At 69.6% G+C, this 225979-nt stretch carries 205 protein-coding genes, 3 tRNA genes, 1 pseudogene and 2 riboswitches (2 of these 211 cut by a window edge); of the genes and pseudogenes, 78 read left to right on the forward strand and 131 right to left on the reverse strand.

The window, feature by feature from the left end; all coding sequences use genetic code 11:
* The 4 genes from pepN to ACN4JJ_RS09490 all read left to right on the forward strand — a co-directional run.
* A protein-coding gene (gene pepN / locus ACN4JJ_RS09475) for an aminopeptidase N (RefSeq protein WP_440709665.1) crosses the window boundary here: on the forward strand, window positions 1–535 show its 3' end. The gene continues 2018 nt to the left of window position 1, outside the view; 535 of the gene's 2553 nt are visible here — the last part of the coding sequence; its start codon lies beyond the left edge, outside the window; it ends in the stop codon at window positions 533–535.
* Between the two features lie 105 nt (window positions 536–640).
* Entirely contained in the window at window positions 641–1639 is a 999-nt protein-coding gene (locus ACN4JJ_RS09480; RefSeq protein WP_440709666.1) for a mechanosensitive ion channel family protein, read from the forward strand.
* 3 nt (window positions 1640–1642) lie between these two features.
* A complete protein-coding gene (locus ACN4JJ_RS09485) occupies window positions 1643–2089 on the forward strand; it encodes a globin (RefSeq protein WP_440709667.1) in 447 nt (148 codons plus the stop codon).
* 89 nt (window positions 2090–2178) lie between these two features.
* A complete protein-coding gene (locus ACN4JJ_RS09490; RefSeq protein WP_440709668.1) occupies window positions 2179–3900 on the forward strand; it encodes an FAD-binding dehydrogenase in 1722 nt (573 codons plus the stop codon).
* Between the two features lie 13 nt (window positions 3901–3913).
* On the opposite strand, the gene ACN4JJ_RS09495 is transcribed toward ACN4JJ_RS09490, so the two are convergent.
* Entirely contained in the window at window positions 3914–4594 is a 681-nt protein-coding gene (locus tag ACN4JJ_RS09495; protein WP_440709669.1) for a DUF8185 domain-containing protein, read from the reverse strand.
* 78 nt (window positions 4595–4672) lie between these two features.
* Between ACN4JJ_RS09495 and ACN4JJ_RS09500 the strand changes: the two genes are divergently transcribed.
* On the forward strand, window positions 4673–5542 hold the full coding sequence (locus ACN4JJ_RS09500) for an acyl-CoA thioesterase (protein ID WP_440709670.1): 870 nt from the start codon (window positions 4673–4675) through the stop codon (window positions 5540–5542).
* A 25-nt stretch (window positions 5543–5567) separates the two neighbouring features.
* Here ACN4JJ_RS09500 and ACN4JJ_RS09505 read toward each other — a convergent pair whose 3' ends face one another.
* From ACN4JJ_RS09505 to msrA, 6 genes are all read right to left on the reverse strand, one after another.
* The gene (locus tag ACN4JJ_RS09505; RefSeq protein ID WP_440709671.1) at window positions 5568–5930 is read right to left on the reverse strand and encodes a nuclear transport factor 2 family protein; all 363 of its coding nucleotides are present in this window, start codon (window positions 5928–5930) and stop codon (window positions 5568–5570) included.
* Window positions 5931–5991: 61 nt separating this feature from the next.
* Window positions 5992–6480 (reverse strand): acyl-CoA thioesterase, encoded by a 489-nt coding sequence (locus ACN4JJ_RS09510; RefSeq protein WP_291049114.1) that lies wholly within the window; start codon window positions 6478–6480, stop codon window positions 5992–5994.
* Between the two features lie 11 nt (window positions 6481–6491).
* Window positions 6492–8174 carry an energy-dependent translational throttle protein EttA gene (ettA, locus tag ACN4JJ_RS09515; protein ID WP_440709672.1) on the reverse strand — a complete coding sequence of 561 codons (1683 nt, stop codon included), beginning with the start codon at window positions 8172–8174 and terminating at the stop codon, window positions 6492–6494.
* Between the two features lies 1 nt (window position 8175).
* Window positions 8176–8688 carry a DUF6993 domain-containing protein gene (locus tag ACN4JJ_RS09520; protein WP_440709673.1) on the reverse strand — a complete coding sequence of 171 codons (513 nt, stop codon included), beginning with the start codon at window positions 8686–8688 and terminating at the stop codon, window positions 8176–8178.
* A 108-nt stretch (window positions 8689–8796) separates the two neighbouring features.
* Complete coding sequence (locus ACN4JJ_RS09525) at window positions 8797–9330, reverse strand: single-stranded DNA-binding protein (protein WP_440709674.1); 534 nt, start codon at window positions 9328–9330, stop codon at window positions 8797–8799.
* Window positions 9331–9467: 137 nt separating this feature from the next.
* A complete protein-coding gene (msrA, locus tag ACN4JJ_RS09530) occupies window positions 9468–9992 on the reverse strand; it encodes a peptide-methionine (S)-S-oxide reductase MsrA (protein ID WP_440709675.1) in 525 nt (174 codons plus the stop codon).
* 51 nt (window positions 9993–10043) lie between these two features.
* On the opposite strand from msrA, the gene ACN4JJ_RS09535 reads away from it, so the two are divergent.
* The 3 genes from ACN4JJ_RS09535 (at window position 10044) to ACN4JJ_RS09545 (ending at window position 11380) form a co-directional block, all read left to right on the forward strand.
* The gene (locus ACN4JJ_RS09535; protein WP_440709676.1) at window positions 10044–10262 is read left to right on the forward strand and encodes a hypothetical protein; all 219 of its coding nucleotides are present in this window, start codon (window positions 10044–10046) and stop codon (window positions 10260–10262) included.
* Between the two features lie 63 nt (window positions 10263–10325).
* Window positions 10326–11276: a hypothetical protein gene (locus tag ACN4JJ_RS09540; RefSeq protein ID WP_440709677.1), complete on the forward strand. Its 951-nt coding sequence runs from the start codon at window positions 10326–10328 to the stop codon at window positions 11274–11276.
* Between the two features lie 31 nt (window positions 11277–11307).
* Window positions 11308–11380: transfer RNA gene (locus ACN4JJ_RS09545), tRNA-Arg, on the forward strand.
* Between the two features lie 31 nt (window positions 11381–11411).
* Here ACN4JJ_RS09545 and ACN4JJ_RS09550 read toward each other — a convergent pair.
* Window positions 11412–11630 (reverse strand): SCO4848 family membrane protein, encoded by a 219-nt coding sequence (locus tag ACN4JJ_RS09550; RefSeq protein WP_440709678.1) that lies wholly within the window; start codon window positions 11628–11630, stop codon window positions 11412–11414.
* An 85-nt stretch (window positions 11631–11715) separates the two neighbouring features.
* Between ACN4JJ_RS09550 and orn the strand changes: the two genes are divergently transcribed.
* The 4 genes from orn (at window position 11716) to ACN4JJ_RS09570 (ending at window position 14299) form a co-directional block, all read left to right on the forward strand.
* Window positions 11716–12336 carry an oligoribonuclease gene (orn, locus tag ACN4JJ_RS09555; RefSeq protein ID WP_440709679.1) on the forward strand — a complete coding sequence of 207 codons (621 nt, stop codon included), beginning with the start codon at window positions 11716–11718 and terminating at the stop codon, window positions 12334–12336.
* A gap of 49 nt (window positions 12337–12385) precedes the next feature.
* Window positions 12386–12461 (forward strand) — tRNA-His (locus ACN4JJ_RS09560).
* 131 nt (window positions 12462–12592) lie between these two features.
* On the forward strand, window positions 12593–12943 hold the full coding sequence (locus ACN4JJ_RS09565; protein ID WP_440709680.1) for a metallopeptidase family protein: 351 nt from the start codon (window positions 12593–12595) through the stop codon (window positions 12941–12943).
* Between the two features lie 69 nt (window positions 12944–13012).
* A complete protein-coding gene (locus tag ACN4JJ_RS09570; RefSeq protein WP_440709681.1) occupies window positions 13013–14299 on the forward strand; it encodes a D-alanyl-D-alanine carboxypeptidase family protein in 1287 nt (428 codons plus the stop codon).
* A 9-nt stretch (window positions 14300–14308) separates the two neighbouring features.
* Here the strand turns inward: ACN4JJ_RS09570 and ACN4JJ_RS09575 are convergent, their stop codons facing one another.
* The 4 genes from ACN4JJ_RS09575 to ACN4JJ_RS09590 are packed head-to-tail and all read right to left on the reverse strand — an operon-like array spanning window position 14309 to window position 18388.
* A complete protein-coding gene (locus ACN4JJ_RS09575; protein ID WP_440709682.1) occupies window positions 14309–14830 on the reverse strand; it encodes a nucleoside/nucleotide kinase family protein in 522 nt (173 codons plus the stop codon).
* An 18-nt stretch (window positions 14831–14848) separates the two neighbouring features.
* Window positions 14849–15631, reverse strand: a complete 783-nt coding sequence (locus ACN4JJ_RS09580; protein ID WP_440709683.1) for an energy-coupling factor transporter transmembrane component T family protein — start codon at window positions 15629–15631, stop codon at window positions 14849–14851.
* Complete coding sequence (locus ACN4JJ_RS09585; RefSeq protein WP_440709684.1) at window positions 15628–17718, reverse strand: ABC transporter ATP-binding protein; 2091 nt, start codon at window positions 17716–17718, stop codon at window positions 15628–15630. The genes ACN4JJ_RS09580 and ACN4JJ_RS09585 overlap by 4 nt, the downstream gene beginning before the upstream one ends.
* A 13-nt stretch (window positions 17719–17731) precedes the next feature.
* Window positions 17732–18388, reverse strand: coding sequence for an ECF transporter S component (locus tag ACN4JJ_RS09590; RefSeq protein ID WP_440709685.1), 657 nt, complete (start codon window positions 18386–18388; stop codon window positions 17732–17734).
* Window positions 18389–18477: 89 nt separating this feature from the next.
* Window positions 18478–18578: riboswitch (TPP riboswitch) on the reverse strand.
* Between the two features lie 407 nt (window positions 18579–18985).
* Here ACN4JJ_RS09590 and ACN4JJ_RS09595 point away from each other — a divergent pair.
* Complete coding sequence (locus ACN4JJ_RS09595) at window positions 18986–19840, forward strand: putative endonuclease domain-containing protein (protein ID WP_440709686.1); 855 nt, start codon at window positions 18986–18988, stop codon at window positions 19838–19840.
* A 77-nt stretch (window positions 19841–19917) separates the two neighbouring features.
* Here the strand turns inward: ACN4JJ_RS09595 and ACN4JJ_RS09600 are convergent, their stop codons facing one another.
* The gene (locus tag ACN4JJ_RS09600; RefSeq protein ID WP_440709687.1) at window positions 19918–20295 is read right to left on the reverse strand and encodes a hypothetical protein; all 378 of its coding nucleotides are present in this window, start codon (window positions 20293–20295) and stop codon (window positions 19918–19920) included.
* Between the two features lie 100 nt (window positions 20296–20395).
* On the opposite strand from ACN4JJ_RS09600, the gene glgX (ACN4JJ_RS09605) reads away from it, so the two are divergent.
* The 3 genes from glgX (ACN4JJ_RS09605) to treZ are packed head-to-tail and all read left to right on the forward strand — an operon-like array spanning window position 20396 to window position 26794.
* On the forward strand, window positions 20396–22597 hold the full coding sequence (glgX, locus tag ACN4JJ_RS09605) for a glycogen debranching protein GlgX (RefSeq protein WP_440709688.1): 2202 nt from the start codon (window positions 20396–20398) through the stop codon (window positions 22595–22597).
* A 13-nt stretch (window positions 22598–22610) separates the two neighbouring features.
* Complete coding sequence (treY, locus tag ACN4JJ_RS09610; protein ID WP_440709689.1) at window positions 22611–24992, forward strand: malto-oligosyltrehalose synthase; 2382 nt, start codon at window positions 22611–22613, stop codon at window positions 24990–24992.
* Complete coding sequence (treZ, locus tag ACN4JJ_RS09615; protein WP_440709690.1) at window positions 24989–26794, forward strand: malto-oligosyltrehalose trehalohydrolase; 1806 nt, start codon at window positions 24989–24991, stop codon at window positions 26792–26794. Before treY ends, treZ begins: the two co-directional genes overlap by 4 nt.
* 118 nt (window positions 26795–26912) lie before the next feature.
* On the opposite strand, the gene ACN4JJ_RS09620 is transcribed toward treZ, so the two are convergent.
* Window positions 26913–28181 carry a DNA polymerase IV gene (locus tag ACN4JJ_RS09620; protein WP_440709691.1) on the reverse strand — a complete coding sequence of 423 codons (1269 nt, stop codon included), beginning with the start codon at window positions 28179–28181 and terminating at the stop codon, window positions 26913–26915.
* Window positions 28182–28379: 198 nt separating this feature from the next.
* Here ACN4JJ_RS09620 and ACN4JJ_RS09625 point away from each other — a divergent pair, with 198 nt between their 5' ends.
* Together ACN4JJ_RS09625 and ACN4JJ_RS09630 are read left to right on the forward strand one after the other, a co-directional pair.
* A complete protein-coding gene (locus ACN4JJ_RS09625; RefSeq protein ID WP_440709692.1) occupies window positions 28380–29687 on the forward strand; it encodes an alpha/beta hydrolase in 1308 nt (435 codons plus the stop codon).
* Window positions 29684–32296, forward strand: coding sequence for a phosphatidylglycerol lysyltransferase domain-containing protein (locus ACN4JJ_RS09630; RefSeq protein ID WP_440709693.1), 2613 nt, complete (start codon window positions 29684–29686; stop codon window positions 32294–32296). The genes ACN4JJ_RS09625 and ACN4JJ_RS09630 overlap by 4 nt, the downstream gene beginning before the upstream one ends.
* A 52-nt stretch (window positions 32297–32348) precedes the next feature.
* Here ACN4JJ_RS09630 and ACN4JJ_RS09635 read toward each other — a convergent pair whose 3' ends face one another.
* The gene (locus ACN4JJ_RS09635) at window positions 32349–32849 is read right to left on the reverse strand and encodes a GNAT family N-acetyltransferase (RefSeq protein ID WP_440709694.1); all 501 of its coding nucleotides are present in this window, start codon (window positions 32847–32849) and stop codon (window positions 32349–32351) included.
* Between the two features lie 133 nt (window positions 32850–32982).
* Between ACN4JJ_RS09635 and ACN4JJ_RS09640 the strand changes: the two genes are divergently transcribed.
* On the forward strand, window positions 32983–33600 hold the full coding sequence (locus ACN4JJ_RS09640; RefSeq protein ID WP_440709695.1) for a TIGR03086 family metal-binding protein: 618 nt from the start codon (window positions 32983–32985) through the stop codon (window positions 33598–33600).
* On the opposite strand, the gene ACN4JJ_RS09645 is transcribed toward ACN4JJ_RS09640, so the two are convergent.
* From ACN4JJ_RS09645 to mnmA, 7 genes are all read right to left on the reverse strand, one after another.
* Window positions 33549–34085 (reverse strand): hypothetical protein, encoded by a 537-nt coding sequence (locus ACN4JJ_RS09645; protein ID WP_440709696.1) that lies wholly within the window; start codon window positions 34083–34085, stop codon window positions 33549–33551. The two genes, ACN4JJ_RS09640 and ACN4JJ_RS09645, sit on opposite strands and share 52 nt — an antisense overlap.
* 150 nt (window positions 34086–34235) lie before the next feature.
* The gene (gene gatB / locus ACN4JJ_RS09650; RefSeq protein ID WP_440709697.1) at window positions 34236–35753 is read right to left on the reverse strand and encodes an Asp-tRNA(Asn)/Glu-tRNA(Gln) amidotransferase subunit GatB; all 1518 of its coding nucleotides are present in this window, start codon (window positions 35751–35753) and stop codon (window positions 34236–34238) included.
* A complete protein-coding gene (gatA, locus tag ACN4JJ_RS09655; protein ID WP_440709698.1) occupies window positions 35753–37297 on the reverse strand; it encodes an Asp-tRNA(Asn)/Glu-tRNA(Gln) amidotransferase subunit GatA in 1545 nt (514 codons plus the stop codon). The genes gatB and gatA overlap by 1 nt, the downstream gene beginning before the upstream one ends.
* A complete protein-coding gene (gene gatC / locus ACN4JJ_RS09660) occupies window positions 37294–37593 on the reverse strand; it encodes an Asp-tRNA(Asn)/Glu-tRNA(Gln) amidotransferase subunit GatC (RefSeq protein ID WP_440709699.1) in 300 nt (99 codons plus the stop codon). Before gatC ends, gatA begins: the two co-directional genes overlap by 4 nt.
* A 364-nt stretch (window positions 37594–37957) precedes the next feature.
* Complete coding sequence (locus ACN4JJ_RS09665; RefSeq protein ID WP_440709700.1) at window positions 37958–38440, reverse strand: DIP1984 family protein; 483 nt, start codon at window positions 38438–38440, stop codon at window positions 37958–37960.
* Window positions 38440–40863: an NAD-dependent DNA ligase LigA gene (gene ligA / locus ACN4JJ_RS09670; RefSeq protein WP_440709701.1), complete on the reverse strand. Its 2424-nt coding sequence runs from the start codon at window positions 40861–40863 to the stop codon at window positions 38440–38442. The genes ACN4JJ_RS09665 and ligA overlap by 1 nt, the downstream gene beginning before the upstream one ends.
* Complete coding sequence (gene mnmA, locus ACN4JJ_RS09675; RefSeq protein WP_440709702.1) at window positions 40863–42047, reverse strand: tRNA 2-thiouridine(34) synthase MnmA; 1185 nt, start codon at window positions 42045–42047, stop codon at window positions 40863–40865. Before mnmA ends, ligA begins: the two co-directional genes overlap by 1 nt.
* Before the next feature lie 118 nt (window positions 42048–42165).
* Here mnmA and ACN4JJ_RS09680 point away from each other — a divergent pair, with 118 nt between their 5' ends.
* Window positions 42166–43143, forward strand: coding sequence for an endonuclease/exonuclease/phosphatase family protein (locus ACN4JJ_RS09680; RefSeq protein WP_440709703.1), 978 nt, complete (start codon window positions 42166–42168; stop codon window positions 43141–43143).
* Window positions 43144–43294: 151 nt separating this feature from the next.
* On the opposite strand, the gene ACN4JJ_RS09685 is transcribed toward ACN4JJ_RS09680, so the two are convergent.
* From ACN4JJ_RS09685 to ACN4JJ_RS09695, 3 genes are all read right to left on the reverse strand, one after another.
* Entirely contained in the window at window positions 43295–43498 is a 204-nt protein-coding gene (locus tag ACN4JJ_RS09685; protein ID WP_440709704.1) for a hypothetical protein, read from the reverse strand.
* Between the two features lie 69 nt (window positions 43499–43567).
* Window positions 43568–44494 carry a putative endonuclease domain-containing protein gene (locus tag ACN4JJ_RS09690; RefSeq protein ID WP_440709705.1) on the reverse strand — a complete coding sequence of 309 codons (927 nt, stop codon included), beginning with the start codon at window positions 44492–44494 and terminating at the stop codon, window positions 43568–43570.
* Window positions 44495–44636: 142 nt separating this feature from the next.
* Window positions 44637–45908: a cysteine desulfurase family protein gene (locus ACN4JJ_RS09695; protein ID WP_440709706.1), complete on the reverse strand. Its 1272-nt coding sequence runs from the start codon at window positions 45906–45908 to the stop codon at window positions 44637–44639.
* Window positions 45909–45978: 70 nt separating this feature from the next.
* Here ACN4JJ_RS09695 and glgX (ACN4JJ_RS09700) point away from each other — a divergent pair, with 70 nt between their 5' ends.
* The gene (glgX, locus tag ACN4JJ_RS09700; protein ID WP_440709707.1) at window positions 45979–48045 is read left to right on the forward strand and encodes a glycogen debranching protein GlgX; all 2067 of its coding nucleotides are present in this window, start codon (window positions 45979–45981) and stop codon (window positions 48043–48045) included.
* Window positions 48046–48580: 535 nt separating this feature from the next.
* Here glgX (ACN4JJ_RS09700) and ACN4JJ_RS09705 read toward each other — a convergent pair.
* Entirely contained in the window at window positions 48581–50041 is a 1461-nt protein-coding gene (locus ACN4JJ_RS09705; RefSeq protein WP_440709708.1) for a DHA2 family efflux MFS transporter permease subunit, read from the reverse strand.
* 79 nt (window positions 50042–50120) lie between these two features.
* Between ACN4JJ_RS09705 and ACN4JJ_RS09710 the strand changes: the two genes are divergently transcribed.
* Window positions 50121–50753, forward strand: a complete 633-nt coding sequence (locus tag ACN4JJ_RS09710) for a TetR/AcrR family transcriptional regulator (protein WP_440709709.1) — start codon at window positions 50121–50123, stop codon at window positions 50751–50753.
* Between the two features lie 342 nt (window positions 50754–51095).
* Here ACN4JJ_RS09710 and glgP read toward each other — a convergent pair whose 3' ends face one another.
* Window positions 51096–53741, reverse strand: a complete 2646-nt coding sequence (glgP, locus tag ACN4JJ_RS09715; protein ID WP_440709710.1) for an alpha-glucan family phosphorylase — start codon at window positions 53739–53741, stop codon at window positions 51096–51098.
* Window positions 53742–53853: 112 nt separating this feature from the next.
* Between glgP and ACN4JJ_RS09720 the strand changes: the two genes are divergently transcribed.
* Window positions 53854–56070: an alpha-1,4-glucan--maltose-1-phosphate maltosyltransferase gene (locus ACN4JJ_RS09720; protein ID WP_440709711.1), complete on the forward strand. Its 2217-nt coding sequence runs from the start codon at window positions 53854–53856 to the stop codon at window positions 56068–56070.
* Window positions 56067–58289 (forward strand): 1,4-alpha-glucan branching protein GlgB, encoded by a 2223-nt coding sequence (gene glgB, locus ACN4JJ_RS09725; protein ID WP_440710289.1) that lies wholly within the window; start codon window positions 56067–56069, stop codon window positions 58287–58289. The genes ACN4JJ_RS09720 and glgB overlap by 4 nt, the downstream gene beginning before the upstream one ends.
* Before the next feature lie 131 nt (window positions 58290–58420).
* On the opposite strand, the gene ACN4JJ_RS09730 is transcribed toward glgB, so the two are convergent.
* Window positions 58421–59401 carry a co-chaperone YbbN gene (locus tag ACN4JJ_RS09730; protein ID WP_440710290.1) on the reverse strand — a complete coding sequence of 327 codons (981 nt, stop codon included), beginning with the start codon at window positions 59399–59401 and terminating at the stop codon, window positions 58421–58423.
* A 2-nt stretch (window positions 59402–59403) separates the two neighbouring features.
* Window positions 59404–61236 (reverse strand): DUF8094 domain-containing protein, encoded by a 1833-nt coding sequence (locus ACN4JJ_RS09735; RefSeq protein ID WP_440709712.1) that lies wholly within the window; start codon window positions 61234–61236, stop codon window positions 59404–59406.
* 180 nt (window positions 61237–61416) lie between these two features.
* On the opposite strand from ACN4JJ_RS09735, the gene ACN4JJ_RS09740 reads away from it, so the two are divergent.
* Complete coding sequence (locus ACN4JJ_RS09740; RefSeq protein WP_440709713.1) at window positions 61417–62472, forward strand: AI-2E family transporter; 1056 nt, start codon at window positions 61417–61419, stop codon at window positions 62470–62472.
* On the opposite strand, the gene ACN4JJ_RS09745 is transcribed toward ACN4JJ_RS09740, so the two are convergent.
* The 17 genes from ACN4JJ_RS09745 to ACN4JJ_RS09825 all read right to left on the reverse strand — a co-directional run bounded on the left by ACN4JJ_RS09745 (window position 62469) and on the right by ACN4JJ_RS09825 (window position 80335).
* Complete coding sequence (locus ACN4JJ_RS09745; protein ID WP_440709714.1) at window positions 62469–63239, reverse strand: alpha/beta hydrolase; 771 nt, start codon at window positions 63237–63239, stop codon at window positions 62469–62471. The genes ACN4JJ_RS09740 and ACN4JJ_RS09745 overlap by 4 nt on opposite strands.
* Window positions 63240–63241: 2 nt before the next feature.
* Window positions 63242–63541 (reverse strand): Rv1322 family protein, encoded by a 300-nt coding sequence (locus ACN4JJ_RS09750; protein WP_440709715.1) that lies wholly within the window; start codon window positions 63539–63541, stop codon window positions 63242–63244.
* Window positions 63542–63602: 61 nt separating this feature from the next.
* Window positions 63603–65243, reverse strand: a complete 1641-nt coding sequence (locus ACN4JJ_RS09755; RefSeq protein ID WP_440709716.1) for a cation:proton antiporter — start codon at window positions 65241–65243, stop codon at window positions 63603–63605.
* A gap of 47 nt (window positions 65244–65290) precedes the next feature.
* Window positions 65291–66427 carry a SpoIIE family protein phosphatase gene (locus ACN4JJ_RS09760; RefSeq protein ID WP_440709717.1) on the reverse strand — a complete coding sequence of 379 codons (1137 nt, stop codon included), beginning with the start codon at window positions 66425–66427 and terminating at the stop codon, window positions 65291–65293.
* Between the two features lie 25 nt (window positions 66428–66452).
* A complete protein-coding gene (locus ACN4JJ_RS09765; RefSeq protein ID WP_440709718.1) occupies window positions 66453–67106 on the reverse strand; it encodes an aggregation-promoting factor C-terminal-like domain-containing protein in 654 nt (217 codons plus the stop codon).
* A gap of 5 nt (window positions 67107–67111) precedes the next feature.
* Complete coding sequence (locus ACN4JJ_RS09770; RefSeq protein WP_440709719.1) at window positions 67112–67810, reverse strand: aggregation-promoting factor C-terminal-like domain-containing protein; 699 nt, start codon at window positions 67808–67810, stop codon at window positions 67112–67114.
* A gap of 13 nt (window positions 67811–67823) precedes the next feature.
* Window positions 67824–69575, reverse strand: coding sequence for a dipeptide ABC transporter ATP-binding protein (locus ACN4JJ_RS09775; RefSeq protein ID WP_440709720.1), 1752 nt, complete (start codon window positions 69573–69575; stop codon window positions 67824–67826).
* Window positions 69572–70618, reverse strand: a complete 1047-nt coding sequence (locus ACN4JJ_RS09780) for an ABC transporter permease (RefSeq protein WP_440709721.1) — start codon at window positions 70616–70618, stop codon at window positions 69572–69574. The genes ACN4JJ_RS09775 and ACN4JJ_RS09780 overlap by 4 nt, the downstream gene beginning before the upstream one ends.
* A gap of 1 nt (window position 70619) precedes the next feature.
* Entirely contained in the window at window positions 70620–71705 is a 1086-nt protein-coding gene (locus tag ACN4JJ_RS09785) for an ABC transporter permease (RefSeq protein WP_440709722.1), read from the reverse strand.
* Window positions 71706–71782: 77 nt separating this feature from the next.
* On the reverse strand, window positions 71783–73402 hold the full coding sequence (locus tag ACN4JJ_RS09790; protein ID WP_440709723.1) for an ABC transporter substrate-binding protein: 1620 nt from the start codon (window positions 73400–73402) through the stop codon (window positions 71783–71785).
* Window positions 73403–73586: 184 nt separating this feature from the next.
* Window positions 73587–74144 carry a DivIVA domain-containing protein gene (locus ACN4JJ_RS09795; protein WP_440709724.1) on the reverse strand — a complete coding sequence of 186 codons (558 nt, stop codon included), beginning with the start codon at window positions 74142–74144 and terminating at the stop codon, window positions 73587–73589.
* 27 nt (window positions 74145–74171) lie between these two features.
* On the reverse strand, window positions 74172–75074 hold the full coding sequence (locus tag ACN4JJ_RS09800) for a phosphatidate cytidylyltransferase (RefSeq protein ID WP_440709725.1): 903 nt from the start codon (window positions 75072–75074) through the stop codon (window positions 74172–74174).
* Between the two features lie 70 nt (window positions 75075–75144).
* Window positions 75145–75699 (reverse strand): ribosome recycling factor, encoded by a 555-nt coding sequence (gene frr, locus ACN4JJ_RS09805; protein WP_291048999.1) that lies wholly within the window; start codon window positions 75697–75699, stop codon window positions 75145–75147.
* A 77-nt stretch (window positions 75700–75776) separates the two neighbouring features.
* Window positions 75777–76499, reverse strand: coding sequence for a UMP kinase (gene pyrH, locus ACN4JJ_RS09810; RefSeq protein WP_440709726.1), 723 nt, complete (start codon window positions 76497–76499; stop codon window positions 75777–75779).
* A 138-nt stretch (window positions 76500–76637) separates the two neighbouring features.
* A complete protein-coding gene (gene tsf / locus ACN4JJ_RS09815; RefSeq protein WP_440709727.1) occupies window positions 76638–77465 on the reverse strand; it encodes a translation elongation factor Ts in 828 nt (275 codons plus the stop codon).
* Window positions 77466–77558: 93 nt separating this feature from the next.
* Window positions 77559–78584, reverse strand: a complete 1026-nt coding sequence (gene rpsB, locus ACN4JJ_RS09820; RefSeq protein WP_440709728.1) for a 30S ribosomal protein S2 — start codon at window positions 78582–78584, stop codon at window positions 77559–77561.
* A 191-nt stretch (window positions 78585–78775) separates the two neighbouring features.
* Entirely contained in the window at window positions 78776–80335 is a 1560-nt protein-coding gene (locus ACN4JJ_RS09825) for a sugar porter family MFS transporter (protein WP_440709729.1), read from the reverse strand.
* 138 nt (window positions 80336–80473) lie between these two features.
* Here ACN4JJ_RS09825 and ACN4JJ_RS09830 point away from each other — a divergent pair.
* The 3 genes and pseudogenes from ACN4JJ_RS09830 to ACN4JJ_RS09840 all read left to right on the forward strand — a co-directional run.
* Window positions 80474–81055: pseudogene (locus tag ACN4JJ_RS09830) on the forward strand (murein hydrolase activator EnvC family protein); the annotation flags it as partial.
* Window positions 81056–81224: 169 nt separating this feature from the next.
* Complete coding sequence (locus ACN4JJ_RS09835; RefSeq protein ID WP_440709730.1) at window positions 81225–81710, forward strand: helix-turn-helix transcriptional regulator; 486 nt, start codon at window positions 81225–81227, stop codon at window positions 81708–81710.
* A 9-nt stretch (window positions 81711–81719) separates the two neighbouring features.
* A complete protein-coding gene (locus ACN4JJ_RS09840; RefSeq protein WP_440709731.1) occupies window positions 81720–82124 on the forward strand; it encodes a VOC family protein in 405 nt (134 codons plus the stop codon).
* A gap of 248 nt (window positions 82125–82372) precedes the next feature.
* Here the strand turns inward: ACN4JJ_RS09840 and ACN4JJ_RS09845 are convergent, their stop codons facing one another.
* The 4 genes from ACN4JJ_RS09845 to ACN4JJ_RS09860 form a co-directional block, all read right to left on the reverse strand.
* Window positions 82373–83293 (reverse strand): tyrosine recombinase XerC, encoded by a 921-nt coding sequence (locus ACN4JJ_RS09845; RefSeq protein WP_440709732.1) that lies wholly within the window; start codon window positions 83291–83293, stop codon window positions 82373–82375.
* A 215-nt stretch (window positions 83294–83508) separates the two neighbouring features.
* Window positions 83509–84405 carry a phosphodiesterase gene (locus ACN4JJ_RS09850; RefSeq protein ID WP_440709733.1) on the reverse strand — a complete coding sequence of 299 codons (897 nt, stop codon included), beginning with the start codon at window positions 84403–84405 and terminating at the stop codon, window positions 83509–83511.
* Between the two features lie 77 nt (window positions 84406–84482).
* Window positions 84483–85979 (reverse strand): DNA-processing protein DprA, encoded by a 1497-nt coding sequence (gene dprA, locus ACN4JJ_RS09855; protein WP_440709734.1) that lies wholly within the window; start codon window positions 85977–85979, stop codon window positions 84483–84485.
* On the reverse strand, window positions 85976–86728 hold the full coding sequence (locus tag ACN4JJ_RS09860; RefSeq protein WP_440709735.1) for an ATP-binding protein: 753 nt from the start codon (window positions 86726–86728) through the stop codon (window positions 85976–85978). Before ACN4JJ_RS09860 ends, dprA begins: the two co-directional genes overlap by 4 nt.
* Here ACN4JJ_RS09860 and ACN4JJ_RS09865 point away from each other — a divergent pair.
* From ACN4JJ_RS09865 to ACN4JJ_RS09880, 4 genes are all read left to right on the forward strand, one after another.
* On the forward strand, window positions 86657–88159 hold the full coding sequence (locus tag ACN4JJ_RS09865; protein WP_440709736.1) for a recombinase family protein: 1503 nt from the start codon (window positions 86657–86659) through the stop codon (window positions 88157–88159). The genes ACN4JJ_RS09860 and ACN4JJ_RS09865 overlap by 72 nt on opposite strands.
* 50 nt (window positions 88160–88209) lie before the next feature.
* A complete protein-coding gene (locus ACN4JJ_RS09870; protein WP_440709737.1) occupies window positions 88210–88446 on the forward strand; it encodes a hypothetical protein in 237 nt (78 codons plus the stop codon).
* A 305-nt stretch (window positions 88447–88751) separates the two neighbouring features.
* Complete coding sequence (locus tag ACN4JJ_RS09875) at window positions 88752–89138, forward strand: hypothetical protein (protein WP_440709738.1); 387 nt, start codon at window positions 88752–88754, stop codon at window positions 89136–89138.
* Window positions 89135–89758: a recombinase family protein gene (locus tag ACN4JJ_RS09880; RefSeq protein ID WP_440709739.1), complete on the forward strand. Its 624-nt coding sequence runs from the start codon at window positions 89135–89137 to the stop codon at window positions 89756–89758. Before ACN4JJ_RS09875 ends, ACN4JJ_RS09880 begins: the two co-directional genes overlap by 4 nt.
* Here ACN4JJ_RS09880 and ACN4JJ_RS09885 read toward each other — a convergent pair.
* The 5 genes from ACN4JJ_RS09885 to ACN4JJ_RS09905 form a co-directional block, all read right to left on the reverse strand.
* On the reverse strand, window positions 89755–91071 hold the full coding sequence (locus ACN4JJ_RS09885) for a PIN-like domain-containing protein (RefSeq protein WP_440709740.1): 1317 nt from the start codon (window positions 91069–91071) through the stop codon (window positions 89755–89757). The genes ACN4JJ_RS09880 and ACN4JJ_RS09885 overlap by 4 nt on opposite strands.
* The gene (locus ACN4JJ_RS09890; RefSeq protein ID WP_440709741.1) at window positions 91068–91640 is read right to left on the reverse strand and encodes a hypothetical protein; all 573 of its coding nucleotides are present in this window, start codon (window positions 91638–91640) and stop codon (window positions 91068–91070) included. The genes ACN4JJ_RS09885 and ACN4JJ_RS09890 overlap by 4 nt, the downstream gene beginning before the upstream one ends.
* A gap of 225 nt (window positions 91641–91865) precedes the next feature.
* On the reverse strand, window positions 91866–92963 hold the full coding sequence (locus ACN4JJ_RS09895; RefSeq protein WP_440709742.1) for an AAA family ATPase: 1098 nt from the start codon (window positions 92961–92963) through the stop codon (window positions 91866–91868).
* Window positions 92960–93925 carry a bifunctional DNA primase/polymerase gene (locus ACN4JJ_RS09900; RefSeq protein WP_440709743.1) on the reverse strand — a complete coding sequence of 322 codons (966 nt, stop codon included), beginning with the start codon at window positions 93923–93925 and terminating at the stop codon, window positions 92960–92962. The genes ACN4JJ_RS09895 and ACN4JJ_RS09900 overlap by 4 nt, the downstream gene beginning before the upstream one ends.
* A gap of 564 nt (window positions 93926–94489) precedes the next feature.
* Window positions 94490–94795 (reverse strand): hypothetical protein, encoded by a 306-nt coding sequence (locus ACN4JJ_RS09905; RefSeq protein WP_440709744.1) that lies wholly within the window; start codon window positions 94793–94795, stop codon window positions 94490–94492.
* Window positions 94796–94998: 203 nt separating this feature from the next.
* Between ACN4JJ_RS09905 and ACN4JJ_RS09910 the strand changes: the two genes are divergently transcribed.
* Both ACN4JJ_RS09910 and ACN4JJ_RS09915 read left to right on the forward strand, forming a co-directional pair.
* The gene (locus ACN4JJ_RS09910) at window positions 94999–95640 is read left to right on the forward strand and encodes a hypothetical protein (protein WP_440709745.1); all 642 of its coding nucleotides are present in this window, start codon (window positions 94999–95001) and stop codon (window positions 95638–95640) included.
* A gap of 3 nt (window positions 95641–95643) precedes the next feature.
* On the forward strand, window positions 95644–96423 hold the full coding sequence (locus tag ACN4JJ_RS09915) for a hypothetical protein (RefSeq protein ID WP_440709746.1): 780 nt from the start codon (window positions 95644–95646) through the stop codon (window positions 96421–96423).
* Here the strand turns inward: ACN4JJ_RS09915 and ACN4JJ_RS09920 are convergent.
* The 10 genes from ACN4JJ_RS09920 to ACN4JJ_RS09965 all read right to left on the reverse strand — a co-directional run bounded on the left by ACN4JJ_RS09920 (window position 96420) and on the right by ACN4JJ_RS09965 (window position 103370).
* Window positions 96420–96812: a hypothetical protein gene (locus tag ACN4JJ_RS09920; protein WP_440709747.1), complete on the reverse strand. Its 393-nt coding sequence runs from the start codon at window positions 96810–96812 to the stop codon at window positions 96420–96422. The genes ACN4JJ_RS09915 and ACN4JJ_RS09920 overlap by 4 nt on opposite strands.
* A 253-nt stretch (window positions 96813–97065) precedes the next feature.
* Window positions 97066–97551, reverse strand: coding sequence for a hypothetical protein (locus ACN4JJ_RS09925; protein ID WP_440709748.1), 486 nt, complete (start codon window positions 97549–97551; stop codon window positions 97066–97068).
* Between the two features lie 79 nt (window positions 97552–97630).
* Complete coding sequence (locus tag ACN4JJ_RS09930; RefSeq protein ID WP_440709749.1) at window positions 97631–98722, reverse strand: hypothetical protein; 1092 nt, start codon at window positions 98720–98722, stop codon at window positions 97631–97633.
* A 144-nt stretch (window positions 98723–98866) separates the two neighbouring features.
* Window positions 98867–99799: an ATP-binding protein gene (locus ACN4JJ_RS09935; RefSeq protein WP_440709750.1), complete on the reverse strand. Its 933-nt coding sequence runs from the start codon at window positions 99797–99799 to the stop codon at window positions 98867–98869.
* Window positions 99799–100158, reverse strand: a complete 360-nt coding sequence (locus ACN4JJ_RS09940) for a YraN family protein (RefSeq protein WP_440709751.1) — start codon at window positions 100156–100158, stop codon at window positions 99799–99801. Before ACN4JJ_RS09940 ends, ACN4JJ_RS09935 begins: the two co-directional genes overlap by 1 nt.
* A 100-nt stretch (window positions 100159–100258) precedes the next feature.
* The gene (locus ACN4JJ_RS09945) at window positions 100259–100582 is read right to left on the reverse strand and encodes a DUF2469 domain-containing protein (RefSeq protein ID WP_440709752.1); all 324 of its coding nucleotides are present in this window, start codon (window positions 100580–100582) and stop codon (window positions 100259–100261) included.
* 12 nt (window positions 100583–100594) lie between these two features.
* Window positions 100595–101314 carry a ribonuclease HII gene (gene rnhB / locus ACN4JJ_RS09950; protein ID WP_440709753.1) on the reverse strand — a complete coding sequence of 240 codons (720 nt, stop codon included), beginning with the start codon at window positions 101312–101314 and terminating at the stop codon, window positions 100595–100597.
* On the reverse strand, window positions 101311–102240 hold the full coding sequence (gene lepB, locus ACN4JJ_RS09955) for a signal peptidase I (protein ID WP_440709754.1): 930 nt from the start codon (window positions 102238–102240) through the stop codon (window positions 101311–101313). The genes rnhB and lepB overlap by 4 nt, the downstream gene beginning before the upstream one ends.
* 87 nt (window positions 102241–102327) lie before the next feature.
* The gene (gene rplS, locus ACN4JJ_RS09960) at window positions 102328–102675 is read right to left on the reverse strand and encodes a 50S ribosomal protein L19 (RefSeq protein ID WP_440710291.1); all 348 of its coding nucleotides are present in this window, start codon (window positions 102673–102675) and stop codon (window positions 102328–102330) included.
* A 188-nt stretch (window positions 102676–102863) separates the two neighbouring features.
* A complete protein-coding gene (locus ACN4JJ_RS09965) occupies window positions 102864–103370 on the reverse strand; it encodes an MFS transporter (protein WP_440709755.1) in 507 nt (168 codons plus the stop codon).
* A gap of 84 nt (window positions 103371–103454) precedes the next feature.
* Between ACN4JJ_RS09965 and map the strand changes: the two genes are divergently transcribed.
* Window positions 103455–104225, forward strand: a complete 771-nt coding sequence (gene map, locus ACN4JJ_RS09970) for a type I methionyl aminopeptidase (protein ID WP_440709756.1) — start codon at window positions 103455–103457, stop codon at window positions 104223–104225.
* A gap of 33 nt (window positions 104226–104258) precedes the next feature.
* Here map and trmD read toward each other — a convergent pair whose 3' ends face one another.
* From trmD to rpsP, 5 genes are all read right to left on the reverse strand, one after another.
* Window positions 104259–105038, reverse strand: a complete 780-nt coding sequence (gene trmD, locus ACN4JJ_RS09975; RefSeq protein ID WP_440709757.1) for a tRNA (guanosine(37)-N1)-methyltransferase TrmD — start codon at window positions 105036–105038, stop codon at window positions 104259–104261.
* Window positions 105039–105073: 35 nt separating this feature from the next.
* Window positions 105074–105826 (reverse strand): endonuclease domain-containing protein, encoded by a 753-nt coding sequence (locus ACN4JJ_RS09980; protein ID WP_440709758.1) that lies wholly within the window; start codon window positions 105824–105826, stop codon window positions 105074–105076.
* A gap of 267 nt (window positions 105827–106093) precedes the next feature.
* Complete coding sequence (gene rimM, locus ACN4JJ_RS09985; protein WP_440710292.1) at window positions 106094–106687, reverse strand: ribosome maturation factor RimM; 594 nt, start codon at window positions 106685–106687, stop codon at window positions 106094–106096.
* Window positions 106680–106916, reverse strand: a complete 237-nt coding sequence (locus tag ACN4JJ_RS09990) for an RNA-binding protein (protein WP_440709759.1) — start codon at window positions 106914–106916, stop codon at window positions 106680–106682. Before ACN4JJ_RS09990 ends, rimM begins: the two co-directional genes overlap by 8 nt.
* Before the next feature lie 2 nt (window positions 106917–106918).
* Window positions 106919–107386, reverse strand: a complete 468-nt coding sequence (rpsP, locus tag ACN4JJ_RS09995) for a 30S ribosomal protein S16 (RefSeq protein ID WP_440709760.1) — start codon at window positions 107384–107386, stop codon at window positions 106919–106921.
* 177 nt (window positions 107387–107563) lie between these two features.
* On the opposite strand from rpsP, the gene ACN4JJ_RS10000 reads away from it, so the two are divergent.
* Window positions 107564–108697 (forward strand): glutamate--cysteine ligase, encoded by a 1134-nt coding sequence (locus ACN4JJ_RS10000; RefSeq protein WP_440709761.1) that lies wholly within the window; start codon window positions 107564–107566, stop codon window positions 108695–108697.
* 192 nt (window positions 108698–108889) lie between these two features.
* Here the strand turns inward: ACN4JJ_RS10000 and ACN4JJ_RS10005 are convergent, their stop codons facing one another.
* Both ACN4JJ_RS10005 and ffh read right to left on the reverse strand, forming a co-directional pair.
* Complete coding sequence (locus ACN4JJ_RS10005) at window positions 108890–109705, reverse strand: LLM class F420-dependent oxidoreductase (RefSeq protein WP_440709762.1); 816 nt, start codon at window positions 109703–109705, stop codon at window positions 108890–108892.
* Window positions 109706–109816: 111 nt separating this feature from the next.
* On the reverse strand, window positions 109817–111394 hold the full coding sequence (ffh, locus tag ACN4JJ_RS10010) for a signal recognition particle protein (RefSeq protein ID WP_440709763.1): 1578 nt from the start codon (window positions 111392–111394) through the stop codon (window positions 109817–109819).
* A 149-nt stretch (window positions 111395–111543) separates the two neighbouring features.
* Here ffh and ACN4JJ_RS10015 point away from each other — a divergent pair, with 149 nt between their 5' ends.
* Genes ACN4JJ_RS10015 through ACN4JJ_RS10025 form a run of 3 tightly spaced genes read left to right on the forward strand, consistent with a single transcriptional unit; the run spans window position 111544 to window position 114278 of the window.
* Window positions 111544–111969, forward strand: coding sequence for a MarR family winged helix-turn-helix transcriptional regulator (locus tag ACN4JJ_RS10015; protein ID WP_440709764.1), 426 nt, complete (start codon window positions 111544–111546; stop codon window positions 111967–111969).
* On the forward strand, window positions 111966–113327 hold the full coding sequence (locus ACN4JJ_RS10020; protein WP_440709765.1) for an MFS transporter: 1362 nt from the start codon (window positions 111966–111968) through the stop codon (window positions 113325–113327). Before ACN4JJ_RS10015 ends, ACN4JJ_RS10020 begins: the two co-directional genes overlap by 4 nt.
* Window positions 113328–113354: 27 nt before the next feature.
* Window positions 113355–114278 carry an LLM class flavin-dependent oxidoreductase gene (locus ACN4JJ_RS10025; RefSeq protein ID WP_440709766.1) on the forward strand — a complete coding sequence of 308 codons (924 nt, stop codon included), beginning with the start codon at window positions 113355–113357 and terminating at the stop codon, window positions 114276–114278.
* Here ACN4JJ_RS10025 and arfA read toward each other — a convergent pair.
* The 6 genes from arfA to ACN4JJ_RS10055 all read right to left on the reverse strand — a co-directional run bounded on the left by arfA (window position 114271) and on the right by ACN4JJ_RS10055 (window position 121511).
* Window positions 114271–115782, reverse strand: a complete 1512-nt coding sequence (arfA, locus tag ACN4JJ_RS10030; protein WP_440709767.1) for an arabinosylfuranosidase ArfA — start codon at window positions 115780–115782, stop codon at window positions 114271–114273. The two genes, ACN4JJ_RS10025 and arfA, sit on opposite strands and share 8 nt — an antisense overlap.
* 1 nt (window position 115783) lies before the next feature.
* Window positions 115784–117082 (reverse strand): family 1 glycosylhydrolase, encoded by a 1299-nt coding sequence (locus ACN4JJ_RS10035; protein ID WP_440709768.1) that lies wholly within the window; start codon window positions 117080–117082, stop codon window positions 115784–115786.
* A 17-nt stretch (window positions 117083–117099) separates the two neighbouring features.
* Window positions 117100–117996, reverse strand: coding sequence for a carbohydrate ABC transporter permease (locus tag ACN4JJ_RS10040; protein ID WP_440709769.1), 897 nt, complete (start codon window positions 117994–117996; stop codon window positions 117100–117102).
* The gene (locus tag ACN4JJ_RS10045) at window positions 117996–118946 is read right to left on the reverse strand and encodes a carbohydrate ABC transporter permease (RefSeq protein WP_440709770.1); all 951 of its coding nucleotides are present in this window, start codon (window positions 118944–118946) and stop codon (window positions 117996–117998) included. The genes ACN4JJ_RS10040 and ACN4JJ_RS10045 overlap by 1 nt, the downstream gene beginning before the upstream one ends.
* Window positions 118947–119034: 88 nt before the next feature.
* Complete coding sequence (locus ACN4JJ_RS10050) at window positions 119035–120306, reverse strand: ABC transporter substrate-binding protein (RefSeq protein ID WP_440709771.1); 1272 nt, start codon at window positions 120304–120306, stop codon at window positions 119035–119037.
* Window positions 120307–120491: 185 nt separating this feature from the next.
* Window positions 120492–121511: a LacI family DNA-binding transcriptional regulator gene (locus tag ACN4JJ_RS10055; RefSeq protein ID WP_440709772.1), complete on the reverse strand. Its 1020-nt coding sequence runs from the start codon at window positions 121509–121511 to the stop codon at window positions 120492–120494.
* A gap of 74 nt (window positions 121512–121585) precedes the next feature.
* Here ACN4JJ_RS10055 and ACN4JJ_RS10060 point away from each other — a divergent pair, with 74 nt between their 5' ends.
* Window positions 121586–122392 (forward strand): alpha/beta fold hydrolase, encoded by an 807-nt coding sequence (locus tag ACN4JJ_RS10060; RefSeq protein WP_440709773.1) that lies wholly within the window; start codon window positions 121586–121588, stop codon window positions 122390–122392.
* On the opposite strand, the gene ftsY is transcribed toward ACN4JJ_RS10060, so the two are convergent.
* The 5 genes from ftsY to ACN4JJ_RS10085 form a co-directional block, all read right to left on the reverse strand.
* Window positions 122389–123264, reverse strand: a complete 876-nt coding sequence (gene ftsY, locus ACN4JJ_RS10065) for a signal recognition particle-docking protein FtsY (RefSeq protein WP_291052264.1) — start codon at window positions 123262–123264, stop codon at window positions 122389–122391. The two genes, ACN4JJ_RS10060 and ftsY, sit on opposite strands and share 4 nt — an antisense overlap.
* Window positions 123265–123269: 5 nt before the next feature.
* Window positions 123270–123542 carry a mycoredoxin gene (locus tag ACN4JJ_RS10070; RefSeq protein ID WP_291052266.1) on the reverse strand — a complete coding sequence of 91 codons (273 nt, stop codon included), beginning with the start codon at window positions 123540–123542 and terminating at the stop codon, window positions 123270–123272.
* A gap of 28 nt (window positions 123543–123570) precedes the next feature.
* Window positions 123571–124548 (reverse strand): ribose-phosphate diphosphokinase, encoded by a 978-nt coding sequence (locus ACN4JJ_RS10075; protein WP_440709774.1) that lies wholly within the window; start codon window positions 124546–124548, stop codon window positions 123571–123573.
* Window positions 124549–126012: a bifunctional UDP-N-acetylglucosamine diphosphorylase/glucosamine-1-phosphate N-acetyltransferase GlmU gene (gene glmU / locus ACN4JJ_RS10080; protein ID WP_440709775.1), complete on the reverse strand. Its 1464-nt coding sequence runs from the start codon at window positions 126010–126012 to the stop codon at window positions 124549–124551.
* A gap of 42 nt (window positions 126013–126054) precedes the next feature.
* Window positions 126055–126126 (reverse strand) — tRNA-Gln (locus ACN4JJ_RS10085).
* 64 nt (window positions 126127–126190) lie between these two features.
* Between ACN4JJ_RS10085 and ACN4JJ_RS10090 the strand changes: the two genes are divergently transcribed.
* Window positions 126191–126691, forward strand: coding sequence for a MarR family winged helix-turn-helix transcriptional regulator (locus ACN4JJ_RS10090; RefSeq protein ID WP_440709776.1), 501 nt, complete (start codon window positions 126191–126193; stop codon window positions 126689–126691).
* Between the two features lie 134 nt (window positions 126692–126825).
* On the opposite strand, the gene ACN4JJ_RS10095 is transcribed toward ACN4JJ_RS10090, so the two are convergent.
* Window positions 126826–128691 carry an ABC-F family ATP-binding cassette domain-containing protein gene (locus ACN4JJ_RS10095; RefSeq protein ID WP_440709777.1) on the reverse strand — a complete coding sequence of 622 codons (1866 nt, stop codon included), beginning with the start codon at window positions 128689–128691 and terminating at the stop codon, window positions 126826–126828.
* 107 nt (window positions 128692–128798) lie between these two features.
* Between ACN4JJ_RS10095 and ACN4JJ_RS10100 the strand changes: the two genes are divergently transcribed.
* Window positions 128799–129770 carry a spermidine synthase gene (locus ACN4JJ_RS10100; protein ID WP_440709778.1) on the forward strand — a complete coding sequence of 324 codons (972 nt, stop codon included), beginning with the start codon at window positions 128799–128801 and terminating at the stop codon, window positions 129768–129770.
* Between the two features lie 56 nt (window positions 129771–129826).
* On the opposite strand, the gene ACN4JJ_RS10105 is transcribed toward ACN4JJ_RS10100, so the two are convergent.
* Window positions 129827–130456 (reverse strand): Pr6Pr family membrane protein, encoded by a 630-nt coding sequence (locus tag ACN4JJ_RS10105; RefSeq protein ID WP_440709779.1) that lies wholly within the window; start codon window positions 130454–130456, stop codon window positions 129827–129829.
* Window positions 130457–130494: 38 nt separating this feature from the next.
* Between ACN4JJ_RS10105 and ACN4JJ_RS10110 the strand changes: the two genes are divergently transcribed.
* On the forward strand, window positions 130495–131043 hold the full coding sequence (locus ACN4JJ_RS10110) for an adenine phosphoribosyltransferase (protein ID WP_440709780.1): 549 nt from the start codon (window positions 130495–130497) through the stop codon (window positions 131041–131043).
* A 39-nt stretch (window positions 131044–131082) separates the two neighbouring features.
* On the opposite strand, the gene ACN4JJ_RS10115 is transcribed toward ACN4JJ_RS10110, so the two are convergent.
* From ACN4JJ_RS10115 to rsmI, 12 genes are all read right to left on the reverse strand, one after another.
* The gene (locus ACN4JJ_RS10115; RefSeq protein ID WP_440709781.1) at window positions 131083–132018 is read right to left on the reverse strand and encodes a 4-(cytidine 5'-diphospho)-2-C-methyl-D-erythritol kinase; all 936 of its coding nucleotides are present in this window, start codon (window positions 132016–132018) and stop codon (window positions 131083–131085) included.
* 88 nt (window positions 132019–132106) lie between these two features.
* Window positions 132107–133111: a nucleoside hydrolase gene (locus ACN4JJ_RS10120; protein WP_440709782.1), complete on the reverse strand. Its 1005-nt coding sequence runs from the start codon at window positions 133109–133111 to the stop codon at window positions 132107–132109.
* Window positions 133112–133188: 77 nt separating this feature from the next.
* Complete coding sequence (locus ACN4JJ_RS10125) at window positions 133189–134088, reverse strand: ABC transporter permease (RefSeq protein WP_440709783.1); 900 nt, start codon at window positions 134086–134088, stop codon at window positions 133189–133191.
* Window positions 134088–135200: an ABC transporter permease gene (locus tag ACN4JJ_RS10130; protein ID WP_440709784.1), complete on the reverse strand. Its 1113-nt coding sequence runs from the start codon at window positions 135198–135200 to the stop codon at window positions 134088–134090. Before ACN4JJ_RS10130 ends, ACN4JJ_RS10125 begins: the two co-directional genes overlap by 1 nt.
* A complete protein-coding gene (locus ACN4JJ_RS10135; RefSeq protein WP_440709785.1) occupies window positions 135197–136798 on the reverse strand; it encodes an ABC transporter ATP-binding protein in 1602 nt (533 codons plus the stop codon). Before ACN4JJ_RS10135 ends, ACN4JJ_RS10130 begins: the two co-directional genes overlap by 4 nt.
* A 7-nt stretch (window positions 136799–136805) precedes the next feature.
* Window positions 136806–137861 (reverse strand): BMP family ABC transporter substrate-binding protein, encoded by a 1056-nt coding sequence (locus tag ACN4JJ_RS10140; protein ID WP_440709786.1) that lies wholly within the window; start codon window positions 137859–137861, stop codon window positions 136806–136808.
* 205 nt (window positions 137862–138066) lie between these two features.
* Window positions 138067–138912 carry an alpha/beta fold hydrolase gene (locus tag ACN4JJ_RS10145; RefSeq protein WP_440709787.1) on the reverse strand — a complete coding sequence of 282 codons (846 nt, stop codon included), beginning with the start codon at window positions 138910–138912 and terminating at the stop codon, window positions 138067–138069.
* A 90-nt stretch (window positions 138913–139002) separates the two neighbouring features.
* Window positions 139003–140223 carry an NAD(P)/FAD-dependent oxidoreductase gene (locus tag ACN4JJ_RS10150; protein WP_440709788.1) on the reverse strand — a complete coding sequence of 407 codons (1221 nt, stop codon included), beginning with the start codon at window positions 140221–140223 and terminating at the stop codon, window positions 139003–139005.
* 231 nt (window positions 140224–140454) lie between these two features.
* Window positions 140455–141402: a 16S rRNA (adenine(1518)-N(6)/adenine(1519)-N(6))-dimethyltransferase RsmA gene (rsmA, locus tag ACN4JJ_RS10155; protein WP_440709789.1), complete on the reverse strand. Its 948-nt coding sequence runs from the start codon at window positions 141400–141402 to the stop codon at window positions 140455–140457.
* Window positions 141399–142292: a TatD family hydrolase gene (locus ACN4JJ_RS10160; protein WP_440710293.1), complete on the reverse strand. Its 894-nt coding sequence runs from the start codon at window positions 142290–142292 to the stop codon at window positions 141399–141401. The genes rsmA and ACN4JJ_RS10160 overlap by 4 nt, the downstream gene beginning before the upstream one ends.
* Window positions 142293–142360: 68 nt before the next feature.
* Window positions 142361–143929, reverse strand: coding sequence for a methionine--tRNA ligase (metG, locus tag ACN4JJ_RS10165; RefSeq protein ID WP_440709790.1), 1569 nt, complete (start codon window positions 143927–143929; stop codon window positions 142361–142363).
* A gap of 116 nt (window positions 143930–144045) precedes the next feature.
* A complete protein-coding gene (gene rsmI / locus ACN4JJ_RS10170; protein ID WP_440709791.1) occupies window positions 144046–144867 on the reverse strand; it encodes a 16S rRNA (cytidine(1402)-2'-O)-methyltransferase in 822 nt (273 codons plus the stop codon).
* Window positions 144868–144935: 68 nt separating this feature from the next.
* Between rsmI and ACN4JJ_RS10175 the strand changes: the two genes are divergently transcribed.
* On the forward strand, window positions 144936–146597 hold the full coding sequence (locus ACN4JJ_RS10175) for a dolichyl-phosphate-mannose--protein mannosyltransferase (protein ID WP_440709792.1): 1662 nt from the start codon (window positions 144936–144938) through the stop codon (window positions 146595–146597).
* A 7-nt stretch (window positions 146598–146604) separates the two neighbouring features.
* Window positions 146605–147636, forward strand: coding sequence for a YeiH family protein (locus tag ACN4JJ_RS10180; RefSeq protein ID WP_440709793.1), 1032 nt, complete (start codon window positions 146605–146607; stop codon window positions 147634–147636).
* A 227-nt stretch (window positions 147637–147863) separates the two neighbouring features.
* Here ACN4JJ_RS10180 and ACN4JJ_RS10185 read toward each other — a convergent pair whose 3' ends face one another.
* Complete coding sequence (locus ACN4JJ_RS10185; protein WP_440709794.1) at window positions 147864–149039, reverse strand: RtcB family protein; 1176 nt, start codon at window positions 149037–149039, stop codon at window positions 147864–147866.
* A gap of 514 nt (window positions 149040–149553) precedes the next feature.
* Window positions 149554–149868 (reverse strand): DMT family transporter, encoded by a 315-nt coding sequence (locus ACN4JJ_RS10190; RefSeq protein WP_440709795.1) that lies wholly within the window; start codon window positions 149866–149868, stop codon window positions 149554–149556.
* Between the two features lie 16 nt (window positions 149869–149884).
* Window positions 149885–149947, reverse strand: a riboswitch (guanidine-III (ykkC-III) riboswitch).
* Between the two features lie 59 nt (window positions 149948–150006).
* Here ACN4JJ_RS10190 and ACN4JJ_RS10195 point away from each other — a divergent pair.
* Window positions 150007–153618, forward strand: a complete 3612-nt coding sequence (locus ACN4JJ_RS10195) for an AfsR/SARP family transcriptional regulator (protein WP_440709796.1) — start codon at window positions 150007–150009, stop codon at window positions 153616–153618.
* Window positions 153619–153682: 64 nt separating this feature from the next.
* Here ACN4JJ_RS10195 and ACN4JJ_RS10200 read toward each other — a convergent pair whose 3' ends face one another.
* The 4 genes from ACN4JJ_RS10200 to ACN4JJ_RS10215 all read right to left on the reverse strand — a co-directional run bounded on the left by ACN4JJ_RS10200 (window position 153683) and on the right by ACN4JJ_RS10215 (window position 158571).
* Entirely contained in the window at window positions 153683–154498 is an 816-nt protein-coding gene (locus ACN4JJ_RS10200; protein WP_440709797.1) for an ABC transporter permease, read from the reverse strand.
* A complete protein-coding gene (locus ACN4JJ_RS10205) occupies window positions 154495–155544 on the reverse strand; it encodes an ATP-binding cassette domain-containing protein (RefSeq protein ID WP_440709798.1) in 1050 nt (349 codons plus the stop codon). The genes ACN4JJ_RS10200 and ACN4JJ_RS10205 overlap by 4 nt, the downstream gene beginning before the upstream one ends.
* Window positions 155545–155771: 227 nt before the next feature.
* Window positions 155772–157817, reverse strand: a complete 2046-nt coding sequence (locus ACN4JJ_RS10210) for a thioredoxin domain-containing protein (protein WP_440709799.1) — start codon at window positions 157815–157817, stop codon at window positions 155772–155774.
* Between the two features lie 28 nt (window positions 157818–157845).
* On the reverse strand, window positions 157846–158571 hold the full coding sequence (locus ACN4JJ_RS10215; RefSeq protein WP_440709800.1) for a DUF1684 domain-containing protein: 726 nt from the start codon (window positions 158569–158571) through the stop codon (window positions 157846–157848).
* A 117-nt stretch (window positions 158572–158688) separates the two neighbouring features.
* Between ACN4JJ_RS10215 and ACN4JJ_RS10220 the strand changes: the two genes are divergently transcribed.
* On the forward strand, window positions 158689–158952 hold the full coding sequence (locus tag ACN4JJ_RS10220; RefSeq protein WP_440709801.1) for a hypothetical protein: 264 nt from the start codon (window positions 158689–158691) through the stop codon (window positions 158950–158952).
* Between the two features lie 42 nt (window positions 158953–158994).
* On the forward strand, window positions 158995–163221 hold the full coding sequence (gene hrpA / locus ACN4JJ_RS10225; protein WP_440709802.1) for an ATP-dependent RNA helicase HrpA: 4227 nt from the start codon (window positions 158995–158997) through the stop codon (window positions 163219–163221).
* 24 nt (window positions 163222–163245) lie between these two features.
* Here the strand turns inward: hrpA and ACN4JJ_RS10230 are convergent, their stop codons facing one another.
* Window positions 163246–165000 carry a cell wall-binding repeat-containing protein gene (locus tag ACN4JJ_RS10230; RefSeq protein WP_440709803.1) on the reverse strand — a complete coding sequence of 585 codons (1755 nt, stop codon included), beginning with the start codon at window positions 164998–165000 and terminating at the stop codon, window positions 163246–163248.
* A 270-nt stretch (window positions 165001–165270) separates the two neighbouring features.
* On the opposite strand from ACN4JJ_RS10230, the gene ACN4JJ_RS10235 reads away from it, so the two are divergent.
* On the forward strand, window positions 165271–166479 hold the full coding sequence (locus tag ACN4JJ_RS10235; protein WP_440709804.1) for an MFS transporter: 1209 nt from the start codon (window positions 165271–165273) through the stop codon (window positions 166477–166479).
* Window positions 166480–166553: 74 nt separating this feature from the next.
* Window positions 166554–167396, forward strand: a complete 843-nt coding sequence (locus tag ACN4JJ_RS10240; RefSeq protein ID WP_440709805.1) for an aldo/keto reductase — start codon at window positions 166554–166556, stop codon at window positions 167394–167396.
* A 310-nt stretch (window positions 167397–167706) separates the two neighbouring features.
* On the opposite strand, the gene ACN4JJ_RS10245 is transcribed toward ACN4JJ_RS10240, so the two are convergent.
* Window positions 167707–168711 carry an aldo/keto reductase gene (locus ACN4JJ_RS10245; RefSeq protein WP_440709806.1) on the reverse strand — a complete coding sequence of 335 codons (1005 nt, stop codon included), beginning with the start codon at window positions 168709–168711 and terminating at the stop codon, window positions 167707–167709.
* 175 nt (window positions 168712–168886) lie between these two features.
* Window positions 168887–169081 carry a hypothetical protein gene (locus ACN4JJ_RS10250; protein WP_440709807.1) on the reverse strand — a complete coding sequence of 65 codons (195 nt, stop codon included), beginning with the start codon at window positions 169079–169081 and terminating at the stop codon, window positions 168887–168889.
* A gap of 194 nt (window positions 169082–169275) precedes the next feature.
* Between ACN4JJ_RS10250 and ACN4JJ_RS10255 the strand changes: the two genes are divergently transcribed.
* The gene (locus tag ACN4JJ_RS10255) at window positions 169276–170256 is read left to right on the forward strand and encodes a DUF4349 domain-containing protein (RefSeq protein ID WP_440709808.1); all 981 of its coding nucleotides are present in this window, start codon (window positions 169276–169278) and stop codon (window positions 170254–170256) included.
* 68 nt (window positions 170257–170324) lie between these two features.
* On the opposite strand, the gene ACN4JJ_RS10260 is transcribed toward ACN4JJ_RS10255, so the two are convergent.
* The 4 genes from ACN4JJ_RS10260 to ACN4JJ_RS10275 form a co-directional block, all read right to left on the reverse strand.
* A complete protein-coding gene (locus tag ACN4JJ_RS10260; RefSeq protein WP_440709809.1) occupies window positions 170325–171602 on the reverse strand; it encodes a glycoside hydrolase family 3 N-terminal domain-containing protein in 1278 nt (425 codons plus the stop codon).
* Window positions 171603–171605: 3 nt separating this feature from the next.
* On the reverse strand, window positions 171606–172763 hold the full coding sequence (locus tag ACN4JJ_RS10265) for an acyl-CoA dehydrogenase family protein (protein WP_440709810.1): 1158 nt from the start codon (window positions 172761–172763) through the stop codon (window positions 171606–171608).
* A 285-nt stretch (window positions 172764–173048) separates the two neighbouring features.
* Window positions 173049–174092, reverse strand: a complete 1044-nt coding sequence (locus tag ACN4JJ_RS10270) for an LLM class flavin-dependent oxidoreductase (RefSeq protein ID WP_440709811.1) — start codon at window positions 174090–174092, stop codon at window positions 173049–173051.
* A gap of 393 nt (window positions 174093–174485) precedes the next feature.
* Window positions 174486–175010, reverse strand: a complete 525-nt coding sequence (locus tag ACN4JJ_RS10275) for a gamma carbonic anhydrase family protein (RefSeq protein WP_440709812.1) — start codon at window positions 175008–175010, stop codon at window positions 174486–174488.
* A 64-nt stretch (window positions 175011–175074) separates the two neighbouring features.
* On the opposite strand from ACN4JJ_RS10275, the gene ACN4JJ_RS10280 reads away from it, so the two are divergent.
* Together ACN4JJ_RS10280 and ACN4JJ_RS10285 are read left to right on the forward strand one after the other, a co-directional pair.
* Entirely contained in the window at window positions 175075–175476 is a 402-nt protein-coding gene (locus ACN4JJ_RS10280) for a DUF3592 domain-containing protein (protein ID WP_440709813.1), read from the forward strand.
* Window positions 175477–175501: 25 nt separating this feature from the next.
* Complete coding sequence (locus ACN4JJ_RS10285) at window positions 175502–176719, forward strand: low temperature requirement protein A (protein ID WP_440709814.1); 1218 nt, start codon at window positions 175502–175504, stop codon at window positions 176717–176719.
* A 27-nt stretch (window positions 176720–176746) separates the two neighbouring features.
* Here ACN4JJ_RS10285 and ACN4JJ_RS10290 read toward each other — a convergent pair whose 3' ends face one another.
* Window positions 176747–178474, reverse strand: a complete 1728-nt coding sequence (locus ACN4JJ_RS10290) for an AMP-binding protein (RefSeq protein ID WP_440709815.1) — start codon at window positions 178472–178474, stop codon at window positions 176747–176749.
* 79 nt (window positions 178475–178553) lie between these two features.
* On the opposite strand from ACN4JJ_RS10290, the gene ACN4JJ_RS10295 reads away from it, so the two are divergent.
* Complete coding sequence (locus ACN4JJ_RS10295; RefSeq protein WP_440709816.1) at window positions 178554–178697, forward strand: hypothetical protein; 144 nt, start codon at window positions 178554–178556, stop codon at window positions 178695–178697.
* A 42-nt stretch (window positions 178698–178739) separates the two neighbouring features.
* On the opposite strand, the gene ACN4JJ_RS10300 is transcribed toward ACN4JJ_RS10295, so the two are convergent.
* The 3 genes from ACN4JJ_RS10300 to ACN4JJ_RS10310 all read right to left on the reverse strand — a co-directional run bounded on the left by ACN4JJ_RS10300 (window position 178740) and on the right by ACN4JJ_RS10310 (window position 181759).
* Window positions 178740–178931, reverse strand: coding sequence for a hypothetical protein (locus ACN4JJ_RS10300; RefSeq protein ID WP_440709817.1), 192 nt, complete (start codon window positions 178929–178931; stop codon window positions 178740–178742).
* A 196-nt stretch (window positions 178932–179127) separates the two neighbouring features.
* Window positions 179128–179832, reverse strand: a complete 705-nt coding sequence (locus tag ACN4JJ_RS10305; protein WP_440709818.1) for a hypothetical protein — start codon at window positions 179830–179832, stop codon at window positions 179128–179130.
* Between the two features lie 280 nt (window positions 179833–180112).
* Window positions 180113–181759, reverse strand: a complete 1647-nt coding sequence (locus ACN4JJ_RS10310) for a DUF7059 domain-containing protein (RefSeq protein ID WP_440709819.1) — start codon at window positions 181757–181759, stop codon at window positions 180113–180115.
* Window positions 181760–181888: 129 nt separating this feature from the next.
* Here ACN4JJ_RS10310 and ACN4JJ_RS10315 point away from each other — a divergent pair, with 129 nt between their 5' ends.
* The 3 genes from ACN4JJ_RS10315 (at window position 181889) to ACN4JJ_RS10325 (ending at window position 185137) form a co-directional block, all read left to right on the forward strand.
* On the forward strand, window positions 181889–183568 hold the full coding sequence (locus tag ACN4JJ_RS10315; protein ID WP_440709820.1) for a carboxylesterase/lipase family protein: 1680 nt from the start codon (window positions 181889–181891) through the stop codon (window positions 183566–183568).
* A 134-nt stretch (window positions 183569–183702) separates the two neighbouring features.
* Window positions 183703–184461 (forward strand): HAD-IIB family hydrolase, encoded by a 759-nt coding sequence (locus ACN4JJ_RS10320; protein WP_440709821.1) that lies wholly within the window; start codon window positions 183703–183705, stop codon window positions 184459–184461.
* Between the two features lie 13 nt (window positions 184462–184474).
* On the forward strand, window positions 184475–185137 hold the full coding sequence (locus tag ACN4JJ_RS10325) for a pentapeptide repeat-containing protein (RefSeq protein WP_440709822.1): 663 nt from the start codon (window positions 184475–184477) through the stop codon (window positions 185135–185137).
* A gap of 12 nt (window positions 185138–185149) precedes the next feature.
* On the opposite strand, the gene ACN4JJ_RS10330 is transcribed toward ACN4JJ_RS10325, so the two are convergent.
* The 3 genes from ACN4JJ_RS10330 to aceA all read right to left on the reverse strand — a co-directional run bounded on the left by ACN4JJ_RS10330 (window position 185150) and on the right by aceA (window position 189977).
* Window positions 185150–186748, reverse strand: a complete 1599-nt coding sequence (locus ACN4JJ_RS10330; RefSeq protein ID WP_440709823.1) for a cation:proton antiporter — start codon at window positions 186746–186748, stop codon at window positions 185150–185152.
* Window positions 186749–186923: 175 nt separating this feature from the next.
* Window positions 186924–188567 carry a malate synthase A gene (aceB, locus tag ACN4JJ_RS10335; protein ID WP_440709824.1) on the reverse strand — a complete coding sequence of 548 codons (1644 nt, stop codon included), beginning with the start codon at window positions 188565–188567 and terminating at the stop codon, window positions 186924–186926.
* A 45-nt stretch (window positions 188568–188612) separates the two neighbouring features.
* Window positions 188613–189977, reverse strand: a complete 1365-nt coding sequence (gene aceA / locus ACN4JJ_RS10340) for an isocitrate lyase (protein ID WP_440709825.1) — start codon at window positions 189975–189977, stop codon at window positions 188613–188615.
* 265 nt (window positions 189978–190242) lie between these two features.
* On the opposite strand from aceA, the gene ACN4JJ_RS10345 reads away from it, so the two are divergent.
* A complete protein-coding gene (locus tag ACN4JJ_RS10345; protein ID WP_440709826.1) occupies window positions 190243–190719 on the forward strand; it encodes a cupin domain-containing protein in 477 nt (158 codons plus the stop codon).
* Window positions 190716–191444, forward strand: a complete 729-nt coding sequence (locus ACN4JJ_RS10350; RefSeq protein WP_440709827.1) for an alpha/beta hydrolase family protein — start codon at window positions 190716–190718, stop codon at window positions 191442–191444. Before ACN4JJ_RS10345 ends, ACN4JJ_RS10350 begins: the two co-directional genes overlap by 4 nt.
* Here ACN4JJ_RS10350 and ACN4JJ_RS10355 read toward each other — a convergent pair.
* The gene (locus ACN4JJ_RS10355) at window positions 191426–192286 is read right to left on the reverse strand and encodes a CPBP family intramembrane glutamic endopeptidase (RefSeq protein WP_440709828.1); all 861 of its coding nucleotides are present in this window, start codon (window positions 192284–192286) and stop codon (window positions 191426–191428) included. The genes ACN4JJ_RS10350 and ACN4JJ_RS10355 overlap by 19 nt on opposite strands.
* A 136-nt stretch (window positions 192287–192422) precedes the next feature.
* Between ACN4JJ_RS10355 and ACN4JJ_RS10360 the strand changes: the two genes are divergently transcribed.
* Together ACN4JJ_RS10360 and ACN4JJ_RS10365 are read left to right on the forward strand one after the other, a co-directional pair.
* On the forward strand, window positions 192423–193304 hold the full coding sequence (locus ACN4JJ_RS10360) for an alpha/beta fold hydrolase (RefSeq protein WP_440709829.1): 882 nt from the start codon (window positions 192423–192425) through the stop codon (window positions 193302–193304).
* Window positions 193297–193869, forward strand: coding sequence for a TetR/AcrR family transcriptional regulator (locus ACN4JJ_RS10365; RefSeq protein WP_440709830.1), 573 nt, complete (start codon window positions 193297–193299; stop codon window positions 193867–193869). Before ACN4JJ_RS10360 ends, ACN4JJ_RS10365 begins: the two co-directional genes overlap by 8 nt.
* Before the next feature lie 16 nt (window positions 193870–193885).
* Here the strand turns inward: ACN4JJ_RS10365 and ACN4JJ_RS10370 are convergent, their stop codons facing one another.
* Entirely contained in the window at window positions 193886–194947 is a 1062-nt protein-coding gene (locus ACN4JJ_RS10370; RefSeq protein ID WP_440709831.1) for a YihY/virulence factor BrkB family protein, read from the reverse strand.
* 298 nt (window positions 194948–195245) lie between these two features.
* Here ACN4JJ_RS10370 and ACN4JJ_RS10375 point away from each other — a divergent pair, with 298 nt between their 5' ends.
* The gene (locus tag ACN4JJ_RS10375; RefSeq protein ID WP_440709832.1) at window positions 195246–196679 is read left to right on the forward strand and encodes a helix-turn-helix domain-containing protein; all 1434 of its coding nucleotides are present in this window, start codon (window positions 195246–195248) and stop codon (window positions 196677–196679) included.
* Between the two features lie 9 nt (window positions 196680–196688).
* On the opposite strand, the gene ACN4JJ_RS10380 is transcribed toward ACN4JJ_RS10375, so the two are convergent.
* Window positions 196689–197906, reverse strand: coding sequence for an ROK family protein (locus ACN4JJ_RS10380; RefSeq protein ID WP_440709833.1), 1218 nt, complete (start codon window positions 197904–197906; stop codon window positions 196689–196691).
* Between the two features lie 225 nt (window positions 197907–198131).
* Between ACN4JJ_RS10380 and ACN4JJ_RS10385 the strand changes: the two genes are divergently transcribed.
* From ACN4JJ_RS10385 to ACN4JJ_RS10430, 10 genes are all read left to right on the forward strand, one after another.
* A complete protein-coding gene (locus tag ACN4JJ_RS10385) occupies window positions 198132–199292 on the forward strand; it encodes a substrate-binding domain-containing protein (protein ID WP_440709834.1) in 1161 nt (386 codons plus the stop codon).
* A gap of 64 nt (window positions 199293–199356) precedes the next feature.
* Window positions 199357–200244, forward strand: a complete 888-nt coding sequence (locus tag ACN4JJ_RS10390; RefSeq protein ID WP_440709835.1) for an alpha/beta fold hydrolase — start codon at window positions 199357–199359, stop codon at window positions 200242–200244.
* A gap of 32 nt (window positions 200245–200276) precedes the next feature.
* Window positions 200277–201095 (forward strand): sugar phosphate isomerase/epimerase family protein, encoded by an 819-nt coding sequence (locus ACN4JJ_RS10395; RefSeq protein WP_440709836.1) that lies wholly within the window; start codon window positions 200277–200279, stop codon window positions 201093–201095.
* 54 nt (window positions 201096–201149) lie between these two features.
* On the forward strand, window positions 201150–202310 hold the full coding sequence (locus tag ACN4JJ_RS10400) for a substrate-binding domain-containing protein (protein WP_440709837.1): 1161 nt from the start codon (window positions 201150–201152) through the stop codon (window positions 202308–202310).
* Window positions 202311–202370: 60 nt separating this feature from the next.
* Window positions 202371–203939, forward strand: coding sequence for a sugar ABC transporter ATP-binding protein (locus ACN4JJ_RS10405; RefSeq protein ID WP_440709838.1), 1569 nt, complete (start codon window positions 202371–202373; stop codon window positions 203937–203939).
* Window positions 203920–204888, forward strand: a complete 969-nt coding sequence (locus ACN4JJ_RS10410) for an ABC transporter permease (RefSeq protein ID WP_440709839.1) — start codon at window positions 203920–203922, stop codon at window positions 204886–204888. Before ACN4JJ_RS10405 ends, ACN4JJ_RS10410 begins: the two co-directional genes overlap by 20 nt.
* Before the next feature lie 26 nt (window positions 204889–204914).
* Window positions 204915–206045: a glycoside hydrolase 5 family protein gene (locus tag ACN4JJ_RS10415; RefSeq protein WP_440709840.1), complete on the forward strand. Its 1131-nt coding sequence runs from the start codon at window positions 204915–204917 to the stop codon at window positions 206043–206045.
* Window positions 206046–206062: 17 nt separating this feature from the next.
* A complete protein-coding gene (locus ACN4JJ_RS10420; RefSeq protein WP_440709841.1) occupies window positions 206063–207259 on the forward strand; it encodes a levoglucosan dehydrogenase in 1197 nt (398 codons plus the stop codon).
* An 80-nt stretch (window positions 207260–207339) separates the two neighbouring features.
* Window positions 207340–208485 carry a Gfo/Idh/MocA family protein gene (locus ACN4JJ_RS10425; protein WP_440709842.1) on the forward strand — a complete coding sequence of 382 codons (1146 nt, stop codon included), beginning with the start codon at window positions 207340–207342 and terminating at the stop codon, window positions 208483–208485.
* Entirely contained in the window at window positions 208482–209516 is a 1035-nt protein-coding gene (locus tag ACN4JJ_RS10430) for a sugar phosphate isomerase/epimerase family protein (RefSeq protein WP_440709843.1), read from the forward strand. Before ACN4JJ_RS10425 ends, ACN4JJ_RS10430 begins: the two co-directional genes overlap by 4 nt.
* A 57-nt stretch (window positions 209517–209573) precedes the next feature.
* On the opposite strand, the gene ACN4JJ_RS10435 is transcribed toward ACN4JJ_RS10430, so the two are convergent.
* Complete coding sequence (locus tag ACN4JJ_RS10435) at window positions 209574–210596, reverse strand: aldo/keto reductase (protein ID WP_440709844.1); 1023 nt, start codon at window positions 210594–210596, stop codon at window positions 209574–209576.
* A gap of 93 nt (window positions 210597–210689) precedes the next feature.
* Here ACN4JJ_RS10435 and ACN4JJ_RS10440 point away from each other — a divergent pair, with 93 nt between their 5' ends.
* Window positions 210690–211256: a TetR/AcrR family transcriptional regulator gene (locus ACN4JJ_RS10440; RefSeq protein ID WP_440709845.1), complete on the forward strand. Its 567-nt coding sequence runs from the start codon at window positions 210690–210692 to the stop codon at window positions 211254–211256.
* A gap of 23 nt (window positions 211257–211279) precedes the next feature.
* Here the strand turns inward: ACN4JJ_RS10440 and ACN4JJ_RS10445 are convergent, their stop codons facing one another.
* Window positions 211280–211756: a GNAT family N-acetyltransferase gene (locus tag ACN4JJ_RS10445; protein ID WP_440709846.1), complete on the reverse strand. Its 477-nt coding sequence runs from the start codon at window positions 211754–211756 to the stop codon at window positions 211280–211282.
* Window positions 211757–211828: 72 nt separating this feature from the next.
* Window positions 211829–213070, reverse strand: a complete 1242-nt coding sequence (locus ACN4JJ_RS10450; RefSeq protein ID WP_440709847.1) for a chymotrypsin family serine protease — start codon at window positions 213068–213070, stop codon at window positions 211829–211831.
* 86 nt (window positions 213071–213156) lie between these two features.
* On the opposite strand from ACN4JJ_RS10450, the gene ACN4JJ_RS10455 reads away from it, so the two are divergent.
* Window positions 213157–213597 (forward strand): hypothetical protein, encoded by a 441-nt coding sequence (locus ACN4JJ_RS10455; RefSeq protein WP_440709848.1) that lies wholly within the window; start codon window positions 213157–213159, stop codon window positions 213595–213597.
* 113 nt (window positions 213598–213710) lie between these two features.
* A complete protein-coding gene (locus ACN4JJ_RS10460) occupies window positions 213711–214214 on the forward strand; it encodes a TetR/AcrR family transcriptional regulator (protein ID WP_440709849.1) in 504 nt (167 codons plus the stop codon).
* A gap of 65 nt (window positions 214215–214279) precedes the next feature.
* On the opposite strand, the gene ACN4JJ_RS10465 is transcribed toward ACN4JJ_RS10460, so the two are convergent.
* Complete coding sequence (locus tag ACN4JJ_RS10465; protein ID WP_440709850.1) at window positions 214280–216133, reverse strand: alpha/beta hydrolase family protein; 1854 nt, start codon at window positions 216131–216133, stop codon at window positions 214280–214282.
* Window positions 216134–216387: 254 nt separating this feature from the next.
* Between ACN4JJ_RS10465 and ACN4JJ_RS10470 the strand changes: the two genes are divergently transcribed.
* From ACN4JJ_RS10470 to ACN4JJ_RS10480, 3 genes are all read left to right on the forward strand, one after another.
* Window positions 216388–217632 (forward strand): multidrug effflux MFS transporter, encoded by a 1245-nt coding sequence (locus tag ACN4JJ_RS10470; RefSeq protein ID WP_440709851.1) that lies wholly within the window; start codon window positions 216388–216390, stop codon window positions 217630–217632.
* A 47-nt stretch (window positions 217633–217679) separates the two neighbouring features.
* On the forward strand, window positions 217680–218159 hold the full coding sequence (locus tag ACN4JJ_RS10475) for a PPOX class F420-dependent oxidoreductase (RefSeq protein WP_440709852.1): 480 nt from the start codon (window positions 217680–217682) through the stop codon (window positions 218157–218159).
* Window positions 218160–218233: 74 nt separating this feature from the next.
* A complete protein-coding gene (locus tag ACN4JJ_RS10480) occupies window positions 218234–218647 on the forward strand; it encodes a hypothetical protein (RefSeq protein ID WP_440709853.1) in 414 nt (137 codons plus the stop codon).
* Between the two features lie 42 nt (window positions 218648–218689).
* On the opposite strand, the gene ACN4JJ_RS10485 is transcribed toward ACN4JJ_RS10480, so the two are convergent.
* The 7 genes in view from ACN4JJ_RS10485 to ACN4JJ_RS10515 are tightly spaced (at most 44 nt apart) and all read right to left on the reverse strand, a layout consistent with a single transcriptional unit that may run on beyond the window.
* Window positions 218690–219667, reverse strand: coding sequence for a DMT family transporter (locus ACN4JJ_RS10485; protein ID WP_440709854.1), 978 nt, complete (start codon window positions 219665–219667; stop codon window positions 218690–218692).
* A 12-nt stretch (window positions 219668–219679) separates the two neighbouring features.
* Window positions 219680–220750, reverse strand: a complete 1071-nt coding sequence (locus ACN4JJ_RS10490) for an ABC transporter ATP-binding protein (RefSeq protein ID WP_440709855.1) — start codon at window positions 220748–220750, stop codon at window positions 219680–219682.
* A gap of 15 nt (window positions 220751–220765) precedes the next feature.
* The gene (locus ACN4JJ_RS10495; RefSeq protein WP_440709856.1) at window positions 220766–221581 is read right to left on the reverse strand and encodes a carbohydrate ABC transporter permease; all 816 of its coding nucleotides are present in this window, start codon (window positions 221579–221581) and stop codon (window positions 220766–220768) included.
* Window positions 221578–222429 (reverse strand): carbohydrate ABC transporter permease, encoded by an 852-nt coding sequence (locus ACN4JJ_RS10500; protein ID WP_440709857.1) that lies wholly within the window; start codon window positions 222427–222429, stop codon window positions 221578–221580. Before ACN4JJ_RS10500 ends, ACN4JJ_RS10495 begins: the two co-directional genes overlap by 4 nt.
* Window positions 222430–222473: 44 nt before the next feature.
* The gene (locus tag ACN4JJ_RS10505) at window positions 222474–223784 is read right to left on the reverse strand and encodes an ABC transporter substrate-binding protein (protein ID WP_440709858.1); all 1311 of its coding nucleotides are present in this window, start codon (window positions 223782–223784) and stop codon (window positions 222474–222476) included.
* A 42-nt stretch (window positions 223785–223826) separates the two neighbouring features.
* Complete coding sequence (locus ACN4JJ_RS10510; protein WP_440709859.1) at window positions 223827–224597, reverse strand: SDR family NAD(P)-dependent oxidoreductase; 771 nt, start codon at window positions 224595–224597, stop codon at window positions 223827–223829.
* Window positions 224594–225979 carry the 3' portion of an FGGY-family carbohydrate kinase gene (locus ACN4JJ_RS10515; RefSeq protein WP_440709860.1) on the reverse strand. The gene runs 99 nt beyond the window's last position, so only the last 1386 of its 1485 coding nucleotides appear in the window; its start codon lies beyond the right edge, outside the window; its stop codon occupies window positions 224594–224596. The genes ACN4JJ_RS10510 and ACN4JJ_RS10515 overlap by 4 nt, the downstream gene beginning before the upstream one ends.

Here is a 225979-nt window from a genome sequence, read left to right on the forward strand (position 1 = left end):
AACCGTGCTGCTGGACGGCCTCGACATCGACACCGACCTCACCTGGGAACTGCTGATCGCGCTCGTCGCGGGCGGCAAGGCCGGTCAGGCCGAGATCGACGCCACGCTCGCCACCGACAACACGGCCTCCGGGGCGCAGTCGGCGGCGCACGCGAAGGCCGCCATCCCCACGCCCGAAGGCAAGGCCGCGGCGTTCGACTCGCTCGTGGCGGTCGACACCGCCCCGAACGCGATCGTGCGCGCCACCGGGCTGGGCTTCCAGCGCGGCAGCGACCCGGCCCTGTTCGAACCGCTGGTGGCCCGGTACTTCGAGTCGCTGCAGACGCTGTGGGACACCCGCAGCTACGCGATCGCCGCCTCGGTGATCAACGGCCTCTACCCGAGCGCCCTGGCGAACCAGGCCCTGCGCGATGCGACCCAGGCCTGGCTCGACGCCCCCGAGAACGCGGGCATCCCGGCCCTGCGCCGCCTCGTGATCGAGAACCTCGCTGGAGTCGACCGCGCTCTGGCTGCCCAGGCGCGCGACGCCCGCTAGGAGCACCCGCACCGAGGCCCCCTCGGCGCGCGGCATGGAGCCGCCGCCAAGGGGGCCTCGTTAGTGTGGAGGCATATGGACTGGAACATGATTTGGACCAACGTCATGAGCTTCATGACGGACTACCGGGTGCCCCTCAGCATCCTGATCATCATCATCGCCGCGTTCGTGATCCGCGGCATCCTGCTGTACGCGGTCAGGCGCCTGGTCGACCAGGTGGTCTCGGGCGTCAAGAAGAAGCAGAACGTCACCGACACCCAGGCGCTGGTCGCCTCCCCGCTCGCGGCGGTGCGGATCGTGCAGCGCACCCGCACCATCGGTTCGGTGCTGAAGAACGTCATCAACGTGACCGTGGTCATCATCACGATCGTCCTGCTGGTGAACACGATCGACCCCACGATCATCGGCTCGCTCGCCCTGCTCACGGCCGCTCTCGGCGCCGGCCTCGGTTTCGGCGCCCAGAACATCGTGAAAGACGTGCTGAACGGCCTGTTCATGGTGTTCGAAGACCAGCTGGGCGTCGGGGACGTCGTCGACCTCGGGCCCGCGACCGGTGTGGTGGAGGCCGTCGGCATCCGCATCACCCAGGTGCGCGACGTGAACGGCACGCTCTGGTTCGTGCGCAACGGCGAGATCCTGCGCGTGGGCAACATGTCGCAGGGCTGGGCGCGCGTGATCATCGACCTGGCGATCCCCTACGACTCCGACATCGACGTGGTGCAGGAGCGCGTGCTCGACGCCGCCGTGGCGATGGCCGCGGAGCCCAAGTGGCGCTCGCGCATCATCGAGCGACCCGAGATCTGGGGTCTGGAGTCGATCTCGGCCGAGGCCCTGGTCATCCGACTCGTGGTGAAGACCCGCACCTCGGCCAAAGACGACGTGGCCCGCGATCTGCGGATGCGCCTCAAGCGCACCCTCGACGAGATCGACGTGACGCTGCCCTCGCTGAACACGGTGGTGCTCTCGGGCTTCGAAGGTGCCACCAGCGTGAAGGGTGCACGGCCCCCGCGCACCAAGCCCATCGCGACGCAGGACGCCGATCCGGCGCCGCCCCGGAAATCCCCCCGCAAGCCCTCCGCCACGACCGCCCCGACGAACGAGTAGACCATGCAGATCACGCCCCGCCCCTCGGGTGACGGCCCTACCGGCACGAGCGACCTCACCACGGGCCTCGGCGGCCGCTCGTTCTACGAGCAGATCGGCGGACACGACACCTTCGTGGCGCTGGTGCAGAAGTTCTACGAGGGCGTGGGCACCGATCCGGTGCTGAAGCCGATGTACCCGGCCGACGACTGGGACGGCGCCATCGCCCGCCTGACGGGCTTCCTCGAGCAGTACTGGGGCGGCCCGGGCACCTACAGCGAGCAGCGCGGGCACCCCCGGCTCCGGATGCGGCACAACCCCTTCAAGGTGAATCCGGATGCCCGCGACCGCTGGCTCGCACACATGGGAGTGGCCGTGGATTCGCTCGGGTTGTCGCCCCTCGACAGAGAAACGCTGTGGAGCTATCTCGAACGGGCCGCGCATGCCATGGTGAATACCTTCGAGGAGTAGCACTCCTCGCGCAGCCCCGCCGGTTGCGGCCGCCGTACCTGCTGCGTCCGCCGTGACCGCTGTACCGCCCCGTGACGAAGGAGTTCCGGATGCCCGAGAGTGCCGACCCCGCCGACGTCGTCGTGATCGGCGGTGGCCTCGCGGGCCTCGTCGCCGCCTGCGAGGTGCTCGCCGCCGGCCGCACGGTCACCATCCTCGAGCAGGAGCCCGCGGCCTCCCTCGGCGGGCAGGCCTGGTGGTCGTTCGGCGGCATCTTCCTGATCGACAGCCCCGAACAGCGCCGGATGCGCGTGCGCGACTCGCTCGAGCTGGCCCGGCAGGACTGGTTCGGCACCGCCGGCTTCGACCGCCCCGAAGACGACTGGGGCCGCAAGTGGGCCGAGGCCTACCTGCAGTTCGCCGCCGGCGAGAAGCGGGCCTGGCTGCGCGAGCGCGGGGTCTCGTTCTTCCCCGTGGTGGGCTGGGCCGAGCGCGGCGGGTACACCGCCCTGGGGCACGGCAACTCCGTTCCGCGGTTCCACATCACCTGGGGCACCGGTCCGGGCGTGGTCGCCCCCTTCGTGGAGCGCTTCCGGGCGGGCGTCGAGGCCGGGCGGGCTCGCATCCTGCACCGGCACCGCGTGGACGAGCTGCTGACGGCGTTGACCGCCGGTTCCTCGGGGCCGGCGTCGGACTCCGGATCGGCGGCCCCCGAGGCCGCGACCCGTGTCACCGGCGCGCGCGGCAGCATCCTCGCCCCCAGCCGCGCCGGCCGGGGCGCGCCGAGCTCGCGCGAGGTCGTCGGCGAGTTCTCGATCGAGGCGGGCGCCGTGATCGTGGCCTCCGGCGGCATCGGTGGCAACCACGAACTCGTGCGCTCGCTCTGGCCCGCGCGGCTCGGCCCCGCGCCCGCCACGATGCTCTCGGGCGTGCCCGAGCACGTCGACGGCCGGATGCTCGGCATCAGCGAGCAGGCCGGTGCCCGCCTGGTGAACACCGACCGGATGTGGCACTACACCGAGGGCATCACGAACTTCGATCCGGTGTGGTCGCGGCACGGCATCCGGATCCTGCCCGGGCCCTCGTCGCTCTGGCTGGACGCCACGGGCAAGCGCCTGCCGGTGCCGCTGTTCCCTGGTTTCGACACACTGGGCACCCTCGAGCACATCCTCTCGACCGGGTACGACTACAGCTGGTTCGTGCTGACGCAGGCGATCATCGAGAAGGAGTTCGCGCTCTCCGGCAGCGAGCAGAACCCCGATCTCACCGGCAAGGACCTGCGCCTGCTGGCCCAGCGGATCCGGCCCGGTGCCCCCGGCCCCGTGGAGGCGTTCAAGGCGAAGGGCGTCGACTTCGTGGTGGCCGACAGCCTGCCCGAGCTCGTGCACGGGATGGCGGGGCTGCAAGACGAGCGGAGCGGTCCGCTGGACGCCGCCCAGGTGACGCGCGAGGTGTACGCGCGCGACCGCGAGATCGCGAACCGCTTCACGAAGGACGCGCAGATCACCGCGGTGCGCGGGGCCCGCAACTACCTGGGCGACCGGCTGATCCGGGTGGCGAAGCCGCACCGGCTGCTCGATCCCTCGGCGGGGCCGCTGATCGCGGTCAAGCTGCACGTGCTCACCCGCAAGAGCCTGGGCGGCATCCAGACCGACCTCGACGGCCGCGCCCTCGGTCCTGACGGATCACCCGTCGCCGGGCTCTACGCCGCGGGCGAGGCCAGCGGCTTCGGCGGAGGCGGAGTGCACGGCTACCGCGCCCTGGAAGGTACCTTCCTCGGCGGCTGCCTGTTCTCCGGCCGCGCGGCCGGCCGAGCCGCCGCCCGCGCCTGACGAGGCTCCGTCGCTAGCGGCGGGCGAGCACGTGGCCGCGGCGGGTGGTGAGGCGGAACCACGGGCCGGAGCGGTACACGGAGGCCTCGTCGTCGGACTTGAGGAAGCCGAGGCTCGCCGCGCAGAAGGCCGCGCCGGCGGGGATGCCCTGATCGGGATCGTCGCCCCCGAAGGCGTGCTCGGGCAGGTCGCGGCCCCACACCTCGGAGCGCACCCGGTGCACGAGCTGCTCGCCGGTGTCGGCGGGAACGGCGGCGGCCACCTCGGCGATGCCGGTGCGGGCCGTGGTCTCCAGCAGCGCCACCGAGCAGTGCCCGAGGGCCTTCCAGCCGCCCCGGGGCGGGCTGATGCCGGCCCAGGCCACACCGGTCTCGGCCGGCGGCAGCGGCACCTCGATCGGCCCTTCGGCCGAGTTGGACAGCACCGAGAGCTGCGCGAGGCGGTCGAGCAGGGCCCGGATGGGCACGACCGTGTCGAAGGAGTCCGAGCTCGCGAGCGCGAAGGTGCGCAGCCCGAGCACGGTGGGGGTGGAATCCAGAAGTCCCTTGGGCGTGAGGGCCGCCGTGTAGGCGGCGAGCACACCGAGTCCGCCGATCAGGCGGACGGATCCGTTGTCCACCCGAGCCGCGCGCCCCAGGTACACCTTGAGGTCGCCGAGCGACGCAGCATCGATGAGGGAAAAGGACTGGACCATCTGTGCTGTCTAAACTACTTCACAGTGAACGGCTCGCGGTGCGTCCGAGCCGTCGTGTCCTACGTCACCGGAGGTTCCATGTCCGATCCGCTCTCCGGATTCCTCACCACGCTCGATCTGGTCGACACCGGCGCGCGCACCGATGAAGACATCTTCACCGGTCCGTCGCAGTGGATGCCCAACGGCCGGGTCTTCGGCGGTCAGGTGCTCGCGCAGTCCCTGGTGGCCGCTGTCCGCACGGTCGACGCCGATCGGACCGTGCACTCGCTGCACGGCTACTTCCTGCGCCCGGGAGACGCCTCGGCGGGGATCACCTTCGCGGTCGACCGCCTGCACGACGGCCGCTCGTTCTCCACCCGGCGCACGCAGGCCTACCAGAACGGGGTGCCGATCCTCTCGGTCATCTTCTCGTTCCAGACCGAGGACGAGGGCTTCGACCACCAGGTCGAGATGCCCACCGGGCTGCCCGAGCCCGACGACCTGCCGAGCGCCGCCGACGTGCTCTCGGCGATCGACCATCCGATGGCCCGCACCTGGGCCCGGGAGCGCGCCTTCGACATGCGTTACGTCAGCTCGCCGATCTACACCCACGTGGCCGGCGAGAAGGTCGCGCAGCAGGCGGTCTGGCTGCGCGCGCTCGGCCGGCTGCCGGACGACCCGAACCTGCACCGCGCCGCGCTCGCCTACGCCAGCGACTACACGATCCTGGAGTCGGTCATGCGCCGACACGGCCTGCCCTGGGCCAGTCCCGAACTCAAGATGGCGAGCCTGGACCACGCGATGTGGTGGCACCGTTTCGCGCGCGCCGACGAGTGGCTGCTCTACACGCAGAACTCGCCGAGCGCGGGCGGCGGGCGCGGCTTCGCCCTCGGCAGCATCTTCGACCGGCAGGGCCGCCTGATCGCGAGCGTGGCCCAGGAGGGCATGGTGCGCGCCAAGCGCTCCTGACCAAATCAGGCCGTGCTCTCGGGCCTCACCGGTCGGGGACGATGATCGTGCCCTGGTGAAAGCGAAGCACCGGCCCCGGTATCTGCCAGAGCGAACTGTGCCTGCTGTCGTGATCCGCGCCTCGCACGCGATAGGTCACGAGCACGAGGTCGTCGGCCACCCGGTTGAACAGCCATTCGGATGTCGCGGGGGTGGCCCTGGCCGGCTCGTGCCGAAGAGCTTCGACCAACTCGGAGCGGTTCCAACGACGCCCGGACCGGCCGATCTCTGCGAAATCGCCGGCGAGTAGCCCGGTGACCTCGCCCTCATCACTCCGCACCGGCGAGGAGAGAAGCGCCAGCTCCGCCTGCATCACACCCTCGAACTCATGCCCGCTTTCTTCCCACACAGGTCGACGGTAGCGCGTCCGGCCGGCACTCGCCGGGCGCACGCGCGCCGCGCGGGCCGTGTCAGCTGCGGCGGCGGAAGGTGAGCGGCTCGTCGAGGTAGGGCTCCCAGGCGGCGCGCTCGTGCGGCAGGATGCGACGGGGTCGCTCCGTGGCGGCATCCACCAGCACCAGCGTGGTGGACGCCTTCACGTAGGTGACCTGCGGCTGCTGGTCACCGGCGAGCGGGCTCTTGACCTCGTAGTAGACGTCGAGGCTCGCGCCGCCCAGGTGCCCGATCCACAGTTCGACGTCGATCGGCTGCCGGATGTAGGGCATCGAGCGCACGTACTCGATCTCCTGGCGCGAGATCACGCTGTGCGTATCGGTGGTGGGGCTCGCGTCGATCACCGCGGTCGTCCACTCCGCCAGGGCGGGGTCGGCGACGTCGCCGTCGACCCAGAACGCGAAGATGCGCGCCTCCTCGAGGATCTTCAGCATCGAGGCGTTGTTGACGTGCCCGTAGGCGTCGAGGTCCGACCAGCGCAGCTGGATCGGCACGTGCAGGCGCATCGCAGATGCGCCTAGTCGCGCGTGAGCTTGCGGTAGGCCGAGCGGTGCGGCTTCGCCGCGTCGGGGCCGAGGCGCTCGATCTTGTTCTCCTCGTAGGCCTCGAAGTTGCCCTCGAACCAGTACCAGTTGGCCGGGTCGTCCTCGGTGCCCTCGTACGCCAGGATGTGCGTGGCGATGCGGTCGAGGAACCACCGGTCGTGCGTGATGACCACGGCGCAACCGGGGTACTCCAGCAGCGCGTTCTCCAGGCTGCTGAGGGTCTCCACGTCGAGGTCGTTGGTGGGCTCGTCGAGCAACAGCAGGTTGCCGCCCTGCTTGAGCGTGAGCGCCAGGTTCAGGCGGTTGCGCTCACCACCGGAGAGCACCCCGGCCTTCTTCTGCTGGTCGGGGCCCTTGAAGCCGAAGGTGCCGACGTAGGCGCGGGCCGGGATCTCGGTCTTGCCGACCTGGATGTAGTCCAGGCCGTCGGAGACCACCTCGAACAGCGTCTTGTTCGGATCGATGCCGCCGCGCGACTGGTCGACGTAGGAGATGTCGACCGTCTCGCCGATCTTGAGATCGCCGGCGTCGAGGGGCTCGAGGCCCACGATCGTCTTGAACAGGGTCGACTTGCCGACGCCGTTCGGGCCGATGACCCCGACGATGCCGTTGCGGGGCAGCGTGAACGACAGGTTGTCGATGAGCACGCGCTCGCCGAAGCCCTTGCGGAGGTTCTTGGCGTCGATCACCTGCGAGCCGAGTCGCGGGCCCACAGGAATCTGGATCTCCTCGAAGTCGAGCTTCTTGGTGCGCTCGGCCTCGGCGACCATCTCCTCGTAGCGCGCGAGGCGGGCCTTCGACTTGGCCTGGCGGCCCTTGGTGTTGCTGCGCACCCAGTCGAGCTCCTCCGAGAGGCGCTTGGAGAGCTTGGCGTCTTTCTTGCCCTGCACCGCGAGGCGTTCGCGCTTCTTCTCGAGGTAGGTCGAGTAGTTGCCCTCGTAGGGGTAGAGGCGGCCGCGGTCGACCTCGGCGATCCACTCGGCCACGTGGTCGAGGAAGTACCGGTCGTGCGTGACGGCGAGCACGGCGCCGTGGTACTGCGCCAGGTGCTGCTCGAGCCAGAGCACGCTCTCGGCGTCGAGGTGGTTGGTGGGCTCATCGAGCAGCAGCAGGTCGGGCTTCTGCAGCAGCAGCTTGCAGAGGGCGACCCGGCGCTTCTCACCACCCGAGAGGTTGGCGACCTCGTAGTCTCCGGGCGGGGTGCGCAGGGCGTCCATCGCCTGCTCGAGCTGAGAGTCGAGATCCCAGGCGTCGGCGGCGTCGATGGCCTCCTGCAGCGTGCCCATCTCTTCCAGCAGCGCATCGAAGTCGGCGTCGGGTTCGGCCATCAGAGCGCTGATCTCGTTGAAGCGGTCGAGCTTGCCCTTGATGGGGCCGACGCCCTCCTGCACGTTCTCGAGCACGGTCTTCGACTCGTCGAGCTCCGGCTCCTGCATGAGGATGCCGACGCTGAAGCCGGGCGTGAGCTTCGCCTCACCGTTCGAGGGGGTGTCGAGCCCCGCCATGATCTTGAGGATGGTGGACTTTCCGGCGCCGTTCGGCCCGACGACCCCGATCTTCGCCCCGGGGATGAACGCCATGGTGACGTCGTCGAGGATCAGCTTGTCGCCCACCGCTTTGCGGGCGCGCACCATCGAGTAAATGTATTCGGCCATGTCACCAGTCTATGGCGCGGGTCTGTCCGATCAGGCACGCTCCGGTGGCGATGGGAGGGGCGACCAGGCTCGTGTAGGCACCGTGCCCGTACTGGCCGATCAGGCACTGGTCGCCCCAGCGCACCGAGAACTGGATGGAGTCGGCCGCGACGCCGACCGTGGTGATGTCGGGAGTGACCTGCATGGCCGCGATGTCGAAGCCGTTGGTGCGCAGATTGCTCGTGAACTCCACTCCCCCGGCCTGCGGGTTCGAGGCGATCAGCGCCTGGTTCACCTGATCGAAGAACGGCTTGTTGTCGGCCGCCGTGCCCGCGGGCAGCAGCGTGGCCGCCGTGCTCGGGGCGCTGGAGGCAGCGGCGGCCGGAGTGGTCGCCGCTGTGCTGGCCGGAGCCGGATCGGCCTGCGGTGTGCACGCCGCGAGCGCCGCGGCCAGGGCGAGCGGCAGGAGCACCGCACCCGCGGTCCGCCACCTCGATCGCTGTGCCGGAACCGTCTCGTGGTGCGTGGTGTGCATCGCTGCGTTGGTCCTCTCGATCGCGGTGCGCGTGGAGCCGGCCCCTCGCAGGGCCCTGTCGAGCTTATTCGCTCGGAGCCGGATGCGCCTGGGAGTGCACCCCGTCGCTCAGAAGGGCAGCAGCGCCTCCTCGGACTCCGCCGGGGACATCGCGGGTTCGAGTGGCCCGGTGAGGCCGGTTGACCCGCCTCCCTCCGTTCCCTCCGGATGCTCGCCGAACGTGCCGCCCGGTTCCGGAGCCGATGCCGCCCAGCCCGAGCCGGCCGGAGCATCCGGCGCCGGGATCGTGACCGACTTCGTGTAGACCGAGGTGCCCCAGCTGAGGTCGTGCCCCACGGCATCCGCCTCGAGGTCGATCGTGGTGCCGGACTTCTCGCCCGTCTCCCACGAACGGATGCGCAGCCGGCCGGTGACCACCACGTGCTGCCCCCGCTCGATGGAGGCCGCGGTGTTGAGCGCGAGCTGCCGGAAGGTGTTGACGGTGTACCAGTTGGTGTCGGCGTCGACCCAGCGCTTCTGGTCGCGATCGAATCGGCGCTGGCTGGAGGCGAGCCGGAAGCTCGTGATCTCGAGCCCGGAGTTCGTGGTGATGTGCCGGGGCGGGGTGGCGACGACGCCGGTGAGGGTCAAGAGGTCGGGCATGGTGGGCTCCTTCGAGGTCGAATCGGTGCTGACGAACCGAGTCTCGCCGGGGGCGGAACGCACGACGGCCGGGTTCTCTCATCTGTGGAGAGAATCCCGGCCGTGGCCGCCTGTGCAGAACTCGTCTGCGAGCCGGCTCAGCCCTTGATGTAGCTCGCGTACGCCTTGCGCACCTTGATGACCTTCGGCACGGCGACCGCCATGCAGTAACCCTGGCCCGGGTTCTTGGCGAAGAAGTCCTGGTGGTACTCCTCGGCGCGGTAGAACGCGCCCAGCGGCTCCAGCGTGGTGACCACGCCGCCGTCCCAGAGCTCGCCGGCCCGCACCAGAGCGGCCTCGAACAGCGCCTTCTGCTCCTCACCGTCGTAGAACATCGCCGAGCGGTACTGGGTGCCGATGTCGTTGCCCTGGCGGTTCAGCTGACGCGGGTCGTGCAGGGTGAAGAAGACGTCGAGGATGATGTCGGCCGGGATGACGGCCGGGTCGAAGGTGACCGCCACGGCTTCGGCCTGGCCGGTCGTGCCCGTGCAGACCTCTTCGTAGCTGGGGTTCTCGACGGTTCCCCCGGTGTAGCCCGACACCACGTCGTGCACGCCCTCGAGGGTGCGGTAGACGGCGTCGAGGCACCAGAAGCAGCCTCCTGCGACAACGAAAGTTTCCATGCCCGGATTCTAGCCGGGCCCGATGTCGGTGGTGCCGCCTACCGTCGAGACATGACCACCATCACACGCACTCTCGGGCCCGAGCTGCACCGCATCCGTCAGGGGTACTGGCGGGTGATCGCGCCCTCCGGCGTCGTGCTGGGCTACGTGGAGGAGTTCGAGAGCGACGGCGTACCCCGCTTCCGGGCACGCCGGCTGCTCGGGGCCACGCGGCTGGTCGAGTTCGGCGAGTTCTGGCAGAGCGCGGATGCGGTGGAGGCCCTGCGATGACAGTTCGGCCGACACCGGCGCTTCGGCGGGGTGCGGGAAGAACCGCGGGGTAGTGTGCGGCACATGGAATGGTGGAATGGTTTCGTCCGGTGGCTCGAGTCCTCGAGCGGAGAGTACGTCGTCGCGAGCATCGTGCTGCCCGCCCTGGCGATCATCGTGGCCGGTCTACTGGCCGCCTGGATCGCGCGCTCCGCGGTCAAGAGCCTGCTCGCCAAGCACGACCGCGAGCTCAAGATCTCGGCCATCGCCTCGCTGATCGACGCGGCCGAACAGGCCTCGGTGTGGAACTCGCTCACCCCGCAGGAGCAGATCCTCGCCGACCGCGCCACGGGCCAGGCCGACATCCAGGTGCGCCTGTTGCCGATCAAGGGCGCCGACGTGGCCGCCAACTGGGCGGCGCACGCGCTCGCCGAGATGAAGCGCAACTCCGCCACCTTCGGCTACCAGGTCGAGCCCGCGGTGTTCGAGTTCCGCGACCGCCTGATCGAGTGGCAGCAGAAGCCGGGCCGCGCCAAGCGCGTCTTCCAGAGCGACCTGGAGCGCTGGGCCGCCGAAGACGCCTCCACCGAGCGGGAGCTGCTCGCCCAGCAGGATGCCTGGGTCGCCCAGCAGCACCATGCCCAGTACGCCGACCCGGTCGGCACGAGCTCGTCCGGCACGAAGTCGTCCGGCTCGAACTCGTCCGGCACGAACTCATCGGGCTCGAACTCGGCGTCCTCGTCGGCGCCGGCCGCACCGGCCGCACCCGCCCCGGTACCGGTCGCCACGCAGGCCTACTCCACCCCGATCGCCCCGTCGGCTCCCCTGCCGCCCACGCACGAGCCGCGCCCGACGGTGCAGCAGGTCGCATCCGGCACCGGTACCCGCGGGGTGGCACCGGCCGGCAGCACCGCCACGCCGTCCTCACCGCTCGGCGAGCTCGAACTCACCACCGACCCGGGCGAGGCCCGCGCCGCCGGCGAGGTTCCGCCGCCCGTCAACGCCTTCCCCCCGCGCAGCACCTCCACCGACTAGGCGGTCGCCGGAGTAGTACGCTTTGTGCGTCGCCCCTGTAGCTCAGTGGATAGAGCACCGGCCTTCTAATCCGTTTGTCGCTGGTTCGAATCCAGCCAGGGGCACCCCGTTCGTCGAGACCCCATCGACACCGGATCAGGCCGAGACGAGCGCCACGATCGCCGCGATCAGCGAGCCGAGGGCGATCAGCAGCGAGATGCCGATCAGCACGGCGTGCACGATGAGGAACCTGGTGGGCTTGCCCGCGGCATCCCGGGCCCGCTCGTCGCGGCTGACGCGCTTGTAGAACTGCGGCCACACGATGGCGTTCCAGACGGCGTTGACGATGAGCAGGATGGCGAGGGTCGTGATCACGGCCGACAGTCTACGAGAGCGGATGCGGCACCCGGGTGCGCGCCGCCGCCGGGCGGCTGTCGGCCCACGGCCCTAGACTCGACGCATGAGTTCTTCCTCCGACCGCCTGGTATGGATCGACTGCGAGATGACCGGACTCGACCTCGCCATCGACGAACTCGTCGAGGTCGCGGTCGTGGTGACCGATTTCGACCTGAAGCTCGTCGATCCCGGTTTCAGCATCGTCATCAAGCCCGACGACTCGGCGCTGGCCAACATGAACGACTTCGTCACCAAGATGCACGAGTCCAGCGGCCTCTCCGAGGAGATCCCGAACGGGGTGAGCCTCGCCGACGCCGAGTACCAGGTGCTCGAGTACATCCTGAAGCACGTGCCCACCGCGCAGCAGGCGCCCCTGGCCGGCAACACCATCGGCACCGATCGCGCCTTCCTGGCCAAGTTCATGCCGCGGGTCGACGGTCACCTGCACTACCGCAGCATCGACGTCTCCTCCATCAAGGAGCTGTCCCGCCGCTGGTTCCCCCGGGTGTACTTCAACGCCCCCGAGAAGGCGGGCGGGCACCGGGCACTGGCCGACATCCTGGAGTCGATCCGCGAGCTCGAGTACTACCGCAAAGCGGTGTTCATCGCCGAGCCCGGGCCGACCTCGGCCGACCTGAAAATCATCTCGGCCGACGTGGTGCGCGAATTCGGCTCGAACTTGTAATAGAATCTTTCTTCGTTGCCCTGCAAACACGATTTGCCGGGTGAACATGGTGGATATAGCTCAGTTGGTAGAGCGCTGGCTTGTGGTGCCGGATGTCGCGGGTTCGAGTCCCGTTATTCACCCCACTGAAGCAGAGGGCCCGGTTCGCCGGGCCTTCTGTGTTTCTTCTGCCTTCTGTGTTTCTTCTGCCTTCTGTGTTTCTTCCGCAGGGAGCCCGGTGATCCGGGCCCTCCGCGTACTTCCGGAACGGAGCATCATGATCGAGCTCGACGCCGAGGCCTTCGAGGAGCTCGTCGCCGACGAACTCGACGAGCTGCCCGACGACATGCTGGAGGGTCTCGACAACGTCGTGTTCGTGATCGAAGACCGGCCGGAAGACGGATCGCTCGACCTGCTCGGCCTCTACGACGGCGTGGCACTCACCGAGCGCGGGCAGTACGGCTTCGGCGAGATGCCCGACCGCATCTTCCTGTTCCGCGAGCCGCTGCTGGCCGTCTGCGACGACCTGGACGAGCTGCGCGATCAGATCCACATCACCCTCGTGCACGAGATCGCCCACTTCTACGGCATCGACGACGAGAAGCTGCACGAGCTCGGCTGGGGCTGAGCGCACTCGACACGCCGAGGGGGTCGCGTCACTCCGGGAACTCCCCGCAGCGCCCCCTAGCCTGGACGTATGGCAGGCAGCACGGGCACGCAGACGGGTACGGCCGGGCGCAAGGCGCTCCGGGCCGTCGTCGTCCTGCTCGGCGTGGTCGTCATCCTGGCTCTCGGGCTGTACGGCCCCGCGACGCTGGTGGGCCCGCTCCCCGCGGCCACGGCATCCGTCGCCGGCAGCACCGGTGAGGCACCCGTCTCCGCCGCTCCCGTGGTGCCGGAGACCGGTGCGAGCGCGATCGTGGCCGACGTGGCGAGCGCCCCGTTCGCCACCGGCGGTCTCACCGAGGCGGTCCCGATCGGCGGATCCGCGAAGGTGATCACCGCCTTGGTGGTGCTCGACGCCAAGCCGCTCACCGCCGGGGACGCCGGCCCCGCGATCACCGTCTCCGCCGAGGACTTCGCCGGGTACCAGAAGTACACCGCGGAGAGCGCACGCACCGTCGCGGTCGCCGCGGGTGAGAGCTGGACCCAGCGCGAGATGCTGCAGGCCCTGCTGCTCGGCTCGAGCAACAACCACGCCGACGCCCTCGCCCGTTGGGCCTTCGGATCGGTCGACGCCTACCTCACGGCCGCCGCCAGCTGGCTCGCCGACCACGGCGCCACCGACACCACCGTCGTCGACACCACCGGTCTCGACGAAGACGATGTGAGCACGGCCACCGACATGGCCCGGATCAGCGCCATCGCGTTCTCGGTGCCGGCGATCGCCGAGATCATGACCGCCGAGAACGCCCGCGTCACCGGCAACCGCAGCGTCGACAACCTCTCCGGCTACGCCGCCGACGAGGGCTACCGCGGCCTCTCGCGCAGCTACACCGACCAGGCCGGCATCTGCTTCCTGTTCGCCCTCGACGTGCCCGCCGCCGGGGCGGCGGACGGGGCGGGGGTCACCCTCTACGGCGCGTTCCTGCGCGAGCCCGACTGGGACACCATCGACGCCGACCTGAGCGCCCTCGCCGCGTCGGCGGCCTCGACCCTGCAGCAGACCCCCGTGGTGACCGAGGGGCAGACCTTCGTGACCTACACCACCCCGTGGGGTGCGACCGCGCACGGAGTGGCGTCGAAGACCGAGAGCCGGATGCTGTGGGTCACCGCACCATTGGAGTACGCGGTCGACGCGACCCCGCTGACCACCGGCAACAAGGGGCAGCAGGTCGGGTCCGTCACGGTCACGACCCCCGACGGCGACGTGACCGTGCTGCTCGAACTCGACCAGCGGATCGGCGACCCCGGGCCGCTCTGGCGGCTCGGGAATCCGGTGCCCGTGATCACGGCGTTCATCGACTCGCGCACGGACGACTGAGACACCCGCTCAGGTCGGCACCACGAGCGTCGCCAGAGCCCTGGGGCTCTCGCGCCGGGTGAACGCCTGCCACTGCGCCTCCCAGCGGTCCCACTCATGGGCGTACGGCTCGCCGTCACGGGCCAGGGCGCGTTCCTTCCGCACGGCGTCGTCGGCCTCGACCCAGATGCGGATGTCGGCCAGCCGGGCGTTGCGCCGGCTGAGCGCACCGCAGCCCTCGACCATCAGCGGCAGGGCGGGATCGATCTCGTGCCACTCGACGGCGCGCTCGGCCAGCCAGTCGTAGCGCTGCCAGCGCGGCGGGCGGTGCTCGCCGCCGATCCGGTCCCGGCCCATCCGCTGCTCCCGGAACGGCAGCAGCAGCTGCTCGGTGATCTGCACGCTGGCCGACTCCAGGCCGTCCCAGCCCGGGTAGATGTCGTCCAGGTGCACCAGTGTCGGACGGTCCTCGCCCGCCCAGCCCGCTCGCATCCGGAGCGCCAGCTCGGTCTTGCCCGAGCCACTCGGTCCGTCGATCAGGATCACCGTCATACCGCGCCTCGTCGCCCCTCAGCCGATCACGAAGTTCAGTGTGCCCGTGACGGTCGCCACCGCGAGCGCCGACGCGCCGATGACCGCGCCGATCACCACGAGCAGCCACTCCGCCGCCCCGAACGTGCTGGGCCGTGCCCAGGTGCGCACGATGTCGCCGCCGAAACCCCGGGCCTCCATGGCGGTGGCGAGCTTGCTGCCTCGGCGCAGCGACAGCACGAGTAGCGCGAAGGCCTGACCGGCGAAACGGCGGATGCGGCCGGTGTCGCCCAGGCCGCGGGCACGCCGCGCCAGTTCGAGATGCCGCCAGTCCTGGATGAAGAGGCCGATCAGGCGCATGCCGGCCAGGGCGCCCAGCACGAAGCGGCTCGGCAGGTGCCACACCTGCGCCAGGCCGTCGGCGAGATCGGTGGGGTCGATCGTGGCGAACAGCACGACCGCGGGCAGCCCGATGGCCAGGATGCGCAGCACGGTGGCGATGGCGAGCGCGATCGAGCCGTCGCTGATGTGGATGAGCCAGAACTGGAAGTAGATCTGCCCGTCGGTGACGCCGTAGAGCAGGGTCGTGACGCCGGCCAGCGGAGCGGCGATCCAGATGGCGATCGTGCGCCGGAAGAAGGCGCGGGCGCTGAGCCCCGCCCAGGCGAACAGGATGCTCTCCAGGGCGAGGGCGACGGCCGCCGACACCCAGTCGATGGTGACGAGCAGGAAGGCGCTGAGCACGAGGGAGGCCGCGAGCTTCGCCACGGGGTTGATGCGGCCGATCCGTCCCGTGCCGCGGACGGGTGTGAGCACGCTCATGCGGGAGCCACCGGAGCTACCGGGGCCGCCGGGGCCGCCGGGGCCGCCGGGGCGCGGGTGGTGTCGCCGCCGATCACCAGCTCGTGGTCGGCGAGGGCGTCGATGAACGCGCGGTCGTGGGTGACCGCGAGAACGGCGGTGCCGCGCTGCATCTGCTCGGCGAGAAGGCGCACGAGCTCGGCCCAGGTGCGGGAGTCCTGACCGAAGGTGGGCTCGTCGAGGATCAGGATGCGCGGCCGGGCGACGAGGGCCGAGGCCACCGAGAGGCGGCGCTTCTCGCCACCGGAGAGCGTGTACGGGTTCGCGGCGAGCAGCGCACCGAGCCGGAGGCGATCCGACACCTCGCTCACGCGCTCCGCGATCTCGTCCTGCCCCAGTTTCAGAGCCTTGAGCGAGACCTCCAGCTCGCCGCGCACCGTGCCCGTGACGAACTGGTGCTCGGGGTCTTGGAACACGACGCCGATGCGGGTGAGGAGCTGACGTGAGGTCCAGGTGAGGGGGTCGGGGCCGGGCGGGCGGGCGCGCTTCCGGAGGCGCGCCCACCTCGAGGGCCGCGCATCCGGAGTCCAGGCGTCCGTGTTTCGCGTATCCGGGGTTCGTGCATCCGGTGTTCGTGCATCCGGGGTTCGTGCGTCCGGTGTTCGTGCATCCGGGGTTCGTGCGTCGTGAGTCGGGGAATCCGGATGCCCGTGCTCGCCTCTCAGGGCGTCGCTCGCGCGCACCTCGCCGTTCTCCGGCGGCAGGAGGCCGGCGAGAGTGAGGGCGAGCGTGGTCTTGCCGGCGCCGTTCGGTCCGGTGAGCGCGGTGGCGGTGCCCGACCTGATCTCGAGCTCGATGCCGGTCGCGACCGGGCGGCCGGGCACGCGCGCGACGGCGAGGTCGTGGGCGCTGAGCAGCAGCTCGGGTGCGCGTGCCGGTTCGACGGGCACGTCGGCATGCTCGCCCGGGCGCGTGGATCGTCGGTGGGTAGGCCGCTCGTGTGTGCGCGCCGAGATGCCCAGCAGCGGGTCGTGTGCGGGCGCCCGCACCGGCCGGCCGGCGAGTGGATCGTGCGCAGGCGCGCGCACCAGCCGGCCCTCAAGCGCATCCTGTTCAAGCGCGCGCACCCGCCGGCCCTCAAGCGCGTCCTGTTCAAGCGCGCGCACCCGCCGGCCCTCAAGCGCGTCCTGTTCAGGGGCGCGCACCGGCCGGCCGTCAAGCGGATCCTGGCCGGGCACCCACACGCCGTCGGCGGCCAGCTCGGCCCCGCGCGCGCCGAGCACCGCATCCGGAGCCCCGTCGGCGAGCACTCCCCCGCCCGGCGCCAGCACGACCACCCGGTCGACCACCCCGAGCCACACGTCGACGCGGTGCTCGACCACCACGAAGGTGGCGCCCGACGCGCTCAGCACGCCGGCCACGGCATCCCGCACCTCCTCGACGCCCGCGGGGTCGAGGTTCGCCGTCGGCTCGTCGAGCAGCAGGATGCCGGGGCGCATGGCCACGACTCCGGCGAGCGCCACCCGCTGCTTCTGGCCGCCCGAGAGCTCGGAGGTCGGATGGGCGCGCTCGATCCCGTGTGCTCGAGCCGGTCCCGATTCGGATCCCGATGCCGCTCCCGATCCGGATCCGGATCCGGATGCCGGTCCCGATGCCGCGGAGCGGAGTCCCACGGCCTCGAGGGCGGCGTCGACGCGCGGCCAGATCTCCTCGCGGGGCACGCCGAGGTTCTCGCAGCCGAACGCCACGTCGTCGCCCACGCGCGCGAGCACGATCTGCGAATCCGGATCCTGCAGCACGAGACCGGCCCGGCCCCGGATGCTCGCGGGCGGCATCCCGTCGACGGCCAGCTCGCCCTCCTCCTCGCCCTCGTCGGCGCCGCCGAGCACGCCGGCGAAGCCCTGCAGCAGGGTGGACTTGCCAGCTCCGGATGCGCCGAGCAGCAGCACGCGCTCGCCCGGGTCGATCGCCAGGTCGAGTCCGCGCAGGGCCCAGGCCGCGCGTCCCGCGTGCCGCCAGCCCCAGCCGGAGGCGCGCAGGGATGCGCCGGCGGGCGCGGCTGCGGCTTCTGCCGCGGACGGGTCGGGAGCGTCGGGGAACGGGGGCATGCGTGCGGCCGGACTAGACCCTCGCCGTGACCTCGCGGCCGGCGGCGAAGCGGTTCAGCGCGCCGGTGCGGGCCAGGGCGCGCACGACGATCCAGGAGAGCAGGCCGGCGATGACGGCTCCACCGATGGTGCCGCAGACGATGTAGATCGTCTTGAAGTCGGCACCGTTGCCCGCGTACCAGAGGATGGAATCGTTGATGCCCATGGCGAGGCCCGCTCCCGCACCGGCCAGCACGGCCACGTACACGCGGTAGTTGGCGTAGAGGAAGATCGCGAAGACGATCTCGGCGCCGAGCCCCTGCACGAGACCGGAGACGAGCGTGAGGACGCCCCACTGGGTGCCCACGAGCGCCGAGACGATCGCGGCGACGAGCTCGGTGAAGAGGGCGGCACCGGGCTTCCGCACGATCAGCCCGCCGAGCACGCCGGCGAACAGCCAGACGCCGCCGGTGAGGCCTTGTGCGCCCGGCAGCAGGGCTTCGAGGCCGGTGCTGAGCGGGGTGTAGGTGAGGCCCCACACCCAGAAGATGAGTCCGGAGGCGACTCCGATGACGCTGGCGACGACGATGTCGACGACCCGCCAGCGGTAGTTCCCGCGGCGGCGACCCGGCGCGGTCGGGGTGGGGCGGGTGGTACCGGCCGTGCCGGTGGTGGTGTTTGCAGCGTGCACTGTTCGTGCCCTTTCAGTCGGTGGAAGGGGCACGGGTTTGCCGCCGTGGTCGATCCGCGAACCGGTGCTCCGGCTCACGGATCCGCCACCTGCGGCGAGAGATGCCTCCCTGCGCTGGCATGATCCAGATCAGGTTCGACGGTCGAAGGTTGAGAACCTTCCTCTCAGCCCGGCTCACCGGACTCCCGTGTGCCGCCATCCTACCCCGGCCCGTGCTCCGCCACCTCCCGTTCCCCTCCCGTCCCCGCGCCCCGCGCTCTCCCGTCCCGTCCCCGCGCCCCGCGCTCTCGCCTCCCGTCCCCGCGCCCCTCGCTCTCCCCTCCCCGCCACTTGGCCCAAGTCGCCCGAAAGGGGCGCGACTTGCCACAACTTGTGGCAAGTCGGACGCGAAAGCGGCGACTTCTGCCAAGTCGTCGGCGCCCTCACTCCGCGCGCGCCTGGGGATAGAACGCTGGGGAGACGAATTGCTGTGGAGAACGGTCGTGGGCGCTCGGATGAGCCCATGCTTGCCGCATGCGAACTCAGATACCGGCCCCTCTCCGAGGTGAGCCGTTCAGCCTGGACGAGGGCCGACGTGCTGGTCTCAGCGAACGTCGGATGCGCGACCGCGATCTTCGTCGGCCGCACCGCGGAGTGAGGGTGGAAGCCCGGGTACCGATCGGTCTCGAGTCGCGGTGCCGGGCCTACGCGGTGCTGCAACGCCCGGGCCACTTCTTCAGCCATACGACCGCCGCGCGCATCTGGGGCGTCCCGCTTCCGCCCTGGCATCCCGCCGAGACCCTTCACGTGGCGACGCACGCACCGTCGCGAGCACCACGGGTGCAGGGGGTGGTCGGGCATCAGTTCGAAGACCACCGCGTCGGCATCCGCTCGCGCCATGGCCTCGCGGTGGCGGATCCCGTGTCCACCTGGCTGCATCTCGCGACCGGTCTGAATCACTACGACCTCGTGGCCGCAGGCGATTACCTCGTGCGCACGCCGCATTACCCTGTCCCGGGCGACGCCCGACCCTTCGCGACCATCGAAGAACTGGCACGGCGGACGGCCCGCTACGGCGGTCGAGGGCGGCGGAACGCGGCACTCGCGCTCGACCGCATCCGTACGGGTGTCGACTCTCCGCAAGAGACGCGATTGCGCCTGCTCATGGTGGACGACGGGTTGCCCGAGCCCCTGACGGACGTACCGATCCACGATCAGGCGGGCGAGCGGATCGCGTGGGTGGACCTGTACTACCCCGGTCTGCGTCTCGTCATCGAGTACGACGGCGAGCAGCACCGCACGAACGACAAGCAGTACGCGCGTGACGTCATCCGGCTGGATGCCCTCCGCGATGAAGGCGAGCACGTGCTGCGGGTCGGCAAGCTCTCCCTCAGCGGCTCGGGCCTACCCGCCCTCACCCGCATCCGCGACCGAATGCACACGCTCGGCTGGCCCGAACGGGCCGCGACTTGACAGAAGTCGCCCGGAAACACGCCCACTTGCCACAAGTTGCGGCAAGTCGCGAGGGCTGAAGGGTGACGAGGGGCGGGCTACTTCTTGAGGGCGCGGATGACGCGGGAAAGGGACCAGCCGGCGGTGACGATGACCGGGATGGAGACGGCGAGGAGGGAGATGATGTTGGGCTGGAATGTAGCGGTGCCGCCGGTCTTCACGTACGCGCCGATCGGAACGCTCAGGCCGCCACCGCCGAAGCCCTCGGCACCGGCGTCGCCGCCCATCAGCGGGCGCGAGACATCGGTGGGCAGATTGGCGTTGCCGTTGGTGGTGCCGTTGCCGCCACCGAAACCCGCCCACACCAGGGCGACGGGTACGATGCTCACCCCGTCGAGCTCGACCGGGGCGCCGTACGCCGCGCCGACTCCGATGGATTTGGTCGCGTCGGTCAGGGTGTCCACGAGGTTCGCCATGGCCATACGCTATCGCGATCATCCCCGCCGGGGTAGAGGTGCGGCGGTGGTCACCCAGCCGGAACCCGGTAGCGTGAACTCCGAATCGACAGGAGATCACATGCAGTCATGGCCAGGATCGGCCTACCCGCTCGGCGCCACCTACGACGGGAGCGGAACCAACTTCGCCCTCTTCAGTGAGGCGGCACACCGGGTGGAACTCTGCTTGTTCGGCGACAAGGGCGCCGAGACCCGGGTGGAACTGACCGAGGTGGACGCCTTCGTCTGGCACGCCTACCTCCCCCAGGTGCAGCCGGGCCAGCGCTACGGATACCGCGTGCACGGCGACTACGACCCGAAGAGCGGCAACCGGGCGAACCCGAACAAGCTTCTGCTCGACCCGTACGCCAAGGCGACCAGCGGCGCGATCGACTGGGACCAGTCGCTGTTCTCGTACAATTTCGGCGACCCCGACTCCGAGAACGACCAGGACTCGGCCAAGCACATGACCTACGGCGTGGTCATCAACCCCTTCTTCGACTGGGCGGGCGACCGCAAGCTGCGCATCCCTTACAGCCAGAGCGTGATCTACGAGGCGCACGTGAAAGGCCTCACGGCGCTGCACCCCGAGGTGCCGAAGGAGCAGCGCGGCACCTACGCGGGCGTCGCGCATCCGGCCGTCATCGAGCACCTGCTGAAGCTCGGCATCACCGCCATCGAGCTGATGCCGGTGCACCAGTTCGTGAACGACAGCACGCTGCTCGACAAGGGCCTCAGCAATTACTGGGGTTACAACACGATCGGCTTCTTCGCCCCGCAGAACACCTACTCCTCCACGGGCGACCGCGGGCAGCAGGTGCAGGAGTTCAAAGGCATGGTGAAGTCGCTGCACGCGGCCGGCATCGAGGTCATCCTCGACGTGGTGTACAACCACACCGCCGAGGGCAACCACCTCGGCCCCACGCTGAGCTTCCGCGGCATCGACAACGCCGCCTACTACCGCCTGATGGAAGACGATCAGCGGTATTACATGGACTACACCGGCACCGGCAACACGCTGAACGTGCGGCATCCGCACTCCCTGCAGCTCATCATGGACTCACTGCGCTACTGGGTGACCGAGATGCACGTCGACGGGTTCCGCTTCGACCTGGCCAGCGCCCTGGCGCGCGAGTTCTACGACGTCGACCGGCTGTCGACCTTCTTCGAGCTCGTGCAGCAAGACCCGGTGGTGTCGCAGGTGAAGCTCATCGCCGAGCCGTGGGACGTGGGCCCCGGCGGCTACCAGGTGGGCAACTTCCCGCCGCAGTGGACGGAGTGGAACGGCAAGTACCGCGACACCGTGCGCGACTTCTGGCGTGGCGAGCCCTCCACCCTCGGCGAGTTCGCGAGCCGCTTCACCGGCAGCGCCGACCTCTACGAGCACTCCGGCCGCCGCCCGGTGGCGAGCATCAACTTCGTCACCGCGCACGACGGCTTCACCTTGCGCGACCTCGTGAGCTACAACGAGAAGCACAACGACGCCAACGGCGAAGACAACAACGACGGCGAATCGCACAACCGCTCCTGGAACTGCGGCGTCGAAGGCCCGACCGACGACCCGAAGGTGCTCACCCTCCGTGCGCGCCAGCAGCGCAACTTCATCGCCACGATGCTGCTCTCGCAGGGCGTCCCGATGCTGCTGCACGGCGACGAGCTCGGCCGCACGCAGCAGGGCAACAACAACACCTACGCCCAGGACTCGCCGCTCACTTGGGTGAACTGGGACAGCGAAGACCAGCCGCTGATCGAGTTCACGGCCGCGGTCACCCGGCTGCGGAAGGAGCATCCGACGTTCCGGCGCAGCCGCTTCTTCGACGGCCGCCCGATCAAGCGCGGCAAGGGCGAGCCTCTGCCCGACATCGCCTGGCTGAACGAAGACGCCACCGAGATGCAGCCCGAGGAATGGGACTCGTCGCTCTCGCGATCGGTCGGCGTGTTCCTCAACGGCCAGGGCATCCGGGCGCGCGATCCGCGGGGCAATCCGCTCAGCGACGTGAACTTCCTGCTCTACTTCAACGCCCACGACGAAGACCAGGAGTTCACCCTCCCCTCGGCCGAATACGCGCCGAGCTGGGACGTGGTGATCGACACCGCCGGAGAAGCGGCGGATTCCCAGGTGTTGGAGGCTGGCGGGCAGCTCACAGTCGGGGCACGCTCGATGGTGGTGCTGCGCGTCCACCGCGAGCTCGAGGTCGAACCCGACCACTCGGTGGCGGCTTCGCTCACCGCGGCGGCCGACGCGGCTGGTCAGATCACGCCGTCCATTCCCTCAGCCGGCTAGAAAGAGATTCCGGATGCGCGTTCCCCGCTCCACCTACCGCCTCCAGCTGACCGCCGACTTCACCCTCTGGGATGCGGCGCGCCTGGTTCCCTACCTCGCCCGGCTGGGGGTCGATTGGGTCTACCTCTCGCCCATCCTGCAGGCCGAGGAGGGGTCGCAGCACGGCTACGACGTCACCGACCACTCCCGGGTCGACGAGTCGCGGGGCGGGCCCGACGGCCTGCGCGCGCTCTCCGAGGCGGCGCACGAGGCCGGGCTCGGCGTGCTCGTCGACATCGTGCCGAACCACGTGGGCGTGGCGACCCCGTCGCAGAACCCGTGGTGGTGGGAGCTGCTGAAGGGCGGCCGGGAATCGCGGATGGCCGGAGCCTTCGACGTGGACTGGGACGCGGGCGGCGGGCGCATCCGCATCCCCGTGCTCGGCGACGACTCGGTGGAGGCACTGGAGATCGACCGGAGCGGTGCCGAGCCCGTGCTGCGGTACTACGACAACGCGTATCCGATCGCTGCCGGTACGGCCGATGACGGCGCCTCCGCTCAGGAGGTGCACGACCGGCAGCACTACGAGCTGGTGAACTGGCGCCGCGAGGGCAGCGAGCTGAACTACCGCCGCTTTTTCGCGGTGTCGACGCTCGCGGCGATCCGGGTGGAGGAGCCGTGGGTGTTCGACGAGTCGCACGCCGAGATCGGCCGCTGGTTCCGTGAGGGACTGGTCGACGGGCTGCGGGTCGATCACCCCGACGGGCTCGCCGATCCGAAGGGCTACCTCGACCGGCTGGCCGAGCTGACCGGCGGCGCGTACGTGCTGGTCGAGAAGATCCTCGAGGGCGACGAGCCGTTGGAGACCGACTGGGCGACGGCCGGTACCACGGGGTACGACGCACTGGCCGGCATCGACCGGGTGTTCGTGGATGCCGCGGGCGAGGCCGCGCTCGACGCGCTCGCCGCCGAACTGCGGCAGGACTCCCCCGTCGTCCCCGAGCCGGGCAGCTACCCCGAACTCATCCACGACACCAAGCGGGCGGTCGCCGACGGCATCCTGCAGTCGGAGGTACGGCGACTCGCCCGCGACATCGAGCGCGACGGCGGACTGCCGACGCCGACGCCGGACGAGACCGTCTGGGATGCCCTCGCCGAGCTGCTCGCGTATTTCCCGGTCTACCGCTCCTACCTGCCGGCCGGGCAGGAGCACCTCGACACGGCTCTCGCTCGCGCCGTCGAACACCGGCCCGAGTTGCGCGGTGCGCTCGAGGAGGTCGCGGCCGTGCTCGCCCGCACGGGAGGTGCGGCGAGTGCCCGCTTCCAGCAGACCTCCGGCATGGTGATGGCCAAAGGCGTCGAGGACACGGCGTTCTACCGCTGGTCGCGCCTCACGAGCCTCAACGAGGTGGGAGCCGAGCCGGACGAGTTCGCGGTCGACGTCGAGCGCTTCCACGCCCTCCAGCGGCGGCGCCTCGACACGCTTCCGGATGCCATGACCACGCTCTCCACGCACGACACGAAGCGCTCGGAAGACACCCGGGCGCGCATCACGGCGCTGGCGGAGGATCCGGATGCCTGGGCCGGCACGCTCGCCGAGCTGCGGCGGCCGCATCCGCTCGGCGACGGCCCGTTCGAGAACCTGCTCTGGCAGGCACTGCTCGGCACCTGGCCGCTCGACCGCGAGCGCGCGCAGGACTACGCCACCAAGGCCTCGCGCGAGGCGGGCACCTCCACCGGGTGGCTGGCCGTGAACGAGACCTTCGAGGAGGCGATGAAGGCGGCGGTCGACTCCGTGTTCGTCGATCCGATCGCCGGCCGCGCCATACAGACCGCGGCGGACGCCGTTCGCCGGGCGGGCCGCAGCACCTCACTGTCGCAGAAGCTCGTGCAGCTCACCACGACCGGGGTTCCCGACGTCTACCAGGGCACCGAGCTCTGGGACCACTCGCTCGTCGACCCCGACAACCGCCGCCCGGTCGACTACAGTCTGCGCGCCGACCTGCTCGAGCATCAGGATGCCGGAGAGTCGCCGGAGTTCACGCTGTCGGCGGGCGAACCCGACGACCTGGGAGCGGCGAAACTGCTCGTGGTCTCGGCCGCGCTGCGGTTGCGGCGCGACCGGCCCGAGCTGTTCACCGACTACCTGCCGCTCGAGGCGCGCGGCAGCGCCGCCGACCACGTGCTCGCCTTCGACCGGGGCGGCGCGATCGCCGTGGCCACGCGCCTCCCCCTCGGCCTCGAGCGCCGAGGCGGCTGGGACGACACCACCCTCGAGCTGCCCGCCGCCCGCAACGGCTACGTCGACACCCTCACCGGCCGCCTCTACGGCGCCGAGCACGGCGACGGCGGCATCCGGCTGGCCCAGCTGCTCGAACGCTATCCCGTTGCCCTACTGCAGAGGATCGACGAATGACCAACCCGACCGGCTTCCGTGTCTGGGCGCCCCGCGCCACCACCGTCGAGCTCGTGCTCGCCGACGGCGCCGAGCCCGCCGACTCCCGCGCGCATCCGATGTCCCGTGCCGACGACGGGTGGTGGGCATCCGGAGGCGAGGTCTCCTGGGCCCCCGGCCTGCACTACGGCTTCCAGCTCGACGGCGAGGGCCCGTACCCCGACCCGCGCTCGCGCCGGCAGCCCGACGGCGTGCACGGCCTCTCGCAGACCGACGACCCCGTCGCGTACGCCTGGCAGGACGGCGCGTGGGCCGGCCTTCCGCTGGACCGCGCCGAGATCTACGAGCTGCACCTCGGCACCTTCACGCCCGAGGGCACGCTCGACGCCGCCGCCGCGCGGCTGGACCACCTGCGCTCGATCGGCGTCACGCACGTCGAGCTGCTGCCCGTGAACGGCTTCAACGGCACCCACAACTGGGGCTACGACGGCGTCGCGTGGTTCACCGTGCACGAGGGCTACGGGGGTCCGGATGCCTACCGCCGCTTCGTCGACGCCTGTCACGCAGCCGGTCTCGCGGTCATCCAGGACGTGGTCTACAACCACCTCGGCCCGAGCGGCAACTACCTGCCGCTGTTCGGCCCGTACCTCAACGACAAGAACAGCAACACCTGGGGCGTCTCGGTGAACCTCGACCACGAGGGTTCTCAGGAGGTGCGACGGTACATCCTCGACAACGCGCTGATGTGGCTCGAGGAGTACCACGTCGACGGGTTGCGCCTGGATGCCGTGCACGCGCTGGTCGACGGCTCGCCCACGCACCTCCTGGCCGAGCTGGCCGCCGAGGTGGAGTCGCTCTCCGAGCGCAGCGGCATCCGTCGTCTGCTGATCGCCGAGTCCGACCTCAACGACCCGGTGATGTTCACGGCACGGGCCGAGGGCGGTCACGGGCTCGACGGGCAGTGGAGCGACGACTTCCACCACGCCGTGCACGTCAACCTCACCGGGGAGACCACGGGCTACTACGCCGACTTCGACTCGGTGGGGGCGCTGGCGAAGGTACTCACGCGCGGGTTCTTCCACGACGGCACGTACTCGAGCTTCCGCGAGAAGACGCACGGCGTCGAGCTCGACCGCGCGGCGACCGCTCCCTGGCGGCTCGTCGTGGCCTCGCAGAACCACGACCAGATCGGCAACCGGGCCATCGGCGACCGGCTCACGGCCACGCTCGATGCCGAATCGCTGGCCGTCGCGGCCGCGCTCACCCTGCTCGGGCCGTTCACGCCGATGCTGTTCATGGGCGAGGAGTGGGCCGCTTCGACGCCGTGGCAGTTCTTCACCTCGCATCCGGAGCCCGAGCTCGGCGAGGCAACCGCGAAGGGCCGCATCAGCGAGTTCGCCAAGATGGGCTGGGACCCGGATGTGGTGCCCGACCCGCAAGACCCGTCCACGTTCGAGAATTCGAAGCTGGACTGGTCGGAGCTCACGGATGCCGCCCACCCCGAGCACGCCGCCATGCTCGAGGTGTACCGCCGCCTGGCCGCGATCCGGGCCACCCTGCCCGCGGGTGACTCGGTGCGTCTCGCCGACGTGCGCGTCGACTTCGACGACGACGAGCGCTGGCTCACCCTCGAGCGCCCCGGCCTCGTGCTGGTGGTCAACCTCTCCGACGAGCCGCGACCCCTCGCGCGCATCGCGCCGCGCCTGGGCGAGGTGCTCTTCGAGTCGCGCGCCGCGCTCCGCGGCGAGCCCGCAACGGCTGCCGGCGCGACGCCCACGGAGGCCGCACCCCGCTCGGTGCTGGTGACTCGCCCCGCGGACTGACGCCGTCCCTTCCTCGCGGATGCGGTTCGAAAAAGCTGCGAATAACGCCTAGCGACCCCATATACGGCCTCGCTATGGCTGAAATGCAGCTTTTTCGAACCGCACCGTCGCGCTGGTGCTATCGCCGGGTACCGTTCCGCTCGGCGGTTTCGCCTGAGCGCGGCGCGTTCACCAAAGATGCGGGGCGCACCATGTCGGTGCCGAAACGGGCCGTGACCTGGTCGATCGTGCGTTCGGCATCGTGCCAGCCTTCGGAGGGTATGGTCTCGTCGGCCCAGAGGGAGGGCTGGTGCACCGTGCCACCCGCCTCGGAGAGCTGTTCGACGCGCACGCCGATCAGGCGGATCGCGTCGCCCCGGGTGCCGACCGCGTCGAAGACCGCCGAGATCTCGTCGTAGATGCGGCGGCCGAGATCGGTGGGCTCGGAGAGGGTGCGTGAGCGCGAGATGGTGGTGAAGTCGGCGAAGCGCAGCTTCAGTGCCACGGTCTTGCCCACCAGGCCCGCTGCCCGCAGGCGCACGGCGACCCGGTTGGACTGATCGAGCAGTTCGCGCCGCAGCACCTCCGGTGAGCGCTCGTCGACGTCGAAGGTGCGCTCGTGCCCCACGCTCTTCTCCTGCGCGGGCGGCAGCACCGGCCGGGTGTCGATGCCGAGCGCCAGCTCGTGCAGCTTCTCGCCGGAGGCCGCGCCGACCGCGCGGACGAGGGCATCCAGCGGGGTCTCGGCGATGTCGCCGACCGTGCGCAGCCCCAGCCGCTCCAGCCGCTCGGCGGTGCTCCCGCCCACACCCCAGAGCGCCCGGACGGGCAACGGATGCAGGTACCCGAGCACTTCCGACGGCCGGATGACGAGCATCCCGTCGGGCTTGGCCCGCCCGGAAGCGAGCTTGGCCATGAACTTGGTGGGTGCCACCCCCACCGAGCAGGGCAGCCCGGTCTCGGCGAACACCTGGGCGCGCAGCCGGCGGGCGATCTCGTCGGACTCGCCGAGCAGGCGGCGGGCGCCCGCGACATCCAGGAACGCCTCGTCGATGCTGAGCGGCTCGACGTGCGGCGTGACCGAACGGAAGATCGCCATCACCTGCCGCGAGTAGTCGCGATAGAGCTGCATGTGCGGCTCGAGCACCACGGCCTTCGGGCAGAGCCGCAGCGCCGCCCCGACGGGCATGGCGGAGTGCACGCCGAAGGCCCGGGCCTCGTACGTGGCACTCGTGACGACCGCCCGCCCCGAACGGCCGCCCACGATCACCGGCTTGCCCACCAGCTCGGGATGCGACAGCAGCTCCACCGAGGCGAAGAACGCATCCATGTCGACGTGCAGGATGGGCGGACTCGGCTCGGCCGGCCCGCTGCTCCCGCTCACGACGGTGGGCGGCTCGGTGGACATGCCTCGAGCCTACGTGCCCCCACCGACATCGGGGCAGACGCCGAGGTCGCGGGGTGACCGATCCCCCGGCCCCCGCATCCGACACGCCCCCAGCCCGAGCACCTCAAGCTCCCAGACTTCACCCAGACCAGGGGAAAATACTGATCGACGCCAGGCCGCCGCCCGGTGCACGACCGAATCGACAGGATCCCCCCGCCCGTGAATCCCGTGAACGTCATCCTCGACGTCGGAATCCTCTCCGGCCCTTTCGTGATCGCCGTGTACACCGCCGCCGTCGTCACCGCCCTGCTGCTGCTGTTCGTCGTGCCCGGCCCGCGCTGGCGGCGCCTGCCCTGGTTCGGCTTCGCCGTCGTCGCCGCGCTGCTCGGCGGCGCGATCGGGCTCGGTCTCACCTGGCTGCTCTCCGACCAGCTGAACCTCTTCGGCGCCGAGCTCACCGCGGTCGCCCGCATCTGGATCGCCGTCGGGTTCGCCGCGAGCGCGATGGCCCTCGCCTCCTTCTGGCGGGGCACCTGGCGACGGATGATCGCCTCCGTGCTGGCCGTGGTGCTCTTCGTGGCCACGGCGGCGATGAGCATCAACATCGACTTCGGTCAGTACACCACCATCCGCAGCGTGCTGGGCATCAGCGCGTACTCCGACGACCTGCCCGACATCAACGCCGACGCCACCGCCGCCATCGCCACCTGGACCGCTCCGGCCGGGATGCCCGAGAAGGGCACGGCGAGCAGCGTCACGATCCCGGGCACCACCTCGGGCTTCGCCGCCCGGCCCGCCGTGGTCTACCTGCCGCCGGCCGCCCTCACCGCGAACCCGCCCAAGCTGCCGGTGCTGATCATGCTCTCCGGCCAGCCCGGCAGCCCCGACGACCCGCTGGCGACGGCGAAGCTGGAGACCAGCCTCGACGCCTACGCCGCCGCGCACCAGGGTCTCGCCCCGATCGTGGTCTCGCCCGATCAGCTGGGCGCGCCCGAGGTCAACCCGATGTGCGTCGACTCCCCCATCGGCAACTCGGCCAGCTACCTCACGGTCGACGTCCCCGCCTGGATCAACGCCAACCTGCCCGTGCTCGCCGGCCCGCACTATTGGGGCATCGGCGGCCTCTCGCAGGGCGGCACCTGCTCCATTCAGCTCGGGGCGGCGCATCCGGAGCTGTTCGGCGCGATCCTGGACGCCTCGGGCGAGGAGTATCCGCGCATCCACGACGAGCAGAACGCCATCGCCCAGGGCTTCGGCGGCGATGCGGCCAAGTACGAGGCCGCGAAGCCCGCCTCGATCCTGGCCGCGAACGCCCCCTACAGCGACATGTTCGCGGTGTTCGGCGTCGGCAGCGAGGACTCCTCCTACCTCCCGGGCATCAAGACGCTCTACGCCGACGCGCAGGCGGCGGGCATGACCGCCACCTACATCGAGGCGCAGGGCAGCGCGCACGACGCCACCACCTGGTCCTACGTGTTCGAGAAGGGGCTGGGCCTGATCGCGGATCATTGGGGCCTCAACCGATGACGCCCGCTCCCCCGGCTTCCGGATCGGCGGGACGCGCGCCCGACGGCGCCGCGCCGGCGGACACGACGCCTGCCCCGCCCGCACTTCCCTCGACTCCTGCACCGCACCGCGCCGCATCCCGGGCCAAGCGGATGCTCGCCCGCGCGCGCACGGTCCCCGTCACCTGGGTGGTGGTCGCCCTGGTACTGGTGGCCAGCCTGGGGCGCCTGATGCTGCGCCCCGGCCGTGCCCGCACCGGCGTCGACGACTTCGTCGCGACCGGCTTCGACGCCGTCTTCGTGCGGCACGACTGGCTCTCCACCCTCACCTCGGTGTTCTTCGTCTGGAACCCGGTCGTGCTCGCCGTCGTGCTGATCGCCCTGATCATCGGCATGGGCTGGTCGGAGCGCCGGATGGGGCACCTGCGCACCGCGATCGCCTTCGTGTTGGTGACCGTGGTGGGCATCCTGCTCGGCCTCACCACGCAGGCCCTCGGTCTCGTGCTCGACCTGTACTCGGCCGAGATCACCCGGGTGCACCGCACGGTCGACCCCGTGATCGCGCTGGCGGGCGTGGTGATGGCCGCGAGCGCCTTCGCCGGCCCGCTGCTGAAACGTCGCATCCGGATCGTCGGCTTCACCGTCATCCTGGTGTTCGTGCTCTACTCGGGGCAGCCCTCCGACCTGTTCCGCCTGTTCGCGGCCATCGTGGGGCTGCTGCTCGGGATGGCGATGGCGCACACCCGGATCGTCGTGCGCCGCCCGCGCGCGACCCGGCGCGAGGCCCGCACGCTGCTGGCGGCGGTGGTGGCGATCACCGCGCTCGGGCCCCTGGTCACGATCGTCTCGCCGAGCGGGAACGGGGTACTGAATCCGCTCGGGCTGCTGTTCCGCGACCCCCTGCGCGACTACGCCGCCATCGCGGCGCGCTGCCAGACGGGTGACTACTCCCGGCACTGCGTCGACGCGTTGGCGCTGTCCCGCCTGGACGGGCCCGGCGCCGTCGCCCTCACCCTGCTCCCGCTCGTCGCCCTGTTGGTGTCGGCCTGGGGCATCCAGCGCGGGCGCCGGGTGGCCCTGTGGTTCGCGGTGGGCATCAACCTCGCGCTCGCGTTGCTGGCCGCGGTGTACTTCGGGTTCCTGCCGCTGCTCTCCTCGAGCGAGTTCAGCACCTTCCAGACGGCGGCCGCCGACGACTACCGGGTGTTCGAGATCGTCTCGGCCCTCGTGCCGCTGGCCATCGCCGCGGCGCTCGTGGCCTCGATCCGGCTGTTCCCGGCCGAGCACGGCACCCGCGCCACGGCACGCTTCGCGGGTCTCGCGCTCGGGCTGTTCGCCGGGATCGCCCTGCTCTACCTGGCGATCGTCGTCGCGGTGCGCGACCAGTTCTCGCCCGTCGCCTCGGTCGGCGAGCTGCTGCTCGACCTCCCCGAGCGCTTCGTGCCCGTGGGCTTCGTGTCGTTCGAGCCCGCCGACATCTTCCCCGCCGGCCCCGTGGCCGTGATCGCCTCGCAGTGGGTGGGGGCGGTGTTCTGGGCCGGACTGATCGTGCTGGCCATGATCGGGATGCGCAGCCGGCCGCGCGGGTCGACGAGCGACGAGGCGCGCATCCGGGAGCTGCTGGTGAACGGATCGGGCGGCACCCTCTCCTGGATGGCGACCTGGCCGGGCAACCACTACTGGTTCGCGCCCTCCGGCGGTGCGGTCGCGTACCGGGTGATCGGTGGGGTGGCGATCACGACCGGGGATCCGCTCGGGCCGCCGGCGACGCATCCGGAGACCGCGCTCGCGTTCAGCACCTTCTGCGCAGACCGGGGTTGGACGCCCGCCTTCTACTCGGTGAACCGTTCCCTGCGCGAGCACTTCGCCGCCGACGGCTGGTCGTCGATGCAGGTGGCCGAGGAGACCGTGGTGGATGCGCGGGGCTGGTCGACCGACGGCAAGAAGATGCAGGACATCCGCACCTCGATCAACCGGGCGGCGAAGGAGGGCGTGCGGGCCGAGTGGCTGCCGTATGCGCAGCTGGGGGCGTTCCACAGTGCGCAGATCCGCGAGATCTCGGAGCTGTGGGTGGCGGAGAAGGACCTGCCCGAGATGGGCTTCACGCTCGGCGGCGTGGACGAGCTGATGGACCCCGAGGTGCGGCTGATGGTCGCGATCGGCCCCGACGACCGGGTGCAGGGCGTGACCAGCTGGCTGCCGACCTTCTCCGACGGCGTGGTGGTGGGCTGGACGCTCGACTTCATGCGCCGCGGGCCGTCGAGCATGAACGGGCTGATGGAGTTCTTGATCGCGCAGACGATCCTGCGGGCGCGCGACGAAGGGGTGGCGTTCGTGAGCCTGTCGGGGGCGCCGCTCGCGGTGGCGGACGGCGGGGCCTCCACGGGCACCGGCCCCGATGCGGCGCCGGCTGCCGGCATCCTGCCGTTCCTCAGTCGCACGCTCGAGCCCGTGTACGGGTTCCGCTCGCTGCTGCGGTTCAAGATGAAGTTCCGCCCCGAGTTCCAGCAGCTGTACCTCGTGTACCGCGATCCGCTCACCCTGCCCGCCATCGGGCTGGCCCTCGGCCGCGCGTACCTGCCCACGCTCTCGGCGCGGCAGGCGCTGCGCACGCTCGCCGCGCGCGACTGACCGGCAGCCGGGCTGCGGCCGGCTGCGGCCGTCTGTACCTCTGGACCGATCCTCAGCCGAGCGGACGGGCCAGCAGCGCCACCACGACCGAGCCGCCCTTGGTGGCCTGGCGGCCCACCTCGGCGAAGCCCAGACGGCCGTGGAAGCGCAGCGACCCGGGGTTCGGCGGTTCGACGTTGACCTCGCAGTCGACCTCGGATGCCCCGTCGGCGGCTGCCGCCTCGAACACCACCTCGTAGAGCAGAGCACCCAGCCCGGCCCCGCGCTGACCGTCGCCCACCACGATCCGGTCGACGTAGAGAAAGCGCTCGCCGCGGGCACTGAACCAGCGGTAGTTCTCGCTGGCGTAGTCCAGGCCCGGCGGGAGGGCGAGCACGAAGCCGAGCACGGCATCCGGATGCTCGTCATCGACCACGGCGACGGCGAGCCGCGACTGCGCCACCAGCCCGGTCATCTCGGCGAGGTCGATCTCGTTCACGGCGGGCACGGCGGCCGTGTTCAGCACCAGCAGCTGCGGCAGGTCGGCGGGGGTCAGCGGGCGAACGGTGTGCATCCGTCAACGCTAGCGTGCGGCATCCTGCTCTGTTCGCTGACCGCGAATCGGGTGCATCCTGGAGGCGTTCCTCGGAATGCGGCCCGCCGTCGTCGCATTGACACCAGAGACCGCAAGGCCGATAGGAGCAACGATGACCACGCCCACCCCTGCCCCGACACCGTCCAGCGCCGAGGTTTCGGCCGAGATCACCCAGTGGCTGCGCCTGCAGCGCCGGGCCCACCGCGAGTTCGAGGTGCGGCTTGCGGCCGTCACGGACTGGGACGCCCCGACCCCCGACACCGAGTGGAACGTGCGCGACCTCGTGGCGCACGTTGTCGAGGAGCAGCAGTGGGTTCCCTGGCTGCTGTCGGGCCTGGAGACCGGTCACGCGCGTAGCCGCCTCCGCCCGCTGGAGGGGGACCTCCGGCAGGAGTGGCGCCTCTACTCGCTCGCCGCCACCACGGCCTGGCACGATGCCTCCCCCGCCGATCGGGTGCGGCTCTCCTACGACACCGTCGACATGATCGACTACCTCAAGGAGCAGGTCTCGGACGTCACCATCCACACCTGGGATCTGGCGCGCGCCGTGAACACCAACGAGAGCCTCGACGAGGAGCTGATCGAGGCGGTCTGGACCGTGTTCGCACCTCAGGAGGCGACCCTGCGCGCCAGTGGCCTGTTCGCGTCTCCGGTGCCCGTGCCCGAGGACGCCCCGCTTCAGTCACGGCTACTCGCGCTCACCGGGCGCGACGACCGCCCGGCCACGTAGGCGGCCGAGCCCGCCGGCAGGTAGACCAGATCGCGCGGGTGGCTGGCGCAGAGTTCGCGCTGAAGCGTGTCGAGCTGCATCCGCAACGCCTCGAGTTCGACGGCCAGGGCCGACGGATGCTCGTCGACCGCCTCGAGGAAGACGTTGCAGGCCGCGACCATCGCGTTCAGCGTGCCCCAGGCCGCCGATCGCGGCCGCAGCGACTGCCGGGCCGTGCGCACGTCTTTGCGCAGCAGCACGACCGAGCGCCGCACCCGGTTGAGGTCGGAATCGGGGTCGGCGCGGTCGAGCGACACCGGCCCCGCCAGTTGCTCGGGCGCGAGCGCGCGCCGTGAGGCCACCTCGAGGCTGAGCAGCCGCAGCGCGTTCACCTCGGCGGCCTTCTCGGTGCGCCGGCTCTTGCCGCGATCGATCAGCAGCGCGAGCAGAGCACCGGCGGTGACGCTCGTCGTGGTGACGAGGATCTGGGCGAGAACGACTTCCATACCCTCACGCTACGACCCACCACCGACACTGGTCCCCCGCTGACCGCAGGCCCCACCACCCTCCGCCGACCCGTCACTCAGTCCCGTTATACGGGCTTCAGAACGGGACTAAGTGACGGGTCGGCGGAGATGGGAATGCGGAAGGAGGGGTCACGAGGCGGCGGCGCGCTCCAGGACGAGTTCGCGCACACGGGCGGCGTCGGCCTGGCCCTTCATGGCCTTCATGACCGCGCCGATCACGGCGCCGGCGGCCTGCACCTTGCCGTCCTTGATCTTCGCGAGCACGTCGGGCTGGGCGGCGAGTGCCTCGTCGATCGCGGCGATCAGGGCGCCGTCGTCGGAGACCACGGCGAGCCCGCGGGCGTCGACGACCTCCTGCGGAGTGCCCTCGCCGTCGATGACGCCCTCGAGCACCTGGCGGGCCAGGCGGTCGTTCAGCGCACCGCTGTCGACGAGTGCCACGAGAGCCGCGACATCCGTCGGCGACACCAGGGCGGAGGGCTCGGCCGAACGCGCGTTCGCGATGCGCGAGATCTCGCCCGACCACCACTTGCGCGCCGCCTGCGGCGAGGCGCCGGCGGCCACGGTCGAGGTGACCTCCACCAGGAGCCCGGCGTTCTGCACGTCTTGGAACTCGAGATCGGTGAAGCCCCACTCGGCCTTGAGCCGGCGCCGGCGGGCGGCCGGGGGCTCGGGCAGGGCGGCACGCAGCTCTTCGATCAGCTCGGCCGAGGGCACGACCGGCAGCAGGTCGGGCTCGGGGAAGTACCGGTAGTCGTCGGCATCCGACTTCGGGCGACCGGCCGACGTGGTGCCGGTGTCTTCGTGCCAGTGCCGCGTCTCCTGCGTGATCGTGCCGCCGTCGGCCAGGATCGCCGCCTGACGCTGGATCTCGTAACGGATGGCGCGCTCCACCGAACGCAGCGAGTTCACGTTCTTGGTCTCGGTGCGGGTGCCGAGCGGCGCCGGCGGCTCGCCGGGCGCGGTGCGCGGGCGCAGCGAGATGTTCGCGTCGCAGCGCAGGTTGCCGCGCTCCATCCGGGCCTCGGAGATGCCGAGTGACACGACGATGTCACGGATGGTCGAGACGTACGCCTTCGCCAGCTCCGGAGCATCCTTCTCGGCGCCGTAGATGATGTCGGTGACGATCTCGACCAGCGGAACGCCGGCGCGGTTGTAGTCGACGAGCGAGTACTCGGCGCCCTGGATGCGACCGGTCGCGCCACCCACGTGGGTGAGCTTGCCGGCATCCTCCTCCATGTGCGCACGCTCGATCGGCACCGTGAACATCCGGCCGTCGGGCAGCTCGACCTCGACCGAGCCGCCGAAGGCGATGGGCTCGTCGAACTGCGAGATCTGGTAGTTCTTCGCCAGGTCGGGGTAGAAATAGTTCTTGCGCGCGAAGCGGCTCGAGGGCGCGATCGAGCAGCCGAGGGCGAGGCCCAGGCTGATCGAGTAGCGCACGGCCTGGCCGTTCACCACCGGCAGCGAGCCGGGCAGCCCGAGGCAGGTGGGCGTGATGTTCGTGTTGGGCTCGCCGCCGAAGTAGTTCGGGGCGCTCGAGAACATCTTGGTCTTCGTGGAGAGCTCGACGTGCACCTCGAAGCCGAGCACCGGCTCGAACAGCTCGAGGGCCTTGTCGTAGTCCATCAGTGCGGCCTTGGCCATCAGACGGCTCCTTCTTCTGCGGCGGTCATCTCGCCGGGGGCGAGATCCGGGGCCTGGCTGATCAGGGTGTGACCCCACTTGTCTTCGAGCAGGCGCTCGAGCGCGCCGCCGACGGTGTAGAGGCGGGCGTCTTCGCGAGCGGGGGCGAGGAACTGGATGCCGACCGGCAGCCCATCCTCCGCAGCCAGGCCCACGGGCAGCGAGATGCCGGGGATGCCGGCGAGGTTGGCCGGGATGGTGGCGATGTCGTTGAGGTACATCGCCATCGGGTCGCCGTCGTTCTGGCCGAGCTTGAACGCGGTGGTGGGCGCGGTCGGCGAGACCAGCACGTCGACGCCCGCGAAAGCGGCGGCGAAGTCGCGCTGCACGAGCGTGCGCACCTTCTGTGCGCTGCCGTAGTAGGCGTCGTAGTAGCCGGCGCTGAGGGCGTAGGTGCCGAGGATGATACGGCGCTTGGCCTCGGCGCCGAAGCCGGCCTCGCGCGTGGCCGACATCACGTCTTCGACCGTGCCGCCCCCGGGCGGGTTGACCCGCAGGCCGAAGCGCACGGAGTCGAACTTGGCCAGGTTGGAGGAGGCCTCGGCCGGCATGATCAGGTAGTAGGCCGAGATGGCGTACTCGAGGCTCGGCAGGCTCACCTCGGTGATCTCCGCACCGGCGGCGGCCAGGATGTCGAGCGCCTCGCGGAAGCGCTCGAGCACGCCGGGCTGGAAGCCCTCGCCGTCGAGCTCGCGGATGACCCCGATCTTGAGACCCTTCACATCGGCCCGCCGCACGGCCTCCGCCATGCTCGGCCACTCGTCGGTGAGCGAGGTGGAGTCGAGCGGGTCGTGCCCGCCGATGATGTCGTGCAGCAGCGCCGAGTCGAGCACGGTGCGGCTCACGGGGCCGATCTGGTCGAGGCTGGAGGCCAGCGCGATCGCGCCGTAGCGGCTCACCCCGCCGTAGGTGGGCTTCACGCCGACGGTGCCGGTGACGTGAGCGGGCTGACGGATCGAGCCGCCCGTGTCGCTGCCGAGCGCGAGAGGGGCTTCGAACGCGGCGACGGCCGCCGCCGATCCGCCCCCCGAGCCGCCCGGGATGCGCTCGAGGTCCCACGGATTGTGGGTGGGGCCGTAGGCGGAGTGCTCGGTGGAGGAGCCCATCGCGAACTCGTCCATGTTGGTCTTGCCGATCGGCACGAGGCCGGCGGCACGCAGCTTGGTCATGACGGTCGCGTCGTAGGGCGGCACCCAACCCTCGAGGATCTTCGACCCGCTCGTGGTGGGCATGTCGTTGGTGACGATCACGTCTTTGATGGCGATCGGGACGCCGGCCAGCGGATGCAGCGACTCGCCCGCGGCGCGACGCTCGTCGATGCGGGCCGCGGCGGCCAGGCTCAGCTCGGGGGCCGTGTGCAGGAAGGCGTGCACATCGGGGTCGACCGCGGCGATGCGGTCGAGGTGGGCCTTCGTGGCCTCGACGGAGGAGAGCTCGCCCGCGGTGAGCTTCTCGGCCAGGGCCGCGGCGGACAGGCGCACGATCTCGTGCTGCTGGTTCGTCACTGCTCTTCTCCCAGGATCGCGGTCACGCGGAAGCGCGATCCGTCGTGGTCGGGGGCGCCGGCGAGCGCCTGCTCGGTGGTGAGGGTGTTTCCGGGAACGTCGTCGCGGTAGACGTTCTGCAGCGGGATGGGGTGGCTGGTGGCCGGCACGTCGGCCGTGGCCACCTCCGACACCTTCGCGACGTTGTCGACGATCGAGCCGAGCTCTGTGGTGAGGCTCTCGATCTCGGCGGGCGTCAAGGCGATCCGAGCGAGGTTCGCGAGATGCGCGACCTGCTCCTGAGTGATTTCGGACATGGTGCTCCGGTGTTCTGTTCGCGAGGGGTGTGCGGCAATTCTACCGGGACGGGGCCCCGCGGGTCTCGATCGGACTCGATCAGACGGTGAGGTCCCCGAACCCGCCCTCGTCGTTCCGGTCAGCACGTGGTGGTGAGGAGTGGTGTCTGCACCGTAACCGGTCATGGGTGCGGGGCTGAGAGGTGACGGCCGAAGCCATGACGCTGCCCACCGCGCCTGCAGAGGACCGGATTGACCGCCGGCCCACGGTGTGTGCTCGCCCCGGCGCGCCTACCGACTCACCGTTCTCGTCGCTGCTCATCGCTGCGGTCTCGCTCGTGTCACCCGTGTGGTGGGAGCCGCCCGCGTGCCGAGCGCTGCCTGTCTACTCCCGGAGCTCGACCTCCCAGTTCGTGCGCTGGATGACGACGTCGAGTGCTCGCAGCTCGGCCGCCGTCTGGTCGGCCCGGGCCCGCAGCTCTTTCACGGGCAGCGCCGACATCTGGCGCAGTTCGCTGCGCAGCTGACGACGGTTCCAGTTTCCGGCGGCCGCATCGGCGGCTCGTACGAGGATGCTGTGCCGCGCCCGCAGCGTCTCGCGCTCGGCGAGCAGCGAGGTGACGGTGCGGCCCTCGCCGCCGGCTGTGCTGGTGGCGGTGGTGAGGACGGTGGCGTTGGTGAGGTTGACGGCCGTGACCAGCCGCTCCAGCTCGCCGAGCACGCCCAGGCACTCCTCGAGCAGCTCGGCCGCATCCTCGGTGGGGGTCTCGCCCTCCTGGTAGGAGGCGTTCGCCACGATCCGCGCCTGCAGCGCCTCGCTGCGCTTCTGCAGCTCGGCGCGCTCGAGCAGTGCTTCCGCCAGCCGCATCAGCTGCCCTCTCCATCGTCGGCCGTGGTCGTCGCCTCGGCCTCGGTCGTCTCCCCTGCTTCGGTCTCTGCCCCGGGAGCCGGCGGCAGCGCATCCGGACCCCGCGTCACCAGCAGGGCGAACTCGGCGGCGTCGATGATACGCAAACCCAGCGCCTCGGCCTTGCCGAGCTTGGAGCCCGCACCGGGACCGGCGGCCACGAAGTCGGTCTTCTTGCTGACGCTCGAGGCGGCCTTGCCCCCCGCGGCGATGATCGCCTCCAGCGCGCCCTCGCGGCTGTAGCCCTCGAGCGAACCGGTGGCCACCACGGTGATGCCCTCGAGCACTCCCCCGGCCCCCACGGCAGCCCCTGGCCCCGGATGCCCCGGCGTCGCGAACTGCACGCCCGCGGCGGCCCACTGATCCACGATCGCCTGATGCCAGTCCACGTCGAACCAGGCGATCAGCGCGTCGGCGATGATGCCGCCCACCCCGTCGACCGCCGCGAGTTCGTCGCGGGTGGCGGCGCGGATGGCCTCGATCGATCCGAAGTAGTCGGCCAGGGCACGAGCGGCCACCGGCCCCACATGGCGGATGCTGAGCGAGACCAGCATGCGCCAGAGCGGCTTGGTCTTGGCCTTCTCGATCTCGTCGAGCAGCTTGACGGCGTTGGCGGAGAGCACGAAGCCCTCGTCGCCGTCGAAGTCGTCGCCCGTGGCCTCGGGGTCGAAGGCCGGGTCGGTCTTCTGCCGCTTGCGCCGGAACGGAGCGACGACCTTGGGCGACTCGCCGTCTTTGTCGAGCTTCGGCATCCCGGTCTCGGAGTCGCGCACGATCACCCTGATGGGGAACAGATCGGACGGCTCCAGCGAGAACAGCCCCGCCTCGGTGTGCAACGGCGGATCGGCCGGCTCGAGCGGCTGCGTGAGCGCCGCGGCGCTCACCTCGCCGAGCACCTCGATGTCGAGACCGCCGCGCGATCCGACGTGCTCGACCCGCCCGCGCACCTGCGCCGGGCAGCTGCGCGCGTTGGGGCAGCGCAGGTCGATGTCGCCCTCCTTGGCGGGCGCGAGCGGCGTGCCGCACTCGGGGCATTCGGTGGGCATCACGAAGGCGCGCTCGCTGCCGTCGCGGAGCTCGACCACCGGCCCGAGCACCTCGGGGATGACGTCGCCGGCCTTGCGCAGCACCACGGTGTCGCCGATCAGCACACCCTTGGCCTTCACCACGTCTTGGTTGTGCAGCGTGGCCTGGCGCACCTCGGAGCCGGCCACCTCCACCTTCTCCATCACTGCGAACGGCGTCGCCCGCCCGGTGCGGCCCACGCTCACCACGATGTCGAGCAGCTTCGTGTTGACTTCTTCGGGCGGGTACTTGTAAGCCGTCGCCCACCGCGGCGCGCGGCTGGTGGCACCGAGCTCCTCGTGCAGGCGCAGGTCGTCGACCTTCACCACGATGCCGTCGATCTGGTGCTCCACGCTCGCGCGGTTGATGCCGTACGAGCGGATGAACTCCGCCACCTCGCCGATCGTGTCGAACACGCGGTAGTGCGTCGAGGTGGGCAGCCCCCAGGTCGCCAGCAGCTCGTAGACCTCCGACTGGGCCGAGACCGGCGGATCGGGCCAGGCCCCGATGCCGTGCACGAGCATCCGCAGCCGGTGCAGACGGTCGACCACGAGCGCGAGCTGCTTCTCGTTCTTGCCCTCGGACTTCTGCCGCAGCGATCCGGCCGCCGCGTTGCGCGGGTTGGCGAACACGCGCTCGCCCGCGGCCTCCTGCGCCGCGTTCAACTCGTCGAACGAAGCGACGGGGAAGAAGATCTCACCGCGCACCTCGACGAGCGGAGGATGCCCCGTGCCCTTCAGCCGGGCCGGGATCGACGCGATCTGCAGCACGTTCTCGGTGACGTCTTCACCCACCACGCCGTCACCCCGGGTGGCGGCCGTGACGAGCACGCCGTTCTCGTAGCGGAGGTTGATGGCCAGGCCGTCGATCTTCAGTTCGGAGAGGAAGCGCACCGTCGTGGCTCCGGCATCGCGAACCACCTTGGCGGCCCACTCGTCGAGCTCCTCCTCGCTGAACACGTTGTCGAGGCTGAGCATCCGCTCGGCGTGGGTGACCGGCGTGAACATGGTGGTGACGGCGCGGCCGCCCACGGTCTGCGTGGGGCTGTCAGGCGACTGCAGCTCGGGATGCGCGCGCTCGAGCTCGTCGAGCCGGCGCACCATGACGTCGTAATCCTGGTCGGTGACCGTGGAGGCGTTCTTCTCGTAGTACTCGTCGCGCAGCTCGAGGATGCGCGTGGTGAGCGCCACCGCTTCGTCGCGCGCCGCCTCGAGATCGCCCGGCGTCTCGCTGCGCAGGACGCCGCCCTCGGACGAGCCGGCGGATGCCGCCTCCCCTTCCTTCTGCTGGGCTGCGGATGCCCTCCCCCGCGGCGCCATCAGACGGCGGCCGGAACGGGAGCGGTGCCGGCAGCGACGCCGACGGTGTCGACGCCGACGGTATCGACGCTGACGGTATCGACGCTGACGGTGCGGTCGATCGTGCACTGCCCCAACACGCGCGTACCCACGTACACGACCGCGGTCTGCCCGGGAGCGACTCCGTTCAGCGGAGTGACCGGGGTGATGACGAGCTCGGGCGAACCCCCGGCGTCATCTCGCACCCGCGCCACGGCGTCGACCGGATCGGCATGCGCCCTGATCTGCACCTGGCACGCGAAGTCGAGCTCCGGATGCTCGGGCGCGAGCCCGGCCCAGGTGAAGCGCCAGCCCGCGATCTCGGCGATGTCGAGTGCCTCCTTCGGGCCCACCACCACCGTGTTCTCCTTCGGGCGCACCTCGAGAACGAAGCGGGGCTTGCCGTCGGCGGCGGGCATCCCGAGCTTGAGGCCCCGGCGCTGGCCGACCGTGAAGGCGTGCGCGCCCTCGTGCGAGCCGACGACGTCGCCCGAACGGTCGACGATGTCGCCCGTGGCGGTGCCGACCCGCTCGGCCAGCCAGCCGCTCGTGTCTCCGTCGGGGATGAAGCAGATGTCGTGGCTGTCGGGCTTGTTCGCCACCGAGAAGCCGCGCGCGGCGGCCTCGGCCCGCACCTCGGCCTTCGAGGGCGTGGCACCGAGCGGGAACAGGCTGTGTGCGATCTGCTCGGCCGTCAGCACGCCGAGCACATAGGACTGGTCTTTGGCCCAGGCGGCCGCGCGGTGCAGCTCGCGGTTGCCCGCCGCATCCGTAGAGATGGTGGCGTAGTGGCCGGTGCAGACCGCGTCGAAGCCGAGGTCGAGGGCCTTCTCGAGCAGGGCGGCGAACTTGATGCGCTCGTTGCAGCGCATGCACGGGTTCGGCGTGCGGCCCGCCGAGTACTCGGCGATGAAGTCGTCGACCACGTCGGCCTTGAACCGCTCGGAGAAGTCCCACACGTAATAGGGGATGCCGATCTTGTTGGCGGCGCGCTGCGCATCCATCGAGTCTTCGATCGTGCAGCAGCCGCGGCTGCCGGTGCGCAGCGTGCCGGGCATGCGGCTGAGCGCCAGGTGCACGCCCACCACCTCGTGGCCCGCTTCGACCGCGCGGGCGGCGGCGACCGCGGAGTCGACCCCTCCGCTCATTGCTGCGAGAACCTTCATGCGTCCAGCATACGGCGGGCGTCCGACAGTGGAACGGGAGGCCAGGCGCAGCGCAACGGCGGGCGATTCGCACCGGAATTCGGGGGAATGCCCAGAGTCGCGGTGCAGAATGAGAGGGATGTCAGCACTGCTCGAGGCGCCGCGCGAGACCCGGGCCGCCAGCCCGCGACGCCGGCCCCGAAACCGCACGGGGGCGGCGGTCGTGGTGTGCGTGCTCGCGCTGCTTCTCGCGGTGTCTCTGGGGTTGCACGTGCTGGTTCCCGAGCTGTTCGGGCTGTCGCTGCTGTTCGAATCGGCGCTCCCCTGGGTCGGCCTGGCCGTCCCGGTCGTGCTGCTCGCCGCGTTCATCACGCGCAGCAAGGGGGCCGTGATCGCCGCGCTCGTGCCCGCGGTGGTCTGGGGTGCGATGTTCGTGCCCGGGATCGTGCCGCTCTCCTGGAGCGCACCCGCGGCATCCGGAGACACGCTCACCGTCGCGAGCCAGAACGTGGAGGCCGGATCGGGCACGGCCGCCGAGTCGGCCCGCGCGCTGGCGGCGACCGGCGCGCAGGTCATCGCGATGCAGGAGATGGACGACGAGGGCCGCGCCCAGGTCGAGAGCGTGCTGAGCGAGAGCTACCCCTATTCCTACGGCATCGGCACGGTCGGCGTCTGGAGCGCCTACCCGATCGAGAACGCGCAGGCACTGGATCTCGGCCTCGGCTGGCAGCGCGGCATCGCCGCCGACCTCTCGACCCCCTCGGGACTGGTCAGCATCTACGTGGTGCACGCCGCATCCGCTCGCCCCGACGACCACGCCACCCGCGACGAGATGCTCGCGAACCTGGCCGACTACGTTCCGCGCGACGAGAACTCGCGCCTGCTGATGCTCGGCGACTTCAACGCCGGCAGCTCGGACCGCAACATGGCCGGCCTGTTCGGCTCCCTCAGTGAGGCGAACCAGACGGATGGCGGCTTCGGCTTCACCTGGCCCGCCTCGATGCCCGTCACCCGCCCCGACCACGTGCTGCAGCGCGGCATGTCGGTCACGTCGAACACGACGCTGCGCGTCGGTGACTCCGACCACCTGGCCGTGGTCACTTCGCTGAACCTGTAGCCTCTCTGCCGCGCGGAGTTGCCAGGCCCGTGTGCACCGCCGGGCCCGGATGCTCGGCGCGGCAGCCCACTCGGGACGGCAGCCCACTCGGCGCGGCAGCGTGATCGGCGCGGCAGCGTGCTCGGCGCTGCAGTCTGCTCGGCGCGGCAGCCTAGATGCGCGGCGGGGCGCCGGCCCCATCCGGCTCGTCGCCCGAGGGCTCGACCACGTGTGGAGCGGTGCCGGCCCGCTCGCGCTCGATCGGGCGCTGCCAGACGGAGATCCCGACGGCGATCAGTCCCGCCCCCAGCGCCAAGAGCAGTCCCCCGACGAGGTGCAGCCGCCCGGTGAAGCTCCACCCCGCCGCCGCTCCCACCCCTCCCCCACATCCCCCGCGCGACCGACCCCGCACTCGGGTCGCAGGATCACGTCCAACCCCCACGGTTTAGACGTAATCCTGCGACCTGGAACGGCGGTCAAGGGCGAGTGCCTGCGCGACGCGCTGCACCGTCTCGTGGCGACGACTACCCAGGCCCTTCTTGCGAACCTGCACGACGTAGTGGGCGGCACGGCGGAACGAATCCAGACGCACGGCGTCCTTTTCGAACTGGTCGAAGTCGTTCCGATGCTGGTCTCCGTCGTATTCCACGACCACACGCTGCTCGCGATAGAGCATGTCTGCGTAACCGAGCAGGTCGCCGTCGCCATCGCGGATCTCCTGGCCCAACTCCGGCTCCGGCAGGCCACCGCGCACCAGAAGTAGGCGCAGTAGGGTCTCCCTCCTCGATTCGGCTCCGGATCGCACGTCGCGGGCAGCGGAGCGGACGGCCCGCGCTCCAGCGCCGCGGTAACTCAGGGCCCTGCTCCTCAGCTGATCGAGACCCGCGTACGGACGTCGCTCTCCTGCTTCTCCGATGCGGGGATCGAGGACGAGGTAGTCACCGACGGCGACCAGGTCGTCGTGCGAGAGGATCGATCCCAGGCGGCACAGCATCCCGAATCGTCGGACGACCTCCAGGTCGCCTGCCGCGAGCCGATGGCCGTGTACGCCGTTCGCGCGGGGAATCGCCCTCGGCTTCACGACAGCGACGTCGAGCGGTCGCGCCGTCTCAAGCCGTCGGGGCAGCGGCATCCTCCACAGACGCGCTGCCGTCACATGGCTGAAGAAGTGGCCGTCCGGGCTGCGAAGAAGATACACCGCGCACAGGCCTCGGAGCGTGAGCGTCGTCGATGCGGGGATCCGTACCCCCGAGAACGGTCTGCGGAGATCCGGTCCACGCAGGCGTTCGCGGCCGAGGCCCGCATCGTCGCCGTCCCGAACCGAGAATGCCCCGCGCTCGAACCGGTCGGGGAGGGGAACATGTTTCGGCACACGCTTAGACTCCCCCATCCCCTCGCAGAATGTGAGTTATCCACAGCCTTGCGTACGTTCTGGGCGGCCGGATCTCACCCGGGTCGCGCGATGACGTCCACAATCAGCCGTGTGGACGTGATCCTGCGACCTCGGTGAGGGGTCAGGGGGCGGAGGGGGCTCGGGTGGAGAGACCGGCGCGGGAGGCTGCGGCGTAGGCCGCGGGGAGGGCGGACACGAGGGCGTCGACCTCGGCGGGGGTGGTTCCGTGGCCCAGGGTGAAGCGGAGGGCGCCGAGGGCCTCGGGCTCGGGCACGCCCATCGCGGTGAGCACGTGCGAGACCTCGGGCACGCCCGCCTGACAGGCCGACCCCGTCGAGACCGAGAAGCCCGCCATGTCGAGCAGGAACAGCAGCGAGTCGCCTTGCGCCCCCGGGAACGTGAAGTGCACGTTGCCCGGCAGTCGCCCCTCGGGTGCGGGGTCGCCCCGCAGAACGGCCTCGGGAACGGCATCCTGAACCCCCGCGATCAGGCGGTCACGCAGCCCCGCGAGCTCCTCCACGAACGACAGGCCATCGGATGCCGCGGCCGCGGCACCACCCAGCTCGCGGCTCACCTCCGCGGCGGCCGCCGCGAACGCCACCGCCCCCGCCACGTCTTGCGTACCGGAGCGCACGCGCTGCTGGTTGCCGCCGTGGATGAGCGGCTCCACCTCGCTGCGCCGCGCCAGCACGAGCGCCCCGATCCCCACGGGGCCGCCGATCTTGTGCGCCGACACGCTCAGCGCATCCGCCCCCACGGCGGCGAAGTCGATCGGCAGGTACCCGTACGCGGCCACCGCGTCGACGTGCACCGGCACGCCGTGCGCGCGCGCCACCGCCACCAGCGCCGCGACATCCTGCACCGTGCCCACCTCGTTGTTGGCCCAGAGGAGCGTCACCAGAGCCACGGATGCGCCGTGCTCCGCGAGCGCCGCCTCGAGCACGGCGGGCGACAGCCGCCCGAGCGGATCGATGGGCAGCCGCACCACGGAGGCCCCCTCGTGCCGAACCAGCCAGTCGATCGCGTCGACGGTGGCGTGGTGCTCCCCGCCCGGGGCGAGGATGACGGGGCGGGCACCGGATGCCACGGCCACCGCATCCGCAACCGGCGCCGAGCCACGGCCCGCCGCCGCATCCCCCTGCCGCTTCCACCACAGCCCCTTGATGCCGAGGTTGATCGACTCCGTGCCCCCCGAGGTGAAGATCACCTCGATCGGCTCCGCGCCGAGCGAGGCCGCCACGACCTCGCGCGACTCCTCGAGCAGGCGCTTCGCCTCCTGCCCCTGGCTGTGGATCGACGAGGGGTTGCCCACCACGCCGAGCGCGTCGACGTAGGCGGTACGCGCGGTGGGACGCATCGGCGTGGTGGCCGCGTGGTCGAGGTAGACGGGCATCCGGAGCGATCCAAGAGAGAGGGGGAGCACGATTTCGGGCGGTGAGACGCCTGCAACTACTCTAAGTCTCATGACCCCGGCCGACCCCCTCGCTCGGCTCGGCGTTCGTACGACCTCCCACGGCGGAGAACTGCGCGTCTGGTCCGAGAACGCCACGAGCATCGACCTCTGCCTCTACGACCACAAAGACCCCAACTGGGTCTACAAGTCGGTGCCGCTCACCCGCGACGCGAACGGTGTGTGGACCGGCCGTTCGCGCTCGCTGGTCCCCGGCCGCCGGTACACACTGAAGGTCGACGGGCCCACCGGCGCCGAGCATCCGCAGAACGCCTTCGACCCGAGCATCCCGCTGCTCGACCCGTATTCGCGCGGCATCGTGCGCGCGGGGCGCGAGTTCCGGAGCGTGATGGTCGACGAGGAGTTCAACTGGAACGGCGTCACCAAGCCCAACACCCCGCTCGACCACACCGTCATCTACGAGGCCCACGTGAAGGGCCTGAGCAAGATCAACAGCCGCATCCCCGAACACCTGCGCGGCACGTACGCCGGCCTCGCGCACGAGTCGAGCATCGGCTACCTCAAGAGCCTCGGCGTCACCGCCGTGCAGCTGCTGCCCGTGCACGCCTTCGTGAGCGAGCAGCGCCTGCAGAAGCAGGGGCTCAGCAACTACTGGGGCTACAACACCCTCGGCTTCTTCGCCCCGCACAACCTCTACGCCTCGAAGGCCGCGCAGGCCGAGGGGCCGAGCGCCATCCTGCGCGAGTTCAAGGGCATGGTGAAGCTGCTGCACGAGGCCGGGCTCGAGGTGCTGCTCGACGTGGTCTACAACCACACCGCCGAAGAGGGGCGGATGGGCCCGACCACGAGCTTCCGCGGCATCGACAACGCCTCCTACTATCGGCAGACGGCCCGGGGCGACTACGTCGACGTCACCGGATGCGGCAACTCGATCGACACCGCGACGCCCGCTGTCACCCGGCTCATCCTCGACTCGCTCAAGTACTGGGCGAACGAGGTGCAGATCGACGGCTTCCGCTTCGACCTGGCGGCCACGCTGGGGCGGAACGGCGACCACTACTACGACCCGCAGCATCCGCTGATCACCGGGATCGTCTCGGATCCGGAGCTCGCCGGCGTGAAGATGATCGCCGAGCCCTGGGACGTGGGCATGGGCGGCTGGCAGACCGGCAACTTCCCGGAGGGCTGGTCGGAGTGGAACGACCGCTTCCGCGACCGGATGCGCAAGTTCTGGCTGCGCGACATCAAGTCGATCCGCGAGAACGGCAACCCCGGCGACGGGGTCGGGATGCTCGCCACCCGCATCGCCGGGTCGTCGAACACGTTCTCGCAGCAGCGGGGGCCTTTGGCATCCGTCAACTTCGTGACCGCCCACGACGGCTTCACACTCGCCGACCTCACGGCCTACAACGTCAAGCACAACGTCGGCAACGGTGAGGCGAACCGCGACGGCACCGACAACAACATGTCGTACAACCACGGCATCGAGGGGCCGACCACCTCACGGCCGATCGAGCAGTCGCGACGACGGGCGATGCGCAACCTGATGGGCACGCTGCTGCTCTCGGCCGGCGTGCCGATGATCACCGCCGGCGACGAGTTCGGCCGCTCGCAGAAGGGCAACAACAACGCCTACTGCCACGACTCCGAGCTGACCTGGATCAGCTGGGACCGCCGCACCTGGCAGAAGGACCTCTGGCGCACCACCCAGCACCTGCTGCGGGTGCGACGGGAGAACCCGGCCCTGCGGCCCGTGCGATACGGCGTGTTCGGCGAGCGCACGCCCAGCGCCAGCCAGATGGACTGGTACGACGCCGCCGGCGAGTCGATGTCGATCAGCGACTGGAACTCCCCCGAGAACCGCACCCTCGTGTACGTGGCGGCGTCGACTCCCGAGCACGAGCCGCTGAACCGCATCCTGACCGTGATCCACGGGGTGGAGGCGCCGATCACGGTGACGCTGCCCGTGCACGACGGGGTGTCGGCGTATGAACTGCTGTGGGATTCGGCTCAGGATGCGCCGGAGGTGCATCATCACGGAGAACCTCTGCCGCGCTTCGCTCCAGGCGAGAGCGTCAATGTCGCGGCGGCGTCCCTGCAGCTGTATCGGGCTGTCTAGAAGTCTTGCTGTGTTAGCTGCCGGTCGCGCCGGGCTTTGCTCGGCGTGACCGGGCTGCGCCGGTCCCTGCCCGGCGCAGCGCGACATGTGAGCGCGCGGTCGACGGGCGCGGGCTTCGCTCGCACCCGTCGGCCACACGCTCACCTTGGGTCGTTGAGTACGGCCTGAGACATTGGGTGCTCGACCTCGCGCCGCGAGACTCCGGATGTTTCACCTTGCGCCCCGACGCTTCGGGCGCTTCGCCTCGTGCCCTGGGACTGCGGTCGCTCCACCCCACACCCCGAGACTCCGGATGCTCCATCCCACACCCCGAGACTCCGGATGCTCCACCCCTTCCCCGAGACTCCGGGCGCTCCACCCCACACCCCGAGACTCCGGACGCTCCACCCCTTCCCCGAGACTCCGGGCGCTCCACCCCTTCCCCGAGACTCCGGGCGCTCCACCCCACACCCCGAGACTCCGGACGCTCCACCCCACACCCCGAGACTACGGATGCCTTGCCGCACGCCCTGAGGCTGCGGGCGCTGGGGCCGGGCTAGTGGGCCGCCGCGAGGGGGGTGCCCTTGCCGGAGGGGAGGAAGAGGGCCACTACCGCCGCCAGGAAGAGGACTGCGGCGCCTACCGCGATCGCGGGGACGGCGGCCGCGACGTAGCCGGTGGGGGTGAAGGTGCCGCCGGCACCCGTGAAGACCGCCGTGAGCACCGCGATGCCGAGGGCCACACCGATCTCGCGGAGGGTGGAGTTCGTGCCCGAAGCCTTGGCGTTGTCGGCCGGGGTCATGTTGGCCAGCACCGCCGTCGAGATGGGGGCGAAGACCAGCCCCATGCCGACACCGGCGAACACGAACGCCGGCACGAGCACGCCGTAGTCGAGCGTGGTCGACATCACCGCCGCGAGCCACGCCACACCCGTGCCCTGCAGCAGCAGCCCCACCACGACGAGCAGGCGCGTGCCCACCCGCGGCGCGATCATCCCGGCCAGGGGCGCGATCACCATCGGGGCGAGCGTCCAGGGCATCGTCATCACGCCCGCCTCGAGCGGGGTCGCGCCGCCGACGATCTGCAGGTACTGGATCAGGATGAACACCGACCCGAAGATGCCGAAGCTGAACGTGAGCCCCACCACGTTCGCCACGGTGAACGACCGGTCGCGGAACAACCGCAGCGGCAGCAGCGGGTTCGGCACCCGCCGCTCCCACAGGATGAACGCGGCCATCAGCACGGCACCGGCGGCGAGCGCTCCCACGACCTCGAGGCTCCCCCAGCCCGCGTCGTTGCCGCGCACGATCCCGTACACGATCCCGAGCACGCCGAGGCCGGCGAGCAGCACCCCCACCACATCGGCCCGCAGCCGCGCCCCGAACGAGTTCGGCAACGCGAACAGCACGAGCGGCACGCTCAGGATGCCCACGGGCACGTTCAGCCAGAAGATCGCGTCCCAGTTCCAGCCCTGGATCACGGCCCCGCCGATCAGCGGGCCGAGCGCCACCCCGAGGCCGGAGATCCCGCCCCAGACACCGATCGCGAGCGGCCGGAACCGCGCACTCACCGAGCCCACGAGCAACGTGAGCGAGAGCGGCATCAGCGCGGCCGCACCCACGCCCTGCACCGCGCGGGCCGCGATGAGCATCCACGGTTCGGTGCTGAGGGCGCAGAGAGCGGAGGCCACGGTGAACAGCGCGATCCCCGCGATGAAGACGTTCCGCCGCCCGAGCCGGTCACCGAGCGCCACGGCGAGCAGCATGAACGTGGCAAAGCTCAGCGTGTAGGCGTTCACGAACCACTGCAGCTGCTCGATCGAGGCGTTCAGCTCGCGGCCGAGCACCGGCAGGGCGCTGGTGACCACGAGGTTGTCGAGCGTGGCCATGAACATCGGGATGCTCGCGGCGACGATGGCGAGCCAGATCGGAATGCGGCGACGGGTGGTGCCGGGCGCAGCATCCGCAGCCCCGTCGAGCGGGGTGGACACGGATTCCACCGCTTCGGTGAGTGCCATGAGCAGCTCCTTCGGAAGAGTTAGGTAATCGGATGATTACTAAGACCACCGTAAGTAATCGACTGATACCATGTCAAGTGTGAGCGAGAAACGATCCCGGATGCCCGCCGAAGAGCGCCGCGAGCTGGTGCTGGACGCCGCGATGACGGTCTTCGGCGAACTCGGCTACGCGGGGGCGACCACCGACATGGTCGCGAGGGCCGCCGGCGTCAGCCAGCCCTACGTCGTGCGGATGTTCGGCACAAAGGAGCAGCTCTTCCTCGACGTGCTCGGCCGCGCGCTCGACGCCATCATGCAGGCGTTCCGCACCGCGATCGCCGGCGACCCCGGTCTACCTCTGCAGCGCCGGCTGGGCCTCGCGTACTTCGAGCTCACCGCGAACCGCGGCATCCTGCTCTGCCTGATGCACGCCTTCGCGCTCGGCGCCGACCCGGTGATCGGCCCGGCCGCCCGCTGCGGCTTCATGGAGGTGTACCAGCTGCTCCGCGAGGAGGGCGGCATGGACGCCGCCGAGGCCTCGGAGTTTCTGGCCGGCGGGATGCTCGCCAACGTCGTCCTCGGCGTGCGCCTGTTCGACGACTACGACGGCGATCCCGCCGTGCAGGAGCTGATGGGCGCCGTCTTCCCCGAGAAGCTCGACCTCATCCGCCGCTCGCACCCGCCGCTCCCCGCGGCCACCCCCGCCCGGGCGCAGCCCCAGCTGCCCCGTTAGCCACTGCCCACACATCACCCGGGCAAGCCGCCGAGCGGCGACTTGGCAGAAGTCGCCGCTTTCCGCGGCCACTTGCCACAACTTGTGGCAAGTCGGCCGCCGAGCGGCGACTTGGCAGAAGTCGCCGCTTTCCGCGGCCACTTGCCACAACTTGTGGCAAGTCGGCCGCCGAGCGGCGACTTGGCAGAAGTCGCCGCTTTCCGCGGCCACTTGCCACAACTTGTGGCAAGTCGGCCGCCGAGCGGCGACTTGGCAGAAGTCGCCGCTTTCCGCGGCCACTTGCCACAACTTGTGGCAAGTGGCGGTGGGATGACGCGCAGTGGAGAGAGCCGGATGCCCGGACTAGTGGGCTACTGCGATGAGGCCGAGCTCGGCCTCCGAGGCCAGGTTCGGGTGCTTCGGGACGACTCGGACGGTGTAGCCGAACGAGCCCGCGCGGGAGAGTGCGACCGTTCCCGAGTACACGAGTTCGGAAGGCACCTCCACCGGCTCTTCCTCCACCGCACCGGCAGGCGCGTCCGTCGGATCGGCCCCGCCCGTCTCCGCGCCGGCCGCCGCCGCGCCCGCGCGTGCGTGCGGCGTGCTCAGCTCGGCCACCGCCGGGTCGCTGAGGTCGTCGCCGTGCACCGCGTGGCCGTAGACGACCTCCACCGCCACATCGTGCGGCGACAGCCCGCCCAGCTGGATGTGCGCGCGCACGTGCAGCTCGTCGCCCACCTGAGGCGTGTCGTCGAGCCCGCCCGACTCGACGTGCAGCACGGCCACCCCGGGCCATGCCGCACGCACGCGATCCTTCCACTGCGACAGGGAACGCGCCGCCGAATGGTCGTCCACCGTCATGGCCCGCTCCGCGGTCGCCGCCGGGATGTACAGCCGCTGCACGTACTCCCGCACCATCCGCTCGGCCGACAGCTCGGGCGAGAGCGTGGCGAGCGTGTGCCGGATCGACTGCATCCAGTGCTGCGGGATGCCGTCGGCGTCGCGGTCGTAGAACCGCGGCGCGACCTGGTTCTCCATCAGGTCGTAGAGCGCCTCGGCCTCGAGCGCGTCGCGCTCGGCCGCATCCCCCGCCGAATCGGCGGTGGGGATGGCCCAGCCGTTCTCGCCGTCGTAGTACTCGTTCCACCAGCCGTCGAGGATCGACAGGTTCAGCCCGCCGTTCAGTGCCGCCTTCATGCCCGAGGTGCCGCAGGCCTCCAGCGGCCGCAGCGGGTTGTTCAGCCACACGTCGGTGCCCGGGTACAGCAGCTGCGCCATCCCGATGTCGTAGTTCGGCAGGAACACGATCCGCTGGCGGACGGACGGGTCGGAGGCGAACTGCACGAGCTTCTGGATCAGCCGCTTGCCCTCTTCGTCGGCCGGATGCGACTTGCCCGCGATCACCAGCTGGATGGGCTGCGACGGGTTCAGCAGGATCGACTTCAGCCGCGCCGGATCGTGCAGCATCAGCGTGAGGCGCTTGTACGTGGGCACCCGGCGCGCGAAGCCGATGGTGAGCACCTCGGGGTCGAGCAGGTTCTGGAACCAGGCCGGCGGGATGGAGTCGGGGTTCTGCTCCCGCCAGGCCTCGGTGACCCGGCGCCGGGCGTCGTGCACCAGCTGGCGGCGCATGTCGCCGCGCACCCGCCAGAGCTCCCCGTCGGAGACGGCATCCGAGGCCCAGTCGGCCGTCGTGGTGTCGCCCGTGCCGAGCTTGGTGCGGGCCAGCTCCTGCAGCAGCGGGTCGGTCCAGGTGGGCGCGTGCACGCCGTTGGTCACCGAGGTGATCGGCACGTCGGAGCGGTCGAAGCCGGGCCACAGCCCCGCGAACATCCCCCGGCTCACCTCGCCGTGCAGCACCGACACGCCGTTGGCGCGCTGGCCGAGCCGCAGCCCCATCACGGCCATGTTGAACACGTCGGGCGACCCGCCCTCGTAGTCCTCGGCTCCCAGGGCCAGCACCGAAGGCGCCTCCAGCCCGGGCAGCATGTCGGTGGAGAAGTACCTCTCGATCAGGGGCCGCTCGAAGCGGTCGATGCCCGCGGGCACCGGCGTGTGCGTGGTGAACACGGTGCCCGCGCGCACCACCTGCAGCGCCTCGTCGAACGAGAGTCCCTCGCCGATCAGCGTCGAGATGCGCTCGAGCCCCAGGAACCCGGCGTGCCCCTCGTTGGTGTGGTAGACCTCGGGCATCGGGGCATCCGTCAGCTCGCTGACCACCTCGAGCGCCCGCACCCCGCCGATGCCGAGCAGCAGCTCCTGCAGCAGGCGGTGCTCGCCGCCGCCGCCGTAGAGCCGGTCGGTGACCGAGCGCAGGTCATCGGAGTTGTCGGGGATGTCGGTGTCCAGCAGCAGCAGGCGCACCCGGCCCACCTGGGCCTGCCAGATGCGGGCGTAGAGGGCGCGGTCCTCGGGCAGCGCCAGCACGATCTGCGCGGGCGATCCGTCGGCCATCCGCAGCACCGACAGCGGCAGTCCGTCGGGGTCGAGCACCGGGTAGCTCTCCTCCTGCCAGCCGTCGCGCGAGATCGCCTGCGAGAAGTAGCCCGAGCGGTAGAACAGCCCGACTCCGATGATCGGCACGCCGAGATCCGAGGCCGCCTTCAGGTGATCACCGGCCAGGATGCCGAGGCCTCCCGAGTACTGCGGCAGGGCCGCCGCGATGCCGAACTCGGGCGAGAAGTAGCCGATCGAGCGCGGCCGGGCTCCCTCGAGCCCCTGGTACCAGCGGGGCTCGCGCAGGTAGGCGGCGAGATCGTCGCGCAGGCTGTCGGCCCAGGCCACGAACCCCGGATCGGCGGCGAGCTGCTCCAGCCGCTCGGGCCGCACCGCGCCCAGGAGCGCCACCGGATCCCCGTGCGTGGCGGCCCAGTCGTCGGGCGAGATGTGGGCGAAGATCTGCCTCGTCGGCTGGTGCCAGGCCCACCGCAGATTGGCGGCCAGCTCACCGAGCGCCGAGAGCGACTCCGGCAGCACGGAACGGACGGTGAACCTGCGAATCGCCTTCACGCGAGAGTCTCCTTCATGGGTAGGGCCCCGATCGACCCCGCCAGCCTAAGCCAGAGCCGTTACCAGGTCGTGAACACGTTGCGGGCACCGCGGTTCTCGGTAGGGTCTGAGTGTGGCAGCTACAGGCAAGCAACCCCCTCGTTCGACTCCTCGCTCGACCTCGCGGTCGAAGGCCAAAGCGAAGCCCGAGACCGCACCGGTTCCGGATGCGGCGCCCGCGGCCGCACCGGTGAGCGCCGCCGCGACCACGGCCCCCGCCGCTGTGCCGGAACCCGCAGGCGCCCAGGCGCCGTTCCAGCCGTCGATCGGCCGCATCCCCATCCTCGGCGTGTTCCCGCAGGTGGAGGGCGGCCGCTGGCCCGCCAAGGGCTACGTGGGCGAGGTCATCCCGTTCGGTGCCCTGGTGTTCCGCGAGGGGCACGACGCCGTGGGCGCGCACCTCGAGCTCGAGGCGCCCGACGGCACCGTGATCGAACGCCCGCTCACCCGCACCTACAGCTGGGACGACGAGTGGCGGGGCGTCGCCCAGGTCACCGCCGAGGGCGCCTGGCGTTTCCGTATCCGCGCCTACTCCGACGACTACGCCACCTGGGAGCACAACGCCGAGGTGAAGATCGCGGCCGGCATCGACGTCGACCTGATGCTCGCCCTCGGAGCCCGGCTCTTCACCCGCCTCGCCGGCGAGGAGCACCGGCCGGCCGAGGAACGGCAGTTGTTCGCCGAGGTCTCGGCCTCGCTGCAGTTGCCCGAGGGCCCGCTGCCCGAGCGCCTCGCCCCGGCCTACAGCACCGCGGTCCAGGATGCTCTGCGCCTCCGCCCCGCCGAGAGCCTGGTCACTCACTCCGACTGGCACGCCCTCCGGGTGGAGCGCACGCTCGCCGGCTCGGGTGCCTGGTACGAGTTCTTCCCCCGCTCGATCGGGGCCACGCAGGCCGACGACGGCAGCTGGACCAGCGGCACCTTCCGCACCGCCGCCTCGCGCCTGCCCGACGTGGCCGACATGGGCTTCGACGTGCTCTACCTGCCGCCGATCCACCCGATCGGCGAGGCCTTCCGCAAGGGCCGCAACAACACCCTCGACCCGCAGCCCGGCGACCCGGGCTCGCCCTGGGCGATCGGATCGGCCGCCGGCGGCCACGACGCCGTGCACCCCGACCTCGGCACCGAAGACGACTTCCGCTTCTTCGTCGAGGAGGCCGGCAAGGCAGGCCTGGAGATCGCCCTCGACTTCGCTCTGCAGGCCTCGCCCGACCACCCCTGGGTGAAAGAGCATCCGGAGTGGTTCACCACGCTGCCCGACGGCTCCATCGCCTACGCCGAGAACCCGCCGAAGAAGTACCAAGACATCTACCCGGTCAACTTCGACAACGACCCGGCCGGAATCCGCGCCGAGGCGCTGCGCATCCTCGAGCACTGGATCGCGCTCGGCGTGCACATCTTCCGGGTCGACAACCCGCACACCAAGCCGCTCGACTTCTGGGAGTGGATCATCCACGAGGTCAACGCCGCGCATCCGGAGGTGGTCTTCCTCGCGGAGGCGTTCACCCGCCCGGCGGCGATGCAGGGGCTCGCCAAGGTGGGCTTCCAGCAGTCGTACACCTACTTCACCTGGCGCAACACGCGCACCGAGATCGAGGAGTTCTTCACCGGTCTGGCGCAGGAGACGGATGCCTTCTTCCGCCCCAACCTGTTCGTGAACACGCCCGACATCCTCACCGAGTACCTGCAGTTCGGCGGGATGCCGGCCTACCGCATCCGCGCGGTGCTCGCGGCCACCGGTGCGCCCACCTGGGGCGTCTACTCGGGCTACGAGCTGATCGAGAACGTGGCCCGCCCGGGCGCCGAGGAGAACCTCGACAACGAGAAGTACGAGTACAAGCCGCGCGACTTCCTGGCCGCCGAGGCCGCGGGGCGCTCGATCGCCGGCGACATCACGCGCCTGAACGCCATCCGCCGGGCACATCCGGCCCTCGGCCAGCTGCGGAACCTGCGCTTCCACGGCAGCGACGACGACTCGATCGTGGTCTACTCCAAGCACCTGCCCGCCGAGTTCAGCCCCGACGGGATGGCCGATACGGTCCTCGTGGTGGTGAATGTCGACCCGCACTCCGTGCGCGAGACGACCGTGCGCCTCAACCTGCCCGAGCTCGGTCTGCCCGAGGGCAGCACCTTCGGTGTCACCGACCTGCTCTCCGGCAACGTGTGGGAGTGGGGCACCGACAACTACGTGCGACTGGATGCCTTCAGCCAGCCCGCGCACATCTTCCACGTCACCCGCGACATGCCCGTGACGTCCGCACCCGACACCCAGGAAGGCGGCGCCTCCTGATGCCTCTCCCCGACGGCGCGACCGCGCTCACCCTCCCCGAGATCCCCGAAGACGTGCTGAACCGCATCTCCACGGGCTCGTACTACAACCCCCACGAGGTGCTCGGGCAGCACCTCGTGAACGCGGAGGGCATCTCCGACCCGATCACGGTCATCCGCACCCTCCGCCCGCTGGCCGAGGAGGTCAGTGCGGTTCTCTCCAACGGCGCTCGCGCCCAGCTCACCCACCTCTGGGGCGGCATCTGGCAGGGTTTCACCCTCACCGGCCTGAACGACTACGAGATCGAGGCGCGCTACGACGACGGCAGCGTCTGGACCGCGGATGACCCGTACCGCTACTCCCCCACGCTCGGCGAGCTCGACCTGCACCTGATCGGCGAGGGCCGGCACGAACGCCTCTGGGACGTTCTGGGCTCGCGCGTGGAGCAGAAGTGGGGCGTCGACTCGGCCACCGAGGGCACCGCCTTCGCCGTCTGGGCGCCGCACGCCCAGGCCGCGCGGGTGATCGGCGACTTCAACGGCTGGGACGGCACCCGTCACTCCATGCGCAGCCTCGGCAGCACGGGCGTGTGGGAGCTGTTCATCCCCGACCTGACCGCCGGCAGCACGTACAAGTTCGAGTTGCTCACCCAGGACGGCCACTGGGTCTCACGGGCCGACCCCATGGCGCGCGCCACCGAGGTGCCGCCGCTCACCGCCTCGAAGATCAACACGACCTCGTACGAGTGGGAGGACGGCGAGTGGATGACCGCTCGCGCGGCCACGAACCCGCACATCAACCCGATGAGCGTGTACGAGATGCACGTCGGCTCGTGGAAGCTGGGGCTCGACTACCGCTCGCTCGCCGACGAGTTGATCCCCTACCTGCAGCACCTGGGCTTCACGCACGTGGAGTTCATGCCGCTCGCGGAGCATCCGTTCGGCGGCTCGTGGGGCTACCAGGTCACCGGCTACTACGCCCCGAGCTCGCGCTTCGGCGACCCCGACGACCTGCGCTACCTGATCGACCGCCTGCACCAGGCCGGCATCGGCGTGCTGGTCGACTGGGTGCCCGGGCACTTCCCGAAAGACGAGTGGGCGCTCGCCCGCTTCGACGGGCAGGCGCTCTACGAGCACTCCGACCCGCGCCGTGGCGAACAGCCCGACTGGGGCACGCTCGTCTTCGACTTCGGCAACAGCCAGGTGCGCAACTTCCTGGTGGCCAACGCGCTGTACTGGTTCGACGAGTTCCACATCGACGGCCTGCGGGTCGACGCCGTAGCCTCCATGCTCTACCTCGACTACTCCCGCAAGGAGGGCGAGTGGCTGCCCAACCAGTACGGCGGGCGCGAGAACCTCGAGGCCATCAGCATGCTGCAGGAGGTCAACGCCACGGCGTACCGCAAGTACCCCGGCATCGTGATGATCGCCGAGGAGTCGACCTCCTGGCCCGGCGTCACGCACGCCACCAGCCGCGGCGGACTCGGGTTCGGCATGAAGTGGAACATGGGGTGGATGCACGACACCCTCGCCTACATCGAGCAAGACCCGATGTACCGCCAGTACCACCACGGCGAGATCACCTTCTCGTTCCTCTACGCCTTCAGCGAGAACTTCATGCTGCCGATCTCGCACGACGAGGTCGTGCACGGCAAAGGCTCGCTGCTCAGCAAGATGCCCGGAGACCACTGGCAGAAGCTCGCCAACCTGCGCTCGTACCTCGGCTTCATGTGGGCCCACCCGGGCAAGCAGCTGCTGTTCATGGGGCAGGAGTTCGGGCAGCCGTCCGAATGGAGCGAGGAGCGCGGGCTCGACTGGTGGATCCTCGACCAGCCGGTGCACCAGCAGCTGCTCGGCCTCGTCAGTCACCTCAACCGGGTCTACAAGGAGAACCCCGCGCTGTGGGCGCTCGACAACGAGCCCTCGGGGTTCGAGTGGATCGACGGTGGCTCGTCGTCGCAGAATCTGGTGTCGTTCCTGCGCTGGGACGCCGACGGCAACCCGATCGCCATCCTGATGAACTTCTCGGGGCAGCCGGTGGGGCCGTACCGCGTGGGGCTGCCGTTCGGCGGGCGCTGGGACGAGCTCGTGAACACGGATGCTGCGGAGTACGGGGGGTCGGGCGTGGGGAACTACGGGTCGGTCGAGGCGGAGTACGTTCCTTGGTCGGGGCGTCCTGCGTCGGTGGAACTGACTCTCCCGCCCCTGGCAGCCCTGTATCTCAAGCCGCGCAAGGGGTGAGGTTCGGGCCCTCGGCTTAGAGGACGCGAAGGGGGCCGGATATTCACTCCCCGCCTAGGGGTTGAGCGGAGCTCAAAGGCGGCGGGGAGCGAATATCCGGCCCCCTTCGCTACGCTCGGGGACGCTTCGCGTCAGTACAAGAGACCTGCGAGGCGGCGGCGGGCTGCTGCAACGCGCGGGTCTTCGGTGCCTACTACCTCGAAGTACTCGAGGAGGCGGGTTCGGATGGTGTCTTTGGAGGGCTGGTCCTGCTTGGGGAAGAGGTCTAAGAGGCGGCCGAAAGCGTCTTCGATGTGACCGCCGGAGAGGTCTAGATCGGCTACGAGGAGTTGGGCGTTCAGGTCGTCGGGGGCGGATGCTGCGGCGGCGCGGATCTCGTCGAGGGACTTGCCGTTGAGGCGGTCGAGCAGCTTCACCTGGGCGAGGCCGGCCACCGCGAGCGCGTCTCGGGGGTTCTGGGCGATGGCCGTCTGGTATTCGGCGATGGCGGTGGCGTAGTCGCCGTTCGCGATGGCGTCGTAGGCCTCGGCGTGGTGCGGCGGGAGGGGCTCTTCGACGGGCTCGGGGGCCGGGGCGTTCGGGTCGAGGCCGGGGACGGTGACCGTGCCGGTGACGCCGTTCTGGGCGGCGAGCTGCAGCACCTGCTCGAGCACGGCACGCACCTCTTCTTCGGGGTAGCCGCCCTGGAAGAGGGAGACGGGGCGACCGCCGACCAGGGCCGCGACCGTGGGGACGGACTGGGCCTGGAAGGCCTGGGCCAGCTGGGGATTGGCCTGGGCGTCGATGCCGACGAGCACGAGGCGGCCGGCGTACTCGGTGACGACCTTCTCGAGCACTGCGGTCAGTTCGACACTGGCCTCGGCCCAGTCGGCCTTGAGGTCGACGATCACGGGGACCGTGTTCGAGAGCTCGATGAACTGGGTGAAGGTGGCGTCGTCGCCCTGCAGCACGAGCGAGGGCAGGCTTCCCGCGGAGGCACCGGGCGCGCCCGCTCCCGCACCGGTTCCGGGCACGCCGGGTGCAGCAGCACCCGCGGGGGCGTTCGCGCGGTTCACCAGCGACGACAGGTCGACGGCTCCGCGCAGGTTTCCGGCGGCGGAGGGCGGGGGCATGCTCACGGCAACTCCTTGGCTTGGATGAGTCCCTGGGTGAACCCGAGCAGCTGGGCCTTGGCGGTGTCACCCGACGGCGGGATGAAGAAGAGCAACTGGTAGTCGTAGACGGCCTCGGCGCCCTTGGCGGTCTCGGTCACGCCGGAGAGGGCCTTGACGGCGCCCTCGGGGCTGACGGTGGCACCGGACTCGACCGGCTTCACCGTCTCGGACTCGCGCAGGTCGACGGCGACGAGCGCACCCGATCCGCTGGTCGCGAGGGCGATGTTCTGGCCCGTGCCCGCCACCTGGGCGAAGTCGATCGTGGCCGTGCTCGGCAGGGCCGCCTTCTTGGCGTTCTTGTAGTCCACGCCCACCTGCGTGCGCAGGGTGTCGCCGGTGGGGTCGACGAGGTCGATGTACTGGCTCGAGTCGCCCACCGAGAGGATGTCGGCGTAGGCCGTCTTCAGCTGGTCGGGCGTCATCTTCAGCAGCTTGGTGTCGGGCGCCAGCACCGACGTGCCCACGCTCGCCGCGGCCACCGGAGGCAGGGTGGTGTCGGGCTCCAGCGTGATCTCGTAGTAGACCTTGTAGTTCGAGCGGGGCGTCTCCTGCACCAGCATCAGCGCGACGGGCGGCACCGTGGTGTCCTCGCCCTGCACGACGGTGAAGACCGACTTGGGCCAGGTGCTGCTCGCCTGCGGCAGCACCACCTTCAGCGGGCCGGCCGGGATGGCCTGCGGGGCCGGGTACTCGGGGTACCCCGCGCGGATGGCGTAGGTCGCGCTGCGCAGCTCGAGGGCCGGGCCCGAGAAGCGGGCGCCGAGCGCATCGGCGTTGGAGGCGGCATCCGCCTCGGCCGTGGTGGTGGAGATGGTCGAGATGATCGCCTCGAGCTGCGCCTCGGTGACCGCGGGCGTGGGGGTGTCGTCGTCGATCGCCTCGGTGGGCTCGGTGTCGGCTCCCGGTGTGGCGTCGGGATCGGGCGTGGCCACCGCGTCACCGGATGCGGCGTCGGTCGCGACGGCGCCGTCGGTGGCCACCGGCTCGGCCGCCTGGGGCCAGTAGTCGGCGGAGCAGCCGCCGAGGGCCAGCACCGAGACGAGGGCGACCGGGATGGCGATCCGGGGGGCGATCGAGCGGCGGCCGCGGCGCACGCCCGACTCGATGGAGTTAGTGCGCGACGGCGAGAAGCGCTTGCCCTTGGGCAGCGCCGGGGGCTTGCGCCGCGGCCTCTGCGAGCGCCGCAGGTGCAGCAGGCCGAGCACCAGCAGCACCAGGCCGGCCAGCAGGAACACCACACCGGCGGTCAGCAGCGGACCCACCCACGGGGTCGCGTTCGGGATCGGCCAGGAGACGCTGATGTTCGCCGGGGCGGGCGCCGTTCCGTCGGAGGCGATGATCACGGAGTACCCGGCGGGCAGGTTCACGGTGCGGTACATGGCCTCTTCGGCGCTGAACTGCTCGAGCCAGAGGTCGCTGCCCGAGGGGTTCGCCGATCCGCTGGCCACGTTCTCGGCACCGTCGGGGTCTGCCGCGACGTCGGTGGCGGTGAGGTCGCCGCTGTTCTCGTCGTAACCGATCGCGGTGTAGGCCGAGCCGGCGAGCCAGGCCTCCACGTCGGAGGTACGGCCGTAGGCGGCGAAGACGGTGTCGCTGCCGGAGAGCACGAGGGTCTGCTTTCCGGTGTGCGTGCGCAGCGTCTCGGAGTCGATCATCGCGTAGGGAGCATCGCTCTGCAGCTTCACCGTGGCCGCCACCGTGGACGGCGGGAGGAACACGGTTCGCTGCGCGATGCCGGCGCCGATCAGCGCGGTCGCGATGATGAAGGCGAAGATGGCGAAGATAAAGCGCACGAAGACTCCTGACAGGGACATTAAAAGATAGCCGATGCAGAAGGCCTACCCCCACAGCGTACGTTCAGGCGGCATTCACCAGGCCCGGGAATCGCCGTGGTCCGGTGCCCGATCGTGCTCTTCTGCGCCCCCTAGGATTGGACGACGCCCACCCCACCGGCGCAGTCGAGGGAGCCAGCCGTGAAGATCCAGAACGCGTTCACCCTCGGCATCGTCGCCACGCTCGGCGTCGGTGTCGGCCTTCTGATCCTTGGCGCCGTGGTGTCCCTGGCCACGATCCTCACCTACATCGGTGTCGCGATCTTCATCGCGCTCGGCCTGGATCCGATCATCTCCTGGCTCGAGCGCAAGCGCTGGCCGCGGTGGCTGGCCATCCTCACCGTGCTCGTGGCGGTTCTGGGCGTCTTCACAGGCCTGGTGTTCGCGGTTGTGCCGATCATCGTCGAGCAGATCTCCCAGCTGATCGACCTGGTGCCCCGGATCGCCAACCAGGTACTCGACCAGAAATGGCGCGATTCGGTCACCGAGGGCCTCGGCGGCTTCATCGACGTGAACGAGGTCTACAAGGCGGTGGTGGACTACTTCGCCGACGCCGGCAACGTCACCGCCCTGGCCGGCGGCGCGCTGCAGGTGGGCATCGGCATCGCGAGCGGCTTCTTCGGCGCCGTGATCGTGCTCATCCTCACGCTCTACTTCACCGCCTCGCTGAACGGCATGAAGCGCTCGGTGTACCGGCTGGTACCGGCCTCCAAGCGCGAGCGCTTCGCCGATCTGAGCGAGCAGGTCACCGGCGCGGTCGGCCGGTACGTCGTCGGCCAGATCAGCCTCGCGCTCTGCAACGGCATCCTGAGCTTCATCTTCCTGTCCATCATCCAGGCGCCGTTCTCGGCCGTGCTGGCGTTCCTGGCGGGCGTGCTCTCGCTGATCCCGCTCGTGGGAACCATCTCGGGGTCGACCATCATCGTGCTGGTCTGTCTCATCCCGGGCCTCGGATCGCCTCTGACGGCGCTGATCGCCGCGATCTACTACATCATCTACATGCAGGTGGAGGCCTACCTGCTGAGCCCCAAGATCATGAACCGGGCCGTCTCGGTGCCGGGGTCGATCGTCGTGATCGCGGCCCTGGCCGGTGGCACGCTGCTCGGAGTGCTGGGCGCGCTCGTGGCCATTCCGATCGCCGCGTCGATCCTGCTCATCATCAAGCAGGTCGTCATCCCGATCCAGAATGAACGCTAGATCGTGTAGGTCTCGGGCAGCGGATAGGCGGCGGCATTGACGCGCGCCACGATCTCGTTCAGCACGCGCCGCACCTGCTGCTCCCCCACCCAGAGGTGCTTGCCGCCCTCCACCGCCACCAGCTCCATGCTCGGCACCGACGCGAAGCGCTCGCGGGCCTCGTCGGGCCGCAGGTAGTCGTCGAGTTCGGGCACGATCGCCACGAGCTGCCTGCCGTTGCCCTCCCAGGCGGCCACCTCCTCGGCGCTCGCCCGGTGCAGCGGCGGCGAGAGCAGGATGGCGCCGTCGATGGGGTAGTGCGCCCCGTAGCGCAGCGTCAGCTCGGTGCCGAACGACCAGCCGACGAGCCACGGATGCGGCAGCCCGCGCTCGGCGACGAACCGCATCGCGGCCTCCACGTCGAAGCGCTCCGACTCTCCCCCGTCGAACGCGCCCTCGCTGGTGCCACGGGGCGAGCTGACGCCGCGCAGGTTGAAGCGCAGCACGGCCAGATCGGCGAGGGCGGGCAGGCGGGCGGCGGCCTTGCGCAGCACGTGCGAGTCCATGAAGCCGCCGTGGGTGGGCAGCGGATGCAGCGTCACCAGGGTGGCCACCGGAGCGCCGCTCAGCGGCAGCGCGAGCTCGCCGACGAGCGTGAGGCCGTCGCGGGTGTGCAGCTCGATCTCCTCGCGCCGGGCGGGCAGCTCGGTGCCGGCGCGGATCTCGATCGGTTCGGCGGCGTTCGACTCGGCGGCGTTCGACTCGGCGGCGTGCGACTCGTCAGGCATCCTCAGGCTCCGATCTTCCAGCAGTGGGTGTGCCAGTGGCGACGGGCGGCGAGGTCGCTGGCGTCGCCCATCACGCCGTCGGCGCGCCACGTCACCAGGTGCGCGACGCCCGGTGCCACCGTCTTGCCGCATCCGGGGCAGACGTAGTCCTTCGTGGCCGAGGCCGCGGAGACGGGCTGCACGTTCCACACCCCGTCGCGCCGCACCTCGGTGCGCCGCCAACCGGCCATCATCCGTTCCAGGCCCGACTCCTCCTCGTCGCCTCCGCCCGCGCGGCGGCGGGGTCGGTTGCTGCGGGGCATGGCATCAATCCTACGAGGCGCGCGCGAGGCGCGGCCGGCGCGGTGGCACCGGATGCCGCGCTCAGTGCGACTCGGAGCCCTCGTTCTGCTGCAGCCGCGACTCCTCCTGGTCGAGCATCACCTGCGCGCGCACCAGGATGCGCGAGGCGTAGACGCCGCGTCCACGGGCGTCCAGCAGCGCCACCCGCTCGGCTTTCAGCACCTCCAGCCGCAGGATGCGGTACTGCCGGTGCGGCGCGACCCCTTCGGCCTCGGCCGAGTGCGCCCGCTCCCAGGCCGACTCGCTGCGGAGATCCGCATCGCTGCGCACCCGGTCGACGACGCTGTCATCGACCACGTCCCCGCTCGGCAGGCTCAGCGCGGGCGCCTCCAGCACCTGCAGCCCCGCCGAGCGCAGCTCGTCCACCAGCTGCGCGAACTCGGCGTGGTCGGCCGCCTCGTCCACGCCCCGCAGCCTGGTGAGGCGGATGATCCACGGCAGGGTGCCGCCCTGCGCGATCAGCGTCACGATCGACACGGTGAAGGCGATCAGGATGAGCTGGCTGCGGTACGGGGTCGACTCCGGCAGCGACTGGGCGGCCGCCACCGTGACCACCCCGCGCATCCCGGCCCAGGTGAGCACCAACCCGCCGCGCCAGCCGGTGGCCTCCCGGGCCTCGGTGCCGTCGGGATCGCGCCGGTGCGCGCGCACCCGCTGCGCGGCCAGCAGCGGCCCCACGAAGAGGAAGCGGATGACGAAGAGCACCGCGGCGGCGAGCAGGCCGAGCAGCACGGCGCCGATCGCGTCGAGGTCGGCGGTGCCCCGGTCGTTCTGTTGCACCGCGTCGACCACGATGTCCTTGATCTCGAGCCCCATCAGCAGGAACACGCCGTTCTCGAGCAGGAACTGGATCGTACGCCAGTTCAGCCGCTCGCTGATGCGCGTCGAGGCCGAGAAGTACCGGGCTCCCTGATGCCCCGTGTAGAGGCCGGCCACCACCACCGCGAGCACCCCGGAGGCGCCGATCGCCTCGGCGGGGATGTAGGCGATGAAGGGGATGACGAACGACACCGCCGTGGTGAGCACCGAGTCGGTGAGCCTGGAGCGAAAGAACACGGTCACGATGCCGACCACGAGCCCCACGGCCACCGCCACGACCGAGGAATAGCCGAAGTCGAGGGCCACCCCGCCGAAACCGCCCATCGCGACCGCGCCGGCCGAGGCCGCGATGGCCGTGCGCAGCAGCACCAGGGCGGAGGCGTCGTTGACCAGGCTCTCGCCCTCCAGCACCGCCACGAGCCTCGGGGGGAGCCCCAGCCGCTTGCCGATCGAGGTGGCGGCCACGGCATCCGTCGGGCTGATCACGGCCCCGAGCGCGATGGCGGCGGCCAGGTTCAGATCGGGCAGGATCATGTACAGCAGGAACCCGGTGACCAGGGCGCTGACGATCACCAGCAGCACCGAGAGCACCGCGATCGAGCCGACGTTGCGGCGGAAGTCGACCAGCGGCAGGTTGATCGCCGAGGAGTAGAGCAGTGGCGGCAGCACGCCGGCCAGGATGACCTCCGAGGGCACGTGGATCGGCGGCACGCCGGGGATCAGCGAGATGCCGATGCCGATCACCACGAGCAGGATGGGCGTCGCCAGGCGCAGCTTCGGGGCGAGGGCCGAGACGCCGACCAGGATGATCAGGCACACCACGCCCACGAGCTCGGGTTTCATGCGCTCAGCCTAGTGAGCCGGTGCCCCGCACCTGAATGCCGCGCGGGTCAGCGGATCGAGACCACCACGGCGGTGACGTCGTCGTCGACGAGGTGCTCCGAGACCCGCACCGACAGTCGGTCGAGGAAGGCGCCCGCCGCCGGCGCGTCGCGCAACTCGGCGGCCAGCATCCGCAGGCTGTCGAGCGTGGAGTCGTAGGCCTCGAGCACGCCGTCGGAGACCGAGACGAGCACGTCGCCCGGCGCCACCCGGAGGGCGCCCGGCTCCCACTCGAGATCGTCGGGGCGGAGCCCGAGCGGCAGGTTGTGCGACGACAGGCGCGTCGTGGTGCCGTCGGCCGCGATGTGCAGGGTGAGGCCGTGGCCGGCGTCGACGTACCCGACCGCGCCCGAGCCGGTGTCGATCACGGCGTGGAACAGCGTGGCGAAGGTGTCCTCGAGCGCGTTCGCGGCGGTCAGTTCCGCCTCGGTGCGCCGCACGGCGTCCAGCGGCCCGTCGCCGGGCACGCGGTGCAGCGCCCCTACGATCCGTTCGGCCAGGGCGCCCTGGCGCTCCCCCTTGCCCATCACATCCGTCAGCGTCACGATCACCCGCTCGCCGGCCTGCTGCCAGGCGCTGCGGTCCCCGCTCACGACTCCGAACGGGATGGCGAGCGAGGCGATGCTCACCTCGTCGGCGTCGACGAGGTCGCGCACCGGACCCGCTTTGGGCGCCTCCTCGTGCGGCGATCCGGCCGAAGCCTCGTCCGGGTCGTGGCTCCGCACGTCGTCGGCGCGGATCTCGGCCTCGGTCCACTCGCCCATCCGGGTCAGCAGAGCCCGTTCGGTGTCACTGAGCACCCGCGGCTCGCTGTCGAGCAGACACAGGGTCGCGACCGTGTCGCCCGTCACCGAACGGATCGGGAACCCGGCGTAGAAGCGGATGCCGTGCTCGGTCACGATCGCCCGGTGCGCGAACCGCTCATCGGCCAGCGCATCCTGCACCTCGAGGATGCCGGACTGCCGCACGGCCACCTGGCAGAACGAGTCGTCGGGCGGGGTGTGCCGGAACGTGCCGCCCTCGGGCTGCGACTTGGTGAAGATCGACGTGGAGTCGACCAGGTTCACGACGGCATGATCGACCTGGAAGACCTCGTGGGCGAGGCGCGTGATCCGGTCGTACCGCTCTTCGGGATCGGCGTTCATGGGCGTTCGGCGTGCATGGGCCGGCTCAATACCAGCCGCGGTTCTCCGACGAGGCCCAGGCCTCGCACGGCGTGCCGTACACACCCGCGATGTACTGCAGGCCCCAGTTGATCTGCACGTTGGGATCGGACTCCCAGCCCGGCCCCATCTTGCTGCCCGGGAGGGCCTGAGGGATGCCGTGGGCACCCGAGGAGGCGTTGTGCGCCTCGGGGTTCCAGCCCGACTCCCGGTTCCACAGCGCCAGCAGGTAGTAGTAGTTCTCGACGCCCCAGCCGTAGCCCATCACGGCCTGGTAGGCGATGTCTTGCAGGCTGCCGGCCTCCGGCGGTCCGGGCGTGGGCACGACGTTGGCCTCGCACCCGCCCGCCGCGGCCGCGGCACCGCCGGTCGACACCGGCGTGGTGACGGCCACCGGCTCGGGAGCGGGCGGGGGCGGCGGGGGTGCTTCCGTGACGGTGTAGCCGTCGCGGCTCACCGAGACACGCGCTCCCGCGGCGACCTCGAGCGACTGGGCGTCACCGGCGCTCGCGGTGATCTCGGGCGCGAAGTCCTCCGAGGCGTTGGCGCCGACCGAATGCGGGTCGACCGCGAAGAGCATCACGAAGGCGGCGGCGACGCCGAACGCCATCACCTGCAGACCCGTGCGCACGACGGGATGGGTGGTTCGGTTGACGGACATCGCTCTCAATACCAGTGGTTCGCGTCGGAATGCGCAAGGGCCGAGATCGGATCGCCGTAGCGGCCGGCGATGTAGCCGAAGCCCCACTCGATCTGCGTGGCCGGGTTGGTCTGCCAGTCGGCGCCCGCCGAAGCCATCTTCGATCCGGGCAGCGCCTGCGGGATGCCGTAGGCGCAGCTCGAGCTGTTCAGGGCGTTCACCCGCCAGCCCGACTCACGGCTCCAGAGGGCGATCAGGGCGTCGAACTGCGCGCCGGTCCAGCCGCGCTCGGCGGCCAGCGTCTGGGCGATGGCCTGGGCACCGCTCGGGTCGGCCGTCGCGAGGTCGGGGTTGGGGCATCCGTCGTCGTCGGAGGAGGAGGACGACCCGGACGTGCCCGTCGTGGGCACCGCGGCCTCGACGATGATCGGCTTGGGCGCCTCGGTCACCGAGTACGCGTCGCGGAACACCGAGGCCGCGACCGAGCCGCTCACGTCGAGCTTCTGGCTCGACACGGTGCTCTGGGCGAAGTCTCCGTCGAACGACGCCGAGGCGGGCGCCGCGTTGAGGTTCGGGGCCACGGCGGTCACGAACAGACAGGCCGACACGGCCGCGAGTCCGACGATCTGAAGAGCGACCCGACTCGGGTTGCCGGTTCGCCGAGCGGCGCCACGAGCCGCCGGAACGGACTGCGGGCGCACGACGGTCTGGGAGTGCTTTGCCACGATTCGTCCGATTTTAGCCCATGGATGCGGGTTCTTCCGAGGTCGGAGCGGATTCCAAGGCCGCCAGCAGTCGCCGGCGCTCCGCCTGCTGCGCCGGATCGGGCACCGGAAGCGAGGCCAGCAACCGCTTCGTGTACGCGTCCTTCGGGTGGTCGAGCACCTCGGCACCCGTGCCCTCCTCGACGAGTTCGCCGTGGTACAGCACCGCGATCCGGTCGGCCAGCACGTCGATCACGGCGAGGTCGTGGCTGATGAACAGGGCCGCGAAACCCAGCTCGAGCTGCAGCTCGGCGAACAGGTCGAGCACCTTGGCCTGCACCGAGACGTCGAGGGCCGAAGTGGGCTCGTCGGCGATCAGCAGCTTCGGCTCGAGGGCGAGGCCGCGCGCCAGACTCGCGCGCTGGCGCTGCCCGCCGCTCAGCTCGTGCGGGAAGCGGTCGCCGTAGCTCTTGGGCAGTTGCACCGCCTCCAGCAGCTCGTCGACCCGCTTGCGGGCCGCTGCCGGGTTGGCGGCCCGGCCGTGGATGATCAGGGGCTCGGCCACCGCGTCGGCGATCGTGAGCAGCGGATTGAAGCTGGCCGCCGGATCCTGGAACACGAAGCCGATGTCGGCCCGCAGGGGCTTGAAGCGCCGCTCGGAGAAGCCGAGCATTTCGAAGTCGAGCACCTTCAGCGAGCCGCCCGAGATGCGGGTGAGGCCGCCGATGGCCCGGCCGATCGTGGTCTTGCCCGATCCGCTCTCCCCCACCAGCCCCAGCACCTCGCCGGCGCCGATGCGGAACGACACGTCGTTCACGGCCCGGAAGGCTTTGCGGCCGAATCGGCCCGGGTACTCGATCATCAGGTGCGAGGCCTCGACCACGGTCTGCTCGTTCGTACCGGCCGCCGTGTGCTCGTCGGTGCGCAGCGCCCGCTGCCGGGCCCGCTCCTCGGTGCGCAACCGGCCCTGGCCGATCCGCGGCACGGCCGCAAGCAGCCGCTTGGTGTAGTCGGCCTGGGGATTGGCGAAGAGTGTCGCCGCATCCGCCTCTTCCACCACCTTGCCCTGGTACATCACCACGACCCGGTCGGCGAGATCGGCCACCACGCCCATGTTGTGCGTGATCAGCACGATCGCCGTGCCGAACTCGTCGCGCAGCCGGCGCAGCAGCTCGAGGATCTCGGCCTGCACGGTCACGTCCAGCGCCGTGGTGGGCTCGTCGGCGACGATCAGGCCGGGGTTCAGCACCAGCGCCGCCGCGATCACGACGCGCTGCTTCTGACCGCCCGAGAACTGGTGCGGGTAGTGGTCGACGCGGGTCTCCGGATCGGGGATGCCGACCTTGCGCAGGATCTCGATCGCCTCCCGCTTCGCCTCGGCCTTGGACAGCCGCTGCCCGCTGTGCGCACGCAATCCCTCGGCGATCTGCCAGCCGACGGTGAACACCGGGTTGAGCGCCGTCGAGGGCTCCTGGAACACCATCGACACGTCGGAGCCGCGCACCGCGCGCAGCTGACCGGGGCTCAGGGTCACCACGTCGTTCGTGGCCGTGCCGGCCCGGTTCGAGAGCACGACGGCGCCGCTCGTGGTGGCGGTCTCGGGCAGCAGCCCCAGGATCGACTTGGCGGTGACGGATTTGCCGCTGCCGCTCTCACCCACGATGGCGAGAACTTCGCCGCGGTTCACCGTGAGGCTCACCCCGTCGACGGCGCGCACGGCACCGGCATCCGTGGCGAACGAGATGGCGAGGTCGTCGATGGTGACGACGGGGCGGGTGGTGCTCATGCGTTCTCCTCGCGGATCTCGACGTCGGAGGGCAGGGAGGAATCGACCGAGGAGGCCGAGGGGGCACCGGCGACCGCTTTCACGCGCTTGCGCCCGCGCAGTCGCGGGTCGGCCAGGTCGTTCATGCTCTCGCCCACCAGGGTGATGCCGAGCACGGCCAGCACGATCGCGAGGCCCGGGTACAGGGCCGTCCACCAGATGCCGCTGGTCACGTCCGACAGCGCCTTGTTGAGGTCGTAGCCCCACTCGGCGGCGGCCGTCGGTTCGATGCCGAAACCGAGGAAACCGAGCCCGGCGAGGGTCAGCAACGCCTCGGAGGCGTTCAGCGTGAAGATGATCGGCAGCGTGCGGGTGGCGTTGCGCAGAACGTGCCGGAACATGATGCGCGGCGTCGAGGCGCCGAGCATCTTCGCCGACTCCACGAAGGGCTCGGCCTTGATGCGGATGGTCTCGGCCCGGATGACCCGGTAGTACTGCGGGATGAACACCACCGTGATCGACAGCGCCGCCGCGAAGATGCCGCCCCAGAGGCTCGACTGGCCGCCGCTGATCACGATCGACAGCACGATGGCCAGGAGCAGCGAAGGGAAGGCGTAGATGGCGTCGCCGATGACCACGAGCACGCGGTCGAGCCAGCCGCCGAGGTAGCCCGAGACCACGCCGAGCAGGATGCCGGCGATGATCGAGAAGACCACGGCGATCACGATCACCAGGATGGCGGTCTGCGCACCCCAGATCACGCGCGAGAACACGTCGTAACCGCCGACGGTCGTTCCCATGATGTGGGCGGCGCTCGGCGGCTGCTGCGCGCCGAACGGGCCGGAGGCATCCCGCAGCTGCGCGAAGCCGTACGGGGCGATCAGCGGGGCGAACGCGGCCACCAGCACGAAGATCGCGGTGAGGATGAGGCCGGTGATGAGCATCCCGCGCTGCAGGCCCACGCTCTGGCGCAGCTGCTTCAGCACGGGGAGCCTGCTCGCGAGGGAGGGCTTGCGGGGCGGTGCGGCCTCCGCGGGAGCGGTGGCGGTGGTCTCGGTGGTCATCTCAGTACCTCACCCGCGGGTCGATCAGCGCCGCGATCACGTCGACGATGAAGTTGGTCACGGCCACGATCACGGCCAGCAGCGCCACGATCCCCTGCACGGCCACGAAGTCGCGCGCCGCGAGGTAGGCCGCCAGCTGGAAGCCGAGGCCCTTCCACTCGAAGGTGGTCTCGGTGAGCACCGCACCGCCCAGCAGCAGGGCGATCTGCAGGCCGATCACCGTGATGATCGGGATGAGCGCCGGCCGATAGGCGTGCTTGCGCACCAGCCGGAACTCGCTCACCCCGCGCGAGCGGGCGGCATCCACGTAGTCGGTGCCCAGGGTACCGATCACGTTGGTGCGCACGAGCCGGAGGAAGACGCCGGCGGTGAGCAGCCCGAGGGTGATGCCGGGGAGCACGGCGTGGGCGAGCACGTCCCCGATCGCCGCCGGGGAACCGAGCTGGATGGCGTCGACGAGGTAGATGCCCGTCTTGTTCGGCAGGGTCTGCATCGAGAGTTCGGTGCGGGTGGTCGCGCGCCCGGCCACCGGCAGCCACTGCAGATAGACCGAGAAGACGAGCTTCATCAGCATGCCCGCGAAGAACACGGGGGTGGCGTACCAGAGGATGGCGAGGATGCGCAGCACGGCATCCGGCAGCTTGTCGCGGTGGGCGGCCGCGAGCATCCCGAGCGGGATACCCACGATGAAGGCGATGATGAGCGCGTAGAACGCGAGCTCGAGGGTGGCACCGCCGTAGGTGAGCAGCACCTCGGTCACGGGCCGGTTGTCGCTGATGGTGTTGCCGAAGTTGCCGGTGAACACCTGCCCCAGGTATTCGAAGTACTGCACCAGCACGGGCCGGTCGTAGCCGGCCTCGTGGATGCGCTCCTGCAGCTGGTCGGCCGTGAGCCGCCCGCCCTGCGCCGCGGTGATCGGATCGCCGATCGTGCGCATGAGCACGAACACCAGGGTGACCAGGATGAAGATGGTCGGGAAGATCAGCAGGAACCGCACCAGCAGGTAGCGGCCCAGCCCTCCCCCGGCGCTCTTGGGCTTGGGTGCGACGACCGACGGGGTGTCGGTCGGAAGCAGACTCGTTGTCATCGTTGCCAATCAGGTCGGGGTCGGAAGCCGCAGGAAAGGGCGACCGGTGATCCGGCCGCCCTTTCCGTGTGGTCGAGCTATCCCTTGGTCAGGGGTGCGTAGCGGAACTTGAACGAGGCGTCGAGGGTGACCCCGCCGACATCCGTTCCCGCCACGGCCACCTGGGCGCCCTGCAGGTAGGGAACCGTCGACAGGTCGGCGGCCTCCTTGGTCTGGATCTCCTCGATGATCGACTGGCGCTCGGCCGGGTCGGCCGTGGAGGCCTGCTGCAGGATGAGGTCGTTCACCTCGGGGTTGTCGTAGTGGTTGCCGAGGAAGTTCTCGGTGAGGAAGAACGGCGTCAGGTAGTTGTCGGCGTCGGAGTAGTCGGGGAACCAGCCCAGCTGGTAGGCCGGGTAGAGGTCGGCCGTGCGGTCCTTCGCGTACTGCACCCACTCGGTCGACTGCAGGTTCACCGTGAACAGGCCCGAGGTCTCGAGCTGGTCTTTGATCAGCGCGTACTCGTCGCCCGAGGAGGGGCCGTAGTGGTCGGGGCTGTACTGCAGGTTCAGCTCGACGGGGGTGGTGATGCCCGCCGCGGTGAGGGTCTGCGTGGCCTTGTCGACCGAGGGGCCGCCCGATCCGTCGCCGTAGGTGTCTTTCAGCACCTCGGTGGCGCCGGTGAGGCCGGCCGGAACGAAGGAGTACAGCGGGGTGTAGGTGCCCTTGTAGACCTGGTCGGCGATCTCGTCGCGGTCGATCAGGTCGGCGACGGCCTGGCGCACGGCCAGGGCCTTCGCCGGGTCGGCCTCGGCCGTGGTGGCGCCGAAGGGCTGCGTGTTGAAGTTGAACGTGATGTAGCGGATCTCGCCGCCGGGACCGTCGTAGACCTTCACCGCGTCGTTGCCCGAGAGGTCGTCGACGTCGGTGGCCGAGAGGCTGCGGAACGCCACGTCGATGTTGCCCTCCTGCACGTCGAGCTTGAGGTTGGACGAGTCGGCGTAGTACTTGGCGTTGATCGACGACTCGGCGGGCGGCAGAACGCCCTTGTAGCCGTCGAAGGGCTCGTAGGAGATCAGGTTGTTGAAGTCGTAGCTGGTGATCTTGTACTGGCCGGCGAAGGCCTCGCCCTTGACGATGTCTTCGTCGGAGGTGATCGAGTCGGCGGAGAAGACGTCTTCATCCACGATCGGGCCGGCGGGGCTGGAGAGGATCTGCGGGAACACCTGGTCGTCGGGGTTCTTGAGGTTGAACACCACCGTGAGGTCATCCGGCGCGTCGACGCTGTCGAGGTTGTAGAGCAGCGACGACGGCCCGTTGGGGTCGGCGATCGCGAGGTCGCGGTCGAAGCTGAACTTCACGTCGGAGGAGGTGAGCTCGTTGCCGTTGGCGAAGGTCAGACCCTCCTTGAGCTTCACGGTGTACTCGGTGGGGCCGGTGAACTCGGCGCTCTCGGCGATGTCGGGCTCGACATCGGGGCTGCCGTAGGGGGTGTTCATCAGGAACGGGAAGACCTGGTTCATCACGGCGAACGAGCCGTTGTCGTACGAGCCGGCCGGGTCGAGAGTGGTGACCTTGTCGGTGGTGCCGACGATCAGCGCGTCGCCCGAGGTGGAACCGCCGCCGTCACCGGCGCAGCCGCTGAGAACGAGGGCGAATGCGGCCGTACCGGCCGCGATCACCAGAGTGCGCCGGATGAATGGGGTTGGGGATGTCATATCCGCAGAAACCTCTTCCTGTGTGTGAGCGTGCCGGGCGCGACGATGCGCGGACGACTCGCGTGTGCTGTGAAGACATAGTTAACACACAGAACGACGTGCCCCAAGCGGGGTACAGGTCGAAATGAGGGATCTTTACGTGATCGAAATGTTCACGCAGGATTCTGCGGCACCACGCACGAAATCAGCGCACTGAGAGCATCACGTCGACGACCGCGTCGAGCACCGCGTCGACCTGGGTCTCGCTGTAGCCACCGCGACGCGAGCGGAACACCGCGGTGCGCACGTCCGACACCGAGACCGCCGCGCCCGCGCGGAAGTACTCCACCAGCTGGTCGGCGAAGGCGTCGACGTCTTTCTGGTGGTAGCCCATCCGCAGGAAGCCGGCGCCGGTGAACTTCTCCCGATCGGGCCGCTCCAGGCGGGCCAAGATCTCCCCGGCGCGCTGACGCGTCTGCTCGTACCAGGCCGCGTCGCCCACCGCCTGGTAGGCGCGGTCGCGCTCCCGGAGTGCGAAAGCATCCTCGAGCCGTTCCAGGGCCGCGTCGACCGCCGGAGGGTAGTAGCCGCCCTTCTCCATCGAGAAGGCCGTGGTGCGCACCACCTCGGCGGTCAGCACCTCGCCCGCCGCAGCGGCGTCGCGCTCGTCGTAGGCCTGGCGGGCCTTCATCAAGAAGTCGTCGACCTCGGCCACGTCGTAGCCGAGGCTCGAGTTTCGGGTGCGGGGGAACGGTACGGTCACGGCTCTATTGTGCCAGTAGGCGCCGGATCAGCCTGCGAAGACCACCCAGAGCACGTAGGCGGCGGCCGCCGAGGGCAGGATCGAGTCCAGCCGATCGAGGAATCCGCCGTGCCCCGGAAGCCACGAACTCATGTCCTTGATGCCGATGTCGCGCTTCAGCAGCGACTCGCACAGATCGCCGACGGTGGCGGTGAAGGTGATCACGGCACCGAAGATCAACCCGAACCACCAGGGCTGGCCGAGCATGAACACCGCCAGCAGCACGCCGCCGATCAGGGCGGCCACCGCGGCTCCCGCGAAGCCCTCCCAGGTCTTCTTGGGGCTGATGGTGGGGGCCATCGGATGCTTGCCGAAGTTGAGCCCCGTGGCATACGCCCCGACATCCACCAGCACCACGGTGACGATGAAAGCCAGCACCCACCACTGGCCGCCCTCCTGGGCCGCCAGCAGCACGGCGATGCTGCCGAGGAACGACACGTAGACCTGCACGAAGGTGCCCGCCGCCAAGTCCCGCAGCACGCCGACGCCGTTCGGCCGTGGCGGAAGGAAGGCCACCTCCGCCAGGCGCCAGAGGGCCACCAGCAGCATGCCGGCCAGGGCGACGAGCCACTGACCGGTGGCTCCCCAGTAGTAAGCGGCCGGCACCATGGCGACGCCCGCGGCCACGGTCGGGATGCGCGGCACGTGGATGTTCGCGTGCCGGAGCGCGTTCGCCAGCTCAAGCGTGCCGAAGGCCACCAGGATGACGGCGACCACCATGAACACCTGCTTCAGCAGCACCAGGCTCAGCACCATGACGCCGGCGAGCACGACGCCGATCAGGATCGCGGACACGAGGTTGCGGCCCGAGCGGGCCGTGATCTTCTCGTTGGCCTCGTCGAACTGCTCTTTGCGCGCCCGCACCTGCGCCTGGATGTCGGCGCGCGACAACGAGCGCGGCCGCCGGGTAGGGGGCGTCCGGCTGGGACCCGGTTCGTGGCTCATTCTCGGCCGATCGAGGTCAGACCTCGAGGAGTTCGGCTTCCTTGCGCTTCAGGGCGTCGTCGACGGCGTCGACGGACTTCTTGGTGATGACCTCGAGCTCCTTCTCGCCGCGCGCCACCTCGTCGTCGCCGACCTCGCTCTTCAGCGCGTCGAGGTCGTCCTTGGCCTTGCGGCGGATGTTGCGGATCGACACCTTGCCGTCTTCGGCCTTGGTGCGCACGATCTTCACGTACTCCTTGCGGCGCTCCTCGGTGAGGTCGGGCAGGGTGACGCGGATGATCGTGCCGTCGTTGTTCGGCTGGGCGCCGAGGTTCGGCACGTCGCGGATGGCCTGCTCGATGTCGCGCAGCGCGCTCTTGTCGTAGGGCGTCACGAGGAGGGTGCGCGCCTCCTGGTTCTGCAGCGAGGCGAGCTGCTCCAGCGGCGTCGGGGTGCCGTAGTAGGAGACCAGGATCTTCTGGAACATCGCCGGGTTCGCACGCCCGGTGCGCACGCTCGAGAAGTCGTCCTTGGTGACCTCGACGGCCTTGTTCATTCGGTCGGTGGCATCCGCCAGTACATCCGCGATCACAGGGATCTCCTTCGGTGGTTCGTGCTCTTCAGTGTAGTCAGTGGGGCTCGGGCGAGCCCGCCGCCGCTCGGCGGAACTCAGTGGGACGTGGCCACGAGGGTGCCGATCCGCTCGCCGCGGATGGCCTTCGCCACGTTGCCGGCCGGCTCCATGCCGAACACGTGCATCGGCATGCCGTTGTCCATGCAGAGGCTGAAGGCGGTCGAGTCGACCACCTTCAGGCCCTGCACCAGGGCGTCGTTGTAGGTGAGGGTGTCGAGCTTCACGGCATCCGGATCGAGCCGCGGATCGGCCGAGTACACGCCGTCGACGCCGTTCTTGGCCACCAGCACCTCGTCGGCGTGGATCTCCAGCGCGCGCTGGGCGGAGACCGTGTCGGTGGAGAAGTAGGGCAGGCCCGCACCGGCGCCGAAGATGACGACGCGGCCCTTCTCGAGGTGCCGGATGGCGCGGCGCGGGATGTACGGCTCGGCCACCTGGGTCATCGAGATGGCGCTCTGCACGCGGGTCTCGGCGCCGGCCTGCTCGAGGAAGTCCTGCAGGGCGAGGGCGTTCATGACGGTGCCGAGCATCCCCATGTAGTCGGCACGCCCGCGGTCCATGCCGCGCAGCGACAGCTCGGCGCCGCGGAAGAAGTTGCCGCCGCCGACGACGATCGCGACCTCGACCTCGCGGGCCGCTTCGGCGATCTCGCGGGCCAGGCCGCTCACCACGTCGGGGTTCACGCCGAGGGCGCCGCCACCGAACGCCTCACCGGACAGTTTCAGGAGTACTCTTCGCTTCTGTTCCGGCTCCGACATCCGTGATGCATCCTCTCGTCATGCCTGTGCCCAGGCTATCGGGTTCCGGCGCGCCTCACGGGCGCGCCCGGGCAGGGAAAAGGGCCCGGATCGATCGATCCGAGCCCCATCCGGTGCTCTGGTCCACTACGGGATCTGCTACGCGCCGACCTTGAAGCGGGCGAAGCCGGTGACCTGGATGCCGGCGTCGGCCAGCACCTTCGACACGGAGAGCTTGTTGTCCTTCGCGTAGTCCTGCTCGAGCAGGGCGACCTGCTTGAAGAAGGCGGTGACGCGACCCTCGACGATCTTGGGCAGAGCCGCTTCGGGCTTGCCCTCGTTCTTCGAGATCTCGGTCACGATCGCGCGCTCCTTCTCGACGGCCTCGGCGGGCACGTCTTCGCGAGCGAGGTACTGCGGGTCGGCGAACGAGATGTGCTGCGCGATGCTGCGAGCGGTCTCGGCGTCGGATCCGGTGTACGCCACGACCACGCCGACCTGCGGGGGCAGGTCTTTGGAGGTCTTGTGCAGGTAGATCTCGAAGGCGTCGCCGGTGAGACGCGAGATGCGGCGCAGCTCGATCTTCTCACCGAGGATGGCGGCCTCGTCGTTGATCACGTCGGCGACGGTCTTGCCGTCGGCGGGGGCAGCGAGGGCCTCCTCGACGGTCGACGCGCCGGCGGCGAACGCGGCCTCGAGCACCTTGTCGGCGAGGGCGATGAACTTCTCGCCCTTCGCGACGAAGTCGGTCTCGCAGGCGAGCTCGATCAGCGTCGCAGCGCCGTCGCCTTCCTTCGCGGCGACGAGGCCCTCGCTCGTGGAGCGGTCGGCACGCTTCGCGTTGCCCTTCGCACCCTTGAGACGCAGGATCTCGACGGCCTTCTCCATGTCGCCGTCGGCCTCGACCAGGGCGTTCTTGGTGTCGACCATGCCGGTTCCGAGCTGCTCGCGCAGCGCCTTGACATCAGCCAGGCTGATTGTTGCCATGTTGTTCAAACTCCTTGAATTCGTCGCGTGCGCTCCCGTTACGAGAGCGCACGCTACATCACCGCGGTGACGGCGGGATGACGTAGTGGGTGACTACTTGGCGGCCTTCTCGGCGTCGGTCGCCTCGGCCTCGAGCTTGGCCTCGGCGGCCTCGTCGGAGATGACCTGGTGCTCGACCACGAGCGACTCGTCGGTGATCTCGGCCAGATCGGCGGCAGCGGCCGCGTCGGCGTCGTTCTCCTCGACGGGGACCTCGGCGGCGACTACCTCGGCCACGGCCGCGGTGTCGACCTCACCGGAGATCTCGCCGTCGACGGCCTCGATCTTCTCGGCCTCGCTCTGCGGGTTCTCGGAGGCCTGCAGCAGCTCGCGCTCCCACTCGGCCAGCGGCTCGACGGCCGACACGTTGCCGGTCTCCTCGGGCTTCTGGTGGCGCTGGATGAGGCCCTCGGCGGCGGCGTCGGCCACGATGCGGGTCAGCAGGGCGACGGAGCGGATCGCGTCGTCGTTGCCCGGGATCGGGTAGGTGACCTCGTCGGGGTCGCAGTTGGTGTCGAGGATGCCGATGACCGGGATGCCCAGCTTCTTGGCCTCGTCGATCGCGAGGTGCTCCTTCTTGGTGTCGACGACCCACAGCGCGCTCGGCGTCTTGGTGAGGTTGCGGATACCGCCGAGCGACTTGTGCAGCTTGTCGAGCTCGCGCTTCTTGATGAGGAGTTCCTTCTTCGTGAAACCGCTCTTGGCGGTGTCTTCGAAGTCGAGCTCCTCGAGCTCCTTCATGCGCGCGAGGCGCTTGGAGACCGTCTGGAAGTTGGTGAGGAGGCCACCGAGCCAGCGCTGGTTCACGTAGGGCTGGCCCACGCGGGTCGCCTGCTCGGCGATGGACTCCTGAGCCTGCTTCTTGGTGCCGACGAAGAGCACGGTGCCGCCGTGGGCGACCGTCTCCTTGACGAAGTCGTAGGCCTTGTCGATGTAGCCCAGCGACTGCTGCAGGTCGATGATGTAGATGCCGGAACGCTCGGTGAAGATGAATCGCTTCATCTTCGGGTTCCAACGGCGGGTCTGGTGCCCGAAGTGAACGCCGCTGTCGAGCAGCTGGCGGATGGTGACGACGGCCATGGCCGTTCTCCTTTGTTCTCGGTTGTCTTCCGCGACGATGGCCGCGGAGCCTGGTGCCCGGCGCGCATCCGGCGCTCTCATGCGAGAGGGACCGATCGGATGCTGCGCCACGGAGGGCACGCGAAGTCACCCCGACGAGCGGGGTGCTCCGAGAACTATACCACCCGCGTCACGGGGCCAGGGCCCGGCGGCTACGTGCGCGCGAGACGCTCCGCCTTCGCGTCGCGGGCGGCCTGGCCGCGCACCACCTTGAGGTCGTCCATGCTCTCCAGCGAGCGCCCCTTCGTCTCGGGCACCGCGAAGAACACGAAGAAGAAGCTCACCAGGGCGAAGAACGTATAGAGCCCGTAGGTGAAGGCCAGCGAGAAGCTCGACAGCGCCGGGAAGGTCTCGGTGATGGCGAAGTTGGTGAGCCACTGCGCCGCGGCGGCGATGCCGAGCGCCTTGCCGCGGATCCGGTTGGGGAAGATCTCGCCCAGCAGCACCCAGACGATCGGGCCCCAGGTGGCGCCGAAGAAGATGACGAAGAGGTTCGCGCCCACGAGGGCCAGCGGGCCCCAGGCACCGGGAAGCTGCGGGGTGCCGCCATCCGTCACCACGGCCTGCGAGAAGGCGACGGCCATCAGGCCGAGCGAGACGACCATGCCGGCCGATCCGGTGAGCAGCAGCGGTCGGCGGCCGATCTTGTCGACGAAGAAGATGGCCACGAAGGTGACGGCCACGTTGATGATGCTCGTCACGACCGAGATGGTGAAGCTCGTGCCGGAGTTCGTGGTGTCGAAGCCGACCGAGCTCCAGAGGCTGGTGGAGTAGTAGAAGATGACGTTGATGCCCACCAGCTGCTGGAACATCGACAGCAGGATGCCCACCCAGACCACGGGGAGAAGGCCGAACATCTTGCCGCGAAGGCTCGCCGTGCGGGCGTTCTCTTTGTCGAACTTGATGCCGTCTTCGATCTCTTTCAGGGCGTTGTCGACCTCGTTCGCGGGCATCACGCTGGCGAGCACGTCGTGCGCATCCTCTCGTTTGCCCTTGCCGGCGAGGTAGCGCGGGCTCTCGGGCAGGCGCCAGGCGAGCAGGCCGTAGACGATGGCGGGAACGGCGCAGGCGATGAACATCCAGCGCCAGGCGTCCTGACCGAACCAGAGCGGCTCGTTCGCGCCGCCGGCCGCGCCCTGCAGGAGGGTGTCGCTGAGCAGGGCGGCGAAGATACCGAGGGTGATGGCCAGCTGCTGCAGGCTGGCGAGGGCGCCGCGCACGGCCTTCGGGGCGATCTCGGCGATGTAGGCCGGGGCGATCACGCTCGCGATGCCGATGCCGAGGCCGCCGATGAAGCGCCACGCGATGAGGTCCCAGACGGCGAAGGCGAAGCCCGATCCGATCGAGGAGATGAGGAAGAGGCCGGCGCCGATCAGCATCACGGGGATGCGGCCGATCCGGTCGGCGATGCGGCCGGCGAAGTAGGCGCCCACTGCGCAGCCGAGCAGGGCGACGGCCACGACGAAGCCGGAGAGCAGCGGCAGGTCGCCGAGGGCGAAGTCTTCGTCGATGGCCTTGACGGCGCCGTTGATCACGGAGGAGTCGAAGCCGAAGAGGAAGCCGCCGAGCGCCGCCGCCACCGAGAGGGCGATGACTTTGCGGCGCAGGCGCTTGGAGGTCTGGTGGTCGTCGGCGGCTCCCGGGGAAGAGGAGGAGGCCTTACCGGCGGCCTTGGCGGGCGTGGATCCGGATCCGGGGTCAGTGGATGTCATTTCGGACTCCTTCGTGCCGATCGTGCCGGGAGAGGGGGGTGCGTGTCCACTTCTCCACAACTCCGATCCTGGCACGGTTCGTCCACAATCGTGGCGGTGTTTCGTTCGGGCCTGCGGATGCCGCCGACAGTGGTGGGTATGAACGGTTTTCGGCGGTGGCGGTGGTGGTTGCGGCGGTCGCGGCGGTCCCGGCGCGGTGGGCTCGTCCCGGCGGATGGAGCGGCGAGGGCGGCATCCGGGGCGGTGCGGGACCGGGTGGCGGCGCTCGGGGCGTTGGCGGTGGCATTGCTTCTCCCGGCCGTTCTGGCGGTCACTCCGGTATTCGCCGGACAGGCGGCCTCGGCCGGTACCGGGTCTGCGGACGTAGCCGCGCGTACGGGCTGGCGGTGGCCGGTGGCGGAGCCGGTCTCGGTGACGGCCGAGTACCGGGCACCGGCGACGCGGTACGCCGCAGGGCACCGCGGCGCCGACCTCGCGGCTGCTCCGGGAAGCCCGGTGAGGGCGATGAGCGCCGGCACGGTGGTGTTCGCGGGCGTGGTGGGGGCCAGGCCGCTGGTGGCCGTCGAGCACGGGGACGGATATCGCTCGAGCATCGAGCCGGTGCTGACGTCGGTCGCCGTGGGGCAGTCGGTGGTTGCCGGTGATCCGCTCGGGGTGACGGCGTCGGGCGGGCATTGCGGCTCCGGATGCGTGCATGTGGGCGTGCGGCGGAACGGCGAGTACATCAATCCGCGGCTGCTCATCGACGGCGTGCCCCGGGCCGTGCTGCTGCCCCCGGCGGCATCGGCATCCGGGGCGGTGTCGGCATCGGCATCGTTGGCGGTGTCGGCATCACCGCCGACACGGGCCGACCCGGTCGTGGCCGCTCCCCCGGGTGCACAATGGGGGCATGGCATCCCCGGATCTCGACGAGCTGCGACTCCTGCGCCGAGCACGCGATCTGATGGACCGCGAGTACGCCGAGCCGCTGAACGTACCGGTGCTCGCCCGCCGGGCGCTGATGTCGACCGCGCACTTCAGTCGGCGCTTCCGCGAGGCCTACGGCGAGACGCCCTATGCGCATCTCATGACGCGACGCATCGAGCGCGCAAAGGCCCTGCTCCGCCGGGGCGACCTGAGCGTGAGCGAGGTGTGCTTCGCGGTGGGCTGCACGAGCCTCGGCTCGTTCAGCTCGCGCTTCACCGAGATCGTGGGCGAGACCCCGAGCGCGTACCGCGCCCGCTCGCACGACGACTTCGCGGTGGTGCCCAGCTGCGCCGCCATGGTGCTGGGGCGTCCGCGTCGTGGCCGCGAACAGCCGGCCGGCGAATCGGCCGACACGAGCGATCGCCGATCGAGCAGAATCGAAGAAGCGCTGGTGGCGGCCACGCAATAGCGTCGTGCCATGACAATCTCACTCAGCCACGTGCACGTGCTCGTCGACGACCCGGATGCGGCCCTCGCGTTCTATCGGGACACCCTCGGTCTCGAACTCCGCTACGAGGTCGAGAACGACGGTTTCCGCTGGATCACGCTCACGCCCCCGTCGCAGCCCGAGATCGAGGTGGTGCTCTCGCAGCCGCAGGCGGGCCACTCGAAAGAGGACGGCGAGGCGATCGCGGCTCTTCTCGCGAAGGGCGAGCTGCCCGGCCCGCTCTTCCGCACCGACGACCTCGACGCCACCTTCGAGAAGGTGCGCGCCGCCGGCAACGCCGAGATCATCCAGGAGCCCACGAACCAGCCCTGGGGCGTCCGTGACGCGGCCTTCCGAGACCCGGCCGGCAACATGGTGCGCATCAGCCAGGCCTGAACCCGCCCCCACCGCCGCGAGCCACGTGTCCGCGGCACGCCGAGGCCGCACGCGTCGGCCGTCGGACGCTCATCGGACCCGCAAGCGCGCGACCCCTGTCGCGCGACGACTCGCTCGCGGCAGGTGGCGGCGCTGGCTGCCGACGCGGGGGCGGCCGACGCGAGGTCGCGCGGCCGGCGCGTTCCTGAGGGGACCGACGCGGGATCGCGCGGTGCGCGTTGCTCGCCTCGCGGGCGGGCGATCCGTCGTCAAGCGCGGGGGTGTGCCGCCTGATAGGAGGAGCGCAAGCGCTCGACCGTCACGTGGGTGTAGATCTGGGTGGTGCCGAGGCTCGCGTGGCCGAGCATCTCCTGCACCGCGCGCAGGTCGGCACCACCATCGAGCAGGTGGGTGGCGGCGGTGTGCCTCAGGGCGTGCGGCCCGGCCGGGCCGCTCCCCGGCACGCTCTCCAGCAGCCGAGCGACGAGTTGGTACACCGACCGTGTGCCGAGCCTGCCCCCGCGCACCCCGACGAACAGTGCTCGGGCATGAGCACCGCCGCCGACCTGGCGCGCGACCAGCGGCGGCCGGCTGCGGGCGAGGTAGTCGGTGAGGGCGAGGGCGGCCGGTTGCCCGAAGGGCACGATCCGCTCTTTCGACCCCTTGCCCACGACTCGCACGGTGCGGCGGTCGAGATCGAGGTCGTCGAGATCGATGCCCACCAGCTCGGAGACGCGCAGTGCCGAGGCGTACAGCGTCTCCACCACCGCGAGATCGCGCAGCGCCACCGGATCGCCTTCGGCTGCCCGCGCCTGCAACACCTCGAGCAGGCCCGCCATCGAGTCGTTCGAGAGTACCCGGGGCAGTGTGCGCTCCGGCTTCGGGGCGCGGAGCCTCACGGCCGCGTCGACCTCGATGTGTCCGCTGCGGCGAAGCCACGCCGAGAAGGCCTTCACCGACGCCGACCGTCGAGCGAGCGTGGCCTTGGCCAGTTCGCGCTGCGACGCCTCCCAGAGCCAGTCCCGGTAGAGCTCCAAGTCGAGCCCGCCGACGCCGGTCACCCCTCGCGCCGCAGCGAACCGCTCGAGATCGGCGAGATCGGACCCGTACGAGCGCGCCGTGTGCGCCGAGTACCCGCGCTCCAGCCTGAGGTACCGCTCGTACTCCTCCCGAGCCGCCGAGATCTCCATCCTCCCAGCATGCCGCGCCATCGCTGGTGCGCTCCCCCGCCCCGCTGACGCCGGGCGGATCCGCTGAGTCCGACTCGATCCGCCGAGCCCCGGCCGGTCGATTCTGATCGCCGGCGGCCGTCGATCGGTCGGGCGAACCGCAGGGGTGAGGCGCCGACGGCGTACGCGACGGCGGCGTTCGCGACGACGGTGCCTGCGGGCACTCCCGATGCCGGTCAGGCGGTGGGGGGAACTTGACGGGAGAAGGCCTCGCGCCGCTCGTCTTCCGGGAGGGCGTAGACGCGGTCGACGAACTCGTTGTCGAAGCCCGAGACCTGCGGGAAATCGCCGATCGGCACGATGGAGTGCACGATCCGGTCGTCGTAGACGTGGACGATGGAGAACGACTGTCCGCCGCCGACGCCGGTCAGGCGCCCGCGCTCGGCCGCGACATCCATCGTGTAGCAGGTGGCGGCCGCCACCGAGACCGGAACCCCCGCGAAGGTGCTGTGGGTGGAGTAGTGCAGATGGCCTCCGATCACGCCCCGCACGTCGGTGCCCGAGATGGCCGCCGCCAGCTCGTTCTGCCGCTGCAGCTCGAGGATCGGCATCAGCGGGATCGTCGTCGGAATCGGCGGGTGGTGCAGAGCGATGATCGTGCCCTCCGGCGCCGGCTGCGCGAGCTCGGCCCGGAGCCAGGACAGCTGATCCTCCGTGAGCTCACCGTGGTGGTATCCCGGGACGCTGGTGTCCAGCGCGATCACCCGGAGCCCGCCGAGCCGGATGCTCGCGTCGACCGGCTCGGTGCTCGGCGCCTGGTCGAGCAGCTCCGTGCGCAGCCGAGCCCGGTCGTCGTGGTTGCCCATCACCCACAGCACCTGCGCCCCGAGCCGCGCCGCCGCCGGCTCCACGATGCCCCGGATGCGCCGGTAGGCGTCGTCTTCGCCGAGATCCGCGATGTCTCCCGTGAACACGAGCAGTTCGGGCCGGATGCCCGACGCCTCCAGTTGCCGCAGCGCCTGCGTGAGCGTCGCATCCGTGTCGACCGCCCCGTACAGCGGCTTCTCGCCGGCCAGGAAGTGGGTGTCGCTGATGTGGATGATCGTGTGCAGGGGCTCGCCGTACTGGGACATGACCTCAGTCTTCCAGACCCCCGTCTACGGCGAGCGGCCGGACGGTGAACAGTGACGGATCAAGGAACAGTGACGGATCAGGCACGAAGCCATCCCTTCACCTCCTCCCGCACACCGTTCTCGACGGCAAGCAGTCCGAGCGTGACGGCGACCGTGCGCCCTGACAGCCCGCTGAGCCGCGCGAGCTCGGCCACACTGCGAGGCGTTCGGCGGCTGAGAGCGTCGAGCAGCCGTGTCACATCGGGATCCCTCGCGGCGCCCTCGGCGCGTCCGGGTTCGCGAACCGCCAGCCCCTCACCGGAACGGGAGAACAGCCCTTCGCCGGAGCGCGAGACGGAACCGAGCACGAGTTCGACGATGTCGGCCGCCGAGGTGACGCACACGGCGTCGTACTCCCGCAGCAGCCGATGACAGCCCTCCGAACTGACGCTCGTCACCGGACCGGGCACCGCGCCGATCGGCCGCCCCAGCGCGGCGGCGTGACCCGCCGTGTTGAGCGAGCCGGAGCGCCGGCCGGCCTCCACGACGACGGTGGCGTCGCTCGCCGCCGCGATCAGGCGGTTGCGCTGCAGGAATCGCCACTTCGTGGGCGCCGATCCGCAGGGCAGCTCCGAGGCGACCGCCCCGGTGGCCGCGATCCGCAGCAGCAGGTCGTGGTGGGCGGCCGGGTAGAGCCGGTCGACTCCCCCGGCGAGGTACGCGACAGTAGTGCCCCGGCTCGCGAGGCTGGCCCGGTGGGCCATGCCGTCGATGCCGTAGGCCGCGCCCGACACCACGGTGAAGCCCCGATCGCTCAGGCCGGCACCGAGATCCATCGCGACGTGTTCGCCGTAGGACGTGGCGTCGCGTGAGCCGACCACCGCGATCGATCCTCCCCGCCGGTCGAGAGCCGTGATCGAGCCCCGCACCCACAGGGCGAGAGGCGCGTGGTGGCCGAGGTCGGCGAAGCCCCGCGGCCATCCCGGATCTCCGGGAACCAGCATCCGTGCACCGCACCGTCTCGCGCCTTTCAGGGCTTCGACCACCAGTCGCGACGACAGCCGCGGCCTCCAGCGCTCAAGCGCGGCCGCCAGGTCGGCCCGCGTGACCGGGCTCGAACCGCCGAGCCCGCCGAGGCAGCCGAGGCCGGGGTCGCCTGTCTCGCTGCCACCGGCATCGCTCCCACCGCCATCGCTCAACCCGGCACCGCTCCCCCTGGCACGGCCCTCCGACATCGGACTCGGGTCGTGATCGTGCGACTCGACCGCGTGCGGATTCTCGAGCAGCTCGAACCACGCTTTCGCGGGCCGGCCCTCGAGCAGCATCGAGAGAGCCCGGTCGGCACCGAGGGCCGCGACGACCGCGCCGGCCACGCCGTCGCCCGGTTCGGCGATCGTCGACCAGCTCGCCGTGGCGAACAGCCGGGAGACCGTGGCATCGTCACCTGCCTCCACCGCCGGGACCTCCTCGGAAACGGGTGGGCGGTCTGCGGCGGCGGACACGCCGGCGTCGTGCCGCTCCCCACCCCTCACGGGACCGACGACGGCGGTCACGAGCTCGCGAACCACGGTGCGGTCGAGCTGATGGATCATCATGCGTTCACCGACTTACGGAGGAAGAGCGCCCAGCCGACGTGCTCCCGTGTGGGAGCCGAATCGCCGCCGTCGAGATCGGCGAGAGTCCAGGCGACCCGCAGCACGCGGTCGTAGCCGCGCATGGTGATCGTGCCGCGTTCGAGCGCACGGTCGATGGCTGCGGTCGTCGCGCCAGGCAGTCGGCGCCGGCCGTCGCGGAACCAGGATCCCGGTACCTCGGCGTTGGTCTTCCAGGGTGTGGACGCCAGCCGGGCACCGGCGACCGCACGGGCCTGCTCGACCCGGGCTCGCGCTTGGGCCGTGGTGACCCCGGAGGGCTCATCGGCTCCGACCCGGATCGCCCCCGCCGTGACCCGGTTGACCCGCAACTGCAGGTCGATCCGGTCGAGCAGAGGGCCGGAGAGCCGCCCCAGGTAGCGCCGCCGGTTCATCGGCGTGCAGACGCAGACGATGTCGGAGGTGCCGTACTGACCGCAGGGGCACGGGTTCGCCGCCAGCACCAACTGGAACCGGCCCGGGAAGTGCGCGATCGCGTTGGCCCGGTGCACCGTGATCGTTCCCGACTCCAGCGGCTGCCGGAGCGTGTCGAGCACGGAGCTCGGGAACTCGGGTGCCTCAACAACACATCCAAAATTACAACCTGAGCTACAGTCGATTTCGACGCAGGAGGACGGACGATGAAGACAGCGGCAATTTACGCCCGCATCTCGAAGGATCGAGAGGGCCGCGAGCTCGGAGTGCAGAGGCAAGAGGATCTATGTAAGGAACTTGCGGCGAAACTCGGGTTCTCCGTGGTCGGCATCTTCATCGACAACGACATCTCAGCATCAACCAACTCCACCAAGCCACGGCCACAATTTGATCAAATGTTGCAGCGAGCACGCCTGGGCGAATTCAACTCGATCCTCGCCTACTCGAACAGCCGTCTCACACGACGGCCTCGTGAGTTCATCGACTTGATAGACCTGTTCAAGTCGAACGGCATCGTTATCCATACGGTCGCCTCTTCCGATGTCGACCTCGGCAGGGCGGAGGGGCGTGCTCTCGGCATCACGGTGGCCGCATGGGATGCGGCAGAAGCGGAGCGCACGTCCGAGCGCATCCGTGAATCGGTCAAACAGAGAGCCAAGAGCGGGCGCTGGCATGGTGGCGCGGTTCCCTATGGCTACGTGGCAGAGGGCGATCGTCCCGGACAGCGAACCCTTGTTCCTCACCCGCCTGAGGTAGTCCGCATCGAGGATGCCGCTAAGCGCATTCTGGCGGGCGACAGCATGCAAAGCATCGCGAACGACTGGAACAGCCGAGGCCTGACCACGCGCGGCGGGAAGCATTGGCGCAACACGAACCTTCGAGCCATTCTGACTAATCGCTCCCTCTTGGGTGAGACCACGATCCGGGATCAGAACGGGAAGCGGATTCAGGGCGTGAAGGGATGGGAGCCGGTCATCGATCAGCGCACCTTCGACCGTCTACAGCGTGTCTTCACCGATCCCGCCCGGAAGGTCACCCACTCCCCCGGCGTTCGCGGCGGCAAGTATTCGATGGGAGGCGGTCTCACTGTGTGCGCGGTTTGCGGCCACCGCCTCATCACGGCCAGCCATCACGGCAAGCCGAGTCTGGGCTGCAACAAGAAGGTCAACGGCCCAGACGCATGCGGGCGCGTGACCGTCGACCACACGAACCTGGAACGCTACGTCTTCGAGACCGTCGTGGCAGCGCTCAAAGCAAACCCGCGATGGAATCAGCGACTGGCTGAGCCGGACCCTGACAACGACGCGAAGATCACGAAGCTTGAGGTCGACCGCGCAGATCTGGTCGAGCAACAGCGACGACTGAACGACGCCTGGATCATGGGTAACGTTGATGAGCCGCACTACCGGACGCACGTCGAGCGCATCAAGTCGGAGCTTGAAGCGATAGAGCGGAAGATCAACGACCTGCTTGGCTCCACCGTAATGACGGACGCGATCGCCGACGGACTCGACTGGGAGTCCTGGCCGCCGATGCGCCGACGAAACTTCATGCGTCTGGCCGTGCGTCGTATCGAGGTCGGCCCATATCCGAAGGGCGTACCGTTCGGCCTACCTCGACGCGGTAGCGAGTCGGATGGGGAGTATGAGACTCGGCGTCAAGCGCACATCAATCGCGTGATGACCGAGCGCGTCACAATCGTCGTTTAGGTCCAGGAACTCGATATGCTCGCCTCGTTTAATGACGACGGAGGCAAGACGTGGCAATTCATTTCCGGCTCGAAAAGCTCGACGACTCGAACTACGTAGCGACGTCCGACAAGTTCGAGCAGGTTCTCGCGGACTTCACGCGCAACGATGACGGCACTTGGGCGACGAAGCCGCAGTTCATCTGGGTCGATGCCGATACGAACGTCAAGTTCAAGGATCAGCCGACTGTCGAAGCAGCCTTTGACGCTTTCGTCGCCTGGGGGAACGACAACCCCATCCGCGCCTAGGCAGGACACAACCATCTGATTGACCGTGGTGGTGGTTTTGCAGACGCACCCACGACAGAGACTGCCTCGGCGGTGACGTAGAAACCGGCCTCTGGGACGTCGGCAATCCCCTGTTGCAGGATCGACCGTCCAGCCGAACTCACGTGCTGAGATGACGAACCAGCCTCCCGAAATACACCAATCGAGCGATTTATGTATTTGCGATTTACATCGGCCATCCCGCCTGTTTCAATTCGATCTGTCAACTTATCTGTGAGTTGACTGATCGAAGCCTGAGAGTTACTCAGGCGTGAAGGAGAGACGCCATGTCGAACGCCACCAGCACCAAGCCGACCGCCGCAGTCGACGAAGCCGCAGCCGTCGAAACCACCAGGGCTCCTAGCCGAGTCGAAGCGCTCGCGATCCTCAAGGACAAGGGTTACACCGGTCCGACCAGCTTCACGGTGACCGCGCTCCGCGAGATCCTCGCCTGGTTCGAGGTCGGCACACCAAAAGATGCGGGCTCCATTCCCACTGGCGTTCTCTACGCCGTTCACCCCGACCTGCGACCGGCCAAGACCACGACGGCCAAGGCGCTGACCAAGCACCAGGAGGGCTACCAGGCGGCTCTGTCCGATATCGCGGCCTTCGGGAACAACCTCAAGGCGATCCAGGCATGGCTGGTCGACAACCGCCTCGAGGCTGCCGAGTGAAGGTGGTCGGCTACCTCCGGGTATCGACCGTCGGCCAGGATTACGGCATCGAAGCCCAGCGCGCCGCTATTGCAGCCGAAGCAGAGCGGCGAGGCTGGGAGGTCGAGTACATCGAGGATGCGGGCCGATCTGGCAAGGACATCAACCGTCCCGGCATCAGCCGCGCCCTGGCCATCCTCAAAAGTCGGGAGGCCGCAGCCCTCGTAGTGTCGAAGCTTGACCGCCTCAGCCGCAGTCTGGCCGACTTCGCGAGGTTGCTAGAGACAGCCAGCAAGCAGGGATGGGGCGTGGTGGCGATAGACCTTGGCATTGACACCACCACCCCGACCGGCGAACTTGTCGCCAACATCATGGCCTCGGTGTCGAGGTGGGAACGACAGATGATCGGCATGCGCACGAGGGAAGGCCTGGCCGTCGCTCGCCGGCAGGGCAAGAAGCTGGGTCGGCCAGTCGTGATGGAACCCGCGACTCAGCAGCGCATCTTGGATGAGCGTGCCGCCGGTCGAACCTTGGCTGCGATTGCATCCGGCCTCAATGATGATCAGGTACGAGTGGCCGGTAGTGGCAACGCCTGGTATCCCAGCACAATTCGATCCGTCTGTTACCGCAAGCGAGACTAGCTCCGAGTGCTCTTGTCCAACGCGGAGAGGGCCTGCTGTAGCTCTGCAATTTCGATTTCGAGGTCACGAATTCTTTGGTGTCTCAGTCTGGCGCTGTCCCTTTCAACGAGCGGACGCTCCTCGTTCTGCCACCTGTGAAGATTGTCCCCGTGACGCTCGAACTGATCCCTGACCATTCGCCTTTCCAGCTTGAGGTCATGTAGGCGTCGACGCAGATCTTCCTTCTCATTCGGAGCAGAGGTGTGGGCCAGTTCGGCCTCGAGGCGCTCTTCAATCTCCCGCAAGCGCATCAAGCGTTTCTCCGCTGCGACCCTCTCGCTGAGGTACTCCGCCTCCATAGGAGCAAAATCTAGAACGGGAGGCTTGTGGACCAACTCGGACCGGTCACGATTCAGCATGTCCAACTGGTACAGAAGGAGCGCCCGCTCTGATTCCGCCCGCTCCCGAGATACCAGCTCAACTTCCCGCACGGAGGTGGTGTTCACCGTCAGTTCGAGCCTGGTCTTTGCGAAGCGCAAAAATTGGTCTGGCGAGTAGAAGTGCACGCGCTCACCCGAGGCCTCGAAGAATTCGTCCACGAGTTCGACCCTGGGGCCCTGGGTCTTACCCTTGACGCGGTACCACCAGTCTTCTTTGCCATCGTCGGTGATGAATAAAGCGGGCTGCTTGACGTTCCCGACGTGGGCAATTAACTGCCGCCACAGGACCAGATCCCCATAGCGGTTCGGTTCGGGCTTGTCTTTATCTTCGTATCCGGGTGGAATCTTCTCGGCGTATCGCTGCGCCCCTTCAACGTAAAGTGCTTTCAGAGTCTCCACGTCCGTCGATTCACCAACGCGGCCCTCATAGAGGGTTGTCACCGTGTCGAAGACGCGCTCATTCGCGCCGTCCGCAACCCGCGCCTCATAGTCTTCACGCGACTTCTCGACTGCGTCGGTGATTGCTTTCATGCTGTTGTCGAGCAGCTCTGTCGTCGCCCCCTTATCCAGGGATGGGTGCAGCCGATAGCCCTGCAGTGCTTTCAAGATGCCGTTGGACGCCGCCTTGATGGCGTTGTCGATTTCGTCGTAGGCCTTAGCCTGATCCTCGATCACTCCAAGGCGACGTCTTTGGAATTCGAGCCCGACTTGGTGAGGAATCCAGAGTTGCTCCGCCAGAGCTTGCAAGACAAGCAAAAAGTCGTCGCGAGTGCTGTCGGTGTAGCGAAACAAGTTGAGCAAGGCGTTCGTATCAAGGACGATCAGGCCTCTGCTCCAAATGTCGGCCAGCTCTTCTTCTGTCGGCGTGTAGTAGCCGCGAAAGAGATTTCTCATTTGGCGCTCTTCTTTGCCGATCCCCGGATAGTCGTGAACGCCGAGTGAACCGACACGGCAATCACCGGCTCTGTATTCGTTTGAGCGCTGTCCTTATTAGTGGGACGCGCGGTCCTCGGACCCGGGTCTAATTTGCTAAGTGGTTTCACGCGAAAGAACCCAGTCGAAACTAAGACGACATAGATTGTGGAAAGCAGGAGGACGACGAAGAGAGGCACCCAATTAGCTCCAACGACGGCGAATATGTCGCCGTCGGTCGACTGCAGTGCTTGGGAGATAGTCAGCACCAGTAGTGCGTTGACGACGCCCACCACCGTCAACGCTCCGGCCGCAAGAAGGTGGTCTGGCACCTTCGTGTTGTTCTCGTATTCAATGATTCGCTTAGCCTGCCGCTGCACGAGCAGTCCATACTCCCAGTGCACATCGGAATCCTCGGGCAACCCCTTCAATGTCTCAATGTCAGCGTTCAGACGCCTCCTCCAACGCGCTAATGGAAGCAGGCGCGTTCCGAGCCACGGCAAGAATGTGAGAAGAACACCGATCACTACTGCATTTGCTATTTCCCCCATCCGGTCAACTTATCAACAGATGTGCAGGCCAAGTTGCACCCCCCGCTATTTAGATAGCGGGGGGTTGCAGGTGGGGGCCTCTGATCGAGTGGTTCCTGCTTGGAGGTGGGCTTTGAACATGGGCTTTCTCCCGCGAATTCAACCATCTCGGGAGCCACCGTGTCGCGATGGGCGGGGATGGCGGAGGGCTATGCAACTGGGCCACCGAAATGGAGTGATTTTGGGCTACGACCACATAGGCGACTGCCGGCACCATGCGTAAGTCGCGGCTACTTTACCTCCCGATGTCTGCGTTGCTGCGGCTGCCTTCGAAACGCGCCCTGCCTCGACAAGTCCCTTAATCCGTCGGGTTGCTGTGGCCGAGCTGCATCCTAACCGGATAGCGATCTGTGCGATTGTCATCGGACCATCCGCTTCCCCGAATACCTGCTCAATCGAAACCTCGCGCGTCGTCGTTGTGACACCAAGGCGGTGGTCGTGAGTGAGTGCTAACGGCCCGACTTCCGCTCCGGGCTGCTTCAAGTGGTGCAGCTTGACCTCGGAGTCACCAGCGCGGCCCGACAGGGCCAGCACAGACCCGAGCCCACTGGTCAACCAGGTGGAGCCGTAGATCGAGTCGAGCGCCGTCTCGTGGCTACTGCCGCCTGCCGTCTTTCGCTCGTGATGAAGCACAACAACCTGCACCCCGCGAGTTATCAACTCCTGCCACGCTGAATTGATACCGGACGCGGTTGCGTCGTCGGTAAGCCCAGGCGCAAGGTCCTTTAGGGAGTCGACTACGACAAGGTCGACGTCCGAGCCCTGCTCTTCGACCCAATCGGCCCACACAGAGGCCCCGAGCGTCACGTTGACCGGTAGTGGCCCCTTCCAGATAAGGAGACGATCGTTCAGCCGTTCGCGGTCACCCTCGCTCACCATGCGCCTCATCGAACGCGCGGCCTGACTTGGACGGTCCATCGCTAGGTAAAGCGTCCGGCCATCAGACTGCTGAACAGGGAGCCCCAGGAAGGTGGGAGGTCGCACTCCAACGCGAGCCAACACCAGCTGCTGGGCGATCGTCGTCTTGCCGAGACCCTGCTTCCCGGCAATCATCAGCCCTTCGCCTTCCGCCCAAAGAACCCGATCGCCCTCGCCCCATAGGGCAGGTATCGACTCTGGCTGATCTAGGACGAAGTTTCCGCCACCCAGGAGACGATCCTGCGCTTGCCTCAAGGGGGCGCGCTCATTCCTTCTTCCTGGTTGATCGCCGCTTGGTAGCGAAATGATCTCGCGCGCCAACCGCACGATATCGCCATCGCTCAACGACGTAGGATCGGCGCTCACGAAGTCCACCTCAGAGCGACGACCGTATCGTGGTGGGATTCGTCTTGCTCTGCGATGAAGCGGCGCGAGCCTTCGATTAGGCCTTCAACTTCCGACCACGGGAAGCTCGCTCGATCAGGGGTTAGGAGCCAGACCGCGCGAGCAAGAGTCCAGACCGCCGCGGCGTTGTGGGTCCCATACCGAGCCCACCAACGGCATGTCAGCCGATACATCGAAATGTTCCGCGTACTCGGCACTAGACCAGAACCCAACGCGAGACTGTCGCTGATCAGGGTCTGTTCGCCTCCCTCGGGCCCTTTGTAGGCGGACCTACCGGATTGTGGCACCGGTGACCTATATCCTCCGAGAAGGCCGCCTGGCATTCTGGGGATGGCAGCGAACGACCCACGTACGAGCCTGTACGACCGCTCGCGGTTCGAATGGACACGAACAGAGGGCGGCGCGACCACAAAGCGGTTTCCATCGGCTAGCAGATCGACGTCGGGCAGCCACCCGATGCGAGTCATCACCGGGTCTGCCGTTGTCAGGTAGATGTGACTGCCGCCAGACGGCGTGCGCACCAGCGGCGCGTGACTCACGTCGAAATCAGGATGCTGCCGCTCAAACTCGATGAGCGACTTATAGCCACTGGTGCCGTCCGGGTCGTTCTTTACGTCTACGTCGATGACTCGCAGGCCGCTGGCACCAGTTGCAATGCCGATGTTGGCATCAGGCCACAGCCTCCACCAGTCACGAACGACTTCTGAATCGTCGGTAGCCGCAGCCGGCCAGCCCTTTAGCAGCGGTGTCGTTCTGCCGGGAACAAGCGGATGAACGGCGAAGCCCAATGCGGCGTAAACGCCTGCCCAAGCCGACAAGGGTGAGGTTAACTCGATAGAGTCGATAGCGGCTGGTGTTCTTTCGGGAGCTCGGTGGGCGTGGTCATACGAGGCCACGTCCTCCGAGTTCGATCTAGTCGTCATTGTCAGCCACCTCCGTAGCTCGAACGAACGCAACTAAGCGATCAATGACTTCATCTGAAATGTCGAGTGCAGGCTGCGTGTTCACTTCGCACCGCCAACATCGAGCCAATCCGCATTAGCGCGGCTGCGACCCCCTGGACCCAGATATGGCTGATACTGGCTTGCCAGCGCGGCTCCGGTGAACAGCTCTGAAAGAGGGCGCCCAAGTAGGGCCGGAAGGCGGTCGCGAACCGGTCCAGACGGAACCACCTCGCCGTTGAGCACCCGCTTGAGGTGCAGCAAAGGAACATTGATTTGCTCTGCAGCCGCTCGAACGCTCCAGCGTTCGTCAAGTAGCGCCTGTCGAGCTGGTTGAACGCCAAAGCGTGTCATCAGACTCTCCGCATGTGAGGAATTGCCTCAGTCGCGGGAGCCTCATCAAGAGCAGGACTTATCCCAAGTTAGAGCCCGCTTCGCGGACCGTTCCCTGCGTTCTCGGGGGGAGGATTGCCGCCCGATGCTTTGTCGCTATGGATCGATTTTATATAGGAATGTTCCAACTTTGGACAATTCTTTGATCATGCCTCAGCGACGCTTTACGGCACCCAAATACACCCACGCGGCTCGCTCATTGCCGGACGAGTCGCGCCATTCGATATGCGCAGCCTTCGTATTCCATTCGACTACGCGAGCCTGTATTTTCACGGTCCCGGACGAGATGGGAACCCACGCTTCGACCTCGATAGGTTCTGGAGCCTTCACCGGCTTATCGTGATCGATACCCGTTACTGCAGGCGGCAGGCTTTCGATCTTCGGGCGCATTGCGGACTCTTCGATGCGGCGGTCCATCTGCTGGTCAATGCGATGCGCATAGCGCTTGTTCGTGCCCATGACGCAAGAGTAGAACATATGTTCGAATAGACGCGAGCCACGCTGCCGTGGATAGGAGAGCGAAGGTCGCGCCATTGGAACGCTGCCGTGGATAGGATGCGATCTCTACTGAGCTTAGTTCAATGAACCTCCGGAGTGTCGTCTACGGCTGTCTAATTTTGCACGCCATAATCCGATCACACCCTTCAAGACCCTGGAGACCAATGGACGTCAAAGCTTTGCTCACCGAGGCATGGGCCGCCGTGTCAGAGGCAAATATTCCGGATCACCTACAGGAGGTTGCCTTCAGGGAGGCAATTGCATTGCTCTCCCGCGGCGAAGATGCCTCGCCGAAGGAGGAAGGCGCACCAAGGCCTCCGAAGGCACCCAAACCGCGAAAGACGACTGGAGGCAGTCCGCGGGCAAGCAGCGAAGTTGCATTGCCGGAAAGCCCCATTGACTCCACGGCAACAGCGAGTGACCTCTTCGACAAATTGTCCTCGGAGACCGGGATCGAAAAGTCTCAGTTAGAAGACGTCTTTTACTTCGATGCCGGGACGGTCGGCCTTAATGGCCCAGCTCGCAAGCTTGGAGACAACCCAACAGCACAGACGAGGGCAGTAGCTATTGCCCTCGGCGCCGCCTACTACTATCTGGCTGATGAGCGCGAGATCTCGCTCCCGGTCATTCGCGCAGAAGCAGAACGATTGAAGTGTTTCGATAGCAAGAACTTCAGAAATCACATGGCCAAGACTCCCGCCACATCGCTGGTCGGACCTGACTCTGATCGAAAGCTACGTGTTAAGAATGAGATCGGTGATGAACTGAAGAAGGTGGTCAATCACTTCTTGGGAATCAAGGAGTAGCTCGTGAGCACAGGAGCCTTCTCCGAGGTGGAAAGAGGACTACTGGCGTCCGGTATTCCGGCTGACCTAGTCCACGAGTTACTAGAAGCTTTTACCGAGAGCAAACGTCGCTACTTCTTGGGGGACTTTCGACCAAATGCGGTTGAGGGCGGCCGCTTTTCTGAGGCGGCACTCCGAATCTTGCAGTGGCAGGCGAGCGGCACATATACGGCGCTGTCGGACAGCCACTTCAAGGCTGAATCAGTGATTACCTTTTTGTCGCAGCAAGCCGCCGGTTCTATTCCGGATAGCGTTCGGCTTCACATACCCAGGGCCATCCGCGTCGTGTACGACATTCGCAATAAACGCAACACCGCGCATCTGTCCGACGGGATCGACCCGAACGTCCAGGATGCCGCGCTGGTGATCAACACCCTCGACTGGATTCTGGCGGAACTAGTCCGGTTGCACCATAACGTCTCGGCTGGCGACGCCCAGGAGCTAATTGAGGCGATCGTCAGTCGAGAAGTGCCGATGATTCAGGTCTTCGACGGCATGCCCCGAATCTTGAAGGATCTGCCAGCGTCCGATCACTGCCTCGTTTTGCTCTACTGGGCAGGCCAGCGGGGTACGACCCGTCAAGAACTGAGCGACTGGTTGCCCGTTAGCATGCGAACGAATCTAACCCGAACACTCAATCAACTTCATGCCAAGCACAAGGTTCACTTCACGCCTCCTGCCGTCCAACTGACACGAGTTGGAGAACGCGACGTCGAGGCTCGCAAGCTCATCCAGCCTCTCTAGCGCATGTGACTTGGTGGAGTCGCCGATCCTCTGGATTTGCGTTCCATCGGGAACCGTGTCCGGATCACGTTGTCGGGCCAGTCGTAGTCAGCGTCATCTTCGACGAGCGGCACGTCATCCTCGATGACCTGCGCCTCAAGCACGAGAGGCTGCGGGGCTTCGACCGCCTTGAAGATACCCGCGCTCTCCCCCATGCCCATGAGTTCTTGCCAGGGCCTCACTTCGACCTCAACCTGCGACTTAGGCCCGTAGCCAGTCCGATCAAGTAGCAGCGTGATTGCCCTCAGTCGATCGGCGTCCGTGGTGTCGGGCTTGGTAAGGATTCGCTGCAACTCAGCCAGGGCCGGGTTGACGAGTTCGAGCATGCGCTCGCGAGCCTTCTTCTGCACATTCGGCAGTGTCCCACCGTGCTTCCGGCAGACAGTCGCACCATGAATCGCCCAGTTCTTGCAGGGTTCACCGTTCCGTCGTGGAGAACCGCACCTGATTCGGGGCTGGTCGACCCTCTGGCGGATTGAACCGGGATCGGTGGAGGTCTGAACCCCGCCGTGCATCTGACACGTTGTAGCACCATTTACGGCGTTTCGCTGACACTGCTTTCCGTAGTTGGGACGCCCGGGTGTCGAGGCAGTCGCCGCGCACCTAGGCACGCCAGAACTGCTTCCACACGAGCGGGCCATAGGTCAGCTGATAGTGGGGCGCGCACTGGTGGCAGAACACGAACTCAAGGATGAGACGACCCACGTTCAGCCAGAGCACGCCATAGCCGGCCATCGCGCTTGAATCGCAGGACGAGCACTTTGCAGTGATGCGCTTGATCGCTGGCCCGCCGTCTGGCACTTCAGAAGAATGCAGCCTGACGTCGTCTCGGAACCAGTCGCCGCGCACGACAAGTGGACGCGGTGCCTCGCGCTCAACCTCGATGTGCGATTCCTGCTCGAAGAGCTGCCTGGCTTCGTCATCGAGCGTCGTCTGACCACAGACCGCGAACAGGACGCACTTCTCGATCCAGGGATCTTCGATCAGGTGGCGGTTGTCCGGCGCAAGGCGTCGAGCTTCGTTGATGGCCTCCATCATCTGGTCAACGGCAGGTGAGGCCGTGAGAGTGTTCCGATCTGGGATGAGCATTGTTGCTCCTTCATTTTGGGCCGGGCAGCCGGGAGGCTGCGTGGCGCCGGATCCCGGCCAGGGCCGACGCCACGCTGTCCTAGATCGTCGGGTTCGTGTACGTGCTCGAGGTCGTTACCTGCATGACCGCAGCGGCACCTCGATTACGGACGGCCACGCCGAGGCCTTCGGCGTAGGTGGCATCGATGAGGGGGTAGCGCGAGTTGGTGCCGGGGATGATGCGCAGTCCCTGGTACTCCTTGCGAACGTGACGACGGATCGCGAGCGGGTTCCGAGCCGAGTTCTCGCCCGATGAGGCGACAGCCGCGACGTAGCCCGCCGGCATCCAGTAGCTCTCGTGGATCAGCGCGTTGCCGAACGAGCCGATGATCGGTAGCCCCTGGAACTCGGATGGCGGTCGGTCACCGACCAGCATCTCGGTTGTGAGGTAAGCCGGTGCGCCCGCCGCCGAGATGAAGTCGAACGGCGATCCACCAGCCACGCGCAGTCCCCGAATCGCATCTCCCTGGTTGGGATGAACCATGATGACGACGCGCTCGTTGGCCGACGTGCCGTACCCGTGCTCTGTGATGTGGTTGATGAGGTCACGAAGGTCGATACCGTCGATCTGGGTTGACGCCGAAGTGAGGAAGTGGGTGTGACCTGACGTGAACGTGCGGCCCGCGAACGCCGGAGGCTTTGCGTCGGACTCGCCGTCCCACAGCGAGTAGATCGATGTGCCGTTCTCGTTCGTCGGACGCGTGGCGATGGTCGTCTTGGTGAACAGTGCCGACATGACCTTTTTGAAGTGCAGCCGAACGTTGGCTTCGAGTGCCGCGTTGTGCTGGGCGTTGACCTGGGAGACAGGCGCGTCGCGAAGGAATGCTTCGGTGTAGCGGATGCCGAGGTCAAACCATTCGAGCGGGAAGCCCATGCTGAGCACGTCCGTCGCTGCACGAGTCGACTTGGGAACGCCGAACTCGGAAGCAAGCTCGAACTCGTCACCTGCGAGAGCCTGGGACACGGCCTCACCGGGGATGACCGTCGGGAATGTCAGCAACGAGGTGAGCGAGTTACGCCCCTCGTTCCAAACTTTGAGGATGGCGATGTACTCATCCCACACTTTGTCGAGGTCGTAGCCGTCGACGGTGCGGGTGAGGAAGTCGCCGCTGGTACTGAAACCGCGTGGCATGATGCCTCCTGTGTGGTGAAGATTCGTTGGAATCGTTCGCACCACAGGTAGCGAACACGCCCTCGGCGTTGGCCTCAAGACGATCTAAGCGGTTGAGCCGCCTACGTAGATCGAACAATAACAGGCGATCACCCCAGGTTGTAATTACTGCATCCTTGAATCGTCGAGGAAGAGCACGCCGTATGCCGCCCGCGCCGCCGCTCCCGGCCGGATGAGCTTGGAGCCACCGCCGACCAGGGCCGCTGCCGACGTGGTGTGGTGAGGACTCTCCATCGGAGGCCGGGAGATCAGGCCCGACAGCGTACGGCCGGCCAGCGACGACAGGGACGTGACCACGAGCGACTCCTCGGGCCCGAGGTCGGGCAGCAACGCGGGCAGCCTCTGCGCCAGCATGGTCTTGCCCGCACCCGGCGGGCCGAGCATGAACAGGTGATGCCCGCCGGCTGCGGCGACCACGAGCGCCTCCACGGCGTCCGGATTTCCCACCACATCGGCCAGGTCGCCCGACTCGACCGGTACCGGCGGCACCGGCTGCCGCAACAGGGGTTCGACCGGTCGGGGCTCGAGCTCGGCACCGTGCCGGATGAGCGCGTCGCGCAGCGAGGCGACCGTCGTGACCTCCACGTCGGGAACCAGCCGCGCCTCGTCTTCGTTGCCGCGCGGCACCACGAATCGTGTGTACCCGGCGGCACGGCCCGCCACGATCGCCGCGAGCACACCGTTCATCGGCCGCACCCGCCCGTCGAGGCTCAACTCACCCAGGTGCACCACCGACTCGATCGCCTCGGAGGAGATCAGCCCCTCCGCCGCGAGCACGGCGACGGCGATCGCCAGGTCGTACGCGCTGCCGTGCTTGGGCAGCGCCGCCGGCGACAGGTTCACCACGATCTTCTTCGCCGGGAGCGGGCAGCCGTCGTTCGCCGCCGCGGCCCGCACCCGGTCTTTGGCGTCGGACAGCGCGGTATCCGGCAACCCGATGATCTGGAACCCCGGGATGGCGCTCGCGATGTGCGCCTCGACCTCCACGATGGCGCCCGACATCCCCTGCAGCGCCACCGAGAGCGTTCGCCCGACCATCAGCCCACCCCGCGGAGGTGCTCGATCGAGGGCGAACCCCCGGAGGGGCACAGGATGCCGATCACGTCGATGCGTGTCTCGGGCTGCCGCCCGGCCTCCCGCTCTTTCACCCACGCGCCGGCCAGCAGGTACAGACGCTTGAACTTGGCCGGGGTGATGGCCTCGAAAGGATGCCCGTAGGCATCCGATGTGCGGGTCTTCACCTCGACGATCACCAGCGTCGGCCCGTCGTACGCCACGATGTCGATCTCACCGACCGGACAGCGCCAATTGCGCTCCACCACCCGGAAACCGGATGCCTTCAGATGGTCGGCCGCGAGCTCTTCGCCGCGGAGACCCAGTGCGTCTTTCGCCTTCATGACTACCTCCGCGACCAGCGTGCGGGAGGGGTCGGAGATGCGGGCGGTCAGGCCGTGATCTGTGGAGAACTCCGCCGATCTTCAGCCTGTGCAGAAGCGACTACTCGTCGAGCGCGAGCTCCTTGGGCAGCTCGAAGTCCTTGCTGGAGAGCTCTTCGACGTTGACGTCTTTGAAGGTGAGCACCCGCACCGACTTCACGAACCGGTCGGAACGGTACACGTCCCACACCCAGACGTCGTTCATCGTGAGCTCGAAGTAGAAGTCGTGCTCGGTGTCGCGCCGGGTCAGCTCGACCTCGTTCGCGAGGTAGAAACGCCGCTCCGTCTCGATCACGAACTTGAACTGCGAGACGACATCGCGATACTCGCGGTACAGAGCCAGCTCGACCTCACGGTCGTAGTCTTCGAATTCGTCCTCGTCCATCGTGGCTCCAGTCTAGGCCGCGGATTCGCCGTCGGAGACGACGGCCTCCTCGAAGCCGTCCAGCATCACCGCGGTCTCCCCCGCCGTGATGCCCGAGAGCCAGCTGTGCCGGTGCAGATCGGTGGGCCCGAGCGACAGGATCGCCGAGCGGTGCTCCTCGCTGCCGTAGCCCTTGTTGCGCGCCCAGCCGTAGGCCGGATGCACCCCGTCGTGCTCCACCATCAGCCGGTCGCGCGCGACCTTCGAGATCACCGAGGCGGCCGCCACCGAGGCGCAGTCCCGGTCGCCCTTCACCTGGGTGTGCACGGTCAACGGATGCGGCACCGCCCGTGAGAGCCAGTCGAAGTGCCCGTCGAGGATGACCGGCACGGTCGAGACGTCGAGTCCGGCCGCCACGATCTCGGAAAGAGCCCGGGCACCTGCGAGGCCGAGGCACGCGGTGATGCCGATCCGGTCGATCTCCTCGGCCGAGGCGTAGCCGACCGCGTGGGCGACACCCCACGAACCGGCGACGGGGGCGAGCTGCTCGCGCCGGGCTTCGGAGAGCATCTTGGAGTCGCGCAGCCCCTTCGGGACGCGGGTCGACCGGCGCACCTCGACGACGCAGATCCCCACCGCGACCGGACCGGCCAGGGCACCGCGCCCGACCTCGTCGCAGCCGATGATCAAGCCGTCCTGCCGGCCGAGCAGCCGGCGCTCCAGCGCGAGCGTCGGATCGGCGACCGGGCTCATCGCGACGAACTCCCGGCGAGCGGCAGCACGGGCGCCGAGACGGCGGCCAGAGCGGCGGCGGCGCCCGCATCGGCGTCGGCGTCAGAGCCGGAGTCGGAGTCCGAGTCCGCAGCCGAGGCGGCGACGCCGCCCGTGTCCGCTGCGCCGGAGGGAGCCGACGCCGCAGGCGCCGGCGCATCCGGAATCCCGCTGAACACGCTGCCGTAGTTGTCGAGCCAGGCCCAGTGGTCGATCGGCCAGGTCACCAGGATGGCGCGCCCCACCACGTTGCCCACGGGCACGAAGCCCTTGCCCGGCTTCTCTTGATTGAAGCGCGAGTCGGCCGAGTTGTACCTGTTGTCGCCCATCACCCAGAGCGAATCGGCCGGGACGGTGATGTCGAAGGGCTCCTGCGAGACGGCGGAGACGCCATCCGGGAGCTTCAGATAGGCGGACTCGTCGAGCGGCACGCCGTTCACCGACATCTGGCCGAGGGCGTTGCAGCACACGACGTTGTCGCCCGGCAGGCCGATGACACGCTTGATGAGGTGGTCGTTGGCGTCGTCGGCCGCGAGGCCCACGCCCTCCAGCACCCAGTCGACCGCGGCGGCCAGCGGGTTCTTCTCGGGCTCCGCGACCGCGTTCAGCCAGCCGCCCGGGTCTTTGAACACGACCACGTCGCCGTGGGACAGGGGCAGGAGGCTCGGCTCGAGCTGGTTCACCAGGATGCGGTCGTTGATCTGCAGCGTGTTCTCCATCGACCCGGAAGGGATGTAGAACGAGCGCACCAGGAAGGTCTTGATCAGCACCGAGGCGAGCAGGGCGATCACGAAGATGATGAGGAGGTCGCGAGCGAAAAGCCACGCGCTCTTGGACCGCCTCGACCGGCGATCCCCCGCGCCGTCGCCGCCGCTGTGTTCGTGCGATGGCACGGATGTTTCTGTCATTTAACCGCCTGAGCTCCCGGACCACTGTAGTGGTCGGGAGCTCAGGATAACTCGTGTCGTGACCGGGTCACGCAGCGAATTCGGAGACTACGCGTCGCGCTTCTCTTTGATCTTCGCCTTCTTGCCGCGGAGGTTGCGCAGGTAGTACAGCTTGGCGCGACGGACGTCACCGCGGGTGACGACCTCGATGTGGTCGATGACCGGCGAGTGCACCGGGAAGGTACGCTCGACGCCGACCTGGAAGCTGACCTTGCGGACCGTGAAGGTCTCGCGCACGCCCTCGTTCTTGCGGGCGATGACGACGCCCTGGAACACCTGGATACGCGAGCGCGTACCTTCGACGATGTTCACGTGCACCTTGACGGTGTCACCGGCGCGGAAGTCGGGGATGTCGCTCTTGAGCGATGCTGCATCGACGTTGTCGAGGATATGCATTGTGTTGTTCGCAATCTGTACCCGCCACAGGTCGAGCACGGCTTCGTTGTCAAGAAAAGGAGTGCCCGCGAGTTGCTGATTCCCCTGTGGCAGAATCTGGCCGAGGCACAAGGGTCAATTGTGCCACAGATCCACGAATCGGCGCAAAGCAGCCGCACCAGGACGGCACACGCGACGGGTGGGGCCGATCAGACCCGGGGCGGAGCCGGCCGGTCGGAGGCCTGGATGACGATGTACTCGCCATCCACTCGCGGCGGCCGGGCCGCCTGAACCGGGCTCTGGATGCGACTGGCCTGCTCCTCGAAGCCGGCCAGCACCGTGCGCACCCGGCGCCGGGTCTCGACGACGAGCTGGATGATGCCGCTCCAGAACAGGGCGATGACGGCCACGACCGCGAGCGTGCCGAGCAGCGCCGTGGCCGGTGTGAAGAAGCCGACGGCGATGATGAGGCCGTGCAGCACGGTCAACAGCGCGACGTCGAGCCACGAGACGGCCCGTTCGGCGCGCACGTCTTTGCGCGCGAAAATGAGGCCGGCGGTGGCCAGCATGCCCACCGTGAGCATCATGACACCCACGATCAGCCCGATGATCTGCCAGCCGGTGGCGGCGAAAACGCCCCAGCCGACCAGGATCCACGCGGGGAGGATCACCGCGGCCGGGAACTGCCAGTAGAAGAACGCCCGTCGGATGAACACCCTTCAAGGGTATGCAGCCAGTCCGCATGTTCGCTGTGACCCGGGTGGGTAGGGTCTTCATGAAGCTTTTGCGAAGGAGACACCATGATCGAGCTGAAGACGCCTGCCGAGATCGAGCAGATGCGGCCCGCCGGGGAGTTCGTGGCCTCCGTGCTCACCGAGCTCGCCGCCCGGGCGGCCGTGGGCGTCAACCTGCTGAAGCTCGACAAGATCGCGCACGACATGATCCGGGCCCGCGGCGCCGAGTCGTGCTACATCGACTACCACCCCTCCTTCGGCGCCTCCCCCTTCGGCAAGGTGCTCTGCACAAGCGTCAACGACGCCGTGCTGCACGGGCTGCCCCACGACTACGCGCTCCGCGACGGCGACGTGCTGAGCGTCGACTTCGCGGCATCCGTCGACGGCTGGGTCGCCGACTCGGCGCTGACGGTCGTGGTCGGCACGCCGCGGTCCTCCGAAGACACGCGGCTGATCCAGGTGACGACGGATGCGCTGGCCGCCGGCATCGCCGCCGCCCAGCCGGGCAACAGGATCGGCGACATCTCCGCCGCCATCGGCGAGGTCGCCACGGCCGCGGGTTACGGCGTGAACACCGATTTCGGCGGGCACGGCGTCGGGCGCACCATGCACGGAGACCCGCACATCCCGAACCAGGGGCGCGCGGGCCGCGGGCTGCCGCTGCGACCGGGGCTCGTCATCGCGATCGAGCCGTGGTTCCTCGAGACCACCGACAAGATCTACACCGACAAGGACGGCTGGACGCTGCGCTCGGCCGACGGATCGGTGGGGGCGCACATGGAGCACACGGTGGCGATCACCGAGGACGGGCCGCTGATCCTCACCGCGCGCGGCTGACGCCGCCGGCCCGGCAGGCGCGAGTGCTCGACGCTATTCGTTGGGCAGCAGGCCGGGCGGCAGCAGGTCCGGCCGCACCCGAGTGGTGCGCTCGATCTGCTGTGCGCGCCGCCAGTCGGCGATGGCCTTGTGGTTGCCGCTCAGCAGGACCGGCGGCACCTCGAGCCCCCGCCAGGCGGCGGGCTTGGTGTAGCTCGGGTACTCGAGCAGGCCGTCTTCGTGCGACTCCTCGACGAGGCTCTCGGGGTTGCCGACGACCCCCGGGATGAGCCGGCCGATCGCCTCGACCATGGCCATCACAGCGACCTCCCCGCCGTTCAGCACGTAGTCGCCGATGCTCACCAGGCGCACCTCGGCGCGGGTGGCGGCGTGGTCGAAGACGCGCTGGTCGATGCCCTCGTAGCGCCCGCAGCCGAAGACGAGGTGCTCGCGCTGGGCGAGCTCACGCGCCATCGCCTGCGTGAAGACGGTACCGGCGGGTGACGGGAAGATGACGACGGGGGCGGATGCGGCAGGGGCGGCGGGGGCGATCTCCGAGCCGCCCGCGTCTGCGTCCGGATCCGCGTCCGCATCCGCATCCGCATCGGGACCCAGGATGGCGTCCAACGCCTCGCCCCAGGGCTCGGGCTTCATCACCATGCCGGCGCCGCCGCCGTACGGGGTGTCGTCGACCGTGCGGTGCCGGTCGTGCGTGAACTCGCGCAGGTTGTGCGCGGTCACCTCCAGCAGTCCGGTCTGGCGGGCCTTGCCGAGCAGCGAGATGTCGAGCACGTCGAAGAACTCGGGGAAGATCGTGACGACGTCGATGCGCATCCCCTCAGCCTATCCGCGCCGCCGATCCGGCCCGCTCAGAGCGTGATCGCGAGCCCCGCCTTGTGATGCTTCGGCGACCAGCGGTGCTCGTCGCGCCCGACCATCTCCCGGATCAGCGCGACGACCCTGCCCCACTCCCCCATCACCTGGTCGTACGTGAGGCGGATGATGGCGCACCCGCGTTCGTGCAGGATGAGGTCGCGGCGCCTGTCCTCGTCGTAGGCCTCGTCGCTGGAGTGCCACTCGCGGCCGTCGAGCTCCACCACGAGCCGGTCGCCGACCAGCAGGTCGACGTAGCCCACCCCCGCGACCTTCACCTGGCTGCGGTAGGGGATGTTGTACCGGCGCAGCCCCAGCCGGGCCTTCGTCTCGAGCCCGGACTGCGCGGACGGGTCGACGAGGTCGAGGTAGCTGCGGTACGAGCCGGGCAGCTCGCTCATCAGGAACTCGAGCTCGGCGCGGGAGATGCGCTTCTTGTTGAGCGCGGAGTCGAGGCTGACGATGGCGTCGGCCTTGCTCTGGCAGCCCACGGCGTGCAGCAGCGCCCACTCGATGGAGTCGACGGGACCCTCCGGTTCGTCGAGCCCGTACGCCCGGCGCGAGCGGTGCAGCACGACGCCCCACCGCTCGGGATCACCGAGCGGCACGGACCGGTCGTGGGGTGCGGAGAGGCCTCGAGCGGTGGGTGCGACGCGAACGTGGAGTCGATGATCGCGCACGCTCCACAGCTTCTCGTTCTGCAGCACCGAGAGACAGCTGAGGCGACCGCCGACACGGACCGCGCGCACGACGTCCTCTGGCGCTCCCTGGAGCCCCACCCATCCGTACCGGATCCGCTGAACGTCACCGAGGCGGACGGCCCGTGTGATCGCCCTCAGCGGCACGCCCCGCGCCTGAAGCTGAACGGTCGAGGCGACCCCGCCTTCGAGGGCTAGCTCTTCTACAACCCGAGTCATCCTCACATGATCGGGTGTTCGGTTCGAATATGCAGAAATAACGAGGAGCGATGCCGTATATGGCATCGCTCCTCGTTATTTCTGCAGGTTTGAACCGAACTAGTCGGCTACCGGCTCTTCGGGAGTGGCGGGCGGCGCGTCGTCCGGCTCCTCGGGGAGCTCCTCGAAGAGGCCGGCCGGCGGCGTGACCGTCACCACGCCCGCCGCGAGGTCGACCGAGGGCACGATCGCCTTGACGAACGGCACCATCACCTCGCCCGCGGGGGTCTTGACGATCAGCAGGTCTTGCGCCGGCAGGTGCTCGACCAGCCGCACGGTTCCGACCTGCTCGCCGTCGCGCACCACCTTGAGTCCGACCAGCTGGTGGTCGTACCAGGCGTCCTCCTCGTCGGAGACCGCGTCTTCGTCGAGGTCGATCCAGAGGATCGCCTTGACGAGCGCCTCGGCCGCCGAGCGGTCGGGGACTCCCTTGAAGAAGCCCACCGGATGCCCGTTGTACATGCGCAGCTCGGCCAGCTCGAGGGTCTTGCCGTGCCATGGCGACGAGGTGGGCACCTGGAGGGTGAACACCGCGCCCGGAACGAAGCGCCGCTCCGGGTCGTCGGTGAACAGCTCCAGCTTCATGGCGCCCTTGAGGCCGTGGGCTTTCGTGAGGCGACCCACTCGCAGTTGGGTCTTGTTGTTCTCAGTAATCGGTGTCCACCACGTCTACACGCACGCGCTTGCCGTCGGCCAGCGCGGTCACGAGGGTGCGCAGCGCCTTGGCGGTGCGACCCGAGCGCCCGATCACGCGGCCGAGGTCGTCGGGGTGCACGCGCACCTCGAGGACCTCGCCGCGCGGTGAGCTCTTCGTGACGACCCGCACCTCACCGGGATTGTCGACAATCCCCTTGACGAGGTGCTCGAGAGCGGGAGCGAGCAAGGTCAGGCCTTGTCCGCGGCGTCTTCGACGGCCTCGACCGCGGCCTCGTTGGCCTCGGTGTCGGTCGCGGCAGCAGCCTCGGCGTCGGCAGCGGCCTCGGCCTCGACGGCGGCGGGCTTCTCGGCCTTGGGCTTGAGGACGGGCTTCTTCTTCTCGTCGGCGACGAAGGCTTCCTTCTCACCCTTGACGCGAACGGTGGAGACCGCGTCCTTGTCGCCCTTGAACTTGCCCCAGTCACCCGTGAGCTTGAGCAGAGCGGCGACCTGCTCGGTCGGCTGAGCGCCGACACCGAGCCAGTACAGCGCACGCTCGGAGTCGACCTTGATGACCGAGGGCTCCTCGGTGGGGTGGTACTGACCGATCTCCTCGATCACTCGACCGTCGCGCTTGGTGCGCGAGTCGGCGACGACGATGCGGTAGTAGGGCGCACGGATCTTGCCGAGACGCTTCAGACGGATTTTGACAGCCACAATTCTCCTGTGTGATCTATGAGGTGGGCGAACTGACAGCCGTGAGCGTGGGGGCACACTCGGCAAAAGCTCTAAGGGAATCCTCCCGCCTGATTAGAGGGTCGGGCGGGAACAGACTCGACTGGCTATTCTGACAGAGATTGCAGTCGAAGCGGTAATTTTCCCGAAAGGCCATCCATGCAGATCACCTTCGCCGAGTCGACCCGATCCACTCTCGGCATCGAATGGGAGGTCGCCCTCGTCGAGCAGAGCTCCGGCGATCTCGTGTCGGTGGCCGGCGAGGTGCTCGAGACCCTGCAGGGAGCGGATGGCAGCCCCCATCCGCAGATCACCGGCGAACTGCTGCTCAACACCGTCGAACTGGTCACCCGCGTGCACGAGCGCGTGGGCGACGCCGTCGACGACCTGCAGGCCCAGCTGGCCGAGGTGCGCGCCATCACCGACCCGCTCGACGTCGAGCTGATGTGCGCCGGGTCGCACCCCTTCGGCCAGTGGTTCGAGCAGACCGTCACCGACAAGGAGCGGTACCACAAGCTCATCGACCGCACCCAGTGGTGGGGCCGCAATATGATGATCTGGGGCATCCACGTGCACGTCGGCATCGACGACCGCGAGAAGGCGCTGCCGATCGTGAACTCGCTGCTGAACTACTACCCGCACCTCCAGGCGCTCAGCGCGTCGAGCCCGTTCTGGGGCGGCGTGAACACCGGATACGCCAGCAACCGCGCGCTGATGTTCCAGCAGCTGCCGACGGCCGGCCTGCCCTACCAGTTCGGCAGCTGGGCGAACTACGAGGAGTATGTGGCCGACCTCATCCACACCGGCGTCATCAGCGACCACACCGAGGTGCGCTGGGACATCCGACCCTCGCCGCAATGGGGCACGGTCGAGATGCGCGCGTGCGACGGCCTCTCCAGCCCCGAGGAGATCGGTGCGGTGGCGGCGCTCATCCAGTGCCTGGTGGACGACATGTCCCAGCGCCTGGACGACGGCGAGGAGCTGCCGACGATGCAGCCGTGGTTCGTGCGCGAGAACAAGTGGCGTGCCGCCCGCTACGGCATGGAGGCCGAGATCATCCTGAACTCCGCCGGCGACGAACAGCTGGTGACGGATGCCGTGCGCGGCGAACTCGAACGGCTCGCGCCGGTCGCCGAGCGGCTGGGCTGCTCGGCCGAGCTGGATCAGGTGAACCTGATCCTCGACCACGGTGCGAGCTACCAGCGGCAGCTGCGGGTGGCGGAGGAGAACGGCGGGAGCCTCCGGGCGGTGGTGGCGTCGCTGACGAAGGAACTGCGGCACGGCCTGACCTGAGACGCGCGCTTCCCGAACACTTCTCCCGCACGGCAAACGCATCAGGCCGTACTCGATGACCCAAGGTGAGCGTGTGGCCGGAGGGTGCGAGCGTAGCCCGCGCCCTCCGACCGCATGCTCACATGTCGCGGCTCGCCGGGCAGGGACCAGCGAGCCCCGGGAGCGCCGAGCGAAGCCCGGCGCCCCCGGCAGCTAGGAGCTGACGCTGTCGCGCCACTTCACGAGGTCGCGGACGCCCTGCATGTCTGCGGCGAGGTCGGGGCCTGTGATGCCGAGGGTGAAGAGGGTCACTCCGAGGTCGAGCTGGCGGTCCATGTCGGGGAGGGCGTCGCCTCGGGCGCCGCGGGTGCCGACCGAGATCTCGATGTCCGCGAAGTCGCGGTCGACCTTCTCGCACCACTCGCGCAGGATGCCCAGCTTGCGCTCGAGGGTCTCGGTGTCGGCGAAGGAGTGCCAGATGTCGGCGTGCTGGGCGACGATGCGGAGGGTCTTCTTCTCGCCGCCGCCACCGATCAGCACCGGGATGTCGCGGGTGGGTGCGGGGTTCAGCTTGGCCCAGCGCGCCTCGATGCGCGGGAGGGCCTCCGAGAGCGCGTCGAGACGCTGACCGGCGGTGCCGAACTCGTAGCCGTACTCGTCGTAGTCGCGCTCGAACCAGCCCGAGCCGATGCCGAAGATCAAGCGGCCGTCGCCGCCGTCCTTGGCGCTGATGTGGTCGACCGTGCGGGCCATGTCGGCCAGCAGGTCGGGGTTGCGGTAGCTGTTGCAGGTCACCAGCGGACCGAACTGGATGCGCGAGGTCTGCTCGGCCCAGGCGGCGAGCATCGTCCAGCCCTCGAAGTGCAGGCCGTCGGGCTCGCCCGAGAGCGGGTAGAAGTGGTCCCAGTTGAACGCGATGTCGACGCCGAGGTCTTCGAGCTCGGCGAGGGTGTCGCGGATGGTGGCGTAGGAGCTGTGCTGCGGGGCGATCTGCACGCCGATGCGCACCGGACGAGAAGAAGTTGTCATACGGCAAGCATATGCACGCCCCGGTGAACGCGGGATAACGTCTAAGGTCGGAAACCGGCAACCGGACGCCGGCCTCAGGCGGGAGGACTCAGCGCCGGAAGGCGGGACGACTCAGCGCAGGAACCGCTGCAGGGCCTCGAGTTCCTCGGGGCTCGGGTTCGGCGTGCCGTCGGCCGCCTTGCTGCCGAGGCCGAAGCCCGCTCCCCCGCCGGTGCCCGCGGCCACGGCCGGCTTCTCGCCGGAGGCCCGCGCCGCGTTCTCGGCCGCGCGCTTCGCGGGGTTGCCCGACCGCGATCCGCTCTTCTTCTTGGCCTGCTGCTTGCCGCGCCCGCCGCCGAAACCGGCCCCGGGGATGGGCCCCATGCCGGGCACGTTCGGCACGCCGCCCTTGGCCACGGTCTTCATCATCTTCGCGGCCTGCTCGAAGCGCTGCACGAGCGAGTTCACCTCGGTGACGGTCATGCCCGAACCCTTGGCGATGCGCAGGCGGCGCGATCCGTTCAGCAGCTTGGGGTTCTTGCGCTCGGCCTTGGTCATCGACTGGATGATCGCCTCGGTGCGCACGATCTCGCGCTCGTCGAAGTTCTCGAGCTGCTGCTTGAGACCGCCGGCGCCCGGCAGCATGCCCATCATCTTCTTGATCGAGCCGACGTTGCGCAGCTGCTGCATCTGCTTCAGGAAGTCGTCGAGCGTGAAGTTGTCGGTCGCGAACTTCTCCGCGACCGCGCGCGCCTCCTCCTCGTCGAAGGCCGACTGGGCCTGCTCGATGAGCGAGAGGATGTCACCCAGATCCAGGATGCGCGACGCCATCCGGTCGGGGTAGAACGGCTCGAAGTCGTCGAGCGTCTCACCCGTCGAGGCGAAGATGATCGGACGGCCGGTGACCGAGGCCACCGAGAGCGCCGCACCACCGCGCGCGTCGCCGTCGAGCTTGGTGAGCACGACACCGGTGAAATCGACGCCCTCCTGGAAGGCGCGGGCCGTGGCCACGGCGTCCTGACCGATCATCGCGTCGATGACGAAGAGCACCTCGTCGGGGTCGACGGCCTTGCGGATGTCGGCGGCCTGCTTCATCATGTCGGCGTCGACGCCGAGACGGCCGGCGGTGTCGATGATGACGGTGTCGTACTGCTTGTCGACGGCGTACTTGATGGAGTCCTTGGCCACGCGCACGGGGTTGCCCACGCCGTTGCCGGGCTCGGGGGCGAAGACCGGCACGCCGGCCTGGCCTCCCACGATCTGCAGCTGGTTGACGGCGTTGGGCCGCTGGAGGTCGGCCGCCACGAGGATGGGAGTGTGGTTGTCTTTCGCGAGCCACTTGGCGAGCTTGCCGGCGAGCGTGGTTTTACCCGCACCCTGCAGGCCCGCGAGCATGATGATGGTCGGCGGCTTCTTCGCGAACTCGAGCCGGCGCTGCTGCCCGCCGAGGATCTGCACGAGCTCCTCGTTGACGATCTGCACCACCTGCTGCGCGGGGTTGAGCGCCTTGTTCACCTCGTCGCCGAGGGCGCGCTCGCGCACCTTGCCGGTGAAGTCCTTCACGACCTCCAGCGCGACGTCGGCGTCGAGCAGGGCGCGGCGGATCTCGCGGACGGTCGAGTCGACGTCCGCAGGGCTCAGCTTTCCCTTCGTGCGGAGGTTCTTGAAGGTTTCGGCGAGCCTGTCCGAGAGATTTCCAAAAGTAGCCATCGTGCAGCCAGTTTAACCGCTCGGACGGGTCTCGGGATCGCGCCCAGGGCGAACGCCCGTGGCGAACGCGCGGGGCCGGGGCCGGCGGGGGCGACGACGGATGCGCCTCACCGTTTCATTAGCAAGGCTAATTAGCGTATGCTAAATACATGCCCACCTCCACCGACCACCCCCTCAGCGCCGAACTGCGCATGGGCGTGCAGCGGCTGTCGCGGCGCCTGCGGCAGGAGAAGGCCGACGACGAGCTGAGCGACTCGCAGTCGAGCGTGCTCGCCTACCTGCTGCGCACCGGTCCGCGCACGCCCGCCGAGCTGAGCGCCTTCGAGCACGTCACCCCGCCCTCGATGAACCGCACGCTCAACGCCCTGCAGACCGCGGGCTACGTCATCCGCACGCCCGACGAGGCCGACGGCCGCCGGGTGATCGTGACGCTGACCGATGCCGGTCGCGACTTCGTGGTGGAGACGCGCCGCCGCCGCGACGAATGGCTCGAGCAGCGGCTCGCCACCCTCTCCCCCGCCGACCTCGAGGTGCTCGGCCGAGCCGCGCCGATCATCCGGGGGCTCACCGAATGAGCGCCATGTTCCGCTCGCTCGCGGGCATCGACTACCGCATCTGGTTCGCGGGCGCCCTGGTGTCGAACGTGGGCACCTGGATGCAGCGCACCGCCCAGGACTGGATCGTGCTCACCGAACTCAGCGACCACGACGCCGTGGCCCTCGGCATCACGACCGCGCTGCAGCTCGGCCCGCAGCTGCTGCTCGTGCCGGTGTCGGGCCTGATCGCCGACCGGTTCGACCGCCGGCACGTGCTGATGGCCACCCAGCTGGCGATGGGCCTGCTGGGGGCGGGGCTCGGTCTGATCGTGCTCCTGGGCGTCGCCCAGCTCTGGATCGTGTACGTGTTCGCCCTGCTGCTCGGCATCGCCTCGGCGATCGATGCTCCGGTGCGGCAGACCTTCGTCTCCGAACTCGTGGCCGGCCCGAACCTCGGCAACGCCGTGGCCCTGAACTCGGCCTCGTTCAACGCTGCGCGCACCATCGGCCCGGCCGTGGCCGGACTGCTCGTGGTGGCGGTCGGGGCCGGCTGGGTGTTCCTCATCAACGCCGTGAGCTTCGCGGCGGTGCTCGTGTCGCTGAAGGCGATCCGGCCGGCGCGGCTCGTGCCCGTGGTGCGCGCGCCCCGGGCGAAGGGGCAGCTGCTGGAGGGCTTCCGCTACGTGCGCGGGCGGCCCGATCTGATGATCATCATGGTGATCGTGTTCGTGATCGGCACCTTCGGCTTCAACTACCAGATCTTCACCTCCACGATGGCGACGGTGGAGTTCGGCCTCGACTCCGCCGGCTTCGGCGTGCTCACCTCGGTGATGGCGATCGGATCCGTGGCCGGAGCGCTCGTCTCGGCGAGCCGCGACAAGCCGCGGGTGCGCCTGGTGTTCCTCGCGTCCGCCGGCTTCGGGGTGAGCGCCCTGCTGGCCGCGCTCTCTCCCTCGTACTGGCTGTTCGCCGGGGCGCTCGTGCTGATCGGCTTCGCCGGGCAGATCCTCATGACCACCGCGAACGGCACGGTGCAGACGACGACCGACCCGCGGATGCGCGGCCGCGTGATGGCGCTGTACATGGCCATCTTCATGGGCGGCACTCCGATCGGGGCACCGCTGCTCGGCGCCGTGGCCAACACGCTCGGCCCGCGCTGGGCGCTCGGCGTGGCAGCCCTGGCCGGCATCGTGGCGTTCGGGATCGGGATGGTGTGGCTGGCGGTCTACCGCGACGCCCGCATCCGCGTGATCGGCCGGCGCCCACGGCTGGTGTTCGGAGCACGCGACCGGATGGCGGGCTCGCTCACCGCAACCGGCTCGTTCCGCGCCGTGCCTCCGCGCGAGGAACTGGCCGACGATCTCGAGCTCGACGAGGCGGAGGCGCGCCGGGCCTGAGTCGGTGGTGCTGGCTACGCTGTGGGCATGCGCCACGGAATCGTCATCCTGCCCCAAGACCCCTGGACCGAAGGCCGCCGCAAGTGGCAGCTCGCCGAGGAGCTCGGCTTCGACCACGCCTGGACCTACGACCACCTCTCCTGGCGCTCTCTAGCGGGCGAGCCGTGGGGCGCCACCGTGCCCACGCTGACGGCCGCCGCGACGGTCACCTCGCACATCCGGCTCGGCACCTTCGTGGCCTCGCCGAACTTCCGGCATCCGGTGCCCTTCGCCAAAGAGCTGGCGACCGTCGACGAGATCGCCGGCGGGCGGCTGACCCTGGGCGTCGGGTCGGGCGGCACCGGGTTCGACGCCTTCGTGCTCGGCCAGGCGGAGCTGACGCCCCGGCAGCGGCACGAGCGCTTCGCCGAGTTCGTGGAGCGGCTGGATGCGCTGCTGCGCTTCGAGACCGGAGCCGAGAACGAGACCGAGACCGACTCCGACGACGCCGCCGCGGCCGAGCCCCAGGGCTTCTCCTTCGAGGGCGAGTGGTACACGGCGAAGGACGCGCGAATGGTCGGCACCCCCGCCCAGTCGCCCCGCCTGCCGTTCGTGCTCGCCGCGAACGGGCCGAAGGGGCTCGCCCTCGTGGCGCGCTTCGGCCAGGGCTGGGTGACCACCGGCCCCGAGGGCCGCACGGGCGAGGAGTGGTGGAGCGCGGTCGCCGAGCTCGCCGGGCGCCTGGACGATGCTGCCACCGCATCCGGCCGCGATCCCGGCACGATCGACCGCTACCTCTCGCTCGACTCCGGCGGCACGTACTCCCTCAGCAGCGTCGGCGCGTTCGAGGAGCTGTCGGGCCGGGCGGGCGAGCTCGGGTTCACCGACGTGATCGCCCACTGGCCGCGCCGGGACGGGATCTACGCCGGCTCGGAGGACGTGCTCGTGGAGGCGGCCTCCCGGCTCAGCTGAGCGTGATCACCGTCCACGACACCGGCGGCAGCTCGATCGTGGCCACGCCGTCGCCGAGCACCAGGGTGTCGTTCACGGCCATGCCGACGCGGTCCGGGTTCTCGAGGGTGTTGACCGCGTGGAAGTCGGTGTCGGCGAGCGTCTGAGCCATGGCATCCGTCACCGCTCCGACGCAGCTGAGATCGAGCTCCAGGGTCGCGGTCTCGCTCTGCGAGCGGTTGACCACGAAGATGCTCGTGCGCCCGGTGACCTCGTCGACCGTGGTGACGGCGTCGAGGGTGGGCACCGATCCGTAGTCGGCCGTGTCGTAGCGGTCGCATTCGACGCGGGTCATCACCGTGCTGCCGGTGGCCAGCGCCGAGGTGAGGGCGAACGGGAAGAAGGTGGTCTGCTTCCAGGCGATGCCGCCCGGCTCGGTCATGATCGGCGCGATCACGTTCACCAGCTGCGCGAGCGAGGCGCTCGTGACGCGGTCGGCGCGCTTGAGCAGCGAGATCAGCAGGTTGCCCACCACCACGGCGTCGGCCACCGTGTAGGCGTCTTCGAGCAGCCGGGGCGCCACCGGCCAGTTGTCGGCGCCGGTGAGCTTGTCGACCTTCTCGAAGCGCTCGTTGTACCAGACGTTCCACTCGTCGAAGGAGATGTTCACGACGTGGTCGCTGCCCTTGACGGCCTTGACGTGGTCGACGGTGGCGACGACCGATTCGATGAACGCGTCCATATCGACGGCGGAAGCCAGGAAGCTGCCGAGGTCGCCGTTCTTCTCCTCGTAGTAGGCGTGGCAGGAGATGTAGTCGACGTCGTCGTAGGTGTGGTTCAGCACCACCCGTTCCCACTCGCCGAAGGTGGGCATGTGCCGGCTCGACGAGCCGCAGACCACGAGCTCCAGCGTGGGATCGAAGGCGCGCATGGCCCGGGCGGTCTGCGCGGCGAGCTTGCCGTAGTCGTCGGCGGAGCGGTGGCCGAGCTGCCACGGGCCATCCATCTCGTTGCCGAGGCACCACATCCGCACGTCGAAAGGCTCGCGGCGGCCGTTCGCCGCACGGCGGTCGGCGAGCGCGGTTCCCTGCGCCAGGTTGGAGTACTCGAGCAGATCGAGGGCCTCGAGAGTGCCGCGGGTACCGAGGTTCACGGCCAGCATGAGCTCGCTGCCCACCGACTCGAGCCACGACGAGAACTCGTGCAGGCCCACCTCGTTCGACTCGGTGGAGTGCCAGGCGAGATCCAGGCGCGCGGGCCGCTCGGCTACCGGGCCCACGCTGTCCTCCCAGCGGAAGCCCGAGACGAAGTTGCCGCCGGGGTAGCGGATGGCGCTGACCCCGAGCTGCTCGACGAGCTCGATGACGTCGCCGCGGAAGCCCCGCTCGTCGGCGGCCGGATGGCCGGGCTCGTAGAGGCCGTCGTAGACGCTGCGGCCCAGGTGCTCCACGAAGGAGCCGAAGACGCGGCGGTTGACCGCGCCGATGGGCAGGCGCGGGTCGAAGATCAGTCGTGCGGTGGCCATCTCAGCCTTTCGAGGTGGGGGTGGAGGAATCGGATGCCGCGAGCGCGTGCTCGCGGAAGCGCTTGGCGACGGGGTTCTCGCGCCGGGCGAGCGGGCCGCCGGCATCGGGGTCGCTGGGCTCGACGAGGTCGTAGAGGCCCATGCTGAGCTGGTGGGCGGCGCGCGGAGCGGTGCTGTGCCGGTAGGTCCACTCGTACATGTCGAACAGCGGCCACCAGGTGTAGCCCACGACCGGCAGCCCCTCGGCGCGCGCCGTCTGCACAGCCGCCACCGAGGCATCCAGCCACCGGATGCGCGCCTCGGGCGAGTCGGTGACACAGGTCTCGGTGACCATCACCGGGGCGCCGTAGCGCGAGGCGTAGGTGCGCAGCGAGGCGAGCAGCCCGTCGGTGCCGTCGTCGAGCGTGGGCCTCGGGTCGGCGAAGCCGCCGCCGTGGGTCACGCCCGCCTCGAACAGCTCGGTGGAGTGCCGCGGGTAGTAGTTGACCCCCATCACGTCGGGGCGGACGGCGTGATCGGTGAACCAGGCGAGGGCGTCGTCCGAGACCCCGTTCGCGCTCAGCAGGGGGCGGAGCGGATGCCCGTCGGCGACCGATCCGGTGACCAGGTCTTCGACCAGGAAGGCCTGGTGCCGCAGCCGCTCGGCGGTCTCCCGGTGCTCGGGCGCATCCGTGTCGCCGGCGTAGCGGAGGGTGGCGTCGACGTGCACGAAGCTCGCCGCGTCTCCCAGCACCTCGGCGATGCCGCGCTGGGTGAGTACGAAGCCGCGGGCCAGCGCGGTTGAGATCGACACGAGACCACGAGGACCGCTGAGGTACGGCGGCCAGTAGGCGTACTCGCCGCTGAACAGCGCGTGGATCATCGGCTCGTTCACGGGCGTGTAGTCGGTGGCCACATCGCGGTAGCGCTCGGCCACCGCGACGGCGTACTCGGCGATGCGCTGCGGGTAGTCCGGATGCGCGAACTCGCCCTCGAGCCAGAGCGGCGTTCCGTAGTGCAGCAGGTCGACGATCGGGCGGAGGCCGTGCTCGCCGAAGGAGGCCATGGCGCGGTCCAGCCACGACCAGTCCCACTCCCCCGGCGCCGAATTCACCCGGTGCCACGGGATGCCCCAGCGCAGGAACGAGGCGCCGACGCCCGCGGCGAGCGCGAAGTCGGTGTCGAACTGCTCGTAGTGCTCGGTGAGCTCGTACTCGTCGACGGCCCGTTCGCCCGGGCGCTCCTGGGGCACGAAGGTGTCTTCGACGCCGAGGCCGAAGTGCATCCGGCCGTCGTCGAACCATTTGATGGTGTCGGTCATAGCTCTCTCCTGCCGGCCTATTTCAGTCCCGTGCTGGCGACGCTCTCGATGAAGCGCTTCTGCACGAAGAGGAACATCACAGCAAGGGGCACCACGGCGATCAGCGAACCCGCCATCATCACGCCGTAGGGCACGATGCCGCTCGGGCCGGTGAGCAGGGTCAGGCCCGAGGTGATGGTGCCCATCTCCTGCTGGGTGGTGAACACCAGCGGCCAGAGCAGGTCGTTCCAGTTGTTGACGAAGGTGTAGATACCGAGCGTGAGCAGGGCCGGCACCGCGTTCGGCAGCACGATGCTGCGGAAGATGCGGAACTCGCTCGCCCCGTCGATGCGCGCGGCGTTGTCGAGGTCGCGCGGGAGGGAGAGGAAGAACTGGCGCAGGAAGAAGATGCCGAAGGCATCCGCCGCCCTCGGGATGATCAGGCCCCAGAAGGTGTTCACCCAGCCGAAGTCGGCGACCAGCTGGTAGATCGGGATGAGGGTGGCCTGGAACGGGATCATCAGGCTCGCGACGATCACGATCAGCAGCACGCGGCTGCCGCGGAAGTCGATCCGCGCGAGCACGTAGGCCGCGAGCGAGTCGAACACCAGGGCGCAGAGTGTGACACCGCCCGCGAACACGAAGCTGTTCAGGATCAGCCGGCCGAACGGGAGCTCGGTGAAGATGCGGGTGAAGTTGTCCAGCGTCCAGTCGCCCGGCACCAGCGAGGGCGGGAAGGCGTTGACCTCGGCCACCGGCTTGAAGGCGGTGAAGACGATGATGATGATCGGCAGCAGCACCAGAAGGGCAACGGCGAGCATGGCGGCGAAGAACAGCCACGGGCCGATGCGGCGCAGCGGCGCCCGGCGCTTCGCCGTGGGGCGGGCGGCCGGCGCATCCGGTGTGCGGGGCGGGCGTTCGGTCAGAGCGGTCATCAGCCCACATCCTTCTCACGTCGGCCGGTGACGAAGAACTGCACCAGGCTGAGGATGAGCGTCGCGATCAGCAGCACGTACGACAGTGCCGAGGCGAAGCCGAGGTCGAGGTCTTTGAAGCCGGACTGGTAGATCTGCATCACCACGGTCTGCGTGCTCTTGTAGGGGCCACCGCCGGTCATCACGTAGATCTGGTCGAAGGCCTGCAGCGCCGCGATGGTGGCGATGATCAGCACGAAGCCGGTGGTGTTGCCGAGCAGCGGCATCGTGACGTTGCGGAAGCGCGACCACGGCCCGGCGCCGTCCATCTTCGCGGCCTCGTAGAGACTGCCCGGGATCTCTTGCAGCCCGGCCAGGAAGACGATCATGTAGAAGGCGAAGTTCTTCCACACCGCCACGAGCACCACGGTGGGCATCGCCAGCACCGGGTCTTGCAGCACGTTGCCGATGCGGATGCCGAAGCCCTGCAGCCAGTAGTTCAGCAGGCCCACCTGCGGGTCGAGCAGGTATTGCCAGGCGAACGCCGCCACGGCGAGCGACACGATGAAGGGCAGGAAGAGCCAGGTGCGGAACACGCCACGGAAGGGCAGGTGCGGGCTGTTCAGCGCGAGGGCGAGCACCAGGGCCAGGACGACCGCGAGCGGCGTGAACATCACGGTGTAGAGCACCGTGTTGCCCATCGCCCGCAGGATGTCGGGATCGGTGAAGACCTCGGCGTAGTTGTCGAGACCGATGAACTTCTCGCGGCCGAATCCGCTGGCATCGGTGAACGACAGGCGGAGCGCCGAGATCATCGGCCAGAACACGAACAGGGTGAGGATGGCGATGGCCGGCAGCAGGAAGCCGGCGATCGTCAGCCGGCGCTTGGCCTGGCCGCCGATCGGTCCGCGGCCGCCGAGCTGGCCCGGGGGGCGGTAGCGGCGGGGCGGCCGGGTGGCGTGAGTGGTCATCTCGGATCCTTCGCGTGGGGGCTCTGGTCGGGCAGCGGATGCGCGGGGCCGGGCGTGTGGGGCGCACCGGCCCCGCGCATCCGTGGTGCTACTGCTCGTCGAGCGTGCTCTGGATGGCCGTCTGGGCGTCACCCAGCAGGCTCGATGCGTCGCCGCCGGCGAGGGCCTTCTGCGTCGCGACATCCATCTCGGTCAGCACGTCGGAGCTGTTCACCACACCGGGCAGCAGCGCGCGGCTGGTGCCCGCGATCTCGGTGAGCGCGGCGACCGTGGCGTTGTCGGCCACGTCGGAGGCGGGGATGTCGGTGCGCAGCGGCGGCCAGCCCGAGCCGAGCGACCACGCAGTGGCCACCTCGGGCTCGAAGAAGTAGGAGAAGAACTCCTTCGCCGCGGCGGCCTTCGCGTCATCGGCCTGCGCCGTGATGCCCATCGAGACGCCGATGGCCGAGGCGGCCTGCTGCTTCGGGCCGGCGGGGATCGCCGCGATGCCGTAGTCGATGGCGTTGTCCTTGGCGATCGAGGCCATCCAGGGGCCGCCGATGGTCATCGCGACCTTGCCCGAGCTGAACAGCTCGTCGGCCTTCACCCCGTCGACACCGGTGGGCGAGATCTTGTCGTCGATGACGGCTTTGCTCCAGTACTCGAGCGTCTCGGCGTTCTCGGGAGAGTCGATCACGGCCGTGGTGCCGTCTTCGACCACGTCGCCGCCGTTGCCGTAGAACAGGCTCGGCCAGACGCCGTTGGCCACGGTGGCGTGGTCGGGCAGCACCATGCCGTACTGCTCGGGGGTGCCGTCGCCGTTCTGGTCGACGGTGAGCTTCTTGGCATCCGCGACCCACTCGTCCCAGGTGGTGGGGAACTCGGTGATGCCGGCGGCGGCGAACAGCGCCTTGTTGTAGAAGACCGAGAGCGGCACGAAGCCGGTGGGCACGCCGTACGCGGTGCCGTCGACGGTCTCCATCGCGACCGCCTGCGGGTTGAGCTCGCTCGTGTTGCTCGCGTCGTCGGCGTAGAAGTCGGTGAGGTCGGCGAAGGCGCCCTTCGAGGCGTAGACGGGCAGGCGCTCGGCCGGCATCGCGACGATGTCGGGGCCCTGGTCGGCCGAGAGGGCCGTGAGCAGGGTGTCGTCGATGACGGCCCAGGTCTTCACCTCGGTCTCGATCTTCACGTCGTCGTGCGCCGCGTTGAAGTCGTCGACGATGCCCTCGAGCACGTCGCCGTCGGCCTCCGTGTAGCCGTGCCAGAAGGTGAGGGTGACCGGGTCGCCGGAGGCCGATCCGGAGTCGCTGCCGGACGAGCAGGCGGCGAGGCCTAGCGAGGCGACCGCCAGCACGGCGGCGGCCGTGAGGAGCTTTTTCATGAGGAGCCTTTCTGCCGGGTGACTGCTGTGTCGGCCGGCGCGACGTCTTCGTCTATCAGGATGAGGTGTTCGGGAGAGTGCTTCTGCGATGATTTACAACGTTGTAGGTAAACGTTGTAGAAGTACAGTAACCCCGGCTCCTGACAGTGTCAACCCGGCACGGTCAGGTGGTCGTCAGCACACCCTCACGCCCCGGCGGGTGCCGATTCACGGGGCACGACGGAGAAGTCGACCAAGATCTCCTGCGGAACGCCCGGCCGGGCATCGCGCTCCCGGATGCGCTGCACCAGCAGCGAGACCGCGCGCTCGGCGATCCGTTCGCGCCCCGGGTCGATCGTGCTCAGGCTGGGCACGGTGTACTGCGCCTCGTCGATGTTGTCGAAGCCCATCACCGCCACGTCTCCGGGAACCCGGATGCCCTTCTCTTGCAGCACCCTCAGAGCGCCGAGCGTCAGGGCGTCGTTCAGGCCGAACACGGCATCGAACTCCACGCCGCCGTCTATCAGTTCGCGCATCGACGCGGCGCCGTTGGCGCGGTGCCAGAGCGTGGTGTGGCTCACGAGAGCCGGGTCGTAGGGGATGCCGGCCTCCTCGAGCGCATCGCGGTAGCCGCGCAGACGCAGCGCCGCCGAGCCGACGACCTCGCCCTCGTGCGCGCCGATCACCGCGATGCGGCGCCGCCCGGAGTCGATCAGGAACCGGGTCGCGGCTTCGGCGGCCTCGACGTTGCGCATGGTGACGTGATCGACCGGGCCCCCGAAGATCCGTTCACCGAGCAGTACCATCGGGAAGTCGACGTCGAGGTGACCGACGTCGTCCTGCCCCATGCCGAGCGGGCTGAAGATGAGGCCGTCGGTCAATCGCATCCGCGGGCTGGTGAGCACCGCGATCTCGCGGTCGCGATCGGCGCCGGTCTGCTCGATCTGCACCACCATGCCCTGCTTCTCCGCGTTCGCGATGACGGCATCCGCGAGCTCGGCGAAGTAGCTGAGGCTGAGCTCGGGCAGCACGAGGCCGATCACCCCGCTTCGCCCGCTGCGGAGGCTCCGGGCCGAAAGGTTCGGCTGGTAGCCGAGCTCGTCGATCGCCGCCTGCACCTTCTGGCGCGTCTCCGGGCGGATGTGCGGATAGTCGTTGACCACGTTCGACACGGTCTTGATCGAGACGCCGGCGAGATTGGCCACATCGTGCAGCGTCGCAGCCATCTCATCCCCTTGCCGTGCGGTGGTCACCCCACACTACAACGTTGTACAGCTGCGGCCGGCGTATTCTGGGCAGGATGGACTTCGCCTCGAACCCCGCCGACGGCTCTCGCATCGCCTACCGCAGCATCGGGGAGGGAACGCCCGTCGTGCTGCTGCACGGCACCGCTCTCTCCCAGGCCATCTGGCGCGGCTTCGGCTACCTGCGGGCTCTCGGCGGCTCGCACCGCGTGATCACGCTCGACCTGCGCGGCCACGGGCGCAGCGACAAGCCGCACACGGCCGCGTCGTACGGCATCGACCTCTTCGTCGGCGACGTGATCGCCGTGCTCGACGCCCTGGGCGTGCCCGCCGCCCACGTCGTGGGTTACTCCCTCGGTGCGCGGGTCGCCCTCGCGGTGGCGACCGCGCATCCGGAGCGCGTGCGGAGCCTCGCCAGCGTCGCGGGCGCCCCCGGCACCGGCGTGGGCGTGTTCGATCGGGTGTTCTTCGACGGGGCGATCACCGCACTCGAGCACGGGGGCATGGCGGGCTTCCTCGCGGCGTGGGAGCGCGCATCCGGTCACCCCGTCGACGCGGCCACGCGGATGGCGTTCGAAGCGAACGACGCCGCCGCCCTGGCCGCCTACATGCGCGAGGCCGAGCGGCTCCCCCGGGTGACGGATGCCGAGCTCGCCGCCCTGCCGATGCCCGTACTGCTGCTGGCCGGCACGCGCGACCGCGAGCGGCTCACGGCGATGGAGCACCTCCGCGCGCAGCTGCCCCACGCCGAATGGCACGTGCTCGATGGAGCGACCCACGCCGACACCCCGCGCCACCCACAGACCCTCCCGCTGCTGGAGGCCTTCGTCGACCGCGTCGACGCCGGGAAGACGTCCGCCTAGCCGACCAGGTTCTGCGCGAACACGTGCGGCGTGAAGCCCGTGAGGTCGTTGATGCCCTCACCCTGGCCGACGAGCTTGATCGGGATGCCGGTCTTCTCCTGCACCGCGAGCACGAAGCCGGCCTTGGCCGAGCCGTCGAGCTTGGTGATGACGAGCCCGGTGACGCCGGCGTGCTGGATGAACGCGTCGGCCTGGGCGAGTCCGTTCTGCCCGGTCGTGGCATCCAGCACCAGCAGCACCTCGGCCACGGGGGCCTGCTTCTCGATGACGCGGCGGATCTTGCCCAGCTCGTCCATCAGGCCGCCCTTGGTCTGCAGGCGGCCGGCGGTGTCGATGATGACGATCTCGGTGCCGGTGTTCTTCGCCATCTCGATGGTCTGGAACGCGACCGACGCCGGATCCTGACCTTCGTGCTGCGGGCGCACGATCGCGGCGCCGGCGCGCTCGGCCCAGGTGGCCAGCTGCTCCACGGCGGCGGCACGGAAGGTGTCGGCCGCACCCACCACGACCGTGCGGTTGTAGGTCTTGAGAAAGCGCGCGAACTTGCCGATCGTCGTCGTCTTGCCGACGCCGTTCACGCCCACGACCAGCACCACGGCCGGCCGCTCGGTGAGTTTCAGCGTGGGGTCGTATGCGGCGAGGCGCTCTTCGATCGACTCGCGGAGCATCCGCTGCAGGTCTTTCGGGTCGGTGGTGTTGTAGCGCTGCACCTTGGCGCGCAGGTCGTCGACCACGGCCTCGGTGACGGTGGGCCCGAAGTCGGCCTTCAGCAGCGCGTCTTCGAGGTCTTCCCAGGTCTCGGCGTCGATCGTGCGCTTCGCGAACATGCCGCGGAGAGCGCCCGAGAGCGACCAGGGGGTGCGATCGGCCACGAGCCTCAGCCGATGCGCTCGGCGACTTCGCGCGCCGAGGGGTTGGTGGCCGTGGAGCCGTCGGGGAAGATGAGCGTCGGCACGGTCTGGTTGCCGCCGTTGACCGAAGCCACCAGCTCGGCGGTGCCCTCGACCTCCTCGATGTTCACCTCGGTGTAGGCGATGCCCTGCGCGTCGAGCTGCTTCTTGAGTCGCGCGCAGTATCCGCACCAGCTCGTGGAGAACATGGTGACGGCGCCCGCCTCGGGCGTGAAGGTGTCGATCGACGCTGTGCTCATGCCGACCAGTTTAAGCCCGAAAGGGTGCCTACGCGTCGCCGTCGAACATCGTGGTGACCGAGCCGTCGGAGAACACCTCGTGGATCGCGCGGGCGATCAGGGGGGCGATCGGCAGCACCGTGAGGCGGTCCCAGTGCTTCTCGGACGGCAGCGGCAGGGTGTCGGTGACGACGACCGAGTCGATGAAGTCGGACTGCAGGATCTCGGTGGCCGGGTCGGAGAACACGGCGTGCGTGGCCGCGACCACGACACCCGTGGCGCCGTTGGCCTTGAGAGCCTCGGCGGCCGCCACGATGGTGCGGCCGGTGTCGATGAGGTCGTCCACCAGCAGGCAGACGCGGCCGTTCACGTCGCCGACGATCTCGTGCACGCTCACCTGGTTGGGCACGCGCGGGTCGCGGCGCTTGTGGATGATGGCCAGCGGCACCCCGAGCTTGTCGCTCCAGATGTCGGCAACGCGCACGCGGCCCATGTCGGGGCTGACGACGGTGAGGGTGGCGGGATCGAGCGACTGGCGCATGTGCTCGAGCAGCACCGGCATGGCGAAGAGGTGGTCGACGGGGCCGTCGAAGAAGCCCTGGATCTGCGCGGCGTGCAGGTCGACCGACATGATGCGGTCGGCGCCGGCGGCCTTGAACAGGTCGGCCACCAGGCGGGCCGAGATGGGCTCGCGGCCGCGGCCCTTCTTGTCTTGCCGGGCGTAGGGGTAGAACGGGGCGACCACGGTGATCCGCTTGGCGCTGGCGCGCTTCAGGGCGTCGACCATGATCAGCTGCTCCATCAGCCACTCGTTGATGGGAGCGGTGTGCGACTGGATGACGAACACGTCGCTGCCGCGCACGCTCTCGCCGTAGCGGATGTAGAGCTCGCCGTTCGCGAAAGTGCGCGCCTCGGTCTCGACGAGGTCGGTGCCGAGTTCGGCCGCGATGTCCTCCGCCAGCTTCAGATGCGCTCGCCCTGAGACGACGACGAGGCTCTTCTCACCGCTGGCCTTGATTCCGGACACCTATTCTCCGATCTCGTCCGGCGCCTGCGCCGAGTGCTGTGCGGACTGCTCCGCCTGGGCCGCCTGCGCCGCCGCCGATCCGGGCCGATTCTGCTCGACCCAGCCGGCCATGTTCCGCTGGGGGGCCACGTTGATCGCGAGGGCACCAGCGGGAACGTCTTTGCGGACGACCGTTCCGGCACCCGTGTAGGCGCCGTCACCAATCCTAACGGGGGCGACGAACACGTTGTGCGACCCGGTGCGCACGTGCGACCCCACAACCGTGCGGTGCTTGTTCACGCCGTCGTAGTTGGCGGTGATCGTCCCGGCGCCCACGTTCGAGCCCTGGCCGACCTCGGTGTCGCCGATGTAGCTGAGGTGCGGCACCTTGCTGCCGGGGCCGATGTGCGAGTTCTTCGTCTCGACGAAGGTGCCGATCTTGCCGTCGGCGTCCAGCACCGTGTTCGGGCGCAGGTAGGCGAAGGGGCCCACGGATGCTCCGGCGCCGATCACGCTGAGCGTCGCGTCGGTGCGCTTCACGACCGCATCCTCCCCCACCTCGCAGTCCACCAGCGTGGTGTCGGGGCCGACCGTGGCTCCGCGGGCGATGCTCGTGGCACCCTTGATCTGGGTGCCGGGGAGGATCGTCACGTCTTCGCCGAGGCTCGACTTGAGGTCGATCCAGGTGGTGGCGGGGTCGACGACGGTGACGCCGTTCAGCTGCCAGCCGCGCACGATCAGGGCGTTGAGCTTGAGGGCCGCCGCCGAGAGCTGGGCGCGGTCGTTGACGCCGGAGACGAGCCAGGGCTCGGCCACGGTGACGGCGGCCACGTCGGAGCCGGCGCGGCGCAGCAGGCCGATCACGTCGGTGAGGTACTTCTCGCCCTGGGCGTTCTCGGTGGTGACGCGGGCCAGCTGGTCGCGCAGCTCGTGCACGCCGAACACGTAGACGCCCGCGTTGATCTCGTGCAGGGCCCGCTCGGAGTCGGTGGCGTCTTTGTGCTCCACGATGCGGTCGAGCATCCCGTCGGCCGTGCGCACGATGCGGCCGTAGCCCGTGGCGTCGTCGAGCTCGGCGCTCAAGAGGGTGGCGGAGGCGGCAGTGGCCCGGTGCTCGGCGATGAGGCCGCGCAGGGTGTCGGCATCCAGCAGGGGGACGTCACCGGAGACGACGAGCACGTCACCGTCGAAGTCGTCGGGGAGGCCGGCGACGGCCTGCTCGACCGCGCGGCCGGTGCCGGGCAGGTCGTCCTGATCGACGATGATGCTCGACGGGAAGTGGTCTTCGATCACCTCGACGACGCGGTCGCGCTCGTGCCGCACCACGCTCACGGTGTACGCGGCATCCAGTTCCCCGGCCGTGGCGAGCACGTGGCCGATCAGCGGGACGCCCGCGATCTCGTGCAGCAGCTTGGGGGTGGAGGACTTCATCCGGGTGCCTTGGCCGGCGGCCAGGACGATGATGGCGAGTCGTGCGTCGGTCACTGCAATACCTTCCGTCATCCGGGGCAATGCCGCGAGGCATTGCTCCGCCTCCAGGGTTCGAACCTAGACCTAACAGCTCCAAAGGCTGTCGTGCTGCCATTACACCAAGGCGGATCGCCGGGATGGCTCCCGGCGCAGTAGTCCAGTCTGCCAGAGGTTCGGGCACGATAATGGGGGGATGAACTCCCGGGACAGCCGCGACACGGTCGACGAGATCGTGGAGGCGTGGGCGCGCGAGCATCCCTCGCTCGACTTCTCGCCGCTCAAGGTGCTGTCGCGGGTGTCGCGACTGGCCAAGCAGCTCGAGAAGACGCGCCGGGCCTCCTTCGCCACCGTCGAGCTGGAGCCCTGGGAGTTCGACGTGCTGGCCGCCCTGCGCCGCGCGGGAGCGCCCCACGAGTTGAGCCCGAAGGCGCTGCTCGAGCAGACCTACGTCTCCAGCGGCACCATGACCAACCGCATCGACGGCATGGTGCGCCGCGGCCTCGTGGAGCGCCGCACCGACCCCAACGACGGCCGTGGCGTGCTCGTCTCGATGACGGCCTCCGGTCGCGACCGCGTTGACGCCGCCATCTCGCACCTCGTCGAGGCCGAGGCCGAGCTGCTCTCGGGCCTCTCCCGAGCCGACCAGGAGCGCCTGGCCGCCCTCCTCCGCCGTCTCGCGATCGAGATGGCCTGAGGTCTCTTCCCACCCCTCGCCGACCCGTCACTTTATCCCGTTATGACGGGCGTATAACGGGACTGAGTGACGGGTCGGCAGGAGGAGGTGAGGTCGGACTCGCGGGAACGGGCGGGCACCGCAGGGAGCGGAGGCTAGTCGAGGAGTTCGGAGAGCTCCAGCCAGCGGGTCTCGTACTCGGCGATCTGGGTCTCGAGGGTCTGGAGCTCGGTGGTGAGGGCGCCGAGGCCGACGTAGTCGGACTGGTCGAACTCCGCAATGCGGTGGTGCAGGGTGTCGATCTGGCCGGTGAGCTTGTTGATGCGGCGCTCGAGCGAGGAGCGCTCCTTCTCGGCGGCGCGCAGCTCGGCTCCGGCGAGAGCGGGCTTGCCGGCTCCGGATGCTGCGGCAGCGCCCGATCCGGATGCTCCACCCGCAGCATCCGACCCCGCCGGCGGCAGACTCGACGAGGTGCCCCCGGGTCCGCGGTCGCGAGCACGGGCATCCGCCGACCCCGCGCCCTGCTTGCGCAGCGTGAGGTACTGCTCGAGACCGCCGGGCAGGTGCCGGAAGCGGTGGTCGAGCACGGCGTACTGCTGGTCGGTGACCCGCTCCAGCAGGTACCGGTCGTGCGAGACCACCAACAGCGTGCCGGGGAACGAGTCGAGCAGGTCTTCCAGCGCCGCGAGCATGTCGGTGTCGAGGTCGTTCGTGGGCTCGTCGAGGATGAGCACGTTCGGCTCGTCGAGCAGGATGAGCAGCAGCTGCAGCCGGCGCTTCTGGCCACCCGAGAGATCTTTCACCGGGGTCATCAGCTGCGCGCTGGTGAAGCCGAGGCGCTCGAGCAGCTGCCCAGGGGTCAGCTCCTTGCCGCCCGCCACGTACGAGGTGCGGTAGCGGCCGATGACCTCGCTGACGCGGTCGTTCTGCACGTCTTCGAGCTCGGCGAGCTGCTGGGTGAGCGTGGCGATCTTCACCGTCTTGCCGTGCTTCACCCGGCCGGTCGTGGGCTGCACGGCTCCCGTGACGAGGCCGAGCAGCGTCGACTTGCCGGCGCCGTTGACGCCCAGGATGCCCGTGCGCTCACCGGGAGCGATCCGCCACTCCACGCCCTCCAGCACGAGCTTGTCGCCGAACGAGACCGAGACGTCGAGGATGTCGACGACGTCTTTGCCGAGGCGCGCGGTGGCCATCTGGGTGAGCGAGACCGTGTCGCGGATCGGCGGCTCGTCGGCGATCAGCTCCTCGGCGGCCGCGATGCGGAACTTGGGCTTGGCCGTGCGGGCCGGAGCACCGCGACGCAGCCAGGCGAGTTCCTTCTTCATCAGGTTCTGGCGCTTGGACTCCATCACGTTGGCCATCCGGTCGCGCTCGACGCGCTGCAGGATGTAGGCCGCGTAGCCGCCCTCGAAGGGCTCGATGATGCGGTCGTGCACCTCCCAGGTGTCGGTCGACACCTCGTCGAGGAACCACCGGTCGTGCGTCACGACGGCGAGGCCGCCGGAGCCGGTCGGCCAGCGCTTCCTGAGGTGCTGGGCGAGCCAGGCGATGCCCTCCACGTCGAGGTGGTTGGTGGGCTCGTCGAGGAACACGATGTCCCAGTTGCCGACCAGGAGGGCCGCGAGGGCGACTCGACGGCGCTGGCCGCCGGAGAGGGTGCCGATGACGGCGTTCCAGTCGACGTCGCCGAGGAGTCCGCCGATGACGTCGCGGATCTTCGCGTCGCCCGCCCACTCGTGCTCGTCGAGGTCGCCGACGACGGCCTGGGCGACCGTGAGGGAGGAGTCGACCGTGTCGGCCTGGTCGAGCATCCCGAGCGTCACGCCGCGACGGCGGGTGACCCGCCCGGCGTCGGGTTCGATGCGCCCCGACAGCAGCGAGAGCAGGGTCGACTTGCCGTCGCCGTTGCGGCCGACGATGCCGATCCGGTCTCCCTCGTCGATGCCGACGGTGACGGAGTCGAAGATGACTCGGGTGGGGTATTCGAGATGGAGCGCCTCAGCGCCCAGAAGATGAGCCACCCGTCGAGAGTACAGGGCGCGGATGGGTGGTCCCGGTGCGGGTGATTCAGGGGGTGAAGTCGTTCGTTTACTGAGGTTTTCTCACCCTGTGTTCTTAGGCTGGGGGAATGGATGACCGCCTCCCGGGTTTCTCGTTCGATCTCGCGCAGCACGGCGCCCGTCTCGCCCTCGTCGACGACGCGACGCTGAGCTACGAGCTGCGGGTCGACGGCATCCCGCAGTCGCGGGTGTGCCTGACCGATCCGCGGCGCCTCGCCTACCCCTACGTGCGGCAGATCGCGCGGGCCGTCGAGGCGCACGCGCCGGCCGGGCAGCCGCTGCGCTGCCTGCATCTGGGCGCGGGGGCGCTGACGCTGCCGCGGTACCTCGCCGTGAGCCGGCCCGGATCGGAGCAGCTGGTCGTCGAGAAGGAGCGGCAGCTCTGCCGTGCGGTGCTCGCGGCGCTGCCCCTGCCGCCCGGCAACCGCATCCGGATGCTCTACGGCGAAGCGCGGCGGGTGCTGGAGCGCACGCAGCGGCGGGCGGCCCTGACCGCCGGGCTGCGTGCCGACGGGACCGGGACGAGCGCCGCCGCCACGGGTGCGAAGCGTGCCGAGCTCGTCATCGTCGACCTGTGGGAGGCGGCGCGGATCGATGCCCGCGTGGCGAGCGCCGAGTTCTACGCCTCGGTGGCGGCGGTCACCGAACCCGGCGGGCTGGTGGCGGTGAACCTGCTCGACGGCGGCGACTTCGACTACCTGCGCGCCCAGGCCGCCACACTCGCGGCGGTGTTCGCCCACGTGGCGCTCGTGCTCGACGTGTCACCGCGACTGCCGGCCCCGCTCGGCAACGCGCTGCTGTTCGCGAGCGACTCGCCTTTGGCGCTCACCGCGACCGACGGCGCGCTGCGCGAGGCGGGCTCCCCCTCGGCCTCGGCCTCCGCTTCGGCTTCGGCTTCGGCTAGAGCCTCTGCTTCGGCCGGAGGCGATCCGTTCGTTCTGCACGGCGACGACTTGCGCGAGTGGTGGGGCGACGCCCTCCCGATGACGGATGCCACGGCCACCGACTCCCCCGCCCTCGACGACCCCCGCTTCGCCTGAGCAATTCCTACTCGTGGGCCGCCCAGGCAGCGTCGAAGGCGGGAGCGGGGCGCAGGCTAGCGGGCGAGGATCTTCGTGCGGCTGAGGGCGATCACGACGCAGGCCATGAGGCCGATGAAGCCGGCGATCGCCACGATGTAGACGGCGACCGCGCCGTATCCGCCGGGCTGGGCAGGGTTCAGGAACGGGTAGGGATACCAGCCGACGAGCGGGCCGCGGATCATCGTGTAGACCGACCAGGCCAGGGGGAAGGCGATGATGGCCCAGATCGAAGGCCATTTCAGGGCCGACTTGCCGGGGGTGAGGATCCAGACCAGCACGATGTAGATCGGCGCGATCAGGTGCAGCACCTCGTTCGACCACGGCACGGTGCTGCCCTGATCGAGGATGATGCCCCGCAGCAGCAGGTTGTACACCACGCCGGTGGTGGCCATGTAGGTGACCACCGCGGCCAGGAACAGGTTGTACCAGGCCGGATCGCGCCGGCGGGTGAACGAGTAGTAGGCCCCGATCAGCAGCGCCACGGCGGCCAGCGCGTTGGAGAGGATGGTGAAGTAGCTGAAGAAGTTCACCAGGAAGTGCGTCACATCCGGCACCAGGCTGATGCTGTGCACCAGCTGCGCCACGATGGCGGCGATGATGATGCCGGCGGCGATGATGCGGATGACCCCGAACACTGTGCGCATGGCGTCACTCTACCGAGGCAGCTGGCTAGCATGGACGGATGCCCTCCGCACCCGCCGACATCGCCGCCGTCATCCGTTCCGGGATGACCGAGACCCCCGACTTCCCTACCCCCGGCATCCTGTTCCGGGATCTCTCGGGGCTGTTCGCCGACGCCGCCTCGCTGCGCACGGTGGCCAGCGCCCTGCTCGAGGGGCCCGAGGCGATCGACGCGGTGGTGGGCGTCGAGGCCCGCGGCTTCGTGCTGGGAGCGGCGGCGGCCGTGGCCGGCGACCTGGGGATGCTCGCGGTGCGGAAGGCCGGCAAGCTGCCGGGCGCCGTGCTGGCCGAGAGCTACGCGCTGGAATACGGATCGGCGACCCTCGAGGTGCACCCCGACACGCTGCCCGCCGGCTCCCGCGTGGTGATCGTCGACGACGTGCTCGCCACCGGCGGCACCCTCGCCGCGACCCTCCGCCTCATGGCCCGCGCCGGCCTGCAGGTGGTCGGCATCGCGGTCGTGATCGAACTCGAAGAGCTCGGTGGCCGGGCTGCCCTCGCGGATGCCGGCTTCGCCGACGTCCCCGTGCGCGCCCTGCTCCCCCTCTGACCTCTCGTCCTCGAAGCGACGCGTCGCGCCGAGGACGGGCTAGTCGGAGAGCACGCGGGCGCCGGCCACCGGGCCGGTGACGCGCACCACGTGGTGGCGGGCCGCGCTGAGGGCGATCTGCAGTTCGAGCGCGTTGTCGAGGTCGGCGGCCAGGAACGCCACCGTGGGGCCCGAGCCCGAGACGATGCCGGCCAGGGCGCCGTTCGCCTCGCCGGTCTCGAGCACCTTGGCGAGGCCCGGGTGCAGGTGCAACGACGGGGCCTGCAGGTCGTTGTGCAGCGACTCGGCGAGCATGTGCGGGTCGCCGGCGCGGAGGGCCTGCAGCACGTCGGCGTCGACCACGGGCTGGCCCTGCGCCGGGAAGATGTCTTGCGCGTGCCGTTCGCGATGCCGATCGAGCTCCTGGTACACGGCGGGCGTCGAGAGCCCGTGCTCGGGCAGCACGAGCACCCATTGGAAGCTGCCCTTGGCCAGCGCCGGACTCAGCTGGTCGCCTCGACCGGTGCCGATCGCGGTTCCGCCTGTGAAGGCGAAGGGCACGTCGGCGCCGAGCTCGGAGGCCAGCGAGATCAGCTCCTCGCGGCCGACCTCGGTGCCCCACAGGGTGTCGCAGGCGAGCAGGGTGGCCGCGGCATCTGCCGATCCGCCGCCCATGCCGCCCGCGATCGGCACGTTCTTCTCGATGCGCAGGTGCACGCCCTCGCGGAATCCCGTGCGGCGCGCGAGCAGCTGCGCCGCCCGGATGGCGAGGTTCGAGCCGTCGGTCTCGAGGCCCGAGGTGTCGATGTGGCCGCCGAACTCCACCGAGAAGTCGCTCGCCGGCGAGGCGTAGACGTCTTCGTAGAGCGAGACGGCCTGGTAGGCGGTGGCCACGTCGTGGTAGCCGTCGTCCATCACCGCGCCGACCTTGAGGAAGACGTTGATCTTGCCCGGGGCCCGTACGTGCACGGACTTCGTGACGCCCCGACTGCTCATGAAACCAACCTATCCCAAGCGGCGGGATGCCCCGTGCACGGGGGTCGGCGCCCCGGGCCGGGGCATCCGGAGCCCGGAACCCGCGGCGTCAGTGGCCCGACAGCACCCGGATGAAATCGGCCAGGAAGGCCCGGCGGTCCACGTCCAGCACGACGAGCGTGTCGGGCGCGTCTTCGGTGGGCCAGCTCACGGGCAGCCCCTCCGCGGTCTGCATCAGGTGCGCGCGGGTGAAGAAGCCGTCGGTGGTGATGTTCACCGGGCCGGAGACCGAGGAGGTGATCCACTCCGGCTGCACGAGCAGCGCCGCGGCCAGCCCGTCGTGCGCGGGCGAGACGCGGCGGCCCCAGGCCACCTGGTAGAAGTCCATGTACGCCTCGAGGATCTGCGCCGAGAAGGTTCCCCACTCGGTGCCCGCGCGGTGCAGCGCCTGCACGGCCTGCTCGTCGACGATCGTGCCGGCGGTGACGTTCACGCCCACCATCACGAGCTGGTTGCGCGGCGCGGCGAACATCCGGGCGGCGGCCACGGAGTCGTTGTGGATGTTGGCGTCGACCATCTGCACGGTGCCGAGCGGCGGGAACGGGCCCGAGCCGCCCATGATGACCACCGAGCGGTAGAGGGTGAGCAGCTCGGGCTCGATCTCCAGCGCCAGGCCGATGTTGGTGAGCGGGCCGACCGGCAGCAGGTCGTAGTAGCCCGGGCGCGAGCGGCCGAGCTCGACCAGAAGCTCGGCCGAGCTGAGCGGCGAGAGGTTCTTCGGCGCGATCGGCTCCGACCACAGGTCGCCGAGGCCGTCGTGACCGTGCACGTGCGAGGCGATCCGCGCCTCGCCCTCGATCGGGCCGGAGGCGCCCTTGGCCACGAGGGTGTCTTCGAGCCCCGCCACCTTCAGCACGCGCGCGATGTTGGTGAGCGCGGCCTCGACCGGGGTGTTGCCGTAGACGCTCGTGATGGCCGAGATCTCGACGTCGTCACGGCCCGCCAGATAGAGCAGGGCAAGGGCGTCGTCGATGCCCGTGTCGGTGTCGAGCACGATGTGGCGGGTCTCGCGGGGAGCGGGAGCGGGGGCTCCGGATGCGACGGCTTCGGTCATCGGGGTGGGCCTTTCGGTGGAGCGGGAGAGCGGCGGAGGGGGGTCGGGTCTGTCGGAGGGCTGTGGCGGCGGCCGGATCAGGCCACGGTCTGGCCGCGGCGGGCGAACCGTACGCGGGTGAGTACGAGCACGAGCAGGGTGATGGCGTAGGGCGCGGCATCCGTCAGCTGCTGCGGAGCGCCGATGCCCTGCAGCCGGAAGCCGAGCGCCTCGGCCGCACCGAAACCGAGGCAGGCCAACGGCAGCCAGAGCGGGCGGCCCGCCACCAGCATCACGGCGGCGACGGCGATCCAGCCGCGGCCCGCCGTCATGTTCTCGGTGAACACGGTCACGTTGCCGAGCGCCAGCTGCGCGCCGGCGATGCCGCAGAGGGCGCCGGCGGCGATGGTGACCCAGCTCTGGTAGTTCGCGACGTTCACGCCGAGGCTGGCGGCGGCATCCGGATGCTCGCCCACACCCCGCAGGCGAAGGCCCGCCGGTGTCGTCTTCAGCCACACGCCCACGGCCACGATCACCACGAAGGCGAGCGGCACGAGCACGGTCTGGCCCGCGAAGATCGGGCCGATCACCGGCACGTCGGCGAGGAACGCCATCTTGGGAAGGCCCTGCAGCCCGGTGGGCGAGAACGACCCCGACACGTCGAACAGCACGCGCAGCAGGAAGCCGGTGAGGCCGATGGCGAGCAGGTTGGTGCCGATGGCGATGATGATCGGATCGGCCTTCCAGCGCGCCGCCCCGACCGCGAGGATGACCGCGAACAGCGCGGTGCTGACGAGGGCGATGAGCACGCCGCCCCAGGCGCTGCCGGTGTAGTAGCTGCCGGCGACCGCGGCGAAGGCGCCCCAGAGCATCTGCCCCTCGAGGGCGATGTTGAACACACCGACCTGGGCCGAGATGGCGCCGGCCAGGGCCGCGTAGAGGATGGGCGTGGCCGCGAGCAGCACGGCCGCGATGAAGCCGAGTTCGAAGACGTGCATCAGGCGGAGCTCCGTTCGCTCCGGCGCTGGTCGAGCACGGTGCGCAGGGCCAGCACCACGATCACCACGCCCTGCAGCACGTCGGAGAGCTGCCGCGGCACGTCGGCCGAGCGCTCCATCGCGGCGCCGCCGACCTGGAGGACGGTGAACAGGATGGCGGTGACCGGGATGAGGGCCGGGCGGCCGCCGGCGAGCAGCGCCGCGGCGAGGCCGGCGAAGGTGTAACCGGGCGAGATGAGCGCGCCGTCGATGAGGCGGTAGGGCGAGCTCATCACGATGATCGCGCCCACGATGCCCGCGGCGGCACCGGCTGCGGCCATGGCGCCGAGGGCGAGCCGGCCGACGCGCACGCCGCCGAAAGCGCCGAAGCGGCGGTTCGCGCCGACCACACGCAGCTCGTAGCCGACCGCGCTGCGGGTGTCGACCAGCCAGAACACCACCATCATCGCGATGATGATCAGCAGGCCCGCGTTGGAGTACGAGAGGTCGCCGAGCGCCCACATCCGGGCGCCCTCGGGAAGACGCGGGGTCTGCGCGACGGCCGATCCGCTCTCCCCGATCTGGAAGCGCACGAGGTAGGAGCCGACGGCGACCGCCACCGGGGAGAGCAGCAGCGTCGAGATGATGATCGGGATGCCGAAGCGCGTGGCCAGCGGGGCCGAGAGGGCGCCGAACGCGCCCGAGACCACCGCCGCGCCGAGCACGGCGAGCGGGATGACGATCGGGCCGGGCAGCGGGGCGTAGCCGGCGATGACCGCGGCGGTGAGGCCGCCGAGCACGAGCTGGCCGTTGCCGCCCAGGTTGAACTCGCCCATCCGGAGCGGGATCGCGGCGGCCAGCGCCATGCCGCAGATGAAGCCCCACACCGAGAAGGTGTAGTCGAGCGAGTCGGGGTTGAGGGCGCCGTCGATGACGGCCGCGTAGGCGGTGATGGGGTTCAGGCCCGCGGCCAGGATGATGACGGCGCCGATGAGCAGGGCGAGCACGACCGCGCCGATCGGCACGACGGCCGGGTGCCGGAGCGCGGCGCCGAGCAGGCGCGCGGTGCGGCCTCGCGGAGGCGTGGGCGGGGCGTCGGCCGCGGGAACGGGAGGACGTTCGGTGGTGCTCATGCGCGGGGCCCTTCGGGATCGAGCACGGGGTCGGGAGCCGCAGGGGCGTCGTGCGCGGCGGCGCCCGCCATCGCGGCGCCGATGCGGGCCGTGGTGGCCTCGGCACCGGCGAGCTCGGCGACGACGCGGCCGGCGTACATGACGAGGATGCGGTCGGCGAGCGCGAGCAGCTCGCTGATCTCGTGCGAGACCAGCAGGATGGCGCCGCCACCGGCGCGGTACTCCAGCAGGCGGCCGTGGATCGACTCGATGGCCCCCACGTCGACACCCTGCGTGGGCTGCTCGGCGATCAGCACGGGGGCCTCGTGCGAGAGCTCGCGCGCGATGACGACCTTCTGCGCGTTGCCACCGGAGAGCGAGCCGATCGGCTGCTGCTCGCCCGAGGTGCGCACGTCGTAGTCGCGGATCAGGTCGCGGGCCCGGGAGCGCTCGGCGCGCAGCGACATCCAGCCGCGACGGATGCCCCGGGTCGCCCCGATCGGAGCGCTGCGGTGGTGCCCGAGGGTCACGTTCTCGGCCACCGACATGGTGACCGCGCTGCCCTCGCCGCGACGGTCTTCGGGGATGACCGCGAGCCCCAGGGCCCGGCGCTCGCGCACCGGCCGCACCGTCACGTCGTCACCGAGCAGGCGCACGGTGCCGGCCGTCGCCTGGATCGTGCCGAGCACGGCGGCCACCAGCTCGTGCTGCCCGTTGCCGGAGACGCCGGCCACGCCGACGATCTCGCCGCGGCGCACGGTGAGCGACACGGCGTCGACGTGGGTGACCCCGGCACGGGCATCCGTCACCGACAGCTCCTCGACCGACAGCGCCACCTCGCCGGGTGTGCCCGAGCGCGGGTTCTGCACGACCTCGATTTCGCGCCCGGTCATGGCGTGCACGAGCTGCTCGCCGGTGGCCTCGGCCGTGGCGAAACGGCCCGTGACCCGGCCGTCGCGCAGCACGGTCACCTCGTCGCTCACCGCGAGCACCTCGTGGATCTTGTGCGTCACGATCACCACGGTGCTGCCGTCGTCGGCGGCCCGGCGGATGACCGCGAACAGCGAATCCACCTCGCTCGGCGTCAGCACGGCGGTGGGCTCGTCCAGGATCAGGATGCGCGCCTCGCGGTGCAGGGCCTTCAGGATCTCGACCCGCTGGCGGGCGCCTGCCGAGAGGGAGCCGACCACGGCATCCGGATCGGTCTCGAGACCGTAGCGGTCGCTCAGCTCGCGCACGCGCGCGGCAGCAGCGGCCCGGTCGAGCCGCCCCCGCCGACGTGGCTCGGCGCCGTAGACGACGTTCTCGGCCACCGTCATGGAGTCGAAGAGGCGGAAGTGCTGGTGCACCATCCCCAGGCCCGCCGCGATCGCGTCGAGCGGGCCGGAGAAGCGCACGGTCTCGCCGTCCACCCGGATCTCGCCCGCATCCGGTTCGAGGAGACCGAAGAGCATCGACATGAGCGTCGACTTGCCGGCCCCGTTCTCGCCCATCACGGCGTGCACGGAGCCCCGGCGCAGCACGAGATCGACGCCGTCGTTGGCCACGACGGCGCCGAATCTCTTGCCGATCCCGATCAGTTCGACCGCGGGAGCGGCGGTGCCGGTTTCAGTGGTCATCTAGAGGTCATCCAGCGGTCAGCGGGTCGGCCACGACGATCTCGCCGGAGATGATCTGGTCGCGCACGGCGGCGACCTTCTCGATCACGTCGGGGTGATCGGCGATCAGGCACTGCGAGTCGGCCACGCCGTCTTCCAGGCCGGTGAGGCCCACGCCACCCTCGGCCAGGCCGTAGGAGGTGAAGCCGCCGGTCTTGCCGTCGAGGATGTCGCCGACCGAGTTCACCAGGGCCACGTCGACGCGCTTGATGGCGTTGTCGACCACGTTGCCGGGCGACTCGAGGCACTGGTTGGTGTCGACACCGAAGGCCTTGAAGCCGTTCTCGGCCGCGGCCTCGAACACGCCGGTGTTACCGCCGGATGCTGCGGCCTGCACGTAGTCGGCTCCGCTGTCGGCGAGGATCTGGGCCTGCGCCTTGGCACGCGCCTGGTCGCCGAACGGGTTGTCGCCGCCCACGAACTGCGCCGCCGTCTTGACGCCCGGGTCGACGCTCGTGGCGCCGGCGAAGAAGGGGTCGATCCAGCGGTGGATGAAGGGGGTGTCGAGCGCGGCGACGACGCCGACGCTGTTCTTCTCGGTGAGCAGGCCCGCCTCGACACCGGTGAGGTAGGTGGCCTCGTACTCCTTGAACACGGCGGCCGTGAGGTTCTCGGTGGGGTTCTCGGCCGAGGTGTCGATCAGCAGGAACTGCTGGTCGGGGTTGTCGGCGGCGGCCTCGGTGAACTGGTCGAGCACGCTGAAGCTCACGCCGATGATGATGCTCGGCTTCTCGCGGAGCGCGGCGTCGATGTTCTGCTGGATGCTGGTGGGGTCTTCGCTCTCGTAGACGTCGATGCTCGCGCCGTACTTCTCGCCGGCCTCCTCCGCGCCGTCCTTGGCCAGCTGCAGGAAGTTGTTCGAGCCGATCGGCGTGGGCGTGATCAGGATGATCGAGGCGTCGGTGGCGGCATCGGTGCTGGATGCGTCGCCCGAACCGGTGCCCGAGCTCGAGCAGGCGGCCACGGAGGCCACGAGGCCGGCGGCGATGGCCGCCGCGCCGAGCCGGCGTGCGAATTTCGACATGGGTATCCCCTTTGGAAGCGGTCGGTGCTGTGTGATGGCGTGCTGTGTGGTGACGGGTGCTGCGGGTGACGGCCGCACACGCGGGGTGTGGTCACCTGCGGAGGCCGTTCCTCAAGCCTACGAGACGCTCCGTCCCATTCTTCACACTCGGTCACACTCCGACACATTCGCCGTCGACGGTGCAGGATGCGCGAGCACGCGCGGATCAGGGCAGCAGGGCGAGGGCCTCGGCGAGCACGCGAGCCGGGTCGTCGCGGTGCACCGAGTGGCCGGCATCCGGCACCACGGCGTAGTCGAACGAGGGATGCCCCGCGGTGAGGCGTTCGCCGGTCTCGGCGGTGAACGAGGCCCTGCGCGCCGGGTCGGCGGCCAGCGCCCGCACCCGGATGGCGGCGCTCACGCGCTCGACGGCGTCTTCGAGCTGCCAGTCGGGGTTGTCTAGCACGGTGGACTCGACGACGCGGGGGCTCACCAGGCGCACGGCGTTCACCTTCTGCACGGCGTCTTCGATGTCCCAGCGCGGGTTGGCCTGCAGCAACGCTTCGGGGTCGAGCTGCTGGAGGTCGCCGAGCAGGTCGGCCAGCAGCCCGTCGTGCTCGTTCTCGGTCACGGTGAGCACCGGATCCAGGAGCAGCAGGGCCCGGCTCCAGCCCGGATGCGATTCGGCGACTTTCACCGCGACGGCGGCGCCGAGCGAGTGGCCGATCACGAGATCCCAGGGCCGGTCTGCTCCCAGGCCACCGGATCCCGAGTCGCCGGATCCCGCGCTACCGGCTCCCGGAACGCCGGGTCCCGGGCCATCGGGCCGCAGGGCCGCCACGTCGGCGGCGTAGGCCGCCAGGCGGTAGCGCTCGGTGCGGGGCGACGCGCCGTGGCCGCGCAGGTCGGGAGCCGTGACGGAGTATCCGGCGTCCGCCAGGCCGCTCGCGATGCGCCACCAGGTGCCGGCGGCCGAGGTGAGCCCGTGCAGCAGGAGCACGGATGGGCGGGCGTGTGGGATCCCCCAGCGAAGGACGGCCAGAGAGACGGGAGCCGGAGAGTCTGTGGTCACGATCGATGGTCGCATGCGCCGGGAGGCATATGCACACGCGGCACTGCCAGATGACGTCGGATTCCAGACAAGCAGCCGCGACCCCGCAGGTCAGCGCGAGGCGAGGGCGGCGGCCCGGCGCTCGCCCTTCAGCGAGAAGGCGGCGGGAGCGCGGATGCCGTCCACCAGATCGGCGAGCAGCTCGCCGATCGCCGGCGCCAGCGCGAAGTCCAGACGCGAGAACGCGGTCGCCACGGCGACCGGCCCCACGCGGTCGAGCACGAATCGGCCATCGCGCGTCGCAGCGCGCACGGTCGCGAACTCGTCGAAGCGCTCGGCGTCGACTCCGGGCAGCCAGTCGTGGGCGTAGCGCAGCAACGCAGAGCGCTCGCGCTCGTCGGGGCGCGGGTCACGCGCATCCGGCTCGGTGGCCACGCCCGGAGCCGCCCAGCCGAGCGAGAGGTCTCCGTGCTGGAAGAAGGCGGGCGCACCCTCGCGGGTGGGTGCGCCGATGCCGGGCGATGTGCGCACCGCTCCGGAGAGCGACGAGGGCCAGAACCGGTAATAGGGGTCACCCGACCGCGGGTGGTGCGTGAACGAGGGCACCGCGGCATCCGGCCCTCGCAGAGCGAAGCGGATGCCGTACTCCTGCGAGACGGCGAGCCGGGGCAGCACGAGCACCGAGCCGAGCAGCTTGGCCGTCCAGGCGCCGAGGGTCACGATCAGGCGGCGGCTGTCGAACTCCTCGGGGTCTCCCGAGGGCTCGCCGCCGGGATCGAGGGGCACCACCTCGATCCGCGCGAGATCGTCGCCCAGGATGCGGATGCGCGTGACCTGGCGTGCCGGATGAAGAGCGGCACCCCTTCTGCGCGCCTCGCTCTGCAGGGCTTCGACGGCGGCCCCGGCGTCGAGCGAGCCGGCCTCCGGGGTGTGCAGGGCGACGCCGTCGCTCCGCAATCCCGGCCAGCGCGCCTGGGACTCGGCGGCCGAGACGGGCTCGGCGGCGAAACCCAGGTGCGGCAGCACGCGGGCGAGTTCGTCGACCTCGCTCGGCTCGCCGTGCTCGATCCCGCCGGTCTGCGCCAGCACCGGCACACCCGTCTCGCTCTCGAGCACGCGCCAGAGCGCGTGGGCATCGGCCAGCAGCCGCAGTTCGAGCGCATCGGTGCGGGCGAGCGAGAACGGCGCGGTGCGGGCGACTTCCCGTGCACCCCCACGGGCGGCAGAACGCCCGAACAGCGCGACCTCGGCACCACGGCGGGCCAGTTGCCAGGCCGCGGCGGAGCCCATGACTCCCCCGCCGACGACGATGGTGTCGATGTGCGTGGGCATCTGCCGACCGTATTCGGCGCGGCCGCGCCGACGCGAGCCGGCCCGCAACACGGGGTAAGAAGAAGACGCATTGTGACGCGCGGGTGCGCGCGGCAGCCCTCAGCCACCCCACAACTCGCCCGGCCCGCGCCGCGGGCGGGTGCTCACCCCGGCGAGTCTCACGCCGAGTTCGTGCACAGTGCACGAGGGACGTCTGAAACGCGCTGAGTCGAACCGAATGCGGGGCGCGGGTCAGGCCGGCGACGCGCGCGCGATCGCCAAGAAGTCGTGCACCGTGAGCTCTTCACCGCGCGCGGTGGGGGCGACGCCCGCCGCCTCGAGCAGGCGCGAGGCCTCCTGCGAGTCACCGAGCACCACCGAGAGCGCCTGCCGCAGCATCTTGCGGCGCTGCTGGAACGCGGCATCCACGATCTCGAAGGTGCGCACCCGCAGCTCCTCGGTGTCGAGCCCCGAGCCGACCCGTTCGAAGCCCACCAGCACCGAGTCGACGTTCGGCACCGGCCAGAACACCTGCCGGCTCACCTGACCGGCCGTGCGCCAGTCACCGTACCAGGCGGCCTTCACCGACGGCGATCCGTAGACCTTCGAACCGGGCGCCGCGGCGAGCCGGTGCCCCACCTCGGCCTGCACCATGACGACCCCGGAGCGGATCGACGGGAAGTGCTCGAGAAAGTGCAGCAGCACCGGCACGGAGACGTTGTACGGCAGGTTCGCCACCAGCCGAGACGGGGCATGCGGCAGTTCCCGGATGCGCAGGGCATCCTCCCGGATGACCGTCAGGTCGGCCTCGGGCGCCAGCTGCGACACCGTCAACGGCAGTTGTTCGGCCAGCCGCGAGTCGATCTCGACCGCGACCACCGCGGCTCCGGCTTCCAGCAGCCCCAGTGTGAGCGAGCCGAGCCCGGGGCCCACCTCGACGACCGTGTCACCGGCCTCGACCTTGGCCACCCGCACGATCTTGCGCACCGTGTTGGCGTCGATCACGAAGTTCTGGCCCAGCTTCTTGGTGGGCGTGAGGTCGAGCAGCGCGGCCAGGTCGCGGATCTCGGCGGGGCCGAGCAGCGAGACCGAAGGGCTCGCGGCTCCCGCCGCGCCGTCGGTTCCGGATGCGCGGTCGGTTCCGGATGCGCCGTCGGTTCCGGATGCTCCGCCCGCACCGCCCGCGGAGGCGTCGCTCATCGGGCCTCCACCGGGTCGTCCTCCCAGCGGCCGTAGACCAGCTCGGTGTTCGACGAGATCTGCGCCGCCAGCATCGAGACGTCGGTGCCGAGGTGCGCCGCCATCGCGCGGAGGGTGTGCGGCACGAGGTAGGGGGCGTTCGGCCGCCCGCGATACGGGGTGGGCGTGAGGTACGGCGCATCCGTCTCCACCAGCAGCAGGGAGCGCGGGGCGACCTCGAGGGCCTCGCGCAGCGTGCCGGCGTTCTTGAACGTCACGTTGCCGGCGAACGACATGTACCAGCCGTTGTCGGCGCACAGCCGAGCGAACTCGGCGTCGCCCGAGAAGCAGTGGAACACGGTGCGCTCGGGGGCGCCCACGCGCTTCAGCGTGGCCACCACCTCGGCGTGCGCGTCGCGGTCGTGGATCTGCAGCGCGATGCCGTTCTCCTTCGCGATGGCGATGTGCGCCTCGAACGAGCGGTACTGCGCGTCGCGGCCGTCTTCGCCGGTGCGGAAGAAGTCGAGCCCGGTCTCGCCCACCGCGCGCACCCGGGGCCAGGCGGCCAGTTCGGCGATCTCGGCCAGGGCGTCGTCGAGCGTGCCGGCGGCCTCGAGCTCGGGGGCCTCGTTGGGGTGCAGGGCGACGGCGGCCAGCATCCGCGGCTCGCGGGCGGCCTGCCGGGCCGACCAGCGGCTGGTCTCGACGTCGGTGCCGACCTGCACGACTCCGCGCACGCCGACCGCGGAGGCACGGTCGAGCTGCTCGCGGAAGTCGATCGGGTCGTCGCCGTCGGCGATCTCGAGGTGCGTGTGGTTGTCGTAGACGGGAACCACGAGCGCCTCGGGCAGCGGCGGGTAGGCCTGGTCGCCGCGCTCGGAGGGCTCGCGCGTGCGCAGGTACGGGGGCAGCTCGCCGGGATCGCTCGAGTCGGGGCCGACGCCGGCCGGGCCGCCGGCATCCCGCGGGCTGAGCGAGCTCACGAGGCGTCGACCTCGATCCGCGGGAAAAGCGGTTCGAGCGCGGCGACATGCGTGCCGCCCGTCCACTCCCAGGCCGACCGGATGGGCTGATCCTGCACCGAGCCGGTACCGGCCAATGCGGTCCAGAGCTTCGCGGCGGCCTCGGGCACGACCGGCGAGAGCAGCACGGCGAGCGTGCCGACGCCGCGCACGACGGTGTTCAGCACCGTGGCGAGGCGGTCGGCGTTGGCCGGGTCTTTCGCGAGTTTCCACGGCTCCTGCAGCGTGATGTAGCCGTTCAGCTCGTCGACCAGCTGCCAGATGGCGGCGATCGCCTCGTGCACGGCGAGGCGCTCGATCGCGGCGTCGGCGGCGGCGGTGACCCGGCGCTCGGTGTCGCGGATCGCGGTGTCGGCCGACGTGACCGAGTCGGCCACCGCATCCGGGATCTCGCCGCCGAAGTACCGCGTGACCATGGCGATCACCCGCGAGGCCAGGTTGCCGAAGCCGTTGGCGAGCTCGGCCTGGTAGCGCGCCGAGAGGTCTTCCCAGCTGAACGAGCCGTCTTGCCCGAAGTTGATTGCGCGCAGGAAGTAGTAGCGGAACGCGTCCGACCCGAAGGTGTCGGTGATCTGCTCGGGAGCGATACCCGTGAGCTTCGACTTCGACATCTTCTCGCCGCCGACCAGCAGCCAGCCGTGCCCGTAGACCTGCTTGGGCACCTCGAGGCCGGCGGCCATCAGCATGGCCGGCCAGATGACGGCGTGGAAGCGCGCGATGTCTTTGCCCACGATGTGGGTGGCGGGCCAGAGCCGCTCGAACTTCTCGTCGTCGGAGCCGTAGCCGGCCGCCGTGGCGTAGTTGAGCAGGGCGTCGAACCACACGTACACGACGTGCGACTCGTCCCACGGCACCTTGATGCCCCAGTCGAAGGTCTGCCGCGAGATCGACAGGTCGGTGAGGCCGCGCTTCACGAACGCCACGATCTCGTTGCGCACGCTCTCCGGCTGCACGAACTCGGGGCGCTCCTCGTAGAGCGCGAGCAGCTTCTCGGTGAAGTCGCTCATGCGGAAGAAGTAGTTGCGCTCCTTCAGCAGCTCGACCGGCTTGGAGTGGATGGCGCAGACCAGCTGCCCCTCGTACTGCCCGGTGCCGTCGACCAGGTCGGAGAGCTGCTTGTACTCCTCGCAGCCCACGCAGTAGTAACCCTCGTACTCGCCGGTGTAGATGTACCCGGCGTCTTGCAGACGCTGCAGGAAGAGCTGCACGTTCTTCTCGTGCCGCTCTTCGGTGGTGCGGATGAAGTCGTCGTTGGAGATGTCGATGGTCTCCAGCAGCGGCTGCCACGACTCGGCCACGAGCTTGTCGGCCCACTCCTTGGGCGTCACACCGTTCGCGGTCGCGGTGCGCAGGATCTTCTGGCCGTGCTCGTCGGTGCCGGTGAGGAACCACGTCGGGTCACCCGCCTGGCGGTGCCAGCGCGCGAGCACGTCGGCGGCCACCTCGGTGTAGGCGTGCCCGATGTGGGGCACGTCGTTCACATAGAAGATCGGCGTGGTGATGTAGAACGAAGAGCCGTCGGACATGCTGACCATCCTAAAGCCCGGCATCCGGCCCGGGGTTCCGTGTGACGGGCCTGTGGAGAACGGTGACAGCGGCTCAGGCCTGGGGAGAACGTGGGCGGCGGCCCGGGCCAGTGCGCTCAGGGGCGGCGGGCCGCGAGGGCGCCCTCGTAGAGGTCGCGCTTGGAGAGGCCGGTGGCCTCGGCGATGTCGGTGGCCGCGTCTTTCAGGCGACGGCCGTCGGAGACGAGCTCGAGCACCTGGGCGATGCCCGTGCCGATGTCGATCGCGAGCGCCTCGGCCCCGGCCACCACGAGGCAGATCTCGCCTCGCACTCCTCCGGCCGCCCACTCCGCCAGCTCCGCCGCCGTGCCGCGCTTGGCCTCCTCGAAGAGCTTGGTCAGTTCACGCACCACCACCACCCGCCGGTCGGCGCCGAACACCGAGGCCAGGTCGGTCAGCGAGTCGGCCAGCCGGTTGGGCGACTCGAAGAAGACCATCGTGCGGGGCTCGCGGGCGAGCATCCGGAACGTGCTCACCCGGTCGCCGTGCTTGCGGGGCAGGAAGCCCTCGAAGCTGAAGCGGTCGGTCGGCAGGCCCGAGAGCGCGAGCGCGGTGACGACGGCGGACGGCCCGGGCAGCACGGTCACGTCGACCCCCGCCTCGATGGCGGCGGACACCAGCAGGTAGCCGGGGTCGGAGACCGTCGGCATCCCCGCATCCGAGAGCAGCAGCAGATCGCCCTCCCGCGCCAGCTCGACCAGCTCGGCCGCCTTCTCGCGCTCGTTGTGCTCGTGCAGCGGCAGCAGGCGCGGACGGTTCTGGATGCCGAGCCCGCGCAGCAGCTTGACGGTCACGCGGGTGTCTTCCGCGGCGATCACCTCGGCGGCCTCGAGCATCTCGATCAGCCGCAGCGACGCATCCTTGAGGTTGCCGATGGGCGTGGCCGCGAGGATGAGCATGCCCCCAGTCTCGCACCCCGGATGCCCGCCCCAGGATGAGGGTCGCACGCACCCGTTAGCATGGCCCGGTGAGCACAGAGGTGACGACCGCGCCCGAGCCGGCGCCGCAGCCCGCCGGCCCCGCCGCGCCTGTGCCCACGGGCTCGCGCCTGGACGACTGGTGGCTGCGCATCATGAGCACGCCCGCCCGCGAGCGGCTCTGGCGCTGGGGCGGGCCGATCGCGGTCACCCTGCTGGCCGCCGTGCTGCGCCTGGTGAACCTGGGGCATCCGCATTCCCTGGTGTTCGACGAGACCTTCTACGTGAAAGACGCCTGGACCACCTGGAACCTCGGCTACGAGGCCAGTTGGCCAGCCGATGCCGACGCCCAGTTCAACCAGGGCGCCACGCAGATCTTCCAGACCAGCGCCTCGTTCGCCGTGCATCCGCCGCTCGGCAAATGGATCATCGGGCTCGGCATGGCCCTGTTCGGTGCGGACAACTCGTTCGGCTGGCGCATCTCGGTGGCGGTCTGCGGCATCCTGCTGGTGCTGCTCACGGCCCTGATCGCCACGAAACTCACCAGGTCGACGCTGCTCGGCACCATCGCCGGGTTCCTGCTCGCCATCGACGGGCACGCCATCGTGATGAGCCGGGTGGCCATCCTCGACGGCATCTCGGCGCTGTTCCTGCTGCTCGGTTTCGGCGCCGTGCTGATGGACCGCGAGTGGAGCGCCACCCGGCTGGCCGTGTTGACGGCCGCCCGCTCGAGGCCGTATTCGACCACGGATGCGGACGGCATCACGGCCAGCGGCGACCGCCCGCCGGCCTGGGGCCCCGTGCTCTGGAACCGGCCCTGGGTGCTCGCCGCCGCCGTCGCGTTCGGCGCGGCCGGCTCGGTGAAGTGGACCGGCCTGTACTTCCTGGCCGCATTCGGTGTCTACCTCGTGGTGGTCGACGCCCTCGCGAGGCGCCGCCTCGGCATCCCGTTCTGGTTCAGCGCGGCGGTGCTGAAGCAGGGGCCCGTCACGGCACTGCTGCTCGTGCCGCTCGCGGTGTTCACCTACCTGCTCAGCTGGATCGGCTGGTTCAGCACCTCGGGCGGCATGTACCGCACCTGGGCGCAGACCTCGGGCGGCGAGTGGACGGGCGGGCTCAGCTGGGTGCCGCTGTCGATCCAGAACTTCTGGCACCTCGAAGCGGCCGTGTACAACTACCACGTCAACGAGCACTCGCCGCATCCGTACCAGGCGAACCCGTTCACCTGGCTGTTCCTCATCCGCCCTACGCAGATGTTCGTGCAGACGGACGACCCGAGCCTGTGCGGCGGGCAGACCTGCTACGAGAACATCACCTCGATCGCCAACCCCATCATCTGGTGGTGCGCGACGGCCGCGATGTTCTACCTGGTGTACCGGCTGGTGCGCAAGCGCGAGTGGCAGGTGGGGCTCATCCTGATGGGCATGGTGGCCGGCTACCTGCCCTGGCTGCTCTACCTCAACCGCACGATCTTCCAGTTCTACACGATCGCATTCGAGCCCTACATGATCCTCGGGCTGACCTTCGTGATCGGGCTCGCGCTCGGGTCGCGCGGTGATCCGCGCCCGGTGCGCACGAGGGCTCTGCTGATCGTGGGCGCGTTCCTGGTGATCTGCGTGCTGGTGAGCGCGTTCTTCTGGCCGGTGTGGACCGGGATGCCGATCCCCGCCTGGTTCCTGAGCCTGCACTACTGGCTGCCCAGTTGGCGATGAGCCGGCGATGAAGTCGCCCGGATGGCTCCCCGGCATCCTCGTCGCCGGTGTGGCCGCCGCCGTGGCGTTCGGGGTGCACCTGCTGCTGCCCGCCGTGCCGATGCTGACGGCGGCCGTGGGTCTCGGGATGATCGCCGGGCAGATCCCGGCGGCCCAGCGCATCCTGGACACGCTCCTGAAACCCGGAATCGCGCTCGCCGCCCGGCGGCTGCTGCGGATCGGCATCGTGCTGCTCGGCCTGAAGCTCAGCCTGGTCGACATCGCGGGGCTCGGCGGGGAGACGATCCTGGTGATCGTGCTGGTGGTGGGGATCACCTTCGGCGTCACGCTGCTGCTCGGCCGGCTGCTCCGGCTGCCGGGCACGCAGCCGATCCTGATCGCCGCCGGCTTCTCGATCTGCGGCGCGTCGGCGGTCGGCGCGATGGCGGCCGTGACCCGCAGCAAAGACGAGGACACCGCCACGCCGATCGCCTTGGTGACCCTGTGCGGAACGCTGGCGATCTTCGTGCTGCCGGTGCTGCGCTTTCCACTCGGCCTCTCCAACGCCGACTTCGGACTCTGGGTGGGCCTGAGCGTGCACGACGTCGGCCAGGTGGTGGCGACCGCCCAGATCGCCGGCCCGGTGGCGCTCACCGCCGCCGTGGTGGTGAAGCTCACCCGCGTAATCACGCTGGCGCCCATGGTGGCGATCGTCGGCCTGGTGGAACGGCGAGCGGATGCCCGCAACGCGGCCCTGGGGGCGGGTCACCCCGACTACGTCTCGCGCCCCGCCGCGAAGCGTCCGCCGATCGTCCCTCTCTTCATCGTGGGCTTCCTGGCGGCCGTCCTGGTGCGCACGGTCGTACCTCTCCCCGACGTGGTGCTGAGCGCGGCGGACACGGCGCAGACCATCCTCTTGGCGATGGCCCTCTTCGCCCTCGGCACGAACATCCGCTTCCGCACCCTGGCCCGCACCGGCTGGCGAGCCCTGATCGTCGGCCTCACCTCCTGGGCCCTCATAGCCACCCTCTCCCTCGCCGCCGTCTGGCTGCTGCGCTGACGGCTCCTCACCCAAAGCCACCCGTCGAACCCCGAAGACGAGCAACCACGCACCAGACCCCACAACCACGCGACAGGCCCTACCCGACGACCCAAGGTGAGCGTGTGGCCGAACGGCCCGACCGCAGGCCGGGTCGTTCGACCGCGCGCTCACATGTCGCGGCTCGCCGGGCAGGGACCGGCGAGCCCCGGGAGCGCCGAGCAAAGCCCGGCGCCCCCGGCAACAAGCTAATTCCCCTTAACGTTCACCAGCTGCCGCAGCGTCCGCCGGATGCGCACCAGGTCACGCGCATCCTCCATCACCCGGTCGATGGGCTTGTAGGCCTGCGGGATCTCGTCGATGAAGGCGTCGGTGTCGCGGAACTCGATCCCGGTCATCGCCTCCCGCAACTGCTCGTGCGTGAAGGTGCGCCGGGCGGCCGACCGCGAGTACTCCCGCCCCGCACCGTGCGGCGAGGAGTTCAGCGCGAGCGGGTTGCCCGCGCCCTCCACCACGTACGACGCGGTTCCCATCGACCCCGGGATGAGCCCGGCGGCCCCGTCGGAGGCGATGATGGCGCCCTTCCGGGACACCCACACCTCCTTGCCGAAGTGCCGCTCCTTCTCGGTGAAGTTGTGGTGGCAGTTGATCCGCTCCTGCTCGTCGACGGGCACGCCCATCCACTCGCTCAGTTGGCGCACGACCCGATCCATCATCTCCTCGCGGTTCAGCAGCGCGTAGTGCTGCGCCCACCGCAGTTCGGCGATGTACCGGTCGAACTCGGCCGTTCCCTCCACGAGGTAGGCCAGGTCGGGGTCGGGCAGCGCGATCCAGTACTGCGTCATCAGCTTCTTGGCCACGTCGATGTGATGGCCCGCGATCCGGTTGCCCACGCCCCGGCTGCCCGAGTGCAGGAAGAGCCACACGGCATCCGTCTCGTCGACCGACACCTCGATGAAGTGGTTGCCGGAGCCGAGGGTGCCGAGCTGCTCGCGCCACCGCTTCGCCCTGGTCGCCGGATCGAAGCCCGCCTCCTCGGCGAGCGCCTCCAGTTCGGCGATCCTGGTCGCCGCGGTGGCCACGATCTTGTTGTTCGCGCCGCCGGCCGACAGCGGGATGGCACGCTCGATCTCCTGGCGCAGCGCGCCGAGCCCCTTCGGGTTGGCGGTCAGCTCGCCGCGCACGAACTGCGTGCGCACGGCGATCATCCCGCAGCCGATGTCCACGCCCACGGCGGCCGGGATGACGGCGCCGAGGGTGGGGATGACCGAGCCCACCGTGGCACCGAGGCCGAGGTGCGCATCCGGCATCAGGGCGAGGTGCGGGTAGATGAACGGCATCGTCGAGGTCGTGAGGGCCTGCGCCCTCGCGTTCTCGTCCAGGATGCTCGCCCAGGAGAACAAGCGGTCGGTGATCTTTTCCATGGTCCTTTCTCTCTTCGTGTCGAGCCCTGAGGTACGGGGCCGCCTCACCCGGACGGGCTGGAAGACGGAGGAAGGCAGGAAAAAAGCCCCGGACCACGACGGGTGCGGGGCTTTCGGAGTCGATGACTCAGATCGCGTGCACCACGTCGGCGTACTGAAGGTCGCGCTGCTGCTGCAGCGCGCGCAGCTCGGTGCTGCGAAGCGTGAGCGTGAGTTTCTCCACGGTGTCGCGCCTTCCTTCGTCCACGGGGGTGCTGGTGCGATGTGCACAGCCCCGCAACGCTAGTGCCCAGACCGCATCGCGCGCAAGACCTTCGTCTCACGACCACCACGACCACCACGGCCCCCACAACCACGCGACAGGCCCTACCCGACGACCCAAGGTGAGCGTGTGGCCGACGGGTGCGAGCGAAGCCCGCGCCCGGCGACCGCGCGCTCACATGTCGCGGCTCGCCGGGCAGGGACCGGCGAGCCCCGGGAGCGCCGAGCGAAGCCCGGCGCCCCCGGCAGCCAGCTAGTGCACGAGCTTCAGCCCCACCACGCACGCCACGATCCCCATCACCAGCAGCGCCTTCACGAGCGAGAAGCTCTCGCCCCCGAAGGTCATCCCGTAGAGGACGGTGAGCGACGCGCCGATCCCCACCCACACGGCGTAGCCGGTGCCCACCGGGATGGTGCGCAGGGCGTAGGCGAGGCCGGCCATGCTGGCCAGCAGGCCGGCGCCGAAGATCACGGTCGGCCAGAGCTTGGTGAAGCCCTCGCTGCGGCCGAGCGCGGTGGCCCAGACGGCCTCGAGAACACCGGATGCGATCAGAACGATCCATGACATGACGACTCACTCCTGCGTGGTCAGTCTTGTCGCTGTCCGGGTACTGCGCCCTCGTCCGGAAGCCGCTCTGCGGCCTTGGTTCCAGGATGGCACGGCTGCCTGATCACGGGCTGGGCAGCGCTCACTAGGCTTGCGGGGGTGAGCGAGAACCAGCATCCGGACCCCGTGCGCGTAGCCGTGCTCGGGCCCGTCGCGGTCGGCTCTCCGGGTGCTCTCGTCGAGCCGGCCGGACACCGCGCCAAGGCGCTCCTCGCCGCGCTCGCGCTGGCCGCTCCGCAGCCCATCGGGGCCGAGCGCCTGGTCGACGAGGTGTGGGGCGACGACGCCCCCCGCGGCGCCCGGGCCGCGCTGCAGACGCAGGTGTCGCGCATCCGCTCGGCCTTCGGCGAGCAGCTGATCGAGTCGACGCCGTCGGGATACCGGCTCGCCGCGGCCGTCGAGGTCGACGTGCTCCTCGCCCAGCGGATGCTCGACGACGCCCGCACACAGCTCGCCGCCCACGAGTGGCCGGCCGCCGTCGCCGCCTGCCGCGCGGGCCTCGCGCTCTGGCGAGGCGAACCCGGCACCGACCTGGCGGGCGCGGGGTGGACGTCCGCCTCCGGGTCCGGATCCGACTCGGTCGCCGAGGCGCTCGCCGCGCGCGCCGGGCAGCTGCGTGACGGCCTGGAATCGATTCTGGCGACGGCCCTGCTGGAGGCCGGAGACCCCGGCGCCGCCGAGCCGCTCGCGCGCCGGCTCACCGAGCGCGCTCCCTTCGACGACAGCGCCCACCTGGTCCTGATGCGTGCCCTCGATGCGATGGGCCGGCCCACGGAGGCGGTGGCGGTATACGCCCGGTTCCGCCGGCAGGTGCAGGATGCCTTCGGCACCAGCCCCGGGCTCGAGCTGCAGCACCTCAATCTGGAGCTGCTGGAACGGGACCTGACGGACGCGCGGCCGGACGGCACGCCGACGACCGTCGCCGCGAGCCCGCAGCACCTCCCGGGAGCGGCCCGCCCGCCCGCCGAGGCGGTCACGCAGGCGCCGGACGACCGGTCGGGAGCGACGGCACACACGGCGGCGGTCTCGCCCGACGAGCACCCCGCCGCGGATCCGTCCTGGGGCGCGGCGGGCTCGGGGGCGGCGAAGACGCTCCCCCGCCGTGCGGCGGTCGGCCGGGGCATCCGGGCGGCCCCGAACGAGCTGATCGGACGGGAGTCGGCGATCGCCGCGATCGAAGCGCTGCTCGCGAGCACCCGCGTCACCACCGTGCTCGGGCCGGGCGGACTCGGCAAGACGCGGATCGCGCACGAGCTGGCCGCCCGGGCGCTCGAACGCTACGGCGCCGTGATCGTGGCCGAGCTGGCGAGCGTGCGCAGCGCCGACGACCTCGTGTTCGCGCTCGCCTCGGCCCTGGGCATCCGCGAGGTGGCGACCGGCACCCGGCTCGGCTCGACCGTGCTGCGCGCCGACCTGCGCACCCGCATCCTGAACCGGCTCGGCGAGACCCCGACCCTGCTCGTGATGGACAACTGCGAGCACCTGATCGAGGCGGCCGCCGAGTGGTGCGCCGAGCTGACGGCCGAGGTTCCGGAGCTGACCGTGCTGGCCACGAGCCGCACGCCACTGGCGATCTCGAGCGAGCGCGTGTTCCTGCTGGCCCCACTGGGAGCAACGGGTGCCGCGGATTCGGCGAGCGATCTCGAAGCCGACGCCGCCGTGCGCCTGTTCGTCGACCGGGCGACGGCGGCACGCCCCGGCGCGAGCCTTCCGCTGGAGGTCGTCGCCCGCCTCTGCCGCCGCCTCGACGGGTTGCCGCTCGCCATCGAGCTGGCGGCCGCGCGCATCCGGTCGATGCCGCTCGAGGAGATCGAGCGACGGCTCTCCAACCGCTTCGCGCTGCTCACCGGCGGGGATCGCAGCGCTCCCGAGCGGCACCGCACGCTGCGCGCGGTGATCCAGTGGAGCTGGAACCTGCTCGGCGCGGGCGAACAGCGCGCCCTCGCGCGGTTGTCGGAGTTCGCCGACGGGTTCAGCGCCGAAGCCGCCGCGGCGGTCGTGGCCGGAGCGCCGGACGCGGCGGGAGCACCGGTCGTGGCCAGAGCGCCGAAAGCGGCGGGCGCAGCGAGCCCGGCGACACCGGCCGCCGACGCCGACCTCGACGCGGTGCTCGGCATCCTCGACGCCCTGGTCGATCAGTCGCTCGTGATGCTGCGCGAATCCTCCTCGGGGCTGCGCTACCGGATGCTCGAGACCGTACGCGAGTTCGGCCAGCTCCAGCTGGACGAGTCGGGCACCCGCACCGAGGTGCGCGACGCGCTCTTCGCCTGGGCGGAGGAGTTCTGCGCGAGCCGGTACGCCTTCACCGACGGCCCGCGCCAGGTCGCCACCTTCGCCGAGATCGCGGTCGAGGAGGACAACCTGATCGACGTGCTGCGCCGCGCGATCGACGCCGGGCGGCCGCAGACGGTCGTGACCGTGTTCTCGCTGCTCGGCTACGTCTGGTCGCTGCGGAGCGCGCACTCCGAGGTGATCGCGTTCGGGCCTCCTGTGTTCGGCGCCATCCGGCACTACCGCCCCGACGCGGCGCACGTCGACGCGATGGCCTCGTGCCTCATGCTCATCGCCGGCACGACCGTGTTGAGCGATCTGCGCTTCGCCGTGCGGCCGCGCTCGCTGCTGCGCAAGCTGACGGCCGAGCATCCGCTGTCGGATCCGCGCCTCGCCATGATGAGCGCGCTGGTAACCTCGAGCAACGAGCAGGGTGTGCGAGAGGTCGTGGCCGCCGGCATCGCCTCCGGCCACCGTCCGAGCGCCCTGCTCGGCACCATCGTCTCGAGCCTGATGGCCGAGAACGCCGGCGATCAGGATGCGGCCATCCGCTTCGCCGTCGCCGCCGCGAACCTCGCCGTGTCGCTGCAGGACACCTGGGGCGAGGCGATGGCGAGCCAGATGCTCGGCGCGCTGCACAGTCAGAACGCCGAGCCCGTGGAGGCCCTGCGCTGGGCCCGGCGCGCGCAGGTCGGCCTGCAGGCGCTCGGTGCCGACGACGACATCCGGCAGCTGGAGTGGACCATCGCCATCAACGAGCTCGATGTCGGGGACATCGACGAGGCGATCCGCCTGTTCGACCGGCTGATCCTGTCGCCGGGCGAATCCGACGGCGTCGACATCGGCTCGATCGGGCTCGCCGGGCGGGCCGAGGTGTACCGGCGGCAGGGCCGGATCGAGGAGGCGCGCCGGGCCAACGACGGCGCGATCGCGGCCTTCGACGTGCCCCGCACGCGGGCCTCGCCCTGGTACCGGATCATGGTCTCGAACGTGCTCGCCGGCCGGGTGCTCGACGGCGACGGAACGCCCGCCGAGCTGCAGCGGATGGCGCGGCGGCTGCGCTCGCGCACCCTCGCGAACCTGCGCTGGCAGCCCGCCTACGTCGACCGCCCCGTGCTCGGCGCCTCGCTGACCGGCCTCGCCGTGTGGCTCGAGAGCGTCACGGGCGCAGCCGCGGACGTCGACTCCGATTCCGATCTGCGGCGGCTCGCCCTCGACCTGCTGGCCTTCGCGGAGGCCCTGCGCGCCCGGCAGGATCCCTCCGCGCTGCACCTGGCACCCCTGTTCGAGCGCTTCGCCGAGCGGTACCCGGCCGCCGACGTCGCCGCCGCGCGCGCGGCCGCCGCCGCCGTCCCGAACGACGAACGACCCGGGCGCGTCGCAGAACTGCTGCACACGCCCGGGCCGTGGTCGGTGCCGCGGATGCTGCCGGCCCGCTAGCGGGGCCGCATCCGTCGTTCCCGGTGTCGTCGTCTAAGGCCCCGGATCCCCCGGCTGCCCGGGATCAGGCCTTCTTCATGTAGGCGCGCACGGTGAGCGGGGCGAAGATCGCCACGATCACAGCGGCTCCGAGCAGGGCCAGCCAGGCGTCGGCGCCGAAGACGCCGTTGTTGGCCAGGTCGCGCACGGCCGTCACGAGGTGCGAGACCGGGTTGACGTTCACGAAGGCCTGCAGCCAGGTCGGCATGGTGTCGGGCTGCACGAAGGCGTTCGAGAGGAAGGTCAGCGGGAACAACACCAGGAACGAGATGCCCTGCACGCTCGACGCGCTGCGGGCGATCACGCCGAAGAACGCGAAGATCCAGCTGATCGCCCAGGAGCAGGCGATCACGAGCAGACCGGCCAGCACGACCGCACCGAAGCCGCCCGCCGGGTGGTAACCCATCAGGAACCCCACCACGAAGGTGATCGTGGTGGCGATGGCGTACCGGGCTGTGTCGGCCAGCAGCGCTCCGGCCAGCGGGGCGATCCGCGCGATCGGCAGCGACTTGAAGCGGTCGAAGACCCCCTTGTCCATGTCCTCGCGGAGTTGGATGCCGGTGACGACCGAGGTGGTGATGACCGTCTGCACGAGGATGCCGGGGATCAGCAGCGGCAGGTAGTCCTGCACGCTCCCGGCGATCGCGCCGCCGAAGATGTACGAGAACATCAGCGTGAAGATGATCGGCTGCAGCGTCACGTCGATCAGCTGTTCGGGCGTGCGGCGGATCTTCAGCAGCCCGCGCCAGGCCATGCTGAACGAGTTCTGCACGGTCTGGGTGAGGCTGACGTGGTTCTTGAGGGTGCGCGAGACACCCGGGGTGATGGTGAGCTGCGTCATTTCGCGGCCTCCAGTTCGAGTTCGGTTGCGGGTCCGGTGCCGGTACCGGATGCGGCGCCGGTGGTGGTGCCGTCGCCGGCGGTCTCCTCGTCGGAGGCCGTGTGACCGGTGAGGGCGAGGAAGACCTCGTCGAGGGTGGGCTGCTGCACGGCGAGCTCGGCCACCTGGATGCCGTCGGCCCGCAGGCGGATCAGCAGGTCGGTGACGCTGTCGGGATCGGTCATCGGCGCCGTGATGCGGCCCGCCTCCGGGCTCAGCACCGACTCGACGCCGAGCACGTCGAGCACGGCGTGACGGGCGCGCTCGAGGGTGGCGGCATCCACGAGTCTGAGCAGCAGGGAGGCGCTGCCGACGGAGTGCTTGAGCTCGTCGGCGGTGCCCTCGGCCACGACGATGCCGCGGTCGATGACGGCGATGCGGTCGGCCAGCTGGTCGGCCTCGTCGAGGTACTGGGTGGTGAGCAGCACGGTGGATCCGGTGGCGACGAGCCGGCGGATGGTGTCCCACATCTGCGAGCGGGTGCGGGGGTCCAGACCCGTGGTGGGCTCGTCGAGGAAGATCAGGGGCGGCTGCGAGATGAGGCTGGCGGCGAGGTCGAGGCGCCTTCTCATGCCTCCGGAGAAGTTCTTCAGCGGGCGCTTGGCGGCTTCGGACAGGCCGAACTCCTCGAGCAGCTCGGCCGACTTGCGGCGCGACTCGGCGCGGCCGAGACCGTTCAGGCGCGAGAACAGCACGAGGTTCTCGGTGGCGCTCAGCGTCTCGTCAACGCTGGCGTACTGGCCGGTGACGCCGATCAGCTGGCGCACGACCTGCGCTTCGCGGCGCACGTCGTGGCCGAACACGGTGGCCTCGCCGCCGTCGGGCTTCAGCAGGGTGGCGAGCATCCGGATCGTCGTGGTCTTCCCGGCGCCGTTCGGGCCGAGTACGCCGTAGACGGTTCCGGTGCGCACGCTGAGGTCGACTCCGTCGACGGCGCGGTTGTCACCGAACACCTTGACGAGTCCGTGGGCTTCGACGGCCCAGTCGCCGGTGGGTGAGGCGGGCATCCGATCTCCTTCTCGATGACCGGCACAGGATGGCGCCGGGTTCGGGAACGAGTCTGCGCGGGCGCGCTTACGGCCCGCTTACGCGCCTCTGTCGTGGCGCTGTCGCAGGCCGCCCCCACCCGCCGACCCGTCAACCAATGCCGCAATGCGGTGCCCAGAGCGGGACTGAGTGACGGGTCGGCGCGCGCAGCTCATCCCCACCACCGCCGAGCCGTCAGTTGGTGCCGCTATTCGGTGCTCTGAACGGGACTGTGTGACGGGTCGGCGAGCTGCTCTGGGGTGGTGGCGGGGAGACGGCACACGAAGTCGGTGCAGCGGTAGGCGGTGGGGAGTCCGTGCTGGGCGGGGCGGCCTTCGAAGAGCTCGAAACCGGATGCTGCGAGCTCGCGCGCCTGGGATTCGGTGGCGCGGGCCGTGAGGCCGGTGGTCTGGCGGCGCACGTAGTCGCGGAGGGCGGTCGTGGCGCTGACTGGGCTGCCGGTGGATACCTCGGAGGCGGGGAGGCCGGGGGTGGCGGGGCGGGCCTCGGCCGCGCCATCCGGTTCGATGAGGACGAGCTGGGTGGCGGGGCGGGCGAGCTCGGTGAGCACCCGGAGGGCGGCGCCGAACGCGATCGGCTGCGTAGGTGCGAGCTCGCGCACCGGCGCGAGCAGCTCGGCGGCGGCCTCGCGGTAGCGGCGCTCGGCCGTGAGGCCGTACAGCAGCACCAGCGCCGAGGCGGCGGCGCTGCGGCCCGAGGGGTAGGCGCCCTCGGAGGGGTCGAGCTCGGCGGAGAGGCCCTGGCCGCGCAAGACGGGGTCGCCCGATCCGGTCCGGCCCTCGAGCACGTCGTCGAGCAGCGCGCGGCCCGCCGACGCGTAGCGCACCGAGCCCGTCACCGCCGCGAGGCGCAGCAGCCCCTCGGCGAGCATCCCGTAGTCCTCGAGCGTGGCCGCGGCGTCCGAGAGGCGGTCGCCGATGGACACCCGGGCGAGCGGATGCCCCGGCCTCACGTGCGTGGCGAGCAGGTGGTCGGCGGCACGGCGGGCGGTCGCGAGCCAGTCGTCGCGATCGAACACGAAGGCGGCGTGCGCGAGGGCGCCGAGGGCGAGGCCGTTCCAGCCGGCCAGCACCTTCTCGTCGAGGGCGGGCGGGGTCTGGGCGGCCCGTGCCGCCGCGTCGAGCGCGTAGTAGCCGCCCTCCACCCGCGCACCGTCGACCGTGCTCTCCGAATCCTGCGCCGAGGCGAAGCCGCCCGAGGGCAGCTGCATCACGTCGAGCAGGAAGCGTGCGATGCCCTCGGCGGCGTCGCGGGCCCGGCCGGCGGCATCCGGTTCGCCTGCGCCGGCGGACACGGGCGGGCCGACAGGCCCCTGCGCCCGCGCCCAGGCCTCGGTATAGGCGTCGAGCAGCTGCGCGTTGTCGTAGAGCATCCGCTCGTAGTGCGGATCGCTCCAGTCGCGTCGCGTCGCGTACCGGAAGAACCCGCCCTCCACCGGGTCGCGCAGCGGCGACGCCGCCATCGCCCTCAGCGTGCGGTCCGCCAGCGCTCTGGCCTCGCCCACCGTGTCGGCGGCCGCGAGCAGAAACCGCAGCACGGGCGCCACCGGGAACTTGGGCGCGCCGCCGAACCCGCCGTACTGGCCGTCTTCATAGGCGGCGAGCTCGCTCACGATGCCGCCGAGGGCCGGTGCGATCGTGGGAGCGACGCCATCCTGAGCCGGGGCCTCGGGATGCACCGACCCGGCGATGCCCGCGGCATCGGCTCCGGTCGCGCCCGAAGCCAGCCGCTGCTGCCCCGCGGCGAGCGCCGCCGCGAGCTGGTCGGCGGTGGCGAGCACGTCGGCGCGCCGCACCTGCCACGCCTCCGTGACCGCGTCGAGCACCTGCCGGAACGAGGGGTGCCCCTCCACCGGCACGGGCGGCGAGTACGTGCCCGCGAAGAACGCCTTGCCCGCGGGCGTGGTGAACACGTTCAGCGGCCAGCCGAGCCCTTCGGTGAACGCGCCGGCGGCGGCGAGGTACGCCGAGTCGACCTCCGGATGCTCCTCCCGGTCGACCTTGATGGCCACGAAGTGCTCGTCGAGGTACGCGGCGAGGGCCGGATCGGAGAAGCTCTCGCGCGCCATCACGTGGCACCAGTGGCAGGTCGAGTAGCCGATCGACACCAGCACCGGCACGTCGCGCGCCGCGGCCGCCGCGAACGCCTCCGCGCCCCACGGGTACCAGTCCACGGGGTTGCCCGCGTGCGACCTCAGGTACGGGCTGATCGCATCCGAAAGCCTGTTCACCATGCCGTGCTCCTTCCGGCGGCGCGACCGGTCAGTGCCGCACGACCTGTTTCTCGCCCGCGCGCACGGGGGCGTCGATCACGTTCTGCGGCGCGGGCAGCGGGCAGAGGTAGAAGTCGGCGAAGGCGCAGGGCGGGAGCACGGCGCGGTTGAAGTCGACCTCGATCTCACCCGATCCGGCGTCGGCGCGCAGGAAGAGGAAGCGGAACCGGTAGCTCTCGCCGCCACTGGTCGCATCCTTGAACACCACGTGCAGCCGGGTCAGCGGTCCCGTGGCCAGAAGCTCGAGCTTCTGCCCGGCCACCTCCACCTCCACCACGCCCGCGAGCGCGGAGTTCTCGACGGAGCCGTCGATCGTGTCGATGTCGACCCGCTCGCCGTCGGCCGCCGGGCGGAAGCGCCCCTTCAGCACCCAGGCGGGATCCGGTTCATAGGCCTCGATGTCGGCCACCGAGGCCCGCGACGGCGCCTCGGGGTCGAGCACCCGCAGCGCCACGTCGTCGTCGCGCCGGTAGTTGCGCAGCAGCCGGCCGCCGAGCAGCGTCTCGCCGCCCTCGTCGATCGTGAAGTCGGGACCGACGATGGCCGCGCCGTCGAGCGACCACTCGCCCTCCAGACCCTCGACGGGCTGCGGATCGGGCGAGAGCCAGTGCGTGCCCACGAGTGCCGCCACCCCGTGCGGCGCGGTCACCGCCCGCAGCCGCCCTTCGTGCCAGGCCTGCCAGGACGACTCGAACTCACTCGCGCTCTCGCTCACGCTCCGAGCCTACGCGCGGGCACCCCTGAGCGCCCGCCGTGACGAAGGAAGTCGTCGGCGGCGACGGCGACGCATCCGCTCTACCGCTCGACGCCGTGGGCCACGATGATGGAAGACATGACCCACACCCGTGTGACCGTGCTCGACTACACCGTGAACGCCGACGTCTACGCCCGGTACGGCGCCGACTTCGACGCCGAAGCCGTGAACGACGAGATCCTGCGGATCGTGAACGAGGCCGCTCCGGCCGGTGTGACGGTGGAGCGCAACGGCGCGGTGATGGCCGAGGACGACGCCATCCGCACCGCCCGCGAATTCGACTGGGCGACGGTGCTGAAGCGCATCGACCTCGACACCATCCTCGCCCAGCACGGTCGCTGACGCCGCCCGGGCCCGAGCCCGGGGCCGTAGGATGGAGGGCTGATGTCCTCCGACTCCCCCCTCACCATCGTCTTTCCCCCCGAGCTGCCCGTCAGCCATAAGAAGGACGAGATCGCGCGCGCCATCCGCGACCACCAGGTCGTGATCGTGGCCGGCGAGACCGGATCGGGCAAGACGACGCAGCTGCCGAAGATCTGCCTGGAGCTCGGCCGCGAGAACATCGGGCACACGCAGCCCCGGCGGCTCGCCGCCCGCACGATCGCCGAGCGCATCGCCGAGGAGCTCGGCCAGGAGGTCGGAGGCCTGGTCGGCTACCAGGTGCGCTTCACCGACAAGGCGAGCAAGGCCACGCGCATCAAGCTGATGACCGACGGCATCCTGCTGAACGAGATGAACCACGACCGGATGCTCAGCCGGTACGACACGATCATCATCGACGAGGCGCACGAGCGCAGCCTCAACATCGACTTCCTGCTCGGCTACCTCAGGCAGCTGCTGCCGAAGCGGCCCGACCTCAAGCTCATCATCACGAGCGCCACGATCGACCCCGAGAGCTTCGCGCGGCACTTCGCGGATGCCTCGGGCGAACCGGCGCCGATCGTGGAGGTGTCGGGGCGCACGTTCCCGGTGGAGGTGCGGTACCGCCCGCTGGCTCCGGATGCGCCGTCCGACGACCCCGACGACGACCAAGACGACGACAACGCCGGTGACGGCGGCCAGGATGGCGCCGAGCGCCGGACCCCTTCGAGCCCGGTGCGCGCATCCGGTAACGCCCGATCGGGGAACGCGGTGCGCGCGGCCGGCCGGCCGAAGCCCGGCTCGGCCGATCGCGACGAGGAAGGCCGCGACCTGTTCCAGGCCATCGGAGACGCCCTCGACGAGCTCGAGCGCGAGGCGCCGGGCGACGTGCTGGTCTTCCTCTCCGGCGAGAACGAGATCCGCGACGCCGAGGAGGCCCTGCGCGGCAAGTACGCCGGCCGCAGCGCCTCCTCCGGCAACGGGGTGGAGGTGCTCCCCCTCTACGGGCGGCTGAGCGCCGCCGACCAGCACCGCGTGTTCCAGCGCAGCAGCACCCCGGGCATCCGTCGCCGGGTGATCCTCGCCACGAACGTGGCCGAGACGAGCCTCACGGTGCCGGGCATCAAGTACGTGATCGACTCGGGCACGGCGCGCATCAGCCGCTACTCGGTGCGCTCGAAGGTGCAGCGGCTGCCGATCGAGCCGATCTCGCAGGCGAGCGCCAACCAGCGCTCGGGCCGCTCGGGCCGCACCAGCGACGGCATCGCCATCCGGCTCTACTCCGAAGAGGACTACACGCGGCGGCCGGAGTTCACCGACCCCGAGATCCTGCGCACGAACCTCGCCGCGGTCATCCTGCAGATGATCTCGCTCGGGCTCGGCGACATCGCGGCCTTCCCCTTCCTGCAGCCGCCGGATTCGCGCGGCATCAAGGACGGCGTCGACCTGCTGACCGAACTGAACGCGGTCCGCACACCTGAGACGAAGGATGCGGTGCCCCAGCTGACGGCCGTCGGCCGCGACCTCGCGCGCCTGCCGATCGAGCCGCGGTTCGCGCGCATGGTCGTCGAGTCCAAGCGCACGGCGACCAGCCGCGAGGTGCTGGCGATCGTGGCGGGGCTGACGATCCAGGATCCGCGCGAGCGACCGCTGGAGAAGCGCGGGCGCGCCGACGAGCTGCACGGGCGGTTCGCCGATCCCACCAGCGACTTCCTCACCCTGCTGAACCTCTGGAACTACCTCGAGGAGCAGCAGCGCGAGCTGTCGTCGAGCGCGTTCCGGCGCCTGTGCAAGAACGAGTTCCTGAACTACCTGCGCATCCGCGAGTGGCAGGACGTGTACCGGCAGCTGCGGCAGCTGGCGAAGCCGCTCGGGCTGAGCATCGGCGAGCCGAGTGTGAATCCGGATGGCATCCACAAGTCGATCCTGTCGGGCCTGCTCTCGCAGATCGGGCTGCGCGATCTCGTCAAGAAGGACTACGCGGGCGCCCGCGGCACTCGGTTCTCGATCTTCCCGGGCTCCACGCTCGCCAAGAAGCAGCCCGCGGCCGTGATGAGCGCCGAGCTGGTGGAGACCAGCCGCCTGTTCGCGCGGATGAACGCCGCGATCGATCCGGGCTGGGTGGAGCCGCTGGCCGGCGACCTGCTGAAGCGCAGCTACTCCGAGCCGCACTGGGAGAAGAAGCAGGGCGCCGCCGTGGCCTACGAGCGGGTGACGCTGTACGGGGTGCCGATCGTGGCGAAGCGGCGGGTGCAGTTCGCGCGGATCGACCCCGAGTACGCGCGGGAGCTGTTCATCCGGCACGCCCTCGTCGAGGGCGAGTGGGAGTCGCAGCAGGCCTTCGACCGCGCCAACCGGGCGTTCCGTCGCGACCTCGAGCAGCTCGAGGAGCGCTCGCGCCGGCGTGACATCCTGCTCGACGACGAGGCCGTGTTCGAGTTCTACCAGGCGCGCATCCCGCGGGACGTCGTGTCGCAGCGCAGCTTCGAGGGCTGGTGGAAGACGGCCCGGCACGACGACCCCGAGCTGCTCACCATGACGCTCGACACGCTGCTGCCCGAGGGGGCGCCCGAGGTCGACGAGACCGAGTTCCCGGCGATGTGGCAGCAGGGCGACCAGCGGCTCGCGCTGACCTACCGCTTCGAGCCCGGAGCGGACGACGACGGGGTCACCGCGACGGTGCCGCTGGCGCTGCTGCCCCGGCTGTCGGCCGAGGCGTTCGAGTCGCAGGTGCCGGGGTTCCGGCGCGAGCTCGTGACGGGGCTGATCCGCTCGCTGCCGAAGCGGCTGCGGGTGAACTTCGTGCCCGCCACCGACTGGGCGGGGCGGCTGCTCGACGAGCTCGGGCCGGTCGAGGAGGGTGTCGATGCGTCGTCGGGCTCCGCTCGGGTTCCGGATGCGGCGAAGCAGGGGCGTGGCGGGTTCCTCAGCCGGCTCGCGGCCGTGATGACCCGGCTCGCACACACCCCGGTCGCGGCGGCCGACTTCGATCGCACGAAACTGCCGGAGCATCTGCGGGTGACGTTCCGGGTGGTGAACGAGAGCGGGAAGACCCTCGCGGCGGGCAAAGACCTCACCGTTCTGCAGGAGAGACTGGCGGATGCCGCCCGGGCGAGCATCGCACGGCTGTCCGGCGGGGGCGCGCCCGCGGGTGGCCGGTTGGGCACGTCCGGCGCCGCCGCCGCCGCGCGCGGCGCCGATAACGACGCCGGTGCCGCGCGCGGCGCCTCCGGTGCCCGAGGCCGGGCCGCCGATCGCGGCCCCGGCCGCTCCGCCGGCGCCTCCCCCGACGGTGGCGGGCCCGATCCGTCCGCGGCCGCACCTGCCGCACGTGCTGACGCGGCAGCCCGTCTGGCGAGCGCCGCCGGCCGGGCGCGCGACGGCTTCGCCGAGCGCGCCGGCCTCACCGCGTGGACCTTCGGCGACCTCCCCCGCTTCGTCGACACCGCGCAGCACGGCGGGGTCATCCGTGCCTACCCGGCGCTCGTCGACGAGAAGTCCTCGGTGGCCCTCCGCCTGATGGCGAGCGCCGAGGAGCAGGCGCGTGCGACCCCGGCCGGGGTGCGCCGGCTGCTGCTGCTGGCGGTGCCGAGCCCGGCATCCTATGTTCGCGACCATCTCACCCAGAACGAGAAGCTGCTGCTGGCGACGAGCCCGTACCAAAACGTGAACGCGCTCTTCGACGACGCGATGGCGGCCTGTGCCGACGAGGCGCTCTTCGCGCTGCACCCCGACGGCCTGGTGTGGACCGCGGCCGAGTTCGAGGCCGTGCGGGACCGCCTGTCGAAGGCCGTGCTGCCCCTGCTGGACCAGACGATCGCCACCGTGGTGCGCATCCTGAGCGGCGTGCGCGATGTCGAACGGGCCATCAAGTCGGGCACGAGCATGGCGATGCTGCCGGCCATCACGGATGCCCGCGAGCAGCTGGCCGCCCTGGTGCACCCCGGCTTCATCGCCTCCACGGGCCTCGCTCGTCTAGGCCACCTTCCACGCTACCTCGCCGGAATCGTCTACCGCCTCGAGAAGCTCCCCGACAACCCCGCCCGAGACCGCGCCTGGATGACGGAGGTGCAGACCGCCACCGCCCGCTACACCGACGCCGGCGGCCGCCTCCCCCAGGCCCCCCACGCCCCACCGAACCTCGTGCACGCCCGCTGGCTCCTCGAAGAACTCCGAATCTCCCTCTTCGCCCAGCCCCTGGGCACAGCAGAACCCGCATCCCTCCAGCGCCTCACCAAGCTCCTGGCATGACTCACGCGCCGGTCACGGCCAGCTTCACCCGGGCAGGTAGGAGTTCAGCTGCTCGAGCACCGTATCCGAGACGGAGTTCTGCCCGCCCAGCACGACGATGCGGTACGGCCGCAGCCTGTCCAACTGGGCGGCGACCGGCGCAGGAACGCCCTCGCGCGTGACGAGCAGCACAGGCGCGTCATCTGCGATGGCCGCCGCTGATCCGGACAGCGCATCCGGAAAGACCTCGCCCGAGGCGACGTAGACCGTATAGGCACGCACCGGACTCGCACGGGTCGCCGACGCAGCCGACACGGCGAATCGGTCGGCACCGTCTACCCGGGTGACCGGTGCTGTCGCGCCCAGCGCGGCGACGACGGGTTCGGAGATCGTGTTCGGCCCGCCGAGCACGATGATGTTCGAGGGCTTGAGCCGTGTGATCTCGGTTTGCACGGCGGGCGGGATGACGCCTTTCTGGAGCAGCAACACGGGTGCGTGGTCGTGGCCGGCCGCGGCCGAGCCCGAGAGCGCGTCGGGGAAGACCTCACCCGAGGCCAGGTAGACGGTAGCCGAGCCGCCGGGGAACGCCGCCTTCGAGACGGCGGCCGACACCTCGTAACGATCCGCTCCGGCGATCCGCGAGACCGACGTCGAATACGTGCCGAGCTGGGTCTGAACCGCCGCACTGATGCTGGCGGTGCCACCAAGCACCACGATCCGCTGCGGCCGGAGGCGCGTCAGCTCGCCGCCGATCACCGGAGGCACCGCATCCTTCGTCACCAGAAGCACCGGACCCCGCTGCGCCCCCGCGGCCGCCGATCCCGAGAGCGCGTCGGCGAAGCCCGTCCCCGACGCGACGTAGACGATGGGAACACCCGAGTAGAAGGTGCTCGCCGACACCGCGGCGGACACCGCGAATCGATCGACGCCCCCGACTCTCTCGACCGCGGGCAAGGGGCTCGGATGTGCGTCGTACATCACCACCTGCGACTTGTCGGGCCCCGGGCGTGGAGTCTGGGCCACGAATACGCGATGGGTCACCTGATCCACCGTGATCGAGTTGAAGTAGTCTTCATCGCCGCCGCCTTCGACAGCCAGCGTGTCGCTCCTCAGCGCCTGAATTCCAGGCACCCCGCCACCGGCGGTGGCTACGAGTACGAGGTGTTGGGAGTCATCCACGGAAAAGTCCTGAGGTGCTGTCCCAAGCGGCGCTGACGTGGCAACTTTCGTCATCGAGGTCGGATCGTAGCTCTCGAGATGAGTGACCAGCGGGCGGTCGGTGGACACGACCAGCGCGCCCCCACCGAAAGCCAGCTTCAGAGGCCGGTTCTCCAGCCGGGTCGTCGACGAGCCGGTCGGAAAGACGGTGGTGATGGTCGAGTCGACCGTGCTTGAGATGAAAGCGTGGTGAGTTGCCGAATCGACCACGACATCCGTCGGCTCGCGCCCGGTCGCCTCACGCCGGACACTCCCGGTAGCGACATCGATGAGAGAGACATCATTCGAGACCGAATTGGCCACGTAGACGACGTCGGCGACGGAATCCACGGCTATTGCCGTTCCCCCCTTGCCAAAGGTCTTCCACGATCCCACGACTTTCCCCGACGATGCCGATCCGGGGTCCACGTCGACGGCGAACACCTGCTCTCCCGATCCATCGAGCACGAACAGGTGATGAGTGGTCTCGTTCACGACCTGCGCAAACAGAGATACACCGGGGATCGGCACGGTGGACAGAGGCGTCAGACTCGTCCCGCCACCATCGAAGACGGTCACGTTGAGGCCCTTGTAGTCGACCACGAAGGCTCGGTGCGTCGTGCTGTCGACTGCTACCGAGAAGATTCCGTCGGAGGGCGGCGTCACACCGGCAGACGCCACGCGAGCGAACTCGATGCTCCGAGGAGCCGCGGTCGCAGGGGACAGCGGTCCGAGCGCCATCACGGCCAGAACAACGGCTGCCGTGGCTAGGCCCACAATGCGTTTGACGCTTCCAAGCATTACCCGAGCATACCTCAGCTAAGTGATCGATGCTGCTCGGATGACGCGCGACGCAGCTAGACTTGTCTGCTTATGAGCAGCTACACCTCCCTCCTCAAGACGCGCGGCGTCGCGCGGATCATCGCTGCTCAGCTGACCGCTCGTTTTCCGTTCGGGATGCTGTCGCTGGCGTTCCTGCTGCACATCGAGCACACCTACGACAGCTACGGCGTCGCCGGGCTCGTGCTCGCCGCGCTGAGCATCGGGCAGGCGATCGCCGGGCCTGTGACGAGCCGGCTGATGGGGCGCTGGGGCATGCGCCCGGTCATCCTCGTCACCATGATCATCTGCGCCGTGGCCATCACCTGCATCGCACTGTTCCCGATGGGGATCGCGGCCGACATGGGGGTGGCGTTCGTCGCCGGGCTCACGATGCCGCCCATCCAGCCGGCCGTGCGCACCATCTACCCCAAGATGGTGAACTCGAAGCAGCTCACCCCGCTGTTCTCGCTCGACGCCTCGGCGCAGGAGATCATCTGGGTGCTCGGGCCGGTCATCACGACCTTCGTGTCGATCCAGATCGGCACCGTCTGGGGCATCCTGCTCGCCGTGGCGTTCCTGGTGGGCGGCGGCATCTGGTTCCTCTCCAGCCCCGAGCTCGGGCGGGTGCGCATCCCGCGCTCCAAGCGCAAGCTCGGCGTGGTGCTGAAGAAGCCGCCGGTGCTGCTGGCCACCATCGTGGGCTTCCTGCTCGTGGCCACCTGCGCCGCCATCGAGGCGGGGGTCGTGTCGACCTTCGGCGAGGGCGGCGCGGAGGCCGGCATCGTGCTCGCCATCTTCGCGGTCGGGTCGCTCGCCGGTGGCCTCTCGCTCGGCCACAAGCCGATCGGCCCCTGGGCCCTCGCGCGCCGGATGGCGATCGTGTTCGTCGGCACCGCCATCGCCGCCGCGTGGCTGAACGTGTGGTGGCTGGCCATCACGCTGTTCATCGCGGGCATCGGCATCGCGCCCGCCCTCGCCGTGATGTTCGCGATCGTCTCCTCGAGCGTGCGCTTCAGCGACACCGCCGAGGCTTACGGCTGGGTCGGCACCGGGCAGCTGATCGGCGCGGCGGTCGGATCGGCTCTGGCCGGCTTCCTGATCGACGGCATCGGTTCGGTCGGCGCCTTCGTGGTGGCGGCGGTGCTCGCCTTCGTCGGGTTCCTGGTGCCGCTGCTCGGCAAGCGCTTCCACCCGGATCTGCGCGGCCGCGACGCGAGCCCGCTCCCCGACACCGAACCCGTCGACGCCATCACCGCCTGAGCCCTCGGGCTCCAGCACAGCCCCCGAGACCAGCCCAGCCCGGGTACCAGCACAGACCGCGGGATAATCGAAGCATGGTTCCCGCGCTCTCCCCGCTCCTTCCGCTCGTCGACGGCCGCAGCATCCCGCAGCTCGGTCTCGGCGTCTACAAGACGACGGATGCCGAGAGCGCCGATGCGGTCGACGTCGCCCTGCGCCACGGCTACCGCCTGATCGACACCGCGGCGATGTACCTGAACGAGCAGGGTGTCGGCGAAGGGATCCGGCGCAGCGGGCTGCCGCGCGAGGAGGTGTTCGTCACCACGAAGGTCTGGCACACCGACAACGGCTACGACAGCACCCTGCGCTCGTTCGACGAGAGCCTCGAACGGCTCGGCACCGACTATGTCGACCTGTACATGATCCACTGGCCGGCCCCCGCGAAGGACCGCTACGTCGACACCTGGCGGGCGTTCGAGACGCTCGCCGCCGACGGCCGGGCGCGCTCGATCGGTGTGGCGAACTTCCACCCGAAGCACATCGAGCGGCTGCTCGTCGAGACGGGGACCGTGCCCGCGGTCAACCAGATCGAGCTGCACCCGTGGCTGCCACAGACCGCGGTGCGCGCGTTCGACGCCGAGCACGGCATCGTCACGCAGGCCTGGTCGCCGCTGGCGCGCGGGCACGTGTTCGAGGCGGCGCACGGCGGCGAGGTGCTCGCCGGAATCGGGAGCAAGCACGGCAAGTCGGCCGCGCAGGTCGTCATCCGCTGGCACCTGCAGCTCGGCAACGCGGTCATCCCCAAGTCGGTCACGCCGTCGCGCATCCTCGAGAACATCGACGTCTTCGACTTCGAGTTGGATGCCGAAGACCTGGGCGCCATCGCGAGTCTGGAGACGGGCGAACGGACGGGAGTCGATCCGGACGACCGGAACTAGGGCGTGGGGGGGTCGCGTGGGGGTTGCTCGTGGGTGACTTGTCGGGCTGTGTTCGTTGCCGGTCGCGCCGGGCTTCGCTCGGCGTGACCGGGCTGCGCCGGTCCCTGCCCGGCGCAGCGCGACATGTGTGCGCGCGGACGAGGGACGCGGCCTTCGGTCGCATCCCTCGGCCACACGCACACCTTGGGTCGGCGAGTACGGCCTGAGACTTCGGGGCACGGTGGAAGTGGCGTGATGACTGGGGTCGCGGTAGAAGTGCTGACCCGGGGTCTCGGTGGACGTGCTGGGTGGGATGCCGGGCGGCCGGCCCCTACCAGCGGTCGTGGACGGCGTCTCGGAAGTAGCGGTCGTACAGGTCTTTGACGTTGTCGTCGAGGCCCTCCGGCAGGGTGAGGGAACCGGCCGAGGCGTTCGACTCCGCCTGGGCGCGGGAGCGGGCGCCGGGGATGACGGCGGAGACACCGTCTTGCGCGGCCACCCAGGCGATGGCCGCCGCGGAGGGCGCGACACCCTCGGGCAGCAGCGCGGCGAACTCGCGCGCGGCGTCGATGCCCTGGGCGAAGTCGACGCCCGAGAAGGTCTCCCCCACGTCGAAGGCGCTGCCGTCGCGGTTGTAAGTGCGGTGGTCGTCGGCCGCGAACTCCGTGTTCACGGTGTACTTGCCGCTCAGCAGGCCCGAGGCCAGCGGTACGCGCGCGATGATGCCGACACCGGCCTCGCGGGCGGCGGGCAGCACCTCGTCGAGCGGCTTCAGCCGGAAGGCGTTCAGGATGATCTGCACGGTGGCCGTGCCCGGCCGCGCGATCGCCGCCAGCGCTTCGGCGCAGGTCTCCACGCTTACGCCGTAGTTCGCGATCGCGCCCTCCTCGACCAGCACGTCGAGCGCGTCGTAGACCTCGTCGGTCGAGAACACGGGGGTGGGCGGGCAGTGCAGCTGCACCAGGTCGAGCGTGTCGACGCCGAGGTTCTGACGCGAGCGATCGGTCCAGGCCCGGAAGTTCGCGAGCGTGAACTCCGCGGGATCCTGCGGCCCCCGACGCCCCATCTTGGTGGCCACGGTGATGCCCGAGCCGCCGTTCGACCCGGTCGCGGCATCCGGATTCTCGCGCAGGAAACGCCCGATCACCCGCTCGCTCCGGCCGTCGCCGTAGACGTCGGCGGTGTCGAAGAAGGTGACCCCGGCATCGACGGATGCGGCCAGCACGTCGAGCGCGGCATCCTCGTCGACATCACCCCAGTCGGCACCCAGCTGCCAGGTGCCCAGGCCGATGACGGAGACGGATCGGCCGGTACGGCCCAGAGTTCGCTGCTGCATGTCTTCGACCCTAGCCGGGTCGACCGACACCGGCCCGAGACAGCCACGATCACGGTTCACCCCGGCACGATCGCGGGCCCGCGACGCGCTCCTCCCCCGCGCGCACGGAAAAGGGCCCCCGCACGGCGGAGGCCCTCGTACCGGGCCGGACGAAACCGGCCGTCACTGCACGCGATCAGTCGCGCAGGGACTCCTTGTAGTCGTTCTTGGCCTTGGTGGCGTCGCGCTCGGCCTCGGCCTTCTTGACCTCGTTCTCGGCCTTCGCCTCGTCGGCCTTGTCGCTGATGCGCTCCTTGGCGTCGTCGAAGGCCTCGCCGATCTTCTTGCCCGTGGCCTGCGCGGCGTCCTTCGCGTCGTCGATGAAACCCATGACAGCCTCCTTCAGTTCGTGGTGCTCAACACCGTACGACGACCGCGCCCGCGCCGCTCGCGGGTTCCAGGGAGCTTTCAGGCGACCGCCAGGCGGCGCGGGACGCGCGGCGAAGGTCTCGCCGGGATAACGAGCGGATAACCATCCGGCAACATCCAGCCACCCTCCAGACGCGCGCCAATACGGTGTGGCACATGAGACGAATGATCCTCGCTTCCGCCGCCGTCGCCACCGCCCTGCTGCTGGCCGGGTGCTCCGCCGGCTCGTCATCGTCCTCGTCCGGCTCGGGCCCCGTGCAGCTCGCCCAGCCCGACCAGGCGCAGACGGAGGGCGGTGTCGCGGGCGATGCCGCCGACGGCACCCGGCAGTCCGTGATCACCACCGGCTGGGTCGCCATCACGGTCGACGATCCGATCGCGGCGGCCCAGGATGCGGTCGACCTGGTCGACTCCTTCGACGGCAAGATCGACTCGCGGTCCCAGCAGGTGCAGTCGGACGAGCAGAACGCCAGCGCCCAGCTGACCGTGCGCATCCCGGCGAAGGATCTCGATGCCGCGATCGAGAAGCTCGACTCGCTCGGAACCGTCGACTCGGTGTCGCTGCAGTCCAGCGACGTCACGCTGCAGGTGCGGGATCTGGACGCGCAGATCAAGGCCCTGCAGGCATCCGTCGACCGCCTGCTGGCTCTGGTCGACCAGGCCGCCACGACCGCCGACCTGGTGGAGCTGGAGACCGCGATCTCCGACCGGCAGTCGCAGCTGGACAGCCTCACCTCGCAGAAGCAGTACCTGGCCGACCAGATCGACTACTCGACGCTGACGCTCGACCTCGTCACGGCCGACGCGATCCCCTCCGCCGTTCCGGGAGACTTCTGGAGCGGCCTGGCCGCCGGGTGGGCGTCGCTCGGCGCGGCGCTGTCGGGGCTGCTCGTGGTGGTGGGAGTGCTCATCCCGTGGCTGCTGCCGCTCGCGGTGATCGCGGCCGTGGTGGTGCTCGTCGTGGTGCTGGTGAACCGCCGCAAGACCCCGCCGTCCGGTGGGGCGCCGGGCTCCACGCCGAATGCGCCGAACGCACCGGAGTCACCGGAGTCACCGAACACTCCAGCGTCGCCGAACGCGCCGGCCACACCGGACGCACCACACCCCTCGCCCACCTCCCCCGCCTCGCACGGCTGAGTCGCACCCGCCGAGGGGCGCGGGCACGGGGCGGCGCGGCGCTGCCGGTCAGAGCGCGGCGCGGCCGGTCAGAGCACGGCGTCCGGATGCTGGCGGAGCCAGAGTTCGCGGCGCAGCTCGAGGTCGCGCAGCACGGCGTCGTCGACGAGTTGCGGCGGGATGGCGCCGGAGCGCACGGCGGCGGCGATCGCCGCGACGAGCGGGGGCATGTCGACCGCCGAGTTGTACAGCAGCAGGTCGTTGCCGGCGGCGACCGCGGCCACGGCGTTCGCCGTGCGGTCGGCGAAGACCGGCACGCCGGAGCTCTCGAGCATCAGCAGGTCGTCGGTCACCGCCACGCCCTCGAAGCCCAGGTCGTCGCGCAGGATGCGGTGCCAGGCTGCCGACAGCGAGGCCGGCTGCGCATCCACCGCGCTGTAGACCAGGTGCCCGAACATGACCAGCTCGGCGCCCGCGTCGATGCCCGCCTCGAACGGCGGCGCATCCTGCTGCTGCCACTGCGCGAAGGGCAGTGCGGTCGTGGGCAGGGAGGTGTGCGAGTCGGCCGGCGTCTCGCCGTGCCCCGGGAAGTGCTTGAGGGTCGAGAACACGCTGCCGTGCTCGGCGCCGACGGCGGCGGCCACGCGCTCGCTCGCGGAGGCCGGGTCGGTTCCCAGCACGCGTTCGTAGATGAACGACGAGGGGTCGGCGGTGACGTCGGCCACGACGCCGAAGTTGACGCTCATACCGGTGGACTCGAGCAGGGCCGCGCGCTGGGTGAACGCCTCGTTCGTCGCCTCGACCGGTGCGCCCTTCAACGTGTCGGCCGCCGCGAAGCCGTCGTCGCCGAGCCGGGCGACGATGCCGCCCTCCTCATCGATCGCGATCAGGGTTCCGAGCCCCTCGCCGGTCTGCAGCGCCGCCGCGAAGGCCGCCGTCTGGCTGCTGGGGCCGGGCACGTTGTCGCCGAGCAGCAGCACGCCCGCCGCCTGGGTGGCGGCGAGGTAGGACTGCACGGCCGCCGGATCCGCACCCGGCACGTGCACGATGAACATCGAGGCGATCTTCTGCCCGAGCGTCATCGTGCTCAGCCTCATCGAGGCGTACAGGCGGATGCGCTCGGCCGCGGAGAGCACCGGGAACGCCCCGCGCTCCCGGGCCTGCGCGACGGCCGCCTTGGTGGCGGGGGTGGCCGTGGTGGAGTCGGCCGACCCGCTCCCCGCTGCACCGGACGGCGTCGAGGATGCACTCGGCGCGCCATCCGTCGCCACCGCGCACCCGGCCAGCATCGCGCCGGTGAGCATCGCGGCCAGCGCTCCCGCCGCCAGCCGCCCGCGGAGCGCGAGCGGCGATCTCGTCAGGGCCACGACTCAGTCCGGAACCGGGCCGAGCAGCGCGTTCGCCACCGTGGAGTGCGCGGACTCGTCGTCGGAGGGGTGGAAGATGCCGGCCACCACGTCGCGGTAGAGCCGGCCGAGCTCGCTCGAGTTGGCGATCGACGAGCCCCCGGAGACGCGCAGCGCGAGGTCGACGACCACCCGCGCGCTCTCGGTGGCACGCACCTTGAGCCCGACGAGCTTGGGGAACCACGCGGCCCCGTGCGCGACCTGAGCGTCGACGTCGGCGGCGAGCGCCTCGATCTGCGGCGGCAGCGCGTCGTGCGCGATCCCGGCCTCGGCCACCTTCCAGCGGATGTCGGGGTCGTGCGCGTAGGGCCGGCCGCCCGCTTTCATCGACGTGCGGCGGTGCGCGGCCTCGACGGCGAGCTCGACCGCCCGCTGGCTGATGCCCGTGTAGACGGCGGCGACGAGGATCTCGAAGTTCGAGAAGATGCCGAAGATCAACGGATCGGCGCTCGGCCCCACCGGCAGCCGCCGGAACACGCGTGGCGCCGGGGCGACCGCACCGTCGAGCACCGTGGTGTTGCTCTGGCTGGCGCGCATGCCGAGCGTGTCCCAGTCGCGCACCGTGGTGACCCCGGCCGTCGACCGGTCGAGGAAGGCGTGCACGAGGGCCGGGGCATCCGGATCGGAGTCGTCGCGGCCGAACACGCCGAGCCGCGTCCACACCGGCGAGAGCGAGGTGAAGATCTTGGTGCCGGTGAAGCTGTAGCCGCCGTCGGGCAGCGGATGCGCCTGGGTGCGGGAGTCGAACAGCACCGAGTCGTTGCCGGCCTCGCTGTTGCCGAACGCGAAGACCTCGCCGGCCACCGCATCCTCGAGCACCCAGGCGAGCGAGTCGTCTCCGCGATCGGCGAGCACCTTCGCGACGCCGGTCCACACCAGATGCATGTTGACGGCGAGGGCCGTGGCGGGTGCCGCCGTCGCGAGCCGCGTCTGCTCCCGAGCCACCCGGGCCAGCCCGAACCCGAGCCCGCCCGCCTGCCCGGGCGCGAACATCCGCAGATACCCGACCTCAGCCAGCTCCCGCAGATCCTCCTCCGGAAACGTGTTCTCCCGATCATGCCCCGCGGCCCGCCCCCGAATGCGCGCCAGCAGAGCATCATCGAGAACACTCACGTCGGCCATGCGCACATGCTACCGAGACCCCCTGACAGTCCCCTCCCCACCAGACACCCCCACCGGCACCCGAAGTCTCAGGCCGTACTCGCCGACCCAAGGTGAGCGTGTGGCCGAACGTCCCGACCGCAGGCCGGGTCGTTCGACCGCGCGCTCACATGTCGCGCTGCGCCGGGCAGGGACCGGCGCAGCCCGGTCACGCCGAGCGAAGCCCGGCGCGACCGGCAACAAGCACAGCCAGACACACACGTGACACTGCTAACGCACCATCGCCACGCGCAACCCCCAACGAACCTACCCGCGCGCTTCCAACTCCCGCACCCGCGGGATCACCTGCTCCGCGAACCGCTGCATCTCGGGAAGGTGCGGCGAGAACTGCAGCAACAGCAGGTCCACCCCGGCGTCCGAGAACTCCACGATGCGGCGCGCCACCTGGTCGGGCGTGCCGATGAGTTCGGGGCGGAGGCCGCGGTTCGACACCGAGTAGTCGCGCAGGTCGACCTTCTGCTCGAGCTGCGACTTCGAGATGAAGTCCTGGTACGACTCGTACGCGGCGCCCCCGCGCACATCCGTGATGCGGTCGAGCTCGGCCTGCGCCTCCTCCTCGGTGTCGCGCACGATCGCGTAGGCGGCCATGCCGAAGGCCGAGAACGGGGTGTCGGAGACCGCGGCACGTCGGGAGGTGAGGTCGGCGACCTTGGTGCGGAGCTCATCCGGAGTCCCCCCATGCGTGACGTAGGCATCCGCGAACCGCGCGATCGCCTGCTTGCCGCCCTCGCTCTCACCACCGGCGTAGATGACGGGCTGCACCTGGGGCTTGGGCTCGAGGTAGGTGTTCTCGATCTCGTAGTAGTCGCCCTTGAAGCTGTAGGGCGTCTCGTTCCAGAGCCCCTTCAAGATCTCGACGAACTCGAGGCTGCGGCGGTACCGGTCGTCGTGCTCACTGAAGATGCCGCCGTACTGCCGGGCCTCCTCGGCCCACCAGGCCGACACGACGTTGAGGGTGAAGCGCCCGCCGGAGATGTCGTCGATGGTGGCCGCACGCTTGGCCGCGACCGCCGGCAGGTGGTAGCCGGGACGGATGGCGGTGAGGATCTCGATGCGCTCGGTGACGGCGGCGACCGCGGCCGCGAGCTCCCAGGCGTCCAGGCTCGGTGCCGACTGCCCCTTCACGTCGTTGAGGTTCAGCTCGGCGATCAGGGTGACGTCGAAGCCCACGCGCTCGGCGGTCTGCGCGATCTCCTTCACGTGCTGGAAGGTCACCGGGGTGTGCTCGTCGTCGACGTTGCGGAGCCAGCCGCCGAAGATGGGCGTCCAGTACCCGAAGCGCATAGTCATGGCTCGAGTCTAGGAGCGCGCGATCCGGCCCCCGACCAGCGTTACGCTGCTTTACTGCCGGTCGCGCCGGGCTTCGGTGCTTGTTGCCGGTCGCGCCGGGCTTCGGTGCTTGTTGCCGGTCGCGCCGGGCTTCGGTGCCTGTTGCCGGTCGCGCCGGGCTTCGCTCGGCGTGACCGGGCTGCGCCGGTCCCTGCCCGGCGCAGCGCGACATGTGAGCGCGCGGTCGAACGACCCGGCCTGCGGTCGGGACGTTCGGCCACACGCTCACCTTGGGTCGGCGAGTACGGCCTGAGAGTTTGGATTCTCGAATGCAGTCGACACTTCGGACGCCCGCCACGCGATGGCACTTCGGACGCTCGCCACGCGCTGGCACTTCGGGCGCTCGGGGTTGGGTCAGGGGGCGGGGAGGATCTCGGCAGCGGCGTGGGCGGCGCTCAGACGGAGGTAGGTGGCGGCGTTGGTGCGGAGGCCGGCGCGCTCGTCGTCGGTCAGGGGGCGGCGCACCTTGGCGGGCACACCGGCCACGAGGGAGCCGGGCGGCACGATCGTGCCCTCGAGCACCACGGCACCCGCCGCGACGAGCGAGCCCGCGCCGATCACGGCGCCGTTCAGCACCGTGGACGACATGCCGATCAGGCAGTCGTCCTCGACCGTGCAGCCGTGCAGCACCGCGCCGTGGCCGACGCTCACGCCCGATCCGATTCTCGTGGGGCGGCCGGCGTCGACGTGCACCACCACGTTGTCCTGCAGGTTCGAGCCCTCGCCCAGGTGGATCGTGTCACCGTCGGCCCGCAGCACGGCGCCGTAGAACACGCTCGAGCCGGCCGCCAGCGTGACCTGACCGATGACGACGGCGGTGGGCGCCACCCAGGCCGTCTCGGAGATCTCGGGGGCGTGGCCTTCGTAGCGGATGATCATGTCTCTCCTCGTCGAGTGGTCACGCCAGCCTATCCAGACCGCCCGGGGCAATAGGGTGGGCAGCATGCAGGATCCGGTCGGCGCGCTCTCGTTGATCCTCGAGCTGTTCAGCTGGATCGGTATCGTCGCCGGGCTCGTGCTGCTGGTGGTCGGCCTCGTGCGTGGCGCCTTCTTCCGCGGCTGGCGCGAGACGCTCGGGGTCGTCGTGCTCGACGCATCCGGAGACCTCGTCTACCGCTGGCTCGGCGAAGACGGGGTGCTCTACGAGGCGCCGTCGATCGACGACGACACGCAGGTGCTCGAGCCGGGCGAAGACGTGACGGTGTACGTGAACCCGCGCGATCCCTCGGTGGGGCGGGTCGACGACCCCACGCACGAAGGGCGGGCGCTGCGCACCACCGGGTGGATCCTCTTGGGGCTCGGCATCGTCGCCGTCGTGGTGCAGTTCGCCCTCCTTTTCCTCTGACTCGCTCCGGTCCTAGGCTTCAGCCATGTCGACAGACGGCCCCGCCCGCGCCCTCAGCGGCATCGTCCCGGTGATCCGGATGCGCGCGCGCTCGATCCACGAAGACGGCCGGGTCTCGAGCCCCCTCGAACTGCTCTTCGACCTCACCTTCGTGGTGGCCGTCTCCTCGATCGTCGGCCAGCTGGCGCACGCCATCGCCGAAGATCACATCGGCACGGCACTGCCGAACTTCCTGATGGTGTTCTTCGCCATCTGGTGGGCCTGGCTCACCTTCACCTGGTTCGCCTCGGCCTACGACACCGACGACGTGCCCTACCGCCTGCTCACGCTGCTGCAGATGGGCGGGGTGCTCGTGCTGGCCGCGGGGGTGCCGAGCGCCTTCGGCGAGGGCGACTACTTCTTGATCACGCTCGGCTACCTCATCATGCGCGTCGCCATCATCACGCAGTGGCTGCGGGCGGCGGTTCAGGATGCCGAAGGGCGGCGCACCGCCCTCCGGTACGCGCTGGCGATCGGCATCGTGCAGGCGCTGTGGATCATCCGGTACGTCACCGTGGTCGACGTGCCCTTCTGGGTGCAGGTCACCGTGTTCGCCGCGCTGGCGGTGTGCGAGATGGCGACCCCGATCTGGGCCGAACGGCACCGCTCGACGAGCTGGCATCCGCACCACGTGGCCGAACGCTACGCGCTGTTCACCATCATCCTGCTCGGCGAATCGGTGCTGGCCTCGACGGTGGGCGTGCAGAACGTCATCACCGCCGGCTCGTCGTCGGGCGAGTTCGTGCTGCTCGCCGCCTGCGGCCTCGCCCTGCTGTTCGGGCTGTGGTGGGTGTACTTCCTCGAACCGGCGCACGACGGCCTGGAACGGCGGCGCTCCCGGTCGTTCTTCTGGGGCTACGGGCACTACTGGATCTTCGCGGCCCTCGCCGCCGTCGGAGCGGGCCTGGAGGTCGGCGTCGACGCGATCGGCCACCACGTCGAGGCGCCCACCGTCGTCGTGGCCTACGCCATCGCCTTGCCGGTCGCGGTGTACCTGGTGATGATGTGGGTGCTCTACCGCCCGCTGACCGGGCCCACCGTCATCCCGCCGGCCGTCTCGCTGGGAGCCGCGGCGGTCATCCTGCTGCTCCCATTGACGACGGCGGTGCTGCCGCTCGGCGTCGTGGTGCTCGCCGTCACGCTGGCCGTCGGCCTCGTGGTGGCGCTCACCATCCTGGTCAGGCGGCCGGCCGCCCACGCCTGAAGCAGGCGGCCGCGAGCCACCGGGTGATCAGGCCGCCGCGCCCTCGCCCGCCTCGTCCAGCAGCTTCTTGAGCTCGCGCCGCAGCACCTTGCCCACGTTCGACTTGGGCAGCTCGTCGCGGAACAGGATCTTCGTGGGCCGCTTGTAGCCCGCCAGCTCCCCCTTGAAGTACGCCCGCAGCTCGTCGTCGGTGAGCGAGTCGTCGGCCTTCACCACGAAAAGCACCACGGTCTCGCCCGAACGGTCGTCCGGAACCCCGATCACGCCCGCATCCTTGACCTTCGGATGCTGCATCGCCACCTCCTCGACCTCGCTCGGGTAGACGTTGAAGCCCGACACCACCACCAAGTCCTTCTTGCGGTCGACGATGGTGATGTAGCCGTCGTCGGCCATCGTGGCCACGTCGCCGGTGAGCAGCCAGCCGTCTTTGAGCACCTCGGCGGTGGGCTCGGGCTGGTTCCAGTAGCCCGACATCACCTGGGGGCCGCGCACGCACAGCTCGCCCGGCTCGCCGAAAGGTACCGGCTCGCCGTCTTCGCCGCGCAGCTCGATGTCGGTGGAGGGCAGCGGGAGGCCGATGGTGCCGACGCGCGGGGTGGTCCAGGTGGGGTTCACGGAGACGACCGGCGAGGCCTCGGTGAGACCGTAGCCTTCGAGCAGGTCATGGCCGGTGGCCTCGCGCCAGGCCTTCGCGGTGGCGCCGCGCACGGCCATGCCGCCGGCGACCGAGAGCTTCACGCCCGCGAAGTCGAGCGCGCGGAACGCCGGCGCATCCAGCAGCGAGGCGGCGAGGGTGCTCACCAGGATGAGCACGCTCGGCTTCGTCTTGGTGAGGGTGCCCACGAGGTCGGCGGTGTCGCGCGGATTCGTGATGAGCACGTTGTGCGATCCGTAGGCGAAGAACGCCAGGCAGTTCACCGTCAGAGAGAAGATGTGGTACAGCGGCAGGGCCGCGATCACGGTCTCCTTGCCCTCGTGCAGGCGCAGACTCATCGGCGCGAGCATCTGCGCCTGATTGGCGATCAGGTTGGCGTGCGTGATGATCGCGGCCTTCGTGCCACCGGTGGTGCCACCGGTGTACTGCAGCAGGGCGGTGTCATCGCTCGTGATGGCGGGACGCTCGGCGCGGCCGGCGTGGTGGTGCTTGCGGCCGGCCGCCACGGCATCGCGGAACGACGTCGTGCCCGTAAGGCCGTTGGCCGGCACCATCTTGCGCACGCGCTTCACCACGAAGTTGGTGACGAACCGCTTCACGGGCGGCAGCAGGTCGCCCACCTCGGTGACGATGACGTGCCGGATGCTCGTCTCGGCGAGCACCTTCTCGAGCTTGTCGGCGAAATTGGCGAGCACCAGGATGGCGACGGCTCCCGAGTCGACGAACACCTTCTGCATCTCGTGCGCGGTGTAGAGCGGGTTCGCGTTCACCACGACGAGACCGGCCTTCAGCGCGCCGAACACGGCCACCGGATACTGCAGCACGTTGGGCATCTGCAGCACGATCCGGTCGCCCTTGGACAGGCCCAGTTCGCCCAGCAGATAGGCGGCGAAATGGTCGGAGAGCTCGTCGACCTCGCGGAAGCTCAGCACCGTGCCGAGGTTCGAGAACGCGGGGGCGTCGCCGTGCTTGCGGCAGGTGCCGGTCACGAGCTCGCCGACGGTGGCGAACTCGGCGGCACCGATGGTGGGGGCCAGATCCGGTGAGTAGCTGCTCAGCCACGGGCGGGTCTCGTATGCGTTCTGCGCCTGATCGTTCATGGCCTTCTTCGGTGTCGTCGGCGTGCCGGCCCGCAGCATCGGGTGGGCTCGCACATACCGTACCCGCTATCGTCGACTCATGATGAACGACGACGACGAACGACCCGCCGGTTTCATCTCACGCCTGGGCCGTGCCCGCGGGCTCGCCTGGATCGTGATCATCGGGCTGGTCGCCCTCAGCATCGGCGCGATCTCGGTCGTGATCGTGCTGCAGAACTCCTGAGGCCTGCCCCGCTCCGCCCGTCTCGCTGACGTGCGGGTTGTGTCAGGCCTCGTCGGGGGTGGCGTCGTCGAGCAGTTCCTGGTCCCAGTCCTTGACGGCCTGCTCGGCTTCCTCGCGGGTGTCGAACGGGCCGAGGGAGGGGGCCTCGGGGAACTCTTCGGGGTTCAGGTCGGTCGTGACGAAGTAGGTGACGGTGTCGTCTTGTTCGTGCTCGACGATGCGCAGATCGGTCATGCTGCCGACTCTACCGGGCCGGTGACGGCCCTGCGGATCCCGGGAGCACTCGCGCGGTGAGCGAGCGTTCCCTGGTCATCCGTTCGGTGCGATTCCGGAGTGCGGTGCGATTCGGAGTGCGGTGCGATTCGGAATGCGGCGCGATTCGGAATGCGGCGCGATTCGGAATGCGGCGCGATTCGGAATGCGGCGCGGATCAGAAGTCGAAGCCGCCACCGAAGTCGCCGCCGCCACCGAAATCTCCGCCACCGAAGTCGCCGCCGCCGAAGTCGCCGCTTCCGCCCGACCAATCGCCGCCGCCGTCGGCCGAGACGTCACCGGATGCGTCACCCGAGGCATCCGTGCCGCCCGCGTCACCGCTGCCGTCGCCGGAGTCGCCTGAATCGCCCGTGTCACCCGAGTCGGCCGCCTGGTCGGCGGACGGGCCGGGGAGGAACGCGCTCACCAGGGCCGATCCGATCACGTAGCCGGCGATCGTGCCCATCATCGAGGAGGCGAGCATGCCGCCGAAGCCCATGCCGCCGTTGCCGCCGTTGCCGCCGTTCCCGTTGCCGTTGAACGAGCGCTCGAGCGTGCCCGGCTGGCGGATCTCGGAGCGGGTCGCCGACTGCGCGAGCGAGCGCGGGTCGTCGCCGCGCGGGGCGTCGCCGGCCGGGGCGTTGGCGCTCAGCTGCTGGAAGAGCAACTGCCGCTGCTCGGGCGTGAGCTTGGTGAACGCCTCTTCGTGCACCTGCTCGATGGTCTCGGGCGGGGCCGTGCGCAGCAGGTAGCGGTAGCGCTCGACGGCGATCTCGTCGTCGGATCGCGCGGGGGTCGCGGCGGCCGGCGCGGTGGCGCGGGGCTGCGGCGTGTACTGCGGCTGCGGTTCTTCTCGGCCTAGCAGTCGGTCGAGGAATCCCATGGTGATCGCTCCGATCTCAGGCGGCGCCGTGCGCGCCGTCGCTGGAGTCCAGTCTCCCGGAGGCGACTGGAGAATCACTGGGGGCCGCCCCGACTTCGCCCGCGACTTGACAGAAGTCGCCGCATTTCGGCTCGACATGGCACAACTTGTGTCAAGTCGCGGGTGGGTGGGTGGGTGGGTCGGGGCGGGTGGGTCGGGCTGGGTGGGCCGGGGCGGGTGGGACGGGGCGGGTGGGAGGAGGCGGGTAGGCCGGGGCGGGCGGGACGAGGCGGGCGGCGGGTCAGGCGGGGAGGAGGATCGCGTCGGCGAGGAGGGCGCGGATGCGCGGGAGGAGCTCGGCGGTGAGGGCGGCCTCGTCGACCGCGAGCACCTCGGCGAGCGCACCGCAGATCGCTCGCACGCTGAGGTCGCCGTCGCAGGCTCCGATGAGGGCGGCGAGCCCGGTGTCGAGCGAGACGGAGCGGCCGAAGCCCCCGCCCTGGCGCAGGGTCATCACCACCGGATCCTCCTGGCCGGGCCAGTAGTGGCGCTCCTCGGTGATGTCGGAGGCGTAGACGAGGGTGGCCCGCAGCAGCTCGTCGTCGTCGTGCCGCACCGACCAGTCGTGGCCGGCGAGACAGGCCGCCAGGTGGTCGCCGAGGCCGACCGGGTTGCTGCCGAGGCCTTGGTCGAGACGCTCGTAGCGCTCGAGCGTGGGGACGCCGGCGCCACCGCCGCCGCTGGTCGGGGGCTTGCGGAACAGCAGGTACCCGAACCCCACCTCCGAGACGCCCCGGCCACGGAAGTCGTCCAGCCACGCGGAGTACAGCGCCTCGAACGCCGGGGTTCCGGGGCGCGTGCCGCCGTCACGGATCCAGGTCTCGGCGTAGGTCGGCGCATCCTGCCGCTCCCGCTCGATCACCCAGGCGTCGAGAGCCTGCTCGCCCGACCGCGGAACCCACGAGCGCACCCGCTCGAGACCGTCGCGCTCGCCGTCGGCCCCGGATGCGTCGCCCGCAGTCGCCCCGCTGCCGCCCGCGCCCGTCCCGGCCGCCCCGCCCGCCGCGCGGTACTCCCAGTTGCCGAGCAGCTGCGCGATGCCGCCGGGCCGCAGGTGCGCCCCGAGCTGCCGCACCACCGACTCCACGAGCCCGTCGCCCACGAGCCCGCCGTCGCGGTACTCGTACAGCGGCACCCCGTCGACCCGCGGCGTGATCACGAACGGCGGATTCGACACGATCCGGTCGAACCGCTCCCCCGCCACCGGCTCGAACAGGCTGCCGTGCCGGAACTCGATCGACTCCACCCGGTTCAGCCGCGCGTTGAACTCGGCGAGAGCGAGTGCGCGCCGCGAGATGTCGGTGGCCACCACCCGGCGTGCGAACCGGGCCGCGTGCAGGGCCTGGATGCCGCATCCGGTGCCGAGGTCGAGCACCGAGTCGACCGGACTGGCGATCATCAGCCCGCTCAGGGTCATGGATGCTCCGCCGACGCCGAGCACGTGGTCTTCGTCGAGCGCGCGGCCGAGGGCGCCCTCGCCGAGGTCGGAGACGATCCACCAGCTGCCGGCGCCGAGCGAGTCGACGAAGCTGTAGGGGCGCAGGTCGAGCAGGGCGCGCACGCGGGAGCCGTCGTCGACGAGCCCCACGATCCCCAGTTCGAGAGCACCCTGCACACCCGTCGCCGGGAGCGCGCCCCGGAGGTCGGCCACCGTCACCGAGTCGCCCAGCACGAACAGCCGCGCCAGTGTCTCCACCGGCCGCGGCTCCGCACGGCCGGCGGCCGCCTCCGCCTCGAGCCGCCGCTCGAGCTCCCGCCGGGCCGGGAGCGTCTGCCCCCGGAACAGCGCCGAGGCCGCCGACGTCCCCCAGATGCCGTCGAGCACGTCCACGCGATAGCGGGCGGCCGTGAGGTCTGCGTGCAGCTGGTCGATCTGTGCGAGGTTCACTCCCCTATTCAAGCGGCAATCGGATGCGGCGCCGACGTCCCGGCCGTCGGAACGAGCGTCCGCCCGCGGCCCCGATGACCCCGAGAAGGGCGCTGCCGCGCGAGCGCACCGTCTCGCTACAGTGGCCTCATGACCCGCGTCACCGCAGATCCGCTCGTCGTCGACACCGGCGCGGGGGCCGTGCGCGGCGCTACCGCCGACGGGGTCCGCCGCTGGCGGGGCATCCCCTACGCCGCCGCGCCCGTCGGCCCGCTGCGCTTCGTGGCACCACAGCCGCCCGAGCCGTGGGACGGCATCCGCGACGCCCTCGCCTTCGGCGACGCGGCGCCTCAGCACGTCAACAAGGCGGTGACGCTGCCCGAGGGCGTCCAGCAGTCCGAAGACTGCCTCACCCTGAACGTGCTCGCGCCCGCCGAGCCGGCCGCGACCCCCGGCGAGCCGCTCCAGGATGCCGCCGCGCATCCGGTGCTCGTCTGGATCCACGGCGGCGCCTATTTCGCCGGCTCCAGCGCACAGCCGCTGTTCGACGGCACGCACCTCGTGCTCAACGGCGACGTGGTCGTCGTGAGCCTGAACTACCGGCTCGGCGCTCTCGGCTTCCTCGACTTCTCGGAGTGGGCGGATGCCGCGGCCCCCGACACCCGCTTCGACACGAACCTCGGCCTCCGCGACATCCTCGCGGCCCTGCACTGGGTGCGCGAGAACATCGCGGCGTTCGGCGGCGACCCGGCGAACGTGACCCTCTTCGGCGAGTCGGCGGGCGGCGGCTGCGTCACCACGCTGCTCACCTCGCCCGCGGCCGAGGGCCTGTTCCACCGCGCGATCGCCGAGAGCTCCCCCGCCACCTCGGTGTACGGGCCGCAGCGGGCGGCCGTGGTCGCGCGCCGTTTTCTCGCCCAGCTCGGCATCGATCCGGACGGCCCGGTCGAGCCCGCGCGCGCCGCCACTTCGGAGGCATCCGCCGTCGGCATCGATCCGGATGCCCCGGCCGCCGCACCCGCCGCATCCGCCAACCCGATCGCCCGGCTCCGGCAGCTGCCCGCGGAGCGCCTCAGCCAGGCCGCGTTCGACCTGATCGGCGCGGTGGCGGCCGAGTCCCCGGGCACGCTCGCGATCGCGCCGGTGGTCGACGGCGACATCGTGCCGCAGCATCCGATCGACGCCTACCGCACCGGAACCCAGCTCGCCGTTCCCCTCATCATCGGCACGAACCGCGACGAGGCCTCGCTGTTCCGCCTGATGAAGTCGCCGTTGATGCCCATCACCGAGTCGTCGGTGCACGCCATGTTCGCCGAGATCAAGGCCGAGCGGCCCGACCTCGCCGACGCCGAGCCGCGCATCGAGGCCGCCTACCCGCACTTCCCGCACCACCGCACGCCTGCCGAGCTGTCGCGGGACGCCGGGTTCCGGATGCCCTCGATCTGGCTCGCCGCCGCGCACAGCCGGGTCGCCCCCACGCGCATGTACCGCTTCGACCACTCGCCGCCGATGCTGAAGCTGCTCGGCATCGGCGCCACGCACGGCGCCGAGATCGCCTACGTGTTCGGCACCCTGAAGATCGCGAAGAAGGACTTCAGCTTCGACCTCGGCGGGCTCCCCGCGGCTCGCGCGCTGTCGGCGCTCGTGCAGCACCGCTGGCTGGCCTTCGCGCGCACGGGCGAGCCCACCGGCGCCGACGGATCGCCCTGGCCGCTCTACGACACCGCCACCCGCTCGACCCTGGTCTTCGACCACGGCGAGACGGTGACCGACGACCCGGATGCCGCGATCCGCACGGCCTGGGGCGACGAGGTCATCGGCTTCCGCTGAGAACCGGCCGGAACCCGCGTGGCGCGATCCGTCACCGGCGTCTGCGACAATCGGAGTTCCGCGCCTGCACACGCCGGCGCCCGCGCATCCGCAGCATCGCTCGCTGCATCCCCATCCGTAGAGGAGATTCCCCTGTGACGACGAACGTCCGCCTGGTCGCCTTCGACCTCGACGACACGCTTGCCCCCTCCAAGGCTCCACTCGACCCGCAGATGGCCGCGATCCTCGTGCGCCTGCTCGACGAGGTGCCCGTCTGCGTCATCTCCGGCGGCCAGATCGCGCAGTTCCAGTCGCAGCTGATCGCGAACCTCCCCGACTCCCCCGAGCAGCTCGAGCGCCTGCACCTCATGCCTACCTGCGGCACGCAGTACTACCGCTACGACGGCGGCTGGCAGCAGGTCTACGCCGAGAACCTCAGCGACGACGAGAAGGCGCGTGCTCAGGATGCCGTGGAGGCCAAGGCGAAAGAGCTCGGCTTCTGGGAGACCGACACCTGGGGCCCCGTGCTCGAAGACCGCGGCTCGCAGATCACGTTCTCGGCGCTCGGGCAGGACGCCCCGATCAGCGCCAAGTCGGTCTGGGACCCGACCGGTGAGAAGAAGGAGGCCCTGCGCGCGGCCGTCGCGCCGCTCCTCCCCGACCTCGAGGTGCGCTCGGGCGGCTCGACCTCGGTCGACATCACGCGCAAGGGCATCGACAAGGCCTACGGCATGAACCGCCTGGCCGAGCTGACCGGCATCCCGCTGGACGCCATGCTCTTCGTCGGCGACCGGCTCGACGAGGGCGGCAACGACTACCCCGTGAAGGCGCTCGGTGTGCCCACCCGCGCGGTCGAGGGCTGGCACGACACGGTCGCGGTGATCGAAGAGTTCCTGGCCGGGCGCCAGGCCTGACCCGCGCTCACCGGTGGCCGGCAAGAAGAACTCCCGCGCTCCGCGGATCGACCCGATCCGGCTCGACGCGCTGACCGAGGGCGACCCCGCGCTGCTCGCGGCCAACGAGAACGTGTTCGGCGAGCGCTTCGACGCCGCCGACCTCAGCGGCCGCGATCTCAGCGGAGCCTCGTTCACCGAGTGCGAGTTCCTCGACCTGCTGGCCCACGAGGCCGACCTGCGCGGCACGAGCTTCGCCGACACCCGCTTCGAGCGGGTGAACGCGCCGGTCTTCGCCGCCCCCCGCTCGCGCTTCCGCGACGTGAGCCTGGACGCCTCCCGCCTGGGCTCGGCGGAGTTCTTCGACGCGAGCTGGGAGTCGGTGCACGTCACCGGCTGCAAGCTCGGCTACGTGAACCTGCGCGGCGCGCGCCTGAACGACGTGCAGTTCACCGACTGCACGATCGACGAGCTCGATCTCGGTGACGCCACGGCCACCCGGGTCGCGTTCCCGGGAACCCGGATCGGCACGCTCGACGTGACCCGCAGCATCCTGAGCGAGGTCGACCTACGCGCGCTCGAGGCGTCGCACATCGTGACCCTCGAGGGCCTGCGCGGCGCGATCATGACCCCGTACCAGATCACCGAGCTGGCAACCGTCCTCGCCCAGCAGTTCGGCATCGTCGTCGAGGACTGACCCTCCGGGCTGCTACTCGCCGCGGCGGGGCTTGCCGAGGTTGAGCTCGGTCTCCTCGACGTCGATCTTGGCGAGGACCGCCTTCACGGCCCGCTCCTGGTAGCGCCCCTCGGCGCGCGCCTTGAGCACGGCCTCCCGCTCGGCCTCGATCATCACCCGGCGCAGCCGCGCATACGCCTTCGCCGGTGGCTCGACCCCCTCGTCGGCCGGGTTCTCCAGTGCATCGCTGAGGAAGCGGGCGTTCACCCGCAGGCGGTCGACCACGCGCTCCTCCACAGCATCCGTCACCTCGTCGTCGAGCCGGGCCAGCCCGGAGTTCTGCGCCTCGGCGAGCAGCATGTGCACCTCGGTCTGCTCCTGCGAGAAGTCGGGCGGCGGCAGCTTGAGGCGACGGATGACGAAGGGAAGCAGCGCCCCGCCGAGCAGCGTGCCCACCACCACCACGAAGGCGAGGAACTGGATGAACGCACGCCCGGGTGTCTCTTCGGGCAGCAGGAACACCGCCGCGAGCGTGACGACGCCCCGGATGCCGGCGACCGACACGGCGATGCCGTTGCGCCAGCTCCACCCCCGGTTGCGCAGCCACTGCGGGCCGAAGCGGTAGATCGAGGTGGTGAGCATCATCCAGGCGAAGCGGGAGAGGAAGATCACGAGCAGCAGCACGACCGAGATGACCACGGTCGGCCAGACGCCGGGGCTGTCGGCGACGGCGCCCTGGAAGATGGCGAACAGGCTCAGGCCGATGAACAGGAACACCGCGTTCTCGAGCAGGAACTGGATGGTGCGCCAGTTCAGCGACTCGGCGATGCGCGCCTCGGCGGTCTGGATGACGGGCGCCCGGAAGCCCAGGTACAGGCCGGCGACGACCACGGCGAGCACGCCCGATCCGTGCAGCAGCTGGGCCGGGATGAAGGCGATGAACGGCGTGATCAGCGAGAGGCTGGTGTCGAGCACGGGCGCACGCAGGTGCTTGCGGATGAAGCCGATCACGAACCCCATCACGAATCCGATGCCGACGCCCACGACCACGGCGATCACGAACTCGAGCACGACCGTCCAGGGCGTGAGCGGTTCGGCGGAGGGGTTCATGCCGATGACGATCCCGGCGATGGCCGCGTTCAGCGCCACCAGCGCGGTGGCGTCGTTCAGCAGGCTCTCGCCCTCGAGCACCGTGACGAGCCGGCGCGGGAGTTTGAGGCGGCCGGCGATCGCGGTGACGGCCACGGCATCCGTCGGCGCCACGACCGCACCGAACGCGAACGCGGCGGCCAGCGAGATGGCCGGGATGACCAGCCACGCGGTGAGTCCCACGGTCACCACGGTGAAGGCCACGAGGCCCACACTGAGCAGCAGGATGCCGTCGCGCCTCGCCCGCACGTCGGCGAACGAGGTGCGGATGGCGGCCGCGTAGAGCAGCGGCGGTAACAGCCCGTACAGGATGAGGTCGGGCTCGACCTCGATCGTCGGCACGCCCGGGATGAACGACACGACGGCGCCCACGACCACGAGCACGATCGGCGCCGACACCCCCACGCGCCCCGCGAGCCCCGTGACGGCCACGGTCACGGCGACGAACGAGACGATCCAGATGATGGTGCCCACCGCGTCCATCCCCCCATTATGGCGGCGCCGTGCGCGGCCTCCGGCGGAATACGGGTTCGGGGCGGGCGATCGAGGTGGTCACCGCTGCCCCACCCTTCGCCGACCCGTCACTCAGTCCCGCTATGCGGGGCTCAGAACGGGAGTGAGTGACGGGTCGGCGGGGTGGTGGGTGGTGCGGGTGGCGTCAGGCCGCGACGTCTTCGCGCGCGGGCGCGGTGTCGACGAGGTAGTGGGCGTAGGCGGGGATGGTGAGGAAGGTCGGGAACTCGTCCTCCAGCGCCACCATCCGCACGATGTTCTCGGCGTCGTCGAAGCGGTCGGCGAGGGAGCGGTCCATCGAACGCATCACGTCGTGCAGCACACTCTCCACGTAAGAGCGGGTGATGGCGGTTCCCGAGGTGGTGACGACGCCTTGGCGGATCCACTGCCAGAGCTGCGAGCGCGAGATCTCGGCCGTGGCGGCGTCCTCCATGAGGTCGTCGATCGCCGCGGCGCCGACCCCGCGCAGCCAGCTCTCGATGTAGCGGAGGGCGACCGACACGTTCGCCCTCACCCCGGCATCCGTCACCTCGTGCGTGATGCCGGAGAGGTCGACCAGCGAGGCCGCCGTCACCGACACCTCGGGCCGCTGCCGGTCGAGCTGGTTCGGCCGCTCGCCGAGCACCGCGTCGAACTCGGCACGCGCGGTGGCGATGAGCCCCGGATGCGCCACCCAGGTGCCGTCGAAGCCGTCGCCGGCCTCGCGTCGCTTGTCGTCGGACACTTCGGCCAGGGCGCGTTCGGTGACCTCGGGCTTGCGGCTGTTCGGGATGAACGCACTCATGCCTCCGATGGCATATGCCCCTCGTTTGTGGCAGGTCTGCACCAGCAGCTCGGTGTAGGCGCGCATGAACGGCACCGTCATGGTGATCTCCGAACGGTCCGGCAGCACGTAGCTGCGGCCCCGGTCGCGGTAGTTCTTGATCAGGCTGAAGATGTAGTCCCACCGCCCGGCGTTCAGCCCCGCCGCGTGATCCTTCAGTTCGTAGAGGATCTCGTCCATCTCGAACGCGGCCGAGATCGTCTCGATCAGGATGGTGGCGCGAATCGTGCCGTGCGGAATGTGCAGGGCGTTCTCGCTGAAGGTGAACACGTCGTCCCAGAGCCGCGCCTCGAGGTGGTTCTCGAGCTTCGGCAGGTAGAAGTACGGCCCGCGGCCGCCCTCGATCAGGGCTTGCGCGTTGTGGAAGAAGTAGAGCCCGAAGTCGACCAGCGATGCCGAGGCGGGCCGCCGGTGACCGGCCCGGTCGGTGTAGCAGAGGTGCTTCTCGACCAGGTGCCAGCCGCGCGGACGCATGATGATGGTCGGGGTCGCAGATGCCGTCACCCGGTACTCCTTGCCCTCCTCGCTGGTGAAGGCGAGCCGCCCGCGGATGGCGTCGAACAGGCTGAGCTGCCCGCCGACGATGTTCGACCAGGTGGGGCTCGTGGCGTCTTCGAGGTCGGCGAGCCAGGCCTTGGCGCCGGAGTTGAGCGCGTTGATCGTCATCTTCGGGTCGGTGGGCCCGGTGATCTCGACCCGGCGGTCTTCGAGCCCGGGCCCGGCGCCGGCGACGCGCCACTCGCTGTTCTCGCGAACGGATGCCGTCTGGGGCAGGAAGCGCAGGTCGCGGCCGTTCTCGATCGACTTGCGGGCGATCATCCGCGCTTCGAGGCGCTCCTGCCGGCGGCCGGCGAACTGGTCGTGCAGCCGCGCGACGAAGTGCAGGGCGGCGGGGGTGAGGATCTCGTCGAAGCGCTCGGGCGAGTCGGTCGTGATCGTGATGGTCGAGGTGTGGTGGGGAGACATGATCGGTGGTCCTTTCGGAGGTCGTGCGGCGGGGTGGATTGCGGCTCAGTGGAACTGCTCGGACTCGGTCGACCCCACGAGCGCGAGGGTGGCGCTGTCGGGGTTCAGGGCCGTGGCGATCCGGTCGAAGTAGCCGGTGCCCACCTCACGCTGGTGCTTCGTGGCGGTGTATCCGTCGGCCTCGGAGGCGAATTCGGCCTCCTGCAGCTCGACGTAGGCGCTCATGTGCGTCTCGCCGTAGCCGCGGGCGAGGGTGTACATGGAGTGGTTGAGGGCGTGGAAGCCCGCGAGGGTGATGAACTGGAACTTGTAGCCCATTGCCGACAGGTCGCTCTGGAAGGTGGCGATCTGCGCATCCGTCAGCTTGCTCTTCCAGTTGAAGCTGGGGCTGCAGTTGTAGGCGAGCAGCTTGCCGGGGTGCTCGGCGTGGATGGCCTCGGCGAAGCGGCGGGCGAGCTCGATGTCGGGTTCGGAGGACTCGACCCAGAGCAGGTCGGCGTAGGGGGCGTAGGCGAGGCCGCGGGAGATGACGGTCTCGATGCCGGGGGTGGTGCCGTAGAACCCCTCGGGGGTGCGCGATCCGTCGAGGAACGGCACGTCGCGGGAGTCGACGTCGCTCGTGATGAGGTTGGCGGCGAGCGAGTCGGTGCGGGCGATGATGATGGTCGGCACACCGGCGACATCCGCCGCCAGCCGGGCCGCGTTCAGGGTGCGCACGTGCTGCGCGGTGGGGATGAGCACCTTGCCGCCCATGTGCCCGCACTTCTTCTCGCTGGCGAGCTGGTCTTCCCAGTGCACGCCCGCGGCACCGGCCTGGATCATCGACTTCATCAGCTCGTAGGCGTTGAGCGGCCCGCCGAAGCCGGCTTCCGCATCCGCGACGATCGGCACGAGCCAGCCCACCCCATCGGCTGACGCCGGTCCTTGCCCGGCGTGCGCGCTCGGATCCACCGACGCGGTCGCCGAATCCGAGCCGGTGCCATACCGCTCGGCGAACTCGATCTGGTCGGCCCGCAGCAGGGCGTTGTTGATGCGGCGCACGACGGCCGGCACCGAGTTGGCCGGGTAGAGGCTCTGGTCGGGGTAGGTCTGGCCGCTGAGGTTGGCGTCGGCGGCGACCTGCCAGCCGGAGAGGTAGATGGCCTTGAGGCCGGCGCGAACCTGCTGCACGGCCTGGTTGCCGGTGAGGGCGCCGAGGGCGGCGACCCAGCTCGACTCGTCGTGGATGAGATTCCAGAGGTTCTCGGCCCCGCGGGCGGCGAGGGTGTTGTCTTCGGCGACCCGTCCGCGCAGGGCCACGACGTCTTCGGCGCTGTAGTCGCGCTGGATGCCGTTCCAGCGGGCGTCGGTCTTCCACGACGTCTCGAGCTCGGCGGCGGTCTGGATCTGGTCTCCGGGGCGGGTGGTCATGACGGGTGCTCCAATGCGGTCTGCCATCGCAGCGGGAAAGCTGCTCGGGTTCGACTCTGCGGCCTGCACGACCCCGCGAGACGGCATCCGTCCGCAGAATTCCGGCCGTTCTTCTGCCGGCTCGAAGAAGCGACCCCGCGCCGACCCTCCCCGGCCACCGCGTTACAGACTCGTGACGAAGAAAAATTTTCCGTGCAATCCTCGGGCGCCTCGGCCACACTGGCTCCACAGCATCACTGCAGCTTCGGATTGAGGGGAAACACGAATGAGCACTGACGAAATCATCCTGGGGGATCTGCCGGCCGGTATCGTGCGGGCCGACGAGGCCTTCGGAGGCCGGGTCTGGAACGTGCTGGGCCATACCTACACGACCAAGATCGAGAGCGCGAACACCTACTCCTGGCTGTCGTTCGACCCCGCGGGCACCGGCGTTCCGCCGCACGTGCACCCCACGCAGGACGAGTTCATCTACGTCTTCGAGGGCGTCTACACGCTCTACCTCGACGGGCAGTGGACCACCGCCGGCCCCGGCGACCTCGTGCAGATGCCCCGCAACCTCCCGCACGCCTACTACAACAAGCAGGAGACGGATGCGAAGTCGCTGTTCTGGGTGAGCCCCGGCGGCAAGCTGGCCAACCTGTTCAGCCTGCTGCACAATGTCACCGACCCCGACGAGGTCGTGCGGCTCTCGGCGGCGAACGGCGTCGACTTCCTCGCGCCGGGCACCGTCGAAGGCGCGTGACGACGAGCACGGAGGGCCCGGCGGCCCCCGACCGCATGCTCCGCTACGGGTCGGACGACGATCAATGGATCGAGCTGACGCATCCGGGCGGGCAGGCGCGGGGAACGCTCGTGCTGATCCACGGCGGATACTGGCGCGCGCCCTTCACGGCCGACCTCATGCGGCCGCTCATCCCCGGGTTCAGCGCCCGGGGGTGGATGGTGGCGACCATCGAGTACCGGCGGGGCCGGGCCGGCTGGGCGGCCACGCACGACGATCTCACCGCGGCGCTGGCGGCGGTGCGGTCGGAGACTCCGGATGCGCGACTGGCGATCGTCGGGCACTCCGTCGGCGGCCAGCTCGCCCTGCTCGGCGGGGAGGAGGGCGACGCGGTCGTGGCCCTGGCGCCCGTCACCGACATCGTGCGCGGCTATCGCGAAGGCATCGGAGACGGGGCTGTGGCCGAGTTCTTCGGCGCCGATCCCGACGCGATCCCGGAGACCTACGCCGACGCCTCCCCCAGAGCGCAGCTGCCCCCGGGCGGCGAGGTGCTGATCGTGCACGGAAGCGACGACGCCCGTGTGCCGGTCACCCATTCCCGCGACTACGTCGAGGCTGCGAAGGCGGCCGGCGCCGACGTGCGCCTGATGGAACTGCCCGAGCTCTCACACCTGGCCGACATCGCCCCCGAGGCCCCGCACTGGCCCCGGGTGCACGAGTGGCTCGATCAGTGGAGGGCGGGTTGACCCGGCCCCAGCCCTGATGCCCGCGCCCGCCGCCGCTCGCTGTCGAGGAAGACGATCAGCAGCACGATCCCCGTGCCGATGACGAGGTAGCTGCTGAACGCGGTGACCAGCGACAGCGGGTTCGAGGTCGGGTACTCACCGTGCAGGGAGATGCTCGGGTCGGTCGAGGCGTGCAGCAGGATCGGCCAGATGAGGTTCCCCGTCACCCGCAGGGCGAGGTACATGATGAGCCCGAAGAAGAAGGTGTAGACCACCTGCAACAGCGTGACGCCCAGCCCTTGATCGCTCGTGAACAGGTTCCCGAAGTGCAATGCCGCGAACACTCCGGCCGAGGCGAGCCCGACCGCGTACTCGGGGTGGCCGGCCTTGCGCATCAGGTTCACGACGAAGCCGCGGGTGACGATCTCCTCGGCGAAGCCCACGAACAGCCCGGTGAACAACCACGAGAACACCAGGGCCGCGCCGGCCTCGGCATAGTCCAGGCTCAGCAGGCTCGACACGTTGATGAGGAGCACCACCGCGATGCCCACCCACATCCATCGCCGCCCGCGGACGGTCTGCGGCGCGAAGAGCTCCCGCAGCCACCCGATGGACAGCGCGAAGAGCACCAGCAGGACGCTCGTGAGCACGATCGGCAGAGCGACCTCGAAGAAGACGTCCGTCGCGCTGCCCTCGGCGCCGCGCACCGCGGTGTCGTCGGGGATCACCGCACCGACGAGCAATCCCACCAGCTGGTACACGCCGTAGTAGACGGCCGCGAGGATCAGCGCCTTCCACCAGCCGCCGCGCTCCCAGAACCGCTTCCAGCCGGATGTCGACGAATGAGATGAATGATCGGTCACAGCTGTCTCCGTTCGGTCCCGTCCCGGGCCGCGTTCGACGCCCCTGAGACGACCCTACGGCCCCTCCTCCCGTCGCGCATCGCGGCCTTACCGCCGGCGCTTGACACCCGTTGGCTAATGGCGTTAGCTTTAGGCTATGAGCATTAGCCAAAAGGAGATCGACATGACCGAGCACCTCACCCTCGACGAGGGAACCATCGCCTACGACCTCGTGGGCGAGGGCCCGCTGGTCGTGCTCGCCCACGGCATGGGCGACAGCCGCCACTCCTACCGCTTCGTGGTTCCGGCACTCGTGGCCGCCGGCTACCGGGTCGCGAACGTCGACCTACGCGGCTGCGGCGACTCGAGCACCGGATGGAGCGGCTACAGCCGCACCGACATCGCCGGCGACCTCGTCGCCCTCGTGCGCCACCTCGGCGGCCCGGCCGTGATCGTCGGCCAGTCGATCAGCGGCGGGGCCGCCACGATCGCCGCCGCCACGGCCCCCGAGCTCGTGGCCGGTCTCGTCGAGCTGGCGCCGTTCACCCGCGCCCAGTCGGTCGACCTGGCCGGCCTGTTCCGCAACAGCGCGCACCGCAAGGGTACGGTGCAGCTGGCGAAGGTGATGATGACCGGCAGCCTGAAGGGCTGGCTCTCCTACCTCGACCTCGCGATCCCCGCGAAGCCCGCCGACTGGAGCGACGAGCGCGCCCGCATCGAGACGATCCTGAGCCGTCCCGAACGGATGCAGGTGCTGCGGTCGATGACGAAGACGAGCCCGGCCGACGCCGGAGCGCACCTGCCGGACGTGCAGTGCCCGGTGCTCGTCGTCGAAGGCGGCAACGACCCCGACTGGGCCGATCCGCGGGCCGAGGGCGAGCGCATCCTCGCCGACCTCCCCGCGGGCCTCGGCCGGCTCGCCGTGATCGAGAGCGCGGGCCACTACCCGCACGCGGAGACGCCCGGTGAGCTCGTCGAGCTGATCCTCCCCTTCCTCACCTCGACGCTCGCGCCCACCACGGGCGGCGACCGTGCCTAGGGCGGGACTGGATGCGGCGACGGTGACGGAGGCCGGCGCCGCCCTGGCCGACGAGATCGGGCTCGACCGCCTCAGCATGAGCGTCGTGGCCGAGCGCCTCGGGGTGAAGCCCCCTTCGCTCTACAAGCACGTCGACAGCCTCGCCACCCTCACCCACCGCATCGCGATCCTCGGCGCCACCGAGGTGGGCGACGAACTCCGCGACGCCCTGCAAGGGGTCTCCGGCCGCGCCGCCCTCACGGCCGCCGCGCAGACGCTCCGCCGCTACGTGAAAGAGCACCCCGGCCGCTACGCCGCCACCACCGGCGCCCGCCCGACCAGCCCCGGCGACCCGCTCGTGCCCGCGCTCGAACGCACCCTCGCTTCGCTCGGAGCCGTGCTGAACGGCTACGAACTCGACCCCGCAGACACGATCCACGCGCTCCGGATGCTGCGGAGCATCCTGCACGGATTCGCCACTCTCGACGCGGCCGACGCCTTCCAGATCGACACGGATGTCGATGAGAGCTTCGCCTGGATGATCGGCTTCATCGACCAGGGCCTGCGCACCCGGGTGGCGGGGTGACCGGCGGGGGCGCCCCTCAGTCGTCCGATCGGCCGGCGCGCTGACGGATCCGGCGACCCTCGTCGACGTCCTTCTGCTCCTTCGCCGCGATCTTGTCGCTCTTCCTCGTGTCGCGCGGGGGCAGCTGGATGTCTTCCTCTGCGGCGATGCCGGCCTGCAGCTGGCGGCCCCGCTCGAGCTCGGCATCGAACTCGGCGCCGAAGAGCAGGGCGTTGTTGACGATCCAGAGCCAGAGCAGGAAGATGACGACGCCCGCGAGCGAGCCGTAGTTCTTGTCGTAGTTCGAGAAGTTCGCGACGTAGAAGCCGAACGCCACGGTCGCGATGGCGAGCAGCACGATCGCGAGCAGGGCGCCGAGACTCATCCACCGGAACTTCGGCTGCTTCGCGTTGGGTGTGGCGTAGTAGAGGATCGCGAGGATCAGCACGATCACCAGGGCGAGCACCGGCCACTTCACGATCGACCAGACCATGGTGACGGTCTCGCCGACGCCGAGGGCGGAACCCACCGCATCCGCGACCGGGCCCGACACCACGAGGATGACGGCGGCGATCACGATCAGCACCAGCGAGATGAGGGTGACGAGCAGCTGTGCGGGCTTGAGCTTCCAGAACGGGCGGCCCTCCTCGATCTCGTAGATGCGGTTCATCGCCCGGCTGAAGGCCGTGACATAGCCGGAGGCCGACCAGATCGCGACCAGCAGACCGCTGACCAGGGCGAAGCCGGCGGCGGGCGACGACGCGAACTGCTCGATGGGGCCGCGGACGATGTCGGCGGTTCCGCCGGGCGCGACGTCGTCGACGATGCCGAGGATGGCGTCGCTGGCCGCCTGGCCCTGACCGATGACGCCGAGCAGAGAGAAGATGGCGATCAGCGCCGGGAACAGGGCGAGCACGGCGTAGTAGGTGAGGCTGGCCGCGATGTCGGTGCACTGATCGGCCGAGAACTCCCGGGCGGTCTTCTTCAGCACGTACCTCCAGGAGCGCTTCTCGAGGTCGGTCGGCCCGTCCGGCTTGCGGGGGTCGTCGGTGTCGGGGGCGTTCTTCCCGGTTCGTGATCGGGAGGTGTCGGTGCTCATCGGAGAGTCCTTCGGTCGTGGTCGATGCGAGCGGGAGTCGGACTGCCCGGGAGCGGCACCGGGCCGCCCGCTGTCAACACTCGGCCCGTTGCGGGTATCGGCCGCCCCCTTGTCTTTTCGCTCAGACGTGACCCACGGCGCGCGGAAGGGCTCGACATCTGCTTTTCGGATGGCCCACACCGGTGTTCACACCAAAAGGCTGCAGAAATTCACGGTTTCTTCTGTTTTTCTGAAGAACCCGGGATGACAGGCTGTCAGCATGCCCCCACAGCGCCTCGGGCCCCTCGATGATGAGGTCATGCTCGATTCCCTCACCATCGGCCGGCGCATCCGCCAGCTCCGTTCCGACCGCGGGCTCACGCTCGACGACCTCGGCGCCGCCATCGGGCGCGCCCCCTCGCAGGTCTCGGTGATCGAGAACGGCAAGCGTGAGCTCAGACTCGGCGAGCTGCAGCGGTTCGCCAGCATCTTCGACGTCACGATCGACCAGCTGCTCTCCTCGGAGCCGCCCACCCGCCGGGCCGCGCTGGAGATCGCGCTGGAGCGGGCGCAGCGCGGACCGCTGTTCGCCTCACTGAACCTGCCCGCCCTGCCGGTGCGCAAGTCGCTCAGCGACGACGCGATCGAGACCATCCTGGGCCTGCACCGCGAGCTGGAGCGCATTCACGGCGAGCGCGCCGCCACCCCCGAGGAGGCCCGGCGCGCCAACACCGAGCTGCGCCGTGCAATGCGCCAGCGCCACAACTACTTCGCCGAGCTCGAGCAGACGGCGGCGTCGCTGCACCGGGCCGTCGGCCACACCGGCGGGCCGCTGTCTCAGCGGGTCGCCTCCGACCTGGCCAGCCACCTCGGGTTCTCGCTGCACTACGTGGGCGACCTCCCCGGTTCCACGCGATCCGTCACCGACCTGAAGAACGGCCGCATCTACGTGCCGCTGGGCCAGTCTCCGGATGCCGACCCGAGGTCGGTGGTGCTGCAGGCACTCTCGTCGCACGTGCTGCGGCACGCCGAACCGCGCGACTACGCCGAGTTCCTGCAGCAGCGGGTGGAGACCAACTACCTCGCCGCGGCCCTGCTGATCCCCGAGGCGGGGGCGGTCGGCATCCTGACCCAGGCGAAGGATGCTCGCGAGCTGTCGGTCGAAGACCTGCGCGACGCGTTCGGCGTGAGCTATGAGACCGCCGCGCACCGCTTCACGAACCTGGCCACCGAGCACCTCGGCATTCCGGTGCACTTCTTGAAGGTGCACGAGTCGGGCACGCTGTCGAAGGCCTACGAGAACGACAGCGTGGCCTTTCCGACGGATGCGCTGGGTTCGGTCGAGGGCCAGACGGTGTGCCGCAACTGGAGCGCGCGGCGGGTGTTCGACGTGGAGGACCGCTTCAGCCCGTACCACCAGTACACCGACAAGCCGACGGGCACCTACTGGTGCACCTCGCGCATCCAGCCCTCCGCGCGCGGGCAGTTCTCGGTGTCGGTGGGCACGGCGTTCGCACACGCGAAGTGGTTCCGGGGGCGCGACACCGCGAACCGGTTCACGTCGACCTGCCCCGACGAGTCGTGCTGCCGGCAGCCGCCCGCCGCGCTCACGGCCCGCTGGAGCGGCCAAGCGCACCCCTCGGCCCGCCTCAACTCCTCGCTGCACGCGGCGATGCCCACCTCGGGCTTCACCGGCGTCGACACCACCGAGGTCTACGAGTTCCTCGACCGCCACGCGCCGGCCGCGCTGTGACGCGGACCGTCACGGAAGGGCGGTGGAACCCTCGGCGCCGGTGCTCTGGCGGTCTTGCAGCACGGCGTTGATCTCGGCGGCCGAGAGCACGTGCTCGATCGCGAGGATCCCCGCGCCCAGGATGCCGGCGTCCGGGCCCGAGCGCGACTGGGCGATCTGGAGATCCCGCGTGGCGAGCGGGCTGGAGTGCGAGTAGACCTCCTCGCGGATACCGGCGAGCAGACTCTCACCCGATTGGGCGAGCTGGCCGCCGACGACGATGATCGAGGGGTTCAGGATGCTGACGCAGGCGTTCAGCATCTCGCCGATGGCCCGTCCCGACTCCCGCACGTGGCGGGCGGCGTCGAGGTTCCCCTGCCGCACGAAGTCGACCACCTCGGCACCGGTGTCGAGCTCGAGACCGTCGTCGCGCAGGGCACGCACGATGGCCGGGGTGCCGGCGAGCGCCTCGAGGCAGCCGGTCTTGCCGCACCGGCAGGCCAGGCCCGCGGCGCGCTGCACGAAGACGTGGCCGACGTCTCCGGCGCCACCTTTCGCGCCCCGGCGGAGCGTGCCGTCGGAGATGATGCCGGCGCCGATACCGGTGGCGGCCTTCACGAAGATGAGGTCGTCGGCATCCGGCCAGCTCAGCGCGCGCTCGCCGAGGGCCATGATGTTCACGTCGTTGTCGACCAAGACCGGCACGTCGAAGCTCTGCCGCAGGTGGGCGGGCACGTCGAAGCCGTCCCAGCCGGGCATGATCGGCGGGCTGGTCGGGCGACCGGTCGCGTGGTCGACCGGTCCCGGCAGACCGACGCCCATGGCGACGACCTCGTCCGCATCCCGCCGCAGCGATGCGAGCAGTGAGGTCGCGAGTTCGACGACCACCTGCAGCACCGGGCGCGGCCCCTGGCTCACCAGCATCGCCACGGAGTCGTCCGCCAGCACGCTCCCGGAGAGATCGCAGATCCCGACGTGGATGTGCGTGGCGCCGACATCCGCCGACACCACCAGGCGGCCCGAGGGATTGAACGCGATCCGCGCCGACGGCCTGCCTCCGGTCGAGACGGCGTCCGAGACCGCGGCGACGAGGTCGAGACCCATCAGGTCGTCGATGCGCGAGATCACGGTCGGCCGGGACAGGCCCGTCATCGACGCGAGTTCGTTGCGCGTCCGCGGGACGCCGTCGCGGAAGATCTGAAAGAAATCTCCCGCGTCGTACACGGCCGAGGCCTTCCACCCACCCATTCGGACCTCTTTTCGCTCCGCGACATCGTAGTCATATGTGGCCTTTGCAGGTCAACGTCATAACCATACAAGCCTATTTAGATCTTTTATTATTTTGCTTGACAAAAGTCCGGAACTGACTGATGCTTCTTCTCGAGCCCGATCCCGCCACCGCGGTACCGACAGAGCAGCGGTTCGAGATCGCTCGCATCCGGTCAATGACGACTTCCCGAGAGGTGCACCACCATGAAACGCTCCGCCGCCATCAGCACGGCCGCCCTGATCTGCATTGCACTGGCGCTCGCCGGATGCACGTCCGACTCCGCGCCGTCCGACTCCGCCGGCTCGACGGGCGACCCGCTCGCGAGCATGACGGCCGCCGACCTGGTTCCGCCCGCGATCGTGGGTCTGGGCCCGGACGGCGTGAAGTCCGGCAGCCTCGACGAGATCGACCTCACCGACGCCGAGGTCGCCCAGGCCAAGCAGGAGAAGTACCGCGTCGGCATCGTCATGCAGACCATGGACATCGAGTGGTCCACCGAACAGGTGCGGGCCATCACCGACCGCCTGGCCGAGTACGACGCCGAGGTCATCGGCGTGGTCGACCCGGCGTTCGACGTGCAGACCCAGATCTCGGGCATCGAGAACATGATCCAGCTGAAGCCGGACGCCATCATCAGCATCCCCGTCGACGACACCGCGACCGCGGAGGCGTACCGCAAGATCGGCGCCGCCGGGATCAAGCTGATCATGATGGACAACGTCCCGAAGGGTCTTCAGTACCCCAGCGACTACCAGGGCATGGTCTCCTCCGACAACCAGGGCAACGGCGCCGTCTGCGCCGAGGCGCTGGCCGAGTACATCCCCGACGGAGGAACGGTCGGCGTGCTCGACTTCGGCGTGGACTTCTTCGTCACCAAGGAGCGGATGAAGGGCTTCGTCGACTGGATGGAGGCCAACCGGCCCGACATCACGATCAAGACCGCCGAGTTCCTCGACGCGGGCAAGTCGGGACAGGACGCCACCGACTTCCTCACGGCCAACCCCGACATCCAGGGCATGTTCACCGAGTGGGAGGTTCCCGCGGTCGCGATCGACCAGGCGCTGCGGTCGCAGGGCAAGGACATCCCGATCACCGCCGTGAACATCGCCTCCGACGTTGCGGCCGACCTGGCCGGCGGCGGCAACATCAAGGCCCTCAGCGCCCAGGTGCCCTACGACCAGGGGCTCGCCGAGGCCGACATGGCCGTCAAGGTGCTGCTCGGCGGCTCCGTGCCCAACTGGCTCGCCTTCCCCGCCGTCCCGGTGCTGCAGAACAACGTGCTGGAGGCGTGGCAGCAGGTCTACCACCAGGACGCCCCGCAGCAGCTCGTCGACATCTGCGACGCCACCGACGGCTGCAACTGACCGGCCGACATCCCCGACAGCTCGACAACCACCGACACCCACTGAGATCAAAGGAGAAACCGACGTGGACATCATCGCCGACCACAACGGAGTGCCCGCCAAGCACGGACGCGCACTCGTCAACGGAGTCCGACTCCACTACTCCGTCGCGGGCGAGGGCGAGCCCCTCTTCCTGCTGCACGGTGTGCCGAAGACCTCGTACCACTGGCGCCGGGTCATCCCCCTCCTCACGCCGTACTACACCGTCATCGCTCCCGACCTGCGCGGTCTCGGCGACTCCGAGCACCCGGCGGGCGGCTTCGACATGAAGAACATGGCCGAAGACATCGCCCAGCTGGCCACCCACCTCGGCTACGAGCAGTTCCACCTCGCCGGCGAGGACTGGGGCGCCTCGACCGCCTACCAGGTGGCGGCCCAGTACCCCGAGCGCGTCAAGAAGCTGATCTACCAGGAGATGATCCTGCCCGGCTTCGGCCTCGAGGACTACTCCTTCCTCACTCGCGAGAACGTGAGCACCTACGTGTGGCTCTGGCACATCAACTTCTACAGCGTGCCCGACTTCCCCGAACTGCTGATCACGGGCCGGGAGAAGGAGTACTTCAACTACTTCATGAAGCACGAGACGCACAACCCGCAGGCGATCACACCGGATGCGCTGGACGAGTACGTGCGCTGCTACTCCTCGCCGGGCGGCCTGCGCAGCATGTTCGAGATCTACCGAGCCACCCTCGACGACGCCGACCAGAACAAGGAGTCGGCCAAGACGAAGCTGACGATGCCGGTGCTGGCCGTCGGCAGCGAGTACTTCATCGGCGACGACAACGAGCGCCAGATGCGCGAGGTCGCCGAAGACGTGCGCGCCGTGATCCTCCCCTGGGGCCACCAGCTGGCCGAAGAGGATCCCGAAGCGCTGGCGTCCGCCTACCTCGACTTCCTGGGCCGCGGGGAATGACACGACGAATGACCGCACAGGAGAGCACCACGATGAAACTGGGATACCCGACCATCACCTGGGGCGGTGTCACCGGCACCCCCGGCGGCGTCACGAGCATCAAGGACCTGTTCTACCGCACCAACGGCGACACCGCGGCGGCGTTCCGCGACATCGCCGAGGTCGGCTACACCGGCACCGAGGTGTTCGACGGCAACCTGCTCGACTTCGAGGAGAACCCGCAGGAGTTCCATTCCCTCCTGCGCTCCTCGGGGCTCGAGCTCGTGAGCGTCTACACCGGTGCGAACTTCATCTTCCCCGACATCCTGGAGGACGAGTTCAGCAAGATCGAGCGCTCGGCCGAGCTCGCGCAGAAGTTCGGCGCGAAGCGGCTCGTGTTCGGGGGCGGAGCCCAGCGCGCCGGTGGTGCCCGGCCGGACGACATCGAACGGCTCGCCGACGGCCTCGACCGGGGCGCCCGGGTGGCGGCCGATCATGGCCTCGAAGCCAGCTACCACCCGCACCTCGGCACGCTCGTCGAGGGTCCGGATGCGCTGGCCGAGCTGATGGAGATCTCCACCATCGCGTTCTGCCCCGACACGGCGCACCTGGCCGCGGGCGGCGCCGATCCGGCGGCGATCATCGATCGCTACGCCGACCGCCTCGCCCACGTGCACCTCAAGGACCTCGACCGGAAGACCCTGCGGTTCCTGCCGCTCGGGGAGGGCGACCTCGACTTCCCCGAGATCCTCCGGGCCATCCGCGACGCCGGGTACGACAGCTGGCTGATGGTCGAGCTCGACTACTACGACGGCGACCCGAAGGATGCCGCGCGCATCAGCCTGGACTACCTCACGACGCTCCTGGCCTGACCCCGAGAGCCACCTCCCCCCTCTGCACCTCCTACCCACAGAAAGCTGAACCCGATGAAACACAGCATGAAAGGCCTGCTGGCCACGACGGCTCTGGCCGCCTCCCTCACCCTCCTCGTCACCGGCTGCACGTCGGAGTCCCCCGCCTCCACGGGCGCCGGTGGCGAGGCGGTCGTCGTCGACGCGGCGGCGATCACCCCCTCGGAGATCGTCGGCCAGGGCAAGAACGGCGAGGTGCCGGTGACGGTCGACGACCTCCAGCTCACCGACGACGAGAAGGCCAAGGTCGCCGCCGGCGACTTCTCCGTGGGCATCTCGATGAACACGATGGACATCGACTGGTCGCGCCTCACGGTGGAGGGCATCCAGGACACCCTCGGCGACCTCGGCGTGAACGTCATCGGCGTGACCGACGCCAAGTTCGACGTGCAGCAGCAGATCTCCGACCTGGAGAACCTGATCACCCAGCGCCCCGACGCGATCATCAGCATCCCCACCGACGACGTGGCGACGGCCGAGACCTACAAGAAGGTCGCCGCCGCCGGCATCAAGCTGATCTTCATCCACATGCCGGCCAACGGCCTGGTCTACCCCACCGACTACCAGGCAGTGATCGCGCCCGACAACCAGGGCAACGGGCAGATCGCCGCTGCGGCCCTCTCCGAGTACATCCCGCAGGACGGCGTGGCCGGCATCGTCGACTACGCGGTGGACTTCTACACCACCAACCAGCGCACGCTGCGGGTGAAGCAGTGGTTCGCCGAGAACCGCCCCGACGTGACCATCAAGGACGTGGGCTTCACCGACACCAACGGCGTCGGATCGGTGACCGCCAACTTCATGACGGCCAACCCCGATGTCGACGGACTGTTCGTGATCTGGGACTCGCCGGCCATGCAGTCGGTGGCATCGCTCCGCAACGCCGGAGTCACCGTCCCGATCACCACGATCGACCTCGGTACCGAGGTGGCCGTCGACATGGCCAGCGGTGGCTACATCAAGGCCGTCGGCGCCCAGGAGCCCTACAGCCAGGGCGTCGCCGAGGCGCTCGCCGCAGCCAAGGCGCTGATCGGGGCCGAGACGCCCGCCTGGGTGGCCCTGCCCTCCGTGGCGGTCACCCCGTCGAACCTGCTCGAGAGCTACCAGTCGATCTTCCACACCGATGCCCCGGCCGAGGTGGTCGCCGCCTGCGACGCCTCGAAGCTCTGCGGCTAGCGTGCGCCGGCATCCGCTCACCGAGACGCACACCCGCACACCGAGAAAGGAGAGGAAGACGTGACCACGGAAACCCGATCGGCACCCCCGCCGGCATCACCGGATGAACCGCTCCTCGTCGCCCGAGGGGTCAGCAAGGCCTTCAACGGGGTCTACGCCCTGAAGGATGTGGACTTCGACCTGCGCGCCGGCGAGGTGCACGCCCTGCTCGGGCCGAACGGCGCCGGCAAGTCGACGCTCATCAAGATTCTCGACGGCGTGCAGCCGCAGGACGAGGGCTCGGTGCAGGTCGACGGTCGCGAGCGACGTTCGTCCGACATCGCCACGGTGTTCCAGGAACTGAGCCTCATCCCCGGCCTCTCCGTGGCGAAGAACATCTTCCTGGGGAACGAGCTGCGCAATGCGCTCGGCCTGGTGAAGACCAAGGAGCAGAACCGGATCGCCTCCGAGCTGATCGAGCGGCTCGGACTGCACCTGTCGCCGGAGGAGACCGTGGAGAACCTCTCCGTCGCCTCCCGCCAGCTGGTGGAGATCGCGAAGGCCGTGCACCGGGATGCGCGGGTGCTGGTGCTGGACGAACCGACCTCGACCCTCACCAAGGGCGACCAGCTGCTTCTGTTCGAGAGCATCCGGGACATCCAGAAGTCGGGCGTGGGCATCATCTACGTCACGCACCGCCTCACCGAGGTGTTCGAGCTGGCGGACCGGGTCACCATCATCCGTGACGGCCAGCGCGTGCTCACCGCCGACGTGGCCGGCATGGAGATGTCGACCCTGGTGCGCGAGATCACCGGCGCCGACGACGACGTGCCGGAGCCCTCGAAGAGGCGCTTCGACGAGTTCGCCCATCCGGAGACGGTCGTCACCGACCGTTCCGGGCCGAAGCTCGACGTCACCGGCCTCAGCGGCGACCGGTTCTCCGACATCAGCATCTCGGCCGGTGCCGGACGCATCGTCGGGATCGCGGGGCTGATCGGATCGGGCCGCACCGAGCTGCTCGAGACGATCGCCGGCGTGCGCAGGAGCACCGCCGGCCGCATCACGCTCGACGGCAAGGTGGTGCGGTTCTCGCATCCGTGGCAGGCCCTGGCGGCCGGCGTCGCCCTGGTGCCCGAAGACCGGCACCGCTCGGGCGTCGTGCTGCAGCAGTCGATCCAGCGCAACCTCTCGCTCGCGCACTACAAGGCCGTGAGCAAGGGCGGGTTCGTCGACAACAGGTCGGCGGTCGCGCTCGTGAAGGGGCTGGTCGACACGCTGCAGATCAAGACGGCGTCGATCACGAGTCCGGTGCAGTCGCTGTCGGGAGGCAACCAGCAGAAGGTCGTCTTCGCGAAGTGGCTGCAGCCCGGCATGCAGGTGCTGCTGCTCGACGAGCCCACGCAGGGAGTCGACGTGCGGGCCCGGCAGGAGATCTACCGGGTCATCCGCCGCTTCGCCGAGGAGGGCTCGGCCATCGTCGTGGTCTCCTCCGACTTCGTCGAGCTGCACGAGCTGTGCGACGAGATCTCGTTCATGACCTCGACCGGGATGAGCGAACCGGAGCCGGTGACCGCGAGCGTCACCGATCAATACATCTATTCCAAACTCAACGAAAGGGTGGTTGCGAGCCATGAGCGCGACAACCAGTAGTGTCAGCCGGCCCAGGTGGCGCGGCCGCTCGGCCGGCGACTTCATCCGGGAGTACTTCGTCTACATCGCGCTCGTCGCGCTGATCGTCTTCTTCTCGATCGCTTCGCCGTACTTCCTGACGCCCGACAACTTCGCCAACATCGGCCGGCAGACCGCCACCGTGTCGATCGTCGCCGTGGGCATGACCTTCGTCATCATCACCGGCCAGATCGACCTCTCGGTGGGCAGCGTCTTCGCGCTCTGCGGGATGGCGGCCGCCATGGTGATGCAGTACGTGTCGAACTTCTGGCTGCTGGGAGCGCTGGCGGCCGTCGCGGTCGGCATCGTCTTCGGCTTCGTGAACGGCTTCATCACGGCGAAACTGGGGGTACCGAGCTTTCTGGTCACCCTGGGGATGCTCGGCGTGGCCCGCGGCATCGCGCTGCTGATCACCGACACCCGTCCGGTGCTCATCTCGAACCCCACCTACTTCCAGGTGTTCGGCGAGAGCCGCATCCTGGGCATCCCGATCGCCGTGGTCTGGACGGTCGCGATCGTCGTGCTCGGCGTCCTGGTACTGCACAAGAGCGTGTTCGGGATGCGCACCTTCGCGACCGGAGGCAACCCCCAGGCGGCCCGGTTCACCGGCGTCAAGACGAAGAAGACGGTCATCATCGGCTTCGTCATCACCGGTGCCCTCGTCGGACTCGCGTCGCTGCTGTTCACCGGCATCGCCCACGCGGCCCGGCCCGACATCGGCAGCGGTCTCGAGCTCGACGTCATCGCGGCGGTGATCCTCGGTGGAGTCAGCCTGTTCGGCGGCCGGGGTACCGTCATCGGCGCCCTGGCGGGATCGTTGATCATCGGCATCATGAACAACGGACTCGTGCTGATGGGCGTCAGCTCGTCGGTGCAGCAGATCATCAAGGGCATCATCATCATCGGTGCCGTCTCGCTGAGCAAGAAGTGACCCCCGTCTTTAAAGGAGAGAACACCATGAGCACCCCCGAATCCGACACCAGCGCCTTCTTCACCGTCCGGCAGAACGAGTCCGGCGCCTGGAGCTTCGTCGACCCGCAGGGCGAGCCCTTCGTGTCGCTGGCCCTCAACCACCTCGACGACAGCGACCTGCGCTACCCGCACAACGTGGAGGTCTTCGAGAAGAAGTACGGCTCCCGCAAGCGCTGGACCGAGGGCGTGGTGCGCGACCTCCGAGACCTCGACTTCAACACCATCGGCTGGACCTGCCAGTACATCAGCGGCGGCTGGGGCGAGGCGCTGGACTGGTTCGGCGACCCCGTCGACTTGGGCCACTCCTCCCCCTGGCCCGATGAGCACCTGCTCGACGCCGGCCTGCCCTACGTGGTGCAGCTGCGGGTGCAGGAGATCGAGGACTGGAACGGGCACCCCGCGTTCCGCGACGTGTACGGCGAGGACTTCCAGAAGTACGCCGACTGGGTCGCCCGCCGGATGGTCTCCGACCACAAGAACAGCCAGAACCTGATCGGCTACTTCCTGGTCGACATCCCCGCCTGGCTCCCCCACGCCGCCGGCCGGTTCTGGCCCGGCTTCGAGGGCCTCTCCCCGGAGGAGCACGACGCGAAGCTGTTCGAGGTGGCCACGCAGTACTACAAGACCGTCACCGAGGCGATCCGCCGCTACGACCCGAACCACCTCATCCTGGGCGACCGCTACAACGGCAACAAGGGCATCCCCGAGGCGGTGCTGCGCGCGATGGTGCCGTTCGTCGACGTGCTGTCGGTGCAGTACTTCACCGGCAAGACCGACGCCGAGTACGCCACGATGATCTCCGACCTGCGCGGCTGGCACGAGCTCACGGGCAAGCCCGTCGTCATCGCCGACATCGGCAACTGGGTTCCCACCGAGCTGAACCCGCACCGCACGAGCGACATGCAGACGCAGGCGGAGCGCGGCGAGGACTACAAGAACGGACTCGCCACCGTGATGGCCGAGCCGTGGATCATCGGCTGGCACTGGTGCGGCTACATCGAGAACCTCGGCCGCGGCTGGGGTATCAAGGACCCCCAGGACGAGTTCTACACCGACATGACCGACCGCATCCGCGAGGCCAACGAGGCCGCGCAGGCGACCGTCACCGAACGCTGAACAGAAAGAGCATCATCATGAGAGAAATCACCGTCGGCCTCATCGGAGGCGGCTTCATGGGCAAGGCGCACTCGCTGGCCTACTCCGGCGTGCCGATGTTCTTCTGGCCCTCCGAGTTCCTGCCCGTGAAGCGCACCATCGCCGAGGCCACGCCCGAGCTCGCCGCGGATGCCGCCACCCGGTTCGGTTTCACCGGATCGACGAGCGACTGGCGCTCGATCGTCGACGACCCCGAGATCGACGTCGTCGACATCGCGACGCCGAACAATCTGCACCCCGAGATGGCGATCGCGGCCCTCCAGGCCGGGAAGCACGTGATCTGCGAGAAACCGCTCGCCCACACCCTCGAAGACGCGGCTCGGATGTATGCCGCCTCGCGGGAATCCGGCTCGGTGAACATGGTCGCCTTCAACTACCGGCGCACGCCGGCGGTGGCGCTGGCCAAGAAGTACATCGAGGAGGGCGCGATCGGCGAGATCCTGAACCTGCGCGGCACCTACCTGCAGGACTGGTCGGCCGATCCCGACTCCCCGCTGTCGTGGCGGTTCAAGAAGTCGGTCGCCGGCTCGGGCGCGGTCGGCGACATCCTGAGCCACGTCATCGATCTTGCCCACTACCTGGTGGGTACGATCAGCGACGTGACGGCGCTGACGAAGACCTACATCGCCGAACGGCCGGCGCAGTCGGGCGGATCGGACTCGCTCGGGGCGTCGCGCAGTGCCGGCGCTCCGAAGGAGGCCGTCGACGTCGACGACGAGGTGCTCACGATGGTGAAGTTCGCCAACGGCGCGGTCGGGTCGCTCGAGGCCACCCGCAACGCGTGGGGCCGCAACAACTTCATCACGCTCGAGATCCACGGCACCGAGGGCTCGATCTACTTCAACTACGAGAACCGCGACGAGCTGCAGGTGTGCTTCCGCTCCGACGGCGACGACCGGCGAGGCTTCCGCACGGTGTACACCGGACCGAACCACCCCAACGGCTCGGCCCTGTGGCCCATCCCGGCCTTGGGCATCGGGTACGGCGAGACGAAGATCATCGAGGCGCACGACTTCTTCACCGCCATCGCGGAGGGAGGCTCCGTGCGACCCGACTTCGGTGACGGCTATCAGGTCGCGCTCGTCGAAGACGCCATCCTGCGCAGTGCCGAGACCGGCGCCTGGACGCCGGTGCCGCAGCTCGACCGGGCCAGCGGCACCCTCCAAGGCGAGTAGCCGCCCGCACGGCGCCCGACCGGGGTTCCCACACCACGCGGGAACCCCGGCCCCATCCATCGAAGAGAAGGCAGCAACACGTGAGCACCCCCTTGAGAGCCGGCATCGTCGGTGGCGGCTTCATGGCCGAGGTCCACGCCCGCGCGGTGCGCGCCGCCGGCCACGAGGTGCGCGGCATCGTGAGTTCCTCCGCTGCCAGCACGGATCGCGCCGCCGAGCGGCTGAGTGTCCCGATCCGGTTCGCCTCCGCGGCGGAATTGATCGAGTCCGACCAGATCGACGTCGTGCACATCTGCACCCCGAACAACCTCCACCTCGCCCAGGCCGGCGCCGCCATCGAGGCGGCCAAGGCGGTGGTCTGCGAGAAGCCGCTGGCTACGACGGCGGCGGATGCGCGCACCCTCCACGACGCCGCGGAGCGGGCCCGCATCTCGACGGCGGTCCCTTTCGTCTACCGGTACTACCCGGCGATCCACGAGATCCGGGAGCGGATCCGGGCGGGCGACGCCGGTGAGCTCCTCCTCATCCACGGCTCGTACCTGCAGGACTGGCTGGCCGCCCGCACCGCCACCAACTGGCGGGTCAGTTCGCAGGATGGCGGCCCGTCGCGGGCGTTCGCCGACATCGGCGTGCACTGGTGCGACCTCATGGAGTTCGTGACCGGGCACCGCATCACGCGCGTCAGCGCCCGGCTCATCACCTCGTACAGCCGGCGGGGCGGATCGGATCGCCCGGTCGGCAACGAGGACGCCTCGCTGGTGATGTTCGAGACCGATCGGGGCGCCGCCGGATCGCTGACGCTCAGCCAGATCTCCCAGGGCCGCAAGAACCGCCTGTGGTTCTCGTTCGACGGCACGGAGGGCTCCTACGAGTTCAACCAGGAAGACCCGAACTCCTTCTGGGTGGGCGGGCTCGACCGGAACAGCACGATCACCAGCGGCAGCACGGGGATGCGGGGCGCCGCCAGCCAGCGCCTGTCCCTGCTTCCCGCCGGCCATCCGCAGGGCTACCAGGATGCGTTCAACGCCTTCATGACGGATGCCTACGAAGCCGCGCAGGGCGCCTCGCCCCAGGGCCTCCCGACCTTCGCCGACGGCTACCGGGCCGCCTCACTGACCGATGCCGTGATCCAATCGTCTGTGACAGAACGGTGGGTGACCGTCACCTCCCCCGACACCGCGGCGGGCGCGACCGGTTTCGCACGAATTGCTGAGGAGCGACCATGATGACGACAGCGGACACGTCGCACGATTCGACACCGGTCACCCTGTTCACCGGGCAGTGGGCGGATCTCCCCTTCGAGGAGGTGGCGCGGCTGGCGGCGGACTGGGGCTACGACGGGCTGGAGATCGCGGCATCCGGAGACCACCTCGACCTGAAGCGGGCGGATGAAGACCCCGGCTACCTGCAGAGCCGCCTGGACGTGCTCGAGCACCACCGGCTGAGGGTCTGGGCCATCTCCAACCACCTCACCGGTCAGGCGGTCTGCGACGACCCGATCGACTTCAGGCACAAGGCGATCCTGCGCCCCTACACCTGGGGCGACGGCGAGGCGGAGGGTGTGCGGCAGCGCGCGGCGGAGGACATGAAGCGCGCGGCGCGGGTGGCCCGCCGGCTCGGGGCCGAGACGGTCGTCGGGTTCACCGGCTCGAAGATCTGGCCCTACGTGGCGCAGTTCCCGCCCGTGCCGGCCTCGGTCATCGACGAGGGCTACCAGGACTTCGCCGACCGCTGGAACCCGATCCTCGACGTCTTCGACGACGAGGGCGTGCGGTTCGCGCACGAGGTGCACCCCTCGGAGATCGCCTACGACTACTGGACGAGTGTGCGCACGCTCGAGGCGATCGGCCACCGCGCGGCCTTCGGCTTCAACTGGGACCCCTCGCACATGATGTGGCAGGGCATCGACAGCGTCGGCTTCATCTCCGACTTCCGCGACCGCATCTACCACGTGGACTGCAAGGACACCCGGCTGCGCCCCGCCAACGGCCGCTCGGGCGTGCTCGGATCGCACCTGGCCTGGGGCGACCCGCGGCGCGGCTGGGACTTCGTGTCGACCGGCCGCGGCGACGTGCCGTGGGAGGACGCGTTCCGTGCGCTGCGCTCCGTCGGCTACGCCGGCCCCATCTCGATCGAGTGGGAGGACGCCGGCATGGACCGGCTGCACGGAGCCCCCGAGGCGCTCGAGTTCGTGCGCTCTCTGCTCTGGGCGGCCCCGCAGGCCTCGTTCGACGCCGCGTTCTCGCAGCAGGACTGACCCCGCCCGAGCCGCCCGGCCCGGCCCGGCCCCCGGCCCGGCCCGGCCCCCGGCTCGCTACCGCGCCGAGCGGGCCGAGTCGGGGCGGCGACGGGACGCGGCATCCGCCACCTCGGGCCCGCGGTACACCATGTCCATCGCGCCGATGCTCTCACCGGGCGGCACGATGGCGTCGATGCGGTCGAGAATCTCGTCGGAGAGCGAGACGTCGGCGCCGGCGAGGGTGTCTTCGAGCTGCTCCATCGTGCGCGGCCCCGCGATCGCCGAGGTGACGCCCGGATGCGCGATCGTGAACGCCATCGCCAGGTGGGTGAGCGGGATGCCCACCTCCTGCGACAGCGCGATGAGCTCTTCGATCACCGCGAGCCGCCGCTCGTCGCGGAAGTGCCGCATGCCGGTGCCCGCCCGGAAGTTGTCGTTCGCCTGGCCCGCGCGGTACTTGCCCGAGAGCGCCCCGCCGGCCAGAGGGCTGTAGACGAGCGTGCCCATGCCGTACCGCTGGGCGACCGGCAGGATCTCGCGCTCGATCTCGCGGTCGAGGATGGAGTAGTTCGGCTGCTCGGTGCGGAACCGCTCGAAGCCGCGTCGCTCCGACATCCACTGGGCCTCGACGATCTCGGAGCCCCGCATCGACGACGTGCCGATGGCGAGCACCTTGCCCTCGCGCACGAGATCGGTGAGCACCGAGAGCGTCTCGTCGATGTCGGTCTCCGGATCGGGGCGGTGCAGCTGGTAGAGGTCGATGCGGTCGGTGCGCAGGTTGCGCAGGGAGCGTTCGACCGCCTGGCGGATCCACCGGCGCGAGGCGCCGCGGTGGTTCACGTCGTCGTCGACGGGACCCCAGAACTTGGTGGCGAGCACGACCTCGTCGCGCCGGCCGGCGAGCGCCTCACCGACCACCTCCTCCGAGTCTCCGTAGCGATCGGCGGTGTCGATGAAGTTGATGCCGCCGTCGAGCGCGCGATGGATGATCCGTACGCCCTCCTGGCGGTCGGGGTTGCCGAACGTGCCGAGCATCATGGCGCCCAGCGCGAAGGGCGTGACCTTGATTCCGGTGCGGCCGAGGGGGCGATACTGCATGGGGTCCTCCTGTAGGATCGAATACGGAACAACGTTCCGCTATCTCTCGTCCACTATACGGAACATTGTTCCGCTTAAGCAAGGGGCCCTGCCGTGACGTCATCGGAAGCGCCGCGCAAGGTGCGGGCGGATGCGCGCCAGAACCTCGACACCCTGCTGGTCGCGGCCCGCACCGTGTTCGCCCGCTCGGGAGTGGATGCGCCGGCCCGCGACATCGCGGCCGAGGCGGGCGTCGGCGTCGGCACGCTCTACCGGCACTTCCCGAACCGTGCGGAGCTCGTGGCGGCCGTCTTCACGACGGAGATCGACGCCACCGCCGCCGCCGCGGCCGAGCTGCTGGCCGAGCATCCGCCGGGCGAAGCCCTCGACCTCTGGATCACGCGGTTCACCCGCTTCGTCGCCACCAAGCAGGGACTGTCCGCCGCGCTGCGCTCGGGCGATCCGGCGTTCGACGCCCTGCCCGCGCACTTCACCGGCAAACTGGGCCCCGCCATCACATCACTGCTCGATGCGGCGGCGGCGGCCGGCGACGTGCGCCCCGGCGTCGACCCGCTCGAACTCCTCCAGGCCGTCGGCGACCTCAGCCACCGCGCCCCCTCCCCCGACGGATCCCCGAACCCGATGGTGCGCCTGCTCCTCGACGGCCTCCACCTCCGCTGACGCAGCGGCGCCCCGCGCGGGCGTCACTCCAGGTGGAGCTGCTTGGCGAAATAGACGCGCGCGTAGCCGTCGACCGTGCCGCGGTGCGTCTCGACGTACCCGCGGCGTGGATAGAAGGCCAGGTTCTCGACCATCGCTTCGTTCGTGTAGAGGCGCACCCACTGCTTCCCTCGTTTGACCGCGAGGCGTTCCGCCTGCGCGAGGAGCGCGGAGCCCAGCCCCGACCCCTGCGCCTGGGGACTGACGGCGATGTTCTCCACCAGCAGTCCGTCGGCCTCGAGGCTGAAGACGAGCATCCCGTCGACCCGCGATTCGCGCCAGACGAGGATCGCCGTGCCGGATGAGGCGATCTGCTCGTAGTCGCTGGTCATCGGTGCAGGCTCGCGCCCGATCCGATCGACGTAGGTGCTGTAGGCGAGTCGGGCGAGTTGGCGCATCACGGGGGCGTCCCTCCGGCGCGCCCGGGTGAACATCCACGTCTGGCCGGAATCCACAGTCACCCCGGTAGCTGACCACGCCCGCCCGCATTCTGCAAAACGACACCCGTCGGTGAGCCCGTCCGCCGAGCGGCATCAGTCGACGAAGGCGGTGACATATGCGAAGTTGTGGAGCGCCGACGAGGCGGTCCAGAACGAGTAATCAGAGTTGAATCCCGAGGTGTAGCCGAGCACTTGGCCACCGGTTCCGAAGTTGGGGCCGCCACTGTCCCCGTGATCCACGTGGCTTCCACCGTCGCGGACGAGGTTTCGGTATGTGCCGTCAGCAGGGCCGTAGTTCACAACGGTGTTCAGACCGACTACCGTCGAGCAACTCGTCTTGGTCTTAATGCCGAATGTACAGTGACCGAGTCCGATGTACGGTCCCACAATCCCCCGCGCGGTCAGAACCAACAGGGTGGTTTGTCGGAACATCGGCAGTGGCGTACCTCCGGCGGTCCAGCCCCACTGCGCGTCACCATAGGTTCGGTCAAGGCTTCCTCCCCAACCGAAGGCCACTCCCATGTAGGTGAAGGTGGCCTTCGGCACCGGGCAGTGATTTGCTGTCGAGATACCGAACGTCGAACCATTACGAACGACGAAGCCTGCGGTGCAGCCGTAGAAGCCTCCTTCCCCTCCGAAGTACGCCGGTTCAGCTCGAGATGCATCGTCGCCGAACTCGAGGTTGATCGCCTGGCCCGCCGCCAACCCCGTCACGTGCTGCAGCACGCCCGCATCTGGTCGAGGACCCTCGACCGTCAGGCTGTACGTTCTCGTGAGCGGATCGTAGCTTCCGACTGATGTGCGATCCGAATCGGCGGTCAACGCCTCCTGCATCTCCTCGACGATCGCCATGGCCTCCCACCGGTCTGGCCCCTCGCTCGCAACGACTACGTCAATAGGAAACGGAGCCGTTTCGATCATGTGGCGCACGGCCTCCGGAGGTTCGCTCGCCAGCACGATCTGCGCGTTCGGATACGAGGTGGAGCGCCACTCGCTTTGGATGTACAGATCGGGAAAATCGCCTTCCAACGTTGCGGCAAGCGCGCCCAGCTCCGAACCGGCCTGATCGTCCGCTCGAACCCTTTCGACTGATACGCCACGCTCCTGAGCCCTGCTCTGATCGAAGGCCGCGACGACAGCCTGGTCGATCCCGGAGTCATCGGTGGTTGGCATGGCAGCGTCTTCGCCTGGAGCACCATCTGGTGGAACATCCGAGACGGTACCCGCCGGCTGGACAGCACCCGCCGAAGACGAGAAGCCGAGCGTCAGCACGACACAGGCGGTCACCGATCCTGAAATCATCACCAGCAGCGACCGGCTTGCAGCTCTCGACACGAGTCCTCCTTGTGAGATAGCTATCGAGGTCACCCTATTCTTTTAATGAGAATATGTCATTAATAGGCGATGATTGAGATCGGCATGTGGATGACGTCGGCGCAGATCGGGAGAACATGAGTGGACGACGCGTAGTGGGGGTCGCCTTCGCGATGTCGATCGTGGCGGGACTGAGCGCTTGCGTGGGGTCGGGCACGCCGCCTCTGTCAGCACGCCAGACGGGTGACTCAAGCTGGAGCTACAGCGAGCCCTCGGGGGACGCGGAGCGCGGTGCCGTGTGGAGCGTCGATGGCAGCCGGCTGATCCTGACCTGGTCGTCGGATGGGTGCGGTCCGCGCTTGGACCCGATCTCGGTCGCCTCACCCACCGAGCTCGTGGTGACGATCCCGCCCACAGACAGGGCATGTACCGCAAAGGACGTGCCTTACATCGCGCAGGTCGCGACGCCCGAAGGCGTCGACCAGACCAAGCCGGTCGAGCTGGAGCTTCCCGACGAATCGCTCCTGATTCCTCCGCTTACGAACTGACCACGCCGAGTTCCACCGGCCCTTCCGGCCGGCGGTCCCAGGACGCGCTCCTCGCCCGGCGGCGCGACTGGAAACAGGGGTTGCCGAAGTCGCATGCAGTAGCGTCATGGTCTATGAGCAGCAAGGCCGACATCCGGCGTTCCGACGCGACCCGGGAGGCGCTCTCCCACTTCGCTCGCGGCGGCTTCGACGGCACGCCCGTCAGCGTGGTCTCCACCGCTCTCGGCGTCTCGCAGCCCTACCTGTTCAAGCTCTTCGGCAGCAAACTCGACCTGTTCATCGCCTGCGTGGAGTACTGCTACGACTCCATCGAAGCGGATGCGCGCGGCCGGCTGGATCAGGCGGCGGCCGAAGGGCGAACCGGCTCCCTCGACGACATCGGCGAGGCCTTCCGCAACACGATCACCGAGGCCGACCTGCTGCGCTTCCAGCTCCAGGCCTGGGCGGCATCCGCAACCCACGAGCGCATCCGCGAGGTGGTCGCCCGCCGACTGCACCGCTCGCTCGAACTGAGCGGCGAGCTGACCGGGGCGAGTGCCGACGACGTGAACGCGATGTTCGCGCGCGGCACCCGCCTGGTCGTCACGACGGCGCTGGGCCTCGACCTGCTGAGCTGAGCTGAGCGGCGGACAGCGGCACGCGGCACGTGCCGTCCGCCACCCGCCGCCCCGCCCGCATCCTGTTACTGAGTGACCGTGAGCGTGTTCGTCACCGAGACCAGGCTCACCGTGGCGGCCATGATGAACCCGCCGAGGTACGGGTTGTTCGTCACCCGGTAGAGCTTGCGCGCCACCACGGCGGCCACCGCGAGGATGACGATCACCGGGAACAGCCAGATGCTGTAGATGCCGCCGAACCCGGGCACGAGCTCGCCGCTGCTGAAGAACACCGTGTACTGCACCACGACCAGCACGATCGGCGCCAGCGCGTTGAACAGCGCGAGCACGGCCGTGTTGATCCACTCGCGCCCGCCGAGCGTGAAGCGGTTGAACACGTTCACCGCGATCGAGTTGGCGAAGAAGTAGAGCAGGAAGAACGGCAGCACGAGCAGCGCCAGCGGGATCTTGTCGGGCGTGAACCACTTGATCGCGATCACCCAGAGCCGGAAGTCGCTGGTGAAGAAGTAGTCGACCACGGCGACGATCCCGAACGCAGCGACCACCACGACGAGCCCGAGCAGGATCGCCTGGAAGAACTTCTTCCAGCCCGGCAGCATGCCGCCGGCGCGAAGATCGAGCCCGGCCTTCCGACCGATGGCGAAGTACGACACCAGCATGATCAGCAGTGCGGCCCCGCCGTTGATGGCGGCCCAGAGCGCGATGAAGAACACCGCTCCCTGCGGGAACAGCGAGGGGACCGCGTTGAACGCGAGACCGGCGATGGTGTCGTTCTGCGACAGTGCCACGTACGTGACCCCCGAGACCACCGCGGAGACGGCCATCGACGCCCAGAACCACACCAGGCCCTTGCGGGTCTGCGGACGCGCGGGCTCGATCTCGGCGCGGCGGAGCCCCGCGAAAGCCCGGGTGAACAGGAGGGCCCGAGCGAAGGCGACCAGGAAGATCCCGAAGCCGACGAGTCCGAGCGCGTTGAAGAACTCCTTCCACTGCCACACCTGGGCACCCGCGTCGATCGGATTCGGAGCGCCGAGGGTGTGGTCGAAGTAGTCCACCACGTCGCTCACGGTCTGCTTCGAGAACGGGCCCCACGGATGCGTCTGGGCGGGGGTGTACAGGATGCGCTCGGCCTCGGTTCCGTCGACGGTGTCGGTGTAGAACTCCCCGGCCTGGCGATCCTCGGTCGTCCCCTCGGCGGGGTCGGCGCCGAAGTTCAGGAAGGACTGCGCGTTGGGCGTGCTAACGAAGTCCCGCGGCGCGGTGAGGGCGACACCGTCGGCGTCGTAGCTGCGGAAGAAGAACTCGTCGTACTGGTCGGCTACGAGCCCCACGTCACGGCTGCCGTAGATGTTCGTGTACGCGCCGTCGGCATCCGCATAGAAGGCCTCGTTGTCGACGAGCAGCACCGAGGAGATGAGCGGGGTATCGGCGGCGTTGTCGGCCACGACGCTGTAGTTCGCCGCGCGCGCCCCGTTGGAGTGGCCGGTGATGCCGATCCGTGAGGTGTCGACGTAGGGCAGGTCGGCGACGAGTTTGACCGCGTCGTACATGCCGGTGCCGTTCACGGGGATGTCGGCATTGGCGAGCGGCTCGGAGTTGCCGTGACCGTACATGTCGATCGACACGACGACGTACCCGCGCCGGGCGAGCTCGACGTAGTTCGCGTCCTGCATCTCGCGGTTGTTCCACCAGCCGTGGCTCACCACGATGGCGGGCGCCTTGTTCTCGTCGGTGGCGGTGTCGGGCTTGAACAGCAGTGCGCTCAGGGTCTCGCCCGAGGAGGTCTCCCAGCGCATGTCCTTCACCGCCACGTGGCCGCCGGCCGTCTGGACGAGGGATGAACCGAGGGCCGAGAGCAGGCAGAGCGCGAGCGCCACCGCCAACCAGATCGCGTTGCGACGCGGAGTCATGTGCTTCATTGCATTCCTTCGTTAGTGACTGGTCGCTAAATTATCCGATCCCCGAAACGCCCGCCCTCTCCTGGACGTGATCTGCACATATGTTCACGGTTCGCCCGGGCCGGGGCGATCTGCCCCGAGGTCACACCCCGGGTGAGAGGGCGGGGTCATCCCGGTACTGCCAGACACTCTCACCGGTTCGCAGCCCGGGCGTACGGTCTCTGTATGGACAACCGCGACGCGAAGACGTTCCCCACGATGGCCGCAGACACCGCGTGAGCCGCGCACCCCGGCCCGGGCCTCCCCCGGGCGCCGCTCCGGCACGCATCCCCCTGCCGCTCTTCCTGGCGATCGCGTTCCTCTCCACCGTCGCCCCCGTCACCACCGACCTCTACCTGCCGTCGTTCCCTCAGCTCGCCGCCGACTTCGGGGTGGACGAGACGGGTGCGCAGCTCACCCTCACCGCCTCGCTGCTCGGGATCGGCGTCGGCCAGCTCATCCTGGGCCCCGCCTCGGACCGATTCGGCCGCCGCCGCCCCCTCATCGTCGGCGCCGCCATCTGCTGCGTGGCCGGTGCCGTCGCCGTCTTCTCCCCCACCCTCCCCGTGCTGATCGCCGCCCGCTTCGTGCAGGGAGCCACCGGCGCGGCCGGCATGGTCATCGGCCGGGCGGTCATCGCCGACATCGCCACCGGGGCCACGGCCGCCCGCGCGTTCAGCCTGGTCTTCACGATCGGCGGGATCGCCCCGATCGCGGGCCCCGTGATCGGCGGCTTCATCGCCGGCCCCCTCGGCTGGCGCGGTGCCCTCGTGATCGTCTTCGCCCTGACCGTCGGGATGCTCATAGTGGCCCTCGTCGCCATTCCGGAGACCCACCCCGCGGAGCGCCGCGAGCACTTCCGCCGGCGCGCCGCCGAAGACGGCTCCGCGCTCCGCGATCTGCGCTCACGTCGGTTCATCGGCAACGCCCTCATCTGCGCCTTCGCGTTCGCGGGCCTCATGGCCTACGTCTCCGCCGCCCCCTTCCTCTACCAAGACGTCATCGGGCTCGACGCGGCCCAGTTCGGGCTCGCGTTCGGCGCGAACTCCCTCGCGCTCGTCGCCGCAACCTTCCTCTCGTCGCGGCTGGCCGTGAGCTGGGCCCCACGGCGCATCCTCACCCTCGGGCTCATCGTCATGGCGGGGGCCATCGCATCCTTCGCCCTCGTGGCCCTCACCGGGATGCCGGCCGGGCTGATGGCCCTGTGCCTGCCGGTCTTCCTCGGCGGGTTCGGGCTCCTGCAGGGCAACGCGGTGGCCGCTGCGATCACCGCGGTGCCGCGCGCGGCCGGCACCGCGTCGGCGGTCATCGGCTTCACCCAGTTCGCCCTCGCCGGAGTGAGCACCGCCACCGTCGGAGCGGGAGCCGTGAGCCTGCCCGTGTCGCTCTCGATCGCCTTCGGCATCTGCCTCGCCGTGTTGTCCGCCGGGTTCGTGATCTCCCGTCAGCCCGAGCACGGGTCGCAGCGCACCGGGGAGTGATCTCGCGCCCCGCTGCACGACGCAGCGTCGTCGCCTACCGTTGACTCATGGCCAGAACCATCTCCACCACCACCGCGGTCGACCGCGACGGCATGCTCGAGTTCGTGCGACCCCGGCACCGGATGCTCGTCGCCACCACGCGCGCCGACGGGCGCCCCCAGATGTCGCCGGTCACCGGAGGGGTCGACGAGCAGGGCCGCATCGTCATCTCCACCTATCCGGGCCGGGCCAAGACGCGCAACGCCGAGCGCCGCTCCGCCGCCTCGGTGCTGGTGCTGTCGGACGACTGGAACGACGCCTGGATCCAGGTCGACGGCGACGCGGAGGTGCTCCACATGCCCGAGGCCGCCGACGGCCTGGTCGACTACTTCCGCTGCATCTCGGGCGAGCACCCCGACTGGCAGGAGTACCGCGAGGCGATGGCGCTGCAGGACAAGTCGCTGCTGCGCATCACCCCCACCCGGTGGAGCCCCGTCTCCACGGGCGGCTTCCCCGCCGACGTGGCGGAACGCCTCGACGCGCGCTGACCTCTTCAGGACGAGTCCTCAACCGGGCGCCCCGCGGGCCTGTCCGCAGGCTGCCCCGCCAGTAGCGTGAAAGCATGACCCGATCCGATCAGAGCCCCTCCGGCCCCACCCGCCGAGCCGTGCTGCACAGCGCCTGGGCCGCCCCGGTCGTGCTCGCTGCCATCGCCGCCCCGGCCGCCGCCGCTTCCGACCCGAAGCCGACGCTGACCGTGTTCTTCAGCTCCATCGGAGGCGGTGCCGGGTACGTCAACGTCAACCTCGCGGCCGCCGACGGCACCCCGCTGCGGCAGCAGTTCGCCATCGAGGGCAAAGATCCGGACACCTCCGCGTGGGTCACGGTGTTCCGCCCGTCGACCGACTCGACGGGCCACTTCGCGGGCACGATCCCCTCCGGAGTGGCCGCGGACTACGCCGCCGTGCGCGTCACCGCCTTCGTCGCCGGCTACGGCACCCTCGTCTCGCAGGAGCAGCCGCTCCCCTTCAGCTGACGACTCCCGCCAGACGGGGATCGATCGCACGGCCACCGGTCGCTAGCGGTCTGCGGGCGCGGCGGCTCCGGCCGCATCTCCCGCGACGGTCGCCGCGACCAGGCCCGCCATCGCGAGCACCAGCCCGGCCCAGCCGGACGGGGACAGCGCCTCGCCGATCAGGAAGACACCGAGCAGCGTGGCCACGACGGGCTCGAACAGCGTCAGCACCGACGCGGTCGAGGCGCTGACGTGCCGCAGGCCCCGCGCGTAGAGCAGGTAGCCGAGGGCCGTCGGGACGAGGCCGATGTAGAGCAGCACACCCCAGGCGGTCATCTCCGTGGGCGAGGGGACTCCGACAATCAGGGCGACACCCAGCAACGGGATCACCGTCAGTCCCTGAACGGCGCCGATGACCGGCCCGTCCCCCAGCCCGGCCGGCCGGCGGGCCGAGGGCAGGATGAGCCGTGAGGTCGCGATGGTGAACACGGCGTAGGCGATGCCGGCCACGACGGCGATCGCCGATCCGACGGCCAGCTGTGCGGGGTCGACGGCGTGCCCCGCCGAGGCCTGCCGCCCGGTCACCAGCAGTGCCCCGCCGACGAGGGTGAGAGCGGCCGCCGCCAGCCATCGCCGCCCGGGCCGCGTCGAGGTGGTGACCGCCTCGATCGCCCCGACGACGATCGGCGCGGAGACGATGGCGATGACCGTGCCGACCGCGACGCCCGCCAGCGCCATCCCCGAGAAGAAGGCGAGGATGTAGACGCCGAGGCATCCGGCCGCCAGCGCCAGGAGGGGCCCGGCTCCCGGAGCACGGAACACCCGTCCCATCCCGCGGGCCGTGACCGCTCCGAGCACGATCCCCGACACGGCGAGCGTGAGCGCGCCCACCGCCAGCGGGCTGATCTCGGGCACCAGGGCCGCAGCCGCGCCCGAGGTGCCCCACACCGTCGCGGCGCCGAGCACCCAGAACCCGCCGCGCCCGCGTCGCGCCGGCCCGGGCCGCACGGCCGCGGATGCTCTCGGCGCACCCGAACTCACGCGGTCACGCGGTCACTCGGGCAGACGCTCGCCGGAGGCAAGGTCGAACAGGTGCCAGCTGCCGGGGCGCACGCGCACGCTCACCGTCGACGACTCCGTCACGCCGGACAGGTTCGAGGCCTCCACCACGCTGGTGAGAGCGATACCCGCGGCGTCGAGCGAGACGATCGCGCGCGGCCCGAGCAGTTCGACCAGACCGACCGAGGCGGGAGTCCCGACCGAGGCAGTGCCGCCGGTCTCCACCACGAGGTCGTCCGGCCGCACGCCGAGCGTCACGGGCCCGTCCGGGCTGTCGGTTCCGAGCTCGAAGCGCAGCCCGCCCTCGGCCACGAAGACACCCCGGGCGATCTCGCCGTCGATCAGGTTCATCTTGGGGCTGCCGACGAACGCCGCGACGAACGTGTTCGCCGGCCGGCCGTAGACCTCGAGCGGTGTGCCCTGCTGCGCGATCTTGCCCTCCCGCATGACGACCATCCGGTCGGAGAGGGTCATGGCCTCCTCCTGGTCGTGGGTCACGTAGAGCGAGGTGATGCCGAGCCGGCGCTGGATCTGCAACAGCTCGGTGCGGGTCTCGACCCGGAGCTTGGCATCCAGGTTGCTGAGCGGTTCGTCGAACAGGAAGACCGACGGCTGACGGATGATCGCCCGGCCGATGGCCACGCGCTGCTGCTGACCGCCGGAGAGATCCTTGGGCTTGCGGTCGAGCAGGTGGGTGAGGCCGAGCGACTCCGCCACCTCGTCGGCGCGCCGGCGCGCGGAGGCCCGCGACTCCTTCGTGGCGCGGAGCGGGAAGGCGATGTTCTCGCGCACGCTCAGATGCGGGTACAGCGCATAGTTCTGAAAGACCATCGCCACGTCGCGGTCCTTGGGTTCGAGCCGGGTCACCGTCTTGTCGCCGATCGCGATCTCGCCGGAGGTGATCGGCTCGAGCCCCGCGAGCATCCGCAGGGAGGTCGACTTGCCGCAGCCGGAGGGCCCGACCAAGACGGTCAGCGAGCCGTCGGGGAGCTCGAGATTGAGGTCCTCGACGATCTGCGTCTGACCGTAGCTCTTGTTGACGTTCGTGAATGTGACTGTTGCCATGAGATTCCACCAGACCTAAGACTTGACCGCGCCACCGCTGATGCCCTGGACGAGCTTGCGCTGGATGAAGAAACTGGCGATGACCACGGGGATCACCGCGATGAGGATGGCTGCGCTCATCGACCCGAGCTGCACACCCCGGAAGGTGTTGAAGCCCGCGATCGCCACCGGGAGGATCGCCGCCTTGCCCGGGGCCAGGATGAGCCCGTAGAACATGTCGTTCCACGACAGCGTGAAGCCGAAGATGGCCGCCGCCCCGATGCCGGGCAGCACCTGAGGGAGCACGACGCGCCAGAACGCGCCGAACCGGCTGAACCCGTCGACCCGGGCCTGCTCCTCGAGGGAGCGCGGCACCGCTTCGAAGAAGCCGATCAGGAACCAGGTGACCACCGGCAGCACGAAGCTGAGGTGCGCGAAGATCACCGGAACGAGGGTGTCGTTGAGCCTCAGCGCGTAGGCCATCGTGAGGAAGGGGAACACCAGCACCGCCGGCGGGAGCACCTGGGCGGCCAGCATCCCGAACCGCGTCGCGGTGCCTCCGGCGCGGTACTTGGCGATCACGTAGGCGCCCATGCTGCCGACCACCACGCTGATGGCCACCGTGGTCAGACCCACGATCGCGCTGCGCCCGGCGGCATCCAGGATGCCCGACGACAGCACGTTCTGCCAGCTCTCGAAGCTGGGTGCGAACACCACGAGGTTCGGGTCGTTCAGCTGCGCCGGCGTCTTCAGGCTCGCCAGGGCGATCCAGATCATCGGGAAGAGCACGAAGATCGCCGCCGCCCACAGCAGGGCGATCCTCGCGATCGCCAGTCCGCTCACTCGTCTCATGCGCTCTTGTTCCTCTCGAGGCGGCGGAAGGCGATCACGATCACCGTCAGCACGACGGCCAGCACCACGAACGCCATCGACGACGCCTCTCCCAGCCGGAAGAACTGGATGCCGGTCTGGTAGGTGAAGTACTGGATCGTCTGCGTCTCGGTGCCCGGACCGCCGCGCGTGGTGGCGTACACGTACTCGAACACCTTGAGGGCGTCGAGCGCCCGGAGCAGGATCGCGACCACCAGCACGGGTGCCAGCAGCGGCAGCACGATGCGCCGGAAGATGTACCAGGGCGTCCCGCCGTCGACCCGGGCGGCCTCGAGCGGCTGCTTGGGGATCGACTCGAGACCGGCCAGGAGCAGCAGCACCATGAACGGCGTCCACTGCCACACGTCGATGAACGCGAGCGTGAACAGGGCTCGGCCCGGGCCGAAGAAGTCGTAGCTGATGCCGATGCCCCGCAGCAGCTCCGGGATGGCGCCGATCTGATCGTTCAGCAGGAAGCGGAACGTCAGGCCGACGGCGATCGGGGTGATGAACATCGGCGCCAGCAGCATCGACCGCGTCACGTCCCGCGCCCACTTCTGCTTCTGCAGCGAGAGCGCGATGGCCAGGCCGATCACGAGCTCGAGGCCGACGGCCACCACCACGTAGAGCGCGGTGACGCCGAACGCCTCCCAGAACGACGGGTTGGTGAAGGTCGACAGGTAGTTGTCGAATCCCACCAGGTCGGGGGCCCCACGGTCGGTGAGCTTGTAGTCGGTGAAGCTGAGATAGAGGGCGTACAGCAGGGGGAACCCGACGACCGCGATGAACACGGCCACCAGGGGTGCGAGCATCCCGTATTTGAATCTCACGACTCGGAGCCTCTCCGCATCGTCGGTCGTCGGATCCCCATGCCTCAGCCCTGGGTCTTCTCGGCGGCGGCCTGAGCGTCGCGCAGCGCGTCGTCGACGCTCTTCGTGCCGGCCACCGCCTCGTTCAGCTCGGTGCCGACGGCCTGGATCATCTCCTCGCCGCCCGCACCCTGGCTGAGCGGCGCCGCGTCGGACAGGATCTGCTTCACGGCCTCGTAGTAGTCGGCGCCGAAGCCGTCTTCGAGCACCGCCGGGTCGTCGAGGGTGCTCTCACGGATGGCCGCACCGCCCGCGCTCACGCGCTCGACGTCGACGGCCTTCGAGGTGATCCACGAGGCGAACGCCCATGCCGCGTCGGGCGCACCCGAGTTGGTGGGGATGGCCCAGCTCCAGGCGCCGAGCACCTGCTTGCCACCGGGCATCGGAGCCAGCTTGAACTGGCCGGCGAGGGCACCGGATGCTCCGGCCGGGTCGTTCAGCGCCGGCAGGTTCCAGTTGTAGCTGATCATCGACGCGGCTTCGCCGCTGGAGACCGAGCGGAACGCCTCGTCGAACGCCCAGTTCAGGCTGTTGGCCGGGGCGGCGTTCTGGTAGGCGGTGATGTAGGCCTCGAGTGCGGCCTTAGCCTCGGGGGTGTCGAGGGTGATGTTGCCCTCGTCGTCGTAGATCGATCCGCCGGCCGCGAAGAGCCAGTTCGCCCACTCCTCGAAGATCTTGTAGCCGCGCTGGGGCTGCATGGCGATCCCCGCGCGGTCGGCCGTCTTCAGCGCCGTGACGTCGGAGACGAGCTCGTCGAGCGTGGTCGGAACCGCGAGGCCGGCGGCGTCGTAGTCGGCGGTGTTGTAGAGGTAGCCGAGCGCGTAGTTGTAGAAGGGCACGCCGTAGCGCACGTCGTCGACCGTGGTGATGGCCGTCAGCGGCGCGAAGAAGTCGTCCGGGTCGTAGTCGGTGGTGGAGTCGATGCGCTCGTCGAGCGGCTCGAGGAAGCCGGCCTGGGCGAAGTCGACCATCCACGGGTTGTCGGCCACGATCAGGTCGTAGGCGGGGTCGGGCGACTGGAACGAGGAGACCAGCTTGTCGCGCATCTGGTCGAAGGTGAGCGACTCGATGTCGATGGTGATGTCGGGGTAGACCGTGTTGAACTCGGTGACGAGGTCTTTGACGATGTCGGTGTCCGGCACGTTCTCCATCAGGATGCGGACGGTGCCGCTGGTGTCCTTCGGGATGTCTCCGAGGCCGGAGGAGGTGACCTCGGCGGGACCGCCGGAGCCCGCGCAGGCGGTTGCCATGAGCGCGACGGCCCCGGCCAGGGCGACGCCGGCGGCGAAACGACCGGACTTCTTTCTGAGTGACATGAGGGTCCTTTGCTGATGTGTGAGCGGGGGTGCGGGTGGGGGTCAGTCCATGAAGGCGCCGCCGTTGATGGCGAGCGCCTCTCCGGTCATGAAGGCGGAGTCCTCGCCGAGCAGGAAGGCCACGACGCGCGCGACGTCCTCCGGCTCCTCGAGCCGGCCCAGCGGGGTGTCGTCGATCCAGAGCTGCTTGACGGCCTCGGGTTCGGTGCCGCGCAGGCTCGCCTCCCAGGCGAGCTCGCGTTGCTGCATCGGAGTCGCCACGTAACCGGGGCAGATGCTGTTCACCCGGATGCCGTGCTCGGCGAGCTCGAACGCCATCGCCTGGGTGAGGCCCACCACGCCGAACTTCGAGGCGACGTAGTCGGCCAGGAAGGGCACCTTGCCCTGCTTGCCGGCCATGGATGCGGTGTTGACGATGGCGCCGCGGCGCCCGGTGCGCACCATGGCGCGCGCGGCGGCCTGGCCGCACACGAACACGCCCTTGAGGTTGATCTCGAGGGTCTTGTCGTACTTCTCGATCGGCAGCTCGAGAAAGCGCTGCATGAACGAGATGCCGGCGTTGCTGACCCACGCGTCCAGGCCGAGGCGGTCGGCCACGTCGTCGGCCACCTGCGCGGCGGCGGCGGGATCGCTGACGTTCAGCACGGCCGACTCGTGGGCCTGACCGGCGCTGGAGTCGAGCCCGGCCGCCGCAGTGGCGGCCGCCTCGCCGTTGATGTCGGTGACCACGACCTGCCAGCCCCGGGCGGCGAGGGTGGCCGCGATGGTGCGGCCGATTCCGGATCCTGCTCCGGTGACGACGACGGTCTTCATGCTCGGGTTCTCCTTGCGATCGAGTGCGAGATGGGAGCGACGGCCGCGCCGAGCTCCCGCCATTCCTGGTAGGCGCGGTCGTACACCGCGACCTTCTGCGGGTCGGGGACGACGGGCGCCCCCAGGGTGATGAAGCGGGAGGTCTCGCTCCAGTCGTCGAGGGCGCCGATCCCCACCGCGGCGATCAGGGCCGCGCCCAGAGAGGCTCCCGGGTGGTCGACCACGGGGAACATCTCGGTGCCGAGCACCTCGGCGTGGATCTGCTTCCACAGGGTCGACTTGCTGCCGCCGTTGGTGATGGAGACCCGGCCGAGGTCGATCCCCATGTCGCGGAACACCTCGACGTGGTGCCGGAACCCGAAGGCGATGGCCTCGAGCACCGAGCGGTACAGATCGGCCTTGGTGTGCCCGAGGTGGAGCCCGGCGAAGGTGCCACGGAGGTCGGGGTCGTGGATCGGGCTCTTCTCCCCCAAGAAGTAGGGCAGGCAGAGCACCTCCGCAGGCCGGCTGTCCGTCGCCGCGCGGTCGAGGTCGGCGAGCGGCTCACCGCCGATCAGCCCTTGGTACCAGCGGATGAGGCTGCCGCTCGTGGCCATGCATCCGTTGGGCAGCCACCGGCCGGGCACCGGGTGGGCATCCAGGTAGAGGCGTTCGTCGACCACCGGCGTATCGCTGGCCACCAGGATGTCACCGGCGCCGCCGAGCTTCACGAGCCAGTCGCCCGGCTTCTCCACTCCCGCGGCGAACGCCGACAGCACGTGGTCGGCGCCGCCCACGACGAGGGCGGTTCCGGGGGTCAGCCCGGTGCGCTCGGCGAGTTCGGGGCTGAGCGAGCCGGCGCGGGTCCCGGGCGCGAGCACGGGCGGGAGGAGCGTCGCATCCAGGCCCGCCGCATCCAGCACCCGCTCGACCCGCTCGCCGCCGATCGTGAAAAGGCCCGACTCGAGGGCCCAGTTCTGCTCGACGTGGGGATCGGCGCCCAGCGCCATCAGCACCCAGTCGTACGACCCGACGATGTAGCGCGCCGAGGCGAGATCGGCCGGCCGGTGCTGGTGGAACCAGGCGATGGTGGGCGCCACCGACTGCTGGGTGAGAGCGGCTCCGGTGAGCGTCACCAGGTCGAGGTCGGCGAGCTGCTCCGCCAGCGTCTCGATCTGGTCGTTCGCCCGGGCGTCGTTCTGCAGGAGGGCTCGGCCGATCGGCCGGCGGTCGGCGTCGACCAGGATGACGGCGGGCACCATGCCCGAGGTGGCGACGGCGCCGATGGTGTCGGCGGGTACACCGGAGACCGCCAGGATCTCGCGGATCGAGTCGACGACGTTCTCGAGCCACTGCAGCGGGTCGGCCTCGGCGTGCCCGGCGTGGGGACTGAACAGGGTGGC

It is taken from the genome of Herbiconiux dendrobii (assembly GCF_052048175.1).
Classification (GTDB): domain Bacteria; phylum Actinomycetota; class Actinomycetes; order Actinomycetales; family Microbacteriaceae; genus Herbiconiux.

Excerpts from the sequence above, each read along its gene's own strand:
- ACN4JJ_RS09480 (WP_440709666.1), top strand. The coding sequence starts at position 641 with ATGAGCTTCATGACGGACTACCGGGTGCCCCTCAGCATCCTGATCATC.
- ACN4JJ_RS09485 (WP_440709667.1), top strand. The coding sequence starts at position 1,643 with ATGCAGATCACGCCCCGCCCCTCGGGTGACGGCCCTACCGGCACGAGC.
- ACN4JJ_RS09490 (WP_440709668.1), top strand. The coding sequence starts at position 2,179 with ATGCCCGAGAGTGCCGACCCCGCCGACGTCGTCGTGATCGGCGGTGGC.
- ACN4JJ_RS09495 (WP_440709669.1), bottom strand. The coding sequence starts at position 4,594 with ATGGTCCAGTCCTTTTCCCTCATCGATGCTGCGTCGCTCGGCGACCTC.
- ACN4JJ_RS09500 (WP_440709670.1), top strand. The coding sequence starts at position 4,673 with ATGTCCGATCCGCTCTCCGGATTCCTCACCACGCTCGATCTGGTCGAC.
- ACN4JJ_RS09510 (WP_291049114.1), bottom strand. The coding sequence starts at position 6,480 with ATGCGCCTGCACGTGCCGATCCAGCTGCGCTGGTCGGACCTCGACGCC.
- ettA (WP_440709672.1), bottom strand. The coding sequence starts at position 8,174 with ATGGCCGAATACATTTACTCGATGGTGCGCGCCCGCAAAGCGGTGGGC.
- ACN4JJ_RS09520 (WP_440709673.1), bottom strand. The coding sequence starts at position 8,688 with ATGCACACCACGCACCACGAGACGGTTCCGGCACAGCGATCGAGGTGG.
- ACN4JJ_RS09525 (WP_440709674.1), bottom strand. The coding sequence starts at position 9,330 with ATGCCCGACCTCTTGACCCTCACCGGCGTCGTCGCCACCCCGCCCCGG.
- msrA (WP_440709675.1), bottom strand. The coding sequence starts at position 9,992 with ATGGAAACTTTCGTTGTCGCAGGAGGCTGCTTCTGGTGCCTCGACGCC.
- ACN4JJ_RS09535 (WP_440709676.1), top strand. The coding sequence starts at position 10,044 with ATGACCACCATCACACGCACTCTCGGGCCCGAGCTGCACCGCATCCGT.
- ACN4JJ_RS09540 (WP_440709677.1), top strand. The coding sequence starts at position 10,326 with ATGGAATGGTGGAATGGTTTCGTCCGGTGGCTCGAGTCCTCGAGCGGA.
- orn (WP_440709679.1), top strand. The coding sequence starts at position 11,716 with ATGAGTTCTTCCTCCGACCGCCTGGTATGGATCGACTGCGAGATGACC.
- ACN4JJ_RS09565 (WP_440709680.1), top strand. The coding sequence starts at position 12,593 with ATGATCGAGCTCGACGCCGAGGCCTTCGAGGAGCTCGTCGCCGACGAA.
- ACN4JJ_RS09570 (WP_440709681.1), top strand. The coding sequence starts at position 13,013 with ATGGCAGGCAGCACGGGCACGCAGACGGGTACGGCCGGGCGCAAGGCG.
- ACN4JJ_RS09575 (WP_440709682.1), bottom strand. The coding sequence starts at position 14,830 with ATGACGGTGATCCTGATCGACGGACCGAGTGGCTCGGGCAAGACCGAG.
- ACN4JJ_RS09580 (WP_440709683.1), bottom strand. The coding sequence starts at position 15,631 with ATGAGCGTGCTCACACCCGTCCGCGGCACGGGACGGATCGGCCGCATC.
- ACN4JJ_RS09585 (WP_440709684.1), bottom strand. The coding sequence starts at position 17,718 with ATGCCCCCGTTCCCCGACGCTCCCGACCCGTCCGCGGCAGAAGCCGCA.
- ACN4JJ_RS09595 (WP_440709686.1), top strand. The coding sequence starts at position 18,986 with ATGCGCGACCGCGATCTTCGTCGGCCGCACCGCGGAGTGAGGGTGGAA.
- ACN4JJ_RS09600 (WP_440709687.1), bottom strand. The coding sequence starts at position 20,295 with ATGGCGAACCTCGTGGACACCCTGACCGACGCGACCAAATCCATCGGA.
- glgX (WP_440709688.1), top strand. The coding sequence starts at position 20,396 with ATGCAGTCATGGCCAGGATCGGCCTACCCGCTCGGCGCCACCTACGAC.
- treY (WP_440709689.1), top strand. The coding sequence starts at position 22,611 with ATGCGCGTTCCCCGCTCCACCTACCGCCTCCAGCTGACCGCCGACTTC.
- treZ (WP_440709690.1), top strand. The coding sequence starts at position 24,989 with ATGACCAACCCGACCGGCTTCCGTGTCTGGGCGCCCCGCGCCACCACC.
- ACN4JJ_RS09620 (WP_440709691.1), bottom strand. The coding sequence starts at position 28,181 with ATGTCCACCGAGCCGCCCACCGTCGTGAGCGGGAGCAGCGGGCCGGCC.
- ACN4JJ_RS09630 (WP_440709693.1), top strand. The coding sequence starts at position 29,684 with ATGACGCCCGCTCCCCCGGCTTCCGGATCGGCGGGACGCGCGCCCGAC.
- ACN4JJ_RS09635 (WP_440709694.1), bottom strand. The coding sequence starts at position 32,849 with ATGCACACCGTTCGCCCGCTGACCCCCGCCGACCTGCCGCAGCTGCTG.
- ACN4JJ_RS09640 (WP_440709695.1), top strand. The coding sequence starts at position 32,983 with ATGACCACGCCCACCCCTGCCCCGACACCGTCCAGCGCCGAGGTTTCG.
- ACN4JJ_RS09645 (WP_440709696.1), bottom strand. The coding sequence starts at position 34,085 with ATGGAAGTCGTTCTCGCCCAGATCCTCGTCACCACGACGAGCGTCACC.
- gatB (WP_440709697.1), bottom strand. The coding sequence starts at position 35,753 with ATGGCCAAGGCCGCACTGATGGACTACGACAAGGCCCTCGAGCTGTTC.
- gatC (WP_440709699.1), bottom strand. The coding sequence starts at position 37,593 with ATGTCCGAAATCACTCAGGAGCAGGTCGCGCATCTCGCGAACCTCGCT.
- ACN4JJ_RS09665 (WP_440709700.1), bottom strand. The coding sequence starts at position 38,440 with ATGCGGCTGGCGGAAGCACTGCTCGAGCGCGCCGAGCTGCAGAAGCGC.
- ligA (WP_440709701.1), bottom strand. The coding sequence starts at position 40,863 with ATGGCGCCGCGGGGGAGGGCATCCGCAGCCCAGCAGAAGGAAGGGGAG.
- mnmA (WP_440709702.1), bottom strand. The coding sequence starts at position 42,047 with ATGAAGGTTCTCGCAGCAATGAGCGGAGGGGTCGACTCCGCGGTCGCC.
- ACN4JJ_RS09680 (WP_440709703.1), top strand. The coding sequence starts at position 42,166 with ATGTCAGCACTGCTCGAGGCGCCGCGCGAGACCCGGGCCGCCAGCCCG.
- ACN4JJ_RS09695 (WP_440709706.1), bottom strand. The coding sequence starts at position 45,908 with ATGCCCGTCTACCTCGACCACGCGGCCACCACGCCGATGCGTCCCACC.
- glgX (WP_440709707.1), top strand. The coding sequence starts at position 45,979 with ATGACCCCGGCCGACCCCCTCGCTCGGCTCGGCGTTCGTACGACCTCC.
- ACN4JJ_RS09705 (WP_440709708.1), bottom strand. The coding sequence starts at position 50,041 with ATGGCACTCACCGAAGCGGTGGAATCCGTGTCCACCCCGCTCGACGGG.
- ACN4JJ_RS09730 (WP_440710290.1), bottom strand. The coding sequence starts at position 59,401 with ATGCCCCCGCCCTCCGCCGCCGGAAACCTGCGCGGAGCCGTCGACCTG.
- ACN4JJ_RS09745 (WP_440709714.1), bottom strand. The coding sequence starts at position 63,239 with ATGCCTGACGAGTCGCACGCCGCCGAGTCGAACGCCGCCGAGTCGAAC.
- ACN4JJ_RS09750 (WP_440709715.1), bottom strand. The coding sequence starts at position 63,541 with ATGCCCCGCAGCAACCGACCCCGCCGCCGCGCGGGCGGAGGCGACGAG.
- ACN4JJ_RS09755 (WP_440709716.1), bottom strand. The coding sequence starts at position 65,243 with ATGAAACCCGAGCTCGTGGGCGTGGTGTGCCTGATCATCCTGGTCGGC.
- ACN4JJ_RS09760 (WP_440709717.1), bottom strand. The coding sequence starts at position 66,427 with ATGAACGCCGATCCCGAAGAGCGGTACGACCGGATCACGCGCCTCGCC.
- ACN4JJ_RS09765 (WP_440709718.1), bottom strand. The coding sequence starts at position 67,106 with ATGTCCGTCAACCGAACCACCCATCCCGTCGTGCGCACGGGTCTGCAG.
- ACN4JJ_RS09775 (WP_440709720.1), bottom strand. The coding sequence starts at position 69,575 with ATGAGCACCACCCGCCCCGTCGTCACCATCGACGACCTCGCCATCTCG.
- ACN4JJ_RS09780 (WP_440709721.1), bottom strand. The coding sequence starts at position 70,618 with ATGACCACCGAGACCACCGCCACCGCTCCCGCGGAGGCCGCACCGCCC.
- ACN4JJ_RS09785 (WP_440709722.1), bottom strand. The coding sequence starts at position 71,705 with ATGACAACGAGTCTGCTTCCGACCGACACCCCGTCGGTCGTCGCACCC.
- ACN4JJ_RS09790 (WP_440709723.1), bottom strand. The coding sequence starts at position 73,402 with ATGACATCCCCAACCCCATTCATCCGGCGCACTCTGGTGATCGCGGCC.
- pyrH (WP_440709726.1), bottom strand. The coding sequence starts at position 76,499 with ATGTCGGAGCCGGAACAGAAGCGAAGAGTACTCCTGAAACTGTCCGGT.
- tsf (WP_440709727.1), bottom strand. The coding sequence starts at position 77,465 with ATGGCAACAATCAGCCTGGCTGATGTCAAGGCGCTGCGCGAGCAGCTC.
- rpsB (WP_440709728.1), bottom strand. The coding sequence starts at position 78,584 with ATGGCCGTCGTCACCATCCGCCAGCTGCTCGACAGCGGCGTTCACTTC.
- ACN4JJ_RS09825 (WP_440709729.1), bottom strand. The coding sequence starts at position 80,335 with ATGACATCCACTGACCCCGGATCCGGATCCACGCCCGCCAAGGCCGCC.
- ACN4JJ_RS09835 (WP_440709730.1), top strand. The coding sequence starts at position 81,225 with ATGGCATCCCCGGATCTCGACGAGCTGCGACTCCTGCGCCGAGCACGC.
- ACN4JJ_RS09840 (WP_440709731.1), top strand. The coding sequence starts at position 81,720 with ATGACAATCTCACTCAGCCACGTGCACGTGCTCGTCGACGACCCGGAT.
- ACN4JJ_RS09845 (WP_440709732.1), bottom strand. The coding sequence starts at position 83,293 with ATGGAGATCTCGGCGGCTCGGGAGGAGTACGAGCGGTACCTCAGGCTG.
- ACN4JJ_RS09850 (WP_440709733.1), bottom strand. The coding sequence starts at position 84,405 with ATGTCCCAGTACGGCGAGCCCCTGCACACGATCATCCACATCAGCGAC.
- dprA (WP_440709734.1), bottom strand. The coding sequence starts at position 85,979 with ATGATGATCCATCAGCTCGACCGCACCGTGGTTCGCGAGCTCGTGACC.
- ACN4JJ_RS09865 (WP_440709736.1), top strand. The coding sequence starts at position 86,657 with ATGAAGACAGCGGCAATTTACGCCCGCATCTCGAAGGATCGAGAGGGC.
- ACN4JJ_RS09875 (WP_440709738.1), top strand. The coding sequence starts at position 88,752 with ATGTCGAACGCCACCAGCACCAAGCCGACCGCCGCAGTCGACGAAGCC.
- ACN4JJ_RS09885 (WP_440709740.1), bottom strand. The coding sequence starts at position 91,071 with ATGAGAAATCTCTTTCGCGGCTACTACACGCCGACAGAAGAAGAGCTG.
- ACN4JJ_RS09890 (WP_440709741.1), bottom strand. The coding sequence starts at position 91,640 with ATGGGGGAAATAGCAAATGCAGTAGTGATCGGTGTTCTTCTCACATTC.
- ACN4JJ_RS09900 (WP_440709743.1), bottom strand. The coding sequence starts at position 93,925 with ATGACGACTAGATCGAACTCGGAGGACGTGGCCTCGTATGACCACGCC.
- ACN4JJ_RS09905 (WP_440709744.1), bottom strand. The coding sequence starts at position 94,795 with ATGGGCACGAACAAGCGCTATGCGCATCGCATTGACCAGCAGATGGAC.
- ACN4JJ_RS09910 (WP_440709745.1), top strand. The coding sequence starts at position 94,999 with ATGGACGTCAAAGCTTTGCTCACCGAGGCATGGGCCGCCGTGTCAGAG.
- ACN4JJ_RS09925 (WP_440709748.1), bottom strand. The coding sequence starts at position 97,551 with ATGCTCATCCCAGATCGGAACACTCTCACGGCCTCACCTGCCGTTGAC.
- ACN4JJ_RS09930 (WP_440709749.1), bottom strand. The coding sequence starts at position 98,722 with ATGCCACGCGGTTTCAGTACCAGCGGCGACTTCCTCACCCGCACCGTC.
- ACN4JJ_RS09935 (WP_440709750.1), bottom strand. The coding sequence starts at position 99,799 with ATGGTCGGGCGAACGCTCTCGGTGGCGCTGCAGGGGATGTCGGGCGCC.
- ACN4JJ_RS09940 (WP_440709751.1), bottom strand. The coding sequence starts at position 100,158 with ATGAAGGCGAAAGACGCACTGGGTCTCCGCGGCGAAGAGCTCGCGGCC.
- ACN4JJ_RS09945 (WP_440709752.1), bottom strand. The coding sequence starts at position 100,582 with ATGGACGAGGACGAATTCGAAGACTACGACCGTGAGGTCGAGCTGGCT.
- rnhB (WP_440709753.1), bottom strand. The coding sequence starts at position 101,314 with ATGAGCCCGGTCGCCGATCCGACGCTCGCGCTGGAGCGCCGGCTGCTC.
- lepB (WP_440709754.1), bottom strand. The coding sequence starts at position 102,240 with ATGACAGAAACATCCGTGCCATCGCACGAACACAGCGGCGGCGACGGC.
- rplS (WP_440710291.1), bottom strand. The coding sequence starts at position 102,675 with ATGCATATCCTCGACAACGTCGATGCAGCATCGCTCAAGAGCGACATC.
- map (WP_440709756.1), top strand. The coding sequence starts at position 103,455 with ATGATCGAGCTGAAGACGCCTGCCGAGATCGAGCAGATGCGGCCCGCC.
- trmD (WP_440709757.1), bottom strand. The coding sequence starts at position 105,038 with ATGCGCATCGACGTCGTCACGATCTTCCCCGAGTTCTTCGACGTGCTC.
- ACN4JJ_RS10000 (WP_440709761.1), top strand. The coding sequence starts at position 107,564 with ATGCAGATCACCTTCGCCGAGTCGACCCGATCCACTCTCGGCATCGAA.
- ACN4JJ_RS10005 (WP_440709762.1), bottom strand. The coding sequence starts at position 109,705 with ATGACAACTTCTTCTCGTCCGGTGCGCATCGGCGTGCAGATCGCCCCG.
- ffh (WP_440709763.1), bottom strand. The coding sequence starts at position 111,394 with ATGGCTACTTTTGGAAATCTCTCGGACAGGCTCGCCGAAACCTTCAAG.
- ACN4JJ_RS10015 (WP_440709764.1), top strand. The coding sequence starts at position 111,544 with ATGCCCACCTCCACCGACCACCCCCTCAGCGCCGAACTGCGCATGGGC.
- ACN4JJ_RS10020 (WP_440709765.1), top strand. The coding sequence starts at position 111,966 with ATGAGCGCCATGTTCCGCTCGCTCGCGGGCATCGACTACCGCATCTGG.
- ACN4JJ_RS10025 (WP_440709766.1), top strand. The coding sequence starts at position 113,355 with ATGCGCCACGGAATCGTCATCCTGCCCCAAGACCCCTGGACCGAAGGC.
- arfA (WP_440709767.1), bottom strand. The coding sequence starts at position 115,782 with ATGGCCACCGCACGACTGATCTTCGACCCGCGCCTGCCCATCGGCGCG.
- ACN4JJ_RS10035 (WP_440709768.1), bottom strand. The coding sequence starts at position 117,082 with ATGACCGACACCATCAAATGGTTCGACGACGGCCGGATGCACTTCGGC.
- ACN4JJ_RS10040 (WP_440709769.1), bottom strand. The coding sequence starts at position 117,996 with ATGACCGCTCTGACCGAACGCCCGCCCCGCACACCGGATGCGCCGGCC.
- ACN4JJ_RS10045 (WP_440709770.1), bottom strand. The coding sequence starts at position 118,946 with ATGACCACTCACGCCACCCGGCCGCCCCGCCGCTACCGCCCCCCGGGC.
- ACN4JJ_RS10050 (WP_440709771.1), bottom strand. The coding sequence starts at position 120,306 with ATGAAAAAGCTCCTCACGGCCGCCGCCGTGCTGGCGGTCGCCTCGCTA.
- ACN4JJ_RS10055 (WP_440709772.1), bottom strand. The coding sequence starts at position 121,511 with ATGGCTGCGACGCTGCACGATGTGGCCAATCTCGCCGGCGTCTCGATC.
- ACN4JJ_RS10060 (WP_440709773.1), top strand. The coding sequence starts at position 121,586 with ATGGACTTCGCCTCGAACCCCGCCGACGGCTCTCGCATCGCCTACCGC.
- ACN4JJ_RS10070 (WP_291052266.1), bottom strand. The coding sequence starts at position 123,542 with ATGAGCACAGCGTCGATCGACACCTTCACGCCCGAGGCGGGCGCCGTC.
- ACN4JJ_RS10090 (WP_440709776.1), top strand. The coding sequence starts at position 126,191 with ATGAACTCCCGGGACAGCCGCGACACGGTCGACGAGATCGTGGAGGCG.
- ACN4JJ_RS10100 (WP_440709778.1), top strand. The coding sequence starts at position 128,799 with ATGGATGACCGCCTCCCGGGTTTCTCGTTCGATCTCGCGCAGCACGGC.
- ACN4JJ_RS10105 (WP_440709779.1), bottom strand. The coding sequence starts at position 130,456 with ATGCGCACAGTGTTCGGGGTCATCCGCATCATCGCCGCCGGCATCATC.
- ACN4JJ_RS10110 (WP_440709780.1), top strand. The coding sequence starts at position 130,495 with ATGCCCTCCGCACCCGCCGACATCGCCGCCGTCATCCGTTCCGGGATG.
- ACN4JJ_RS10115 (WP_440709781.1), bottom strand. The coding sequence starts at position 132,018 with ATGAGCAGTCGGGGCGTCACGAAGTCCGTGCACGTACGGGCCCCGGGC.
- ACN4JJ_RS10120 (WP_440709782.1), bottom strand. The coding sequence starts at position 133,111 with ATGACCGAAGCCGTCGCATCCGGAGCCCCCGCTCCCGCTCCCCGCGAG.
- ACN4JJ_RS10125 (WP_440709783.1), bottom strand. The coding sequence starts at position 134,088 with ATGCACGTCTTCGAACTCGGCTTCATCGCGGCCGTGCTGCTCGCGGCC.
- ACN4JJ_RS10130 (WP_440709784.1), bottom strand. The coding sequence starts at position 135,200 with ATGAGCACCACCGAACGTCCTCCCGTTCCCGCGGCCGACGCCCCGCCC.
- ACN4JJ_RS10135 (WP_440709785.1), bottom strand. The coding sequence starts at position 136,798 with ATGACCACTGAAACCGGCACCGCCGCTCCCGCGGTCGAACTGATCGGG.
- ACN4JJ_RS10140 (WP_440709786.1), bottom strand. The coding sequence starts at position 137,861 with ATGTCGAAATTCGCACGCCGGCTCGGCGCGGCGGCCATCGCCGCCGGC.
- ACN4JJ_RS10150 (WP_440709788.1), bottom strand. The coding sequence starts at position 140,223 with ATGCCCACGCACATCGACACCATCGTCGTCGGCGGGGGAGTCATGGGC.
- rsmA (WP_440709789.1), bottom strand. The coding sequence starts at position 141,402 with ATGAGCGACGCCTCCGCGGGCGGTGCGGGCGGAGCATCCGGAACCGAC.
- metG (WP_440709790.1), bottom strand. The coding sequence starts at position 143,929 with ATGTCCGACGGCTCTTCGTTCTACATCACCACGCCGATCTTCTATGTG.
- rsmI (WP_440709791.1), bottom strand. The coding sequence starts at position 144,867 with ATGCTCATCCTCGCGGCCACGCCCATCGGCAACCTCAAGGATGCGTCG.
- ACN4JJ_RS10180 (WP_440709793.1), top strand. The coding sequence starts at position 146,605 with ATGAAGTCGCCCGGATGGCTCCCCGGCATCCTCGTCGCCGGTGTGGCC.
- ACN4JJ_RS10185 (WP_440709794.1), bottom strand. The coding sequence starts at position 149,039 with ATGGAAAAGATCACCGACCGCTTGTTCTCCTGGGCGAGCATCCTGGAC.
- ACN4JJ_RS10190 (WP_440709795.1), bottom strand. The coding sequence starts at position 149,868 with ATGTCATGGATCGTTCTGATCGCATCCGGTGTTCTCGAGGCCGTCTGG.
- ACN4JJ_RS10200 (WP_440709797.1), bottom strand. The coding sequence starts at position 154,498 with ATGACGCAGCTCACCATCACCCCGGGTGTCTCGCGCACCCTCAAGAAC.
- ACN4JJ_RS10205 (WP_440709798.1), bottom strand. The coding sequence starts at position 155,544 with ATGCCCGCCTCACCCACCGGCGACTGGGCCGTCGAAGCCCACGGACTC.
- ACN4JJ_RS10210 (WP_440709799.1), bottom strand. The coding sequence starts at position 157,817 with ATGGTGAACAGGCTTTCGGATGCGATCAGCCCGTACCTGAGGTCGCAC.
- ACN4JJ_RS10220 (WP_440709801.1), top strand. The coding sequence starts at position 158,689 with ATGACCCACACCCGTGTGACCGTGCTCGACTACACCGTGAACGCCGAC.
- hrpA (WP_440709802.1), top strand. The coding sequence starts at position 158,995 with ATGTCCTCCGACTCCCCCCTCACCATCGTCTTTCCCCCCGAGCTGCCC.
- ACN4JJ_RS10235 (WP_440709804.1), top strand. The coding sequence starts at position 165,271 with ATGAGCAGCTACACCTCCCTCCTCAAGACGCGCGGCGTCGCGCGGATC.
- ACN4JJ_RS10240 (WP_440709805.1), top strand. The coding sequence starts at position 166,554 with ATGGTTCCCGCGCTCTCCCCGCTCCTTCCGCTCGTCGACGGCCGCAGC.
- ACN4JJ_RS10245 (WP_440709806.1), bottom strand. The coding sequence starts at position 168,711 with ATGCAGCAGCGAACTCTGGGCCGTACCGGCCGATCCGTCTCCGTCATC.
- ACN4JJ_RS10250 (WP_440709807.1), bottom strand. The coding sequence starts at position 169,081 with ATGGGTTTCATCGACGACGCGAAGGACGCCGCGCAGGCCACGGGCAAG.
- ACN4JJ_RS10255 (WP_440709808.1), top strand. The coding sequence starts at position 169,276 with ATGAGACGAATGATCCTCGCTTCCGCCGCCGTCGCCACCGCCCTGCTG.
- ACN4JJ_RS10265 (WP_440709810.1), bottom strand. The coding sequence starts at position 172,763 with ATGGCCGACGTGAGTGTTCTCGATGATGCTCTGCTGGCGCGCATTCGG.
- ACN4JJ_RS10270 (WP_440709811.1), bottom strand. The coding sequence starts at position 174,092 with ATGACTATGCGCTTCGGGTACTGGACGCCCATCTTCGGCGGCTGGCTC.
- ACN4JJ_RS10275 (WP_440709812.1), bottom strand. The coding sequence starts at position 175,010 with ATGATCATCCGCTACGAAGGCCACGCCCCCGAGATCTCCGAGACGGCC.
- ACN4JJ_RS10280 (WP_440709813.1), top strand. The coding sequence starts at position 175,075 with ATGCAGGATCCGGTCGGCGCGCTCTCGTTGATCCTCGAGCTGTTCAGC.
- ACN4JJ_RS10285 (WP_440709814.1), top strand. The coding sequence starts at position 175,502 with ATGTCGACAGACGGCCCCGCCCGCGCCCTCAGCGGCATCGTCCCGGTG.
- ACN4JJ_RS10290 (WP_440709815.1), bottom strand. The coding sequence starts at position 178,474 with ATGAACGATCAGGCGCAGAACGCATACGAGACCCGCCCGTGGCTGAGC.
- ACN4JJ_RS10295 (WP_440709816.1), top strand. The coding sequence starts at position 178,554 with ATGATGAACGACGACGACGAACGACCCGCCGGTTTCATCTCACGCCTG.
- ACN4JJ_RS10300 (WP_440709817.1), bottom strand. The coding sequence starts at position 178,931 with ATGACCGATCTGCGCATCGTCGAGCACGAACAAGACGACACCGTCACC.
- ACN4JJ_RS10305 (WP_440709818.1), bottom strand. The coding sequence starts at position 179,832 with ATGGGATTCCTCGACCGACTGCTAGGCCGAGAAGAACCGCAGCCGCAG.
- ACN4JJ_RS10315 (WP_440709820.1), top strand. The coding sequence starts at position 181,889 with ATGACCCGCGTCACCGCAGATCCGCTCGTCGTCGACACCGGCGCGGGG.
- ACN4JJ_RS10330 (WP_440709823.1), bottom strand. The coding sequence starts at position 186,748 with ATGGACGCGGTGGGCACCATCATCTGGATCGTCTCGTTCGTCGCCGTG.
- aceB (WP_440709824.1), bottom strand. The coding sequence starts at position 188,567 with ATGTCTCCCCACCACACCTCGACCATCACGATCACGACCGACTCGCCC.
- aceA (WP_440709825.1), bottom strand. The coding sequence starts at position 189,977 with ATGACCACCCGCCCCGGAGACCAGATCCAGACCGCCGCCGAGCTCGAG.
- ACN4JJ_RS10345 (WP_440709826.1), top strand. The coding sequence starts at position 190,243 with ATGAGCACTGACGAAATCATCCTGGGGGATCTGCCGGCCGGTATCGTG.
- ACN4JJ_RS10360 (WP_440709829.1), top strand. The coding sequence starts at position 192,423 with ATGAGCATTAGCCAAAAGGAGATCGACATGACCGAGCACCTCACCCTC.
- ACN4JJ_RS10370 (WP_440709831.1), bottom strand. The coding sequence starts at position 194,947 with ATGAGCACCGACACCTCCCGATCACGAACCGGGAAGAACGCCCCCGAC.
- ACN4JJ_RS10375 (WP_440709832.1), top strand. The coding sequence starts at position 195,246 with ATGCTCGATTCCCTCACCATCGGCCGGCGCATCCGCCAGCTCCGTTCC.
- ACN4JJ_RS10380 (WP_440709833.1), bottom strand. The coding sequence starts at position 197,906 with ATGGGTGGGTGGAAGGCCTCGGCCGTGTACGACGCGGGAGATTTCTTT.
- ACN4JJ_RS10385 (WP_440709834.1), top strand. The coding sequence starts at position 198,132 with ATGAAACGCTCCGCCGCCATCAGCACGGCCGCCCTGATCTGCATTGCA.
- ACN4JJ_RS10395 (WP_440709836.1), top strand. The coding sequence starts at position 200,277 with ATGAAACTGGGATACCCGACCATCACCTGGGGCGGTGTCACCGGCACC.
- ACN4JJ_RS10400 (WP_440709837.1), top strand. The coding sequence starts at position 201,150 with ATGAAACACAGCATGAAAGGCCTGCTGGCCACGACGGCTCTGGCCGCC.
- ACN4JJ_RS10410 (WP_440709839.1), top strand. The coding sequence starts at position 203,920 with ATGAGCGCGACAACCAGTAGTGTCAGCCGGCCCAGGTGGCGCGGCCGC.
- ACN4JJ_RS10415 (WP_440709840.1), top strand. The coding sequence starts at position 204,915 with ATGAGCACCCCCGAATCCGACACCAGCGCCTTCTTCACCGTCCGGCAG.
- ACN4JJ_RS10420 (WP_440709841.1), top strand. The coding sequence starts at position 206,063 with ATGAGAGAAATCACCGTCGGCCTCATCGGAGGCGGCTTCATGGGCAAG.
- ACN4JJ_RS10430 (WP_440709843.1), top strand. The coding sequence starts at position 208,482 with ATGATGACGACAGCGGACACGTCGCACGATTCGACACCGGTCACCCTG.
- ACN4JJ_RS10435 (WP_440709844.1), bottom strand. The coding sequence starts at position 210,596 with ATGCAGTATCGCCCCCTCGGCCGCACCGGAATCAAGGTCACGCCCTTC.
- ACN4JJ_RS10460 (WP_440709849.1), top strand. The coding sequence starts at position 213,711 with ATGAGCAGCAAGGCCGACATCCGGCGTTCCGACGCGACCCGGGAGGCG.
- ACN4JJ_RS10465 (WP_440709850.1), bottom strand. The coding sequence starts at position 216,133 with ATGAAGCACATGACTCCGCGTCGCAACGCGATCTGGTTGGCGGTGGCG.
- ACN4JJ_RS10475 (WP_440709852.1), top strand. The coding sequence starts at position 217,680 with ATGGCCAGAACCATCTCCACCACCACCGCGGTCGACCGCGACGGCATG.
- ACN4JJ_RS10480 (WP_440709853.1), top strand. The coding sequence starts at position 218,234 with ATGACCCGATCCGATCAGAGCCCCTCCGGCCCCACCCGCCGAGCCGTG.
- ACN4JJ_RS10490 (WP_440709855.1), bottom strand. The coding sequence starts at position 220,750 with ATGGCAACAGTCACATTCACGAACGTCAACAAGAGCTACGGTCAGACG.
- ACN4JJ_RS10495 (WP_440709856.1), bottom strand. The coding sequence starts at position 221,581 with ATGAGACGAGTGAGCGGACTGGCGATCGCGAGGATCGCCCTGCTGTGG.
- ACN4JJ_RS10505 (WP_440709858.1), bottom strand. The coding sequence starts at position 223,784 with ATGTCACTCAGAAAGAAGTCCGGTCGTTTCGCCGCCGGCGTCGCCCTG.
- ACN4JJ_RS10510 (WP_440709859.1), bottom strand. The coding sequence starts at position 224,597 with ATGAAGACCGTCGTCGTCACCGGAGCAGGATCCGGAATCGGCCGCACC.